Raw genomic sequence first — 206,935 nt, 5'->3', positions numbered from 1 at the left:
GAGCGCGGGCTGCGGTGAGACCGGCCTGGGTCCGCTCGCGGATCAGGTTGCGCTCGAACTCCGCCAATGCCCCGAACAGGTGGAAGGTAAGCTTGCCCGACGTGGTGGTCGTGTCGATCGCCTCGTGCAGGCTCAGCAGAGGGAAGCGTCGCCCACCCCATCGACGGGGAGAGAAACGACCAATGCGATCGGGCCGGCGCAGCCCTGGCCGATCTCCGCAAGACCGGAAAGACTACAATCCGCGCGGCGGATTGGCCGAACGGCGCGCCAGCGCTACTCCGCCATGCTGATCGTCACCTGGCAGGGACGAGACCCGTCAGGGGCTCGGTCGGAGCGCAGCGGAGATAGAGCGGCGGTCCCGCAGGGAGGCGCCACCCCTGACCTTGCACTTTTCCGCTTCATCGACTAACATGCAGTCAATGACTTATGGAGTTGCATATGGCAGTCATGACGATCCGAAACATCGACGATGCGATCAAAAATCGTCTGCGCCTGCGCGCTGCGATGCACGGTCGGTCGATGGAAGACGAGGCCCGCGACATCCTGCGTTCAGCGCTCTCGACCGAAATCCCCCGGCCTCGCAATTTGGGACAGGCCATCCATGAGAGGTTCGGCGCGCTGGGCGGTGTCGATCTGCCTGAGCTGTACCGCGAGCCGATCCGGGCGGTGGACTTCGGCGAATGATTGTTCTCGACACGAACGTCATTTCCGAGCTGATGCGGCGCGAGCCTGACCCGAGGGTCATGGCGTGGATTGCCGAGCAGCCGATGGCGGGCGTATTCACGACGACGCTGACGCAGGCGGAAATCTTCTACGGACTGGCGCTGCTTCCCGAGGGACGCCGCCGCGATGACCTGCTGGCCGCCGCACGCCCCATGTTCGATGTCGATCTTGCCGGCCGCGTGCTGCCGTTCGATACCGACGCGGCCAGCGCCTATCCAGAGATTGCCGCCGGGCGGAAACAGGGCGGCAAGCCGATCAGCCAGATCGACGCGCAGATTGCCGCCATCGTGCGCTCGCGCGGCGCGCGACTGGCGACTCGCAATGTGCGCGACTTCGCCGAGTGCGGGATAACGGTCGTCGATCCGTGGGGCGAAGCATGACGCCCGCCGCCGCACGACCCTATCTGCGCTACGCCGCGATGAAGCCTTTGTGCGAAGTGCGGACACGCGGCAGCGTGTCGAGATGGCTCTTCCTCGCAAAGTCCGTCGCCGCACGCCCCGTCGCTGGGCCGAGTGCCCGGACGACCTGCACGACTATACCAATCCCGTCGCGCCGCGCCGGGCGTCGCGCCGGTCGCGCGACGATGACGGGCCGCTCGTCGTCACTGACGACTGGCCGGAGCAAGTTCCGATCGGCGACGCCGAGTTGCGCGCGATCGAAGGCCACATGCGGCAAGAGCTGGACAAGCTGTTCGGACCGCTGCCGTGAAGTGAGGAGTGAAGCGTTATGACCAGCGCCGCCCTGCGACGAGACGAGGATGAGGCGCCGGTCGTGGCGACCGCCCGCGCGGCGCTCTACCTGCGCGTCTCGACCGGCCGGCAGGCCGAGAGCGATCTTTCGATTCCCGACCAGCGCCGCCAGATCGAAGGGTATTGTCTGTCACGCGGCTGGGAAGTCGCGGCCCAGTTCGTCGAGCCGGGCAACACCGCGACCGACGATCGCCGGCCTGCCTTTCAGGCCATGATCGACGCGGCGATGACAAAGCCGCCGACGTTCACCGTCATTGTCGTCCACAGCTTCTCGCGGTTCTTCCGCGACCAGTTCCAGTTCGAGTTCTACGTCCGCAAGCTGGCGAAGAACGGGGTGAAGCTCGTCTCGATCACGCAAGACTTGGGCGACGATCCGATGAGCGTGATGATGCGCCAGATCATGACGCTGTTCGACGAGTATCAGTCGAAAGAGAACGGCAAGCACACGCTTCGCGCGATGAAGGAGAATGCGCGGCAAGGCTTCTGGAACGGCGCTCGTGCGCCGATCGGCTATCGCGTGGTCGCGGCGGGCGAGCGCGGCGCAAAGATCAAGAAGAAGCTGGAGATCGACCCGAACCAGGCGGAGACGGTGCGGCGCATCTACCGCATGGCGCTGAATGGCGTCGATAACAGAGGACCGATGGGCCTCAAGTCGATCGCCACTTGGCTGAACGAGAACAACATCCGCACCCGCGACGGCGGGCGCTGGGGCTTGGGCGCGGTGCATCAGGTGTTGACCCGCACGACCTATATCGGCCAGCACCGTTTCAACACGCGCGATCACAAGACCAGGACGCCGAAGCCGGAGAGCGAGCACGCCATCATGGAAGTGCCCGCCATCGTCTCGGAAACGGAGTTCGAGGCGGTCCAGCGGTCGCTCAAGGCGCGGAGTCCGAAGATGATGCCGCCAATGGCGGTGGGCGGCCCGACGCTGCTCACCGGCATCTGCTTTTGCGCCTGCTGCGGCGGCGCGATGACGCTGCGCACGGGCACCAGCAGCGTCGGGCGGGAATATCGCTATTACACTTGCTCGACGAAGGCGCGACAGGGCGCGACCGGCTGTCCCGGCATCACCGTGCGGATGGATCGGCTTAATGAGGCCGTGGTCGATCATCTCGAAGCGCGGCTACTCGACCCGGCGCGGCTCGAAGGTCTGATGAATCAGATCCTCGAACGCCGCGACGAGTGGGTGAATCAGCGCCGCGAGCATGTCGCCGATCTTGAGCGACGCGCGACCGAGGCGGAAGCCAAGCTCAAGCGGCTTTACGACGCGATCGAGAATGGCGTCATCGACGTAAGCGATCCGTCGCTCAAGGATCGCATCGCCGAGCTGACCGCGACGCGCGACCAGGCCAAGGGAGATTCTGAGCGCGCACTTGCCCATATCGTGAAGATCGGCCCGGCGATCACGCCGGAGAGCCTGCGCGCCTTTGCAGCCGCCCTGAAAAAGAAGCTGCGGAACGGCGACGGCACTTTCGCCCGCGATCAGGTGCGGGCGGTCGCCCAGCGGGTCGAGGTGGTCAGCCGGAAAGAGGTCCGTATTCGCGGCCTGCGCAGCGAGCTGCTCCGAACGCTAACCGCCGCCTCTGGCGTAGAGGCGGCGGTGCTAGGCGTTCGTGCCTTTGAACCGAAATGGCGCACCCGACAGGATTCGAACCTGTGACCTTCGCCTTCGGAGGGCAGCGCTCTATCCAGCTGAGCTACGGGTGCCGGTAGAGCGGCGCGTCTAGCAGGGCTCTGCGGCGCCAGCAATGGCCTATCGACCGCGCGGCGGCAATGTGCGAAGGCGCCCCGCACGGAAGGACGGGACGCGATGCAGGCATCCGAACGGCGCTGGCCGATGGCCGCCGACCTTTATGGCGAAATGCAGCTCGAGGCCGCGCCGCCGGCGCAGCGGCGCGTGCGCGACTATCTGCCGGGCGCGCTCGTCACCGCGATCGCGGCGCTCGCCGCGGCGTGGCTCGCCGACCATTATGCCGCGCCGATCGTGCTGATGGGCCTGCTCATCGGCCTTGCCCTGTCCTTTCTGTCGCAGGACCGGCGCACCCACGCAGGGCTCGACCTGATGTCGCAGACCGCGCTGCGGATCGGCATCGTCCTCGTCGGCGCGCGGATCACCGCGGCGCAGCTCGCCGAGCTGGGGCCGCTGCCCTTTGCTCTCCTCATCGGTATCATGCTCGCGGTGATCGTCGCGACGACGCTGAGCGCGCGGCTGTTCGGGCAGGATCGCGATGCCGCGCTGCTCGCGGGCGGCGCAACCGCAATCTGCGGCGCATCGGCGGCGCTCGCGCTCTACTCGCTGATCGGCGACAGGCGCGTCGACCAGGCGCGCTTCACGCTGACCCTCGTCGGCATCACCGTCGCGAGCGCGCTCGCGATGACGCTCTATCCAGTGCTCGCCGCGCAATTCGGGCTCAGCGACACGCAGGCGGGCTTCCTGATCGGCGCGTCGATCCACGACGTCGCGCAGGCGATCGGCGGCGGCTTTTCCTTTTCGCGAGAAGCCGGCGAGGTCGCGACGATCGTCAAGCTGACGCGCGTCGCGCTGCTCGCCCCGATGCTGATGCTCGTCGCGCTATGGCTTGGACGCCGCGGCGAAACCGCGCCCGGGCGCCGGATTCCGCTGCGCCTGCCGTGGTTCATCACCGGCTTTCTCGCGCTCGCGGCGCTCAATTCGCTGATCGCCTTCCCCAAACCGGTGCAGGACGGTGCGACGACCACGGCGCAGGCGCTGCTGCTGCTCGCGATCGTCGCCACCGCGATGAAGGCGCGGCTCGCGTTGCTGCTCGACCAGGGCTGGCGCAGCTTCGCGCCGATCATCGTCGCGACCTTGACGAGCTTCCTCTTCGCGCTCGCCGCCGCGCTCAGCCTGTGACGGCGTAGCGGTGTGGCGGCGTGGCGTCACGCCAAGCCCTTGATCGTTCAGCCTTTGGGCAGCGCCCAGCTGACGGTCAGCTGCGTCGCGCGGCGCGGGATGTCGAGCTTCGCTTCGCTGAAATTCGCCTTTTCGCCCGGCGGCAGCGTGCGCACCGGCGGCTTGATCGTCCAGCTGTAGACGATCGTCCCCTGCGCATCGCGCAGCTCGGCGAGGATCGGCGGGACGCGCTGTTCGCGGTCGGTCGGATTGATGATCACCCCCGACGCGGCGAAATAGATGGTGCCGTCGGCAAGCTCGCGATGATCCTGGTTCGGCGGCAGTTCGATCACCAGATCGGGTTCGCCGCTGGCGCCGCCGAGCCCCTGCGCCCAGTCGGGCAGGCCATAGACATAGAGCGCCGCAGTCGCCGCGATCATCAGCAGCGCCGCGATTCCCGCGACGAGCGTCCAGCGTTTCGCGGGGTTGCGGCGCGCGCGGCGAAAGGGCAGCGGCGCATCCTCGGCGAGCACGGGCGCCGGGCGCGGCGCGGGCGCTTCGGCGGCGGCGAAGGCCTCGGGCGGAGGCGGCGGGGGCGGCGCATCCTCGACCGGCGCGGCCGCGGAAGATGTTCCGGGCCGAGGCTCGGCGGCGGCGGGCGGCGGCGAGGACGGCGGCGCCGGCGGCGTTTCGGATGCGGCGGGCTGCGGCGGCATCGCCAGCGAGGCGGCGGGTTCCTGAAACCAGCTGTGACGGCAATTGGCGCAGCGCACGGTGCGCCCGTTCGGTCCGATCGCGGTATCGGGAACGACGTAGCGCGTGTGGCAGGACGGGCAGGCTAGGATCATGGCCCCCCTCTAAACACGCTGATTCGCGGCGTTGCAAGCGCCGCGTCGCGCGCGGGCCTTTACCTCGGCAGCGGGCCGTGCGACAGCCGGCGCATGAGGGCGGCGGACTATCGCATTTCCGGGGCAGGCGGCGCGCTTTTCGGCGCGTATCTGGCGTCATGACGGGCGCCGCGACGCAGCGCGCGGGCGGCGCGATGGTCGAATTCGACAATGTCGGGCTGCGCTATGGTCCCGATGGCGAAATCCTGTCGGACATCAGCTTCAACCTGCAACCGGGCAGCTTCTATTTCCTCACCGGCGCTTCGGGCGCGGGCAAGACCTCGCTGCTCAGGATGCTCTATCTCGCGCAGCGGCCGAGCCGCGGCATCGTGCGGCTGTTCGGCGAGGATCTGGGGTCGATGCCGCGTCACCGCCTGCCCGGCTTTCGGCGCCGCATCGGCGTCGTCTTTCAGGATTTCCGGCTGATCCCGCACCTGTCGGCGCGCGACAATATCGCGCTGCCGCTGCGCATCGCCGGGGTGAGCGAAGAGGATCTGGCGGGGCCGGTGGGGGAGATGCTGAGCTGGATCGGGCTCGACGCGCGCGCCGAGGCGCGCCCCGCGACGCTGTCGGGCGGCGAGCAGCAGCGCGTCGCGATCGCGCGCGCGGTGATCGCACGGCCGCAATTGCTCGTCGCCGACGAACCCACCGGCAACGTCGATCCCGAGATGGCGATGCGGCTCCTGGGGCTGTTCGAAGCGCTCAACCGGCTCGGCACCACGGTCGTCGTCGCTACGCACGACGTCCATCTGATCAGCCGCATCGACAATGCGCAGATGATGCGGCTCGAAAAGGGACGCCTTTCCGACCCCACCGGCGCGCTGCGCTATCCGCCGAACCGGTCGTGAGGGGCGCCGCATGATCATCCCGCGCGTTCCCGTCCAGCATCGCCGCCTGCTTCCCGAACCGCGCCTGTCGGGGCCGACGCCGTGGGTGATCGCGATCCTGATGATGCTGACTTTGCTCGCCGCCGGCGCCGGGGTCGGGCTCGCGCGCGCGGCCGAAGCGATCGGCGAGGCGATCGCCGGGCGGGTGACGGTGCAGATCGTCACCCCCGGCCCCGCGGCGCGCGCCGAACAGGCGGCCGAGCTTGAGCGCAGCGCAGCGCGCGAACCCTATGTCCGCGCCGCGCGCCAGGTCGGGCAGGACGAGTTGCTCGCGACGCTCGGCCAGTGGCTCGGCAGCGCGGGCGGCGACGATCCGGTGCTCCGCTCGCTGCCGCTTCCCGCGCTCGTCGACATCGACCTTGCCGCCGGCGACCGCGCGCGCCAGCTCGCGCAGCTCAAAGCGCTGGTCGACGAGATCGCGCCGGGCGCGCGCGTCATCCCGCACGCCGAATGGCTGGGGCCGGTCGCCCGGCTGATCCGTTCGCTCGCGTGGATCGCGGGCGGGCTGGTGCTGATGATGATCCTCGCGAGCGGCGCGGTCGTCGTGATGACCGCGCGCGCCGCGCTCGGCACCCATTATGCGACGATCGAGATGCTTCACCTGATCGGCGCGACCGACCGCCAGATCGCGCGATTGTTCCAGCGGCGCATCGCGATCGACACCGCCTATGGCATCGCGCTCGGCACCGCGGTCGCGGCGGCTCTTCTGCTGCTCGTCGGCTGGCAATGGTCGCGCGTCACCGCGGGGCTCGCCGCGACCGCTTCGCTCGGCACCGGCGGCTGGGCGCTCTTGCTGGCGCTGCCGCTATTGGCTATCGCGCTCGCTGCTTTGACGGCGCGCCAGACGCTGCTCGCCGCGCTCAAGAAGATATTATGATCAAGCGCCTGATCTCCCTCCTCTTCCTCGCCTGGGTGCTGGGCTTCGCCTGGTTCGCGCTGCTGCCGCCGATGCCCGCGCCACCGCAGAAAACCGACGCGATCGTCGTGCTCACCGGCGGCCCGGGGCGCATCGACCGCGCGCTCGAACTGCTCGAGGATGGGCAGGCAAAGCGCGTGCTGATCAGCGGCGTCGCGCGCGAGGTGAAGCCCAAGGAGCTCGCCGCCGAATATAAGCGCCCGCTCGCGCTGTTCGACTGCTGCGTCGCGCTGGGGTTCGATGCCGAGGATACGCGCTCGAACGCGACCGAGGTCGCAAGCTGGGTTGCGCGGCGGGGCTACAGGACGGTGCGGCTGGTGACGACCGACTGGCATATGCGCCGCGCGCACTATGAAATCGGCCGCGCGGTCGGCAAGGATGTGACGATCGTCCCCGACGCCGTGCGCAGCGAGCCGAGCTTCAGCACCCTGTTCCGCGAATATCACAAATATCTGGCGGGGCTGGTGGGCGGCCTGCTCGGGCTGTAATATCACGATGCGCTACGCGATCGCCCTTTTCCGCTCGATCCTCTTCTGGATGCTGTTCGGGCTGATGAGCGCCCTCTGCTCGATCGGCGCGGTGGTCGCGTTGCCCGTGTCGCACCGCGCGACGCAGTGGTTCGTGCATATGTGGGCGCGTTTCCACCGCTTCATCACCCGTTTCGTGCTCGGCCAGCGCGTCATCGTCGAAGGCGCGATGCCCGACAGCCCGCTGCTCTATGTCTTCAAGCACGAAGGCGCGTTCGAGACGATCGACCAGCCCCTGCTCTTCAAATGGCCCGCGGTGTTCGCGAAGGAGGAGCTGTTCTCGATCCCCGTGTGGGGCCAGGCGGCGCATCTCTATGGCCTGATCCCCGTCGACCGCGACGGCGGCGGCAAGGCGATGCGCGCGATGCTGAATGCCGCGAGGGCCGCGCTCGAAAAGGGCCGCCCGCTCGTCCTCTTCGCCGAAGGGACGCGCGTCCCGCACGGGCTCGCGCCGCCGCTGCGATCGGGCTTCGCGGGCGTCTATCGGCTGCTCGGCGTGCCGGTGATCCCCGTCGCGGTGAACAGCGGCCTCGTCTATCCGCCGCGCCGCTGGGTCAAATGGCCCGGCACGATCACCTATCGCGTCGGCGAAACGATTCCCGCCGGCCTGCCGCGCGCGGAAGCCGAGCACCGCGTCTGGCGCGCGATCAACGCGCTCAACCCGCCCGAGGCGCTCGAGCGATCCGAATAGATCGCCGCCCCAGCGGAAGCCGGGGCCGCAGGATGTGCAGCGCCCGGACCAGATGCGCTGGCTCGGGACGAAGCGGCGCAATGGGTTCGCACAAAGCCACGAAGCCACAAAGGGGTGCGGGCTTGCGCGAAGGTCTCTTGCCGCCGCAGGCGACGAACAAGGAGGAGCGCTGCGCGATAGTGAGCGACGTGCGCCGCTTCCTGCACCTCTTTGTGGCTTTGTGCCTTCGTGCGAATCATTGAAACGGCAAAAGGCTCAGCCAGCGCCCCAGCCGCCCGTCGCCACCAAGCCCCAAACGAGACCTAATGCTTCCGCCCGAAATCGGGCGCCGCATCGTCCTGTCCCTGCTCGATGATCGAGCGGCGGATCGCGCGGGTGCGGGTGAACCAGTCCTCCAGCTTGTCGCCGTCGCCGCGGCGGATCGCCTGCTGAAGCACGGTCAGATCCTCGTTGAAGCGCTGGAGGGTCGCGAGCACCGCATCGCGGTTGGCGAGGAACACGTCGCGCCACATCACCGGATCGCTCGCCGCGATGCGCGTGAAGTCGCGGAAACCGCCCGCCGAATATTTGATCACTTCGCTCTCGGTCACTTCCTCGAGCTCGCTCGCGGTGCCGACGATCGTATAGGCGATGAGGTGCGGCAGGTGGCTCGTCACCGCGAGCACCATGTCGTGATGCGCGGCGTCCATCGTCTCTACCCTGGCGCCGAGCGCGCTCCAGAAGGCTTCGAGCGCGGCGACCGCGCCGGCGGGCGCGTCGGCGGGCGGGGTGACGATGCACCAGCGCCCGTCGAACAGGCTCGCAAAGCCCGCCGCGGGGCCGCTGTTTTCGGTGCCCGCGACCGGGTGCGCCGGAATCACCAGATGCCCGGGCAAGGCCTCGCGCAGCGCGGCGCCGACCCCGGCCTTCGACGAGCCGACGTCGGATATGATCGCATCCGCCCTCAGCCCCGGCGCCACCGCGCGCGCCGCGTCGGCCATGCCGCCGACGGGCACCGCGAAGATCACCAGGTCGGCGCCGGCCACCGCCTCGGCGGGATCGGCGGCGATCCGGTCGCACAGTCCGAGCGCCTGTGCTTCGCCGCGCACCGCGGCGCTGACGTCATGGCCCGTCACCGCGACGCCGGGCAGCTTCGCCTTCACCGCGCGCGCGATCGACGATCCGATCAGCCCGAGCCCGACGATCGCGAGCCGCTCGATGGTGCGCGCCATGCGCGGTCAGCCCTGCAAAGCGGCGCGAATCGCCGCCGCGAGCCCGCGCGTTTCGTCTTCGGTGCCGATGGTCATGCGCAGCGCGTGCGGCAGGCCCTGCCCCGGCAGCCAGCGGACGATATAGCCCGCGTCCATCAACCGCTGATTCATCATCTCGGCGGTCACATCGCCCTCGAACAGCACGAGCAGGAAGTTGGTCGCCGAGGGGACGACGCGTACGCCATGATTGCCGAGCGCTTCGAGCTCGGCCGCCAGCCACGCGCGCCACTTCGCATTATGCGCGCGGCTCCGGCGCACGAAATCATCATCGCCGACCGCCGCGACCGCCGCCGCCTGCCCCGCGCGCGTGACGTTGAACGGCAGGCGGATGCGGTGCAGCGCCGAAATCACGTCCGAACTGGCATAGCCCCAGCCGATGCGCTCGGCGGCGAGGCCGTGGATCTTCGAAAAGGTGCGAGTGACGAAGACGTTGGGCGCACTCTTCGCCAGCTCGAGCCCGCCGTCCTCCTCCTCGTCCGACAGATATTCGGCATAGGCCTGGTCGATCACGAACAGCACGTCCTTGGGCAGCCCGGCATGGAGCCGCGCGACTTCTTCGCGCGTCGCGAGCGTGCCCGTCGGATTGTTCGGATTGGCGAGATAGACGACACGCGTCCGGTCGGTCACCGCAGCGAGCAGCGCATCGACGTCGGTCGCATAATCGCTGTCGTCGGCCTCGACCGGCACCGCGCCGACGCGCCGCGCCGCGATCTCATAGACCGCAAAGCCATAGCGGACATAGAGAATCTCGTCGCCGGCCCCGGCATAGGTTCCCGCCGCGAGATGGAGCAGCTCGTCCGAGCCATTGCCGCAGATGATCCGCGCCGGGTCGAGCCCGAACTTGGCGGCGATCGCCTCGCGCAAAATCACCGACCCCGGGTCGGGATAGCGCGACAGCGCATCGGCGGCCGCGAGCGTTTCGCGAAACGCCGCGCGCGCCTTGTCACCGGTGCCGAGCGGATTTTCATTCGCCGACAGCTTGATCAGCGGCCGTCCGTCGGCGCCCGCCGACTTGCCCGGGACATAGGGTGCAATGCCGCTGATCCACGGCTTGGGTTGAAGGGTCTGGGTCGCGTCGGTCATGCCGCGGCGTTTAACGGCTGCGGCCGCCGAGTCCAGTTTGTTGATGGGATTCGCGCAGAGACGCAGAGCGCGCAGAGGGAAGAAAAAGATTCACGCGGAGACGCGGAGACGCGGAGGATATTATCCGGGGCCGAATGGCCTCCTTTTTCCGGCTGCGCCGCGATCCTGGGCGAAGCCGTGGATCGACGGCCGCTTCGCGGCTGGCATCATTTCTCCGCGTCTCCGCGTCTCCGCGTGAATCAAATTCTCTGCGCGCTCTGCGTCTCTGCGCGAGTATATCCAAGCCCCGGGTCTTCCGCGCGCATCGTTGACACGCCCGGCGCGCCCGCTTAGCCCCGCCTTCCCATGGCAAGCCGGCTCCACGCGATTCAGCATCACAGCGTCACGATCGACGCGCCGCTGGCGCTCGACAGCGGGCAGGCGCTGCCGTCGGTGACGATCGCCTTTCAAAGCTATGGCACGCTTGCCGCCGACAAATCCAATGCGGTGCTGATCTGCCACGCGCTCACCGGCGACCAATATGTCGCGAGCGATCATCCCGCAACGGGCAAGCCCGGCTGGTGGGCGCGGATGGTCGGGCCGGGGAAGCCCGTCGACACCGACCTTTATTTCGTGATCTGCGCCAATGTCCTCGGCAGCTGTATGGGGTCGAGCGGCCCCGCGACTCCCGACGCCGCGACCGGCGCGCCGCTCGGCATGCAATTCCCCGTCATCACGATCGGCGACATGGTGCGCGCGCAGGCGATGCTGCTCGACCATCTCGGCATCGCGCGGCTTCATGCCGTCATCGGCGGGTCGATGGGCGGGATGCAGGCGCTCGCCTGGGCTTCGGCCTGGCCCGAACGGCTCGCCTCGGCGATCGTCATCGCCAGCGCGGCGCGCCATTCGGCGCAGAATATCGCGTTCCACGAGGTCGGGCGGCAGGCGATCATGGCCGATCCCGACTGGCAGGACGGGCAATATTACGGCAGCGACCGCGCGCCGACGAAGGGGCTCGCGGTCGCGCGCATGGCGGCGCACATCACCTATCTTTCCGAAGCGGGGCTGACCGAGAAATTCGGCCGCCGCCTGCAGGGGCGCGAGGCCAAGACCTTCGGCTTCGACGCCGATTTCCAGGTCGAATCCTATCTGCGCTATCAGGGGCTCGCCTTCACCGACCGCTTCGACGCCAACGCCTATCTCTACATCACGCGCGCGATGGACTATTTCGACCTCGCCGAGCCGCACGACGGCCGCCTCGCGGGCGCCTTCGCGGGCGCCAAGGACGTGCGCTTCACCCTCGTCAGCTTCGACACCGACTGGCTCTATCCGACCGCCGAATCGCGCCGCATCGTCCAGGCGCTGCAAAGCGTCGGCGCGGCGGCGAGCTTCGTCGAGCTGTCGGCGCCCTTCGGCCACGACAGCTTCCTGCTCGACGTCCCTGCGCTCGACCGGCTCGTCGCCGGCGCGCTCAAGAACGGCGGCTGACGATGGCGCTGCGCCCCGACCTTGCGATCATCGCCGCCGCGGTTCCGGCGCGCGCGCGCGCGCTCGACATCGGCTGCGGCGACGGCGAGCTGATCGCGGCGCTCAGGGACAAGGGCGTCGACGCGCGCGGGCTGGAAATCGACCCGTCGAACGTCACCGCGGCGATCGCGCGCGGCCAGTCGGTGGTGCAGGGCGATGCGAACCGCGACCTTATCGACTATCCCGCGGACGGTTTCGACTATGCGATCCTCTCGCAGACGCTTCAGACCACCGAGCGCCCCGACCGCGTCGTCGGCGAACTGCTGCGCATCGCGCCGCGCGCCTTCGTCAGCTTCCCCAATTTCGCGCACTGGCGCGTCCGCCTCGCGCTGCTGTGGAACGGCCGGATGCCGGTGACGCGCCTGCTGCCCGTCGCCTGGTACGAGACGCCGAACATCCACCATGTCACCGTCAGCGACTTCCGCCAGCTGATCGCCGACAAGGGAATCCGCGTCGAACGCGCCTGGTATCTGTCGGGCGACAAGCCGACGAGCGACGCCGCCGCGAGCTGGCGCGCCGAACATGCGATCTTTCTGATCTCGCGGGGCTGACCGCTCGGCTCGCGGCGGTTTGAGACCGATTTCGGACGTCAGGTCACCACCAGATTCGCGCAGAGGCGCAGAGAGCGCAGAGGGCAAACGTGAAAATCTCTGCGTCTCTGCGCGAAATGTTTGGGAGGCGGCATCCGACTGGTTTCGGACTTTCTTAAGCCCCTCCTCTTCAGAGGAGGGGTTTGGGGTGGTGCGCTGGCTGGACGTTCGGTCGAGGCGACCACCCCGCTGCGACTAACGCGCAAGGCGCGTAAGTCTCGCTGCCCCTCCTCTGAAGAGGAGGGGTTGGGCGAATGTCTCGAATCCACCCCCAAGCTGGCATTCAATCTTCCAATGGACGCCGTCCCACGACAACGGAATGATCGCCCTCAATCCCTCCTCTTCAGCCCGTTCGCCAGCAGATCATTGGCGATCGCGGCCACAGCCTCGATGTCGGCGTCGGCGTCCCACAGGCCATAGCGCATCCCCAGAAAGACATTCATCCCGCCGATCGCCCAGGCGTGGATCTCGCCGACGTCGGACCGGATTTCGCCGCGCACCGCGCCGGCCTCCAGTCGCTGGCGGATGCGTTCGACCGTGGTTTCATAGTGGCGGCGATAGCTGGCGTAATCGACGAATTCGGCCTCGTCGATGATGCGGTAAATCTCCTTATGCTCGCGCACGAAGCCGAGGAAGGAAGCGAGGCCGATGCGTTCGGCCTCGATCTCGTCGGGCGCGGCCTGAACGATCGGGGTCACATGGTCGCGCAGCTGCTCGCTCATATAGCGGACGAGCGCCTGGAAGATTTCCTCTTTCGAATCGAAATAGGTATAGAAGCTGCCGAGCGCGGTCCCCGCGCGCCGCGTGATGCCGCTGATCGACGCGTCGTGAAAGCCGCGCTCGCCGAATTCGACCGCCGCGGCGTCGAGCAGCTTGCGCAAGGTGCGCCGCCCGCGCTCGGTGCGCGGCGTCTTGTCGCCCTTCGCCGTTTCGTCCCGCCCGGCCATGCCTTGCGCCTGATCCATCGCTGCCATCCGTCCCCTGCCCCCTCGATCCCGGTGCATCGTGGCTTTTGCGCACCAGTGGCAAGCAAAAAATGCCCGGGCCGGTTTATAAGTTGAAACTTGGTTCACCTTTCATTATTGAGTGCATCACGGCTTGGCAAGCGCCCGGCCCAAGAAAATGACGAAACGGGCGGCGAGGGGCCGTCCGCGCACAAGGGAGAGTTCACATGCGTCCGTTCGCCCGCCGCTTCCGCACCATCGTCTGCGCATCGAGCGCGCTGTCGCTGCTCGCCTTCGCGCCCGCCGCCCTTGCGCAGGAAGAAAGCGGCGCAAGCGCCGAGGACGGCGACAATGCGATCATCGTCACCGCGCGCCGCCGCGACGAGCGGCTGATCGACGTGCCGGTCGCGATCACCGCCTATTCGGGCGACGCGCTGGACAAGGCGGGCGCGATGGACATCACCGACATCGGCCAGACCACCCCGAACACGACGCTCGAAGTGTCGCGCGGCTCGAACTCGACGCTCACCGCCTTCATCCGCGGCGTCGGCCAGCAGGACCCCGTGTCGGGCTTCGAACAGGGCGTCGGCATCTATCTCGACGATGTCTATCTCAACCGCCCGCAGGCCGCGGTGCTCGACATCTACGACGTCGAGCGGATCGAGGTGCTGCGCGGGCCGCAGGGCACGCTCTATGGCCGCAACACGATCGGCGGCGCGGTCAAATATGTCACCAAACCGCTGCCCGAGGACCCGTCGCTCACGCTCAAGGGCACCTATGGCACCTACGACCAGGCCGACCTCGTCGTAAGCGCGAGCGCGCCGATCGGCAACCTGCTGCGCATCGGCGCCGCGGGCGCGCGCCTGTCGCGCGGCGGTTTTGGCGACAATGCCACCACCGGCCTTGAAAATTACAACAAGGATGTCTGGGCGGCGCGCGGCACCGTCGAGCTCGGCGGCTATGGCGAGCCGGTGCTGATCCGCATCTCAGGCGACTATACCAAGGACAAGAGCGATCCGCGCGGCGGCCATCGCCTGATCCCGTCGCTCGCGACCGATCAGCCGGTGCTCGACGACGTCTATGACAGCCGCGGCGGGCTCAACGATCCCCGCCAGGAAATCGAAGCGTACGGCCTCGCGATGAACGTCTCGGCCGAACTCGGCGACGCGCTGACGCTGCGTTCGATCAGCGCGTGGCGCAAGGATAATTCGGCGACCCCGATCGACTTCGACGCGCTGCCCGCCGCCGACCTCGACGTCCCCGGCTATTATTTCAACGAACAGGTCAGCCAGGAATTCCAGCTTCTCTACGAAGGCGACCGGCTGAAGGGCCTGCTCGGCTTCTATTATCTGAACGCGAGCGCCGACACCTTGTTCGACGTCCGCCTGTTCAACACCTTCGCCGGCTTCACCGCCTTTACCGAGGCCGATGTCGATACCGAAACCTATGCGATCTTCGGCGACTTCACCTATGATTTCACCGACCGGCTCAGCCTGTCGGTCGGCGGCCGCTATACGTGGGACAAGCGCACCGCGTCGATCCTGCGCCAGAATTATCTCGGCGGCGGATCGCCGGTCTTCGGCGGCGCGGGGGTTCCCTTCGGCACCCCGAGCACCGATTTCGAGGGCAGCCGCAACTTCAACAAATTCACCCCGCGCGTCTCGCTGCAATTCCAGCCGACGCCCGACCATAATCTCTACGCAAGCTATTCGCAGGGCTTCAAGGGCGGCGGCTTCGACCCGCGCGGCGTCGGGGTCAACGCGCCGGCCGCCGATCCCGGCAACCCGACCGACGCCGAGGTCGCCGACTTCCTCAGCTTCCGCCCCGAACAGGTCGAAAGCTACGAGCTCGGCTATAAGGGCAGCCTGCTCGACCGGCGGCTCGACGTCGCGATCGCGGCCTTTTATGCCGATTACACCGACGTCCAGATCCCGGGATCGGTCGCGTGCAACGTCGGCGGCATCCAGACCTTCTGCGGCGTCGTGTCGAACGCGGGCAAGGCGACCTTCAAGGGCGTCGAGTTCGAAGGCCGCGCGCGCCTCGGCGACGATCTCGCGGCGGCCGGCGACCGGCTGACACTCTCGACCGCGCTCGGCTTCATCGACGCCGATTATAAGGAATATGTCACCAATATCGGCGGGGTCCCCACCGACGTCGCCGACTATCGCGAGGTGCAGAATACGCCGAAATGGACCGCGAGCGGCACACTCGACTATTCGGTCCCGGCCGGCGACGGCGACCTCGGCTTCCGCACGACGCTGTCCTATCGCAGCAAGACCTATCAGTTCGAAATCCCCAACCCCTATATCGACCAGAAGGGATTTGCGCTGCTCGACGCGAGCCTCGTCTATACCGCGCCCGGCGACCGCTGGAGCCTCGGCATCTTCGGCAGGAATCTGACCAACAAGAAATACAAGACGTCGGGCTACACCTTCGTCGTGACCGATCCGACGACGGGCGCGATCATCCCCGGCGCGAACGGCCTGCCGCAATCGGCGCTCGGCACCGAAGGCACGCTGACCGCCTTTTACGGCAACCCGCGCCAGGTCTTCGTCAGCGGCACCGTGAAGTTCTGACGTCGCGCCATCGACAAGGGGGAAAGGGGCGCCCGCCGCGGCGCCCCTTTTTTTGGGCGAGGTCTGCGCGGAGAGGACAGCTTTGGGGGTGGGGAGCGGACATCTTGTGGTGCGAGAAGGCACGCGCAGAGGGCGTTGGTTGAAACCGGCGGACCGGGATTTTTGTTTCGCGCGAAGACGCGAAGGGGCCGGTTCGCAGCCGCTAGGCCGCCTTTCCCTTCATCGCCGCGTCCGCCGCAACGCGAAAGGGAAAAGCCGCTTCGCGGCAAGCGCGACATCTTCGCGTCTTCGCGTGGGACAAATCTTGCCGTCACCCGCGGCACAGCGCGTTGCTCGCTTGCCGCGCGGCCTTCGCATCCCTACGCCGCTCTCTTCCTTCAGCCCGGCGGCTGCTATTGATCACCGGCGGCGACCGCCTTCGCGCCCCGCTCCCAGAATTTCCAACTGCTCCGCCCGCTGAGCACGCCCGAGCGGAAGAGACGGACCGACAGGGTGACGACGAGCGCGACCCAGATCGCCTGCCAGCCGAGCGCGAGCAGGTGGACCGCCTTCGCATCGTCGGTCGCGGCGCGCGCCGCCATCGCCATCGGCGACGAGAAGGGAATGATCTGCGCGATCGTCGCGACGCTGCTGCCCGGCGCGTTGGCGGCGCCCGAGCAGAGGCTGAACATCGCGACCTGAAGGATGGTGATCGGCAGGCTGAGCATCTGGATTTCGCGCACCGTCCCCGCCTGCGCGCCGACGCCGAGGAAGATCGCGCCGAGGAGCAGGAAGGACATGATGAAATAGGCGAGCATGATCAGGATGAAGAAGGGCCAGCCGGTCGCGGGCGTGACGCCGAACGCGGCCGAAGTCGCCTGCGCGTTCGCCGACGCGGCGCCGGCGTTCGCGAGCGCGCCGGGGTCGAGCTGCGTCATCGCGATCAGCCCGCCGCCGACCGCCATCGCGGTCCAGAAGGCGATGAAGAGGATTGCGACGCCGAGCAGCCCGAGCAGCTTGCCGAGGAAGACGCTTTCGAGCGGCACCGCAGCGGCAAGGATCTCGATCACCTTGTTGCCCTTTTCCTCGGCGAGCATCCCGACCGACTGACCGGCGAGGAGCAGGGTCAGAAGGAAGATGACGAAGACCGCACCAAGGCCCAGCCCCTGCTGTGCGGCGATGCTCGTGCCGCCTTTCTTTAGATTTTCAAAGCGCGGCGCCGCAGGGGCGACGGCACCCGCGGCACGGTCGCGCAGCACGTCGGTCGCGAGCAGCGCCAGATAGGCGCCCGACCGGCTGCCCTCCTCGCGCTCGACGATGCGCGGGGCGGCGAGCGGACCGCTCATCACCGCATAGGTGTCGGCCCCCTTTTCCTGCGCGACCGCGACCGGATCGACGTCGCGCGCGGCGACGCGCAGTTCGAGCGCCGGCGGCTTGTCGCCGGGCAGCGCATCGCGCAGCCGCGCGTCGGCGGCGCGCAGCGGCTCGACATCGGCCGGACCCGCAATCGCGACGATGCGCCCCGCGCCGCGCGCGCTGTCGGCGAGCTGCGAGGCGCCGAAGCCGCCGAGCGCGCCCATGCCGATCATGAACAGCGGCGCAAGCAGGAAGAGGAGAAAGGTCGGGGTCGCGACGATCGCCAGAAAGTCGCGCCGCGCAACCACGAAGATGTTGCGGAGGAAAGGCGTCACGCGGCGGACTCCTCGATGGCGTCGGCTTGCGCATCGGCCTCGAAGCCGGCGTCGACCTGACGGACGATATGGACGAAGGCGTCGTGGAGGCCGGGGCGGCTGATCGACAGGCCCGCGACCCCGTGCCCGCTCGCGGTGATGCGCGCGAGCAGCGGCTCGACCGCGTCGCCCTCAATCGCGAAATGCCAGTCGGCGCCGCGCCGCTCGGCACCCGGCGGCAGCATCGCCGCGACGTCGCCCGCCGCGTCGCGCGGGGTGTAGCGCACCTGCATCGGCAGCAGCGCGCGCGCCTCGTCGACCGTGCCCTCGAAGCGCCGCGCCGAGCGCGCGATGATCGCGATGCGGTCGCACAATCGCTCGGCGTGCGCCATCACATGCGTCGAAAAGAGGATCGTCGCGCCGCGCTCGCGCTCGCGCCGCACGAGCATTTCGAGCCGTTCCTGATTGACCGGATCGAGCCCCGAGAAAGGCTCGTCGAGGACGATCAGGTCGGGGGCGTGGACGATCGAGCCGATCAGCTGGACCATCTGCGCCATGCCCTTCGACATCTTGCGGATCTTTTCGTCGATCACGCGCTCGAGCCCCAGCTCGGCCATGAAATCGCCCGCGCGGCGGCGCCCCTCGGCCCAGTCGAGCCCGCGCAGCGCGCCCATGAAGGCGATCGCCTCGCGCGCCTTCATGCCGGGATAGAGGCCGCGTTCCTCGGGCAGATAGCCGATGCGATGGCGCACGCTTTGCGGCTTGAACCCGCCCAGCAGCCGGCTCGTGCCCGCATCGGGGTCGATGATGCCGAGCGTCATGCGCAGGCTGGTCGTCTTGCCCGCGCCATTGGGGCCGAGCACGCCGTAAATGCTGCCCGCCGGCACCAAAAGGCTGACGTGATCGACCGCCTTGAACGCCTCGAAATATTTGGTGAGGTCGCGCGCCTCGACGCAATATTCGGTCAAAATCCGGTCCTCGATTTGGGGTCTGTCAGCTGACCCGTTCGTCCTGAGGAGCGATTGAGCTTGTCGAAATCGCATCTCGAAGGACCATGCGCGGCGCTGGCGTCCTTCGAGACGGGTCTTCGACTTCGCTCAGCCCCTCCTCAGGACGAACGGAGGATGTGTTACCGCCAGGCTATGGCACGGCCGGGCGGCTGTCGTATAGGGGGCAATGGTTGCCAAGGCCTTGCCCCCTCTCGAAGACCGCCTCGAAGCGGTCGCGCGCGCACATGGCTTCGCCGCCTTCGGCATCGCGCGCGCCGACGCGGCGCCCGAGACCGCGGCGCGCCTCGACGCCTGGCTCGCCGAGGGGTGCCACGGCGAGATGATCTGGATGGAAAGCCGCGCGGAGCAGCGCGGCTCGCCCAAGGGCCTGTGGCCCGAAGTCCGGTCGGTGATCGCGCTCGGCATGAGCTATGCCCCCGCCGAAGACCCGCTGGCGCTCGCCGATCATCGGACACGCGGGCGCATTTCGGTCTATGCGCAGGGCGCCGATTATCATGATGTCGTCAAAAAGGCGCTGAAAGCGGTTGCGCGCTGGCTCGTCGCCGAAGCGCCGGGCGCCGAGGTCAAGGTGTTCGTCGATACCGCGCCGGTGATGGAAAAGCCGCTCGCCGCCGCCGCGGGGCTCGGCTGGCAGGGCAAGCACACCAATATGGTCAGCCGCGACCATGGCAGCTGGCTGTTCCTCGGCGCGATCTATACGACGCTCGACCTCGTGCCAAGCGCGCCGGGGCGCGATCACTGCGGCAGTTGCCGGGCGTGTCAGGATGCGTGTCCGACGCAGGCCTTTCCCGCGCCGTACCGGCTCGATGCCCGGCGCTGCATCTCCTATCTCACGATCGAACATGCGGGGCCGATCCCCGAAGAGTTCAGGCACGCGATCGGCAATCGCATCTATGGCTGCGACGATTGCCTCGCGGTGTGCCCGTGGAACAAATTCGCCGATACCGCCGCGCGGCACCGCGCCTTCCTGCCGCGCGGCGAGCTTGCGGCGCCCGCGCTCGCCGACCTGCTCGCGCTCGACGATGCCGGGTTCCGGCAGGTTTTTGCAGGCTCGCCGATCAAGCGCATCGGGCGCGACCGCATGGTGCGCAACGCGGCGATCGCCGCGGGGAACAGCGGCGATCCACGCTTTCGCACGCGGCTCGCCGAGCTGACCCGCGACGCCTCGCCGGCGGTCGCCGACGCGGCGGCATGGGCGCTCGCCGAGCTGGCGGAATGACGTCGCGCACCTGCGACTTTGCTCCCTCGGCCTCGGGCGGATTCCGGCTCGAATGTAGGATATTCCTGTTTCACGCGAAGACGCGAAGATATTGCGCTGGCCGCGAAGCGGCTTCCCCTTGCAGCGTCGCGTCGGAACGCGGGTTGGGAAAGGGAATGGGGCCTATCGGCCCGAACAGCTTCTTCGCGCCTTCGCGCCTTCGCGTGAAACAAATCTTTTCACCGAAGCGGGAGAGAGAAGGGCGTTACCGCCGCAAAGCTGCGATGCAGCTGTCGATATTGGCGTCGCGGCCGTCGGGGGTGCGCGCGTCGACGTGGGTGGCGAGCGGCTTCGCGCCCTGCCGCGGCGCGTAATAATAGACGTCGAGCACGCAGGGCCCGCCCGCGAACTGCAGCTTGCGCCCCGCCCCTTCGGTGACGTCGAGGCGCGGGCGGCCGAAGGCGCCGATCGCGGCGTCGGCGTCGTGGCCGATCAGCGCGTTGTTCTGGGTGACGCGCGGCGCCGTGATCGGCGGCACGCCCGCGCTCGCGGCGGGCGGCGTCGCGCGCGGAATCGCCGCGCCCGCGCAGCCCGCGAGCAGCAGCGCGAGGCCGGCGGCGCCGGCGGCACGGCTTTGTCGGATCATGGTCTTTCGCTCCCCATATGCAGCATATGGACGGCCATAGCCGCGCCAAGGATGGGGGCCAAGATATTGGCGACGGGCACCAGGAAGCTTGCGGCGGACAGCAGGCCGAGCGACCAGCGCGCGCCGCGGGCGAAGCGCAGCCGGTCGGGGTGGCGCGCGCGCACCATCGCTTCGAGGTCGCGGCCGAGCAGTAGCGCGTTGACCGCGAGCGCGAGCAACACGGTGCCGACCCCGGTGACGAGCAGCAGCAGGTAGAAGGGCAGCGCGGCAAGGTTGCCGAGGACAAGGCGGCCGAGCGAGGCGAGCGCAAGCGCGACGTTCTGACGCCAGCCGACATCGACCGCGCGCGCCGCGGCGGCGGGATAGTGGCGCGCCTCGACGTCGGCGACGATCGCATCGGCGAACAGCCCGACGACCGCGACGCCGACGCCGCGGAACAGCAGCCAGCTTCCCGCGACCAGCAGCAGTAGGACCGCCGCACCGGCAAGGTCGAGCCCGGTGCCGCCGAGCCACCCCATTTGCGCGATTCCCCAGCGCGTGCCGAAAAAGAGCGCCGCGCCGGCGGCGACGAAGATCAGCAAGGTCAGTGCAAGGCTCTGCGCGAGGACGCGCAGCACGCGCGGGCTGGAGAGGTCGCCAAGGGCGAGCAGCAGGGCGTGGAGCGCGCGGGCCATCGCGCGGGTGTGACGCGCGGGGGCGATGCGCGTCAAGTGCGGGACGGTCGGGGCCGGGCTCCATCTCCCCTCCCGCTTGCGGGAGGGGTTGGGGGTGGGCAAGCGACGCCGCTATGGCCCACCCCGCTGCGAGTAGCGAGCAAGCCCGCAACTCTCGCTGCCCCTCCCGCCCGCGGGAGGGGACGTCAAGCGCCGGCTTGCCTTGGCGTGCTTCGCCCCGTAAGGCGCGGCGCAGCTTTTCCCCAACAGCACAGGATAGTCCATGGCCTCCACCGCCCGTTTCGACGTCGTTGCGATCGGCAACGCGATCGTCGATGTTCTCGCCCGCGCCGACGATGCGCTGATCGAGGCCGAGGGCCTGGTCAAGGGGTCGATGCGGCTGATCGACGCCGAGGAGGCGGCGCGCCTCTATGCCGCAATGGGTCCCGCGGTCGAGATGTCGGGCGGGTCGGCGGCGAACACGCTGGCGGGCATGGCGGCGCTCGGCGAGCGCTGCGCCTTCATCGGGCAGGTCGCCGACGACCAGCTCGGCCAGGTCTTTACCCACGATCTGCGCGCGCTCGGCGTCGCCTACGACACGCCGCCGCTGGCGGGCGGGGCGCCGACCGCGCGCTGCCTGATCCTCGTCACCCCCGACGGACAGCGGACGATGAACACCTTTCTGGGGGCGAGCCATTTGCTCGAGCAGGCGATGATCGACGAGGAACTGATCGCGGCGTCGGAGATCCTCTATCTCGAAGGCTATTTGTGGGACCCCGAACTATCGCGCGCGGCGATGCGGCGCGCGATCGACGTGGCGCGGGGCGCGGGGCGCAAGGTCGCCTTCACCCTGTCCGACGCCTTCATCATCGACCGTCATGGCGAGGATTTCCGCGCGCTGATCGCGGCGGGACTGTTCGACATCCTCTTCGCCAACGAGGTCGAGATCAAGGCGCTCGCGGGTGAAGAGGATTTCGAGGCCGCGGTCGCGAAGATCGCGCCGCAGGTGCCGCTGCTCGTCGTGACGCGCAGCGAAAAGGGCGCGATCGCGATCACCGGCGGCGCGCGCACCGAGGTCGGCGCCGAGCCGATCGACGCGGTGGTCGACACCACCGGCGCGGGCGACCTCTTCGCCGCGGGCTTCCTGTCGGGCCACGCCGAAGGGCGCCCGATCGCCGACTGCCTGACCATGGGCGCCGTCTGCGCGCGCGAAATCATCGCGCAGGTCGGCCCGCGCGCGCAGACCGACCTCAAGGCCAAGGTCGCGGCGCGACTGGGGTAGTGGAACGGGCGTGAGGCCGGGTGTTGCCATTATCGCGCACAAAGCCACGAAGCCACAAAGGGGGCGCCGCGCCGTCCGCCAATTTGCCTCCACTTCGGGCTCAACGCCTCGAAGCATCGTTCTTCCTTTGCAACGTCGAAAGAAAGACGGCCCTTCGACAAGCTCAGGCCGAACGGGGTGCGGCCATTCTTTGTGGCTTCGTGGCTTTGTGCGAGACATTTTCCGCGGTTGGAGGAGCGCGCTTGACGAGCGCCCCTACGCTGCGACCGCGCTCTCGGGATGCTTTTTGAACAGCGCGCGGTCGGCGGGGCCGAAGCCGCGCGTCCAGATCAGCCACGCATAGATGCCGAGGATGACGGGGACGCCGAACAGCAGCTCGGCCCATTCGGGCATCTGCGTCGCGCCCCAGCCGAGGATCGCCGCACCCGCGGTCGCCCAGACGAGCGCCCAGCGCAGGCTGTTCACCGGCGCGTGCAGGATGCGGGCGAGCAGCCACGCCTTCGCGACCGACGCAAAGCCGAGCGCAAGCATCAGCGCGCCCGCAACCGCCCCCGCATAATAGATCGGCGGCAGCCCCATCGCCTGCGCGGTGAGGATCAGCGCGACGCTAAGCACCGCCTGCAGCCCCAGCGTCGCGAGGCTGAGCAGCAGATTGCGGTGGCGCGCGACATAGACGAGCGCCGCCTCGCTGACCACCGCGGTCGCGGCGACGACTTCGGCGGCGAGCAGGAAGGCGAGCGCGCCGGTGCCGCTGACGAATTCGGGCCCGACGAGCCCCATCACCGCCTCGCCCGGGATGCCGAGCGCGAGCGCGACCCCCGCCTGCGCGGCGATGATCCAGAAGCCGACCTGGCTGACCTGCGCGGCGACCGCCGAAAAGCGCTTTTCGGCGAGGTTGCGCGTGATGACGGGGCCGAGGATCGGCTCGAAGCTGGTCTTCAGCTTCTGCGGCAGCGACGCGACCTGCTGCGCCATATAATAAATGCCATAGATCGTCGGCGAGGTGAACTGGCCCAGGATGAACAGGTCGAGCCGCCGCGTCCCCCACTCGATCGCATCGGCGGCGGCGAGCGGCGCGTTGCGGCGCGCGAGGCCGATCAGATGCGCCATATGCGGGCGCCACACGCCCGGCCCGCCATAGTGGCGGATCATCGGCCACAGCGCGGTCAGGAAGGCGGCGACCATCGCAGCGGCATAGGCGAGCATCAGCCCGTCGCGCGGCGACACATACCAGAAACCCGCCGCCGCGATGCTGATCGTCCACGGCTCGACCACCGCGCGCGCGCGCACAGTCGCGCCGATGTCGAAGCGATAGGCACAGGCCGCGAGCGCGATTTCGGTCCCCGCGATCGCAAAGACGAGCAGCGCCATCCAGCGATCGACCGCCGACAGGTCGCCGGCGGGGTACATGAGCTGCGGCAGCAGGAACAGCACCGCCGATCCGATCGCCGAGGCGAGAAAGGCGACGAACATGCCGTCCCAAACGACGATTCGCGGGTCGGCGCCGGGCGCGCTCAATTGCTCGGCAAGCCCGCGCTTCAGCCCGAGCGTCGCAATCTGCGCGACCAGCTCGATGACGAGCACCGCAAAGGCGAAGCGCCCGACCGCCTCCGGCCCGTACCAGCGGCCGGCGATATAGAGGAAGGGCAGCCGCGCGACGAGGCGCAGCACGAAGCCGAAGAAATTGGTGCGGCCGCCCTTCGCCAGCGCGGCCGTGTCGGCTTCGGGCAAGGGGTCGGGCGAAGGTGGCGCGGCTGCGCTGTCGGTCTGGCTCAAGCCTGGCGCCCCCTCTGCTGCTCCCCTGCGCGCAGTCTAGCGCGGGGGCGTGGGGCAGGCAATCTTGTGTCGCGGGTCATCGCCCCTCGCGTCGCAGCGGGCGGCTGAGCAGCGCCTGAACGGCGTCGGCGACACCGGTCTCGCCGGCGACCAGCCGCGCGACCGCGTCGGTGATCGGCATGTCGATTCCCCCGGCGCGCGCCGCCGCGGCCACCACCGGGGCGCTGAACGCCCCTTCCGCGACGGTACGGCGGTCGGCCATCAGCGCAGCGGCGGTTTCGCCGCGCCCGAGCCCCTGGCCGAGCGCGAAATTGCGCGAATTGGACGAAGTGCAGGTGAGCACCAGGTCGCCGAGGCCCGCGAGCCCCGCGAGCGTCTCCGCCTCGGCGCCGCGCGACAGGCCGAAGCGCGTCATTTCGGCGAAACCGCGGCTGATCAGCGCCGCGCGTGCATTAAGGCCGAGCCCGGCGCCGTCGACGATCCCGCACGCGATCGCGAGGATATTCTTGACCGCACCGCCGATCTCGGCGCCGATCATGTCGGTCGAGACATAGGGGCGGAAATGCGGGCGCGCGAGCGCCTGCGCCAGCGCGTCGGCGAGGCCCACGTCGGCGGCGGCGAGGGTGATCGCGGTCGGCAGGCCCGCGGCGACCTCGTTCGCGAAGGTCGGACCCGAGAGCACCGCGAGCGGGCGGTCGGGGAAAATCGCGCGCGCGATGTCGATCGGGAAGGCGAAGCTCTCCGCTTCCATCCCCTTGCTGCAAAAGATCAGCGGCGCGTCGCCGGCGGGCAGCCCGGCGAGCACCGCGCGCAGATAGGGGACGGGAACGACGACGAGCAGCGCGTCGAGCCCGGCGAGGTCGGCGAGGTCGCCGGTCGCTACCAGCGAGGGCGAGAGCGCCGCTCCGGGCAGGAAGATCGGGTTGCGATGCTCGGCGTTGATCGCCGCGACGACATCGGCCTCGCGCGCCCAGAGCCGCACCGGCGCGCCCTCGGCGGCGAGCAGCTGCGCGAGCGCGGTGCCCCAAGCGCCGCCGCCAACGACCCCGAAATTGCTGTATGACGTCATGCCTTCACTCGTCATGCTTTTACTCCGGCGCCGCGCACCGCCTCGGCGGCGGGATCGAGCGGCCAGCGGGGCCGCGCGGCGGTGTCGAGCGGGTCGGTGAGCCCCGCCGCGAAGCGCTCGGCGCCCGCCCAGGCGATCATCGCGCCATTGTCGGTGCATAGCCACAGCGGCGGCGCGACGAAGCGTTTGTCATAGTCATGCGCGAGACCCGTCAGCGCGGCGCGGATCGCGCCGTTCGCCGCGACGCCGCCCGCGACGACGAAGGCGGTCGCCCCCGGACAGGCGGCGAGCGCGATGCGGCTGCGATCGACGAGGCAGTCGACGACCGCCTGCTGGAACGAGGCAGCGAGATCGGCGACGCTGTGCGCGCCCGACGCGGCGGCGCGCGCGACCGCGCTCTTGAGGCCCGCGAACGAGAAATGCGGCTCGGCACTGCCGACGAGCGGGCGCGGCAGCGGCACCGCGCGCGGGTCGCCGTCCGTCGCCGCGCGCTCGACCGCGGGGCCGCCCGGATAGCCGAGCCCGAGCAGCTTCGCGGTCTTGTCGAACGCTTCGCCCGCGGCATCGTCGATCGTCGTCGCGAGGCGGCGATAGGCGCCGACGCCCTCGACAAGCAGCAGCTGGCAATGCCCGCCCGAGACGAGCAGCAGCAGATAGGGGAAAGCGAGGTCGGGATCGGTGAGGCGCGGGCTCAGCGCATGGCCTTCGAGATGGTTGACCGCGACCAGCGGCTTGCCCGCGGCGTGCGCGAGCGCCTTGCCGGTGACCAGCCCGACCATCACCCCGCCGATCAGCCCCGGCCCGGCGGTCGCGGCGATCGCGTCGACGTCGGCGAGCGCGACGCCCGCGTCGGCGAGCACGCCCTCGACGAGCGGCGCGAGCCGGTCGACATGCGCGCGCGCCGCGATCTCGGGCACGACGCCGCCATAGGGCCGGTGCTCGGCCTCCTGCCCCGCGACGCGATGGGCCAGAATCTGCCGGTCGCCGGTGACGAGCGCCGCCGCGGTTTCGTCGCAGCTCGATTCGAGGCCAAGGATCAGGGTCATGGTGCCGCCCGTGCCTTACCCGCGCGAAGGGCACGGGGGCAAGCGGCGGGTGATTGCGATGATTTGCTCTCAAGAGCGCAAAGCGGGTCAAGATACTGGGGTTCACGCGGAGACGCGGAGAAAAAAGATGATTGCCGCGAAGCGGCCTTCCAGGTCCGGCGCCGCGGCATCGTGCGGCGTCGATTGTTTCAGGGCCTTTCGGCCCGAACCAACCTCTCCGCGTCTCCGCGTCTCCGCGTGAATCCATGCAACCCCAAATCGCTGCACCCTCTGCGGCCTCTGCCCGAATCCCCCGTCTTTCCTTTCGCGCGCCGAGGCCCTAGCAGCGACGGATGACCGATCGTCCCACGCCCGACCATCCGCTGCGCCTCGGCACGCGCGCGTCGCCGCTCGCGATGGCGCAGGCGACGCAGGCGGTCGCCGCGCTGGTCACGGCGCACGGGCTCGATCCCGCCGCGCTCGAAATCGTGCCGGTCACCGCGACCGGCGACCGGATTCAGGACCGCGCGCTCGCCGAAGTCGGGGGCAAGGCGCTGTGGACGCGCGAGCTCGATGCGATGCTCGATGCCGGCGTGATCGACGCGGCGGTACACAGCCTCAAGGATGTCGAGACGATCCGCGACGCGCGCTTCGCGCTCGCCGCGATGCTGCCGCGCGCCGACGCGCGCGATCGGCTGGTGGTGCGCGAGGGGGTCGCGGCGCGGACGATCGCCGAGCTGCCGCCGGGCGCACGATTGGGCACGAGCAGCCCGCGCCGCGCGGCGCAGGTCCGTGCGCTGCGCCCCGACCTTGAAACCCCGCTCCTGCGCGGCAATGTGGCGACACGGCTCGCGAAGCTCGCGGCGGGCGATTATGAGGCGACCCTGCTCGCCGCGGCGGGGCTCGAGCGGCTCGGGATGCATGATGTCGGCATCGTTCAGCCGGTCGAGGCGCTGCTGCCCGCGGCCTCGCAGGGTGCGATCGGCCTCGAATGCCGCGCCGGCGACGCGCGGGTGGCCGCGCTGCTTGCGCCGGTCGACGATGCGCCCACGCGGCGCGCGGTCGCGGCCGAGCGCGCCTTCCTCGCCGCGCTCGGCGGCGATTGCAGCTCGCCGGTCGCGGCGCACGCGCGCTTTCTCGCCGATGGGACGCTGCGGCTCGACGGGGCGATCTATTCGGAGGACGGCGGCGATCATGTCGCGGGCGACGCGCCGATCGCCCGCGACGGCGACGCCGCCGCGCTCGCGCAGCGCCTGCTCGCCGCGGCGCCCGGCACGGTGCGGCGCCTGTTCGCGGCATGAGCGCCCGACTGCCGCTGATCGTCACGCGCGCCGACCCGGGCGGCGCGGCGACCGCGGCGCGCGCCGCGGCGATGGGGCTCGACGTCCGGCACCTGCCGCTGTTCGCCGCGCATGCGCTGCCGTGGACAGTGCCCGATCCGGGCGATTTCGATGCGCTGCTGCTGACGAGCGCGCGCGCGGTTGAGCTTGCGGGACCGGGCCTCGCGCGGCTCGCCGGGCTGCCGGTTCATGCGGTCGGGGCGGCCACCGCAGCAGCGGCGGCAGAGGCTGCTGGACTGACGATCGAAGCGGTCGGGGACCGCGATGTGCAAAGCCTTCTTGACGCAATGACGTCACAAGGAATCGCGCGAATTCTGTGGCTTTGCGGGCAGGACCGCAGCGCCTTCGACGCGCGCGGCGCGGCGCTGGTGCCGCTCGCCTGCTATGCGGTCGATGCGGTGCCGCCGCCGCCGGGCTGGGCGGAAGCGATCGCGACGCCGGCGGTGCTGCTCGCGCATTCGGTGCGCGGCGCGCGGCGCCTCGCCGAACTGATCCCTGCGGGCCGCGGGCGGCTCGCCCTCGCCGCGATCAGCGCCGGCGTCGCCGCCGCAGCGGGCGAGGGCTGGGCGGCGGTCGCGGTCGCCGAGCGCCCCGACGACGCGGCACTGTTGGCAGAGGCCCATGCTTTGTGCCACAAAGGCCGCCAAATGGGGTCGTTCGAAAGATAGAAATGGCAATCGAAAGCGACAAAAATATCCGCGTGGACGAAGGTTCGGGCGGAAAGTCCTTTTCTTCCCGCAGCTTGATCGTCGGCGCCTTGATCGTCCTGATCGTCGGCGCGGTCGCGGGGGGCTGGGCGATGACGCGCCTGCTTTCGCCCGCCGGTCCCGCGCCGGCAGCGAAAGTCGTCCAAGCCCCAGCGCCGAGCCCGGTCGCCGATACCGCCGCCGCCGTGGCAGCGGCGACCACCGAGGCCGCACCGGTCGCTCCGGCCGCCGTCGACAGCGCGAGCGCGCTCGCGGCGCGCGTCGCCGATCTCGAAACGCGGCTGTCGCGGATCACGCTCGAAGCGGCGTCGGCGTCGGGCAATGCGACGCGCGCCGAGGGGCTGCTGATCGCCTTCGCCGCGCGCCGCGCGCTCGATCGCGGGCTGTCGCTCGGCTATCTCGAGGCGCAGCTGCGCCTGCGCTTCGGCGACGACCAGCCCAATGCGGTCAAGACGATCATCGACACGTCGCGCGATCCCGTGACGCTCGAACAGCTGCGCAGCGAGCTCGACACGCTCGCCCCCGATCTCGTCGGGCGCAGCGAGAATGGCGACGGCAGCCTGTGGACCGCCTTCCGCCGCGAAATGGGCGAGCTGTTCGTCGTGCGCCCGGCGGGCACGCTGTCGCCGCGCGCGTCCGAACGGCTCGAACGCGCGCGCCGCTATCTTGCGGGCGGGCAGGTCGACAAGGCGATCGACGAGGTGCAGGCGATGCCCGGCGCCGAGGTCGCGAACGACTGGCTGATGGACGCGCGCCGCTATCACGAAGCGCGGCGTGCGCTTGACCTGATCGAGACCGCGGCGATATTGGAGCCGCGCGACAGCCCGCCTGCCGCGCTGGCCCGCAGCCCCGCCCCATAGCCGCCCCGTCCGATCGGGGACGGCCTTTTAGGAAAGCCGATCCCATGGCCCTCGCCGATCCGCAGCGCATCGAGGCGCTCGACCCCTTCGACCCGCTCGCGCTCGACGCCCAGCTCTCCGAAGAGGAGCGGATGGTGCGCGACACCGCGCACGCCTATGCGCAGGCCGAACTGCTGCCGCGCGTTACCTCGGCGTTCCTGGACGAGCGCTTCGACCGCGAGATCATGTCCGAAATGGGCGCGCTCGGGCTGCTCGGCGCGACGATCGACCCCGAATATGGCGGCGCAGGGCTCAATTACGTCAGCTACGGGCTGATCGCGCGCGAGGTCGAGCGTGTCGATTCGGGCTATCGCTCGGCCTGTTCGGTGCAGTCGAGCCTCGTGATGCACCCGATAGGCGCCTATGGCAGCGACGAGCAGAAGAAGCGCTTCCTTCCCGGCCTCGCGTCGGGCGAGCTCGTCGGCTGCTTCGGCCTCACCGAACCCGACGCGGGCAGCGACCCCGCCGGAATGCGGACGCGCGCCGAAAAGATCGCGGGCGGCTATCGCCTCAAGGGCGCCAAGATGTGGATCACCAACTCGCCGATCGCCGACGTCTTCGTCGTCTGGGCGAAGTCGGAGGCGCACGACGGCGCGATCCGCGGCTTCATCCTCGAAAAGGGCATGAAGGGCCTGTCGGCGCCGAAGATCGAGGGCAAGGTCTCGTTGCGCGCCTCGGTGACCGGCGAAATCGTGATGGACGGGGTCGAGGTCGGCGAGGATGCGCTGCTGCCGAACGTGTCGGGCCTCAAAGGCCCCTTCGGCTGCCTCAACCGCGCGCGCTACGGCATCGGCTGGGGCGCGATGGGCGCCGCCGAATTCTGCTATGAGGCGGCACGCAATTACACGCTCGAAAGGAAGCAGTTCGGGCGGCCGCTCGCCGCGAACCAGATCGTGCAATTGAAGCTCGCGAACATGCTCACCGAAATCGCGCTCGGCACCGAAGCCGCGCTGCGCACCGGGCGGCTGATCGACGAGGGCCGCCTCGCGCCCGACCGCATCAGCCTCTTGAAGCGCAACAATTGCGGCAAGGCGCTCGACATCGCTCGGGTCGCGCGCGACATGCACGGCGGCAACGGCATTTCGGCCGAATATCATGTGATCCGCCACGCGGTGAACCTCGAGACGGTGAACACCTATGAAGGCACGCACGACGTCCATGCGCTGATCCTCGGCCGCGCGATCACCGGCATCAGCGCCTTTTCCTGAGATGAAGCCGCTCGCAGGCCTGCGCGTCGTCGAACTGGCGCGCGTGCTCGCGGGGCCGTGGTGCGGGCAATTGCTCGCCGACCTCGGCGCCGAGGTGGTCAAGGTCGAGCGCCCGGGGGTCGGCGACGACACGCGGCAATGGGGACCGCCCTTCGTCACCGGACCCGCCGGCGAAGATCTGGGCGCGGCCTATTATCACAGCTGCAACCGCGGCAAGCGCAGCGTCGCGATCGACATATCGAGCCCCGACGGACAGGCCGAATTGCGCGGCCTGCTCGCCGGTGCCGATGTGGTGATCGAAAATTACAAGGTCGGCGGGCTCGCCAAATATGGCCTGTCGCCCGAGCGGCTGCGCGAGGATTTCCCGCGGCTGATCATCTGCTCGGTCACCGGCTTCGGACAGACCGGTCCCTATGCGCACCGCGCCGGCTATGATTTCATCATCCAGGCGATGAGCGGCTTCATGTCGCTGACCGGCGAACCCGACGGGCCCCCGCAAAAGGCGGGAATCGCTTATGCCGACATCTTCACCGGCCTGTATGCGACCGTCGCGATCCTCGCGGCGTCAAGGCGTCGTGACGTCACCGGCGCGGGCGCGCATATCGACATGGCGCTGCTCGACAGCCAGGTCGCGGTGCTCGCGAACCAGGCGGCGAACTATCTCGCCGGCGGCGGGGTGCCGAAACGGATGGGCAACGGCCACGCCAATGTCGTTCCCTATCAGGCCTTTGCGACCGCCGACGGCGAGCTGGTGGTCGCGGTCGGCAACGACGGCCAGTTCCGGAAACTCTGCCATATCCTCGGCGAGCCCGGCTGGGCCGACGACGCGCGCTTCGCGACCAACGCCGCGCGGCTCGCGAACCGCAAGGCGCTGATCCCGCTGCTCGCGGCAAAGATCGCGGGCTGGGACGCGCAGCCGCTGTCGCGCGCGCTCGAGGCCGAGGGGGTGCCCGCGGGACCGATCAACGACATGGCCGCGGTGTTCGCCGACCCGCAGGTGATCGCGCGCGGCCTGCGCTTCCGCCCCGACGGCGCGTCGATCGACGGGATCGCAAGCCCGATCGTCATCGACGGCGAGCGCATGGTCGCGCGCGCCGGCGCCCCGCCGCTGGGCAAGGCGCGCGGCGGATAGCCCGCCCCCGCAACCGATCGGGGCTTATGGACAGGACGCCCCCCCTGTATAAGCCGGACCGCAAAGCTATGCGGCCTACGTATGCGCGTTGCAATCGCACCGGGCAGCGGTCACTTTCATCGTCGATATCCAAGGGGAATAGCGTGAGCGTCAAAGTCGGAACATTGGTGCTGTTCGGGGCCACGGGCGATCTGGCGCACCGGATGCTCTTTCCCTCGCTCTACAATCTTCACATGGACGGGCTGCTCGCCGATACGCTGACGATCGTCGGCTCGGGACGTTCGCAGATGGACTGCGCGGCGTTTCAGGCGCAGGTGCGCGCGGCGCTCACCGAACATCTGCCCGGGGACCGGGTCGAAGCCCCCGTCGTCGAGACCTTCCTTCAGCGGATCGACTATTGCGCGGTCGATGCCGGCAAGGGCACCGGCTACGACGATCTCGCCGCGCTGCTCGGGCCGCGCATGGACCAGCCGGTCGGCGTCTACCTCTCGACCCCGCCGTCGATGTTCGGTCCGATCGCGCAGGGGCTCGCCGCCGCGGGGATCGCCTGCGCCGAATGCCGGATCGCGATGGAAAAGCCGATCGGCCACGACCTCGCCTCGTCGCGCGAGGTCAACGAACAGGTCGGCAGCGCCTTTGCCGAGGACCATATTTTCCGCATCGACCATTATCTGGGCAAGGAAACGGTGCAGAATCTGCTCGCGCTGCGCTTTGCCAACATGCTCTTCGAGCCGCTGTGGAACGCGCGCGCGATCGACCATGTCCAGATCACCGTCGCCGAGACCGTCGGGCTCGAAGGCCGCGTCTCCTATTATGACGGCGTCGGCGCGCTCAAGGATATGGTGCAGAACCATATGCTCCAGCTGCTCGCGATCATCGCGATGGAGCCGCCGGCGAATGTCGGCTCGACCGCGGTGCGCGACGAAAAGGTGAAGCTGCTCCGCAGCTTGCGCAAGATGACCGCCGAGGATGTCAAGGCGCACAGCGTCAAGGGCCAATATACCGCAGGCGCGGTGAACGGCGAGGCGGTCGCGGGCTATGCCGACGAGCTTGGCAGACCCTCGAACACCGAAACCTTCGTCGCGCTGAAAGCGTTCATCGACAATTGGCGGTGGAAGGGCGTGCCCTTTTACCTGCGCACCGGCAAGCGTATGCCGCGCCGCCAGTCCGAAGTGCTGATCCAGTTCAAGCCGGTGCCGCACAATATCTTCGCGCGCGTCGGCGCTCCGAAGCTCGATGCCAATGTCATGATCATCAATCTGCAGCCCGAAGAGAATATCCGCGTCAAGGTGATGGCAAAGCAGCCCGGGCTCGACCGCGAGGGCGTCAAGCTGCGCGAGGTCAATCTCGACGTGTCGCTGTCGCACAGCTTCGCGGGCGAGCGGCGGCGGATCGCCTACGAACGCCTGCTGCTCGACTTCATCGAGGGCGAGCAGACCTTGTTCGTGCGCCGCGACGAGGTCGAGGCGCAGTGGCAGTGGATCGATTCGATCCGCGACGCCTGGGCCACGGTCGACATGGTGCCGCAGAGCTACACCGCCGGCAGTTGGGGCCCGTCGAGCGCCATCGCGCTGATCGAACGCGACGGAGCGAGCTGGCATGATTGATCCAGCGCGCCCGGCCGACGACTGGCTGCTGATCGACATCGACGGCGAGGACGTCCATTTCGGCACTTTCGCGCGCGGCGGCGGGTCGGGCATCGACCGTTATCGCGCCTATCGCTCGGGCGACCATATGACGGCGACCGATTGCATCATGCACTATGCGCGCGAGGTGTCGCTGCCGCTGCAGGGACGGCGCACCGCGGTCGTCGTGTCGGGCGCGGTGGGCACCGACAGCATTCGCGTTGCGCGCTCGCGCTGGATCGTGTCCAAGTCCGGGCTTGAGCTGCTGTTCGGCGCGCGCCCGGTCTTTCTGAACGACAGCGTTGCAAAGGCGTGGGCCAATGTCGCGCTGCGGACGCCGGTGCGCATCGTCGGCGGCGAGCGCCAGCCCGACTTTGCCGCGCCCGGCAAGACCGTCGTGCTCAACTATGCGACCGGGCTCGGCGGCGCGGTGATTCACGTCCCCGAAAGCGGCGCGGCCTTCGTCACCGAAACCGAATGCGGCCACATCGGCTTCGCGCCCGAAACCGACCTCGAACGCGACCTGTGCGGCCAGCTTGCGCGCCTCAATCCGCGCGTCACCTATGAACGGGTGCTGACGCTCGATCGCGACGATCCGGTGTGGAACAGATTGTCGCGCCCCGTCGCTCCCGCCGAACGCGACCTGCTGCGCGCCGCCGTGCTCGGCGCCTTCGCGGGCGATCTGGTGCTCGCCTATACCGCGTGGGGCGGGGTGTTTCTCGACGGCGAGCGCTGCGGCTTCCTCACCGACGCAGCGGCCGCCGCCGCCTTCAACGAGCGGTTCGCCGACAAGGGACATTTCCGCGCGAATGTCCGCGCCGCGCCACGCTGGCTCGCCCCTGCGAGCGATCATAATCTGAACGGGGTCGCGCACATGCTCGCGACCTCGCATTGACGGAAATCCCCCATGACCACCCTCCACCCCGCCATCGCGCGCGTCACCGACCGCATCATCGAGCGCAGCCGCAAGCGCCGCGCCGCCTATCTCGAGCTGATCGACGGCCAGCGCGCCGCGGGGACCAACCGCGGGATGCTGTCGTGCGGCAATCTCGCGCACGGCTTCGCCGCGTCGGGCGAGGACAAGCCGGCGATCCGCAGCGGGACGGAGATGAACATCGGCATCGTCACCGCCTATAACGACATGCTGTCGGCGCATCAGCCCTATGGCCGCTACCCCGAGCAGATCAAGATTTTCGCGCGCGAGGCCGGCGCGACCGCGCAGGTCGCGGGCGGCGTTCCCGCGATGTGCGACGGGGTGACGCAGGGACAGGCGGGGATGGACCTGTCACTGTTCAGCCGTGACACTATCGCGCAGGGCACCGCGATCGCGCTCAGCCACGCGATGTTCGAGGGCGCGCTGCTCCTCGGCATCTGCGACAAGATCGTCCCCGGACTGCTGATCGGCGCGCTGCGCTTCGGCCATCTGCCGACGATCCTGGTCCCCGCGGGGCCGATGCCCTCGGGGCTCGCGAACAAGGAAAAGCAGCGCGTGCGCCAGCTCTATGCCGAGGGCAAGGCGACGCGCGACGACCTGCTCGAAGCCGAATCCAGGGCCTATCATGGCGCGGGCACCTGCACCTTTTACGGCACCGCCAATTCGAACCAGATGATGATGGAGCTGATGGGGCTGCACATCCCCGGCGCCGCCTTCGTCAATCCGGGCACCAAGCTGCGCCAGGCGCTGACCCGCGCCGCGACGCACCGGCTGACGCAGATCGGCTGGGACGGCGACGATTATCGCCCGCTCGGCCGCTGCGTCGACGAAAAGGCGATCGTCAACGCCGCAGTCGGCCTGCTCGCGACCGGCGGCTCGACCAATCACGCGATCCATCTGCCCGCGATCGCGCGCGCGGCGGGGATCGTCATCGACTGGCAGGATTTCGACGAATTGAGCCGCGCGGTGCCGCTGCTCGCGCGCGTCTATCCGAACGGCGCCGGCGACGTGAATCATTTCCACGCCGCGGGCGGGATCGGCTTCGTCGTGCGCGAACTGCTCGACGCCGGGCTGATCCACGGCGACCTGCTGACCGTCGGCGGCGACATGGCCGACTATAGCGGCGAGCCGCTGCTCGTCGACGACGAGCTCCACTGGGAATCGCCGCCCGCCGAGACGCGTGACGATGCGATGCTGCGCCCGGTCGCGGCCCCCTTCTCGCCCGATGGCGGGATGCGGCTCCTGTCGGGCAATCTCGGCCGCGCGATCATCAAGACGAGCGCGGTCGAAGAGGATCGCTGGACGGTCGAGGCGCCCGCACGCATATTCGACGACCAGAATCAGGTGATCGCGGCGTTCAAGGCGGGCCAGCTCGATCGCGACTGCGTCGTCGTCGTCCGTTTCCAGGGGCCGCGCGCGAACGGCATGCCCGAGCTGCACAAGCTGACCCCGTCGCTCGGCGTGCTGCAGGACAAGGGCTACCGCGTCGCCTTGCTCACCGACGGGCGCATGTCGGGTGCGAGCGGCAAGGTGCCCGCGGTGATCCATTTGTCGCCCGAGGCGCTGCCCGGCATCGACGGGGTCGGCGGCCCGCTCGCTTACTTGCGCGACGGCGACATGGTGCGCGTCTGCGCGCGCCGCGGCGAGGTCGTCGCGCTGGTCGACGAGGGCGAATGGGCCGCGCGCGCGCCCGCCGCGCCGCCGCCGCCCGCGCTCGGCGTCGGCCGCGAACTGTTCGCGCTGTTCCGCCACCACGCCGACGAAGCCGAAAAGGGCGGCTCGGCGATGCTCGCGGCGATGGAGACGATTCTCTGACCGTCGCCCCCGCGGCGAATCGAAAAATGGAGTTTGAAAATGTCCGACAGCGCTATCGAACAGATCATGGCGCTTGCGCCGGTGATCCCGGTGATCGTGATCGACCGGGCCGAAGACGCGGTGCCGATGGCCGAGGCGCTCGTCGCGGGCGGGCTTCCGGTGCTCGAAGTCACGCTGCGCACCCCCGCCGCGCTCGATGCGATCAAGGCGATGAAATCGGTCGCGGGCGCGGTCGTCGGCGCGGGCACCGTGCTCAACGCGAAGATGCTCGATGACGCGCTCGACGCCGGCGCCGAATTCATCGTCTCGCCCGGCCTCACCGACAGCCTCGGCGAAGCGGCGGTCGCGGCGGGCATTCCCTTCCTGCCCGGCGTCGCCAACGCCGCGAACATCATGGCCGGGCTCGACCTCGGGCTCGGCAGCTTCAAATTCTTCCCTGCGGCGACGAGCGGCGGCATCCCCGCGCTCAAGGCGCTCGCGGGGCCCTTCGGCGGCGTCACCTTCTGCCCCACCGGCGGGATCAGCGCCGCGACCGCGCCCGAATGGCTCGCGCTCGATCCGGTGCTCTGCGTCGGCGGCAGCTGGGTGGTGCCGTCGGGTCCGCTCGACACCGCGCGGTTCGAGGCGCTCGCGCGCGAGGCGGCGGCGCTCGCGCGTCCTTGATTCGCGCCGTCGCCCCTGCCATCCTTTCGCCCGGGCGCGCCGATCGCGCCGCGGGCGGGAGGATATGGGGTGAGCGCGGACAATGAACCGATCGTCCTGCCGCCCTGGAAGGGCGGCGACGGGTCGAACCTCAACCTTACGCGCTGGCTGCCGCAGGGCGACCCGAAAGCGGTGGTGCTGCTCGCGCACGGCTATGCCGAACACGCCGGGCGCTACGCTCATGTCGCCGCGCGGCTGACCGCAGCGGGCCATGCCGTCTATGCCGTCGACCATTGGGGGCACGGCAGGTCGAGCGGGACGATGGGCTATGTCCCGTCCTTTTCCTTTTATCTGGACGGCATGAAGGGGCTGATCGAGCGCGTCCGCACCGCCTGGCCGGGCAAGCCGCGCCTGCTCCTGGGGCACAGCATGGGCGGGCTGATCGCGGCGCTGCTGCTGATCGAGCGCCAGCGCGACTTCGCTGCCGCCGCGCTCTCCGGCCCCGCGATCCTGCCGCCCCAGCCGCCGTCCAAGCCGATGATCCGGATCAGCCGCTTCCTGTCGCGCTATTTTCCCCGCGCCGGGGTGATGAAGCTCGATCCCGCCGGGGTCAGCCGCGATCCCGCGGTTGTCGCCGCCTATCTCGCCGATCCCCTCGTCCATCGCGGCAAGATGAGCGCGCGGCTCGCCGCCGAGATGTTCGACGCGATGGCCCGCGCGCGCGAGGGCGCCGGGGCGATCGCGCTGCCGCTCCTCATTCAGCACGGCGGCGAGGACCGGCTGACCGCGCCCGCCGGATCGCGCTTCCTGTTCGACCATGTCGCGTCGACCGACAAAAGGCTCGAAATCTATCCGGGGCTGTTCCACGAAATCTACAATGAGCCCGAACGCGATGCGGTGCTGGGCGATCTGATCGCATGGTTCGACGCGCATGTGGCAGGATAGATCAAACCCCTCCCCTTCAGGAGTGCGCCATGAAATACCTCCTCATCCTTATCTTCGCGCCGTTGATCGCGCTCGCGCTGCTCTATTTCCTCTTCCCCGGCCGGCTCGTCGCGCTGATGCGCTCGCTCGTGCGGCGGCGCGGGCGGCTGGTGCGCAAGAGCATCGCCGTCGACGGGCGCGTCTGGCCCTATCTGGAGGGCGGCGACCCGTCGAAACCGGCGCTGGTGATGGTTCACGGCTTCGGCGCCGACAAGGATCACTGGAGCTTTTATGCGCGCTGGATGACGCGCGACTATCGGCTGATCGCGCCCGACCTGCCGGGGTTCGGCGAGAATGATCGCGACCCGGCCCTGCCCTTCGACATCGCCAGCCAGACCGCGCGGCTCAAGGCCTTCCTCGACGCGCTCGGGATCGAGCGGCCGCATCTCGGCGGCAACAGCATGGGCGGCTGGATCGCGCTGCGCTTCGCGATCGACCATCCCGATCGCCTCGCCACGCTGACCCTGCTCAACAATGCCGGGGTGCTGGGCGAGAAGGAAAGCGAACTGCAGCGGCTCGCCGCGGCGCGCGACTACAACCCGCTCGTCCTCGCCAATATCGAGGATGCCGACCGGCTCGTCGAATTCGTCGCGCACAAGCCGATGCGCGTGCCCGCGCGCCTCAAACCCGCGGTCTATGCCGACGCGCTGCGCTACCGCGACCTGCTCGACAGGATTTTCTGGGTGATCGCCGACGAGATGGAGGCGAAACCGCTCAACGACGAACTGGCAAAGGTCCGCGTGCCGACGCTGATCGTCTGGGGCCGCCACGACAGGCTGATCGATGTCAGCTGCGTCGCGGTGCTCGAAGCGGGGATCGCGGACAGCCGCGCGCATGTCTTCGACCATGTCGCGCATGTCCCGATGATCGAGGACCCGAAAGCGACCGCCGAGGTCCAGCGCGCCTTCCTTGCCGCGCACGAATCGCCCGCCGCCCGGGCAAATCCGCCGCCAACCGTGCGCTAAGCCCGACGAACCGCGAAATTTTTCGCGCGCAGCTTCGTTGTTCCTTCGACCGCGACGTCACCCAGAATGTCGCCCCGGCCTGTGACGGCCGGCTGATTCTTCCCGGAGCGCTTCCGGGTCGCAAGGGAAGGGCGGAGGCCGCAGGGCGTCCGCCCTTTCTTGTGCCCCGCATCGCGGGCGCCTTTCCCCGCCCGCCCCCGTTGACGCACGACGAATCGCCCCTTGCGAAAGCCGGACCGAGTCGCGTCGGCCGCCGCCGACCATGCGGGTTCATCCCCGCGCCAGCTTCGCGCGCCTAATCTGTCCGCCGGGACATACAAGGAAAGGAACATCATGTTCTGGATCAAGAAACTGACGCTCTCCGCGCTGATCGGTGCGAGCGCCATCGCCGCTCTCCCCGCCGAAGCCGATGCGCGCGACCGTCACCATCGCCACGGCCATTACAGCCATCGCGACTATGACCGCTATCGCGACCACCGCCGCGATTACCGCCGCGACTATTATCGCGACCGCCGCGATTATCGCCCGCGCTATCATTGCCGGCGCGGCAGCGGGACGACCGGGCTGATCGTCGGCGGCGCCGCGGGCGCACTGCTCGGCCGCGAGGTCGATCAATATGGCGACCGCGCGCCCGGCACGATCATCGGCGCCGCCGCCGGCGCGCTTCTCGGCCGCGAAATCGACCGCGGCGGCCGCTGCTGAGACCACTCCCCCTTCCCTTCTTCGTAGGGGAAGGGGGTTTTCGGCGGCGACGGGCCGCTTTGCGCCACCCGCGCGCGATGCTATTCGCACATGCCATGGAAAGGCTCGCCACCTGCCACTGCGGCCAGCTTCGCCTCGCGTGCCTCGGCGAGCCCGCCAAAGTGTCGCTCTGTCATTGCTTCGACTGCCAGCGCCGCACCGGATCGCTGTTCAGCGTCGCCGCCTTCTTTGCGCGATCGCAGACACGGCTGATCGCGGGCACCGCCCAAAGCTACACCCGCCCCTCGGCGAGCGGCTTCGCCGTATCCTTTCATTTCTGCCCCGAATGCGGCTCATCACTGTGGTGGGAGCCCGAGCGGATGCCGCATCTGGTCGGCGTCGCCGCCGGCGCCTTCGCCGACCCCGGCTTTCCGATGCCCGAACAGGCGGTCTGGGCCGACGACGCGCACCCGTGGCTCGCGCTTCCCGCCGAAATCGCCGCGCACGCCAGGAATCCCGTAAAAGCCGCGCCGTCCGATTGACGGTCAGGGGCCGCTCGCCATCGCGGCGAGGCTTTGCGTCAGCGGTTCGAGCACCAGCGTGCCGAGCCGCACGCGCGGTGCCGCCGTCCCCGGCACCGCGGCGACGGCAAAACAGGGGTCGAGCCGCAGCGCCGCCGCCGACGCCTTCGCCGGCCGCACGATATAGCGGCCATAGGGCACTTTCTCGAACAGGAAATAGCCGTCGAACTCGCTCAAGGTCGCCGCGCGCACCCGCCCCTCGGCATCGACGAGCTCGAGGCTCAGCCCCTCGACCGGATTGCCGCCGCCGCGCCGCACCACGCCTTCGATCTCGCCCGCCGCGCGCATCGGCAGCACGATGCGCGTCGCGACGCCCGGGCGCGGGGTGACGACGACGCCGGGCAGCGCGGGCTGGACATAGGGATCGGGCAGGCTGCCCGCGTCGATTCCGATCAAGACCGGGCGCCACGGTTCGAGCCCGTCGACCACCGCCTCGCCGCGCGCGTCGGTCGCCGCATCGAGCGCCATCTGCCCCGCGGTCAGCGGCACCCCCGCGACCGGCGCCTCGCCCGCCTGGCGCACGCCGTCGCCATTGTCGTCCATGAACACATCGGCGAGCAGCTGCCCCCGCCCGCCGAGCTTCTCGCTCGACACGCGCCAGCCGCCGCCGCGCGGGTCGGGGCCGAAGCTGAAGGCGAGCGACAGCGACGCGCCGAGCGATCCGTCGCTCGCTACCTCGCCAAAGCCCGAAAGCTGCAAGCGATTGAAACGGCGCGTATAGCCGACCCCGGCGCGCGCGCGCGCCAGCCCCTCGTCATAGCCCAGCTCGGCGCGCCACTCAGCCTCGCCCGCCCCCGCCCATTCGGCGATCAGCGCAGCGCGCGAATCGCTGCTTTCACCCGCCAGCGCAAAGCGCGCCTCGCCGCGCAGGCGGACGCGCCCGATCCGGGCATTGGCGAGCAGCGTCGCGGTCAGCGTGTCGGGCGGATCGGGGCCGAAGGGCGTGTGGCTCTCTGTCCAGTCGAGCTGGCCGGTGAAGCTCATCGCGCGCGCGCTGACCGATGCGCGTCCGGTCGCGGTCAGGCTCGAAATCCCCGAGGCGCGCGTCGTGTGCGACAGGTCGAAATGGAGCGGCAGCACCCCGCGCCCGAGCGCGAGCGACTGGTCGACCGACAGGCTGTAGAGGCCCGTCACCCCGCCGACGAAGCGGTCCGATACGAAGCCGCCCCATCCGCGCATTGCATCGGCGCGGACATAGGTGTCGCCCACCGCGGCGAGCCAGCTCAGCCGCGCCGCGCGCCCGCCATCGTCGGCATAGGCGCCCGCAGCCTCGATCAGCGACGGCCCGATCGCGCGGCGCAGCGCGAGTTCGGCATAGCTGCGGCGGACATTCTCGATCAGCAGGCTGTGCGCATAGCCCGCGACCGAGGTGCGCGTGTCGAGCCCGCGCTCGATCCCCGCCGTGCCGCGCCAGCCGCGGCGCCAGACCGACGGACGATCGCCAAAGCCGATCAGATCGGTGTCCTCCTGCGCAAAGCCCGCCCAATACCAGGTTTCGCGCGGCGGAATCGAATCGGTTCCGACCTGCAACTGTTTGATCTCGCGTCGAATCTGCCCCTGCGAGCCGTAAAGCACGATCTCGAAGCGGTTCGTCCCATATTGCAGCGGGACGTCGAGAAATTCATAGCGCCCGTCGCCGTTCGGCGTCGCGAAGGCGAGCAATTGCCCGTTGCGATAGAGCTCGGCGTCCCATCCGGCGGGCAGGTCGCCGCGAAAGCTCGTCTTGTCGAACGCGTCGGGACGCTCGACCGGGCGGTTGGTCAGCACCGCCCCGCGCCCGGGAACCGACTGCGCGACGAGCCCCGTCGCGAGCAGATTGACGTCGCCCGCCGCATAATGGGTCGCTCGGAGCGCTCCGAGCAATTGCCCCGCCGGGTCGGTGCGATAGAGCCGCAGGCGCAGGCTGTCGGGAACCCCCTCCTCGTCCGACGCGAGCCGCGCGTCGAAGCTGTGCTTCAGCGCTTCGCCGGCGGCGAAAATCTCGTAGCGCGCCTGAACGTAGGATCCGCCGCGCCGGTCGTCGACCGCCGCCGCCGACGCGACGACATCGACCGACGGCGTCGCCCACAGGCGATAAGGGCGCGTCGCTTGCGGCAGGCTGGCGAGGTCGAAGTCGGCGGCAGGGCGGAGCCCCGCAGCGCGCGCTCGGCGCTCGGCAGCGAGCTGGAACGGCAGCTTTTCGCTGGTGTCGAGGCGCAGCACCGCATTGGGCAGGTCGGCGGCGACCGGGATGCCGAGCCACTCGGTCAGCCGCTCCAGATCGACGCACCATCCCGCCGCAGTATCGCGGATGTCGCTCGGCCCGATGCGGTGGGTTTCAGTGCCCGCGCGCACCGTCGCCGCGTCGCGGTCGATCGTCAGCGTCCGCCGCTCGTCGAGCACCCAGCCACTTGCGCGGCGCAACTTCCTGTCGATCCGCACCGCAAGGTCGAGCGCGAGTATCATGTCGCCGAGGTCGACGCAGACCCCCTGCGGCGTCTGAAACCCGCGCACCCCGCCACCGAGCCGATATTGCCCCGATCGCAGGTCGAACAGCCAGCTGTCGTCGGCGGTCGGCGTCCAGCCGTCGCCGACGACCGCCGCCGGCGCGCTATCGGCCGCTTCGGCGCTGGCGGAACCGAGTCCCGCCAGCGCCAGCGCGGCGACGATCAAGCGCCCCCACCGCATCGCGGCCGCGCAAATCTGTTCCCGGCCCAGAGCCGCCTATTCGACCACCCGATCAGCTTCGTCGATCGTGCCGCCGCCGAGTTCGCGATCCTCGCTGTAGCGGATATGCACCGGCCCCTTGAGCGCGGCGGCAACCTCGGCGGGCACGCGCAGCGACACGCGCCGCGCGGTCACTTCGGGATAGACCGCGATGCCGCGCGCGACGAGCAGCGGCTCGGGCGTGCCCGGCCGCGTCACCTCGATATCGCCATAGACCGATCGCGCGCCGCTGCGCGTCAGGTCGAATTCGAACGCCGGCCCGTCGGCGGTCTCCGCCACCCGCGCGGCGCCGATTTCGGCAGTCGCGGCGAGGTCGCCGACGCGGACGATCACCGGGATGGTGATGCCATAGATCGGGGTCAGCGCGATCGACACGCCGCTGCCGCCGATCGGCTTCGGCTCGGCCGCCGGCGCGGCGTCGGGCACCGCGCGGAACAGCATGTGCGCGCGATACTCGCCCGGCGGCGTCCCCTCGGGCACGCGCACCCCGACGCGGATCACCTGCGGCTGGTTGGGCGGCAGGGTGACGCGGCGCGGGCTGAAGGCGATCATGCCGAGCGCCGCCCTTTCGGCCGCATCGGCGTCGGCCTCGGCGATCTCGTCGAGCCCGCCCGCGGCGGTCATCCGCTTGATCTCCAGGCTGATGCGATAGGTCGCGGGCTCGGCGCCGATATTGTTGAGCACCACCTCGGTGCCGCGCGAACCGTCGAGGACGAGCCGCGTCGGCGCGACCAGCAGGTCGCCCGCGGCGCTCGCCGGAACCGAAGTGAATCCAAACAAGGCAATGGAAAGCAGGCCCGCGGCCCTCAAGACACGAAACATCGTCACGATCCCCACAATCGTCGCCGCGCGGACGCCCCCGCCCGCTCGGCTATTTACCGGAGCTGGTCCGCTCCGCTGGTCCGGCTACCGGACTGCACGAGGATGGTTGATATTTCGCTAACCATGCAAAGACCCCACGAAAAAGGGCCGCCGGCACCCGCCGGCGGCCCTTATCGACCGGCAGACCGTGCGGCCCGCCGTCCCCCCGCCCGAACCTTACTGGTAATTGGCGGTGACGTTGAACGTCCCCGAATAGTCGCCCGCGGTCTGGTTGGCGCCGACGCTCAGCGTGCCGCCGACCTGAAAGCTGCCGCCCGTCGCGCCCAGCGTGACGCTCGCCGCCGAATAGCTCAACGTCGAGGTCATCGTGCCGCCGAGCGAGCCGGTCAGCGTGACGTTGGCATCGCCGCTCACATCGACCAACGCGCCGTCGGTGCCCGCGATGTTGAAATTGGCTGCGGTCGCGGTGCCGGTGCAGGTCAGCCCCGACCCGCAGGTCCGCGCGCCCGCGGTCGATACCTGCACGGTCGACGCCGTCGCGCCGCTGATCACGGTCGCATATTGCAGGTCGCTGGTGTTGGTGAGCGTGATCTGACGCAGGATCTTGGCCTTGGCCGTCCCGGTCGCCGTCGCCGCCTGCGCGGCCGAAGCGTTGAGGGCGAGGGCAGCAATCGCGGCGCCCAGTAGGGCGCGCTTCATTCCAATGGTGCGCATATGATTTGGTCCCTTGATCAATCGAAAGTCGAATGGAAATCCCACCCCATTCGAAGGACCGTCTAGCGCATCACCCGTTCAATCTTTGCCAGCGACCATGGTTAACGGCACGTTAGGGTTCATGCTGATGCGCCAGAACTTTTATTGTTTCCCAATACCTTATGGAAATTTCGCGAAAACGCTGCCGCCGTACGACGATGTCATCGCCCCGCCATGACACAGATGTGCGCCATAGCCGCGCCGATTCGCGGGGCTCAGATTCCCTCGCCCGACAGGCGCTGGCAGATCATGTCGAGCTGGTCGAGCGAGGCGAATCTGAGCGTCAGCGCGCCCTTGCCGCCGCCGCCATATTGGATCGCGACGCCGATCCCCAGCAGTTCGGACAGATGCCGCTCGACCGCCATGATGTCTGGATCGCGCCCGACGCCGTCCATGCTCTTATATTCGAGCGGCGGCCCCCGCCCCCCGCCCTTTTCGGCGCGCACCAGCGCCTCGACCGCGCGCACCGACAGCCCGTCCCTGACCACCTTGCGCGCGATCGCCTCGGCGCCCTCGGCCCCGATCAGCGCGCGCGCATGGCCCATCGCAAGGCTGCCGTCACTGACCAGATCCTGCACCCCGCGCGGCAGGTCGAGCAGGCGCATCAGATTCGCGACATGGCTGCGCGACTTGCCGACGAGCCGCGCGAGCGCATCCTGGCTGTGCCCGAAATCCTCGATCAGCTTGCGATAGGCGTTCGCTTCTTCGATCGCGTTGAGGTCCTGGCGCTGGATATTCTCGACGAGCGCGATCTCATAGGTCGCGGCATCGTCGAGGTCGCGCACCAGCGCGGGGATCTGGTGCAGCCCCGCGCGCTGCGCCGCGCGCCAGCGCCGCTCGCCCGCGACGAGCTGATAGCCCTCGCCGCCCGGGGCGCGGCGGACGATGATCGGCTGGAGCAGCCCGCGCGCCGCGATTGATTCGGCGAGCTCGGCGATCGCCTCCTCGTCGAAACGCCGCCGCGGCTGCCCCGGCAGCGGGCGGATCGCGCCGACCGCTATATGCTGCACCGAATCGCCGGTCGCGCGCGGATCCGCCGCGCGGGCGCCGCCCTGACTCGCGAGCACCGGCGATTCGACCGCGGCATCTCCGAACAGCGCATTCAATCCGCGCCCGAGCCCCGATGGCCGCTTGCGCGCCGGGGACTGGACAGTTTCTTCTTTCTTTTCAGACATTAAGCAGCCTTGCGTATATTGGGCAGGCGATCAATCAGCTCGCGCGCGAGCGCGATATAGGCCGCCGATCCGGGACAGCGATGGTCATAGATCAGCGCGGGGAGCCCGTGGCTCGGCGCCTCGGACAGCCGGACATTGCGCGGGATCACCGTCTCGAACACCACCGGCCCCAGGCATTCGCGCACATCGTCCGACACCTGATCGGTCAGCCGGTTGCGCCGGTCGAACATCGTCAGCGCCACGCCGAGGATGAACAGCTGCGGGTTGAAGCGCCCGCGCACGCGCTCGACCGTGGTGAGCAGCTGGCTCAGCCCTTCGAGGGCGAAAAATTCGCACTGCAGCGGCACGATCAGCGATTCGGCGGCGATCAGCGCGTTCAAGGTCAACATGCCGAGCGACGGCGGGCAGTCGATCAGGCAGATGTCCCACTGCCCCGCTTCGGCGCTCGCCAGCGCCTTTTGCAGCCGGTGCAGCCGGTCCTCATAATCGACCAGCTCGATCTCGGCGCCCGACAGGTCGACCGTCGCGGGAACGATGTCGAGCCGCGGCACCGCGGTATGGATCGCGCATTCGGCGAGCGTCGCATCGGCGCGCAGCAGGTCGTAGCTCGAAAATTCGCGCTGCGCCTGACTGATGCCGAGCCCGGTCGAGGCGTTGCCCTGCGGATCGAGGTCGATAATCAGCGTGCGCCAGCCGGTCGCCGCGAGCGCCGTGGCCAGGTTGATCGCGGTCGTCGTCTTGCCGACCCCGCCCTTCTGGTTCGCCACGGCGATACGGATCATGCTTTTCCTCGCTTTTTCGGCGCGATACGCCCTTGCCCGACCAGGATGCGGCTCTCGGCATCGGTTCGACTATGTTCCACGTGGAACAGACTCTGCCATGCTCGCGGGAGCAATGCCAGTTCCTTAACCGCATTTCGCCCCTTTGGCAGCAGCCAGCGCGTCGATTCGGTGGAAAAACGCGCGGATAAGTCGATCAGCCGGTCGAGCGGCGCAAAGGCGCGCGCGCTGATGGTGCCGGCCGGCCGCGTTTCGACCGCCTCGAGCCGCGCCTCGGCGACCGCGACATGGCGCAATTTCAGCTCGACCGCGACGTCGCGCAAAAAGTCGCACCGGCGCCTCCGCGACTCGACGAGCAGCACCGGCCGCTCCGACAGGATCGCCACCACCAGCCCCGGCAGTCCCGGTCCGCTCCCCAGATCGACCCAAAGCCCCGCGCCGTCGCGGTCGAGGTCCAGCAATTGCGCGCTGTCGGCGATATGCCGCACCCACAGGTTCGGCACCGTCGACGCCGCGATCAGATTCTGCCGTGCATTCTCGGCAACGAGCATCGCCGCAAAGCGCTCGAGCCGTGCCCATTGCTCAGCCGTCGGCGAAAGGACGTCGGCGATCCAATCCCGCGCCTCCGCCTCGCTCGCCAAAACCGCATGATCGGAACTCACCAGCCATCTACCCAAATTTGTCATTCCCGCGGAGTCGCAGACGGCGCGCCGCGCCTCCGCGGGAATCCAGCCTCCTCTTCGCGCCTTTGCGTGAGGTTTTAGGAGCCTTAAGCAAAGGCACAAAGGCGCGAACTACCCGCTGACGCCCCGCTACCGGAGATGCAAGCGACAATCACACAAGGATATGAAGATAGTGGCGCGCGCGCCCATCCCACCGCCGCCCATTTCCGTCACTCCGGACCTTGATCCGGGGTCCATCGGGCGCCGGGCGCCGTTTGAACTCCAAGCAAACATTCCTCTCCCCTCCCGCCTGCGGAAGGGGGTGGGGCGGACAGCGGCGGTGGTCGACGGCGTACCGTAGCGCAACGGGGTCGCGACGCGGCGAAGGAGCCGCCGACATTCACATGTCCCTAACCTCTCTGCGACTAATGAAGTGGTCATGCTTCTGCGGTACGATGATATTATTGATCGCGTATCAGACCGTGCCCTCTGGTGGTTGGATGGCGTTCCGCGATACTGCGCATTTGATCCAGAGCTGGTGATATCTTCCGAAGTTGCTTTGGTGCATACGGAATGCCGGGAATGTCGGACGCGCTACGATGTGGCAGTTTGCCCCCGAGCGCCCTTATTCGCGAACGTGAGGGACCAGGTAGCATTCGAGAACCAAGTGAACGTTGGAGACCCGCCGGTTGCGTGTCATTTACTCGGCGCGCGGTGCGCTGGGGGCGCCACCATGACATCGCTTCAGGTGCGCATACTGGAATATTGGGTTCAAGATCGAGGCACTATTCCGCACATCTGGCGGCGCGAACCAAGTATGGAACGTCCGCTGGCCCATGCCAACTGGGCATCTGGCGGTGACGAAGACCAAGGAGTTTGGGGTCAGATTCTGGACTCGGATCGGATCGAGGAATGGACGCGAGCGCGTCAATCCGGCGACATTGCAGCAATGTGCGGCGTCCTCCAAGCATTCGACTGCGAACGCCCCGCCAAGGTGGCGCATATACTGGACGTCGAGCGTCGCTATCGATTGTTCAAAGACGAAATTTCGGCTCTCAGCATCGAGCGCTTCGGCGGAAATTGAGGGCCCGCCCTCACGTCGAGACGACGACCATAGTGAGACCCGCCGCGGCCTTGGCCCAAATCAGACCAATCAAGCCGCGCGTCGCCGGCTATGCACCATGATCGCGGTCAGCGCCGCCGGGGTCACGCCGTCGATGCGCGCCGCCTGTCCCAGCGTTTCGGGGCGCGCTTTCGACAGCCGCTCGACCATCTCGCGCGACAGGCCGCCGATCGCGGCATAGTCGAGCGCGGGGTCGAGCGCGATCGCCTCGTTCGCCGCGAGCGCGCGCAGTTCGGCGTCCTGGCGCGCGATATAGGGGGCGTAATGCGCGTCCTCGGCGAGTTCGGCGAGGATCGCGGGGTCGATCGCGGCAAGCTCTGGCGCCAGCGCCCCGAGCGTCGCCATCGTCACCCCGGCGTAGCGGAGCAGGTCGACGCGCCGCCGCAGGGTCCCGTCGCCGGGCAGCGCCAGCCCGACCGCCGCATAATCGCTGCTCGCGACCGGCGCGTCGAGCAGCGCCGCGGCGCGCGCGCGTGTCGCCATGCGCGCCTCGAACCGCGCAGCGGTCGCCGGGCGGACGAGCCCGATGTCGATCCCGTGCGGAGTAAGCCGCGTCGCGGCATTGTCGGCGCGCAGCCGCAGCCGATATTCGGCGCGCGCGGTGAGCATCCGGTACGGCTCGGTCACCCCCTGCAGCACCAGATCGTCGACCATCACCCCGATGTAGGAGAGCGAACGGTCGAGGATCAGCGGATCGCGCCCCTGCACCGCCAGCGCGGCGTTCGCCCCCGCGACCAGCCCCTGCGCCGCCGCTTCTTCATAGCCGGTGGTCCCGTTGATCTGCCCCGCGCACCACAGTCCGCCGATGGCGCGCACCTGCAACGTCCGGTCGAGCGCGCGCGGGTCGATATGGTCATATTCGACCGCATAGCCCGGCACGACCATCTCGACCGCCTCGAGCCCCTCCATCGTTCGCAGCATCGCCAGCTGGACGTCGGCGGGAAGCGAGGTCGAAATGCCGTTCGGATAGACCAGGGTGCTGTCGAGCCCCTCGGGCTCCAGAAACACCTGATGCCCGTCGCGGTCGGCGAAGCGGTGGATCTTGTCCTCGATCGACGGGCAATAGCGCGGTCCCGCCGCGCCGATCGCGCCGGTGAACAAGGGCGAGCGGTCGAGATTCGCCGCGATGATCGCGTGCGACTTGGCATTGGTGCGCGTGATCGCGCAGAAAATCTGCGGCACCGTCCGGCCGCTGTTCCACGTGGAACAGGTCCAGCTCGCACCCTCGGCGCTGTCCGACGGCTGCTCGACGAGCCGCGCCCAGTCGATCGTCCGCCCATCGAGCCGCGGCGGCGTGCCCGTCTTGAGCCGCGCCATCGGCAGCTTCGCCGCGCGCAGCTGTTCGGCGAGCCGGTGCGCGCCCGCCTCGCCGATGCGCCCGCCCGCCATCCGTTCCTCGCCGCGGAACAGCCGCCCGCCGAGGAAGGTGCCCGTCGCGAGCACCACCGCGCGCGCCGCGAGGCGCGTGCCGTCGCCGAGTTCGAGCCCCTCGACGCGCGCGCCGTCGTCCGACAGGATCAGCGCGGCGGCTTCGCCCGCCACGACTTCGATCCCCGTCTCCGCCGCGAGCAGCGACTGGATCGCCTCGCGATAAAGCTTGCGGTCGGCCTGAATGCGCGGCCCCTGCACCGCCGCGCCCTTCGACGCGTTGAGCATCCGGTAATGGATTGCGGCGGCGTCGGCGGCGCGCGCCATCCATCCGTCGAGCGCGTCGACCTCGCGCATCAGATGCCCTTTGCCGAGTCCGCCGATCGCCGGGTTGCACGACATGGTGCCGATCAGCGCCGGGTCGAAACTGACCAGCGCAACGCGCGCACCAAGCCGCGCCGCGGCCGCCGCGGCCTCGGTCCCGGCATGTCCCCCGCCGACGACGAGGACATCATATGCTGCGCGATCCTGCATGATGGCGGCGCCCTTAGCTCAAAGATGTGTGCGAATCCACCGCGCTGCGACGGGCGCGGCGTTTCACGTGGAACATCATTTCCCGATGCAAAAGCGGCCGAACAGCGCGTCGAGCATCTCCTCGACCCCGGCGCGGCCGGTGATGCGGTCGAGCGCGCTCGCCGCGAGCCGCAGCCGCTCGGCGAGCAGGATCAGGTCGGCCGCTTCGTGCGAGCCCGGCTCGACGTCGAGCCAGGCCTTCGCTTCGGCGAGTGCGTCGCGCTGGCGCCGGCGCAGCGCCGCCTCGCCCTCGCGCGGGAGCAGCGTGCGCGCCGCGGCGACGATCGCGCGGTGCAGCGCATCCATCCCCTCGCCGCTCGCCGCCGACAGGATCAGATCGCACCGCGCCGCCTCCGCCTCGGCCTGCGCATCGCCGCGCCAGCGGTCGGCCTGCGCGGCGATGCGCAGGCAGCGCGGGTGCGCGGGCGCCGCGTCGGGTGGGCCGAGCCACAGCAGGATGTCGGCCGCGGCGACCGCCGCCTTCGCGCGGTCGATCCCGATCGCCTCGATCGCATCGGCACTGTCCCCGCGCATCCCGGCGGTGTCCGAAAAGCGCATCGCGATTCCGTCGAGCGCGAGCGGCGTTTCGATCACGTCGCGCGTCGTCCCCGCAACCGGCGACACGATCGCCAGCTCTCTCTTAGCTAATGCATTGATAAGTGTAGATTTTCCTGCATTAGGTGGACCCGCGATCACCACCGAAAGCCCCTCGGCGATCACCTCCGCCGCCGGGCGCTCCAGCCATTCGCCCAGCTCCCCCGCCAGCGCCTGCATCGCACTTGCTACGCGATATGCGCAATCATCGGAAAGTTCGACATCCTCCTCATCGGAGAAGTTGAGCTCGGCCTCGACCTGCGCCATCAATCCGAGCAGCCGCTCCTGCCACGCCGCGACCGCGCACGACACATGCCCGCTCGCCATCCCGAGCGCCTGCACCCGCTGGCTCTCGGTCTCCGCCGCCAGCAGGTCGGCAAGCCCCTCGGCTTCGGCCAGGTCGATCCGCCCATTCAGAAACGCGCGCCGCGTGAACTCCCCCGCCTCGGCGCGGCGCAGACCCGGCATCGCCGCGAGCGCCGCCTCGACCGCCGCGACCACCGCGCGACCGCCGTGCAGATGCAGCTCGGCCAGATCCTCGCCGGTCGCGGTCGCGGGGCCGGGAAACCACAGGATCAGCGCGCGATCGAGCGGCGCACCGCCGGCATCCTTCAGCTCGCGGAGCGACGCGCGGCGCGCTTCGGGCACGCATCCGGCAAGCGCGGCGAGCGCCGCCCCCGCCCCTTCCCCGCTGATGCGTACGACCGCGATCGCCGCCGGCGGCATCCCGCTCGACAGCGCGAAAATCGTGTCGCTACTCCGGTCGTCGGTCAGCTCTTGCGCCCCCGCGCCGGCTTGTCGTCCGCATCGGCGCCCCTGGGCGGCGTGCCCATCATCCCGCCGCCGAACTGGCCGAGCAGCGACTGGATCAGGCTCAGCCCGCTCTCGCCCATCGGAACCCAGCTTTTGACCATCGCCTGCACCATGTCGGGGGTGATGCCCTTCGCCATCAACTCCTTGACGCGGGCCAGATAAATATCGTGCAGCGGTTCAAGATCGGGGAGTCCGACCAGCCGGCGCGCCTCTTCGGGGGTGCAATCGATCTCGATATTGAATTTCATCGCCCAATCTCCTGCCCCGGCGCGGGCCTTGACGCTTGAGCCGCTTGCCCCGCACCGCTAGCTTCGCGCTTTGACCGACAATTATCAAGAGCGAGGAGAGCCGCGATGTCCGCGAACGAAGCCCCGACCAACATCACCATCCCAGCGCTCGACGGCGAAGGCGACATCCCGGCCTATGTCGCGCGCCCCGACGCCGACAGCGCGCGCGCGATCATCGTCATCCCCGAAATCTTCGGCGTCAACGCGGGCATCCGCAAGAAATGCGACGACTGGGCCGCGCTCGGCTATCTCGCCATCGCGCCCGACATCTTCTGGCGCTTCGCTCCCGGCATCGAACTCGATCCCGATGTCGAGGCCGAGATGAACGAGGCGCTCGGCTATTTCGGCCAGTTCGATCCCGACAAGGGAGTCAAGGATATCGAAGCGGCGATCCGCTGGCTGCGCGCCGCGGGCGCCGACCGGATCGGCTGCGTCGGCTTCTGCCTCGGGGGGCGGCTCGCCTATATGGCCGCAGCGCGCACCGACATCGACGCCTCGGTCGGCTATTATGGCGTGATGATCGACACGATGCTCAACGAAAGCCACGCGAACTCGAACCCGCTGATGCTCCACGTCCCGACCGCCGACCATTTCGTCAGCGCCGAAGCCCAGGCAAAGATGCACGAAGCGCTGGGTCCGCATCCGAAGGTCACGCTCCACGACTATCAAGGGCTCGACCATGGCTTCGCGGCGACGAGCGGCGACCGCCGCGACGAAGCCGGGGCGCAGCTCGCCGACGGGCGCACGCGCGACTTTTTCGCAAAGCATCTCGCATGAGCGCCGGCTCCGCGGCCGACCGCGGTCTCGCCGCCTGGCACGCCTATATGGCGGGCGGCGGCGATCCGCAGGCCTTGCGCGACCTGCTCGCCGCGGATGCGGTTTTCCATTCGCCGGTGGTCCACACGCCGCAGGAGGGCCGCGACAGGGTCTTCGCCTATCTCCACGCCGCGAGCCACGTCCTCGGCGGCGAGAATTTCCGCTATCTGCGCGAGATCGTCGACGGCGATCAGGCCTGCCTCGAATTCGCGACCGAGCTCGAGGGCATCCAGATCAACGGTGTCGATATCATTTGCTGGAATGAAGACGGAAAGATCGTCGACTTCAAGGTGATGGTCCGGCCCCTGAAAGCGATCAACAAAGTCTGGGAGAAGATGGCGGCGATGCTCGCGGCGCAGGCGAGCTGATCCCGCGCGATGCGCCGCTGGCTCGTCTTTCCGGTGCTCGGCCTGCTCGCCGCGTTGGCCGCCTGGTGGGCGCCGGCGCGCTGGACGCTGCTGCTGTGGACCCCGCTCCTGCTGCTCGCGATCTACGACGCAGTGCAGCGGCGGCACACGCTGTGGCGCAATTATCCGCTGGTCGCGCGCATCCGCTGGCTGTTCGAGGCGCTGCGCCCCTTTCTCTATGCCTATATCGTCGAAAGCCCGCTCGACGGCCGCCCCTATGCCCGGAACGAGCGCGGGCTCGTCTATGCGCGTGCCAAGGGGCAGCTCGACGCGCATCCCTTCGGCACCGAACTCGACGTCTATTCGGACGAATATGAATGGATGAGCCACAGCATCGCGCCGGTCGAGGAACAGGATCGGACGCAGCGCGTGCGCGTCGGCACCGCGCAATGTTCGCGGCCCTATGACGCGGCGCTGCTCAACATTTCGGCGATGAGCTTCGGTTCGCTCGGCGCGCGGGCGATCGAGGCGCTCAACCTCGGCGCCAAGGCGGGCGGCTTCTATCACGACACCGGCGAAGGCGGATTCAGCCCCTATCACCGCGCGCACGGCGGCGACATCGTCTGGGAGCTCGGCAGCGGCTATTTCGGCTGCCGCGACGACGCCGGGCGTTTCGATCCCGAACGCTTTCGCGACACGGCGCAGGCGGATCAAGTGAAGATGGTCGAGATCAAGCTGAGCCAGGGCGCGAAACCGGGGCACGGCGGCGTGCTGCCGGGCGCCAAGGTCAGCGCCGAAATCGCCGCGACGCGCGGAATTCCGGAGGGCCAGGATTGCATCTCGCCCGCGGCGCACTCGGCCTTTTCGACTCCCATCGAAATGCTCCAATGGGCGGCGAAGCTGCGCGAGCTGTCGGGCGGCAAACCGGTCGGGATCAAGCTGTGCGTCGGCCAGCCGCACGAGGTCTATGCCGTCATGAAGGCGATGCTCGAAACGGGCATCCGCCTCGACTATATCGTCGTCGACGGCGCCGAAGGCGGCACGGGGGCGGCGCCGGTCGAATTTTCGAACCGCGTCGGTATGCCGCTGCGCGAAGGGCTGATCTTCGTGCGCAACGCGCTCGTCGGCTGCGGGTTCAAGGAAGAGATTCGCCTCGCCGCCTCGGGGAAGGTGCATTCGGGCGCGGGGCTCGCGGTCAATTGCGCGCTCGGCGCCGACTGGTCGAACGCGGCGCGCGCGTTCATGTTCAGCCTCGGCTGCGTCCAGTCGCTGCGCTGCCACACCGGCGCCTGCCCGACCGGCGTCGCGACGCAGGACCCCACCCGCCAACGCGGGCTCGTCGTCGAGGACAAGGCCGAGCGCGTCCGCCGCTTCCAGGCGGCAACCGTCTCGGCGCTGTGGGACATCGCCGGCGCGATGGGGCTGAAAACCCCGTGGGAGCTGCGCCCCCACCATCTGCACGAACGGCAGAATTCGGCGCGCTCGGACTCGATCGACCGCATCTACAGCTTCTTTCCGCGCGGCGTGCTGCTCGACGATCCCGATTCGGTCTCGAGCGCGCGCTATTGGGCGATGGCGCGCGCCGACAGCTTCCGCGCCGCGGTCGAAGGCACGCCGGGTTAGATCAGACTGAGTTCGACCAGCTCGCGATAGAGGTGCGGCGGCAGCTCGGCGAGGCCGCTTTGATCGTCGATACGCTTGGGCGCATCGGCGTCGTCCAGATAGCGCCAGCCCTGATGCGCGCGCTTCGGCTGCGGGTGGATGCGCTCGAGCGCCGCGCGGCACACGATGTCGACCCGCCCGTCGGCGCGATCGTCGAAGCGCAAGATTTCGACGCGCGCGACCAGCGTGTGCCGCACGATGAAATGGAGCTTGCCGCCGATCAGCTCATCGGCGCGTTTGGGGCGGAACCGCGTCGGAAAACGCACCTCGCCCCGCTCGGCGCGCGACGCGATGCGCGACGCGAGCGCCGGATAATCGGGGCAGCCAACGGCGGCGCGGGTCATATGAAGCTGGGGCATGGCTGTCAGATGGGGCGCGCGCCGCGAAAAGGAAGGCCGCCCGACGCCGGACGGCTTCATCGCTCAACCGAGCAGCGTCCCCAGCCCGACGCTCGGATCGACCCAGCCTTCGTGGATCATCTTCACCGCGACGTACAGGATCACGGCGAGCCCGATATAGGCGATCCAACGATAGCGCTCGATATATTTGGCGATGATGTTCGCCGCGACGCCCATCAGCGCGACCGCGAAGATCAGGCCGACGATCAATATGCCCGGATGCTCGCGCGCCGCGCCGGCCACCGCGAGCACATTGTCGAGGCTCATGCTGACGTCGGCGACCGCGACCGCCCAGGCGGCGCCGGCGAAACTTTTCGCCGGGCGCAGACCCGAATGCTCGTCGCCGGCGATTTCCGCCGAACCCGCCGATTCGCCGGCGTGGCGCAGCTCGCGCCACATCCGCCACGCGACCCAGATCAGCAGCAGCCCGCCGACGAAGATCAGCCCGACGATCTGCATCAGCTGGGTGACGACGAGCGCGAAGGCGATACGCAGCACGAGCGCCGCGAGCACGCCGATCAGGATCACCTTCTTGCGCTGGTCGGCGGGGAGCCCCGCGGCGAGCGCGCCGACGACGATCGCATTGTCGCCCGCGAGCACGATGTCGATCATCAGCACCTGCAGGAAGGCGGCGAGCGCCGCGGGTTCGGTGATGTTCGAGAAATCGGCGACAATATGCGACCAGATCTGGCCGATTCCGGCAGGCCCCTGCGCCGCCGCGGCAACCTGCGTCAACATATCCAACATCAAAGCTCGTCTCCAAAATAGCTGACTTCGGGCACCGGATCATAAAATGGGTGCAGCAGTGCCCGCCACTGGCGATAACGGTCCGATTGCCGAAATCCGATGCGATGGTCTTCGACCGACCGCCATCTTGCCAACAAAAGATAGGGCGCTCCGGTTCCGATCGGGCGGCGGATTTCGATCCCGAGGAATCCCGGCGACGCCGCGATCAGCGGCCGCGCTTCGGCGAAGGCGGCCTCGAAATCGGCTTCGCTTCCCGGCCGGACCGGCAGCAAGGCATGCTCGATCACGGCCATCGACGCGGCCTATTGGTTCATCGACTCGAAGAAATCCTCGTTGGTCTTCGAATCCTTGATCTTGTCGAGCAGGAATTCCATCGCGTCGATCGTGCCCATCTGCATGAGGATGCGGCGCAGCACCCACATTTTCGACAGCTTGTCCTTCTCGACGAGCAATTCTTCCTTGCGCGTCCCCGATTTTCCGACGTCGAGCGCGGGGAAGATGCGCTTGTCGGCGACCTTGCGGTCGAGCACGATTTCCGAGTTGCCCGTGCCCTTGAATTCCTCGAAGATCACCTCGTCCATGCGGCTGCCGGTATCGATCAGCGCGGTCGCGATGATCGACAGCGACCCGCCCTCCTCGATGTTGCGCGCGGCGCCGAAGAAACGCTTCGGCCGCTGCAGCGCATTGGCGTCGACGCCGCCGGTCAGCACCTTGCCCGACGACGGCACGACGGTGTTGTAGGCGCGGCCGAGACGCGTGATCGAGTCGAGCAGGATCACGACATCCTTCTTGTGCTCGACGAGGCGCTTCGCCTTTTCGATCACCATTTCGGCGACCTGGACGTGGCGCGTCGCGGGCTCATCGAAGGTCGAAGAGACGACCTCGCCGTTGACGCTGCGCTGCATGTCGGTGACCTCCTCGGGGCGCTCGTCGATCAACAGGACGATCAGATAGACCTCGGGATGATTGTCGGTGATCGCCTTGGCGATGTTCTGGAGCAGCACGGTCTTGCCGGTGCGCGGCGGCGCGACGATCAGCGCGCGCTGGCCCTTGCCCTGCGGGCTGACGAGGTCGATCACCCGCGCCGACTTGTCCTTCACCGTCGGGTCGAGCGCGTCGAGCGAGAGCTTCTGGTTCGGATAGAGCGGGGTAAGATTGTCGAAATTGACGCGGTGGCGGACGACTTCGGGATCGTCGAAATTGACCGCCGTAAGCTTGGTCAGCGCGAAATAGCGCTCGCCGTCCTTCGGCGCGCGAATCTCGCCCTCGACGGTGTCGCCGGTGCGCAGGCCATATTTGCGGACCTGGTTGGGCGAGACATAGATATCGTCGGGACCGGCAAGATAATTGGCCTCGGGGCTGCGCAGGAAGCCGAAGCTGTCGGGCAGCACCTCGATCGTCCCCGATCCGATGATTTCCTCGCCCTCTTCGGCGAGTTCCTTGAGGATCGAGAACATCAGATCCTGCTTGCGCAGCGTCGAAGCGCCTTCGACCCCCAGTTCCTCGGCCATTTCGACGAGTTGCGAGGGCGATTTGGTCTTGAGTTCTTTCAGATGCATGAATGGAGTCCGGATTACAGAAAATATTGGGAAAATTCGTTCGATTCAGGGCACCGGCCGGTGCCTGTCCGGCCGGGGGACGGCCGCTTCGACATCTTCGGCGCAAGGGAGTGCGCCGCCCGCGCGATGCGGGGTTGATCGGCCCCTATAACCGGCGCACAGCCAAGTCAATCGGGGCTGCGACGGAGCGGGCTCGCGCTCAGGGCCGGACGACGACGAGGATCACGATGATCGCGGCGGCGATCCCCGGTATCTCGTTGAGCAGCCGCAGCTGCTTTTCGCTGAGGCGCCGCTCGCCCTTCGCGAGCTTCTTCGCATAACCGACCACCCAGCCGTGATAAGCCGAGAGCAGCAACACGAAGAAGATCTTGGCGTGGAGCCAGCCTTCGCGCCAATAATCGCCGTTGAAGGCGAGCATCAGCCCGAGCACCCAGACGAGGATGATCGACGGATTGAGGATGATCCGGCGCAGCCGATCCTCACGCTCGATCCACTTCTTGTCTTCTTCCGACCCGACCGGGCATTGGTGATGATAGACGAAGAAGCGCGGCATCATGAACAGGCCGGCGATGAAGAAAATGACGAAAATGATATGCGCCGCTTTTACCCACAGCATCGTCGCCCCCAAAAAGCCGGTCCAGTCCATTTCGTCTGCCTGTCTGCTGCCTATCCGCCGCGGACGCGCCGGACCAGATGTTCGACATGGGCTACGGCCGTATCGGGCACGATGCCATGGCCGAGGTTGAAGATATGGGGCCGCGACGCGAAAGCTGCAAGGATGCGATCGGTCGCGGCATCGAGCGCCTCGCCGCCGGCGACGAGCGCGAGCGGGTCGAGATTGCCCTGCACCGGCAGATTTTCGGGGAGCGCCGCGTCGGCCCAGGCGGGATCGACCGTCTCGTCGAGCCCGATGGCATCGACGCCGGTTTCGCGCGCATAGGCGGCGAGTTTGCCCCCCGCCCCCTTCGGAAAGCCGATGACCGGCGTGCCGGGATGCAGCGCCTTCAGCCGCCGCACGATTTCGGCATTGGGTGCGATCACCCAGCGCTCGAACTGCGCGGGGCTCAGGCTGCCGGCCCAGCTGTCGAACAGCTGCACCGCCTCGACGCCATTTTCGATCTGGCACGACAGATAGGTTATCGTGACATCGGTAATCGCGTCGACGATCGCCGCAAAGGCCACGGGATCGCCGAATGCCATGCGCCGCGCCGCCGCCTGATCCTTCGACCCCTGTCCCGCGACCATATAGGTCGCGACGGTCCACGGGCTGCCGGCGAAACCGAGGAAGGTCGTTGCCTCGGGCAGCGCGGCAGCAACGCGCGCGACGGTCGCATAGACCGGTTCGAGCCGCTCGGGCGCCGCCTCGAGCGCCGCCAGGCTGCTATCGACGAGCGGCGGGGCAAGGCGCGGCCCCTCTCCCGCCTCGAACCACAGTTCCTGCCCCAATGCGTGCGGCACGACGAGGATGTCCGAAAAAAGAATCGCGCCGTCGAAACCGAAGCGCCGGATCGGCTGTAAGGTCACTTCGGCGGCTGCTTCGGGATCGTAGCACAGCTCGAGGAACCCGCCTCTGGTCTCACGAAGCGCGCGATATTCGGGCAGATAGCGCCCCGCCTGCCGCATCAGCCACAGTGCGGGCCGTTCCTGCCGCACCCCGCGCAACGTAGCCAGCAGCTGTTTCGGTGACCCGGTCACGCGGCCCTTCTTTCTTCCATCATTATATATTAGAATGATTGTGGTGGTTTGTTGGCGGTCGAATAAGCGGGCTTTAGGGCGCGGCACCGATTTTGCCAACAGCTTGACTCCTTTGCGGCCGATCCACCGCGGGGAGTCGCATTTCTTCTTCGCCTTCTTCACAGCCTGTGGATAAGTTTCGCGCGCTGTGGACAATCTATGGGGTGGAATCGACAGCGCCGGGGATGAAACCATCCTCCCCCTTTGCTCCCCGGCTTGTGCCGGATTTTATCCACAGGTGCCGATTTCGCTTCGTCGCTTGCCTTTTTCGGATCGGCGACGCCATGGTGCGGCGATGAGCCGCCTGCACCTGCACCTTATATCCGATTCCACGGGCGAAACGCTCGAAAATATCGCCAAGGCGGCGATCGCCCAGTTCGACGATGTCGAGGTGGTGCGCCACTTCTGGCCGATGGTGCGTTCGGAATCGCATCTCGATCGGATCATGGCCGAAGTGCAGGCGAGCCCGGGCATGATCCTCTTCACCCTCGTCAGCGGCGATCTGCGCGTCAGTCTCGAACGGCGCGCGGGCGCCTTGAACCTGCCCACCGTCGCGGCGCTCGATGCGGTCACCGATGCGCTGTCGCGGATGCTCGGGCAGGAGGCGAAGGCGCGCCCGGGGCGCCAGCATGCGCTCGACGCCGCCTATTTCGCGCGCGTCGATGCGATCCAGTTCACCGTTGCACACGACGACGGCATCGGCTGGGACAATTGGGAGCAGGCCGACATCGTCCTTGCGGGCGTGTCGCGCACCTCGAAAACGCCGACGAGCATCTATCTCGCCAATCGCGGTTACAAGACCGCGAATATCCCGATCGTCCCCGAATCGCCGCCCCCCGACGCGCTCTACAATCTGAAACATCCGCTCGTCGTCGGGCTGACCACGAGCATCGACCGGCTCGTGCAAGTTCGCCGCAACCGGCTGCTGTCGCTCAATCAGGCGCCCGAGACCGCCTATGTCGACGAGGACCGGGTGAAGAGCGAACTTGCCTTCGCGCGCCGCATCTTCGCCGACAATAGCTGGCCGGTGATCGACGTGACGCGCCGCTCGATCGAGGAAACCGCCGCGGCGGTGATCAAGCTCGTCGAAGATCGCGACGCGGCATGACCCGGCTCGTCCTCGCTTCGCAGAGCAGCGGGCGCGCGGCGATGCTGCGTGCCGCCGGCCTCGATTTCGAAAGCACCGCGGCGCATGTGGACGAGGAGGCGCTGACCGCTGCGCTGCGCGCCGAGGGACAGACGGCGCGTAACATCGCCGACGCGCTCGCGGAGGCCAAGGCGGTGAAGATTTCGTCGCGGCTTCCCGGCGTCACCGTGCTCGGCGCCGATTCGACGCTCGCGCTCGATGACGGAACGATGCTCGCCAAGCCCGAAAGCCCGGACGAAGCCGCCGACCATCTGCGCCGCATGGCCGGCACGCGCCACCGGCTGTTCAGCGCCGTGGTCGCCGCACAGGATGGCAAGCCCGTCTGGCGCGCGATCGGCGAGGCGAAGCTGTGGATGCGCCCCTTGTCGGACGGCTTCGTCGCCGACTATGTCGCGCGCCACTGGGACAGCATCCGCTGGACCGTCGGCTGTTACGAGATAGAGGGGGCGGGCGTGCAACTGTTCGATCGGGTCGAAGGCGATCCCTGGACCATCGTCGGCATGCCGATGCTGCCGCTCCTCGCGTGGCTGCGCGCCACGGGGCTGGCGCGGTCATGAGCGGGATTCCCTATGCGGAGGTGATCGGCGATCCGATCGCCCAGTCGAAATCGCCGCTGATTCACGATTTCTGGCTCGAAGCGCTCGGTCTGACGGGCCGCTACGAGCGTCATCACGTCAGACCCGGCGATCTGGCGGCCTATATCGACGCGCGCCGCGGCGATTCCGACTGGCGCGGCTGCAATGTCACCATGCCGCACAAGGCCGCGGTGATGGATCTTGTCGAAGATCCGGGCGACGTGCGCGGCACGATCGGCGCGATGAACACGGTAGTGCGCCAGCCCGACGGGAGGCTGATCGGCACCAACACCGACGCGGCGGGCTTTTTTGCGCCGCTCGCCGAACTCGATCTCGAGGGTGCGCCCGTCGTCGTGGTCGGCGCAGGGGGCGCGGCGCGGGCGGTGCTATTCGCGCTCGCGCGGGCGAAGGTCGGGTCGGTCACGATCCTCAACCGCTCGCCGTTGAAGGCGATGGGCCTGCTCGCTGCCTTCGGGCTCAAGGGCGAGGCGTTGGCGCTCGACGCGCCGCTGCCGCCCGCCGCGCTGCTCGTCAATGCGAGCAGCCTCGGCATGAGCAGCCAGCCGCCGCTCGATCTCGACCTCGCGCCGCTACCCGGCGATGCGATCGTCTATGACCTCGTTTATTCGCCGCTTCAGACCGGCCTCCTCGCCGCCGCCGAGGCGCGCGGGCTGGAGACCGTCGACGGGCTCGACATGCTGATCGGCCAGGCGGCGCTCGCCTTCGAGCTGTTCTTCGGCGCGCCGCCGCCCGAAGGCCGCGACGACGAGCTTCGCGCGCTGCTCACCGCATGACGCATTACAAGCGCCCTGCCTCGCGGCTTCGCCGCCCCTTCATCCTCGGCCTGACGGGGTCGATCGGCATGGGCAAGTCGGCCGCGGCGCAGATGTTCGAGCGCGAGGGCGTTCCGGTGTTCGACGCCGACGCCGAGGTCCACCGGCTGCAGGGCCCCGGGGGGGCGCTCGTGGGTCCGATCGAGCGGCGCTTTCCCGGTACGACGGGACCCAGGGGCGTCGATCGCCAGAAACTCGGCGCGCGCGTGCTCGGCGACAAATATGAACTCGCGGCGCTCGAGCGGATCGTTCATCCGGCGGTCGCCCGCGCGCAGAAGCGCTTTCTGGCGCGGCACCGCGCGCGGGCGCTCGTCGTGCTCGACATTCCGCTCCTGTTCGAAAAAGGCGGCTGGCACCGCGTCGGGGCGATCGCCGTCGTCTCCGCGCCGCTGTGGATCCAGCGCAAGCGGGTGCTGCGCCGGCCGGGGATGACGCACGCCAGGCTCAAGACGATCCGCGCGCTTCAGCTGCCCGATCGGGTGAAGCGCGCGCGCGCCGATTTCGTCATCGAAACCGGCCGCCCGAAAAGCGAGACGCATCGCCAGATTCGTGCCATCGCCTCTTGTTTCCGCGCCCGATAAGGTCCAGATTAATCCCTCGATGCGAGAGATAATTTTCGATACCGAAACCACGGGCCTTGATCCCCGCGCCGGGGACCGCCTCGTTGAAATCGGATGCATCGAGCTGGTCGATCGCCGTGAGACCGGCCGCAATTTCCACGCCTATTTCAACCCCGAGCGCGACATGCCGATGGAGGCCGAGGCGGTCCACGGGCTGTCGATCCAGTTCCTTTCCGACAAGCCGCTGTTCGCCAGCCGCGTCGACGAACTGCTAGAATTTCTGGGCGATGCGCCGATGGTCGCGCACAACGCCGCTTTCGACTTCGGCTTCGTCAACGCCGAACTCGTGCGCGCCGGGCGGCCCGCGCTCGACATGAGCCGCATGTGCTGCACCGTCCAGATGGCGCGCAAGCTGCATCCGGGCGCCAAACACAGCCTCGACGCGCTCTGCACCCGATATGGCATCGACCGCAGCCACCGGGTCAAGCACGGCGCGCTGCTCGACGCCGAATTGCTTGCGCATCTCTATATCGAGATGACGGGCGGGCGGCAGATCGGGCTCGGCCTCGGCGCCGAAGCGGCGCCCGCGTCGAGGCCCGTCGCCGCGTCGACGGCCGGCGTCGTTTCGTCCCGTCCCTATCGCGAACCGCGCCCGCACGCCGCAACCGCGGCCGAGCTTGCGCGTCATACCGAATTCGTGGCCACGCTGAACCAGCCTTTGTGGCACGATAGTCCGTGACGGTCGGCAGCCGCCGCCGTCGCTGAGGCCTTGAAGGAGAAGACAAATGGAAATCCGCGTCTCTGGGCACCAGATCGAAACCGGCGAAGCGCTGCAGGCGCATGTGTCGGACCGGATGAACGCGATTGCCGACAAATATTTCTCTCGCGCGATCGGGGCGCACGCCACCTTCGGCAAAGGGCCGCACGACAGTTTTCAGTGCGATATCGTCGCGCATGTGATGCAGGGACTCGTGCTCAAGGGGCACGGCCAGGCGCAGGACGCCCATGTCGCCTTCGAAGGCGCCGCCGAGCGCATCGAAAAGCAGCTCCGGCGCTATATGCGACGATTGAAGGATCGCAGCAGCCCCGGACAACCGTCGCCGACGATCGACGAAATCCAGGACAATGCGAGCTATATCGTCTTTGACGGCGGAAATGAGGACGACGATGCGGGCGACGCGCCGGCGGTGATCGCCGAAACGCGCGTCGATATTCCGACCAGCAGCGTGTCCGACGCGGTGATGATGCTCGACCTGCGCGACACCAATGCGCTGCTCTTCGTGAACAGCAAGACGGGCTCGCACAATATGGTCTATCGCCGCCGCGACGGAACGATCGGCTGGGTCGAGCCGCAATAGGGGCTGGATTTTTTTCGCCATCCGGCCTAAGGGCCGCGCCCAACGATGCCCGAACCGGCGGTGGCGAAACCTGCCACATTGATTCCAGACCGTTCGCCCAGAGCCCGCACCGGGAGGCGGGCGCCGCTGCTTTGACAGAATTTGACCTGATCGATGAACCTATCTTCCCTCCTCTATCCCGCGACGGTGCGCGCGCATGTGCCGATCGATTCGAAAAAGGCGCTTTTCCCGTTCATCGGGGACCTCGCGGCGCGCTCGCTTGGTCTCGACTCGGGCGAGGTTGCCGAGGCACTGCTCGAACGCGAGCGGCTCGGTTCGACGGGTTTCGGGCGCGGCATCGCGCTGCCGCATGCAAAGCTGCCCGATCTCGGCGGCGTGCGCGGCCTTTTCCTTCAGCTCGCGCGGCCGATCGAGTTTCAGGCGGTCGACGGCCTTCCGGTCGACCTCCTTTTCGTGCTCCTGTCGCCGCTCGACGCGGGGGCCGACCATCTGAAGGCGCTCGCCGGCGTGTCGCGGATGCTCCGCAACGAGAGCGTCGCCGACCGGCTGCGCGGCGCGAAGAACGACGAAGCGCTCTATGCGTTGCTCGTCGACAGCGAAGCGCGTGACGCGGCCTGACGCCGCGCACCGCCGCTCCTTGCCATGGCGCGGCTGACCAGCCGCTTTCTCGTCGATCTGTTGATTCGCCGCACCGAGGCGGCGGGCGGCTTTGCGACCGTCATCGCGGCGGGCGATGACCAGGCGGGCACGATCCTTGTCCAATGCCGCGATCGTGCCAGCATGGGACAGCTGCTCGAACGACGTTTCGCCCCCGGCGGGCGCTACGTCTGGGAGGCCGTCGATCCCGAAAATGACAGCGATTCGGAGGCGCGCGCAGCCTATGTCGAGCGGCGGCGCCGGACCGATCCCGACCTCTGGATCATAGAGGTGGACATCGCGAACGCGCCACAACTCGTCGCCGAGTGGGCATTATTGGCTTGACATTGGTGCGGCGCACAATAAGTGGCCCCGCAGTTTGCAACGCGCAGGTCGTTCCGCGGCGTCCCTTCGATGACGGGATTTTCCGACAAACGGAACGGACACGCAGTCGGATGATGACCGCAGGCGGCACAGGGCCATAACCCCCCCGCCTGTCTTTGAGGTTCCGGTTCATCAGCCGCCCTTTCGACGGACATTATGAGTCGCATATTGAACGCTGCCAGTGCGGCTGCCGTGGCCTTGACCGTGGCTCCCATGCTGTTTCTGGCCGAACCCGGCTTCGCCACCGGACTTGGCGCCGACGCCAATATTCCCGCGATCACCCTGCCGAGCGCCGAGGCGCCGGTGGTGACGGAAACCGCGGACCCGTCGACCGATGTCGCTCCGGTCGATCCCGATACCCCTCTTGCCGGCCAACCCGAAGCGCCGGTCGCGCCCGCCGAGCCGGCGTTCGTTCCGGCCGCGACGCTCGCCGCGCTCGTCGATGCGACCCCCCGCCCCGCCGAGGTCGATCCCGAACTGCGCTGCCTTGCTGGTGCGGTCTATTTCGAATCGCGCGGCGAATCGCTCGCCGGCCAGCTTGCGGTCGCGCACGTCATCATCAACCGCGCCCAATCGGGCCGCTTCCCCGACAGCTATTGCGGCGTGGTGCATCAGCGCCGCCAGTTCAGCTTCCTGCGCGGCGGCAAGATGCCGCGCATCCGCGAATCGAGCGCGCAATGGACGCGCGCTCTCGCGATCGCACAGATCGCCCGCGACGGCAGCTGGAAGAACAAGGCGCCGGGCGCGCTTTTCTTCCATGCACGCTATGTGCGCCCGGCGTGGCGCAAGACGCGCGTCGCGCAGATCGACAATCATATCTTCTATCGCTGATCCGCAACAACGGCTTTCGGGCCGTTCATTGCCAAGCCAGCTTCGAGGGCGCATCATGTCCGCATGATGCGTCATCTTCCTGCCGTTCTGCTCGGCACCGCCGCGCTTGCGCTTGCCGCCTGCGCCACCCCCGTCCCGCCGGTCGAGGTCACGCGCTTCCACAGCGAAGCGGTCGCGGGCTGGGCGCCCGGCACGCGCTACGTCATCGACGAGGTTCCGCTCGCCGATACGACGGGCATGACCAGCGGCATCCAGCCCTCGCTCGAATGGGACAGCTATCGCACCGCGGTCGAACGCCAGCTCCGGCTTCAGGGCCTCGTCCCGGCGGAGGGCGCGGCGACGAGCACCGCGCCGCTCAAGGTGCGCATAGGGTTCGAACGCGCCGATCGCGGCGTGGCGGCGAAGCGTTCGCCGGTGTCGGTCGGCGTTGGCGGCTCGACCGGCAGCTATGGGTCGGGGCTCGGCGTGGGTGTCGGGATCAATCTCGGCGGCGGACCGCGCGAGATGGACAATCTGCGCCTCAGCGTTCGCATCGACGATGCCGCGACCGGCCAAGCGCTGTGGGAAGGCCGCGCGCTCGCCGCGATTCCGGCAAAGGCACCCGCGGCGCAACCCTCGCTCGCGGCGGCGAAATTGTCCGAAGCCTTATTCAAGGACTTTCCCGGCGAATCGGGACGCACTATCACCGTCCCATGACCATCAGCATCAACGCCGCCTTCGACAGCGGCAACATCGTCGTGGAGTCGCTCGAAGGCACCTCTGCCCGTCTTTCGATCCGCAAGGACCGCGAATCGGACTTCTATCAATGGTTTCATTTCCGCGTCGCCTGCGCTGTGGGCGACGCGCTCGAGCTTGCGATCGAGGGGCTGGCGAATTCGGCCTATCCCGACGGCTGGCCCGGCTATGCCGCCTGCGCGAGCTATGACCGCGAAGATTGGTTCCGGCTCGACACCAGCTATGAAGCCGGCACGCTGGCGATCCGTCACACCGCCGAAGCGCCGATCCTGTGGATCGCCTATTTTGCGCCCTATTCGATGGAGCGGCACCACGACCTGATCGCGTCGGTCGCCGGGTGCGAGGGCGTGACCTATCGCTGTCTCGGCACCAGCCTCGAAGGCCAGCCGATCGACTGCCTCGAAATGGGCACCGGCGACACGCAGGTCTGGCTCTATGCGCGCCAGCATCCGGGTGAGAGCATGGCCGAATGGTGGATGGAAGGGGCGCTCGAAAAGCTCACCGACCCCGCCGATCCGCATGCACGCGCGCTGCGGGCGAAGTGCCGCTTCCACATCGTCCCCAACATGAATCCCGACGGCTCGCGCCGCGGCCATCTGCGCACCAACTATGCGGGCGTGAACCTCAACCGCGAATGGCACGAACCGACCCCCGATCGGAGCCCCGAAGTGCTCTGCGTGCGTAATGCCATGGACGAAAGCGGCGTCGACTGGGCGATGGACGTCCACGGCGACGAAGCGATTCCGGCGGTCTTCCTTGCCGGCTTCGAGGGCATTCCGTCGCTCAAGGACGAGCAGATGGCAGCGTTCCTCGCCTTCCAGAATGCGCTCGCCGCGAACACGCCCGATTTCCAGACCGAGCTCGGCTATGAATCCTCGCCGCCCGGCAAGGCGAACCTCTCGATGTCGACGACGCAGCTCGCCGAGCGCTTCGGTGCGGTGTCGATGACGATCGAAATGCCGTTCAAGGATAATCGCGACCTGCCCGACCCGGCACAGGGCTGGTCGCCCGAACGCTGCAAGCTGCTCGCCCATGCGTGCCTCGCGACGCTGGATCAGATGCTGTGAGTCCGAAGGCGGATGGGGCCTGGCGGATCGTCGAGGACGATCTGTCGGGCACGCCGATCCGCGCGCTGCTCGAAGCGCATTTTGCTGGGATGCTGGCGAATTCGCCGGCAGAGAGCTGTCATTTCCTCGATTTCGAGGGGCTCAAGGGGCCGGGCGTCACCTTCTGGTCGATCCATCGCGGCGATGATCTCGCGGGCTGCGGGGCGCTCAAGATGCTCGATGCGCGGCACGGCGAGATCAAGTCGATGCGCACCGCCGATGCCTTTCTGCGCCAGGGCGTCGCGGCGCGGATGCTCGATCACATCATGGCCGAGGCCAGGACGCGCGGCGCCGGGAGGCTCAGCCTCGAAACCGGATCGGGCGCGGCGTTCGAACCCGCACACGCGCTCTATCGCCGCTATGGGTTCGAGGAATGCGACCCGTTCGGCGACTATAAGCCCGATCCGTTCAGCCGCTTCATGACGCGGACGCTGTGAAGGAGAATTCTCGCACGAAGACACAAAGCCACGAAGATTCGCCCAAAATCCGCCAAAATCCGTTTGGGCTGAGCTTGTCGAAGCACCGTCCTTCTTTTGCGGCGTCAAAGAAAACAACGGCCTTCGACAAGCCAGATGCGATCGGTGACAGGGATTCTTCGTGGCTTCGTGGCTTTGTGTCTTCGTGCGAAAAAATGGCGTGCGCCGCCCGAATAAGAAGCGGGGTCCGGAAGGGACCCGGACCCCGTTCGTTCAAGCGCGGCGGCTCAGGCCGCTTTCTTGCTGTCGTCGACCAACGACGGCTTGCCGCCGCCGATCGCGATCTTGTGCGGTTTCATCGCGTCGGGCACTTCGCGCACCAGGTCGATGGTGAGCAGCCCGTCGGCAAGGTCGGCCTTGTCGACGCGGACGAAGTCGGCGAGCTGGAAGCGGCGCTCGAAGGCGCGCGTCGCGATACCGCTATAGAGCAGCTTGCGCTCCTCGCCTTCCTTCGCGGGCGCCTTGCGGCCGCTGACCGTCAGCATATTCTGCTGGGCGGTAATGTCGATCTCGTCATTCTTGAATCCTGCCACCGCAACGGTGATGCGGAAATGGTCGTCGGCGATCTTTTCGATGTCGAAGGGCGGGTAATTTTCCGCCGCGCCGCTGTTTTCGAGGAAATCGAACAAACGGTCGAATCCGACCGTCGAGCGGCGATAGGGGGTCCAGTCGAAACTGTTACGCATGATGCATTCCTTCCTTGTTCCAAAGCGAAGTCATGGGGCGGCGGCATGTGCCACAGCCTCGCCCGGTCCCGTTTCGGCAACCGGGTAAAACCAAAAATGGTAACGTCTGAAACCGTTTCAAGAGGGGCGGTGGTCCTCCCCGTCCGCGCGCGCTATGGGGCGGCGAATCGCGCGTACGGGCGCCCCTTTCAGGAAGGAAGACAATGCCGCAGCTCATCCTCATCCGTCACGGCCAGTCGCAGTGGAATCTCGAAAACCGCTTCACCGGCTGGTGGGACGTCGACGTCACCGAAAAGGGCGCGGCCGAGGCGTGGGCGGCGGGCGAATTGATGAAGGAAAAGGGGATCGCGCCGACGACCTGCTTCACCTCGGTCCAGACGCGCGCGATCAAGACGCTGAACCTCGCGCTCGAGGCGATGGGGCGGCTGTGGCTCCCGGTGACCAAGGACTGGCGGCTCAACGAGCGTCATTATGGCGGGCTCACCGGCCTCGACAAGGCCGAGACGGCGGCGAAACATGGCGACGAACAGGTCAGGATCTGGCGCCGCAGCTTCGACACCCCGCCGCCGCCGCTCGAGGCGGGCTCGCCTTATGATCTGTCGGGCGACCCGCGCTACGCCGGCATCGACATCCCGGTGACCGAGAGCCTGAAAGACACGATCGCGCGCGTGCTGCCCTATTATGAGAGCGCGATTGCGCCCGAACTCAGGGCCGGAAAGACCGTGCTGATCTCGGCGCATGGCAACAGCCTGCGCGCGCTGGTCAAGCATCTGTCGGGAATTTCGGACGCCGACATCACCGGCCTCGAAATCCCGACCGGCCAGCCGATCGTCTATGACCTCGCCGACGATCTCAGCGCGCGCGAACGCTATTATCTCAGCGAGCGGTGAGCGGACTTTCGCGATCCTTCACCTTGCGTTCTCGCATATTTTCGACATGATGTCAGAAAATTGCCGGGGGCGGTGACTTGCATAGAACAGGGTGGATATGGCTGGCGCTGGCGCCGATGATGGCGCCCGCACCGGCAAGGGCCGAGAATGACCAGGTCCAGCGGGGGCCGACGCCGGAATGGGTGATTCCGTCCGACCTGATGTCGGTGCCCGACGACGCGACAGGTCTGATTTTTGTCCGCCGACAGGATATCGTCGCGCATTTGGACGATCGCGGGCAGGCGCAATATCTTGGCTACCGGATGCGGCTCCTCCATCCCAACGCCCTGCAGCTCGGCAATATCTCGATCGCCTGGAACCCGGTGTCGGGACCGCCAGTCGTCCACATGATCAACGTGCATCGCGATGGCGCTACGATCGACGTCCTCAAAAACGCGTCTTTCGAGATATTGCGCCGCGAGGACCAGCTCGAGGCGGCGATGCTGGACGGCGTTCTGACGGCCGTATTGCGCGTGCCTGACCTGCGTGTCGGCGACGAACTCGAGGTCGGACTGACGACACGGTCGGACGACCCCACGATGGCGAACAATGATTCGGGCTTGCTCTTCCTTCTGTCCAGCCCGCAAGCGGGCCGGTTCCGCCTCGGGCTGAGCTGGGATGAAGGGTATAAGCCGCATGTTCGGATGACCCCCGACATGGCGGCCGTCGCACGGAATGGCGGTCGCAGCGTCGATTTCCTGTTCGACAATCCGGCGACGCTGACGCCGCCAAAGGATGCGCCGGCCCGCTATCAGTGGCAGCGGATCGTCGAATATAGCGATTTCGATGACTGGGCGGCGGTATCAAGGCATTTCGCGCCGCTCTATGCCAAGGCTGCGCGCATTCCCGAGGGGTCCCTGCTCAAGCTTGAAGCGCAGCGAATCGCCGCGGCCCATGCGAACCCGCTCGACCGGGGGGCCGCTGCGCTCAAGCTGGTCCAGCAGGACGTCCGCTATATCTATGTCGGTCTGGGGGACGGAAATCTGACCCCTGCTACGGCCGAAGAAACCTGGCAGCGCCGCTATGGCGATTGCAAGGCCAAGACCGCCTTGCTGATGGGATTGCTCGCCGAATTGGGAATCGAGGCGGAGGCCGTCGTCGTCAATAATCAGAGGAACGACGATGCGTTCGACGAGCGGCTCCCGAATCCGGGATTGTTCGATCATGTCCTCGTCCGTGCGCGGATCGACGGGAAGCAATATTGGATGGACGGCACGCTGCCGCCCGTCGCGATCCCTGCGCTCGATCCGGTAATCGACTATCGGTGGGTCCTGCCGCTCAGCGCGCGCGGCAGCAATCTGGAAAAGCGCGAATGGCGACCGGCCGAAAGGCCCGACGAAATCAACCTGTATGAGATTGATGCGCGCGCCGGTTTCGACCAGCCGGCGCGGGTGACCAGCACGACCATCACGCGCGGCATTGCCGGGCTTCAGCAACAGGCGCTCCTGTCGGGGTTGAGCGCCGATCAGTTGCTTACCGGGCTACGCCAGCAATTCGTGGGCAGCACCTGGCAGACGGTTGACGATGCGAAGTTGAGCTACGACGAAAAGTCCGGAGCGAGCATCCTGACCATCGTCGGCAAGTGGGAGGTCGACTGGGAGGACGATGGCGATGGAGCGCGGTCGCTCGCGCTGCCTGGCGGCGGATTCAATCCGCCCGAAAAGCGGGTTCGGCCCGCCGACCAGAATCAGGATCTGCCTTTTTTCAACGAGCCCCGCTTCAACTGCTACGTGACGACGGTCCGCCCGCCCTCGACGACGACGGCGGCGAACTGGACATACAAATCCGGCTTCGACACTCACATCTTCGGCCAGAACTATTATCGCGCTTTCGATATTCGCGACGGGTCGATACGGATGGTTCGCGGCTTTCGCGTCGAGAATATGGAGATAGATGCAGCCAGCGCGCGCCGGGACAATGGACGGATTGCGTCCTTTGACAACAGCAAGGGCTGGATATTCTATGCGCCGGAGGGCGGAGCCGCACCGAGTTCGGCGCGCAAGCTGGTGCCTGCCACCTATGATTTCGACTGGACCGCCGACAATGTCCCGTGCCTGTCGGCGGCCGCCCTCAATCGCGCAGCAGCTCGTTGATCCCGGTCTTGGCGCGCGTCTGTGCGTCGACGCGCTTGACGATCACCGCGCAATAGAGCGACGGCCCCGGCGTCCCGTCGGGCAGCGGCTTGCCCGGCAGCGATCCCGGCACGACCACCGCATAGGCGGGCACCTCGCCGATAAAGACCTCGCCCGTGGCGCGGTCGACGATCCTGGTCGAGGCGCCCAGATAGACGCCCATCGACAGCACCGCGCCCTCGCGCACGATCACGCCCTCGGCGACCTCGGCGCGCGCGCCGATGAAGGCGCCGTCCTCGATCACGACGGGGCCGGCTTGCAGCGGTTCGAGCACGCCGCCGATCCCCGCGCCGCCCGACAGGTGGACGTTCGCGCCGATCTGCGCGCAGCTGCCCACGGTCGCCCAGGCGTCGACCATCGACCCTTCGCCGACATGAGCGCCGATATTGACGAAGCTCGGCATCAGCACCGCGCCCTTGCTGATATAGGCGCCGCGGCGAACGATCGACCCGGGAACCGCGCGAAAGCCCGCCGCGCGGAAATGGTTCGCGCCCCAGCCCGCGAATTTCGACGGCACCTTGTCCCACCAGGTCGCGCCGCCCGGCCCGCCCTCGATGATCTCCATGTCATTGAGGCGGAACGACAGCAGCACGGCCTTCTTGAGCCATTGATTGACCTGCCACGCTCCATCGGCATCGCGGGCCGCGACACGAAAGCTGCCGTCGTCGAGCCCGGCGATGGCCGTCTCTACCGCTTCGCGCACCGCACCCTGCGTCGCCAGCCCCAGCGTGTCGCGGGCCTCCCATGCGGCTTCGATGGTGGCTTGCAGGTCGGTGCTCATGAAATTCCCCAGGGTTGCGGCAAAGAGTCGAGCCAGTCGCCGATGTCGTTCACATGGAAATCGACATGGTCCGGCAGGTGGCCGCGATGGCCGCTTTCGCTGCCATTGTCCAGCCACACGGTCGTCATTCCCAGCGCTTTCGCCGGGGTCAGGTTGCGCGCCATATCCTCGACGAACAGGCTGCGCTCCGGATCGATCCCCAGATGGCCGACCATGCTGTCATAGGCCGCGGCCTCGGGCTTGGGGGTATAGGCGGTGATGCGAATGTCACAGATTCCGTCGAACAGGTCGGCGATCCCGCGCGCTTCGAGGACGCGGGCGGCATAGTCGGCGTCGGCGTTGGTGAAGATCAGCCGCCGCCCGGGCAGGCGTTCGAGCCCGGCGCGCAGCCGCGCGTCGGGGGTCAGCCGGTCGAGCGCGATATTGTGGACATAGCGCAGGAAATCCTCGGGATCGACGCCGTGGTGACGCATCAGTCCCGCCATCGTCGTGCCATGATCGTGGAAATAGTGCTTCTGCACCCGCCGCGCCTCTTCGGCATCGCAGCCGAGCAGCCGCATGATGAACGCGCCCATGCGTTCGTCGATCAGGTCGAACAGCCGCGCCGACGGGTGATAGAGCGTGTTGTCCAGATCGAAGATCCAGCTGTCGATATGGTCGATGCGCGGGGCCATGCCGCGGCGCTTAGGGATTCGGGCGCTCGGGGGCAAGCGCCGCGCGCAGCCGCATCCACTGCGCCAGCTTCGCGTCAAAGCCGACCGTATTCGCGGCGCTGCTCGACGGCAGGTCGATGAGCGTTACCCGCCCGGGATTGCCGATCTGCCGCCGCCCGATCGCCGCCGCCTTGCCGCCGTTGAACGCGACCATCCGAAGCGCGGGGAGGCTCGCGACCAGTTCGGCAAGGTCATGCGCCTCGGCCTCGCGGATGTCACCGTCGCTGCTCGTGCGCCGCTTGGCGCTGCGGATCACGTCCCACAGGCCGACGCGCGCTGCGGCGAGCGCGGCGAGCCGCGCCTGATAGTCGAGGGCCGCGAGCGGCTGGCCGGTCACCGCGCCGAGCAGCCGCCAGAACTGGTTCGTCGGATGCGCATAATAGCGGCGTTCGGCGAGCGAGCGGGCGCCCGGCAGGCTGCCGAGAATCAGCAGCCGCGCGTCGGCGGCGACGTGCGGCGCGAAGCTGGCGTGGCGGACGGCGGGCATCGGGCCTTCGCTATCCGCCGGATTTCCGGGCCGCAACCCGCTTATCGCTTGACCGGCGAGGGAATCGGAGCTAGGGGCGCCCCCGTTCGAAAGCGGCGGACTTCTGCCGGTTCGGATCACAACAGCGCTTGAACATTGCTGGCGCGGATGGAGCCTCCGGAAGATCAGGACGATCTGCCGGGGTCTTTTGCTGTTACAAGGTCGGCCGTTTTCGCCCTTTCGGGGCGGTCGGGGCCGGAGCTTCATCCTCACGCGGTAGAGTAACCGTTCGCTCCGATGGGCGGACATTTGAAGGTGAAGCATTCATGCCCACGATCAACCAGCTGGTCCGCAAGGGCCGGACGCCGCAAAAGGCGAAGTCCAAGGTCCCGGCGATGGAAGCGAACCCGCAGAAGCGCGGCGTTTGCACCCGTGTCTATACGACGACCCCGAAAAAGCCGAACTCGGCGCTCCGCAAGGTGGCCAAGGTCCGTCTGACCAACGCCCGCGAAGTCATTTCCTACATCCCCGGCGAAGGCCACAACCTGCAGGAACACAGCGTCGTGCTGATCCGCGGCGGCCGCGTGCGCGACCTTCCCGGCGTGCGCTACCACGTCCTGCGCGGCGTGCTCGACACCCAGGGTGTGAAGGACCGCAAGCAGAGCCGTTCGAAGTACGGCGCGAAGCGTCCGAAATAAGGACCGCTTTTTCGGCTATTTGATCATCCCGCGAGGCGCATCGCCCGGGATGCTGTTGTAAAGGAATATCCCATGGCTCGTCGTCGTCGTCCCGAACGCCGCGAAATCCTGCCCGATCCCCGTTTCGGGGATGTCGTGCTGTCCAAATTCATGAACAGCGTCATGCTCGACGGCAAGAAGTCCGTCGCCGAAAGCATCGTCTATGGCGCATTGGAAGCGGTCGAAGCCCGCGCGAAGAAGGAACCGCTCGGCGTGTTCCACGAAGCGCTCGCCAACATCCGCCCGAGCATCGAAGTGCGCAGCCGCCGCGTCGGCGGCGCGACCTATCAGGTCCCCGTCGAGGTCCGCCCCGACCGCGCGCAGGCGCTCGCGATCCGCTGGCTGATCACCGCGGCGCGCAACCGCAGCGAAACGACGATGGCCGCGCGCCTGTCGGGCGAGCTGCTCGATGCGTCGAACAACCGCGGCAACGCCGTGAAGAAGCGCGAAGACACGCACCGCATGGCGGAAGCGAACCGCGCCTTCTCGCACTACCGCTGGTAATTGCACGGACGCTCCGGCGTCTCGCAATCGCAACAAATCTTCCTATATCGGGGGCGGCCCTTCCGGCCTCCCCCAAAACCCAAGGAAAAGATCATGGCACGCAGCCATCCGCTCGAACGCTATCGCAATTTCGGTATCATGGCGCACATCGACGCCGGCAAGACCACGACGACCGAGCGCATCCTCTATTACACTGGCAAGTCCTACAAGATCGGCGAAGTCCATGACGGCGCCGCGACGATGGACTGGATGGAGCAGGAGCAGGAACGCGGGATCACCATCACCTCTGCGGCGACCACCTGCCTGTGGAAGGCCGACGAGGGCAAGGGACCCGAGCATCGCCTGAACATCATCGACACCCCCGGACACGTCGACTTCACCATCGAGGTCGAGCGCAGCTTGCGCGTCCTCGACGGCGCGGTCGCGGCGTTCGACGGCGTGGCGGGCGTCGAGCCGCAGTCGGAAACCGTGTGGCGCCAGGCCGAGAAATATCGCGTTCCGCGCATGTGCTTCATCAACAAGCTCGACCGCACCGGCGCCGATTTCTATTATTGCGTCCAGACGATCATCGACCGCCTCGGCGCGGTGCCGGCGGTGCTCTATCTGCCGATCGGCGCCGAAGGCGACTTCAAGGGCCTCGTCGACCTGGCCAATGAGCGCGCGATCATCTGGAAGGACGAGAGCCTCGGCGCCGAATTCTTCTATGAAGAGATTCCCGCCGACCTCAAGGACAAGGCCGCCGAATATCGCGAAAAGCTCGTCGAGCTCGCCGTCGAGCAGGACGATGCCGCGATGGAAGCCTATCTCGAAGGCGAACTGCCCGATGTCGCGACGCTGAAGGCGCTGATCCGCAAGGGCACGCTCGCGCAGGCGTTCGTGCCCGTGCTGTGCGGCTCGGCGTTCAAGAACAAGGGCGTCCAGCCCCTGCTCGACGCGGTGGTCGACTATCTGCCGTCGCCGCTCGACATCCCCGACGTCCAGGGCATCAACCCCGACACCGAGGAAGCCGATTCGCGTCCGACCTCCGACTCGGCGCCGCTGTCGATGCTCGCGTTCAAGATCATGAACGACCCGTTCGTCGGCTCGCTCACCTTCGCGCGCATCTATTCGGGCACGCTCTCGAAGGGCACCTACCTCAATTCGGTGAAGGACAAGAAGGAAAAGATCGGCCGTATGCTCCTCATGCACGCCAACTCGCGTGAGGACATCGAAGAGGCTTATGCGGGCGACATCGTCGCGCTCGCCGGCCTCAAGGAAACCACGACGGGCGACACGATCTGCGCCTCGAACGCGCCGATCATCCTCGAGCGCATGGAATTCCCCGAGCCGGTGATCGAGCTGTCGGTCGAACCCAAGACCAAGGCCGACCAGGAAAAGATGGGCGTCGCGCTCAACCGCCTCGCCGCCGAGGACCCGAGCTTCCGCGTGTCGACCGACCATGAATCGGGTCAAACGATCATCAAGGGCATGGGCGAGCTTCACCTCGACATCCTCGTCGATCGCATGAAGCGCGAGTTCAAGGTCGAAGCGAATGTCGGTGCGCCGCAGGTGGCGTATCGCGAGAGCCTCGCGAAGCCGGTCGAGGTCGACTATACGCACAAGAAGCAGTCGGGCGGCTCGGGCCAGTTCGGCCGCGTCAAGGTGCAGGTCACCCCGGGCGAGCGCGGCAGCGGCATCACCTTCCTTGACGAGATCAAGGGCGGCAACATCCCGCGCGAATATATTCCGGCGGTCGAAAAGGGCTTCCGCGAATCGGCCGAGAACGGTCACATGATCGGCTTCCCGATCATCGACTTCGAGATCAAGCTGGTCGACGGCGCCTATCACGACGTCGACTCGTCGGCGCTGGCGTTCGAAATCGCCGGCCGTGCGGCGATGCGCGAAGTCGCGGCGAAGGCGGGCATCAAGCTGCTCGAGCCGGTGATGAAGGTCGAAGTCGTCACCCCCGAGGAGTTCATGGGCGACGTGATCGGCGACCTCAACAGCCGCCGCGGCCAGATCCAGGGCACCGACAGCCGCGGCAATGCGCAGGTGGTCGACGCGATCGTGCCGCTTGCGAATATGTTCGGCTACGTCAACCAGTTGCGCTCGTTCACCCAGGGCCGCGCGCAATATTCGATGCAGTTCTCGCACTATGAAGAAGTGCCGAGCAACGTCGCCGACGAAGTGAAGGCGAAGATGGCCTGACGGGACACGCCGCGCGGACTTGCGCCGCGCGGCAAGACCTACTAAGGGCGGCGCCTGATTCAGCAGGCTCGTCCGGGACTGATCAACTCAACACGCGAACAAGAAGGTTCAAAACATCATGGCTAAGGCTAAATTTGAGCGGACGAAGCCGCACTGCAACATCGGCACCATCGGTCACGTCGACCATGGCAAGACCTCGCTGACCGCAGCGATCTCGAAGGTTCTCGCGGAAACCGGCGGCGGCGCCGCGGTCGACTTCGCGAACATCGACAAGGCGCCCGAAGAGCGCGAGCGCGGCATCACCATCTCGACCGCCCACATCGAATATGAAACCGACGCGCGCCACTATGCGCACGTCGACTGCCCGGGTCACGCCGACTATGTGAAGAACATGATCACCGGCGCCGCGCAGATGGACGGCGCGATCCTCGTCGTGTCGGCCGCCGACGGCCCGATGCCGCAGACCAAGGAACACATCCTGCTCGCGAAGCAGGTCGGCGTTCCGACCATGGTCGTCTTCCTGAACAAGGTCGACCAGGTCGACGATCCCGAGCTGCTCGAGCTCGTCGAACTCGAAATCCGTGAAGAGCTTTCGAAGCGCGACTTCGACGGCGACAATATTCCGATCATCGCGGGTTCGGCACTCGCCGCCCTCGAAGGCCGCGACGACAACATCGGCAAGGAAGCCATCCTGAAGCTGATGGAAGCCGTCGACAGCTGGATTCCGCAGCCCGAGCGTCCGCTCGACAAGCCCTTCCTGATGCCGATCGAGGACGTGTTCTCGATCTCGGGTCGCGGCACCGTCGTCACCGGCCGCGTCGAGACCGGCGTGGTCAAGGTTGGTGAGGAAGTCGAAATCGTCGGCATCAAGGACACCAAGAAGACCACCGTCACCGGCGTCGAAATGTTCCGCAAGCTGCTCGATCAGGGCGAAGCCGGCGACAACATCGGTGCGCTGATCCGCGGCGTCGGCCGCGAAGAGGTGGAGCGTGGCCAGGTCCTCGCGAAGCCGGGCTCGATCACCCCGCACACCGAGTTCACCTCGGAAGTCTATGTCCTGTCGAAGGACGAGGGCGGCCGCCACACGCCCTTCTTTGCGAACTATCGTCCGCAATTCTACTTCCGCACCACCGACGTCACCGGCGAGGTCATCCTCCCCGAGGGCACCGAGATGGTGATGCCGGGCGACAACGTCCAGCTGTCGGTCAAGCTGATCGCCCCGATCGCCATGGACCAGGGCCTGCGCTTCGCGATCCGCGAAGGCGGCCGCACGGTCGGCGCAGGGGTTGTGGCTTCGATCACAAAGTAATATAGGGCCGCGAGCCGCGCGATTCGGACCGATTCGCGCGGCTCGTAGCTTTAGGAATTTCAATGGCCTTGCCGGCCTCCCTGCGGGGGCCGGCATGGGTCATTTCGGCTCTTTCGCATCGTCAGACGGGATTCGACTGGAACAGTCATGGAAACGCAGAATATTCGCATTCGCCTGAAGGCCTTTGATCACCGCGTGCTCGATCAGGCCACCACCGACATCGCCGACACGGCGCGTCGCACCGGAGCGCTTATTCGCGGCCCCATCCCGCTGCCGACGCGTATCGAGAAGTTCACCGTGAACCGCGGCCCGCACATCGACAAGAAGTCGCGCGAGCAGTTCGAGGTGCGCACCCACAAAAGGCTGCTCGACATTGTGCAGCCCACCCCGCAGACGGTCGACGCGCTGATGAAGCTCGACCTCGCCGCGGGCGTGAACGTCGAGATCAAGTTGGCCTAAACGCCAGCGCCGCCCCGGACCGTCGGTTCGGGGTCTCTATCGGCAGGCCGGTTCGCCGCCTGCGCAGACGATAGGGTGGATACCGCCGGTCGCTTCCATCGGAAGCATCAACGACCGGGCTGCGTCCCCCGTCTCGCCGCTTCTCCCTCGGGATGGCGGCACCTCAGCCCGGACGGGGCGATGTATCGAGATTTCGGGCTGGGAGGGTTCCGTAGAGGCTTGCCTCGCCGGGTCCCGCAAGCCGTGCGGAATGGTCCGCCCGGCCTCTGTTGAGGAGTTAAGATCATGCGCACTGGCGTGATCGCGAAGAAAATGGGGATGACCCGCCTGTTTCAGGACGACGGACGCCATGTGCCCGTCACCGTCCTGAGCCTCGAAGGCTGCCAGGTCGTCTCCGTGCGCGATAAGGAACGCGACGGCTATGTGGCGGTCGCACTGGGTGCCGGCTCGGCGAAGGCGAAGAATGTCGCCAAGCCGCAGCGTGGCGCCTATGGCAAGGCCGAGGTGGAGCCGAAGGCGAAGGTCGCGGAATTCCGCGTCGCCGACGATGCCGCCCTCGACGTCGGTGCCGAGCTGTCAGCCGACCATTTCGTCGCTGGCCAGATGGTCGACATCCAGGGCGTCACCCAGGGCAAGGGTTTCGCCGGTGCGATGAAGCGTTGGGGTTTCGGCGGTATGCGCGCCAGCCACGGCGTCTCGATCAGCCACCGTGCGCATGGTTCGACGGGTAACCGGCAGGATCCGGGCCGCGTCTTCAAGAACAAGAAGATGGCCGGCCACATGGGCGCGCGCAACCGCACCCAGCAGAATCTCGAAATCGTCCGCACCGACGTCGAGCGCGGCCTCCTCTTCGTCAAGGGCTCGGTCCCCGGCTCGAAGGGCGGCTGGCTGATGGTCCGCGATGCGGTCAAGCTGCCGCGCCACCCCGATGCCCCCTATCCGGCGGGCCTGAAGAGCGCGGCGAACAGCAACCAGCAAGCCCCGGCTGACGCGCCGGTCGAAACGCCGGCCGAAGACGCCGTCGTCGACACCGCGGCCACCGACGGCGCACAGGAGTCCTGATCATGAAGGTCAAGGTTCAGACCATCGACGGCAAGGCCGGCGCCGACATCGACCTCAACGACGAGGTCTTCGGCGTCGATCCGCGCGCCGACATCCTGCACCGCGTCGTCGCCTGGCAGCTCGAAAAGCGCCGCGCTCCCGCGCGTGCCGCGCGCGAGCGCAGCGACGTTGCCCGCACCGGCAAGAAATTCGGTCGCCAGAAGGGCGGCGGCACCGCGCGTCACGGCGACCGCAAGGCCCCGATCTTCATCGGCGGCGGCAAGGCGCACGGCCCGCGGGCGCGCACCTTCGGCCACTCGCTGAACAAGAAGATCCGCGCCCTCGGCCTCAAGATGGCTTTGAGCGACAAGGCGAAGGGCGGCAAGCTCGTCGTTCTCGACACGCTCGAACTCAAGGACGCAAAGACGAAGGCGCTCGCCGGCAAGCTCGGCAAGCTCGACCTCGGGGGCCGCGCGCTCTTCATCGACGGCGACGCCGTTCACGACAGCTTCGTCAAGGCGTCGGCGAACATCGTCGGTGTCGACGCGCTGCCCGCGATCGGTGCCAACGTCTATGACATCATGCGCGCCGACACGCTGGTCCTGACCCGCGCGGCGGTCGAAAAGCTGGAGGCACGCTGCAATGGCTAAGGCAAAAACCATCGAAGCGCGTCACTATGACGTGATCCTGTCGCCGGTGATCACCGAAAAGTCGACGCTGCTCAGCGAAAATGACGCGGTCGTTTTCCGCGTCGCGAACGACGCGACGAAGCCCGCGATCAAGGCGGCGGTCGAAGCGCTGTTCGACGTCAAGGTCGTCAGCGTCAACACGCTCGTCACCAAGGGCAAGACCAAGCGCTGGAAGGGCAAGCCCTACACGCGCAGCGACGTGAAGAAGGCGATCGTCCGCCTGGCCGAAGGCCAGTCGATCGACGTCACCACGGGCGTCTGAGCGCGCACGGGAAGGCAAAGAAAATGGCACTCAAATCCTATAATCCGACCAGCCCCGCGCAGCGCGGCCTGATCCTGATCGACCGGTCGAACCTGTGGAAGGGCAAGCCCGTCAAGGCGCTGACCGAAGGCAAGACCAAGACCGGCGGCCGCAACAACAAGGGCCATGTCACGTCGCGCGGTATCGGCGGCGGTCACAAGCAGCGCTATCGCGTCGTCGATTTCAAGCGCCGCAAGTGGGGCATGCCCGCGACCGTCGAGCGGCTCGAATATGACCCGAACCGCACCGCCTTCATCGCGCTGATCAAATATGAGGACGGCACCCTCGCCTATATCCTCGCGCCGCAGCGCCTGGGCGTCGGCGACACGGTGATCGCCGACAAGAAGACCGACGTGAAGCCGGGCAATGCGATGGAACTCGCGCAGATGCCGGTCGGCACGATCGTCCACAATATCGAGATGAAGCCGGGCAAGGGCGGCCAGATCGCCCGCTCGGCCGGCACCTATGCACAGGTCGTCGGCCGCGACCGCGGCCTCGTCATCGTGCGTCTCGGCTCGGGCGAGCAGCGCTATATCCGCGGCGAGTGCATGGGCACGGTCGGTGCGGTGTCGAACCCCGACAACACCAACCAGACGCTGGCGAAGGCCGGCCGTCGCCGCTGGATGGGCAAGCGCCCGCTGACCCGCGGCGTCGCCAAGAACCCGGTCGACCACCCGCACGGCGGTGGTGAAGGCCGCACCTCGGGCGGCCGCCATCCGGTGACCCCGTGGGGCAAGCCGACCAAGGGCGCCCGCACGCGCAACAACAAGCAGACCGACAAGATGATCATCCGGTCGCGTCACGCGAAGAAGAAGAGGTAAGTCATGGCTCGCTCGGTCTGGAAGGGTCCGTTCGTGGACCTTCATCTTCTCAAGAAAGCCGAAGCGGCTCAGGACGGCGGCAGCTCTGCCCCGATCAAGACCTGGTCGCGTCGCTCCACCATCCTGCCGCAGTTCGTCGGCCTGACCTTCAACGTCTACAACGGCCGCAAGTTCGTGCCGGTGTCGGTGAACGAGGACATGGTCGGCATGAAGCTGGGTGAATTTGCGCCGACGCGCTTCTTCCCCGGCCACGCGGCCGACAAGAAGGGCAAACGCTAATGGGCAAGGAAAAGTCCCCCCGCCGCGTTGCGGACAATGAGGCGCTTTCGGTCGGCACGCAGATCCGCGGCTCGGCGCAGAAGCTGAACCTCGTCGCCGCGCTGATCCGCGGCCGCAAGGTCGAAGACGCGATGAACATCCTCGCTTTCTCGAAGCGGGCGATGGCGGTCGACGTGCGCAAGGTTCTGGCCAGCGCCGTCGCCAACGCGGAAAACAACCACAACCTCGACGTCGACGCGCTCGTCGTCAAGGAAGCGAGCGTCGGCAAGGCGTTCACGATGAAGCGCTGGCACGCACGCGGCCGCGGCAAATCGACCCGCATCGAAAAGCCGTTCAGCCGCATCCGCATCGTCGTGCGCGAACAGGAAGAAGAGGCGTAAGATGGGCCAGAAGAGCAATCCGATCGGCCTGCGCCTGCAGGTTAACCGCACCTGGGACAGCCGCTGGTTCGCCGAAGGGCAGGACTATGGCCGTATGCTGGTCGAGGATCTGAAGATCCGCAAGTTCATCTTCAAGGCGCTGCCGCAGGCCGCGATCTCGAAGGTGGTGATCGAGCGTCCCGCGAAGCTGTGCCGCGTGTCGATCTATGCCGCCCGCCCGGGCGTCATCATCGGCAAGAAGGGCGCCGACATCGAAAAGCTGCGCAAGACGCTCGGCGAGATGACGGGCAGCGACGTGTCGCTGAACATCGTCGAGATCCGCAAGCCCGAAGTCGACGCCAAGCTCGTCGCGCAGGGCATTGCCGACCAGCTCGAGCGCCGCGTGGCGTTCCGCCGCGCGATGAAGCGCGCGGTGCAGTCGGCGATGCGCCTCGGCGCCGAGGGCATCCGGATCAACTGCGCCGGCCGTCTCGGCGGCGCGGAAATCGCGCGCACCGAATGGTATCGCGAAGGCCGCGTGCCGCTGCACACGCTGCGCGCCAATGTCGACTATGCCGAGGCCGAAGCCCACACCGCCTATGGCGTGTGCGGGATCAAGGTCTGGATCTTCAAGGGCGAGATCCTCGGCCATGACCCGATGGCGACCGACCGGCTGATGCTCGACGCACAGACGTCGGGCGTGCGCCCGGCGCGCGATGACCGCCGCTAAGGAACGCTGACATGCTGCAACCGAAGAAAACCAAGTTCCGCAAGGCCTTCAAGGGCCGCATCCACGGCAATGCCAAGGGCGGCACCAGCCTGAACTTCGGCTCCTACGGGCTGAAGGCGATGGAACCCGAGCGCATCACCGCGCGCCAGATCGAAGCGGCCCGCCGCGCGATCAGCCGTGCGATCAAGCGCCAGGGCCGTTTGTGGATCCGCGTGTTCCCCGACGTCCCCGTGTCGTCGAAGCCCGCCGAAGTCCGTATGGGCAAGGGCAAGGGTTCGCCGGAATTCTGGGCCGCGCGCGTCAAGCCCGGCCGTATCCTGTTCGAACTCGACGGCGTCCCCGGCCCGGTGGCCGCGCTGGCGTTCGAACGCGCGGCGATGAAGCTGCCGATCAAGACGAAGGTCGTCGCCCGCCTCGGCGACACCTCGCACCTGGAGGGTTGAGGGCCATGGCCAAGACCGAAGATGTGACCAAGAAGACCGACGACCAGCTGGCCGAACAGCTGGGCGAGCTGAAGCGCGAGGCGTTCAACCTGCGCTTTCAGGCCGCCACCGGCCAGCTCGAAAAGGCGTCGCGGGTCAAGGACGTGCGGCGCTCGATCGCCCGCATCAAGACCGAGCAGACCGCGCGCGTTCGCGCGGCTGCCGCGAAGTAAGGAGACTGTCATGCCGAAGCGCATTCTGACCGGCACGGTGGTGTCCGACAAGGGCGACAAGACCGTCGTGGTGAAAGTCGAACGGAAGGTGAAGCACCCGCTCTACGGGAAGATCATCCGCCGCTCGAAGAAATATCACGCCCACGATGAGGACAACGCCATCAAGGCCGGCGAAACCGTCCGCATCGAGGAAACGAAGCCCTATTCGAAGCTGAAGACGTGGAAGGTTCTCGACAAGGTCGAAACCTCGACCAAGCCGAAGGCCGCCGCGGCTCCGGGCGAAGTCGAAGCGTAAGAGATTCACGGAACCGCCGGGACGGCCCGGTAGGCCAAGGAAGAAGGAAATGCATCGATGATCCAGATGCAGTCACAATTGGAAGTCGCCGACAACAGCGGCGCGAAGCGCGTCCAGTGCATCAAGGTGCTGGGCGGGTCGAAGCGTCGCACCGCCGGCGTCGGCGACGTCATCGTCGTGTCGATCAAGGAAGCGCAGCCGCGCGGCAAGGTGAAGAAGGGCGACGTGCATCGCGCCGTCATCGTCCGCACCGCCAAGGACGTGCGCCGCGCCGACGGCTCGGTGATCCGTTTCGACAGCAACGCCGCCGTGCTCGTCAACAAGAATGAAGAGCCGATCGGCACCCGTATCTTCGGCCCCGTCGTCCGCGAACTGCGCGGCCGCGGTTATATGAAGATCATCAGCCTGGCGCCGGAGGTGCTTTGACCATGGGTATGGCCAAGATCAAGAAGGGTGACACCGTCGTCGTCCTGTCCGGCAAGGACAAGGGCAAGACCGGCGAAGTGACGCAGAGCCTGCCGAAGGACGGCAAGGTCGTCGTCGCGGGCGTCAACATCATCACCCGCCACAAGAAGCCGAGCCAGCAGGACCCGCAGGGCGGCCTCGAGCGCAAGGAAGCGCCGCTTCACGTCAGCAAGGTCGCGGTTGCCGACCCCAAGACGGGCAAGCCGACGCGCGTCCGCTTCGAAACCAGGGACGGCAAGAAGGTCCGTGTGGCCGTGAAGTCCGGGGAGACCATCAATGGCTGACAAATACACCCCGCGCATGAAGTCGCTCTATGACGACAAGATCGTCAAGGCGATGACCGAGAAATTCGGTTACAAAAATGCGATGGAAGTCCCGAAGATCGAGAAGATCACGCTCAACATGGGCGTGGGCGACGCGGTTCAGGACAAGAAGAAGGTCGAGACCGCCGCTTCGGAAATGGAGCTGATCGCGGGGCAGAAGCCCGTGATCACCAAGGCGAAGAAGTCGATTGCGGGCTTCAAGCTGCGCGAAGGCATGCCGATCGGCTGCAAGGTCACGCTGCGCCGCGAACGCATGTACGAGTTCCTCGATCGCCTGATCACGATCGCGATGCCGCGCATCCGCGACTTCCGCGGCGTGTCGGCGAAGAGCTTCGACGGCCGCGGCAACTATGCGCTCGGTCTCAAGGAACAGATCATCTTCCCCGAGATCAACTATGACCGCATCGACACGGTGCGCGGCATGGACGTGATCGTCACCACCACCGCTCGCACGGATGAAGAGGCCCGCGAACTGCTCCGGCTGTTCGGCTTCCCCTTCCCGATCGAAGCGCAGGAAAAGGAAGCCGCCTGATTCCCGCTGGGAAACAGGCCGTGCTCTCTCAAGAAGGAAAGAGAACTTAAGTCATGGCGAAACTGAGTTCGGTGAACAAGAACGAGCGTCGCAAGAAGCTGGTGAAGAAATATGCCGGCCGCTACGCGAAGCTGAAGGCCATTGCGGCCGACACCTCGCTCGACGATGGCGAGCGCCTGATCGCGCGCCTGAAGATGGCGGAAATCCCGCGCAACGGCAACCCGACCCGCATCCGCAACCGGTGCGAGCTGACGGGCCGTCCGCGCGCCTATTATCGCAAGTTCCGGCTTTGCCGTGTGCAGCTCCGCGATCTGGCCAACAAGGGCCTGATCCCCGGTGTTGTGAAGTCGAGCTGGTAAGGAAGACGCAAGATGGCAATGACCGATCCTTTGGGTGATATGCTCACCCGCATCCGCAACGGCCAGCAGGCGAAGAAGGACAGCGTCCTGACGCCGGCTTCGACCTTGCGCGTCCGCGTTCTCGATGTGCTCCAGCGCGAAGGCTATATCCGCGGCTACAGCGAAGAAATGCTGGGCGCCAAGGGCCAGCACAAGGGCATCCGCATCGAGCTCAAATATTTCGAGGGCCAGCCGGCGATCCGCCACGTGGCCCGCGTCTCGAAGCCTGGCCGCCGCGTCTATTCGGGCTCGAAAGAGCTGCCGATCGTGCGCAACGGGCTGGGCATCACCATCGTGTCGACGCCGCGCGGCGTGCTCTCGGACGCCGAGGCGCGCGAGCACAATGTCGGCGGCGAAGTGCTGGCGGAGGTGTTCTGATGTCGCGCATCGGTAAAAAGGCAGTCGCGATCCCCGGCGGTGTCACCGCCGCGATCGACGGCGGCGAGCTGTCGGTGAAGGGTCCGAAGGGCACGCTGGCGATGCCGCTGTCCGACCTCATCAAATATGAAGTCGGCGAGGGTGCCATTTCGGTCCAGCCCGCGAACGACAGCCGCGAAGCGCGCGCCTTCTGGGGCATGCAGCGCACGCTGGTGCAGAATCTCGTCACGGGCGTGACCGAGGGCTTCACCAAGGTGCTCGAGATCAGCGGCGTCGGCTATCGCGCCAATTCGCAGGGCAAGACGCTGAAGCTGCAGCTCGGCTACAGCCACGATGTCGATTTCGCGGTGCCCGAGGGCATCGAGATCAAGACGCCGGACAATACGACGATCGAGATCAGCGGCATCGACAAGCAGAAGGTCGGCCAGGTCGCGGCGGAAATCCGCCGTTGGCGCAAGCCCGAACCCTATAAGGGCAAGGGCATCAAATATCGCGGCGAGTACATCTTCCGCAAAGAAGGCAAGAAGAAGTAAGCCATGGCACATCTTACCCCTTTCGAAAAACGCCGCCAGCGCGTGCGTACCGCGCTCCGCAAGCGTGCCGCCGGCCGTCCGCGCCTTTCGGTGCATCGCTCGGGCCGTCACATCTATGCGCAGCTCATTGATGACGCCGCCGGCACGACGCTGGCCGCGGCTTCGACGCTCGACAAGGATGTCCGCGGCAAGGTTTCCGGCGCGACCGCCGCGGCGGCCGCCGACGTCGGCAAGCGCCTTGCCGAAGCCGCGAAGAAGGCGGGCGTGACGCAGGTCGTGTTCGACCGTGGCGGCTTCCTGTTCCACGGGCGCATCAAGGCGCTGGCCGACGCGGCCCGTGAAGGCGGATTGGAGTTTTAATGATGGCAGACGAAGTTCAGAACGCCGAAGGCGCGCCCGAGGCGACGACCGAAAACACCGGTGCCCCGGCGCGCCGTGGCCGTGGCGGCCGCGACGGCGGACGCGGCGGCCGTGACGGTGGCCGCGGCCGCCGCGACGATCGTCGCCCGCGCGACGAGGATGGCGGCGAAGAGCTGATCGAGAAGCTCGTCCACATCAACCGCGTCTCGAAGACGGTGAAGGGCGGCAAGCGCTTCGGTTTCGCGGCGCTCGTCGTCGTCGGCGACGGCAAGGGCCGCGCAGGCTTCGGCCACGGCAAGGCCCGCGAGGTTCCCGAAGCGATTTCGAAGGCGACCGCCGCGGCGAAGAAGGCGATGATCCGCGTTCCGCTGCGCGACGGCCGCACGCTGCATCACGACGGTCGCGGCCACTTCGGCGCGGGCAAGGTGACGCTGCGTTCGGCGCCTGCCGGGACCGGCATCATCGCCGGCGGTCCGATGCGCGCCGTGTTCGAATCGCTGGGCGTTGCCGATGTGGTGACCAAGTCGGTCGGCACGTCGAACCCCTATAACATGATCCGCGCGACCTTCGAGGCGCTCGGCGAGCAGACCAGCCCGAAGGCGGTTGCGCAGCGTCGCGGCAAGAAGGTGTCGGACCTCATCAAGCGCGGCGGTGCGTCCGATCGCGCGGCCGAGGCCGAAGCCGCGGCGGTGACGGAGTAAGACCATGGCCGACAAGACAATCAAGATTCGCCAGATCGGCTCGCCGATCCGCCGGCCGAAGGACCAGCGTGCCATCCTGACCGGGCTCGGGCTCGGCAAGATGCACCGCGAGGTCGAGCTGGTCGACACCCCCGAAGTGCGCGGCATGCTCCGCAAGGTGCCGCACATGGTGGAAATCGTCGAGGGCTGAGCCGCGATGAAGCTCTATCGCCTGTTGACCGGTCCCGACGACAGCGCCTTTTGCGCCCGCGTCGAGGGGCTGCTCAACCGGGGATGGCAGCTTCATGGCAGCCCCTCGATCACCAATGTCGATGGCCGCGGCTATGTCGCCCAGGCCATCGTGATGGAAAAGGCGGGACCCTATACGGGGTTCCAGCCTTCGAGCGAAATCGAACCGGACTGACAAGCGTCGGTCCATAGCGCGAACACAGCGAAAGCGAGTGCAACATGACGATCAAACTGAACGACCTTCGTGACAATAACGGTGCCCGCAAGGGCCGGATGCGCGTCGGACGCGGCATCGGCTCGGGCAAGGGCAAGACCGCCGGCCGCGGCCAGAAGGGCCAGAAGGCGCGCAGCGGCGTCGCGATCAACGGCTTCGAGGGCGGCCAGATGCCGCTCCACATGCGCATCCCGAAGCGCGGCTTCAACAATATCTTCGCCAAGGATTTCGCGATCGTGAACCTCGGTCAGGTGCAGAAGCTGGTCGATGCGAAGAAGCTCGATCCGAAGAAGACCGTCGATCACGGCGCGCTGAAGGCCGCGGGCGTCGCGCGCGGCGGCAAGGACGGTGTCCGTCTGCTCGCCAAGGGCGAACTGACCGCCAAGCTGAATTTCGCCGTCGCCGGCGCGTCGAAGGGCGCGATCGAGGCGGTCGAAAAGGCCGGCGGCAAGGTCGAACTGCCTGCCGCTCCGGCTGAGGAAGCCAAGGGCGAGTGAACCGACTCACCCCTCCCCTTCAGGGGAGGGGCAACGAGACTTGCGAGCTCGCTCGCTAGTCGCAGTGGGGTGGTGCCCTCGGGCTTGGCATAAGGCCGCGCACACCGCCCCCAACCCCTCCTCCGAAGAGGACGGGCTTAAATGAGGGCCTTTCCCCTTGCGCTTCGTGCCCTCCGAACGCACATAGGCGCCCGGGTCGCGGGGGGCGCGGTCCGCACTCGAGGAAAGATACCATGGCCTCTCGCGCCGATCAGCTTGCTTCCAACCTCAATTTTTCGAAGTTCGGCCAGGCGACCGAACTCAAGAAGCGTATCTGGTTCACGATCGGCGCGCTGATCGTCTTCCGCTTCCTGTCCTTCGTGCCGCTGCCCGGCGTCGATCCCGTCGCGCTGTCGAACCTTTATTCGCAGGCGGCGTCGGGCGGTGTCCTCGACATCTTCAACACCTTTTCGGGCGGCAGCCTCGAGCGGATGAGCATCATCGCGCTCGGCGTCATGCCCTATATTACCGCTTCGATCGTCGTTCAGCTCGCCGCTGCGCTGTCCCCCAGCCTCGCCGCGCTCAAGAAGGAGGGCGAAAGCGGGCGCAAGAAGCTCAACCAATATACGCGCTACGGCACCGTCGCGCTGACCGCGATCCAGGGTTATTTCATCGCCGTGGGGCTCGAAACGCTCGGGGCGAGCCAGGGGATCGCCGCGGTCGTCGACCCCGGCATGATGTTCCGCATCGGTGCGGTCATCTCGATCGTCGGCGGCACGCTCTTCCTGATGTGGCTCGGCGAGCAGATCACCAGCCGCGGCATCGGCAACGGCGTTTCGCTGATCATCATGGCGGGCATCCTCGCGCAGCTGCCGCGCAGCTTTGCGCAGATGTTCACGCAGGTGCGCGAAGGCTCGATGGGCGGCGGCACCGTCGTCGCGGTGATCGGCGGCGCGATCGTCATCATCGCGTTCATCAGCTTCATGGAGCGTGCGCAGCGCCGCGTGCTCGTCCAATATCCGAAGCGCGCGACCCAGCGGGGGGTGATGCAGGCCGACCGCAGCCATTTGCCGCTCAAGGTCAACACCGCGGGCGTGATTCCGCCGATCTTCGCTTCGTCGCTGCTCCTGATGCCGCTCACCGTCACGCAGATGCTCGGCAACCGCGTATCGGGCGAATCGGCGTGGGGCGATTTCCTGATCACGCTCAACCAATATCTCGCGCACGGCCAGCCGCTCTATATGGCGCTCTATGCCGGCGGCATCATCTTCTTCTGCTTCTTCTACGTCGCGGTCGTCTTCAACCCTGAGGAAACCGCCGACAATCTGAAGCGGCAGAATGGCTTCATCCCCGGCATCCGCCCGGGCAAGAACACCGCCGCCTATCTCGATTTCGTGCTGACGCGCATCACCGTGATCGGCGCGATCTATCTGGCGCTGATCTGCCTCGTGCCCGAATATTTCATCGCCGGATCGGGACTGCCCTTCCAGCTCGGCGGCACCAGCCTGCTGATCATCGTCAACGTCACGATCGACACGATCACCCAGATCCAGAGCCACATGCTCGCGCATCAATATGGCGACCTGATCAAGAAGGCCAAATTGAAGGGCGGCGTTGCACGGCGCTGATCACTCGGTTACGGCCGAAGCGAAGGTGCAACGGGAGACAGGGGCTTTCATGACGCTGAACATCATCCTGCTTGGCCCGCCGGGCGCGGGCAAGGGGACGCAGGCCGCGCGGCTCGAGGAAGAGCATGGCATGGTCCAGCTGTCGACCGGCGACATGCTGCGCGCCGCGGTCAAGGCGGGCACGCCGACGGGATTGCAGGCGAAAGCGGTGATGGACGCGGGCGAACTGGTGTCGGACTCGATCGTCTCGGGCCTGATCGGCGAGCGGCTCGACGCGCTCGGCCCCGACGTCTCGGTGATCTTCGACGGCTATCCGCGGACCGCTGCGCAGGCCGAGGCGCTCGACGCGCTCCTCGCCGAGCGCGGGCGCAAGCTCGACCATGTGATCGAGCTGGTGGTCGAGGAGGATGCGCTCGTCGATCGCATCACCGGCCGCTTTTCCTGCGCGAAATGCGGCGCGGGCTATCACGACCGTTACAAGCTGCCGAAGGTCGAAGGCACCTGCGACGTGTGCGGCAGCCACGAGTTCAAGCGCCGCCCCGACGACAATGAGGAAACGGTGCGCACGCGGATGGCCGAATATCGCGGCAAAACCGCGCCGATCCTGCCGATCTACGAGGAACGCGGCATCGTGACCCACGTTGACGGCATGGCGCCGATCGACGAGGTCAACGACGCGATCGAAACGATCCTCGCGACCGCGACCGCCTGAAGGCGCTCTGGTCAGTCCCCCGCTTCCCGGCTAAACAGCACGGGAAGGGGGACGGGCGATGAATTTCGGAATTCGAATGGCGAGCGTGCTGCTGTCGGCGGCACTGTTCTATGCGCCCGCGGCGGGTGCCAAGGTCATCGACCAGAGCGACATCGGCTTCACCGTGTCGCACACCGCCAAGGTCGCGGCGACGCCCGGCGATGTCTGGAAAATGCTGCGCACCCCCGACAAATGGTGGTCGGCCGACCATAGCTGGTCGGGCGACACCGCCAATTTCTGGCTCGATGCCCAGGCGGGTGGCTGCTTCTGCGAAAAGCTGCCCGGGAAGGACGGCGCGATGGGGAGCGTTCAGCACGCGCGTATCCTCTTTGCTCAGCCCGGGCAGATGATGCGCCTGTCGGGCGCGTTCGGGCCGCTGCAGGGCGAGGCTGCGACCGGCACATTGACGATCCAGATTCAGCCGACCGCCGCGGGCTCGGCGATCCGCTTCGATTATGTCGTCGGCGGCTATATGCGTTTCAAGACCGCCGAGATCGCGCCCGCGGTCGACAGGGTGATCGGCGAGCAGCTCGCCGGGCTCGCCAAGGCGCTCGGCGGCGCGCTGCCGGTGACGGGCGGCAAGGCCGATGTGCCGGACGAAAAGGCGGTGCCCGCGGCCGACGCGCCCGCGAAGGACGAACCCGGCAGCCTCGACGACGCCATGGCCGACCTGCTCAAGGGCGATGCCGCGACCGGCGGCGCGGGCGGAGATTAATCCTTCGGCTTGCCCTGCAGCTTTGCGAGCGCGGCGAACGGGCCGGTCTGCTCTTCGCTGAGCACGCCCTTCTCGGCAAGGATGCGGTCGGCGTCGGGGTGACGCGGAAAGGGATCGAGCGCGAGCGACAGCGTCTGCACCGCGGCCTCGCCCAGATCGACGCGGTCGCCGTCGAGCGGCAATATGTCGCAATCCGCGCTGTCGATCTCGATTTCCTCATCCGCCGCCGCGTCAGGCGCGGCGTCGCGCAGGAAGCGCAGGTCGAACGCCTCGCGGATCGCCCCCGGCACGGGCAGGTCGGTCGCGGCGCACGCCTGCACGACGTCGGCGTCGATCGCTCCTTTCGCCGCGATGCCGCCTGCGACCGCGCCGATCTCGGCTTCGACGGCAAAACGATCGAGCGCGACGAGACCGAGCCGCTTCGCGATCCGTGCGCGCGCGTCCGCATCGGCTACGAGCATAACGCGGCGGCCCCGCGCCGCATCGGCGAGCGTCACGAGATACGGGAACTCGCCGTCGCTCATCCATCTTGTCCGGGAAGCCGGTCGGCGGCGATCAGCGTTTCGACCGGCATCCGCGCGAGCGCGCGGCGCAAGCGCGCAATTTCGGTCGTCACATGGTCGAGCGCGGTGTCGGAGGGCGGGCTTCCGCGCCACAGGTTGCGGACCAGCGCCTGCCGTAGCTCGTCCGATCCGTCGGCGGCGCGATAGGCGCCGAGCCGGCCGCCGAGCGCGCCGACCATCCGGCCGATCTGCTTGCCCACCACCATGTCGCCAAAGCCGATCTGGCGGATCTGCCCGTCCATGTCGGCGACGAACAATTCGGTCAGCTGGACCCCCGCCGCGGCCTGTCCGGGATCGTCGTCGATGCGGTGGAGGACGAGCGACAGGACCAGGCAGACCATGTCGAAGCGCCCGTCGAGCGTGTCGGGCACGCCGCCTTCCCGATACCAGTGCGGTGCGCGGGCGGCGGCGACAACCGCCTGCCACAGCGGACGCCGCACCTCGCGCGGATCGGGGGCGGGGCGAAAGAGTTTGCGAAACGAAATCATGCCCGTTCGCTTAGGCGTATTCGGTGCGGCGGAAAAGGGGCGTGCGAGTCAGCTTCCAGCAAGCATCGGCGCGCCACAAGCGGCTTGTGCGCCGCGTCCGCTTGCGGTTAAGAGGCGCCAGACAAAGCGCAGCCAGCGCCGCCCGCCGCCGGGCGCACTGCGCGACGGAGACCATGATGCCGAATGCCAAGCCCGCCTTTGCCGCCCCTCGCCTGCGCCTTGTCGCGGCCGGCCTGATCGTCGCGCTGGCGGCGAGTGGCTGCACCCAGCTGCGCGGGCGCCAGGGCTATGTCGTCGACCCGACGCTGACGCAGGCGATCACGCCGGGCGTCGACAACCGCGAATCGGTCGAAAAGACGCTCGGTCATCCGACCTTCGTCAGCCAGTTCAGCGACAAGGAATATTATTATCTGTCGCGCGAAACGCGCCAGCTCGCCTTCGCCAAGCCGCGCCCGGTTTCGCAGCGCGTCATGCGCATCCGCTTTGACGCGCAGGGCAATGTCGTCGCGGTCGACAATACCGGGCTCGACCTCGTCAGCCGGATTAGCCCCGAAGGCGACAAGACGCCGACCCTGGGCCGCGACCGCAGCTTCTTCGACGATATCTTCGGCAATATCGGCGCGGTCGGCGCGCCTGGCATGAGCGGCGCGGGCGGCAACACCGGGCCTTAGTTTGGCGTCGCCCCCGCCTTCCCGGGCACAGCTTTGTTATAACTCGTTGGAAATAGCCATTTGAACCTTAGAGCGTCGCGTTATTAATCTGAATCGCGGGGATTCCCTTTGGTGCGGATTTATGATTCACCGTTGTTGGAGGTGGATCATGGGCAAGAGCAGTTCGGTTGATCTTCGGGATCGGATCGTTGGCGAGATAGAGCGAGGAAGTTCGCGCCGTGCAGCGGCGCGTCGCTTTGGGGTGAGCGCGGCGACGGCGGTTCGCCTGGCGCAGCGCAAGGCGCAGACGGGTTCGGTGGCACCTGCGTGTCAGGGCCGTCCGAGGGGGAGCGGTATGCTTGATCGCCATGCCGATGTTCTGATCGGTTGGGTCGAGGCGAATGGAGACATCACGATGCCCGAGTTGGCGGCGCGTCTTCTTGCGGAACGGGGGGTGAAAGCGCACCCGGCATCGCTATCGCGGTTGCTGCTCCGGCACGGTTTTACCGTCAAAAAAAACGCTGCTGGCGAGCGAAACCGATCGCGCTGACGTCGCCCGCGCGCGGCGGGTATGGAGCGGATATCGCCAGCCCTGGATGAAGAAACGGCCCGAAAGGCTGGTGTTCATCGACGAAACCGGGACGACGACGAAGATGACCCGGCTGCGCGGCCGGTCGCGCCGGGGGCAACGGCTGCGGATGACCGCGCCCTTCGGTCATTGGGGAACGCAAACCTTCATCGCCGCGCTGCGTCATGATGGGCTCACCGCGCCTTGGGTGATCGACGCCCCGATGAACCGGCGTCTCTTCGAGACCTATGTCGAAACCCAGCTCGCGCCGACGCTGAGGCCCGGCGACATGGTCATTCTTGACAATCTATCGAGCCACAAGAGCGAGAAGGCCAAGGCCATCCTCAAGGAACGCGGCGCATGGTTCCTCTTCCTGCCGCCCTACAGCCCCGACCTCAATCCCATCGAAATGGCCTTCGCCAAGCTCAAGGCCCATCTGCGAAAAGCCCAGGCTCGAACCATCGAGGCCCTCTGGCAAGCCGTCGGCTCGATCTGCGCACTCTACTCACCAGAAGAATGCCGGAATTACCTCAAGGAAGCTGGATATGTTGCAGATTAAACGCACGACGCTCTAATCGGGAAGATTGCTGGTCGGAATTGATGTCGCATGCAGCCTGATCGAATTGATGACCTCCGTTACCTTGGAATTCGGTGCTCGCGGCGTGCCGATGCGGCGCTGCTTACCCCCATTCAATTGCCTCGATCGGCAACGCCGTCATTCAATGGGCTGGCAACCGCTACGGTCTGCTTAGGTGTTTAGTCCCAGCGTGTGATGGTGTGGCTCCATATTGAAGATATCCGGCTTGGATTTCCAGAGTTCTTCGATGGCCTCATAGGGTGTCTTGAAGCGCAGTGCCTTCAACTGCTTGGCAAAGTTGTAAGCGACCAACCAGTCGCGGACATGGCGGCGCAGCTCGTTGATCGACGTGTAATGGAAAGATTTGACGGTGGCCTCCTTGATGGTGCGCACCATCCTTTCGGCCTGACCGTTGGTCCATGGGTGATAGGGTTTGGTGAGGCGATGCTCGATGCCGTTCTGCTCGCAGACACGGCCGAAGATATGGCCGATCCATCCCAGTGTGCCGCCCTGGTCACGCTGCACGAACTGCACGCCGTTGTCGGTCAGGATGGTGTGGATCCTGTAGGGAACCGTCTTGATCAGCACGCGCAGGAAGGCTGCCGCGGCGAGCTTGGTCGCCCGTCGATAGATGCGGGCGAACACCAGCTTCGAGGTGCGGTCCACCGCGACATAGAGGAATCCTTTGCCGCCTTCGTAGCGCAGTTCGGCGATATCGATGTGGAAATAGCCGATCTCGTACTTCTTGAACTTCTTCGGCTTCTCGCGATCCGCCTTCGGCAATCGGCTGATCCCGTGCCGCTGCAGGCAGCGGTGAAGCGACGAGCGCGTCAGGTTCGGGATCACGTCCTTCAACGCGATGAAGACGTCATCGAGCGGCAGCCGGGCCTGCACCCTGAGCGCCACGATCGCGGCTTCTTCCATCGGCGACAGCACGGTGCTGCGCCGTTCCTTCGGCCCCATCGGCATATCCTCGACCGACTGTCGGCGACGCCACTTGATCACCGTCTTCTCGTTGATCCCGCACCGCTTCGCGAGCTGCGCGACCGGAGCTTGCGATCGCTGTAGCTCCGCTCGAACGGCGTGCGTGGTCTTGGCGCTCCCATGTAAAAGCTGCCCCATAATCCCTCCCGCTGTGACGATAACAAGCTTACACCATCACATGCTGGGACTAAACACCTAGTCCAATGGCGGGAACGGAATCCTGTCGACCGCGCGATGAAGCCCATTTCAGCAAGCTGTTAGTGCTTCCCCCTCATCCATATGAAATGTAGGCCTGCGGGATAGACCCGGATGGACCGGCATGTGTCGCGTCCAAAGATCGTCAAACAGAGGACGCAGGGAAAGGTTCGAATGAAACGTTCTTCAAGAAATTATGTCGAGGGAGAGTCGCCGCGCGAGAGAATAGTCGATGCTGCTCGCAGATTGTTCGGTTCGAAGGGCTTTTATGCGACGACAACGGCGGAATTGGCGGAAGAAGCATCGGTCAGCGTCGGCCAGATATATCGACTCTTTACCGACAAGGACGACGTCATCCTCGCAATAGTAGAAGAAAATGTGCGCGTTCGCCTAGCCGAGATGCACTCGATTTTCGACGCTGTGGAACGGCGCGAGCTTGCGATGTTCGAGGCGATCAAGGCAATCGCTGCCAGTTCGTTGCACAATGAGGATAGCAGCCTGTTCTATGAGATTTTGGCGGAGGCTTGCCGAAATCCGACAGTCGCGGAGCGGTTCGAGACGCAGACCGCCTTTTACCGCGATGGCATACGCCGCCTCGCTGCGCTTGCGCGGCCCGATGTGCCCGCGGCCGAGCTCGACTCCTATGGAGATGTCATGATGGCCTGCTTCATCGGCCTCGGCCATCGCACGGCGATGTCGCCACCCGTCGATGCCGAGGCGACAAGCCACAGCACTGCTTGCCTGATGATGCGCGCGCTCGGTCTAGCGGGACTGGAAAGCGGTCGCGTGCAAGCCCAGCCGTGACGACTCCGAAATGCGCGCAAGGCCGTAAGCGGGGAAGGACCCATCGTGACATCGGTGACGGTGAAGCTTTTAGACCGCAGCCCTGACTTGCGGCGAGTATAAGCGATGATGCCGCTGGATTCAGCTGAGCAGCGGCTATCATCGGGTGATTGAGCTGTGTCCGCTGGGATCTGCCCTTTAAAGACCGGAAGCGCGAGGCGTATGATCGCAGCACAGACGCTGACCAGAATTGAATTTACTGCTTGACCAGAGAAACGGGGTTGCCTATTGGAAATTGGAATGAGCGCTCATTCCATAATGTGCTCCGGAGAGATAATGGGAACCAGCGCATTCATTCCCCTGTGGAAGCCGGCACGGTCGCTCGCGATCATGGGGTTCTCCGCAGCATTGTTTTTTCCGTTCGGTTTGACGGGCCCGTTTGCGCTATTTCTCCCTACCCTAGGCGCCGGGTCCCGCCACCTGCCAGCCGGTATTCCCTGAACCGGCTACCATTGTCCACTGGTCGAAGCCCTTCGGGTCGCGTCGCGCCGGCTGGCAGGACCAATGAAAGCATCGTCCGTCGAGGCGAACGCCGCGAAAGGCTGGTATGATGACCTTGGAAACACCAACGAGTGGCGGTCGGCGACCCATCCTTCGTCTCCGGGGCTGGCAGGACGAGCCGAACGGGGAAAACGAGCGGACCTCGGAGGACACAAGCGCGGAGCACCCTCGGCTGCGCCTGAAGAAGAGCGGATCAATCAACCGCAACTGAGCTGTATGTTCGGAAGAATAAAAGGAAGCACATGGACAACCTATCGTCGTCAGTCGTGCGGACACTTGGCGGATTGGCGCTCGCGTCTGCTGTTCTCCTGTCAGCCTGCGATAGCGGCACGACAAACGCGAGCAACACAACCAACGTCGCGAAACCGATCGCTCCCGCAAAGCTGCCACCGGCAATCGAGAAAAGTATGACCTATCGCTGCCAGGACAACGGCATAGTCTCGGTGGATTTCCTGAATGACGGTCTAACGGCCACGCTCCGAACAGATGGCAATCTTGCCCAACTCAAGGCGACTGAAACAGGCGGACCGTTCCAAGGCGGCGGAGTGACCATGACAGTAGACGCAAGCGGGATCACCCTGACCGGGCCTGGAAAGAAAATCAGACAGTGCAAATGACGAGACGCGCATGTAGAGGATGCGCGGGAGAGACGATGGTCGTGCCTATGGACTGCCCGCGATGACTGGTCCGGTTGCATAGTTAGTTGGAGATCGCCTCCGATGCCAGCCTTGGCGGGAGGCGGAGCGCAGCGGAGCCGAGCGGCCAGGCTGGCATTTTGATCGTTTCGGGTGCTGGTGGTCGATAGACCGATCTGACGGCAAGCCTGTTCCATTTTTTCAGCTTCCCCCGTCTGCCCGGCGGAAGACGTTTCCCATCCACCACCAAGAGCGAGAAAAAGGCGGACACGGTCTGCGGCGATCGTGGCATTGGAGACGGCCAGAGCGGCTTCGGCACTGGCAAGGCTTCGCTCGGCATCCAGCAGTTCAAGACTGGACGTCAACCCACCCCGCGTCATCCGCGACTGAAGAGCCGCAGCCTTGCGGCTTTCATCCAGCCCGACCTTAAGCTTCGCATTCTCTTCAAGATCGCGGGCATAAGTGCCAAGCGCGGTCTCTGCTTCGCGGAGCGCTGACAGCACGCTGCCGTCGAAGCGCGCGAGCGCGGCCCGCGCTGTCGCGTCCCATTGTGCTATGCGCGCGCGCGCGACGCTGCGATTGGGAAAACTCCAGGAGATCAGCGGACCGACACTGAACCGGAATGCCGAGCTGTCGACGAGCCCTTCAACGCTTCGCGACGTCGTGCCAAGCGAGCCTCCAAGGCTGACGCTGGGATAGAGGTCGGCGGTTGCGATCCCGACCCGGGCGGTTGCAGCGGCGAGTGCGCGCTCCGCTTCGCGGATATCGGGCCTGCGACGGATGAGGGCGGCGCCGTCGCCGATGGGCAGCGATTGCCGGACTGTAGGGATGACAGCGCATTCATCGAGCTGTGCCGGATAATCTCCAGGCGCCCGGCCGAGCAGGACGGCGAGGCTGTAAAGGGCAGCATTGCGGCTGCTTTCAAGCGGGGGCACGGCGGCTTCCAGTTGTGCAAGGATGGCCCGCGACCGGGTTGCGTCGAGCGGTGTGTAGAGGCCTGCACGCATCCCGCGCTCGGTAAGCGCCAGGCTCCGCCGTTGAAGATCGACCGAGCGGGTCGCGACCGCAATTCGCGCGCCGGCAGCGCACGCATCGCTGTACGCGCCGACGACATTTGCGGCCACGGTGATCCGCGCCAGATCATAAGCCGCCGACTGTGCGTCGGCGTCAGCCTGGGCGGCCTCGATGGTCCGCCTGATGCGGCCGACTACGTCGAGCTCGTAAGAGATGCCGATTCCGGCATCGAGCGTGGCATGCATGCCGGCCGGTGAGCCAATGCCGAGATTGGAGGTTTCCCCCACGGAAGCAACGCCGTCCAGCGAGGTCTTCACATCGGCTCGTGCCCGCGCTTCGTTCACCACGGCGCGCATCCGCTCAAGGTTGGCGGCGACGACCCGAAGATCGGTATTGACCTTGAGCGCCTCCTCGACCAGTTCATCAAGCTGCGGATCGGCATAGAGTTGCCACCAGTGCGCCGGCAGGGGGGCGGGCGAATAGGCTGGGGAGCGCCCTTCCTTGAAGCCGGTGGGCGTCTCTCCGACGTGAGCGGGAAGGGCGGGTGCTCTGTATTCAGGTCCGACCGCTGTACAGCCGGCGATGAGGCTGGCCGATACAAGCACGGCCAGCGCGTGAAACCGGATCGCTCTCACGACCGGCTGCCCCCTCCGATCAACAGGGCATCCTCCGCGCCCTCGACCGTCACGGTGACCGTGCGCCCGGCGATAAGATCGATCCCTGTCGGAACCTTGTCGATCGCAATGCGAACGGGGACACGCTGGGCGAGGCGGACCCAGCTGAAGGTGGGGTTGACATTGGCGAGAAGGCTCCCCGCAGCGGTGGTCCGCTCGCGGTCGTCGATACCGGCGGAGCGGCCCTCGACATGCCCCGAGAGGGGCTGGTCCTCGCCCATCACGCGAATCGTGACAGGTGCGCCCGGATGGATGTGGGAGAGCTTGGTCTCCTCGAAATAGCCCGCGACATAATAGCTGTCGGAGTCGACCAGCGCCATCACCGGCTGGCCGGCGGTTGCATAAGCGCCAGGGCGCAGCGAGAAATTGGTGACGATGCCGTTGACGGGCGCGCGGACGGCAGATCGTTCAAGATTGATACGCGCGAGGTCGCGGTCGGCGAGCGCCTGCGTATAACGCGCGCGCGCTTCCTCGGCCTGCGAACGTCGTTCGTCGCGCTGCTGGTCTGACACGATATCTCCGAGCTGCCGATAGCGTCTGTTCTCCCGCTCGGCCGCATCGAGTGTCGCACGCGTCACCGCGACGGCCGCCTCCGTCTGGGCCAGGGCATTGCGAAGACGCACACGATCGATGGTGAAGAGCAACTCGCCTTTGCGGACCACCTGATTGTCCCTGACATGCACCTCCTCAACCCGGCCGGACACATCGGCGGCCAGCGGCACTACGTCGGCGCGTATCTTTCCGTCCCGGGTCTGCGGCGCATAGGTATAGTAGGTGTAGAGATGCCAGAGCACGAGCGCGGCAAGGGCGGCGGCGAGAATGGTCAGTACCGGCTTGAGAAGGCGGAGTAGCGTGGCGCGGTTTAATGCTATCATCGATTTTCAACCATGGGTGAGCCCACGCAGCGCGAGGAAGGCCGCGCCGGTGAGGATGAGGAAGAGGGCGGTATCGAAGAGCGGACGCTGCCATATGGCCCGATAGAAACCGACGGTCTCAAGGAGGCGAGACAGCAGGATCCGGAGTATAAAAGCGACGGCCATGCAGAACAGCAACGGCGAGAAGAACACGCCGGCGAGGTTGATCTCACCGATCACGACGCGGGGATCCATGCCGGCGCGCGCTCGAACAGCGCAATGCGCAGTCCGGCAAGCGAACGGATCGCCTGGGTCACCGGACTGCTTTTCTGGCTGTCTCGTCGGGGCCACAGCTGGTTGAGCGCCTCGTCGACCAGGGCAAGCAGGCGGGGTGATGGCTGCGCTGCATCGAACTCCCTGCGAAACTGCTCGAGTACTCCCACGGTTGCGTCCCGCACCGCGGGATCAAGCATGGTCCCGATGATCCGTAGGTCGGCAATATTGACGCCGACGCGCAAGCGCGCGAGCAGCGCAGCGCTGCGCTCCACCTGGCCGCTTGCGGCAAGCCGCATGGTCATCCCGGCAATGCGATCGAGAGCCCGCTGCATATAAAGGTCGCGAGCGCGCCGGGTCGCCGAATGGCTGAGGCGGGCAATCTCCTGTGCTTCCCTCCGCAGGAAACGATGCACCTGATGCGAGACGCCCCATTGGCGGAACAAGCCCGCGCCCAGGAAGGCGACATACATGCCGATCAGGCTCGCGAAGCCGACCTCGAGGAAGAAGGCAAAATCGTACGGCATATAGTGACCTTGCAGGTTGATGTTGCTGAGGCCGAAGGCAAGGACGAGAACGCCCATCGGGTTTGCCGCCGCCCACATGCCGATCGGAAGCATGAACAGGCCCATGACGATCAGGAATGTCGGAAAATCGTTGGTCAGGGGAAGCAGTCCATAGGCGAGAATGGCGGCAAGGAAGAGTGAAAGGACCGCAAAGCGGCCGAACGCGGCTATGGCCTTGCCCGGTTCATCGCCCCCTCCGAAGAAGGCCACCGCGACGGTTCCCATCAGCACCGCATTAGGTCCCTGGTGCCATCCGGTGGCCAGCCACAGGCCGGAGAGCAGAATATAGGCTACGAAAATGCCGGCGGCTGAGCGCGCTGCATGATCGACATCGGACGCCAGCGGGAATGCTGCCGTCCGCCGAACCTGACCCGCGAGCTCCTGATCGAGCTCGGCCCCGCCCTCAAACGCCCTGTCGATTCGGCAGATCTCGCTCCAGAGCGTCAAGAGATCCATGAGCATGTCGGCGAGGGCATCATGGACCAGTTGCTGCCAGGGTCGTTCACGCCCGGCCTCTAGCGGAAGGCTGCGCACGCCATCGGCCAGGCGCGCAGAAGGCATTGCTCCGGTTCGGAAAGTATCGCGCGCCTCGGCAAGATATGGTGCAAGCGCGGCGCGGTCCGCCTGCGTCAGTCCCGCTATGCGAGCGGCGATCGCGGAAAGGAGCGGCACCATGCTCAGCAAACGCTGTTGGATGGCGAGGACGTGGCGCAGTTCGCCGCGGTCGACGGTCGGATCGTAGCGCAACCAGACCACCATCTGTGACAGGGCGGTGACGTCCGAGAGGATCTTCAGACGGTCATGTGCTTCCTGTGCGCCCGTTTCGCGGCCATCGACCACATCATTCGCCCAGCGTTCCATGTCGGGCAGCCAGCGACGCAGGTTTGAGCGCATCAAGCCGCCAAGTGATCGAGGCGCTACGACACTGTCGACTAATGTGGTCGCGAGCACGCCGAGACTGATCTCGGTGACGCGTGCGACAACCGTGTCGAACATCGTCTCGGGATGGTCCACGCCGGCAACGGCGACCAGCATCAGCGTCACCGCGAAGAGCTGGAACCCATAAGCCCGCGGGGTCCGATCGAGGAATGATACGCCAAAGGCGATCGTCGCAACGATGCCTGACGAGATGATCAGCAGGAGCGGTACGCTGGCGAAAAGCGCCACCATGCCGAGTGTCACGATGCCGGCGCCCAGGGTGCCGGCGAAGCGATAGACCGCCTTGGAGCGGATCGCGCCTGTGGCGGGGTTCATCAGCACGCAGCAGGTGACAAGCGCCCAATAGGGCTGCGGGAGCCCGATCCGGACCGCTACCGCGAAGGCCAGCATCGCCGCGATGAACAGCTTGACCGAGAACAGTATCTGATCGGACGTGACTTTCACCGGTTGACGCGCTCCGCCTGCAGGAACGCGCCGATCCGTCCCTCGAACAGTCGCAGGACGCGCGTGGCGGTCTCGATGTCCTCGACCGGTAGATCGCCGAGCAGCGCCTCGCGCAAATCTGCGACAGCCGCTTCCATCTTTCCAGCAAGACACTGTCCCTTGGGAAGAATGTGAACGGTATTAACGCGCCGATCCTCGGCCGACGCACGTCGCTCAAGCAGGCCAGCCGCTTCCGCCTGGTCCAGAATCCGCACCATTGCGCCGGGATTAACGCCCACTTCCTCGGCGAGGACATTTTGCCTGATCCCCGCGTCGCCGCCGCGCGAAGCCAGGATGACAGCAGTGGTGAGCGAACTGGGCAGCCCGAGCTCCGCAAGGACCATCATGACCGCCTGCACCCAGGAGCGCCTGATCGGCTGCAGAGTGTTGGTGAGCGCGAACAGCGCGGCCGCAGCGGGGCTACCAGAGGTTACTGACATGGCGCGAGCATTAGCACTCTCGGCGATTTATTCAATCGGCAATAGTTGCTTTAGCAAACGTATGTGGCCTGCCCATTAACTCAGGCCGCCGGGTACGACCGTCGCGATCCGCCGACGCGCCTCCGCGGTCATGGCGCCCTGCGCCAACACAACCTCCGCATCACGCAATGGTAGCCGGATGTGCACGCACCGCTTCAGAAGGAGGGTACCAGGAACGGCTGCATATCACTTCACATCGTCGAGTATTGCGTGCCGACGGCTGTCAATGGGCACCGAAGTTTCCGCAGAAGTGGGCGGTTAAAATTCCCTATGTTGGTGGTTGCGGGGTTTTGGTGATCAGCCGTGAGCTGGATCTTGATTTCCTTTCATTGACGGGCGGCCGCGCCGCTTTGGCGTTGGCGGATTGAACGCGGTGCCGCTGCGCAGGTTTTCGGGCACGAGCGCGGCATGTTCACGCATGCGGTAGCTGGAGCCCTCGATCTGGATGACGACGGCGTGATGGAGGAGCCTGTCGAGCAGCGCGGTCGCGACGACGGGATCGCCGAAGACCTCGCCCCATTCGGCGAAGCCGCGATTGGATGTCAGGATCATGGCGCCCTTTTCGTATCGGGCGTTGACGAGCTGGAAGAACAGGTTGGCGCCGCCCGGCGTGACCGGCAGATATCCGATTTCGTCAACAACGAGCAGCGATGCCCTGGTGAGGAAGCGGATCTTCTCCCGGAGCGTGCCTTCGCGCTCAGCCTTGGCGAGCTGCGCGATCAGATCGGCGAGCGGGATGAAGTAGACCGCTTTGCCGGCACGGACAGCCTCGACCGCCAGTGCTGTGGCAATGTGGCTTTTTCCGGTCCCGGGCGGTCCGAGCAGGTGGACGACCTCGGCGCGTTCGATGAAGTCGAGCCCCGCCAGTGCCAGGATGCGATTCCTGTCGAGCGAGGGCTGGAACGAGAAGTCGTAGCCGGCCAACGTCTTGACCACAGGCAGCCGCGCCATGCGCAGGGCCGCCTTGATCCGGCGGTTCTCGCGCAGTGACAGCTCTTCGCCCAGCAACTCGTCGAGCGCCTCGATGCCGTCGATCTGGCCCTGCTCGATGCGCCGCAAGGTCGCATCAAGGATTTCGAGCGCTCTGGGCATCTTGAGGCTCACGAGACTCCGGCGGATCGAGTCCACGCGCGCAGAAGGAGCCGCGCCGTTCATGGCCGCCCCTCCATTGCCAGGCTCGCGCCGATTGCCTCGTAAATCGCCAGCGAGCGCAGCGGCACATGATCGCCGATCCGACCGATCATCATCGTCGGCCGATCGGGCGTGCGCGCTTGCGGCCGCCCGGTGCGATGGCGCCGGTCGATGCGATATTGTCGGCGCCCTTCAAGTACGGGATGCTCGGCAACCACGATACTGCGGTCGATGATGCGGATCAGGTCCGGCAGCTGCTCGATCTCGACGACCCGACGTGTCCGGCCGGGCACGCTGTAGTAGTTTCCACCAACCGCCACGAGCCCGTCATGGCTGACCCGCCTCTCAAGCTTCAACACCGCATTGAAGCGGTGCTCAGGCAGGCGCTGCAGTTCGTCCTGTTCTTCGGCAAAGGCTTCAGCGACCACGCGCTGGGTCGTGCCATGGACCCGTGCATTGGCGACCGTGTCGAGCCAGACGATGAGCTGGGCATTGAGGTCCTCCATGGTGCGGAAGGATCGCCCCAGGAAGAAGTCCTCACGGATGTAACGGAACGGCCGCTCGACTTTCCCTTTGGTCTTGGCGCGATAGGGCCGGCACGCCCTCGGCTGGAAGCGGTAATGCTTCGCCAGCGCCAGCAGCGAGCTGTTGTAAACGATATGACCCTGGTCATCTTCGCCGGTCACTGCCGTCTTCATTCGATCATAGAGGATCTCGATCGGCGCGCCGTCCATCGCCTCGAACGCCTGCATATGGCAGCGCAGCAGCGTCTGCAGATCCTGGTGCAACACATAGCGGGCGAACAGAAAGCGCGAGTAGCCCAGCACCATGCTGAACAGCCAGACGATGCGCGCCACGCCAGGCTCGTCGGTAAACTCAACAACGAAGCGCGCGAAGTCGACCTGGCCTTGGACGCCCGCCCTGGTCTCGAAGCGGACCTCGTAAGGTCTGACATCATGTTCGGGCCGGATCGCCGCCAGATAGCGCTTCACCGCCGTGTAGGCGCCCATGTAGCCCATTTCCCGGATCTCGCGGGTCAGGCGCGACGCCGTCAGGTCGGGGAACGCTTTTACGCGCTCGCGCAGGAACTCCATGTACGGGGCGATCTTACAGGGCCGCCCTATTCTCCGTGGGCCGTAGTCCGGCGCTTCCACACCGCGCTCGATATACTTGCGAACAGTCTTGGGATCGCGGCCTGTGCGGCGGGCAATCGCAGTTACCGACAGCCCCTGCCGGTGCAGCTCCAATATCATCATGGCTTCTCCAAGTCGGATCATCGGCGTCGCCTCCTGTCGGGAGACCTTCTCGCGCCAATTTTGGCGTTCCCCAATGCGCCGGGGTTAACCCCGGCGCATTGGGGAACCAGCTCCAACAATCAGGGAATTTTCAATGCCCACTTTCGCGGAGAATTACACGCCCACTGACAGACGGCTGACTGAAATGAGAGATGAGGCGATGGGCTGTCTTGACTGCCTTTCCTGGAAGGTTTACTCGTTCGATGTTGGAGTGAGGGCTCATTCCAACGAGAAATGAGGGAGGGTCGTGAAGTGGAAGGAGCCTTCGGCCAATTTCCGAATGCGTCGCGTGCTCAGGATGAATCTGCTCGCCGATTGTTCTTGCAGCCATTGTCCTTGGCAGGCGAAGGTTCCTGTGAGGCCTACCTCCTGTCTGCTAGCCCGTCAGTCGATGGCCCCGCAGACGGGCTAGCCGACCGCGGGATTTCACCCTCCCTGTTGGAACGTCGCGCGATTTGGATCGGCATGCAAGATGCGGCTGCCGGTTATGGACCTCTGCCCTCTGGATCAACCTGGATCAGGCGACTTTATCGGCGTTTTTGCCGATGGACCGCGCAAGCAAACCTTCAACCTCTCTCAAATCCCCGTCTTGAAGCCTTTCGGTGTCTTGGTCTGCAGTTCGGCCAGGACGCCGCTGATCTGATAGAGGACAACCGTAAACTGGAGGATCGTAACCCTTGTTGCCTATCTGGAGAGATATCGCCGTTTTCCTCGCCGCCACGCCCGAGGGCGAACACATAGGTCGCCGTGCGGTTGCGATCGCGCAACGTCATAATGCGCATCTGGTGGGCGTCTATGGCGTGTCCCACGAAAACGCGCATCCCACCGAAACCTATGCAAGGGGCACTGCGGCGATTCGAGACGTGCTGACGCGGCAACGGCTTGCCGACGAACAGAAAATTATTGCCGCCGCCCGCCATTTTGGAGAGCTGGCCCGCGAATATGGCATCGGCTCCGAATTCCGGATCGTGTGGCGCGATGACCTGCGCGACGAAAGCATGTTGCGGGCGCTGCACTGCGATCTCATCGTCGCGGCGCATCCCAAACCGGCAGACCTCCCGTCAGGCTGGTCGGCCGAGCGACTGTTGCTGGCCACCGGAATTCCCGTGCTGATGATCCCTGCGGGATGGGGCGGTGAGACGATCGGCGAAAATGTGCTGATCGCATGGAATCGCAGCCGAGAAGCGCGGCGGGCGGTGAACGACGCAATTCCGTTCATCAATTCCGCGTCCAACGTGACGATACTCACCATCGACAGCGGCCGGAACCCCGAACGTTTTGGAACAGAGCCTGGTGCCAATCTCCTTGAACATTTGTCCAGACACGGCGCACGTGTCGAGATCGCCAACATCACGTCCGAGGGCGCACCGGTGGCGGATGTGATCCTCGACCAGGCGGCGGAACGCGACGCAAACCTGCTCGTGATCGGGGCTTACAGCCACCCGCGCACCACCGAGATACTCTTCGGCGGTGTCACTCGATCGCTGCTGTCGAGCGCGCGGGTTCCGCTACTGATTTCCCGCTGACCAGGGCGTATCCAGCCTAAAGACGTTGGCAGAAGATTGGACGCCAAAGATGTTCGATATATCGGAGATAACCGCAAAATGAGCGTCGTAACCAGTGCTGCCGCTTTCCTTCTGATCGGAACGCAGCCCGAAGAAATAGGCGTTGTTCACCAGAATGAGCCATTGGTCCGGACAGATCAAGCTCAGGCAGCTTCTGCCGAACCATGTCCGATGATTGTGGATTCACAGGGCGAAGTGCAGACCCCTGTCATGATCGGCGAAGAGCCGGTGGAAACGGGACAATCGATCGATGTGCCGGCGAATCCTGAAAATACGGCTGAAGCAGCGCCGGACGAGATTATCGTAACCGCGCGGGGCGAAGCGCCGCCGGGCGACCCACTCCAGAATGTTAATATTGAGGCCTTCCAGGTGGCTCAGTCGGTCGACAAGGCGCTCGTTGGGCCGATCGCCAAGGGATATGAGGGGGGCGTTCCGAAGCCGATCCGTGATGGTCTTGGCAACGCCTTGCGCAATCTCAGCGAGCCGATCAATTTTGTGAACTTCCTGCTCCAGTTCAAGATAGGAAAGGCTTTGGAAACGGTCGGCCGCTTCGCGATCAACTCGACGATCGGCGTCGCGGGTGTATTCGACGTCGCCAAAAAGGCGCCCGTCAATCTGCCCTATCGATCCAACGGCTTCGCAAACACGCTTGGCTTCTATGGGGTGGAGCCCGGGCTCTATTTCTTCCTTCCGCTGGTGGGGCCCACGACATTGCGCGATATGGTCGGCGACGGCATCGACCTGCTCGTCTTGCCCGTTTCCGTTGGCAAGCCTTTCAACCAGACCGCCTATGCTGTCCCGACCACCGTCATCAACAGGCTGAACGATCGTGTCGCGCGGGACGCGGAAATCGAGCGTTTGCAAGAGGAAAGCGCTGATCCCTATGTGGAGACGCGCAGCTTGTATCTTGAGATGCGGCAGCGGGAAATTGACGTGTTGCGCGGCAAGGGTCGCGATCGGGCAGGCCAGCCCGAAATCGTCATTCCCGACACGCTTGTCGCACCTCAGGCTTCCGATCCATCAGCCGACACAGCGTCAGATTGTGCAAAAACCTTGAGCAGAGGCACGACCCTTCCGATCGAAGACTGAGCAAATTCGCGGCCAGCGACAATGCTCGGATGCTGCGGTCTTCGAGACGGAGAATTGTCGATCAGCGTCAGAGTGATGCCACGCTTCACGAAAGCATAGGCGTTGATTGTTATGCCTATACTGGCGCGTGTCGGGGTCCCGGGCGGCGCCTATCGGGACCCCGGTCAAAACCACCTTTTTACGATAATTCAAAATGATAGATCGTGAAAGAGGAGGGGCGCGCGCCAACGCTGATCCACACTTGAAAAGCTGCGACTGCGATCGCGAGCGAATTGGCAACCAAAAATCGGCTTCCGATATCGTCCAGCCCTTGCCAAATTGTGTGATGGTTTCTATGATGGTTTCAGCGGTATCTCGTTGTTGATTGCATCGGATTTCCGCCGCTTTGATGCCCAGTTCAGTTCTCTTCTGGGCACCAGTCAACCACTTTATCGTGTTGTTTTTGCATGATAAAGTGGTGAGGCGAGAAAGCCAGCCCCACATATGTTCCCACGTTTTGTGTGGGGTTTGATGGTATGGTTCGGATCTTGCTGGGACGCCGTTGCAGACTCATTGATGATGCCGTGTCGATGATCGGTCGCGCATTCATTTTCGGGCACCCGGTTGCGATTCAAGTCCCCCCCGCAGCTTTTGGTCGCCCGAGTTGCAGCTGGACCGCGATTTCTGAAATGCTATGACCTTTGACCCGCTTCCTCAGCGATGGCAAGGTCTGTCTCTCAAACAACGCCGCCGAGCGTTCACTGCGCTGCGTGCCTCTCGGGCGCAAGTCATGGCTGTTTTGCGGCTCGGATCGCGGTGGCCAGCGGGCGGCGGTCGCCTATTCGCTGATCCTGACCTGTCGACTCAACAACGTCGATCCGCAGGCATGGCTCGCCTACGTCCTCGCCCGCATCGCCGACCATCCCGTCAGCCGCCTCGACGAACTGCTCCCGTGGAATTGGAAGGCCGCCCAAGTCGCGCTCGCCGCCTGATCCAAACTGCGCCGCGGTACTCGGCGTATGCTTACGGCCAACCCGGGCGCAGCACGCGCCGATCGTTCAGCTCGGCAAGCAGTTCGGCGATCGCGGCATTGAACTCGGCCAGGCTGTAGAAGGTCCGGCGTCGCAGACGCCCGAACAACCAGCGCTCGACGATCGGGACCTTCGCGGCCGAACTGGCGAGTTTCGGATTAAAAACAAATAAGCAATTGACATACCTTCTTTTCAGCAAGCCTCGGGCGCGTAGCGCATGGCTTGAACGATCAAGTCCGTGGTCGTGCGTATGTGCGTAGTGGCAAGCTCGACGAGCCGGTCGGCATCCCGCTCGATCGCCGCGTCAACCAGTGCCTGATGCTCGGCGGCACCATCCCGCTTCGAGCTGACATACACGGCGAGACGTTGATATCTGGCTGACTGTTCGAACAGATCCAGATGAAGCGCGATCAGGCGCTCGCTGCCGCAGGCGTTTATCAATGCGGTGTGGAAGGCGGAGTGGAGATCGGCCCACGGCTGGTGCAGAACGCGATCAGTTCCAGGCACGAATTGCTCGGTTCCGCGCAGGCGATGCGCGGCGGCAATCACGTTCGCTTCCCACTCCAGCCCGCCTCGTTGGACCGAACGCCGCAGCGCAATTCCTTCAAGTTCGCAGCGGAGGTCAGTCAGGTCTGTCAAGTCTTCGATCTTGAGAGGAGTAACGACGAACCCCTTCTGGTCTCTCGAAATGACGAGCCGTTCGGCAACAAGCCGCGAAAGCGCCTCCCGTACCGCGCCTGGGCTGATTCCAAGTTCTTCAGCAAGGCCCCGGATCTTGAGTCGTTCGTCTGCGCTAATCTCGCCCGCCAGAATGCCGCTCCTGATCTGCGCATAGGCATATGAGCTCTGGCTCATCGAGAAGTTGGCCGCTGAGAACTGCTCCATCGATCGCCTCGGAAGCGCGCCATTCGACTGCGCAGTTGAAGGCGCCGCAACTCTCGTTCGCATTCACTACGCCTCCATATAGAACAAAATCAGACCAGCGCAGGTTCGGCGCTGCGCACCCCTTCAAGGTGATCGGCCCCCACCGAGTGGTCCAGTTTGATTGTTAGCACATTGTCCTCTCCGGTGCCATGGCCGGCCGCACGGAAACAGGAGGGCGGCCGTGGCGGCGTCGCAGTCTCTGGGGCGGCCGGCCGGTAGCCCAGCGAGCTGTGCGGCTTGACGGTGTTGTTGTAGTGCTGCCGCCAGGCCTCGATCAGGATTTCGCCTCGGCCAGTGTATAGAAGATCTCCCCATTCAAGAGCTCATGCTGCTGCCGCGCCGTCTCGCTGTCGAGCTTCATCTACTCATCTAGCTAGCGGGGCAAAGCTTCTCTTCCTCTGCCTTGATCTGGAGGGCAACATATTTTGCATAGATTCGGCTGTGGACGAACGAACCGCCAGCGAACCACAGGCCAGGCTGTGCGGTAGGCGTCCACATGTTTCGTAGTTCCCCGGTTTCGGGGTCAATACCCCAGACTTGGCCCACCCTTTCAGCAATGTCATCGCCAAACCAGCGGGGGAGGGCATCATCATAGCCCTTGTACCCGGTTGCGAGCACGACGAGGTCGACCCGAATCCTGCGCCCGCCCAACAGAACGGGTCCGCCCGTCTCGAAGGACTCGATCTGGTCGAACTGGACGATTGAAATCTCGCCGTCGGCGATGAGGTCCGAGCAGCCGACATTCATGTAATAGCCGCCTCCCCGGGTGAAGTATTTCATCGGCCAGCCGCCACTCTCGGGATCGCGCTCGACCTTGAACCCAGCCTGTTCGAGACGGTCGAGCAAATCGGAATCATTAGCTCGCACGAGCTTTGTCAAACGGCGGTGCTCGGCCTTGACGATCTCGATCGGAGCCGAGCAGGCAATGAGGTCCTTGAGTGCAAGGGATGGCCCATCGAGTTCGTACAGCGCGTCGAGATATACATGCGCGCTTGGTTCGATCTTGATTACTTCGGTCGTCCCCCGCTGCACCATGGTGACTTGCGCGCCATGCGCGTGCAGTTCCTGGGCAATGTCGTGTGCGCTCGTCCCGGTCCCCATCACCAGCACTCGCTTTCCTGCCCAGGCCGCTCCCCCGCTGAACTGGCTGGAGTGAATCACTGGCCCCTTGAAGTTCGCAATGCCCGGGATATCCGGGATGTAGGGCGCGCCGATCTGGCTGGTGGCGAGTATGATGTGGGCCGGTCGCACAACGCGTTCTGCGGATATACCGGTCTTGAGATGAGCCTCCCATGATAGAGAGGGGCGGTCATAGGTCGCCGACACAAACTCCGTCTCTGGCCAGAAGTTAATCTCCATGGCGTCGGCGTAAAATTCCATCCAGTTGGCGATCTTGTCCTTCGGAATGTATTTGGGCCAGGTGGGCGGATAGCTGAGAAAAGGAAAATGCACGCTGGCCGTCGGGCTGTGGAGCTTGAGGCTGTTGTAGCGCTTCCGCCAGCTGTCGCCGATGCGCGCGTGGCGATCGACTACAAGGTTGTCCACGTTGAGTGCGTTGAGCCAGGCGGCTACCGTCAGTCCGCCGTGTCCGGCCCCAACAATCAGCACTCTGGGCTCGCGGTCAGCGAATGCCGCGCTCGACTTTCGCTGCTCGGTCCAGTTCGGCCGCTTCCAGTCGCGCTCAAAGGCAGTGCCGTCGCGCTTTCGGCGCTCGGTCTCGATATCATGTCCTTTGAGCTCGTCGATCGCCGTCATCAAAGTCCAGGCGCGAGGCGCCTCGGGGCCTTCGGCAATATCCAGCCTGACCTGGCCGACCCCGGTACTGACGGCGGTATCGAAGCGGAGCCAGGCATCGATCGTTCGCCGCCCGGCAAATTCGCCAGGCATCGGGGGAGCAAGTTGCGTATCGAGGCGGACCGCCCTCGTGCCGGACCGCCTGGCGGCTGCGGATAGCTCGCGCGCAATGCGCGGCGCGCCGCTTATGGTTCGGATTCCGCGCTCGAGGCCAGCCACATTTCGCCAATAGCCCTCCGGCAGGAAAACGTTCGCGAGCTGCGCTTCCTCGCCTGAAGCAAGCGCCCGGTTGAACCGCTCGACCCATCCGGCAGCTATGTCGGAGCTGTCCGCGGCGTTGTCGGCCCTCGAATCCGGCATGATCTCCTCAAACGCTTCCAACGGCTTTCCCCTCTCTCAACATGCGCAGCACCCGCTGGCCAATTTCCGTATCCACACCCTTGGGCCAGCTGCGCTTCAGCGGATCCGACACTCGAAGCGCGAGCCGACCGATGCCCTCAATCTCGGCTTCGACCATCTCCCCGTCCTGAAGCGGTCCAAGTCCCTGATGGTTGGTGCCGGTGAAGATGAGGTCGCCGGGATTGAGCGTGGTCACCGACGACACGTAGGAGATGCTCTCCCAGACGTTGTGCCCCATGTCCGACGTACTGAAATCCTGGCGAAGCTCGCCGTCGACCCACAGACGAACGCCGAGCCGGTGCGGATCGGGAATTTCGTCGGCGGTCGCGATCACCGGGCCGATTGGAGAGAAGGTGTCGTGCGACTTGTTGAAAAGGCTTTGCGGAAGCACATCGCGGCGGCCTGAGACATCTATTCCGACCATATAGCCGAAGACATGAGACCGGGCGTCTTGCGCCTTGATGTCCTTCCCCGTCTTGCCGATGACGGCGACCAGCTCTGTTTCATGGTGAAAGACTTTCGCCGCCACCGGCGGCAACCGAATGGTGCCTCCTGGCCCGGTGATCGATTGCGGCGATTTCACGAAGGCCCAGATTGGAAGGGGCGGACCATCGGTCCCTTCGAGATAGTTCGACCCCATGGCCACCACCTTGCCCGGCCGCATCACTGGGGAATCCAGCGCGGCTTCGGACAGGGGCAGTGAAGGCAGCGAGGCCCTGGCCCGGTCGAATTCGGATCTGAACCGGTCAAAGCCGACAATGATATCGACCATGCGATCGCAATGGTCGGTCCGTTCCATCGCGTCTGCGAGGTGGCTTGCATCCAGGAGTCGATCACCCTCCACGACCCCGAATCCACCGCTGCTCAATCGTGCAATTTTCATGTGCTCCCCAGTCCTCAATGATCACAGGCGAAAGATGTGCCGCTAGACGTTGACCATGATGGCCTCGCCCTGTCCGAAGCCGCCGCAGATTGCTGCAATGCCCCTGCCACCACCGCGCCGGCGCAGTTCCGCAATGGCGGTCATGACCAGCCGCGCACCGCTGGCGCCCATCGGATGGCCGATCGCGACCGCGCCGCCATTGGGGTTGGTCTTGCGGCGAAGGCGCTCGGCCGACGTCGTGTCAAATTCCGCAAGCACCAGCGTGCTGACGAGCGGTGTCGCCGCGAAGGCCTCGTTGATCTCAAGAACGTCTACGTCCGCAATGCTCAGGCGCTGCTCTTCGAGCATCTTGAGGATTGAAAGCGCCGGTGTTCGCGTGCCGGAGGTCGGCCCTTCCGCGACCGAGGTCGTCCCGACCAGTTCGGCTATGGGTTCGAGATTGTTGTTGCGCCCGGCCTCCTCATTGCCGAGCAACACGAAGGCCGCTCCATCGTTCAGGCCCGGCGCGTTGCCGGCCGTTATCGTTGAGCTGCCCCGTACAACGGGCAGTCCCGCGAGTGACTCGGCGCTGGTGTCACTGCGGGGGCTTTCGTCGGTGGTAACCGCATCCCCGGACGGGCCGCCTGTCGCCGGGCGGGCTGGGACGGCAAACCGCTCGTACGCAAAGAAGCCTTCCCGCTCCGCCTTGAAGTAACGTTCGTGACTTTGCAGGGCCCAGGCGTCCTGAGTCTCGCGATCTACTCCGGCTTTGAGCGCCTCTTCGCTCGTGTAACCCGCGATAGAGCCCTCGCCGAACGGGACATCGAGCAGCAGCGGATCCTTCAGCTCAAGGCTCCCCATCCTGTGAAACGAGCGCTCGAACAGGCGTGGAGTGCGGCTGAGCACTTCGACGCCGCCCGCGATGAAGAGTCCCGCTGCGCCCGCGGCGACCTCCGTCGCTGCCAGGGCGATTGCCGACATTCCTGAACAGCAGGCGCGGTCGACTCCCAGCGACGGCGTCGAGAAAGGAACGCGGGAGCGCAGCACGGTCTGCCTCGCAGCCGTGAGTGTTCCACCGCCCGGCATCGCAGTACCGACAACCACTCGGGTGACCGCATCAGGCGAGACGCCTGTCCGTTCCAGCAGAGTGTCTAGGGTCAACGCGCCGAGCTCGGCGGGGCTGTATCCCCCCAGGCGTCCAAGGAACCTGCCGAAAGGCGTTCGACCAACGGCGTAAATGAAAACGCCAGAGCGAATCATTGTGCAGCTTCCCGCTCCGCGAGCGCCTTCAGAGCCGATACATCGATCTTCCCGTTGGCTGTTCGTGGCAGGTCCTGCGCGAAGATCCACCGCTTGGGCGTTCGGATTCCGAGATCGCAGCGGGCCTTCCGGCGAAAGCTTTCTCGTCGTTCTTCGTCGTCAGCGGCCAGGACTACGACCGCTGCGAGTTCCTCACCCCACTCTGCGCTGGGCAAGCCGAAGACCGCGCACTGTCGAACGTCGGGAAGCTGGCAAAGGAACGACTGGACCTCGGCGGGGTACATGTTCATTCCGCCACAGATGATCATGTCCTTTCTTCGGCCGGCGAGCGAGAGATAGCCATCTGCGGTCCAGCGGGCGAGGTCACCTGTCCACAGCCATCCTTCACGAAGGACCTCCGCGGTCGCCTGCGGGTCGCGCCAGTAGCCGAGCATGATGTGGGGTGAGCGAACCGTGATCTCGCCGATTTCGTCCCCCTCGACCGGATTGCCGTCCTTGCGCCGAACCATGAGTTCGACGAAGGGATACGGCCTGCCGACCACACCATGCCGAAGCTCCACAAGCTTGCCGTTGCTGAACACAGCGTGCTCGTCGGGTGGCAAGGTTGCGCAAGTCATCATCGCCTCGGTCAACCCATAGTTCTGCGCGATGATCGGGCCGAAGCTTTCGACCGCCGCCCGCAACGTTGCGTAAGGCATGCTTTCGGCACCGTAGACGATGAGCCGAAGCGACTGCCGGGCAGCGGCGCAAAAAGCGTCAGATGCAATCAGTCGGGTCATGAGCGTCGGGACGCATTGCAGAACCGTGACTGAATGGTCTCGGATCTCGCGCGCCAGCGAATCGGGATCAGTGTTTTCCGGCAGGAAGATGGTCGAACCGGACAGCAGCAGGGGGACGACATAGGTGCCGGCAGCATGACTGAGTGGTCCGGTCAAAGCGACGACGTCACTTCGCCTGAAGTCCCTCACGGTCATCAGGTTGCGCCACACAGTCTCCCAGTTGAGGTGGCTCTGCATCACGCCTTTCGGCGCTCCAAGTGTGCCCGATGTGTAGTGAATCGAAGCAAGCGCGCCTTCATCCGCGTCAGGCCGTGCGCCCGGATCAGCATGGGCAATCGAGTTGAGGTCGAGCTGTTCGACCGGCACAGTCCGCACGCGTGTTTCGGACAACCTTGCCAGTGCTTCCTGGACCGGACCGGCCGAAGCCGAGTCGTGAAGAACCAGTTCCGCCTCGCTCGCCTTGACAACGTTAGCAAGCTCGAGAGGCGACATCCTCCAGTTCACGGGAACGCCGACCAGACCGGCGTCACGCAAGGATAGCGGGAGCAGGGCTGCGTCAATGCCGTTGTGCATGAAAACGACGATCCGCGCGCCGGGCTGCGCAAGCTGCGACAGCCGTTCCGAGAGCGCCAACATTCTGGCGAACATGCCGCCATAGGAAAGCTTGGCCCCAGGAGTGGAAATCGCATCTTTGTTGGCGAATGCGCGCGTAGCCTGCGCAAGCAGCCTCGTGATACGTGGAACGTTGCGATTCACTGACGGCAACGGTGAGGACACTTGCCCACTCCTCATGAGCTTTTAGCACACAACGTACCTGAGGCACTGCCAAGTCGATGGACAGGATATTACAATGGTCTGCATCTGCCGTCCACCGAAAAAATATTTTAAGCCACATGATATCTCTCTATTGCCTTTATATATCCCGTGGGGCATACTTGTCATGCGTCGGACTTCGGAAGGAGGGGGGGGTGATCAAGGCATGAATGTGACTGCTGCGGAAGCATCAATCGTGAAGTGCGCGACCAGTGGGCGAGCTTTCTGCGCGACGGCGAAGAAGCCGATCGGTCAAGAACGCGGCCGCGTGTTGCCAGATATGCGTGGGGAAGAAGGTGCCCGCTGGGACATCGACGGAGTACTCGAATGAGCGGGCGGGTCGAAGCCGAAGGTCCGACTCGGATTGCCCAGCCGAGACACGTTTATGCGACCGGTCTTCAGTTCGGCGAAGGCCCACGCTGGCACGATGACGCCCTCTTCGTTTCGGACATGTTTGGCAAAAGGGTGGTGCGCATCGGAGCCGACGCGACGGTTGAAACCATCATCGAAGTTCCTGGTGCGCCGTCCGGCCTCGGCTGGCTGCCTGACGGTCGGATGATCGTCGTTTCGATGACAGATTCGATGCTTCTCTCGGTCGCCGGCGGAAAGATGGATGCTTACGCGGATCTTTCGTCGATTTGCCGCGGTACGCCCAATGACATGGTGATCGATCGACATGGCCGCGCCTATGTGGGCAATGCCGGGTGCAATCTCTTCAAGGGCGTCGATCCCAAACCGACGAACCTCGTTCTGGTTGAGGATGGGAAGGCCAGCGAGGTTGCCGACGGTCTGATCTTTCCGAACGGCATGGCCATAAACGAAAACGGCGACACGCTGATCGTTGCCGAAACCTTCGCGCATCGTCTGACCGCATTTTCAATCCGGCCGGACGGTTCACTTGGGGACCGCCGCGAATTTGCTCGACTTGATGGCCGCACGCCAGACGGAATCTGCCTTGACCGCGAAGGCGCAGTGTGGGTGGCCTCAGCAGAAACTGGCGAAGTCTTGCGCGCGCGCGAGGGCGGCGAAATCGCCGTGGTGGTCGACGTCGATGGCCGCTTCGCGGCCGCATGTGTGACCGGGGGGGCTGACCGGCGCACGTTGTTCCTGGTCCTGTCGGAAACGACGCCGGAGAGATTCATGAGAGGCGAGTCATCCTGTTCGATAGAGACGATCGAAATCTCCGTAGCAGGCGCCGGGATTCCATAACTCATGAAAAGTGGGGCTGTGAAATGATTGTGGGACTCGATCGTGCGGTCAGACGAGCACCGTTGAGGGGAGAGACATGATGAAGGCATCCTTTGCCGTTTTGACGGCAGGGGTTTCCGTGCTTGCTGTCTGGAGTTCGGCGGCGATGGCGGAAACCGCGATGGTCCAGACTGGCGCAGAGCCGGCGGTTCAGCCGGTCAATCCGCCCGAAACCGAGCAGCCAAACGCACCGTCACCCGCCGCGACGTCGGCCGATGAGGTAGCGCAGGAAACCAAAGATAAAGATTTGGCTGTAGGCGACATTGTCGTGACTGCGAGGCGGAGGACGGAGCGGCTTCAGGACGTCCCCATCTCCGTCTCGGCGGTCAGCGGAAAATCACTGGACGTTTATAACATCCAAAGCGTCGAAACAGTTGCTTCCCGAGTATCCAACGTCCGCATCTCCCCGGGGCCTCTATCGGATCTGATTAACATTCGAGGAGTTGGCTCATCGCTCAATCTTGGATTCGAGCAATCAGTCGGGGTATTCGTCGATGGCGTGTATCGGCCGCGGTCGCGAGCGATCCGTGCTGCGTTGTTCGACGTCGAGCAGGTCGAAATCCTCAAAGGTCCGCAGACAACGTTCTTCGGAAACAACACCATAGCCGGCGCGATCAACATCACGACGAGAAAGCCATCGCAGTCGCTGGAGACCAACGCGACAGCGTTCTACGCTCCCAATTTCGGAGAATATAGCGTCGAAGCCGGGATCTCAGTCCCCTTGACGCCGCGCCTGGCGGTTCGTGTTGCCGGCCGAGCGAACGGCATGGATGGCTACATCAAGAACGAGTATCTCGATGACACGTCGCCGCGGACGCGGGAGAAAATCGGTCGTGTCGCGTTGGCATGGGAACCGGCGGAAAGCGTTTCCGTCGATGCGCGTGTCGACGTCGGCCGCATGCGCAACGATGGCGTCTGGTCGACTCAACTCGTCAGCTGTCCGCCACCGCCCGAGTTTCTGCCCCGGGCTGTTGTTTGCCAGCGCTACCTTGCCGCCGCCGGAGGCGATGCCGACGACGAGCTCGACGGCGTTTCGTCAACCGCGGGCTCGTTCTTCAACTACGATTATCTGGAGGCGGCGCAGACCACAACGATCGGCATCGGTCAGCACTCCTTGACCCTGACCACCGGATATTTCGAGCACGAGTATGAATTGTTGAATGATGTGCTGCCCTTTCCACCCGACCAGGGCGGTAGCGTGTTCAACACCACGCAATCCCTCCCCGACCTGATCTTAGAGGACTTCCACCTGTTCAGTCAGGAGCTGAGGTTCCAATCACCCACCGGTGGCACTCTCGAGTATATGGCTGGCCTGTACTATTACAACAGCAGCCTGGACGCGAGCACTTACCAGGGAGAGTTCTTCCTGCCCTTCGGCGCTTTCGCCCCCGGCTTTTTCACTCCAGCGGACAAGATCGCCTTCATGATCCGCAACCAGGAAAAGAATGACACCTATTCTGCCTTTGCGTCCGCAACGCTACGCCTTTTGCCGCACTCGCGACTGAATCTTGGCGGCCGCTATTCAATCGTGAAAAAGAAGGCTTCCCGAGAGACTGTTCTTGGAACCGTCGCTGACTCTCTGCCAAACCCCGACGACTTCACTCCTGGCCCGCCTGGCGGACAAGCGATCTTGTTTCCGATCGTGGGCGTGGAGCCAGGACAGTTCGACGACACTTCGCGAACCGACAAAAAATTCATGCCTGCTGTCAGCGTCGAGTACGACGTCCGCCCAAACGTGATGGCCTATGTGTCCTATGCCAAAGGATTCAAGGCCGGTGGCTTCGCCGGATACGCCGGCAAGTCGATCTTCGATCCCGAAACCGTGGATGCATTCGAAGCGGGTGTGAAATCGACAATCCTTGGCGGCAGGGGTGTCGTGAACGTCGCGGCATTTTACAGCGACTATAACGATTTGCAGGAGACAACGACGATTTTCACGGAGCTTGGAACGACCAGGCAGATCGTCGGGAACGTCGCGAAGTCGACGAGCAAGGGCGTCGAGCTGACTGCAAGGTTCACGATTGCCGACGGAATCTCGCTGGCCACGGATGTTGCGTACCTCGACGCGCGCTATAAGGATTACGAAAATGCGCCGTGCACGGCTCTGCAGTCGCTTTTCGCGAATCCCTGCACTCAGGACCTCTCAGGGAAACGCCGGGCCTTTGCTCCGGAGTGGAGCGGGAACGTAGCGTTATCCGTGGACCGGCCGCTCAATGCTGCTCTCGACTTCCGTTTCGACACCAATGTCTATTTCACGTCGTGGTACTATCAGCAGCCGATTGCCGACAAGAACCTCAGTCAGCCCGGCTATGCGAAGATCGACGCCCGGTTCGCCATTGGCCCGAGCAACCGCCGCTGGGAATTGGCGGTCGTCGGCAAGAACTTGACCGACAAGCGGACGGCGAACTGGCGCCAGAATATCGCGAGCCCGGGCAGCTTCCAGGTCCTTGAAGATCCCGGCCGCTCCGTGGGACTTCAGCTGTCGTGGCGGCAATAGAGGTGAGCGTTCGGCGGGCTCTTCTTCGTCTGCTGGTCGCTGCCGCTGCCCTTCTCGGCGGCGCGCCCAGCACGGCGGACAGGCCGCGGCAGACGACTCGCCCGCCCAACATCCTGCTGATCGTTGCCGACGATCTCGGCTTCTCCGACCTGGGCTCGTTCGGCGGTGAAATCCGCACCCCCCATCTGGACGCAATCGCTCGCCGCGGCGTTCGGCTGACAGGGTTCTACACATCGTCGACCTGTTCGCCGACACGGGCCATGCTTCTGACAGGAGTGGACAATCACAAGGTCGGCCTAGGCAGCATGGCGGAGTTGCTCACGCCGGAGCAACGCGGCGCCTTGGGTTACGAGGGATACCTCAATGAGCGCGCGGCGACACTCGCTGAACGGCTCAAGATGGCTGGCTTCGACACGATGATGACCGGCAAGTGGCATCTTGGAAGAAGGCGCGGCCAGTTTCCCAGTGACCGCGGCTTCGACCGTTCCTTTGCCCTGCTGCAGGGAGACCATAATCACTTTGGATATGACCAAGGGCCTGCTTACCGGATGGTGGGTGCAGGAAGGGATTACGTTTTGAATGGCCAACCTGCCTACTTCCCGCTGGGCGTTTACGGTGACGATTATTTTACGACGAAGCTGATCGAATTCCTTAAGCAGAGGCAGGCCCAGCGACCGTTTTTTGCCTATCTCGCCTTCACAGGTCCTCACTGGCCGCTTCAGGCTCCCGCCGAAGATATCGCCCGCTATCGCCATCACTATGACGCCGGCCCTGTCGTCGTCCAGAAGGCCAGGCTGGAACGGATGAAGCGGCTCGGCATCGTTAAGGACGACGTGGTACCTTATCCCGTGGATGCCGCGGCGTGGAACCGCATGGGTCCGCTTGAGAAATCGATCCAATTGCGAAAGATGGAAGTCTATGCCGCGATGGTGGATCGCCTCGATCAGAATGTCGGAAGGATCATTGATTATCTGAAAAGGTCGGGCCAGCTCGACAACACGATCATTATCTTTCTGTCTGACAACGGTGCGGAAGGATACCCGATCGAGCATCCATTCGATCTGCCGCAACCAGGTAAAGTCGCCGGCACGTCGATAGACAACAGCCTGGAGAGCGTCGGCACGGCGCGATCCTATACAGGAACGGGGCATCTTTGGGCGCAGGTCAGCTCGACACCATTCCGCGGAGTGAAACTGGATATGACGGAGGGCGGAATCCACACTCCGGCGATCATCGCCGGCCCGGGCGTCCGGAGCGCAAAGCTGAACGGAACGGTGACTCATGTCACCGACGTCGTTTCTACCGTGCTCGACTTAGTGCATGCTTCAGTGGAACGTGTCGTAAAGGGAAAGCCAGTCATCGCCCCCGAAGGACGATCCTGGATCGACCTGCTGGCGGGCCGTGTGTCGGAAGTCCGTTCCGAACGAGATATGGTGGGATGGGAACTGCTGTATCGGCGCGCCGTCCGCGTTGGTCGGTGGAAGGCCGTGTTCCAACCCAGCCTTATTCCGCTGTTCAAGGAACATACTCCGCTCGACCAAGTCCATTGGCAGCTATTCGACCTGAAGCATGATCCGGGCGAAATTCACGACCTTGCGGCAGAGCAGCCTCAGCGTCTTAACGCCATGCGGCGTGAGTGGGAACGCTATGCAGCACGGAACTCGGTAGTCTTACCTGGGCGCGCGTTTGCCAAAACCAGCGGAGACACACGTTGAAACTGCCATTCGCCAAGGCGTTCGCGTCTGGTTCGGCGATTGTCGTGACGGCACTTCTCGCGTCGCTGAGCAGCGGACCGGCTACCCCGCCGGTGAGTACTTGTGCCGGCAAACCCGGGCAAGTGCACGTGCCTGCGGCTGGCCCCAACGGCAGTGGGGGTTCGGCACCAGCTGGTCGTGCATTCCTTATCGATCGGACGGAGGTCACCGTTGCCCAGTTCGAGGCGTTCGTCAAAGCGACTGGTTACCGTACCCATGCCGAGCGCGTCGGCTGGTCGGCCGTCTTCCATCGCCGCTCCGATGCTGCCCGATTGACAGGAAACTGGTGGGTCGCGGTACTAGGAGCAGATTGGCGCCACCCTTTGGGCCCCGGTCAGCCAGAAGCAAGCCGATGCGAACCGGTTACCCAAGTTACTTACGACGACGCACTTGCATTCGCCAAATGGGCGGGAAGGGATCTGCCGACCGACGTCGAGTGGGAACGCGCAGCGACAGGCGGCGATTCCGCTTCCACGTCCTCGTTGAAATGGGCCTATGCTGTGGACGGAACTCCGCTGGCCAATACCTGGCAAGGACTTTTCCCGGATTTTAACACCGCCGAGGACGGATTTGCCGGCGTTGCGCCGGTCGGGTCCTTTCCGCCGAACCGCTACGGACTCTACGATATGATTGGAAACGTCTGGGAGCTGACACGCAGCGTCGCTGATGGAACCCCGGTCCTGAAGGGCGGGTCATATCTTTGTTCATTCAATGCCTGTGCAAATTTTCGGCCTTCGGCGGCGGTGCCGCAAGAAACCGAAATCGCCACTTCGCACGTTGGGTTCAGAACTGTGCGGCGTGAAAGGCTGCCCCACGGTCAATCACAACCATCAGGAGACTGAGATGACTAATGTGCAACAACCACTTCTTTCCCACCTAGGAGTTTATGTCTGGGATCTTCCGCTCATGGTTGAATTCTACCAGAATGTTTTTGGTATGATCGTCACAGACAGGGGGATTGGACGGTCGATTGGTGCCGAGCTCGTATTTCTCAGCAGTTCCCCGGAACATCATCATCAACTCGTACTTGCGACTGGCCGGCCCCGCGACACGACGTTCAGCACGATCATGCAGATCTCATTCCTGGTCCCTTCCATACAGATTCTACGCGACGTCCGTGACAGAGCAAAGAGCAATGGGGCAAAAAGCCTCTTGTGCTTGAACCACGGAACCTCGCTCTCCGTGTATGCCGACGACCCTGAAGGGAACAGGCTCGAAATCTACTACGAGACTCCCTTTTACATTCCGCAGCCTTACGGAGACCCTCTGGATCTCGACCAAAGCGACGAATCCATTCTGCAAAGGACAGAGGAGCTGTGCAGGAGCAATGCCGGCTTCATGCTTCGAGATGATTGGAAGCATCGATTCATCCGGCAGAACCTGGCGACTACAAATTTGACGTGATGGGATGGACGGCCCCTGCACCAGCGTAGCTTAGCTGTGCGATGATGGCCGTAGAGCCATCCCCCGGATCGTCGCCACCGGCGTTTGGGCGCGCACCGAAGAGGAAGCCCAGACATGGCTCCACCAATGGAATCAGCCGGACACCTTGATTTACCCTGTTCCGGCGCCGTGTTTAGCGTGAACGGGCAGACGGCAGCATGGATTTGTGGCCCTGCGGCCCTTTCGGCCCCAGCTGCCGGAAGGGTGAGCGGCTGCCGGGCCTGTCCGATCACGTCATTGCCGGCCTTGCTTCCCATGACGTGAACAGCGCGCCGGAAATAAACAAAACGGAATCAGACAAAAGGCACCCCCTGTATGTTCCGATCCATAGCCGCTGAGGCCCTATCGGCAAAGTGTGCAAACGGAACCGCGCGCGTCCAGTTCTGCCTTCGCATCACGGTAGGGGGCTTATCTGAATGGCGCAGCGCGTAGCCTTTTTTGTCCTTTTGGCCGTCGCTTGGCATTTCTCGATAACCTCCCGGTTATCGCGCAGTATCTCGGCGGCTTGATTGAGTGCGGCCCAAGCCTGCGGGCTGTCCGCCTGCATAAGCCGAGCACCTGCTTCCCATAAGGTCGGTTCGCCGATGATATGTGCCGCCATGCTTTCCGGCATGTGCCAGCTTTGCGGCAACACGCGCAACACAGTGCCGGGAAGGAACGACCATAGCAGGCACCCGGCAAGGACTCCGCCGCCGATGCTCCACCATAGATGCTCGCGTTGCTGCCCCCGCGTTCGAGCGTTACCAACGATCCGATGTAATGCCTGCACGGCTTCCGCCTGACTCTGCTGGACTTGCTGGACGCTGGCCCGGTCGGTCTCACGCGCCTTGTGCGCCGCTGCCGCGATGCGCGCGCCCATATCTTCCGGGGTCATGTCGAGTGCGGGCGCATCCTCGATAGCCTTCATCCGCTTGTGGATCGCTGCGAGGTAGGCGTTCGTCTTTTCCAGCGTCGGGTTATAGTCGGGAATCTCGATGTTCAGCCGCTCGGTCGCCATATGCTCGACGGCGCGGGCCATGAGCGCTATGCGCCCATCGAGTCCCGCCACCCGGTCGTCGAGCCGCGCGAACGCTTCCGCCGCCGTTTCCTCTCGGGGTTCCGGCTCCGGCGCATTCGACGGCAATCGTTGTTCGTCCATCTCTATTCTCCTGGCTAATGACCGATACCCATGCCGCGCCCGAGGTCGCGGACCTGATCGAAGGAAATGGAGTTCGCGAGGTCGCGCGATAGGCTGCGCCCCATGTCGCGGCTGATCTCGAGGCCGAGTTCGCGGCTGCGCCCGCCGAGCACCGATTCAAGCTGGGCATCGCGTTCGAGGCTCTTCGCCATGCCCGCCATGCTCTGCGCGACACGCTTCGCGCCGCGTAGATCGCCGTCACGCACCAGCTCTTCGCGCTGGCGCTGCAATTGCTGCCAGCCCTCGACGAAGCGGTCGGCGCGTTGGAATGGGTCGATGCGGATTTCCGCCTCAAGCTGCATTGCCCGGAGCGCGGATTGTCCGCGCCCTTCGGCTGCCTCGCGGACAAGCTCGGGCTGGCGCTCGAAGGCGGCGCCAAGATCGGTGGAGGCGTGGGGCCGGATCGCGTCCAGCGACTCCTTGGCCCGGTCGAGCGCTATGCGCTGATGAGGCATCGCCTCAAGTCCCTGCGCATGGGTTTGCTGTACGGCGTCGAGCGCCCGCGCATAGCGCGCCACCGCGCTGCGCAGCCCGCCAGCGGAAGCGGGCTGCGGGCTGCGCGCGAGCCGGTCGCTCCGTTCCGGTTGGTGCGGCCGGGGCGCTGGCCGAAAGCTCGCGAACATGTCGCGCTTGCGCTGCGTTTCGGCCTTGGGCCGGAAATTGTCGAAGATCCCGCGCGTCGTCTCGGGGATGGCCTTGACGATCTCGGCAACCCGCTCGCGGAAGCTGATGCCGCGCCGCTCGGCGAAGTCTCGCGCCGGATCACGGCGCTCGTAATCGCTCGCCATATCCTTGGCGCGCTCGCGGGACAGGGTCTGGACAAGGCGCCCGTCGTCCTTGAAGTCATCGCGGCCATAGTGCAGCGCCATGCCCTCGCGATGGCGCGACATGCCGACATAAGCGCTGTGGCAATCCATGCCGGGGGTGGCGAGAACATGGGCGCGGTCCACGGTCATGCCCTGCGCCTTGTGGATCGTGGCGGCATAGCCATGATCGAAGTCGCGATAATCTTTGGTGTCGAATGCGATGCTGCGCCCGTCATCGGTGCGCACCGCCATGCTGCTTTCGCTCATACGCTCGATCGTGCCGAGCGTGCCGTTCTTCACCTCCAGGCTACGCTCGTTGCGCAGGAACATGATGCGGTCGCCGACGGCAAAATCCCGATCGCCGCGTTCGACCTTCACGCGCACATCGTCGCCAAGATCGCCCGATGCGCGCATCGCCTCGCGTGCGGCGTCGTTAAGCTCGCGCACCTCGGCATTGGTGTGGGTCAGAATGATCCGGCTGGCATCGGGGCTCGCCCGCCGGTCGCGATCCCAGCGATTGATCAGCTCGGCTCGCGCCGTCTCGCGTGTGTCAGCAGCATGAACCATGCTGCGCCCGGCATAGGCGTCGATCGCCTCACCTGTGCGGCCGGTGGCAAGGTGCCGGGTCGCATCCTGCTGCCAGCCTTCGTGCTGGCGGCGCACCTCGGTAATCTCGATGCCGCCGTGCCATTCGTGGATCGAGCGGAACGCCGCGCCCGCCTCGATCGCCTGCAATTGCTGCGGATCGCCGACCAGCACGACCTTCGCGCCGGCGTCGGCGGCATGGGACAAAACGCGTTCCATCTGCCGCGTGCCGACCATGCCCGCCTCGTCGATGACGAGCACGTCGCGAGCGGTGAGCAAATCGCGGCCTTGCGCCCAGCCATGTTCCAAGCTCGCGATGGTGCGCGACGCGATGCCCGAGCCATTCTCCAGGCCTTCGGCGGCAATGCCCGACAGCGCCGCACCGCGCACACGGAACCCGGCATCCTCCCACGCTTCGCGCGCGACCCCGAGCATCGCGCTCTTGCCGGTTCCGGCATAGCCGATAACGACGCTGAGACCCTGCTTGTCGGTCACATGGTCGAACGCCGCGCGCTGCTCGCCCGACAGCACAAGCCCGCCCGCCTCCGCGCGCGCCAGCGCGCCCTCCCGGTCGGCATCCGACGTGCGGTGCCGATCGCGTTCCGCCATCAGCTCGCTGGCGCGCTGCAACCGTTGCTCGGTCTCGATCATCTCGCGGCTGGTGAACCGATCTTCGCCGCGTCCGTCCTGGCCAAGCGCGATCAGGTCGGGTGAGCCGCGCACTGCGCTCATTGCCGCATTGAACTGCTCCTGTCCGTCCGAATGGCGATGCACGAACATCGCCATATCGCGCTGCGTGAATGTGGCCTGCTGGTGCGTGATGGCGTCCAGAGCGATGCCCGGATTGGCGATAATCCGCTCGCCGTTCTCGCGCGCAATCTCGCGGTGGATTTCTGCGCGGTCAGCAAGCTGTCCCTCGCGCTCCATGCGCTGCGCGGGGCCGCCGATCTTGTCTTGCGGTTCAAGCGCGATGCCCTGTGCTTCCAGCGACCGGTGATCGATGCGGGCATCGATGTCGAGTTCGGCCAGCCGTGCGTTGACATGGCTCTCCCAGCGTTCGCGCCACAGGCCGACAGTCGCGTGCTCGTTCCACTCGCGCACCTTCGCCCCGAACCCGTCTTCGCCCACCTCGCGCATCGTGAGCATGATATGGGCATGGGGTTTCGCCATGCCGTCGGCGCCGATGTCCCAATGGACATTGAGGTCGGCGATCATGCCGCGATCGACGAACTCGGATTGTACGAAGTCGCGGGCGAGATCGATGCCCTGTTCCCTCGTCATCTCGCGCGGAATGGCGAACTCGACCTCGCGGGCGAGCTGCGCATCCTTGCGCACCTCGATCGCCTCGACTTCGTTCCAAAGCGTTTCGCGGTCGGAGAAGCGGTCCGGCACACCTTCGGGCAGGAGGATTTCGCTATGCTCGACACCCGAGCGGGCACGGAAGTCATGATCGCGGTCGAGGCGCTCGTCGTGCAGGCGCTCGCCCGCGCGATAGGCGGCTGCGCCGACCGCGCTGCGGCCTGAAGTGCGCCCGATGACTTGCACGCTGAAATGGAAGATCGCCATAGCGATCGTTCAGTTACACTGCGAAGCGCACGTCGGCACGACGTATAAGCGCGCCCTTCTCGAATAAATTCTCGGGCGGGACTAGGCGGTGTCAGACTGTCCCGGCGACACTACTGCGCTGGCGCCGCGCTTCTTCTATCATGACAGAATCGTCACTCAATGGAGACTTTGCGATGCGAAAACCCCGCGATATCGATTCGGAACTGAAGGCACTCGAAGCAAAAGCAAAGGCCCTCAAGGAACGCCGCGTTCGCCAGCTTGGCGAACTCGTCATTGCAACGGGCGCCGACGCGCTCGATGCCGATATGTTCGCCGGCGCATTGCTCGGCGCCGTCGCGGCCAAGGATACAAGCGTGAAGGAGGGCTGGCGCAAGGCGGGCGCGCGCTTCTTTCAACGCTCGGCCCGCAAGCCTGCGCCGCGAGCTGGTCGCGATAACGAAGGCGCTGCGCCGGGCGATAACAATGCGCCATCGGCTTGAGGCGGCGAAGGCGCGAAGCGACATGCGCGACTGGCAGGTCAAGCGCCGCGAGCGGACGCGCAGGCTCATCGAACTCGGTGGACTCATCGTCAAAGCCGGGCTGGTCGAGCTGACCGACGATGACCGCGCGATGCTTTATGGCGCTTTCCTGTGGATGGCGAACAAGATCAGGAGCGATGGTGGCGCCGATGCTTCTGCGCTCTGGCGGCGGCGCGGCAAGCGGGCATTCGCTGCAGAGGCGTTGCCCGACGACCACCCCAATGCCATAGGCGCGCCATGACGCGGGAACTGACCGACACCATTCTCCGGGTGGTTGAGCGCGCGCCGCAATGGGTGCGGCGCGATCTCGACGCCAAAGACCCGGTCGCGCGCATTCGCGCCGAAGAATCGCTCGCAGCGATGATCGCCGATGCGCTTGATCAAAAGGCAGACGCCAAGGCCTGACGGCTATTTCGCGTGGCGCGTGACGGTCTTCTTGCGCCCGCCGCCGCGGCCTTTGGTGCCGAGCCCGATCTCTTTCGCGAGCGCGCGGCGCTTCTCGGCGTAGGCGGGCGCGACCATCGGATAGTCTTTCGGCAGATTCCATTTGGCGCGATAGTCGTCGGGCGTCATGTTGTAATGCGTCAGCAGGTAACGCCGCAGCATCTTGAGCTTCTTGCCGTCTTCGAGGCAGACGATGTAATCGGGCTTCACCGATGCGCGGATCGACACTGCCGGTTCCTGTTTAACTTCGAGCTCGTCGGCCTTGCCCAGTCCGGCGAGTGCATCGTGCACCGACTGGATGATCAGCGGCAGATCGGAAACTGCGACATTATTGTTGCTGACATGCGCCGCGACGATGTCTGCGGTCAGCGATACGAGCGCTTCGGCATCTTCCATTTTCATACTCCCTCGACCCGGCGGAATGAACCGCACTGTTGTTGGCTATCGACATGCACGCATCAGGGTTCTGCTTCAAGTATGGCGCGCGGCGACCTTTCGGCATCGCGCCAACGCGCGCTCGATGCGCTTTTCAACCGCCTTGCAGCTTATTCCGAGTTCGTCGGCAATGTCCCGGTAGGTCATGCCGCGTAGGCGGTGCATCAGGAAGATGCGCCGTGTCTTTCGCGACAGGGGGCGAAGCGCCCGCCAATAGGCGCGCCGCAGTTCCTTTCCCTCGAACCGCCGCTCCTGTTCGGGCGGCGTGGCAGCCTCTCGCTCCTCGTCCAGCGGATAGAGGATTCCGCGCCGCTTTTGCTGACGTATCCGGTTCAGCCATATGTTGCGCGCGACCGTCGCCAGATAGGCCCGGGGACATTCTAGCGTCGCGAACCTGCCGCTACCATAAAAGCGCATGAACGCTTCCTGCGTCAGATCGGCCGCCTCGTCGCGCCCGACCTTTCGCCGGAAAAAGCCATTCACCCGCGCATGTTCGGCCCGATAGAAGGCGTCGAAGGCGACCGCCGAAGCCGGCGCGGTCACGACCGCACCGCCTTCCGCTCGCGGTCATTCAGCGGTGCATCGCGCGAGGCGCGATAGAGGGTGATGCCCGCTTCAATGCGGTCGAGGATGAAGGTGTCGCGCTCGGCCTTGGCGACGCGGATGTCGGCCTTCGAATAGAGTTCGAGGCTGACAGCGCAGCGGTTGCCGAGTTCGCTGTCGATGACCTCGCGGGCGCGGGTCCAGCATTCGGCTTCCTTGAACAGCGGATGATTGACGACGATCCAGAATTCGTAATCGGAAAAGTTGATCGTCTCGTCGTCTTCATACCAAGTCTTCCGCGCATAGGGGCCGATCAGGACGATGCGGCGGATTTCGCCCGGCTGGGGCGCTTGCACGCGGGTGGGATCGAAGCAGGCGCGCAGGATGCGTGTGATCCGTTCGACCTCCTGCTGCTTGCGGCGGATCAGATGGCCGACGCGCGCCATCACGACTTCGCGCGCGTAAACGTCGTTCGCTTTGGGGGTATGCATGTTGAGCTCGCACAGCGGCGGTCCGCGCGTCATCGCGCGAATGTGCAAGCGGTGTCCGCTGCGTGCCGATCGAGCGGCGTACAGCAACTGCCCGACCCTCGGCCGGACCTGCATGATGCTGGCAGGATAATCCTCGGAGATGGCCGCCAGTCATTCCATCCCGTGCGCGGGATTATGCCAGAAGCGCGGAGTCCCGGCAAGCCGGGCGGACGACCGCGTTTATTCGCGCGCCGCCCTTTCGAGTTCGGCGATCCTGTCGGTGCAGACCTGATGGACGACGCGGCCGAGTTCTTCGACGCGCTCGCCGAGCCAGGTCAGTTCCTCTTCGCTGATCCGGTAGTGCTTGGAATAGCGGGCCTTGGTGTAGGCCTCCTTCAACTTCTGGAACATTGCACGTTCGCGGCGATTAGCTTCGGGCCAGATGCCATAGAGACGACGATCCAGCCCCTCGGCGAGCGAACGCAGGAATGCGATGTTGTGGTTGTACGGCGTGTAATAGGTCAGCGTCAGCAGTAGGCAGGCATAAAGACGCTCGGTGGTCTGGTGCATATCGAAGGCAGCGTCCTTCAAATACCCCTTGTCGATTCCAAACCGTGCAAATTCATACCGCTTCATCGCAGACGGGAATCCGTCCTCAAAATATTCTCTCGCGGTCGCCAAAGCTTGCTCCGAAGTCTTCGGTTTCGGCGTCGCCAATTCGCGGTCATCGGCCTCGTAAAGCGCGATGCCGTCCTTCGCGACCTCCATGAAGAAGACCCGGCCGTGCGCAAGCCCGTCGTTTACCTCGTGCAGCGAATGGACAATGAAGTTCACCGGCGTCCGCAGCGTCTTTTCGATTGTATAGGCGCGGATCAGCCGCTCTTCGGTTTTGGACCAATATGCGGCGCGGTCGGTCAGCTCTTTCTGGCTGACAATGACCAGTATATCATAATCGGATTTATACTGGTTGGCGGATGCCGGGGCATCGACCCAATCATCCCTCGCATAGCTGCCGAACAGGATGATCTTGAGGATGCGCGCGCCCTTGCGGCGTCCGGTCGCATTCTCGGTCGCGGCACCGAACTCGTCGAAGATGATTTCGACGATGCGCTCAAGCTCGCGCTGCTTGGCGGCGGGAAGATGATCGACGTCGGTTCGCATGGGCGCAGGAATCTTCGGGCAATGCCCGTCACTTGGCAAGAGCAGATTGCCCGGCGCTTTGCGCCGGGCAAAATGTGGAGGAACAGGTGACTCGAGGCGCTTCAGGTCGATTACAATACAATTTGAATTTGGGCGTTTTTGGACCTAGGCATAGAACAAAGGAAGGACGGCTTGCCGTCCAGTGGAGGGATTTGACGATGCTGCCAGAGCCAGGCAAAACAGCGCACGCGGCGCCGCTCCTCTTTCGACATGCAACCCCCCGCACGTCGTCGGCGGATCTTCCCGGTCACTACGATCCAGCCCGGCAGCTCTGGGTGATCGAGACCGAGGCCGGGCTCGTGCCGGTGATAGAAATGGCGGCGTCGACCGTTGTCGAGACCAACACCTCGACCCGCGTGCGCCAGGAAGGCGACGATCAAGATTACTCGAACATGACCGAACTGGCCGCGATCGCGCTCGCCGAGACGACGATCACATTGGTGCGGATGGAAGCCGACGATCAGGATGCGTCGACCGACCTTCGTAGCTTCGATGCTTTGCTCGACACCAGCACGTTGACCAAGGTCCGTCAGGAAAGTGCGGACGACGATCTGACCAGCGACGAGACACTGGGAATGCCGCGTCGCCCTCTCGACATGCTCGCCGAACTCGCAACCAAGACGGACGTGCAGCAGGAAAGCGATGATCAGATGAGCGCGGGCACGCTGGAACTCGAGACCCGGTCGTTCAACAATCAGGAGGGGATTGATGACGATTTTCCCGCCTTGCTGCTCGAACTCCAGACCAAAACCTCAGCCGATGTCGAGGGAGACGATGACGACTTTTCGATGATCCATTGATCGGATCGTCCTAGCCGTGATTCTGCTCGTCACCAACAAGCGCGACCTCACGACCGACTTCATCGTCGTCGAACTGCGGCGCCGGGGTCGCGCCTTTCATCGCCTCAACACCGAAAGCCTACCACAAGCGAAGGTCCGGTTCGATCCGCGCGCCGGGCATGGCTGGGAGATTGAGACGCCCGACCTCACCCTCCGCCTCGACGACGTCGGTGCGGCGTATTACCGTCAGCCCGGTGCACCCGAGCCAGTCGTGGCCAAGGATGAGGCCACAACCAAATACCTGACCGACGAATGGTCGGCGGTGACCAAGGCGCTGTGGAATGCGCTGGAAGGCCGGTGGCTGAGTTCGCCATTCGCGATCCTGCGCGCCGAGGATAAGCCACGTCAATTGACCCTCGCGTCGCAGCTGGGGCTGGGTGTCCCCGAGACGCTGATCTCGAACGACTTCGCGGCGGCCAGCTCGTTCGTCGCGGACGGCAACGTGATTGGCAAACCACTCCGCCATTCGCTTGTCGAACGTGGAGAGGCCGGCGAGGTGCTGTTCACCGCGCGGCTCGATCCACTCAACCCGATGGATCAGACGGCGGTGTCGCTCGCGCCGGTCATCTATCAGCGCGAGGTGCGCAAGGCCTTTGACATCCGAGCGACCGTGATCGGCGACCGCGTCTTTGCCGCGGCGATTCATTCGCAGGACCATGGTGAGACCGAGGTGGATTGGCGGTCGGGTACACGGCTCGACCTACGCCATGAGACGATCGAGCTGCCGGCCGCCATCGTCGACAAATGCCTGGCACTCACCAAACAACTCGACCTGCGCTACGGCGCGATTGACCTAATCGCCGACCAAGACGGGCAGTACTGGTTCCTTGAGATCAACCCCAATGGCCAGTGGGCCTGGATCCAGCGCCGCACCGGCTTGCCGCTCGCCGCCGCCATCGTCGATGAACTCGAAGCGATCATCCAATGATGACAGGGATCGCGGCGCGCGCCGCGCAAGCGAGGCAAGAGCTCGTCAAATGGCTTTTCGCGACCGGCCAGTTCTTCTGGCCGTGGCTCGAAGATCTGACACCCGCGCAAAAGAAGAAACTTGAGGACGATCTCACGCGCGACGAGGCGCGGATCGATGCGCTCGATTTCGGCAAGGATCCCGAGGCAGCTTTGGAAGAAGCGCGTCGCCTTGCCGACAGTGAGACGGAGCGCCGCCGCGGCACTGACCAAAAGGCCGCGACCTACCTGCCGCTGGTGGCCGCTTTGATCCCGCTCGTACTGACTTTGGTCAGCGCGTTGTGGGAGAAGAAGGCCGGCAGCGCACCGATTTGGCTCAACATGGTGTTACTCGGGCTGGCAGTCGCCTATACGGCAAGCGCGGGCCACTGGGCCTTCCGAGAGCTGAAGGTATCTGTGTCGCACGAACCGGGCCTATCCGATTTCGAGAAGGCTTGGGCGGTTCCGCACCCGAGACAAACGCTCGCGCGGCGGTTGCTGCTCCATACTCGCCGCAACAGCAAAGGGGTCAATTGGAAGGTCACCTGCATCAAGATGGCGCATGAATATTTGCTGCGCGCCTTCCTAACCTTCTCTTTGTTGCTGCTCGTAAATATCGGCTGGTATCTCGCCGGCCTGCTGATGAAGATTTGGTGGCCCGCCCACGACCAGATGCTGACGACTCCCACGCAAGCGATCGCCGCTGTTGCCGAGATCGACAATCTCGCTGCACAGCTCAAAACCAGCCCGGCCTGGATGGTGCTCGACAAGAACTGTCGGCGCCCAAAGGCCGCCCGCGCTCCGCTGATAGTCGCGTCCACAACCGTGGCGATGACGTCAAAAATTCCCGCAGTTTTGCAACCAGTCACCAATGACGCTGGCGTGGTCCAGGACATTCGCCTCGCGTGCGGAGGTACCGCGGTTGGTCGGATGCGGGTGTGGTACATTTCGAACCGGCTCACAAAGCTGCCGCGGTCTCCCGGGCTGCCGGATCCGTTGGCAGTCTCGGCGTCCGAAACCATAGTCTTCCTCAAAAAGTACTGGCCCCCAACCGACACCAAGGACGATCCGGCGAAATTTCCGCCAATACTATTCCAACAAGCTAATCTCCGCCGTGATTCTGATGGCCGACCGATCGTTCTAGTGATCACCAGAATAAGGCCGGGAGCCATCACACTCCCATAGCGAAGCCTCAACACCATTGACGCCGCTTATCAGGCGCGAGCTGAAGCACGGTCCGGCGTGAACGGGTTTGCGGCGTGATGTCAGTAATTTCCGCCGAACATTGTGCGCTGAATTCCGTCGAATGCGCTCAGACGCGCCGAAACTGTAGTTTCCGGGAGGCGCGGTTCGGCCAATCCTTGGCGCATGACCTCATGAAATGATCTTTTCGCAACCTAGGCGATCGCCGAAAGCGAAATGGTGCCGGCAATCGCTCCGCCCACTCGATTCGGCGCGCTCGCGCGGCCACAAAGGCAAGCGTCGGCTGCCCTGCGCGACACCAAATCCGTGGCTGGGACGGCATGGGAAAAAAATTGTGGCCCCGCCGTCAAACGACAGCGGACGCCAGGAAACGACAAGAGACGACACGCCACCCTGCGCAGCCTGAGACACCACGAAGAGACAGTTGTTCCCCGCGGCGGGATCACCAATTCTAGGCCCAAGGGAGCCCAGCCAACCCCAGCCGAAGGAGTAAACCCATGCCTGTGACCGAACGGATCATCCGCCTCCAGACCGTTCTCGCCCGTACCGGGCTCTCACGCTCGACGCTCTATCGCAAGATTGCCGACGGCACCTTTCCGGAGCAGGTGAAGATCAGCGTTCACGGCGCGGGATGGCACGAATCCGCGGTCAATCGTTGGATCGCAAATCCGCCTGCCTACCGCGCCGACAATGACAACCGGGACCCGGAAAATGAACCGGTATGAAAGGCGATGCGGCGCCTGGCTCGCGGTCGCTCGAAGCCGCGAACGACAATCCGTCCGTCCTCGAATCCACCGCCGTCGATGCGGCGCTAACGCGCATCGCCGAAGCCATCGGACGCCATATCGCACGGGAGCATATCGGTATCTGCAAAGCGGCGAATGACAATGAACCGATCTCGAAGAATCCGTCGGCCCCCAAGCGTTGAGGTTAGGGTAATTCCGCGCGAGACTGTCTAGTCCGGCCGGGCGGACTTCCAGTCCGCCCTTTGCAGAAGGACAATGCCATGATCCGCGCCGCGCTCTATGCCCGCTATTCGTCCGACCAACAGAATGCTGCATCGATCGCCGATCAGCTCCGTCTCTGCCGCGAGCGCGCGGAGCGTGAAGGCTGGGTGATCGCGGGGAGCTACGAAGACGCCGCCATATCGGGGGCGAGCGTGATCCTGCGACCGGGCATCCAATCGTTGCTTGCGGATGCCCAGGCGGGAAAGTTCGACATGGTGATCGCGGAAGCTCTCGACCGCGTATCGCGCGATCAGGCCGATGTCGCGACATTATACAAACATCTCCAGTTCGCGCGCGTGCCACTCGTTACCCTGGCCGAAGGCGAAATCTCCGAGCTGCATGTCGGGCTCAAGGGCACGATGAACGCGCTGTTCCTGAAAGACCTCGCCAAAAAGACCCATCGCGGGCTGCGCGGGCGGGTCGAGAAGGGTTTTTCCGCCGGGCCGAATGCCTATGGCTATCGCATCGTCCGGCGCCTCAACGGCGAGGGCGAGCTCGTGCGCGGCGAACGCGAGGTCGATCCGGCCGAAGCGCTTGTCGTCGAGCGCATCTTCCGCGAGTTCGCGAGTGGCAAAAGCCCGCGCGCCATCGCGCGCGATCTCAACGCCGATGGTATCCCCGGCCCGAAAGGCATCGCATGGCGCGATACCAGCATCCGGGGCGATGCGCGGCGCGGCACCGGCATCATCAACAACGAGCTGTACGTCGGCGTCCGCGTCTGGAACCACAAACATTATGTCAAAGACCCCGCGACGGGAAAGAGCGTCACGCGCCTGAATCCCGAATCCGAATGGATCAGGAAAGAGGTTCCCGAGCTGCGCATCGTCAGCGACGAGCTGTGGGCGGCGGTCAAGCGCCAACAGGAGGACATCGCCAGATGCTACGCGGCGGTCAAACAAGCGGCACAGGCGCGCACGCTGCATGCCAAGCGGCGCCCGGCCTATCTGCTCTCGGGACTGCTCGAATGCGGCGTCTGTGGTGGTCCTTATGCTGTCGTCGTCCAGGACCGCTACGGCTGCACCGGACATCACCGCAAGCGCACCTGCACCAATGGGCGGACAATCAAGCGCAAACTGCTCGAACGCCGTGCGCTCGCGGGCATGGTTGACCGGCTGGTGTCGCCCGACAAGATCGAGGCGGCGGTTGCCGCCTATGCCGCCCATATTAACCGCGAAAACCGCGAGCGACGTATCCAGGCGGATGCCGATGAGCGTGCGCTCGCCAAGATCGACCGTGCGGTTGCTGGCATCATGGCGGCGATCGAGGACGGGCTTTATCAGCCGTCGATGAAGGCGCGCATGGCCGAGCTTGAGCGCGAACGCAAGGAAATCACCGCGCGGCTCGCCGAAGTGCCGCCCGCCGTTCCCGACGTTCATCCCGGCATCGCCGAAATCTACAAGCGCAAGGTCGCAGCGCTCACCGATGTGCTCAGCGACCCCGACGCGCGGCTCGACGCCTCATCCGACATCCGGTCGCTCGTCGGCAAGATCGTCCTCCATCCCGGCGATAAGCGCGGCGAGATCGGCGCCACGCTCCACGGCTCGCTCATGGGCATCCTTGACTTCGCAAACGACAATCCGCAACCGGGCCAAAGCCGAGTTATAACATCGGTGCCCCCGGGTTCGCGGGGGCGGCGGTTCAATCTACGCAGGACAAACCTTATCCCGTAATCCCGCCCGCCGCGAGCACCGCAAGCGTGACGAGGTCCGACGCCGGCGACGACATGGTCGCGACCTGCACCGGCTTTTCCATGCCGACGAGCACCGGCCCGATCACCGCGCCGCTGCCGAGTTCGCGCAGCAGCTTGGCCGACAGATTCGCCGATTGCAGCCCGGGCATGACAAGGACGTTCGCCGGCCCCGACAGGCGGCAGAAGGGATAATTTCTCATCAGCCGTTCGTTGAGTGCGACGTCGGGCGCCATTTCGCCTTCATATTCGAATTCGGGCTGGCGATCGTCGAGGATGTGGACCGCCTCGCGGATATTGTCGAGCCACGACCCCGGTGGATTGCCGAAGGTCGAATAGGAGAGGAAGGCGACGCGCGGTTCGTGCCCCATGCGGCGCGCGACCAGCGCGGTGCGCTCGGCGATGTCGGCGAGCATTTCGGCGGTCGGCCGCTCGTTCACCGTCGTGTCGGCGATGAAGATCGTGTGCCGCTGCCCGACCCAGATATGCATGCCGAACGGCGTCTTGCCCTCGGCATGGTCGATCACGCGGCGCACCTCGCGCATCGTCTGCGCATAGGTGCGCGTGACCCCGGTGATCATCGCGTCGCCGAGCCCGAGCTTGAGCAGCAGCGAGCCGAAGATGTTGCGGTCGCGATTGACCATGCGCTCGCAGTCGCGGCGCAGATAGCCGCGGCGCTGGAGCCTTTTGTAGAGCATGTCGACCATCTCGGGCACATGCGGCGAATTGACGCTGTTATGCACCTCATAGCTTTCGGGGTCGGCGACCCCCAGGTCGCGCAGCTTGTCGTGCAGCCCCTCGCGCCCGACGAGCACGGGAATGCCGTAACCGCCCTCGCGGAACTGGATCGCCGCGCGCATCACCACTTCCTCCTCGCCCTCGGCAAAGACGACGCGCTTCGGATTCTTGCGCGCCGCTTCATAGGCGAGCGTCAGCACCGAGGTCGTCGGGTTGAGCCGCGCGCGCAGGCTCGTGCGATAGGCGTCGAGGTCGGCGATCGGTTTTTGCGCGACCCCCGATTCGCTTGCCGCCTGGGCGACCGCGGCGGGGACGATTTCCATCAGCCGCGGGTCGAAGGGCGAGGGGATGATATAGTCGGGGCCAAAGCTCGACGCGCGGCCCCCGTAAGCGGCGGCGACTTCTTCGGGCACCTGCTGGCGCGCGAGTTCGGCGATCGCATTGGCGGCGGCGATCTTCATCGCCTCGTTGATCGCGGTCGCGCGCACGTCGAGCGCACCCCTGAAGATGAAGGGGAAGCAGAGGACATTGTTCACCTGGTTCGGATAGTCCGAGCGGCCGGTGGCGATGATCGCATCGGGCCGCGCGGCGCGCGCGTCGGGCGGCGAGATTTCGGGATCGGGGTTCGCCATCGCAAAGATGATCGGCGCGGGCGCCATATGCTTGACCATCTCGGGCTTGAGTGCCCCCGCGGCCGACAGGCCCAGGAAGACGTCGGCGCCGACCAGCGCTTCGGTCAGGTCGCGCGCCTCGGTCGGCACCGCATGTGCCGACTTCCACTGGTCCATGCCCTCGGTGCGGCCCTGATAGATGGTGCCCTTGCGATCGCACATGATGACATGGTCGTGCGGCACGCCCATCGCCTTGATCAGCTCGGTGCAGGCGATCGCCGCGGCGCCCGCGCCATTGACCACGACCTTGATGTCTTCGAGCTTGCGCCCGGTCAGGTGGCAGGCGTTGATCAGCCCGGCGGCGGTGATGATCGCGGTGCCATGCTGGTCGTCATGGAACACCGGGATGTTCATCTTTTCCTTCAGCGCCGCCTCGATGATGAAGCAGTTGGGCGCGGCAATATCCTCCAGGTTGATGCCGCCGAAGCTCGGTTCGAGCAGCTCGACCGCGTCGATGAAGGCTTGCGGGTCCTCGGTCTTCACCTCGAGGTCGATCGAATCGACATCGGCGAAGCGCTTGAACAGCACCGCCTTGCCCTCCATCACCGGCTTCGAGGCGAGTGCGCCGAGATTGCCGAGCCCCAGGATCGCGGTGCCATTCGAGATCACGGCGACGAGATTGCCCTTGGCGGTATAGTCATAGGCGGCGGCGGGGTCGTCGGCGATCGCCTTCACCGGCACCGCGACGCCGGGTGAATAGGCGAGGCTGAGGTCGCGCTGCGTCGCCATCGGCTTCGAGGCGACGATCTCGATTTTCCCGGGACGGCCATAGCTGTGATAGAGAAGCGCTTCGCGATCCGAAAACTGCACCTTGCTGCCGCTGTCCATTCCTTATCCTCTCGATTGATTCACAAGATGCGCGCCCGAGCCTTTCCCCTAGCGCCGCCTCGTCAAAATGAAACCGCGAATGTTGGTCCCGATCTACCCGGCGAGACCGCCGTGCCGAATGTTTCGCGCAGAGGCCGCAGAGTGCGCAAAGAATTTGTTCACGCGGAGACGCGGAGGCGCGGAGGAAGTCGTTCCGGGCCGAACGGCCCTTTTCCTGCCACGGTCAAGCCTCACGCGAGGCGGGAGGAAAAGCCGCTTCGCGGCAAATGCTATCTCTCCGCGTCTCCGCGTGCACCCCATTTCCTTCTCTGCGATCTCTGCGCCTCTGCGCGCATTCTCTTACATGGCAGCTAAACCGTGATTGCTGACGTCGTCACCCCGGACTTGATCCGGGGTCCATTGGCGCGGCGCTGTTAGAATGGATTCCGGATCAAGTCCGGAATGACGAAGAAGAGGAAATGGCGCCGAACTGCCTCCCGGAAGCCGTCTTCGAACGCCATCTGACGACCACCGACGATGGTTGCCGACGCAGGGCTGCTGTGCGATGTAAATTTCATGGGGGAAATTCTTCGACGGATCGCCGGGGTGGCATTGTTATCGGCTTGCTTCTGCGCCGTTACCGCATGTGCGGAAGGATGGAAGGCGAGTGAGGCGGAGAGCCGTAATTGGCTTCCCGGCGCATATCCGCATCTCCAGCGCGTAATCGTGCTCTTGCGACTGTGCCAGCCAACCCGTTCAAATGGATATCAGACCATTTGGGTTGATGGCTCGAATGATGACGTGAAGCCTCGCTGCTTGTTGGGGAACGATGGTCAGATTGCGGAGATTCGCAATGAGTTACGGGAGGCGCGCCTTTTAGGTGTGAATTATTTGCCGAGCGGTGACTCTCGTGTCCCGGTGAGTTGGGCGGAGTTTATCCTGTTCAGGGAGGGCATTGCGGCGTCCGGCTCGATGACGTCCGTGAGATATGAGGCCACGCCTCAGCCCTGTGAAGCGACATCCGATGGGGACGAAAGCTTCCGTGTCCTGTATCGGCCGATCACGTCTGCACCTTGTCGATGGTTTTGGGTGCGTTCAGAAGGCTGACGTCGCTCCCCACCCCGACGCCTCCAATAACTTCCGCCGCCACCTTGCCATGCCGCCCCCAATCACTAAGCAGGGGGCGATGCCCGCCACCGCTCGAAAACCCGCGAACAGCAACGCCGCGCCCGCCGCCGCGACGCCGATGATGGCGCAATATTGGGCGCTCAAGGAAAAGGCGGGCGATTGCCTGCTCTTCTATCGCATGGGCGATTTTTTCGAGCTGTTCTTCGACGATGCCAAGGCGGCGGCTTCGACGCTCGACATCGCGCTGACCTCGCGCGGCGAGCATGGCGGGGCGCCGGTGCCGATGTGCGGCGTGCCCGTCCATTCGGCCGAATCCTATCTCGCGCGGCTGATCAAGGCGGGGCACCGCGTTGCGATCGCCGAGCAGGTCGAAACCCCGGCGGAGGCCAAGGCGCGCGGCGGGTCGAAGGCGCTCGTCGCGCGCGACATCGTGCGCTTCGTCACCGCGGGCACGCTCACCGAAGAGGCGCTGCTCGAAGGGCGCAGCGCGAACCGCCTCGCCGCGATCGCCGAAGTCGGAAGCGAGGGCAGCGTCGCGATCGCCGCCGCCGACATTTCGACCGGCCGGTTCGAGGTCGTCGCGGTCGCCCCGGCGCAGGTCGAGGCCGAGCTCGCGCGGCTCGCGCCGTCCGAGCTGCTGGTGAGCGACGCGGCGGCCGATCTCCCCGCATGGGGTGCGCGCCAGCTCGTGCGGCGCCCGGCGGCGGATTTTGCCAGCGAAGCCGGGCGAAAGCGGCTCGAGGCGCTGTTCGGGGTGCAGACGCTCGACGGTTTCGGCCAGTTCGGTCGCGGCGAATGCGCGGCGATGGGGGCGCTTGCCGCCTATCTCGACCATGTCGCGACCGGGCAGCCGATCTTCCTCCAGCCGCCGGTGCGCCTGTCGGCGTCGGACCGCATGGCGATCGACGCGGCGACGCGCGAAAGCCTCGAACTCGTCCGCACGATGGCCGGGACGCGCGAGGGCAGCCTGCTCGGCACCATCGACCGCACCGTCACCGCGGCGGGCGCGCGGCTGCTCGCCGACGATCTGGCGAGCCCGCTCACCGACCGCGCCGCGATCCTCGACCGGCTCGATCTCGTCGATGCGCTCGCGCGCGATGCGCTGTGGCGCGACGAATTGCGCGCCGACCTTCGCGCGCTGCCCGACGCCGGGCGCGCGCTCGGCCGGCTCGTCGCGGGGCGCGGCGGCCCGCGCGACCTCGCGCAGCTGCGCGACGCGCTCGGCGGGGCGCGGCTTTTGCGCGAGCGGCTCGCGCGGCGCGGCGACCTGCCGCCCTTGCTCGCGCGGCTGCTGCCCGGGCTCGACGGGCATGGCGCGCTCGTCGACGAGCTGACGCGCGCGCTGATCGAAACGCCGCCGGTCGATGCCGCGCAGGGCGGCTATATCGCCGAGGGTTATGATGCCGCGCTCGATGCGCTGCGCGAAACCGCGCGCGACGGGCGCAAGGCGATCGCCGCGCTCGAGGCGCAATATCGCGAGCGCACCGGAATCGCCTCCTTGAAGATCCGCCACAATGGCGTGCTCGGCTATCATGTCGAGGTGCCCGCTCGCCATGCCGACGCGCTGATGGCACCCGAATCGGGTTTCACCCATCGCCAGACGCTCGCGGGCGTCGTGCGCTTCAACTCGGCCGATCTCCACGAGGCGGCGAGCCGGGTGACGCAGGCGGGCGTCCACGCGCTCGCCGCCGAGGCGGCGCATCTCGAAGCGCTGACCGAACAGGCTACCCGGCGCCGCGAGGCGATCGCCGCGAGCTGCGATGTGCTGGCGCGGATCGACGTCGCCGCGGCGCTCGCCGACCATGCGATGAGCCACAATTGGTGCCGTCCCGATCTCGCCGACGAACCGTGCCTCGACGTGACGGGCGGCCGGCACCCGGTGGTCGAGGCGGCGCTGGCGAAATCGGGCGAGCGCTTCGTCCCCAACGACGTGTCGCTGTCGGAGGCCGACCGGCTGTGGCTCGTCACCGGCCCCAATATGGGCGGCAAATCGACCTTTCTGCGGCAGAATGCACTGATCGTCGTGCTCGCGCAGGCGGGCGCCTTCGTGCCCGCGAGCGCGGCGAGGCTCGGGCTCGTCGACCGGCTGTTCAGCCGCGTCGGGGCGAGCGACAATCTTGCGCGCGGGCGCTCGACCTTCATGGTCGAAATGGTCGAGACCGCCGCGATTCTCGCGCAGGCGACGCCGGCGAGCTTCGTGATACTCGACGAGGTCGGGCGCGGCACCTCGACCTACGACGGGCTCGCGCTCGCCTGGTCGGTGGTCGAGGCGGTGCATGAGGTCAACCGCTGCCGCTGCCTGTTCGCGACCCATTATCACGAACTCACCCGCCTCGCCGAGACATTGGAGGCGCTGTCGCTCCACCATGTCCGCGCGCGCGAGTGGCAGGGCGATCTGGTGCTGCTCCACGAGGTTGCCGAAGGCCCGGCCGACCGCAGCTATGGCCTTGCGGTCGCGCGGCTCGCGGGGGTGCCCGCCGGCGTCGTCAAGCGCGCCGAGGCGGTGCTCGCGAAGCTCGAAGCGGGGCGTCAGGCGACCGGCGGGCTCGCGGCGGGGCTCGACGACCTGCCGCTCTTCGCCGCGACGCTCGCCGAAGCGCCGGCGGAAAAGACCGATGCGCTGCGCGCGGCGCTGGCGGATATCGACCCCGACGCGCTCGCGCCGCGCGAGGCGCTCGATGCGCTGTATCGGCTGAAGCAGATACTGGCGGAGGGGGGATAGAGATCGTGGAGATTCGGCCCGGATCATGGAACAAGCCGTGTGCTCCCGCGAAGGCGGGAGCCCATCTCCTGCCCGTGCAAAATGGCGCCCACCGGAGATGGGTCCCCGCCTTCGCGGGGACACACGGCTTTCTCATGAGAGGGGCAACGACCCCGTCATCTGAGCCCGGGCGTGCGGGCAGTCAGGGGGCATATCGCGGATGAGCGAGCTGTTCGCCCATCTCGAAGGCCGCCGTGCGATCATCGACCGGCGTGCGATTGCCGAGCGGCTCGAGGCGATTGCCGCCGAGACGCGCGACGCCGGCAAGCGCCGCCGCGCGCTCGTCGACGAACTCAGGGCCGCGCTCGAAGCGGGGCGCGCCGAGGTTGCGCGCCGGCTGATCGTGCAGCCCTCGTCGGGGCGGCTCGCGGCGCAGGCGACCGCCTTCCTGATCGACCAGATCGTCCGCCTTTCCTATGATTTCACCGTCGATCATCTCTATCCCGCGAACAATCGCTCGGCGGGCGAGCGCATCACGGTGATTGCGGTCGGCGGCTATGGCCGCGCCGAAATGGCGCCGTTCAGCGACGTCGATATCGGCTTCCTCACTCCGTTCAAGCAGACGAGCTGGACCGAACAGGTGATCGAGGCGCAGCTCTATACTTTGTGGGACCTCGGGCTGAAGGTCGGCCATTCGTCGCGCTCCCTGGACGAGATGGTGCGCGCGGCCAAGGACGATCTTACTATCACCACCGCGCTGCTCGAAGGCCGCTTCGTCTGGGGCGACCGCGACCTCTATGACCAGGCGGCGGCGCGCTTCGATGCCGAGGTCGTTGCGGGCAATGCGCGCCATTTCGTCGCCGAAAAGCTCGCCGAGCGCGACGAGCGGCACAAAAGGATGGGCGATTCGCGCTATGTCGTCGAACCCAATGTGAAGGAAGGGAAGGGCGGTCTGCGCGACCTCCACACGCTGTTCTGGATCGGCAAGTTCATCCACCGCGTGCGCACCGTTCCCGAGCTCGTCGATGCGGGGCTGCTCACCGCGAAGGAGCTCAGGCAATTTTCGCGCGCCGAAAATTTCCTGCTCGCGGTGCGCTGCCACCTCCATATCCTCGCGGGACGTGCCGAGGACCGGCTGACCTTCGATTTCCAGCGCGAGATCGCGGCGCGGATGCAGTTCGCCGACCGGCCGGGGAAGAGCCCGGTCGAGCGTTTCATGCAGCTCTATTTTCTCCACGCCAAGAGCGTCGGCGACCTGACCGGCACCTTCCTCGCGCATCTCGACGAACAGATGGCGGCGCGCGGGCGGCGCTTCCTGCCCACGATCCGGCGCCGGCCGGGGAAGCTCAATGGCTTCGTTCTCGACCGCGGCCGCCTCGCCCTGCCGTCGGACGATTTCTTCGAGGCTGACCCGGTGCGGTTGCTCGAAATCTTTGCGCTCGCCGACAAATATGGGCTCGAAATCCATCCGCAGGCGATGCGCCAGGCGCGCCACGATGCGAAGCTGATCGACGGAAAAATACGGCGAATCGCGCGCGCGAACGAATTGTTCCTCGACGTGCTCACCAGCCCGCGCGATCCCGAAACGGTGCTGCGCTGGATGAACGAAGCCGGGGTTTTCGGCCGCTTCGTGCCCGATTTCGGCCGTGTCGTCGCGCAGATGCAGTTCGACATGTATCACCATTATACAGTCGACGAACACACGATCCGCGCCATCGGCCTCCTCTCCGACATCGAGCAGAACCGGCTCAAGGAGGATCACCCGCTGTCGACCGCGATCATGGACCAGATCCAGTCGCGGCGCGTCATCTATGTCGCGGTGCTGCTCCACGACATCGCCAAGGGGCGCGGCGGCGATCATAGCGTGCTCGGCGCCGAACTCGCGCTGCGCGTCTGCCCGCGGCTGGGGCTGAGCGAGGCCGAGACCGAGACGGTGTCGTGGCTCGTGCGCTATCACCTCCTCATGTCGGCGACCGCGTTCAAGCGCGATCTCGCCGATTTCAAGACGATCCTCGACTTCGCGCAGGTCGTGCAGAGCCCCGAGCGCCTGCGGCTGCTGCTCGTGCTCACCGTCGTCGACATCCGCGCGGTCGGTCCCGGCGTATGGAACAGCTGGAAGCGCCAACTGCTCACCGAACTCTACGATGCTGCCGAAGAAGTCCTCCGCCTCGGTCACAAGCAGCGCGGGCGCGAGGTGCGGATCGCGAGCAAGAAAGAGGAAGCGCAGGCGCTGCTCCGGATGGAGGGCAAGGATTTCGAAAAGCTCGCGAAGCGCCTCCCCGAAAGCTACTGGATCGCCGAGCCGGTCGAGGTGATCGCGGCGAACATGCTGCACATCCAGCAGGCCGGAAACGCGCCGCTGCACATCGCCGCGGTGCCCGACGACGATCGCGGCGCGACCTTGGTGATGGTGCTCGCCGCCGATCACCCCGGGCTTTTCTATCGAATCGCGGGCGGCATCCACCTTGCCGGCGGCAACATCATCGACGCGCGTATCCACACCACGCGCGACGGCCTCGCGCTCGACAATTTCCTGGTTCAGGACCCGCTGGGCCGCCCCTTCGCCGAGGCCGGGCAGATCGTGCGGCTGACCCGCGCGATCGAGGATGCCCTCGCCAACCGGCAGAAATTGCTGCCGAAGCTCGAAGCGCGCGCGCTGCCGCGCACCCGCGCCGAGGCGTTTCGGGTGGCGCCGAACGTGTTCGTCGACAACAAGGCTTCGAACCGGTTCACGGTGATCGAGGTCAATGCCCAGGATCGCCCGGCGCTGTTGAACCAGCTCGCCTATGCGCTCTTCCAGTCGAAAGTGACGGTGCATTCGGCGCATGTCGCGACCTATGGCGAGCGCGCGGTCGATACTTTCTATGTCACCGACCTGATCGGCGACAAGATCGACGGCGGCGCGCGGGTGAAAAGCCTTGAAAAACGACTGCTCGAGGCAGCGGGCAGCAGCAGCGAGGACGCGGTTGCGGCGTGAATCGCCGAACTGTTGCACCATTCGTCGCTGAAAGGCCACTCTTTGTCGCGCCCCTGTCTCGGCAAAGAAACATGCTGCCGGCGCCGAGGGTTTGAATCGCGTTCGCCCGTCCGGGCGGATTTGACAAGGGAGTGAACCCATGCGTTTCCAGCCCTTCATGCTCGTCGGCGCCGCCGCGCTGCTGCTTTCGGCTTGTTCGAACAATGAGGAGGTCGCCGCCGCGCCGCCGCCCCCGCCGCCTGGCGCCATTCCGGGGAGTGTGGCCGCCGATCGCGACGGCGACGGGATCATCGACGGCTATTACACCGCCGACGGCATCTATCACCCGAACGTGCAGCCCGCGCCGCCGCCGCCGCCGCCGGCCCCGACGCAGGTCGGAGAGAAGGGCTGACCGCGCGCGCGAGGGGAATGGGGCGCCGCCGCCTTTCCCTCGCGTTGCTGGTCTTCGCCGCCGTGACGGCCTTCGGCGCGCCGGCGGCCGTCGCCGCGGACCGTTCCGCGGCGCAGGGCGCGGCGATTCCCATCGACGACCGCGTCGCGCTGATGCTGCGCGAAGAGGCGGGCGGCGATCTGAAGGATTTCTACGCCGGGCGCGGCTATCGCCCGATCTGGGTGCATAGGGGCAAGATCGGCGCCGAGGCGGCGACACTGCTCGGCTGGCTTGAGTCGGCGCGGCTCGACGGGCTCAAATCCTCCTCCTACGACGTCGATGAACTGCGCGAACGCCTCGCTGCGGCGAAAGGCGGCGACGTCGCGGCGCTCGCGCGCGCCGAACTCGCGCTTTCGAAGCGCTTCGCCCATTATGTCCGCGACCAGCGGCGGCCGCGCGACGTCGGCATGATCTGGGCCGACAAGGATCTGAAGCCGCGGCGGCCGAGCGTCGAATCGGTGCTGCGCGCCGCGACCTTCCCGGAAGATTTCGGCTCCTATCTGAGCGCGATGGGCTGGATGAGCGAACATTATGTGCGGCTGCGCCGGCTGATGGAACATGCGCAGAAGCGCGGCGCGTCCGAGGCGGCGCTCGAGCGGATCGCGCTCAACCTGGATCGTGCGCGCGTGCTGCCGGGGCCGTGGACGCACCATATCGTCGTCGATGCGGCGGCGGGGCTGCTCTATTATTATGGCGGCGGCAAGCGCGAGGGGATGATGCGCGTCGTCGTCGGGGCGCCCGAAACGCAGACGCCGATGCTCGCGGGCAATATCCAGTGGGCGATCCTCAACCCCTATTGGAACGTCCCCGACTATCTCGCCGGACGCAGCATCGCACCCAAGGTGCTCGCGGGACGCAGCCTTGCGTCGCTGCATATGGAGGCGCTGTCCGACTGGGGCCCGAGCCCGCGCAAGCTCGATGCGTCGGAAATCGACTGGCACGCGGTCGCTGCGGGACAGCAGCTGTTGCGGCTGCGCGAACTGCCGGGCCCCCGTAATTCGATGGGCAAGGTCAAATTCCTCTTCCCGAACGATGAAGGCATCTATCTCCACGACACCCCCGATCGTGCGCTGCTCCGAAAGAAGGACCGCCATTTCAGCAACGGCTGCATCCGGCTGGAAAAGGCGTCCGAACTGGGGAAGTGGCTGTTCCAGAAGCCGCTGCGCGCGAAGGACGGAACGCCCGAACAGGCGGTGCCGCTGCCCGTCGAAGTGCCGGTGTATCTCACCTATTTCACCGCGATCGCGGTCGAGAAGGGGGTGGCGTTCCGCGACGTCTACGGGCGCGACGGCTAGGTCGTAAACTCATAAATGGCGCCATCGAGGCGCCCAAATGGCGAACAGGTCGGGGGGAAAGACGCGCCGGGAAGGCTGGTTGCCTTTCCAAGCGGCTTTCGCCCCGAGATGGAAGCCATTTGGGCGTCCCGAAGGGATTTGACCAAAATGGCCCATTGCTTCGTCGAGAAGTCTTGAAATATCGACATATTCCTGTGCCTTCTCTCCTCGCACTGGGCCATTTTGCCTCAAACCTCGATGGCGCCATTTATGAGTTTACGACCTAGGGTCCGGACCCATTAATTCCACGTTCGAGGTTTGAAGCGATTTTGTTCAGGGCAAGGAGGAAAGGCGTGAGCGCCGGGCGCGAAGCGCCGCCGCCGCCTTCTTCTCGTAGGAGGTGTATGCCGGACATCTTTCGAGCCGGATTCTACTATTCTGGATATTCGGGCTCGATACCATTGCCCACCCGCTCTTCGCTCCGTTAGGCTCCGGGCGAAAGGGGGCACTGGATTCCATGTCCTTGCAAAGGAATAACGGAACCGATCTCGAACTCGGCTTCGACCCGGCGCGGCCCGACTGGCTGCCGTCCTTCCTGGTCATCGGCGCCGTCAAGTCCGCGACGACCTGGGTGCTCGAACAATTGCAGGCCAATCCGGCGATCTACATGCCCGATCCCGAGCCGCATTATTTCAGCAGCGAATATCATCGCGGCGAAGATTATTATCGTGGCTTCTTTGCGAGCGAAGGGGCGGCAGGCCGTCTGCGCGGGGAGAAGTCGGCCGATTATCTGGCACATCCGAAAGCCCCCCCGCGCGTTGCGGCGATGCTGCACGGCGCACGGCTGGTGGTTCAGTTCCGCAACCCGATCGAGCGCGCCTATTCGGACTATAAGATGCTCTATCGGCGCGGCACGATTCGCGGCGCCCCCGAGGAGTATCTGACCTCGCTCGACGACAATCCGCATCCGCGCTTTTTGAACGACGGGCTCTATGCCGCGCATCTGCGCCGCTGGCTCGACCATTTTCCCGAAGAGCAGATCCACAGCTTTCTGTTCGACGACGTCAGGCGGCGGCCGCAGCGGGTGATCGAGGCCATTTCGGCGCATATCGGCGTCGCGCCGGTATTCGACGCCGGCGAGCCGGCGAAGCGCGCCAACGACAGTTCGGAACGTTTCCTGCCCTTGCCGGTGCGCCGGGCCCTGTCGCCGCTGAAGACCGTCGTGGCGCCGCTGAGGGGCACGCGCTGGTTTGAGGCGACGCGCGGGGTTTTCGCGAGCGAGATCGCCTATCCGCCGCTGTCGCAGCCGCTGTGGCTGCGGTTGCGCGATTTCTATGCCGACGATGTCGGCGCGCTCGGAAAAATGCTGAACCGCGACCTGTCGTCGTGGCTGGAGGATCGCGACGAAGCGCGCGCCCTCGCCGACGGCCCGCCGCCGGGCTATGGGCTGACGAGCCTCGACAGCTCGCATCTTTGACGAGGGGACATTGCGCCTTCAGCGCGCGGCTTCGCAGATCGTTTCCATCGCGACGAAGGTCGAGGTGCTCGCGACGTGCGGCAGCGTCGAGATCTTCTCGCCCAGCACGATGCGATAACGACGGATGTCGGCGGTGCGGACCTTCAAGAGATAGTCGAAGCTGCTCGCGATCATGTGGCACTCCTCGACTTCGGGCAGGCGGCGCACCGCGGCGTTGAATTCGCGCAGCGCCTCTTCGCGCGTGTCCGACAGCTTGACCTCGGTGAAGGCGACGTGATCGAGCCCGACCTTCGCCGGGTCGACGATGGCGCGGAAGCCGACGATCAGTCCGCTCTCCTGCATCCGCTTGACGCGCTGCTGGCACGGCGTTTTCGACAGGCCGACCTGCTGCGCGAGCTCGGTAAAGGTGATGCGGCCATTTTGCCCGAGAATCGCGAGGATTCGGCGATCGAATTCGTCAAGATCGACTAGCGATGGTTTTGTTTTCATATGATTCGACTAAAACCAATCAGAAAATAGGTCGATATGGACAGTATATCGCCGATTTGAAGGCAGAATGCAATCTGTCGATCGGCTATGATCGGGCCATGACCGAACCCGCCGATCGCGCCGCCATCCGCGCCCTCGCCCGCCGCAGCGAAGCCGACATCGTCGCCGACCTGCGCACCGCTCTTGCCCGTTCGCCCGCGACCGCGGAGGCGGTCACCGCGCGCGGGCTGACCTTGATCCGCAAGGCCAAGGCCGAGGGCGAGCGTGAGACACTCGTCGCGCAGCTGATGAACCGCTATCGCCTCTCGACCGAGGAAGGCGTCGTGCTGATGTGCCTCGCCGAAGCGCTGCTGCGCGTCCCCGACAATGCGACGGCCAACGCGCTGATCCGCGACAAGATCGCGGGACGCCACTGGGCCGAGGGCGACGACGAGGACAGCCCGCTGGTCGTCGCGCTGTCGGCGCGCGGCCTGTCGCTGGGATCGGCGACCCTGATGCTCGACGCGATGGGCAGCCAGGCGAAACCGCTCGCCATCCTCAGGACGATGATCCGCCGCTCGGGCGAGCCGGTGATCCGCCAGGCGGCGCTCGCGGCGATGAAGCTGCTCGGGCAGCAGTTCGTGATGGGCGAAAGCATCGACGCCGCGGTCAGGCGCGCCGACAAGGACAAGAGCGAGCTCGCGAGTTTCGACATGCTCGGCGAGGCGGCGCGCACCGCCGCGGATGCGCGGCGATATTACGACAGCTATGCCGCGGCGATCGCGCGCATCGGGCGCGACGCGAAGCCGGGCGATCCGTTCGCGAATCACGGCATCTCGATCAAGCTGTCGGCGCTCCACCCGCGCTATGAATATCTGCAGGGGCAGCGCGTTCGCGACGAGCTGATCCCGCGCGTGATCGAGCTGGCGGTGGCGGCGCGGCGCGTGAATATCCCACTGATGATCGACGCCGAGGAAAGCGACCGGCTCGAGCCGCATCTCGACGTCTATGGCGCGTTGATCGACGCCGGCATCGCCGACGGCTGGACCGGGCTCGGCATCGTCGTCCAGGCCTATCAGAAGCGCGCAAGCGAGGTGATCCGCTGGGTCGCGGCGCGCGCGCGGCGTCGTGGCGTCATGCTGTCGATGCGGCTGGTCAAGGGTGCCTATTGGGATACCGAGATCAAGCGCGCGCAGACGCTGGGCCTCGGCGATTTTCCGGTGTTCACGGCAAAGCTGCACACCGACCTCAACTATCTCGCCTGCGCGCAGATATTGCGCGAGTGCCAGGATTGTATCTTTCCTGCCTTTGCGAGCCACAATGCGATGACGCTCGCCTTCGTCACCGAGCTGTTCGCGGGCGCCGATTACGAGCTGCAGCGGCTGCACGGCATGGGCGAAGGCGCGCACGACGCGATCGTCGCGCTGAGCCCGCCGCCGCGGCCGGTGCGCGTCTATGCGCCCGTCGGCACCCACCGCGACCTGCTCGCCTATCTGGTGCGGCGCCTGCTCGAAAATGGCGCGAACTCCAGCTTCGTGCATCAATTTTCGGACCCCGACGTCAGCGCCGAGGAGCTGGCGGTCGATCCGCGCAGCGTCGCGAGCGCGCCGTCGAAGCTGCCGACCGGCCTTCAGCTTTACGATCCCGTGCGGCGCAATTCGCGCGGCTATGATCTCGGCGAGCCGGGCGTGCCCGAGGCGCTGATCGCGGCGATCGCCGAAGCGCGCGACGCGGGCGCCGTCGCGGCGCCGATCGTCGGCGGCCGCGAACGGCGGGGCAAGGGCGAACCGGTGCATAACCCCGCAACCGGCGTGGTGATCGGGCGGGTGGTCGAGGCCGACGCCGCGGCGGTCGAGGAGGCCGTTGCTGCCGCCCGCAAGGCACAGGGCGACTGGAGCCTCGCCGGCGGCGCCTTTCGCGCCGAGCGGCTCGAACGCGCCGCCGACCTGATCGAGGAACGCGACGCGCTGTTTCTGGGGCTCGCGATGGACGAGGCGGGCAAGACGCTGGTCGACGCGGTCGCCGAGGTGCGCGAGGCGGTCGATTTCCTGCGCTATTATGCCGCGCAGGCGCGCGCCGATTTCAGCTGGCCGGTCACCCTCCCCGGCCCGACCGGCGAGCGCAACGAGCTGATCCTCGAGGGCAAGGGCATCTTCGCCTGCATCAGCCCGTGGAACTTCCCGCTCGCGATCTTTCTGGGGCAGGTTTCGGCGGCGCTCGCGGCGGGGAATGCGGTGCTCGCCAAACCCGCCGAGCAGACCCCGCTGATCGCCCACGCCGCAGTCGAAACCCTGCTCGAAGCCGGGGTGCCGGGCGATATTCTCCACTATCTGCCCGGACGCGGCGAGACGGTCGGTGCGGCGCTGACCGGGCACGACGATGTGATCGGCGTCGCCTTCACCGGATCGACCGAGGTCGCGCGTGCGATCAACCGCTCCCTCGCGATGCGCGAGGGGCCGATCGCGACCCTGATCGCAGAAACCGGCGGCGCCAATGCGATGATCGTCGATTCGACCGCGCTCCCCGAACAGGTCGCGCGCGACGCGGTGGCGAGCGCCTTTCAGTCGGCGGGCCAGCGCTGCTCGGCGTTGCGGCTGCTCTGCGTGCAGGACGATGTCGCGGACGCGATGATCGCGATGGTCGCGGGCGCGATGGCCGAGCTCAATGTCGGCGATCCCGCGATCCTCGCGACCGATGTCGGCCCGATCATCGACGAGGAGGCGCAATCCAACATTGCAGCCTATGTCGAAGAAGCGCGCGCCGCGGGCCGCCTGATCGCCGAGGCGGCGCGCACCAAGCTGCCCGCGGGCGGCACCTTCGTGGCGCCGGCGATGATCCGGCTCGACCATGTCACCGACCTGAAACGCGAGATTTTCGGCCCCGTGCTGCACGTAGCGACGTGGAAGGGCGGCGAACTCGATGCGCTGATCGACGCGATCAACGCTTCGGGCTATGGGCTGACACTCGGCGTCCACACGCGCATCGACAGCGTCGCGGCGCATGTCGCGGCGCGCGCCCAGGTCGGCAACGTCTATGTCAACCGCAACCAGATCGGCGCGATCGTCGGCTCGCAGCCCTTCGGCGGGCGCGGCCTGTCGGGCACCGGGCCAAAGGCCGGCGGCCCCAATTATCTGCGCCGCTTCGCCGAGGAAAAGTCGATCAGCACCGACATCACCGCGGCGGGCGGCAATGCAGCGCTGATGGCGGGGTAGATGCGCCTTGTATCGAGTGTGTCCCCGCGAAGGCGGGGACCCATCTCCGGTCCGCCCCAACTAGAGCCTGCCCTGTTTTGGTGGAATCGAGCCCCTCCCCTGAAGGGGAGGGGCTTAAAATGGTTCAGTCTGAACAGGACAGATTCTAGCGCCCGCAGGAGATGGGCTCCCGCCTTCGCGGGAGCACACGGCAGGTTTGACTGTTCGCGCTAAGCCCCCGGCACCCCGAGCATCCGTGCCTGCGCCTTCAACCGGTCCGCCGCGCCGGGGTTCGCCGCGGCGGCGTCCTTCAGCGCCTGCGCCGCCTTTGCCGTCTCGCCCAGCGTCATGCGGCTGCGCATCAGCATGATCCAGCGGTCGACGTCGCTGGGGTTCGCCTTCAGCTTCGCCTCGAGCCCGTCGACCATGCCGGCGATCATCGCGTCCTGTTGCCCCTTGGGGAGCTGCGACGCGGCCTCCATCTCGGCGCGCGTGGGGCCGGGAATGGCGCGCGCGGCGACGGGCATTTCGTTCGGCGTCAGCGCGCGTGTCTGCGTTTTTGCGAGGCGATCGGCGACGTCGATCTTGTGGATCGCCCCGACCTGTTCGATCGTGCGGCGCAGGTCGGCCTCCCACGGCGCGCCCTGCGGCGTGTCGGCGAGCAGTGCGAACCAATCGTCGATCGCGCCCCTGTGATCGCCGCCGACATCCTTTTTGACCGCCAGGAAATAGCGCGCGCGCGGGTCCTTTGCATCGAGCGCGATCGCCTTTTCGAACGCGGCGAGCGCGGCGGGGGGCATCGGGTCGCGCGCGCTCGCCATCACCCGCGCCTCGCCGAGCGCCGACCATAGCTCGGCCGACTCGGGTGCGAGCGCCGACGCCTTTTCGTAAGCCGCGGCCGCCCCGGCGAAATCGCCGAGATCGAAGCGCGCGGCGCCGAGCGCGCTCCACGCCTCGGCACTCTTTGGCGACGCCTGCGTCCGCGCCTCGATCGCGGCGAGCGGGTCGCCGGAGGCGGCCGCGGGCGCATCAGGGGCGGGCGCCGAATCGCGCCACATCGCATAGCCGACCGCGGCGGCGAGCAGCAGGAAGGCGGCGACCAACATCGCGCGATTGGTGCCCGACATGCCCTTGCTCTCGCTCATTTTTGTCGCTCTCCCCCGTCAATAAAGCCGCGCCGACGCCTTGCCTTTGCGAGCCGATGGTGTAGCCTCGATCCATCGAGGTCGGTCAACGAAAAATCGTCAAAACAAAAGGGAGTCGCACCGGTTTTTCCCGATCGTTTGCATGGGGAGGGGTGCCATGGCAGTTTCGGATCACGTCGATTTCCCGACGTTCATGGAAGGGGTGAAAAAACGCAACCCCGGCCAGGACGAGTTCGTCCAGGCGGTGCAGGAAGTCGCCGAGGATATTTTCGACTTCATCGCCGACAAGGAGGAGTATCACGCGCAGCAGATCCTGCGGCGCATGGCCGAACCCGATCGCGTCGTGTCGTTCCGCGTGTGCTGGGAGGACGATAACGGCCATATCCGCGTCCAGCGCGGCTGGCGGGTTCAGAACAACAATGCGATCGGCCCCTATAAGGGCGGCATCCGCTTCCACCCGAGCGTCACCGAAAGCGTGCTCAAATTCCTGGCGTTCGAGCAGACGTTCAAAAATGCGCTGACGGGGCTGCCGATGGGCGGCGGCAAGGGCGGGTCGAACTTCAATCCCAAGGGCAAGAGCGTGCGCGAGATCATGCGCTTTTGCCAGAGCTTCATGACCGAGCTTTACCGCCACATCGGCGCCGACGTCGACGTCCCCGCGGGCGACATCGGGGTCGGCGGGCGCGAGATCGGTTTCATGTTCGGTCAGTATAAGCGGATCACGAACCAGTTCACCGGGGTGCTCACCGGCAAGGGCATCGAATGGGGCGGGTCGCTGATCCGGCCCGAGGCGACCGGCTATGGCGCGGTCTATTTCCTCGCCAACATGCTCGCGGTGAAGGACCAGGATCTCGTCGGCAAGCGTGCGGTGATTTCGGGATCGGGCAATGTCGCGACGCACGCGGCCGAAAAGATCGTGCAACTGGGCGGCAAGGTGCTCACCCTGTCCGATTCGGGGGGCTTCATCCACGACCCCGATGGTATCACCCAGGAAAAGATCGACTGGGTGAAGGCGCACAAGACGCACCGCCGCGGGCGCATCGAGGATTATGCGGGCGAGTTCAAAGGCGCGACCTTCACCCCCGGCAAGACGCCGTGGGGCGTGCCGTGCGACGTCGCGCTGCCCTGCGCGACGCAGAACGAACTGCTCGGCAAGGATGCGAAGACCTTGGTCAAGAACGGCTGCATCGCGGTGAGCGAAGGTGCGAATATGCCGACCGATCTCGACGGTGTTCACGTCTTCAAACATGCGAAGATCCTCTATGCGCCGGGCAAGGCGGCGAACGCCGGCGGGGTCGCGGTGTCGGGACTCGAGATGAGCCAGAACAGCGAGCGGCGCAGCTGGTCCGAGTCCGAATTGCAACAGATGCTCAAAGACATCATGGCGGGCATCCACGAGCGCTGCCTGACCTATGGCGAGCAGGGCGGCGGCTATGTCGATTATGTGAAGGGTGCCAATATCGCGGGATTCAAGAAGGTTGCCGATGCGATGCTGGCTTTCGGGGTGGTTTAGGCGCTAGGGTTGCCGGACAGGGCAAGGGGGCTCGGGGCATGACGAGGCACGCAGCGGCACAGCGCGGCGACAGATGGTGGGCGGCGCTCGCCGTTTTCGCGGGCGTCCTCGCGGTGCTCGTCCTCGCCGCGACGCTCGCCGCCCCGCCGGCGCGCTCGCAAAGCGAAAGCGGCGGCCGCTTCCTCGGCGTCGCGTCGTGCGCCGGATCGACCTGTCACGGCCGGATGGAGGCCGACGGCACCGTCGTGCGTCAGGACGAGCTCAAATTATGGCAGGAACCCTCGACCCCCGGCGGCGCGCACAGCCGCGCCTGGGCGGTGCTGTCGAACAGCCGCAGCCGCTTCATCGCGGCGAATCTCGGCATCGGCGACCCCAGCCGCGCGGGCGCCTGCCTCGGCTGCCACAGCGACGCCGCGGTGAGCCGCGGCACCGCGCCGCTCGCCGACGGGGTGACGTGCGAATCGTGCCACGGCCCCGCGGGCGGCTGGATCGCGAGCCATTATGCCGGCGTCGGCACCACCGCCGACCCCGGCGCCGAAATGCGCGAAAAGCATCTCGCGAACCTGCGCGCGGGGTTGCGCAAGCTCGAGGACCCGGTGGTGCGCGCGGGCGTCTGTGTCGATTGCCATTTCGGCGCGGCGGGCGAGGGCCAGTTCGTCACCCACCGCATCATGGCGGCGGGGCATCCGCGCATCTCGTTCGAGCTCGACCTTTTTTCGGCACTGCAGGCGCATCATAGCGAAGACGCCGACTATGGCTGGCGCAAATTCGGCGCCCCCGCCGCGCGCACCGACCATGTCCAGATGTGGGCGGTGGGGCAGGCAACCGCGCTCGAACGCAGCCTTGCGCTTTTCCGGTCGAAGCGCGGGACCGAGGGGATGTTCCCCGAATTCGTGTTTCTAGACTGCCACAGCTGCCACCGCCGCATCTACGATCAGGCGAAGCCGGTGAAGACGAGCATGGCCAACCCCGGCCGCCCGGGCGTCCCCGAAGGCATGCCGCCCTATAATGACGAGAATCTGATCATGCTGTCGGCGGCGGCGCGGCTCGCCTCGCCCGCGCTCGCCGAGCAGCTTGCGGCGCGCTCGGCCGCCTTTCATCGCGCCATCGCGACCGACCGGGCGAGCGCGGTCACGGCGGCGGCGCGGCTGGGTGAGACCGTCTCGGCATTGAAGGCTGCCTTCGCGTCGCGCGGTTTTTCGGGCACCGACACCTTCGCGCTCGTTGACGCGATCGCGGCGAAGTCGGTGGGTGCGCGCTTCACCGACTATGCCGGATCGTCGCAGGCGGTGATGGGGATCGACACGCTGCTCGGTGCGATGGTGGCGTCGGGGCGGATCACGGTCGGCGCCGCGGCGGGCATCCGCGCCGACATCGACCGCGCCTATGCCGCGGTGAAGGATCCGAACGCCTATCGCCCCGCCGATTTCCAGGCCGCGCTCGGCCGCGCGGTGCGCGCGATTCAGGCGCTGCGGTGATGGCGCGCTCTCCAATTCCACCCGTATCCCCGAGCGAAGACGAGGGGCTCGTTCGAGCGGAGCGAGAACCCGCACCGCGCCTCGACTTCGCTCGGCAATGCCCCTCGTCTTCGCTCGGGGATACGGGGTCGAGTGGGCGCACCGCGCTGTTTCGTTCGACGGCCTTCACCGCACTCGGCGCGCTGCTGCTCGCCTCGTGCGGCGGCGGGGACGGCGGCGGCACGCCGACGCCGAGCCCCGCTCCGGCTCCCGCGCCGACCCCCACGCCCAGCGGCGTCTATACCCCGCCCGCCGCCGCGGCACTGAGCATCGCCGAGGTGCAGCAGATCCTCGCCAATGCGATCGCCGAAGCGCAGGCGCGCGGCCTGCCGTCTGTGATCGCGGTGACCGACCGCGTCGGCAATGTCCTCGCCGTCTATCGCATGACCGGCGCGCGCGCGACCGCGGCGACTTCGGCGGCGCCGAACGGCGACAATATCGACGCGCAGAACGTCAGCTTCCCCGCCGAAGCCGGCGCGATCGCCAAGGCGGTGACCGGCGCCTACCTCTCGAGCGGCGGCAACGCCTTTTCGACGCGCACCGCGAGCCAGATCGTGCAGGAGCATTTCCCGCCCGCGCCGACCACCGCGGGGCTCGAAAGCGGGCCGCTGTTCGGGGTGCAGTTCAGCCAGCTGCCGTGCAGCGACCTTGCGGCGCGCTTCGGCGGCGCCGGCAGTGCGGCGCTGATCGGACCGAAACGTTCGCCGCTCGGCCTCGCCGCCGATCCGGGCGGACTGCCGCTTTACAAGAATGGCGTGCTCGTCGGCGGCATCGGCGTGATGGGCGACGGCGATTACGGCAGCGATCCGGACATCCTCGACACCGACAGCGACGCCGAGGAATTTATCGCGCTTTCCGGCACGCGCGGCTTCGAGGCGCCCGTGAGCATCACCGCCGACAAGATCACCGTCGACGGGACGAGCCTGCGCTTTTCCGACGCGACCTATTCGGGGCTGATGACCGGCGGCGGCGCGAGCTTCGCGAGCCTCGGCGCCAGCGCGGGGGCGCTCGTCGCGGTCACAGGCTATGCCAACGCCGCCGTCATCGCGGGCACCGCCTATGGCAGCGAAGCGTCGGGCATCCGCCCCGCGACGCTGAGCGAATTTGCGAACCCCGACGCCTTTGTGCTGAGCGACGGCAGCGGCGCGAACCGCTTCCCGATCCGCGCGGGCACCGACGGCGCGAGCAATGGCGCGCCGCTGACCGCCGCCGAGGTGCGCGCGCTGCTCGAGGAAGCGTTCGCGGTGATGAGCCGCGCGCGCGCGCAGATCCGCCGCCCGCTCGACAGCCGCGCGCAGGTGTCGATCAGCGTCGTCGACACCAACGGCGCGGTGCTCGGCATTGTCCGCTCGCCCGATGCGCCGATCTTCGGCACCGACGTGTCCTTGCAAAAGGCACGCACCGCGACCTTCTTTTCTGGGGTGCAGGCGGGCGCCGAGCTGTCGGCGAACGCGAGTGCCGACGTGCGCCAGTTCGTCCCAGCGGTGCGCAGCTTCCTCGGCGACCCGTCGGCGCTGACCGGCAGCTTCGCCTTTGCCGACCGGTCGGGCGGCAACCTCTCGCGGCCCTATTTTCCCGACGGCGAGGTCGGGCGGCCGCACGGCCCGCTGTCGCGGCCGATCGCGCAGTTCAACCCTTTTTCGACCGGGCTGCAATCGGCGCTGATCATCGGCAATCTGGGCGCGCATCTTGCCTATGTGTCGGGCGCGAGCGCGACCGATACACCGCAGCGCTGCACGACGCTGCCCGATGTCGCGGCTGGGCAGAACCGGCTGCAGAACGGTATCCAGATCTTTCCGGGCTCGGTTCCCATCTATCGCGGCGACCGGCTCGTCGGCGGGATCGGCGTGTCGGGCGACGGCATCGACCAGGACGATATGATCAGCTTTCTGGGACTGCACAACGCCGGCGCGCGGGTCGGCGGGATCGGCAACGCGCCGCCCGCGATCCGCGCCGACCGGATCGTCGTGCGGCTGGCCGACGGCGCGACGGTGCGGCTGCGCTATATCAATTGCCCCTTTGCGCCCTTCCTCGACACGGCGCAGCAGAATGTCTGCGACGGGCTTTAGCGGATGATGGCTGGGGGCAGCCTTTGGCCGGTCATCGCGAGCCTCGCGGCGCAAGGAGTGCCCGCGAGCGCCCCGCCTTCGGATCCGCCCGCCGCCGAACAGCCTGTCGGAGAACCGCCGCTCGACGAGCTTACCCCGCCCCCGCCGCCGGCCCGTTGGCAGGAGATGGTCGGCGAGGATCTCGCTACCCAGATCCTCGAAGGGCGCCGCCGTCCGGGCTATAATCCCGAACTTCCCGAGCCGCTGAGCCAGGACAATCAGGGGGCGCTGCGCCCGCCGCCGCCGGAGGCCTTTCCGGGGATCGAGGACCAGCTTCCCCTCCCCGACCGCTGGCGGCTGATCGAGACGCTCGGCGTGGTCAAGGAACGCTGGTTCGACCCCTATCACCAGAACACGCTGAAGGGCGACCGGCCGATCGACCGGGCGAAGGTGCCGTGGCTGCCGATCGAGGGCGACGACTGGTTCTTCGTCTTGAACGCGATTTCGGACAGCGTGTTCGAACCGCGCACCTTTCCGATTCCGGTCGGCGTGCAGACGACCGAGCGTCCCGGCAGCCTCGACGTGTTCGGCAGGAACCGCAGCTTCGTCGCGGCGCAGACCTTCATCGGCGGGGTCGCGCTGATCAAGGGCAACACCGCGTTCAAACCGCCCGATGTCGAATATCGCCTGACGCTCGCCTATAATCTGAACTATGTCGACGTGCCCGAACGCCGCGTCCTCGACGTGCGCCCGTCGAAGAAAAGCCATCGGTACGACAGCTTTCTGGGGGTGCAGGAAGCCTTTATCGACAAGCATCTCGGCAACGACAGCGACCGATACGACTTCCATTCGATCCGCGTCGGCATCCAGCCGTTCCAGAGCGACTTCCGCGGCTTCCTGTTCAACGACAGCCAGCTCGGCATTCGCCTGTTCGGCAATCGCGACAACAATCGCTTCCAATATAATCTCGCGGCCTTCTGGCGGCTCGAGAAGGACACGAACAGCGGCCTCAACGACGTCACCCAAAGCCCGCGCGACGATTATATCCTGACCGCCAACGTCTATCGCCAGGACTTCCCCTTCGTCGGGCTGACCAGCCAGCTCTCGGCAACATGGAACATCAACCGCGAAAAGGGCGACATTCAGATCGACCATAACGGCTTCCCCGTGCGCCCGGCGCTGCTCGGGAATTTGCGCGGGCGCGACTATGACGCGGTCTATCTCGGCTACAGCGCCGACGGGCGGATCGGGCGGATCAACGTCACCGCGAGTTTTTACGCCGCGCTCGGCGAGGACCGCAGCAGCATCTTCACCGGCGAGCCCGCGAAGATCCGCGCCGGGTTCGCCGCCGCCGAGCTCAGCTATGACCACGACTGGATGCGCTTTCGCCTGTCGGGGCTCTACGCGACCGGCGACGGTGATCCCTATAATGATACCGAAGGCGGCTTCGACGCGATCTTCGAGAACCCCATCTTCGCCGGCGCCGACACGAGCTACTGGATTCGCCAGACGATTCCCTTTGCCGGCGGCGGGCGCGTGATTTCGATCAATGGCCGTAACGGCATCCTCAACTCGCTGCGCTCGTCGAAGGAAGAGGGGCAGTCGAACTTCAACAATCCGGGCACGATCCTGCTCGGCGCCGGCGCCGATTTCGACCTGTCGCCCGAAGTGCGGGTGAGCGGCAACGCCAACCATCTGTGGTTCGAAAATACGGCGACGCTGCAAGTCCTGCGCAGCGAGGGGGCGATCCCCAGCGATATCGGCTGGGACCTGTCGCTCGCGGGCATCTGGCGGCCGAAGGCGACGCAGAATATCGTCGGGCGGTTGAGCGCGGCGCTGCTCGTGCCGGGCAAGGGGTTCAAGGACCTGTTCGAAAACAAGAGCCGCGACACCGTCTATGTCTCGATCCTCGCCAATGCGATCCTGAGTTTCTAGCCATGACCCGCAAGCTCCTCGCCCTCTTCGTCTTCATGGCGGTGTCGCTGGCCTTCGGCGCGCAGATGGGCCGCGCCTCCGAAGAGGAAAAGCCCATAAAGGTCGACTATCGCTTCACCCCGCCCGCACCGCGCGAGCAGAGCGAGGCCGAGATGATGGCGAAGTCGGAGGGCTGTTACAGCTGCCACGTCCGCACCGACCGCCCGACGATGCACGCGACCCCGGCGGTGCGTTTGGGCTGCACCGATTGCCATGGCGGCGATGCGGCTGAGGTCGGCGATCCGAAGCTCGGCTATGACGACCCGCGCAACCTGGCGGTGATGAAGCGCGCGCATCCGCAGCCGACGCTGCCCGGCGCGTGGCACGACAGCTCGGCGAACCCGGAGCGCAGCTACACCCTGCTCAACAAGGAGGCGCCCGAATATATCCGCTTCGTCAACCCGAGCGACTATCGCGTCGCGCGCGAGGCGTGCGGCGCGTGCCACCTCGAGACCATCGAGGCGGCCGAGCGCTCGCTGATGTCGACCGCGGCGATGTTCTGGGCGGGCGCCGCCTATAACAACGGCATCGTCCCGTTCAAGACGTCGATCTTCGGCGAGGCCTATACGCGCACCGGCGAAGCGGCGTGCGTCCTGTCGCCCTCGTCACGGCTCACCGCCGAAGAATATAGGGAGGCGTGCAGGCCCGCCTTTCCGTCGGACAAGATATTGACCGACAGCGAGACGAAGCGCGGCGCGCTCGCGCGGCTCTATCCGCTGCCGCGCTGGAACGTCGTGCCGCCGAGCGACGTGTTCCGCGTGTTCGAGCGCGGCGGGCGCAATATCAATTCGCAATTCCCCGAAATCGGCCTGCCGAACCCGACGGGGAGCATCCAGCGGCTCGAGGAACCCGGCCGCCCCGACCTCAAGCAATCGAACCGCGGTCCGGGCACCGGGCTGCGCATCGCGATCGCGATCCTCAACATCCACAAGACGCGCCTCAACGACCCCTATATGTGGTTCATGGGCACCAACGACCAGCCCGGCGACTATCGCCAGTCGGGCTGCGCGGGGTGCCACGTCGTCTATGCCAACGACCGCGAGCCGCGGCACAGCCTACTTTACGCCGCCTATGGCCGCGACGGCCAGAGCGCGACGGTCGACCCGGCGATCGCGGGCAAGCGCGCGCACGGCGGCGGCGAGGGGCATGGCGCACTGATCGACCCCGACCACGCCGACGACCCGGCGCGCGGCGAATCGGGGCATCCGATCACCCACGCCTTCACCCGCGCGATCCCGACCGCGCAGTGCATGACCTGCCACATGCACCAGCCGAACATCTTCCTGAACTCCTACCTCGGCTACACGATGTGGGACTATGAATCGGACGCGCCGCAGATGTGGCCCGGCCCCGACAACAGCGCGCCGCGCCCGCCGGGGATGAGCGACGAGGAGTATGACCGGACCTACAAGCAGCAGCGCTATCCGAGCGCCGCCGAGGTCCACGAAGTGCTCGAACGCAATCCCGAGGGGGCGGGCCCGCGCGGGCTGTGGTCCGACGTCGAATTCCTGCGCGACGTCTATGACGTCAACGACAGCAACAGGGACACCCAGTTCGCCGACTATCACGGCCACGGCTGGAACTTCCGCGGCATCTTCAAGCGCGACCGCAGCGGCAATCTGCTCGACAAGGGCGGCAATATGGCGACCTATGGCACCGACACCGCGCATATCGTCGACCCCGAGGACCCCGAGAAATGGCGCAAGCGCTGCGCGAGCTACAGCGACGCGAAACAGCGCGACCTGTGCCTCGCGAGCGCCGATCCCGCAAAGCCGGGGGTCGAGGGCAAGTTCGTGCCGCCCGGCCTCAACCCCGGCAAGGCGGTCCATATGATGGACATCCACGCCGAAAAGGGGATGCAGTGCGCCGACTGCCATTTCGCGCAGGACGCGCACGGCAACGGCTATATCCAGGGCGAGGTCGCGAATGCGGTCGAGATTTCGTGCAGGGATTGCCACGGCACCGCCGATGCCTGGCCGAACCTTTTGACCTCGAACGTCGCGGCACGGCCGCAGGGCACCAACCTCGCGCTGCTGCGCAACCCCGATGGGCGGCGGCGCTTCGAATTCCAATATGGCGACGATGGCGAGATCGCCGGGCTGATCCAGCGCTCGATCGTCGATCCGAAGCTCGAATGGCAGGTCAGCCTGGTCAGGCAATCGGTGACGCCGGGGCCGCATTTCAATGCCAAGGCGGCGCGCGCCAAGCTGATGTCGCGCTCGGGCGCCGACGACGGGAGCTTCGGCTGGGGGCCGGGCGTAGCGAAATCCGACCGCGCGCACGGCGATGATCGCATGGCCTGCTTCACCTGCCATTTGTCGTGGACGACGAGCTGCGGCGGCTGTCACTTGCCGATCGAGGCGAACTGGAAGACCAGCATGCACCATTTCGAGGGCGAGGAGACGCGCAACTTCGCGACCTATAACCCGCAAGTGGCGCGCGACGAGATGTTCCAGCTCGGCCGGCACCAGCTGACCAAGCCCGGCGAGCCCGACGCGGACGGCAATGCGCGCGGCATCATCGCGCCGGTCCGCTCCTCCTCGGCGCTGATTCTGTCATCGACCAACATCAACCGCGAGCGCATCTATGTGCAGCAGCCGCCGATCTCCGCCGCGGGCTTTTCGAGCCAGGCCTTTGCGCCGCATTTCCCGCATACGGTGCGCTTGCAGGAAACCAAGCAATGCACCGACTGTCACCTGTCGGCCGCCGACGACAATAATGCGATCATGTCGCAGCTGCTGTTGATGGGCACCAATTTCGTCAATTTCGTCGGGCTGAACCTCTGGTCGGGGCTCGAGGAGGGTTTTCAGGCGACGCGCGTCACCGAATGGGACGAGCCGCAGGCGGTGATCGGCAGCTATCTGCAGAAATATGCCTATCCCGACTATTGGCGCCTCCACGTCGAACAGAATCACCGCGAACTCAAAAACTGGGTGCGCGGCAAGGCCTTCGACAAGAAGGGGTCGGGCGAAAGCCATTCGCTCGAGGAATTCGCCAATATCGTCCAGGACACGAGCGGCCGGGTGAACTGCCTCCAGCAGCGCGGCGAATATATGTTCGTCGCCGAAGGCAAGGGCGGTTTCCGCGTCTATGACATCGCCTCGATCGGCAACAAGGGCTTTTCCGAACGCATCGTCCGCGCCCCCTTCTCGCCGCTCGGCCACGATACGCATGTGCGGACGGCCGATGCGACCTGCATGGCGATCGGCACCACCCAGCCGATCAGCGTCGCGCGCAACGACTATATCCGTCGGAATTTCCCCGAAAATCACGAACAGGCGCTCGCGCCCATCTATCGCTATGCGGTGATTACCGACAGCGTCGAGGGGCTGATCCTCGTCGATATCGACACGATGGCCGACGGCAAGTTTCGCAATAACAAGCTGTCGCGCGCGCTGACCTGGAATCCCGATAACCGGCTCGCCGGGGCGCGGCACATAACCCTCGCGGGCAATTATGCCTATATAACCGCCGCCAGCGGCCTGATCGTCGTCGACCTGTCGGTCCCCCTCGAACCGAAGATCACGGCCGAGCTGCCGCTGACCGACGCCCGCGCGAGCGCGGTGCAGTTCCGCTACCTCTGGGTCACCGACGCCGAGGGGGTGAAGCTGTTCGACATCACCCATATGGACCGGCCGGTGCCGGTGCCCGCGGGCACGGTGCGGATCGCCGACGCGCGCAAGCTCTATCTCGCGCGCACCTATATGTATGTCGCGGCCAAGGCCGACGGGCTGGTGATCGTCGACATCACCCGGCCCGCGGCGCCGGCGGCGTGGCCGCCGCTGACCTTTGGCGGCGCGATGACCGACGCCGAGGATGTGATCGTCGGGACGACCAACGCCTCGCTCTTCGCCTATGTCGCTGACGGGAGGAACGGCATCAAGGTGCTCCAGCTCACCAGCCCCGACAATCCGGGCCTCTATGGCTTCTCGCCCCGGCCGGCGCCCGAGCTGATCGCGTGGGCGAAGACCCCCGCGCCGGCGCTGTCGCTATCGAAAGGCCTCGACCGCGACCGCGCGGTCGACGAAACCGGCGGACAGGTGGCGATCTTCGGCCGCATCGGATCGCGCCCCTTCACGCGCAGCGAGATGGAGAGACTGTTCCTGAACAGCAAGGGGCTGGTCTACAAGGTCAGCGACGCCGTGGACGATAAGAGCTGGCGGCCGCCGCTTCTCTACGAAAATTGATGGCGAATGTCCGGGTCCGACCGGTTGCTGCCCTATTTATCATCGTCACCCCGGACTTGATCCGGGGCCCATGACTTCGGCGCTGCTGTGGATCCCGGATCAAGTCCGGGATGACGAAAGAGAGCAGGCGAACGTCAGTTCCCCGCCCCAAAGCGGCCGTTGCAATCCCACCTAAAGCCGCTCGGCCTGAACCACCGTGTCCGACGCGCGGAGCGCCGACAGGATGCGCATCAGATGGTGGACGTCGCGCACCTCGACGACGATGTCATAGGTGTGGAACTCGCCCTCGCGGTTCGACAGGCGCAAATTGGTGATGTTCGCCGAATTGGCGGCGAGGATGCCCGACATTTCGGCGAGCGTACCGGGTTCGTTGCGGATCACGACGCACAGCCGCGCATTGCCGCCCTCGCTGTCCTCCTGCCAGCGCAGGTCGATCCAGTCGGCGTCGATGCCGTCGGCGAGGCTGGGGCAGTCGATGACATGCACCTCGATCCCCTCGCCCTCGCGCGCGAGGCCGACGATGCGGTCGCCGGGAACGGGGTGGCAGCAGTCGGCGAGCTTGTAGGCGACGCCGGGGGGCAGCCCCTCGATCGACACCGCCGCGCCCTGCCTGAGCTTGCCCGGCTTCGACTTCTTCTCGGCGGTGATGCCGGGGACGAGCGCCTCCATCACCGCATCGTCGGAAAGCTGGCGCTTGCCGATCGCGACATAGAGCGCGGTATCGTCGTCGAGCTTGAGCCGCTCGATCGCCGCGGCGCGCGCCTTGTCGCCGATCCGCCCCGGCAGGCGCGCGACGATCTCGTCATACATCTTGCGCCCGAGCGCCGCGAGCTCGACCTTTTCCTTCGAGCGCACATGGCGGCGGATCGCGGCGCGCGCCTTGCCCGTCACCGCGAAGCCGAGCCATGCCGGTTGCGGCGTCTGCTTGTCCGACGACAATATTTCGACCGTGTCGCCGTTCGCGAGCTGAGTGCGCAGCGGCACGAGCCGCCCGTTGACCTTTGCCCCCACCGTGCGATCGCCGAGGCCGGTATGGACGGCATAGGCGAAGTCGATCGGCGTCGCGCCCTTGGGCAGCTGGTGCAGCACCCCCTTCGGCGTGAAGGCGAAGATGCGGTCCTGATACATCGCGATGCGCGTATTTTCGAGCAGCTCGTCGGGGTCGTGCGTCTGTTCGAGGATTTCGATCAGGTCGCGGATCCACCCCGCCTGCCCGTCGGGGGTGCTGCCGCCCTGCTTGTACGCCCAGTGCGCGGCGAAGCCGAATTCGGACTGTTCGTGCATTGCGCGGCTGCGGATCTGGATTTCGATCCGCATATTCTGGTTGTGCATGATCGTCGTGTGCAGCGACTTGTAACCGTTGCGCTTGGGCGTCGAGATATAGTCCTTGAAGCGCCCGGGCACCATTTTCCACTTGCGGTGGAGCACCCCCAGCGCCGCATAGCAGTCGGCCTCGGTCGGGGTGATCACCCGAAAGGCGATGATGTCGGTCACCTGCTCGAAGCTGACGTGGCGCTCCTGCATCTTGCGCCAGATCGAATAGGGATGTTTTTCGCGCCCCGACACCTCGGCGTCGATTCCCGCCTCGGCGAGCAGCTCCTTGAACTCGCGGCTGATCGCGGCGACCTTGTCCTTGCCCCCCGCGGTCAGCTTGGCGAGGCGGCCGGTGATCGTCGCATAGGCCTCCGGTTCGAGCTCGCGAAAGGCGAGCAGCTGCATCTCGCGCATATATTCATACATGCCGATCCGCTCGGCGAGCGGGGCATAGATGTCCATCGTCTCCTTGGCGATGCGGCGGCGCTTGTCGGGATTCTGGATGAAATGCAGCGTGCGCATATTGTGCAGCCGGTCGGCGAGCTTGACCAGCAGCACGCGGATGTCGTCCGACATGGCGAGCAGGAATTTGCGCAGATTTTCCGCCGCGCGCTCATTCTCGGTCTGCGCCTCGATCTTCGAAAGCTTGGTGACGCCATCGACGAGCCGGCCGACGTCGCTGCCGAACAATCGCTCGATCTCCTCGGGCGTGGTCAGCGTGTCCTCGAGCGTATCGTGGAGCAGCGCGGTGACGATCGTTTCGCTGTCGAGGTGAAGATCGGTCAAAATCCCCGCGACTTCGACCGGATGACTGAAATAGGGGTCGCCCGAGGCGCGCTTCTGGCTGCCGTGCTTCTGGACCGTGAAGACATAGGCGCGATTGAGCAATCCCTCGTCAACGTCGGGGTCATAGGCGCGCACGCGCTCGACAAGTTCATATTGCCTCAGCATCGCTCCTAATGTCGGTTCCGGTGCAATAATTGCAACGCGAAAGTTATGTGCGCCGGCGCAGGGGAGGTTAGCAACTTTGGTAAAGCCTGTTGGAAGCATTCCCCGCGCCCTCTACGACCGGGAGCGATGGGGACCGATGCTCTCGATTCGACGGCTTTGCCTGCAGTGCCGGGGCGTGGGGGAGCGCGTCCGCATCTGATGATCTTCGCCTATTGGTTTCCGCCGGCCAACGCGATCGGCTCGTCGCGTCCGGCCGCGATGGCGCGCTATTTCGCCGCGCGCGGCTGGAAGGTGAGCGTCGTCGCGGGGGCGAGCGAGGCGGTGCCGCCGACCTTTGCCGCAGACCTGACGGGCTTCGAGGTCGATTATGTGCGCGACGGCTGGCTCACCCGGCTGTCGAGCTTTCGCGCCGATCGCGGCGCGCTCGCCCAGCGGCTGAGCACCGCGGTGCGCCTCTTGTCCTGGCCCGACCATGTCTGGCCCGTCGCGCGCGCGATGCGGCGCCGCGCGCTGGCGACGATCGGCAAGGAGGGGGCGCCCGATGTCGTGCTCTCGACCGCGCTGCCCTTTTCGGTGCATGGCGCCGCGCGCGCGGTGGCGCGGAAATGCGGGGCGCTGTTCGTCGCCGACAATCGCGACATATGGGCGCATAATCCCTACAAATGGTCGGCGCGCCTCTACAAGCCCCTCGAACCCCGGCACGAGCGGGCGATGCTTGGTGCCGCCGATCTGGTGGTCGCGGTGAGCGGCGGGATGACCGCGCAATATGCCGCAAATTACCCCGAGCTCGCCGACCGGCTGCTTACGGTGATGAACGGGGTCGATCCGGGCGAGGCCGCGCCGCCCCATCGCCGCGATCCCGGCCGGCTGCGGCTCGTCTATACCGGCATCCTCTATGGCGATCGCCGCGACATGACGCCGCTGCTGCGCGCCGCCGACAGCCTCGGGCTCCCCGTCGCGATCGACTTCTACGGCTCCGAGCCCGACGTCGTTCGCCAGATCGCGCGCGATTTCCCGCGCCTCGCGATTGCCGACCGCGGGCGCGTCGCGCGCGGCGAAGCGCTCGCCGCGCAGGCGCAGGCCGATGCCGCGATCCTCGTTGTCGGCACCGACGCGTGGGAGGACACGCTGCTGCCCGGCAAGCTGTTCGAATATGCGGGGTCGGGGCGTCCGATCATCGCGCTGGCGAACCCCGGTTCGGATTCGGGGCGGCTGGTCGCGCGCCACGAACTGGGCATCGCGACGACCGACGAGGCCGAGATCGCGGCCTTTCTAAGCCGTCTCGCGGATCGCGGCATCGCGACGCGTCGCGAAATACCCGCGGCGCTGACCCGCGACAGCCAGCTTCGCCTGCTCGAAACGCGGCTTGCCGCGATGCGCGCGGCGCTATGACCAATATGCCAAAAAATTTGGCTTTGCCCCGCATAATGGGTTAGTGCTTGGGGATGGACAAGCTACGCGAACCGCTCAACGACCTGAATGGAAGCTGCGCGCTGCCGCTCGCGCTCGAAGCGATGGGCGAGCGCTGGTCGTTCATGATCCTGCGCGCCGCCTTCAACGGCGTCCATCATTTCGAAGAGTTCCAGCAGGAGCTGAGCATCGCGCGCAACATCCTGTCGAACCGGCTGTCGCGGCTCGTCGATCATGGCATCATGGCGCGCGAGGTGATGGCCGAGGATCGCCGCAAGGTGCGCTATCAGCTCACGCAGAAGGGCATCGAACTGCTTCCCGCGATGATCGCGCTCAGGCAATGGGGCGAGAAGTGGGGCGCAGGCGTCCCCTCGACCCCCGTGCTCGTCGATGCGCGCGACGAGCAGCCGATCGGACCCGTGACGATCACGGCGCACGACGGCCGCGCGCTCGGCTATGGCGAGCTGATGTGGAAGCATCGCTCCGAATTGCAGCCGCTCGGGCAGGCGCGCCAGCGCAGCGACACGCACGCGGCGCCGGTCGCGGCCGAATGATGCCGCGCCGGGACCGGCGCGTCGCGCCGGGACAGCGAATATAGCAAGCCAGACCCCCTCGATGCCGCTTTTCGGTCTTTCCTCGCCGGGGCCTTTCTTCGGCAACAAGGTCCGCGCCTTCTGGAACCTCCAGATCGCCGGATGGATCGCGTGGCTCGGGCTGCGCGGCGTGTCGGGGCTCGCCGGCGGGCAGAGCTTCGACTTCCTGTTGCCCGTGCTCGTCTCGGCGATCACCGGCTTTTCGCTCAGCCTGCTGCTTTCGGTCTGCTATCGCGCGCTGATCAACCGCCGCCCGATCCTGATGTGGGGTGCGAGCTTCGGCCTGCTCGCGACCGCAACCGCGATCTGGGCCTTCATCGACGCCTGGTTCCTGCAGATATTGAAGCCCGACAGCGAATCGGGCTTCACCGGGCTGCTCCTCGCGCTCGTCTATGTCGACGCGACCTCACTCGGCGCTTGGTCGGCGCTCTATTATGCGATCAACTATTTCCTCCAGCTCGAGGAACAGAATGACCGCATGTTGCGGCTCGAGGCGCAGGCGGCGTCGGCGCAGCTCGCGATGCTGCGCTACCAGCTCAACCCGCACTTCCTGTTCAACACGCTGAACAGCATTTCGACGCTGGTGCTGCTCAAGCAGTCCGAGCCTGCGAACGCGATGCTCTCGCGCCTGTCGGCCTTCCTGCGCTACACGCTCGCCAACGAGCCGACCGCGCGCGTCACGCTGGCGCAGGAGATCGAGACGCTGAAGCTCTATCTCGACATCGAGAAAATGCGTTTCGAGGACCGGCTGCGCCCGCATTTCGCGATCGACCCCGCCGTATCGCGCGCGCGCCTGCCCTCGCTTCTGCTCCAGCCGCTGATCGAAAATGCGATCAAATACGCCGTCACCCCGCAGGAAGAAGGCGCCGACATCACCATTTCGGCACAGCTGGCCGGTGAAAAGGTTCGGATTGTCGTGACCGACACCGGCACGGGATTGCCAGCGGGCAGCCCCGACCCCACGACGGGGCATGCAACGGAATCGACCGGCGTGGGTTTAGCAAACATCCGAGACCGGCTGGCCCAGGCTTTTGGCGATCAGCAGCGTTTCGAGGCGCAGGCGGGTGCGAACGGCGGCTTCACGGTCACGATCGAGTTTCCGTTTCAACCCGATGGACAAGCAAGGATTGGAACCGGACAAACATGACGATCAGAACCATCCTGGTGGATGATGAGAAATTGGCGACCCAGGGCCTGCAATTGCGGCTCGAAGCGCATCCCGATGTCGAAGTGGTCGACACCGCCCAGAACGGCCGCGAGGCCATCCGCAAGATCAAGACGCACAAGCCCGACCTCGTCTTCCTCGACATCCAGATGCCCGGATTCGACGGATTTTCGGTGATTCAGGGGTTGATGGAGGTCGAGCCGCCGCTCGTCGTCTTCGTCACCGCTTACTCCGACCATGCCATCCGCGCCTTCGAAGCGCAGGCGGTCGATTATCTGGTCAAGCCGGTCGAGCCCGAACGGCTCGCCGACGCGCTCGACCGGGTGCGCCAGCGCCTCACCGAAAAGCGCGGCGCGGCCGAGGTCGAGCGGCTCAAAAATGTGCTTGCCGAAGTCGCGCCCGAAGCGGTCGAGGAATATGACAGCGAACATGCCGCCGAGGCGCCGGCGGCCGAGCGCTATGAAAAGATGATCAATATCAAGGATCGCGGCCAGATCTTCCGCGTCGACGTCGACAGCATCGAACGCATCGACGCCGCGGGCGACTATATGTGCATCTATACCGCCGACAACAGCCTGATCCTGCGCGAGACGATGAAGGATCTGGAAAAGCGGCTCGACCCGCGGAATTTCCAGCGCGTCCACCGCTCGACGATCGTCAATCTGTCGCAGGTCAAGCAGGTCAAGCCGCACACCAACGGCGAATGCTTCCTCGTCCTCGGATCGGGCGCGCAGGTGAAGGTCAGCCGCAGCTACCGCGACGTGGTGGCAAGGTTCGTGCATTGAATTGACTCGCACAAAGGCACGAAGCCACAAAGATTCCCCAAACGGTGGGGTATGGTCTTTGTGGCTTCGTGCCTTTGTGCGAGTCGAAATAGCGACCTCGCGGTCAGAGCTGATGCCCCGTCCGGTCGCGCTTCGTCGCGAGATAGCGTTCGTTGTGCGGATTGGCCGGCAGCGCGAGCGGTAAGCGCTCGACCACTTCGACGCCCTCCTTTTCCAGCCGCGCGACCTTTTCGGGGTTGTTGGTCATCAACCGGATGCGCGGGACGTGGAGCAGCTCGAGCATCCGTGCGGCGATCGCGAAATCGCGCGCCTCGACCGGAAAACCGAGGCGCAAATTGGCATCGACCGTGTCATAGCCCTGATCCTGCAGCGCATAGGCGCGCAGCTTGTTGACGAGGCCGATCCCGCGCCCCTCTTGCCTCAAATAGAGCAGCACCCCCCACGGCGCGCCGGCCATCGCGTGAAGCGCGGCATGGAGCTGCGGCCCGCAATCGCATTTGAGGCTGCCGAGCACGTCGCCGGTCAGGCATTCGCTGTGCAGCCGCACGACGGGCGGGTTCGCGTCGCGCTTGCCGATCAGCAGCGCGACATGGTCCGACGCCTCCTCGGGCGAGCGGAAGGCGACGATCTCGGCGCTTTCGCTCGCTTCGACGGGCAGCCGGGCGCGCGCCGCGATCTCGAGCCGCGCCGGGTCGAGCAGCGCCGCAACATCGCCCGCCGAACACTCGGTCTCGGCCTCGCCCGACGCGTCGCGCACGAAAAAGGCCGGGAGCAGCCCCGCGTGGCGCGCCATCGTCATCGCCGCCGCGGCCGCCGCCTCGCCGCCGGTCGCGACGGTGCGGAATGGGCCCTTGAGCGGATTGGCGAGATCGAGCGCGGGGTCGGCGATCGCAAGCGCCGCCGCGACGCTCTCCGCCGCGCCCGCGATTCGCACCGGCCCCGGCGTGGCTGCGGGGCGCTGGTTGGTGAGCTTGAGCGTCACCGCGCGCTCGCCCGAGAGCAATATGTCGCCGCTCGCGAAACCGGCGAGCGCCGCGTCGCGCGCGCTTTCGACCGCGATCAGGTCGAGCGCGCCGTCGGCGCCGGTAATGCGCAGCGCCCAGCCGCGCCGCAGCGCGTCGATCGCGCGCGCGGCACGCCGCGCCGCGGGATCGCTCGGCGTCTCGCTCAAAAGGTGAACTCCGTCACCAGCGGGATATGATCCGACGGGCGTTCCCAGCCGCGCGCGGGCTGGACGACGCGATGCGCGTGCGCGCGCTCGTGAAGGTCGGGGGTCACCCACATATGGTCGAGCCGGCGGCCTCGGTTCGACGCGAGCCAGTCCTTCGCACGGTAACTCCACCAGGTATAGAGCGGTTCGGGTGCGGCGACGAAATGGCGGCCGAGGTCGACCCAGTCCGACGCCGCCTGCAATTTCGCGAGCGTTTCGACCTCGATGGGCGTGTGGCTGACGACGTCGAGCAGCGCCTTGTGATTCCACACGTCGCTTTCGAGCGGCGCGACGTTGAAATCGCCCGTCAGCACCGTCGGCGCGCCGTTCAGCGCGCTCGACCATTCGGTCATGCGGCCGAGGAAGTCGAGCTTCTGGCCGAATTTGGGGTTGAGATCGCGGTCGGGAATGTCGCCGCCCGCCGGGATATAGACATTGTCGAGCCGCACCCCCGACGGCAGCGTCACCCCGATGTGCCGCGCCTCGCCATTCGCCTGCCAGTCATATTTGCGCACCTCGGCGAGCGGCAGCCGGCTGACGATCGCGACGCCATGGTGCATCCGCTGGCCGTTGGTGACGATGTGGGTATAGCCCAGCTCCTCGAACATCTTTTTCGGGAAAAGCCCGCATTCGACCTTGGTTTCCTGCAGGCACAGGATGTCGGGCGCCTCTTCGCGCAGGAACTTCTCGACGATGCCGATGCGGGCGCGGACGCTGTTGATGTTCCACGAAGCGATGCTGGTGCGTGTCATGGCAATGGCTCTATCGGCGGCCGCCGGCCTTCGCAATGGCGCTGCCGTGGGAGAATGGCGGGAAGCGGACGATACCGGCCGTCGCCCCAGCGAAAGCTGGGGCCGCTATCGGCCTGTTCTTCCAGCGCTGCGACAAGAGGACGACGGCCCCAGCTTTCGCTGGGGCGACGGTTCATGGTCGGTCGGATCGCCCGAATCATAAACCCCCGTCCCAGGGGCGGTGGAACGGGGGCTCAAGGTCAGCGTTCGTCACGCTCTTGAAAGAAGGTGCCTGGCAGCCCGGTGGGGCAACAGGGGGAAACCCAAATCCGGGGGCCGTGTCGGCGCCTTCGAGGGTTGGAATAGGCGATATTCCCTGTCGCCAAGCTGAACAAAAACGTGCCATCGCGGGGCGAAATGTCGTTCGTCCGCGCTGCAATGCCGTTCGTCGAAGAACGGCCCGCCATCCCACTTGGGAAGGCGGGCCGCAACGGCGCGATGATGGCGCGAAAAACTCAGCGGCGCGTCTTGGGCCGCGGGTCGGTCCAGCGGAAGGTCGAATCGGCGACCGGCACGTTGAATTTCTGGCTCGAAAGGTCGATCCGCGTCCGGTTGTTCTGCGAATCGAGCGCAACCCAGCCGCGCAGCCGCAGCCCGGCGGGCGCCGACGCGTCGCGGACGAAGACCATCGTGATCGTGCCATATTCGGGGCGCTTCGGGTCCTTGACCTCGACGCTCAGCACATCGTCGCTGCCGGTGGGGATCAGCTTTGCGTAGCGCGAAATGTCGCGCTCGGGGTCGAGCAGCACGCCGAGCGGCGAATTCTTTACCGGCCAGCTCTGCACCTGCTTCACCTCATAGTCGATCAGCGTCAGCCGGCTGCCGTCGCCGACGATGAGGAGCGGCACGCCCTTTTGATATTGGAAGCGGATCTTGCCGGGGCGCTTGAGCGTCAGCGTGCCCGACAGGCGCTGGCCGTTGCGGTCGGTCTGCACAAAGTCGGCGACCATCGAGCTGGTCGAGCGCAGATGCGCCTGCACTGCGGCGAGCGTGTTCGAGGTCTGCGCGGTTGCGGGCGCGGCGAGCGCGGCGCCCGCCGCGGCGAGCGGCGCGAGCGCCCACGCCGCGGCGCGGGTTAGGGTCTTGTTGAAACTCATCTGGCTCTCATTCTTCTTTCGTCGGTTCATTCATCGCAAGCGAGCGTTGAACGCGTCCTGAACTGGCGTTTCATCTCTCCGTCATCCCGGCGCAGGCCGGGATCTCACCCCCGCTTCATGGTGCAACGGCGGGATCCCGGCCTGCGCCGGGATGACGAGGAAAGAGGCGTTGCGCCTTGTCGTCCGGCCCCAAAGGCCCCGTCACCGCGGCTGGCCATATTGGTCGGTCAGCACGTCGCGGCGGCCGACATGATTGGGCGGGCTCACCAGCCCTTCGTCCTCCATCCGCTCGATCAGGCGCGCGGCGCTGTTGTAGCCGATCCGCAATTGCCTTTGCAGCCAGCTCGTCGAGGCTTTCTGGCTTTCGGCGACGATCTGGCACGCCTTCGCATACATGCGGTCCTCGGCGCTGTCGCCGCCCGCGGGCGCGCCTTCCATCGCGAAGCCGCCGTCCTCGGGCTCTTCGGTGACGCTCTCGACATAGTCGGGCTGGCCCTGGGTGCGCCAGTGATCGGCGACCTTGCGCACCTCGTCGTCGGACACGAAGGGGCCGTGGATGCGCGTGATCTGCTTGCCGCCCGGGACATAGAGCATGTCGCCCTTGCCGAGCAGCTGTTCGGCGCCGCCTTCGCCGAGGATCGTGCGGCTGTCGATCTTCGAGGTGACGTGAAAGCTGATGCGCGTCGGCAAATTCGCCTTGATGACGCCGGTGATGACGTCGACCGAGGGGCGCTGCGTCGCAAGGATCAGGTGGATGCCCGCCGCACGCGCCTTTTGCGCGAGGCGCTGGATCAGGAATTCGACCTCCTTGCCCGCGGTCATCATCAGGTCGGCGAGCTCGTCGACGACGACGACGATCTGCGGCAGCGGCTGATAGTCGAGCGTCTCCTCCTCATAGACCGGCTGGCCGGTCTCGGGATCATAGCCGGTCTGGACGCGGCGGCCGAGCGACTTGCCCTTGGCGAGCGCGCCGCGCACCTTGTCGTTGTAGCCCGCGAGGTTGCGGACCGACAGCGACGACATCATCCGGTAGCGGTCCTCCATCTGTTCGACCGCCCATTTCAGCGACCGCACCGCCTTCTTCGGCTCGGTGACCACGGGCGCGAGCAGGTGCGGGATGCCGTCATAGACGCTGAGTTCGAGCATCTTGGGGTCGATCATGATCATCTTCACCTGGTCGGGGCCGAGGCGATAGAGGAGCGAGAGGATCATCGCATTGAGACCCACCGACTTGCCCGAGCCGGTGGTGCCCGCGATCAGCAGGTGCGGCATCGGCGCAAGGTCGGCGATGACCGGATCGCCGCTGATATTCTTGCCGAGGATGATCGGCAGCGCGCCGGTCTGGTCCTGGAACAGCTGGCTGCCGATCATTTCGTGCAGCACCACGGGCTCGCGCTGCGCGTTGGGCAGTTCGATGCCGATCACGGTGCGCCCCGGAATCGGCGCGATGCGCGCCGAGAGCGCCGACATGTTGCGCGCGATGTCGTCGGCGAGGTTCGAGACGCGGCTCGCCTTCGTCCCCGGGGCGGGTTCGAGCTCGTACATGGTGACGACGGGGCCGGGGCGCACCGCGGTGACGACGCCCTTGACCTGAAAATCCTCGAGCACCGATTCGAGCAGGCGCGCATTGCGTTCGAGCCCCGCCTTGTCGATCTGTCCCGCGGGCGTTTCGACCGGCGGGTTCAAGAGGTCGATCGAGGGCAGCTGATAATGGGTGAACAGCTCGCTTTGCGGCTTGGGGCGGGGCTTCGACGGCGCGCTCCGCTGTACCGGATCGGCGATTTCGGGTGGCGCGCGGTCGCTGGGTTCGGCGAGGGCGCGTGGCCGGACGACGCGGTCCATCAGGTTCGGCGCCTTTGCACCATCGCTTGCCACCCGCGCGGGTTCGGCAACACGGCCGCCCTCGACCGCTGGCAGCTTGAAGCGCGATGCCCAGCCTTTTTCGAGCCGCAGCGCGCGATAGGCGAGCCAAAGGCCGATTCCGACGAGCAGCAGGATGGCTGCGATGCGGATCAAGGCCGCGGCGGGATCGCCCGCGCGCTCAATAAGCGGATCCAATACGCGCAGCCCGAGGGCCTGGGCAAAGACGCCTCCAAACCCAGCGGTAAAGGGCGTTTTTTCGTCCTGCGCCCATAGCTGCATCCCGGTTGCGACAAGTAAGATGCCGGCAAAGCAATAGGCTAGCTGACGCTTCCAATAGGGTTGCGGATTCGCGGTCCATAGCCGCCATGACATGATAGCGAGTAGAGGTAGCACCAGCGCGATGGGTAAACCCGCTATCAGAAAGCCGAGTTCAACGAGCGACGCTCCGGGTCGGCCCATTAAGTTGGCTGTCGATCCGCTAGCGTCGTTCAGAGATGGGTCTGTGCTATGATAGGTGATTAGTGCTAGAGCCAGAAACAGCGTGAACAGGCCGAGCGCCGCCGCCGCGGCGATCACCAGCGATCGCGCGATGCTCTGGCGGAAAACGGTGCGCCAATCGGCCTTTGCGGTCGCGGTCTTGCGACTTGCCATGCGAAAACCCGGTCCTTCACTGATTATGCGCCCCGATATGCGCACGCGCCGGACTCGCCGTCAAGCGGACCCCGTCCTTCCATGAGCAGAGCGGATACCGGGACGCGACCGATAGGCGAGATTCTGCGTCTTATAACGAAGATGGGGAACGGCGGTTCACCACCGCTGATGTCGCCGTGGCATCGCTGCGCTCACGGCGCGGCTACGCGAAGCCCTTTCCACGCGCCGCGCGGCAGACTAGAGCGGCATCATGAGCGAAACGCTGCGCAGCGATGTCCTGATTTCGGGTGGCGGCCTCGTCGGCCAGACGCTTGCGCTCGCGCTCGCGCATCATGGGTTGTCGAGCCTGATCGTCGATCCCGCCGATCCGACCCGGACGATCGCCCCGGGCTTCGACGGCCGCGCGTCGGCGATCGCGAGCGCGGTGTGGCAGATGTTCGGGGTCATCGGGCTGGCCGAGCGCCTTGAACCGCAAGGCTGTCCGATCCGCGCGATCAAGGTCAGCGACGGCGGCCAGTCTGGCGAACTCGATTTCGCCGCCGCCGACGATGCGCCCGCGCTCGGCACGATGGTCGAGAACCGGCAGCTTCGCCTTGCGCTCGCCGCCGCGGTGGCGGACGCGCCGCTCGTGCGCCTGTGTATGCCGGCGAAGGTCACCCGGCGCGACATCGACGCGCATGGGGTTACGCTGACCCTCGCCGGCGGGACGGTGCTCGCGGCGCCGCTGCTGATCGTCGCCGAGGGGCGCGGCTCGCCGACGCGCGAAGCGATGGGGTTCGCGATCGCCAACTGGTCCTATCATCATCATGCGATGATCGGCGCGGTCGCGCACGAGCGGCCGCACGGCCATGTCGCGCACGAAATCTTCTTCCCGTCGGGGCCGTTCGCGCTGCTCCCGCTCGTCGACGACGAGGCGGGGCGTCATCGCTCGGCCTTCGTGTGGACGGTGTCCGAAAAGGACGGCCCGGGCTTTGCCAAGCTCGGGATGCGCGGCTTCACCGCCGAGCTCGAAAAGCGCGCCGGCGGGGTGCTCGGCGCGATGCAGCTGGTCGCGCCGCGCATGACCTATCCGCTCGGCTTTCATCACAGCGCGCAGATCGTCGGCGACCGGGTCGCGCTCGTCGGCGATGCCGCGCACGGCATTCATCCCATCGCCGGACAGGGCCTCAACCTCGGCCTGCGCGACGTCGCGGCGCTCACCGAAGTGCTGGTCGAGGGTGCCCGGCTCGGGCTCGATCTCGGCGACGCCGCGCTCCTCGTGCGCTACCAGCGCTGGCGCGGGCTCGACAATCTGATGGTCAGTCTGGCGACCGACGGCCTCACCCGCCTGTTCGGCATTCCCGGCCGCACCGCGTCGGCGGTGCGCCGCGCGGGGCTCGGCGCGGTGCAGCGGATGCCGGCGCTCAAGCGCTTCTTCATGGACGAGGCACGCGGCGAAGCGGGAGACCTGCCGCGCTTGCTCGCGGGCGCGGAAATCTAGGTATTCCTACTTAGCCCGGATTGCGGGTCTCGCTAAGCCCCGCATCCTATCGCTTCGATGCGGCCCCGACGCCGCGCCAAGACGGGACGGGACCATGTCCGCACGGAGTGACGCCCTCGAAGAGGCGGTGACCGAATTGCTTGCAGCGCGCACCGCGCAAGAGGCGAAACCCGGTGCAAGGGCCAGCGCACGCGCCGACCGCGCCTTTGCCCGCCTCGCTGAGCTCGCCGCACCCACCATCCGCTATTTCGCGCGCCGCTACGGCCTGTCGGACCATCTCGACGATGCCGGGCAGGCCGGCGCGATCGCGCTCCACCGCGCCACCGAACGCTATGACGCGTCGCGCGCGCGCTTCACGACCTTCATGAACTGGCAGATCCGCGCCGAATTGCAGGCGCTCGCTCAAAAGCTCCACGGCGGCGCGCCGGTGTCGCTCGATGCCCTATGCGACGCAGGGGCCGACGAGTGGCTTGCCGATCCCGAGGCGCTGGCCGCAACCGAGGCGCGGGCGTCGGATCGCCTCGCCGCGCGCTGCGCCGATCGGCTGATCGCCGAATGGGCGGCGCGGCGCGGCGCGACCATTCGCTCGACAGACAGGGAGGGCCGCCGCAGCAGGCTTGCCACCGAGGGCGCGCTCGTCCGCCACCAGCTCCTCGACGTCGAGGCGGTCACGGCGCGGTTGTGCGAGGCCGACCGCCATATCGTCCGCCGCGCGCTCGCCGACATCGCGCGGCACGCGGGGACGACGGCGCATTAGGCCAGATTCCTTCGGGAGCGAGAGCGGTCGTACAAAATGTGCCTTCTTTGTGACTTCGTGCCTTTGTGTGAAATATTTTTTCTCGCACAAAGACACGAAGGCACAAAGAAAGGCGCGTTTCCAGGGCGGCGTGGCGCATGGCCTTCCACTCCTGCGGAAAAGACCACTGATCTGGCCGGCGGTCCTATTGCAACGTTGCGCGGCCGTCGTCGCTGTCGAAGCGGCCGAAGAATTGCATCATCTGCACGACCAGCTCGGCGCGCGCGTCGATCGAGCGCGTTTCGAGCAGCGCCTGCTTCGCCGCGGCGTCGAAGGGCGCGACCTGCGCGATGCCGTTGATCAGCGTTTCGTCGTCGAGCTGGCCGACCGACTCCCAATCGACGACATAGCCCTGCCGCGCCGCGAAGCGCTTCGCTTCGCGCTCGACGCTCGCGCGCTCGATGCTCGACAGCACCGCATCCGCGTCGGTCTCGGGCTCGATTTCGGCCTCGACCTGGCGGAAAGGGGTGGTGACGTCGAGTTCGCGCCGCACGCGAAAGCGCGCAACCCCTTCGAGCACGAGGTTGAAGCGCCCTTCGTCGAGCGCTTCGACATCGACGATCCGCCCGACGCAGCCGACGTCGTAGAGCGCGGGGGGTTCGCGATCCTCTTCGCCGGCGATCTGGCGCGGCTGGATCATCCCGATCTGCCGGTCGCGCGCGAGCACCTCCTGCACCATCGCCGTATAGCGCGGCTCGAAAATATGGAGCGGCAGGTGCAGCCCCGGGAACAGCACCGCGCCGGGAAGCGGAAAGATCGCGATCCGCTGAATGGTCAAAGGCGCATCGGTTCCCACGGGCCGCAATGCCTCACCCGAACAGGATCAACGACAGGCGGCGGCGCTGCGCCGCAACCCACGGGTCCTCGAGCCCGACCGCCTCGAACAGTTCGAGCAGCTTGGCGCGCGCCGCGCCCTCGTTCCAGTCGCGGTCGGCCTCGACGATGCGGAGCAGATTGTCGGCCGCGGCGTCGCGCCGGCCCGCGCCGATCTGTGCGACCGCAAGGTCGAAGCGCGCCCGCGGGTCGTTCGCGTCGGCCGCGACCGCGGCTTCGAGCGCGGCGAGTTCGCCTTCGCCCGGCGCATCGGCGGCGAGCGCGAGCGCGCTCTTCGCCTGCGCGATTGCCGGGTCGTTCGCGATTTCGGCGGGCACCGCGTCGAGCGCCGCCTGCGCGGCATCGGCCTCGCCCGCAGCGAGCAATGCGCGCACCAGCCCGCCATGCGCCGCGGCATTGTCGGGCGCCATGTCGAGAATCTGCGTGAAAATGCCCGCGGCGCGCGCGCCGTCGCCCTCGGCGAGCACCGCTTCGCCCATCTCGATCAGCGGCGCGATCTCGACTGCAAGATCCTTCGCCTCGCTCTCGACCGGCAGCTGCGCGAGCAGCTGGTCGAGGATCGCCTTCAACTGGCTTTCGCTGCGCGCGTTGGTCAGGTTCGCGACCGGCTGGCCCTGAAAGATCGCATAGACGGTCGGGATCGACTGGACCTGAAACTGGCTGGCTATGAAGCCGTTCGCGTCGACGTCGACCTTCGCGAGCACGACGCCCTTGTCGGCATAGTCGGCCGCGATCTTTTCGAGCACGGGCGCGAGCTGCTTGCACGGCCCGCACCATTCGGCCCAGAAATCGAGGATCACGAGTTTCGTCATCGACGGTTCGACAACGTCGCGGCGGAAGGCCTCGACGGCTTCCTTTTCCTGCGGGTTCAGCCCCAATGTGGCCACGTCCTGTGCTCCTGTTTCCTGTGTTCGCGTCCGGCACCGGCGCGCCGCCCTTCGCCGGGGAGGCGTCCGGGAGCCGCCTTCCGCCTCGGCGAAAAAGACTCGGTCCAGCCGCTTATGTGGGATTTGCCACGCCGATGCCAACCCCGCGAGGACAATCGCGCAGAAAAGCGATATTGGGGGCTTGCCGACTCCAAAAGCCGGTGCTAATCGCCCGCCTCACCCGCTGGCACCCACGGTCGCCAGCCGCCAGAGCGGGCGTAGCTCAGGGGTAGAGCACAACCTTGCCAAGGTTGGGGTCGAGGGTTCGAATCCCTTCGCCCGCTCCAGTTTTCTCAATAAAATCAACGATTTACGTCCTTCCAAACGGTCGATATTTTGCTTACACGACTTCAATCTACGCCCGTGTAAGCACTATGTAAGCAGCCCGGGGCGAGCTAATGGCGATTCTGGCGTGCGTTAGCGTAGAACCATCGCGTTGAGCTGAGCGTTGGTTGCCTCTTGGATGCTCCTGTCGTTCCCGCGAACAAAGCGGCCACTGTACCGCTCTAAACGGTTCCCTGAAATCTGCCCTTCGTTCATCAGCCTGCGGCGGGATAGCTATCGACCGGCGTTGCAACTTTGCTGCCGTTCCAACGCACTGCGTCGAATGGCCAGTTGGGTCAGACGCCGACATCCAGCCGTTGCCCGACCGGTATCTTCGAATGACAGAAAGTGGTGGTTGCAAACAGGTGGCTATTGGGTCGTCTGTCCAAGTGACTGGGCATTACTGCCTTGATCGATCTGCGGCGTAGGTAAGTAAGGCCGCCAGCACGTTGTGAGGTCGTCTTCTGGTCAGGAAGCGGCGGCCCCGAGCGGATTCGTTGCAGGCGAATCAGCCGGCGTGATCTTTGCCGGGCCGGATTGATCACGCTGGCGGACTTCGATCGAGGCGGCGGCGAGATACAACGTCATGACCGCACACAGTAGCACGCCCATCAACAGCATGGTCATGCGTTGAGCAATTCCGGCGAGATAGTCGGCGTCCCAGATCGCCTTCGGGTTGTTGACCTCGTTATGACCGTAGCCGCTCATGAACTTCTCAACGGAAAGGCCGGAACGGGCCTCGAAGGCGGTGCGTGCCTCAGTTCGCATGCGGCTCACAGACCCGATGACGACCGTGCGCGACTGCAGCTTGCCGAACCAGCTCTTCTTCTGGCGACCGTCGACGCCGACTTCGGGTATCTTGCAGGTGCGCTTTCGCCTCAATCCGTCGAACAGGATGACGAAAAGCATGGTTGCGGCCCCGAAGCCGACCGCTACCCATTGGAAAAATTGTGCATTTTCCTTGCTGATCGTCAGGAATGTCGCCGCGATCAGGCCGATCGCGATCGCGCGGACTGCCAGCGTCACGATGAAGGGAGGCGTGTCCTCAATCAGGTACGTCCAGTTGCTGACCTTGCCGACCATCTTTAGCAGCAGGAAGCTGAACACCGCGAGCAGGCACCCTGCGATCGCGATGGTCTCGGCAAATGGCCCATATTTTCCAAGGTCCATGGGATCGCCTTCAATAATGGAGGTGGACGGCCGGCTGACCGGGCAGCGTCACGACCGATGCCGTGTCCCAATGAACTTGCGATCCATACGCGCCTCCCTTGACCCCGAACACGTAGGTGCCCGACTGCAACGTGCCCGTCGCGGGTGATGTCGGATGGCCGAAATAATTGGGCGCAATATAATATGCGCCGGACCAATAAACGTTCAGATGGTCGGTGTCGGTCGTCACCTCGAAGGCGCATCCCGGCAACGTCATGCGCGCCCCGCCGCGGTATTGCGCCATACTGAGGCTTGCGCGCATTCCCGCATCAGCCCGATTTTCCCGCCATTGACGGACGCTCGCGATCCGGTTGGCAAGAAAATTCACGGCATTGCGCAGGAATGTGGAGCGCGCCTCAGGTACCGAAAGGAAGGTAGTCTCGTCCTCCAACCTGCGCACGCGATAGGCAAGATCGTCATAGATGAAGTCGCGCGGGAACATTCGGGACAGGCGACGAAACGGTAGGGGCGAGGCGATCGCGCTGAGTGAAACCGGGACCGGCCCTACCTCGGCAAGCTGCAGGCAGGGGACCAACTCGCCGATTTTTTCAAGGACCAGGAGATCCTCGTTGAATTCGCGGGCATGTGCCTCGACATCGACAATCGAGACGCCCTCCGCCACCCGCCATTCCCTGAAGCCGCCATCGAGCAGGCCTTCGACAATCCCGCTGGCTTCTTGAGCGTCTTCCTCGCTGAACTCCGCCATACCCCGCCCCCATATTCAACAGTCTCTGTAGCAGATCGATAGCGTTGCGAAAATGATCTGCACCGGTCCGCTCCGACGACCTTTCTGGTACGATAGTGTTCGCTGTTTCCGCTTGCTGCGGAATTTGCGCCGCACCAAATTGGTCTGCGCGAAAATACTTCACACGATGATCGAGTCATTTCAATGAAGCGGGAATAGCGGGTTTCGGCAAAGGCAGCCGCTTTGGTGCAGTTCGTCACATGGTCGGAAGCCGCCGGCTCCGGAAAGCACAGACGCCATGTCCACGACCGCCTGAATAACCGTCATTCCCGGCTTCGGATTAGCTCGCTAAAGGCTGCCCTGCATTCAGGCATTCGCCGATGACGGCAGCGGGCTTATTGCTGACACCTCGGCAGAAATAACCATCAGCATCGAGAACCCATGTTCGATCCAGCACCAACTCGGCCTGGCCAAAGGCGGCAGGGAGTCTCGTCCCTTGCGTAACCCATCTCGAAGACGTCACAAGCTCCGGATTCGCTCCGGCGCGAAACCGATTCGACTCGGCGTGTTTTGCGGGATGCTGCAGGACATATTACACCGACATTGATAGGGTGCCGAATCGCCATGAGGCGATTCACACTAGGGGGTGAGTTGGTTTAGCCTATGGCTCGCAGCGATTTGATTGTGTCTCTTGTACGCGCTGGCGCCGTCGGCGATCGAGAGATGCTGCGGACTACCGCCGAAGCGCTAATGGCTGACGAGCGCGCAAAAAAGCACCACATCGTCGCCGATCGACTACAGCGTGCTTTGTCCGCTGTGCCAATTACCCCGCCAGCACTAAGCACTTCGCAGCCGCATACCGCGCCCAACCACGGGCGCGATACGATCCTCGAACTCGAACCTCGGATCCAGTTGGACGACCTGATGCTCCCACTCCCGGCGCGTGAGAGTGGGCGCCAGCTGGTTGAGGAACATTCTCGCGCCGACGTCCTGCGCGCGCATGGTTATGAGCCCCGCCACCGCATTTTGCTTTCCGGGCCACCCGGCAACGGAAAGACCTCCTTTGCCGAAGGGGTCGCCGAAGCACTGGCTTTGCCCTTCTTCGTCGTCCGATACGATGCGTTGATCGGTAGCTATCTCGGCGAGACCAATGCCCGACTGCGTCGGCTCTTCGACTATGTTCGCACCCAGCCAGTCGTTCTATTTTTCGACGAGTTCGACGCGATCGGCAAGGAGCGGGGCGACACACACGAGACCGGCGAAATCAAGCGTGTCGTATCGTTTCTCCTGCAGCAGCTCGATCAACTTCCGAGCTACGTCCTCGTGATTGCGGCAACCAACCATAGCGAGCTTCTCGACAGTGCCGTTTGGCGCCGATTCCAAATGCGGCTGTCCTTTCCGTCACCAGATCGAAAGATGATCGCCACCTTTTTGGATAAGATTCTTGAGCATTGGCCAGAACGACCGCGATTGCAGACATCGCGAATTGCAGGCAAACTCGGTAAGGTAAGCTATGCCGAGGCGCTCGACTTCTGTCAGAATGTTCGGCGCCGGCAAATCTTAGGTCTGGGAGAGTTCGGGATTGATGACGCCTTGCGACTGGAATTGGGCCTATGGTCGTCGCGCGTAACGCCTGAATCGCTAAATGCCGACCGACCCGACCAAACCGCTACTGAGGCTGATTCCTCAAGCTGACCGGCCCCGCACCATCGGGGTGCCAAGAGCAATGCCCCGTCCCGAGCCGTTCGATAACGCTCGTCAGCGCGGCGCCATCGGGCCCAAGTTTACTCGCCTCGCGCAAGTTTTGGAGCGAGGAGGCAATGCCCTTGAGCTTCGTGCCGATCCAACGGCGCTCGCGCCCGAACGGCTCCTCGTATTTGAAGTGCGCGGTGCCATCAATGCGTTCGCCAACGCAATCCAGCGGGTGCCTGGTCTCGAACTCGTCGACGAGGAAGAGCTTTCCGCCGATGAGGAAGACAAGGAGCCTGTTGCCTATTTGCTGATGCCGGACGTCGAAGCGTTGCGGCAGCTCGAATCGCTTTGGCGCCGGTGGCAACGTGGGCAACTGGTCTTCGGTGAGACGCCTTGGCGCGATGTCTTCCAGACTCTTCGCGACCTTCGTCCATGGGGACCGCAGGATCGCGTTCAGCCCATCGATGCGTCACAGCTTGCCGAGGAGATCGAAGGTCGAGACGAAGCGGAGCTTGTCCGCTTGGAGATCGAACTCATCTTCCGCGTCAATGCCGCGGCTGGAGCCCGTAGCGAGGATGAGGTGCGGGCAGCAATCGTTGCGCGCGGGGGTCGCATGGTCTCGCGCGCTCGCATTGACGATATCGCCTACCATGCGTTGCTGGTCGACCTACCGGTATGGGAGGTTCGACAAATCATCGATCAGAGCATCGAGGGTATCGCCGGGTTGGAACCGGTGATGCATATTCGCCCGCAGAGCGTGGCGACCGGCATCGAGACAGCGGACGCCGAACCGGCTGCGGTGGCCGCCGCTGGCGATGCGCCGCTGGGAGAGCCTATTTTGGCACTGCTGGACGGCGTTCCCGTCGCTGCTCACCCCTTGCTTGCTCGACACCTGGCGCTCGACGATGCTTTCGACCTCGAGCCTGGGGCGCTCGTCGCCAACCGTACGCATGGTACAGCGATGGCATCGCTTATCGTTCATGGTGACCGCAATCGTCGCGAAGCCCCTCTCCCGAGGCGAGTACATGTTGTGCCGGTGCTGGGCGATCGCGACGCGTTTCCCGAGGACCGTCTGGTTGTCGACTTGATCTATCTTGCGCTCATGCGGATGAAAACCGGAGACGCACCGACTGCCCCCAATGTCATTCTGGTTAACCTCTCGCTCGGCAATCGCCGACGCCCGTTTCATGGTCAGCTTTCGGCTTGGGCGAGATTGCTTGACCGGCTCGCCTATCGGTTCGGCGTCCTCTTTCTAGTCAGCGCCGGCAACTCGACTGACCCGTTCGCCGTACCCGATTTCATCAGCCGCGCTGCGCTCGAAGACGCTAACCCTCGCGATCGTGCAGTCGCCGTCATCAGCGCCTTGGGTGCGATCGTCGCGGATCGTCGTCTGTTCGCCCCGGCTGAGACCGTGAACGGCATCACCGTAGGAGCATGCAATGAAGATGCGATCGAACCGGCAGCCCGGACCGCCGCTCGCGTCAATGTCGATCCGTTCCCGGACCACCGACTTGCAAACCCGTCGAGCACTTTAGGACCGGGCTTCGCTCGCTCGGTCAAACCCGACATCCTCATGCCCGGAAGCCGGGAACATGTAATGGTTGTACGCAATCACGACCATATCGATGTTCAACCGGTTGGGCCATCGCGCGCCGCCGGTCTCAAGGTCGCTGGACCGCCGACCGCGGGCCGGGAAAACTCGGAAACCTTCACCTGCGGAACGAGTGCGGCGACTGCGCTTGCGACCCGCACATGTCATCGGATCCACGACGCGCTCGAGGCGACCTATGGCGATGTGTTTACCGGCCTAACGCATCATCAACGCGCAGTCCTGCTCAAAGCCTTGCTTGTGCACCCGGCCCACTGGCCGGGAGAGTCCGCAGCGCTCATTCGCGAGGTCCTCGGCCCTGCGGATGGACGTCAGCATGTGCGACAAAAGGATAATATCCGGCGCTTTCTGGGCTTTGGTTGGGTAGACGCGGATGAGGCAGTCGCTTGCGCCGAGGACCGTGCAACGTTCTGGGCAGCTGGCACGCTCATGCCCGAGCGAGTGGTCAACGTCTCGGTTCCGATTCCTCAAGCCATTGCGGGGCAGGCTCGGCTTCACTCGCTTTCAGCAACCTTGGCGTGGTTCACGCCGGTTTCACCGGGGCGTAAGCGTTATCGAACATGCCGGTTGAAGATCTTGGAACCGGCCGGTCTCGGGGACCTAGCGGTCCGCGCCCATGGAGATCAGCCCGATAGCAACCAGACAAATCGCGGCACGCTCTTCACGCGCTGTTGGCGTGGCGACCGTGCACCTGTCGTAGGCCCCGATCACAGCATCGTAATAACAATCCAGCGCGATCCCGATCAAGGTGGAGTCGTTGACGATCCCATTCCGTTTGGCCTCGCGATCAGCATAGCCATGCCCGGCGCCATCGGAGTCTATGAACAGGTGCGTCAGCGCCTTCAGCCCCAAGTACGAGCCGGCCTATAACGCGTTTCCTAAGCGCTGACGGTTTACGTGTTGGTTGAGGTCGATGTTGCGGTGATTCTGGGCGCCGATAAACCTGATGCAGCCAATCTTTATCTGGCGATGAGGCGCGGCTCCCGGTTACTGGCGATCTGCTCGCATCCTCGATCCTGGACTAGTGATTACAGTTGACGGGATGCGGAGCGCAGCCACTCGCGATTAGCAGATCATCAGCGGACACTGTTGTAACGGTGGGTTCCTTCGACCCAGGCTGGCGGGGGTTTTTCGGCGATGACATAATCCCGGACGGCCTGCCCTATCTCGCATGTCAGTCGGCCGATGCCGGCGGTGGTCCAGATTTGATCGATGAGGCCATGCTCGGAATGAACCCAGTCGATAATCGTGAGGCGCCTGTCTTCCGCGACTTCCTTGCGCTGGAAGGATGGAGATATGCGCGCGGCGTTGGCGGTCGCGATGGTCAGAATCGATCCTTTGACGGGGTTCTTCGCGTCAAGTTTGTTGGCCGCAATTAGAGCGGTGCCCATGACTGGCAGGAGCGTCATGACTCCGCTGCCGAGCGCCACGCAATCGTCGGAACCGTCGCGCACGCCGGCTTCCCGGATCACTTTGGGCCAAAGGCCAGAGATGTCGGCGAACTCGCCCTCTGCGATGGCGGCACGTGCGAGGCAACCAGTTCGGGAAACGTGGCGCATAAGCGAGACGGCGATCGCGGCACATCGATCGAGCCCAGGTTCATGAAAATCTGCGACGATGATGAAGCCGTCGCCGAACTGGTGAGCGAAGAAGCGGTCCCCATCGCCACGATAGACTTGGTTCCCGATGCGATAGATGCCTTCCATAAGCGCGGTCAGGCCGAGAACTGCCTTGTTTTCACGGCCCCAAAGCGTGCTGAAACCTTCAATATCGATCCAGATTGACCAGCGTTTGCCTTCCTCGATTGAATGAGATGGGGCGTCCGCAGCTGTCGCGTCTGTCATCTGCGGTCTCCTGCCGAACTCCCTGACGGTATTACACTCCGAGAAGTGTTCATGAATTTCCGTGTCCACACGGGCGAGGAAACGATGGACATGAAAGCAGACACGCTCCCGCGTCTTGCTTTCGAGACTGACCGCCCTACGTTGGCCGTCGATTGAGGTTCAGACCTAACAGCGGCGATTACTAGACGCCATCAATCGACTAGGAATCTTGCATTCTCGCTAAACAAAATATCGAAACGAGGTTTCGTCAGGATCCATCTCTCCGTATTCGTTAAGAATTCCGCCGACGCGTCGGGCGAATGACAGTGTTACCGGCCATTTCCCGCGGATATCTGCCGTGTTCCAGTTCATTCGCGTCAGATTGAATATGTCGGTCGCCGCTGCCAGTGGATCCTCGGGACCGATTGAACGCACCTCAAATGGTTGAGGAATGTGGGGGCCGGGGTAAGTTTCGATCTCTGGAATATAGCCAGATGTGTAGACGAAGGTTCGCGCCCCGTTCACCGTGCAGATCGTGCCCACTTTGGGTGGGTACATTCCGAAGCGCACGAGACGGAATGCACTTGGCACCATCGTCACGAGGCTGACGATAGGAATGTCTCCAAGAGCGGCGCGGAAGCCTCTGATCTCCGCTTGGTCGAACTGACTAGTCTTGTGGATCACCAATCGCAGCGGAGAGCGACCTGTACGCGCCCCGTATTCCGCGATGATACGCATGCCGAGATCATAAGCCTGATCCTCGGAAAGATGTACGTTCAACCGCTGATCTGCCTCGGCTGGCACGCCCGTACCCCGGATTGCGAAACCCTCGCCTTCGCTAGAGAAGGCCTGGGCCAAACTTGATTGCACGATGTGGCGCTGCTTCGTGCGATAGTGGTGGAAGCTTATCCCGACGAAGCAGGTCTCCGGTCCTGGTGGACTCAATCGCCAAGGGACACCACCTGCCTTATAATAAAGGCCAACCGAGAAGTTCCAGGCGCGGGTGGCGGGATCCTCGCTCTTGGGACCATCCTCAAGCAGCCGCGGTGTGACGATCTGGATCGGCAGCCGCGCGGCCAAGGCTCTGGCCTTGAGTGCATGTCGCAGATCGCGTTTGAGAAAATCGTCCTCGCTTTCCTCGACTTCATCAAGAAGATCGAAGAAATCGGTCTGCCGACTGGCACGTGCTTTCCGGATCGCCTTCGCCCGCTCTCGCTCAGCTTCCGTATTTTGGCGCTCTACCGTTCTGCACTTATCGAGAACACTCTGCGGTAGACAGACCAACACAACATCGGGACGGTTTACGTCTCGCCCAGCGAGGCGCTGGAGAGCCACATCGTAGAGATCTATGATATTCTGAAAGCGTACGAATGCATCGGTAACTGACAGCGCTAGCTCGATCGGATCGCTGTTTGCCTCGGTCAGCGCAATGGAAAGGTGTGCCGAATAGATAAGCTTCTTGCGGTAGACCTCCGAAAAGCCAGGAAACGGCCGTCGCAATGATGTAGCTGGGCCGAATGACGGAATTCCAGCATCGCAACGGGTCAGCCATTTCTGCGCGCTATCGACCATGTCCGCAGGACCAATAACACCGACATGGATCGCATCCTTCCGAGCAGCCCCAAATCGAAGATCGAAAGGTCCTGCGCTGTCGAGCCCTGATTTAGGGTCGGATGTCGATGCTGCCCCACCGAATTGCAGAGGAGGCGGGCGCAGTTCGAACAGTGACAGGTCAGTCATCGTCGATCACCCGCTCGGAAAAGCTCGGCAATTCGGACCCCCGCAAATCGTCCAACTCGACCATGTCGGCCAACTCCGAGAGCTCCCTGTCAAGTTCGTCGAGTTCATCCAAGTCGCCTTGGGCAATCGCAAGTTCTTCGAAGACGTTGGAGTTCAAGGAGCCGCCGGGAAGCTGGTTACTCATGACGATATTAGGGGCGAACCGGGATAACCCATCACTCACATCTGGCTGGAGCGAGAATAGCCCCTCCATCTGTTCCGCCAACATGGCTTGCCAGAAAGTAAGGTCGTTGTGGACATTTGAATTGAAGTCTTTCGCCGCCCTCCGCGTCGAGAGGCTGTTTATTAGCTCATTGCCGATCAGCCGGCCGAATCCGTTCCGCGTGAAAGCGTAGCCCGGCGAAAGAATGACGCACCACTCAGCCCCATAAGGCGCGACGGAGATCGAAAGTGCTTTGTGCTCGTAATAGGAGACCTCGCCTGAATCCCGCTTGGTTCGCACCTTGACCACCGTTCTCGTGGCCCGCTTGTAGCGCGCCTTATAGGTGATCCGACGTTCCTGCTCGTCCTCAAAACGCGGGAAATGTGCGCGCTTCCGCTTGAAGTCGATCTGCATCCCAAGCGCCCGGCAATGTCCGAGTACGGCGTCGACGAGGAGCTTGATTAGGATATTTTCCCCGTTGGGAAGATCGATGAGTTCTTCAGGCGTGACAGTCTCGACGTCCCCCGGATCGAACGGTGTCACCAACGCGTCGGTGATCCCTTCCAGATCGTAAAGCGTGTAAAAGCGGCCATCCTGCACGTGTCCGGGCGGCACCGGGAGATCGCCAGCGGAGCGAAACAGCCCCCCCGTATAGGTCGCGGTCGTCCCAGCATGCCAGATTCGATTGGGCATCGTACGGATGGGTAGAAGGTTTGTAGTGAAGCGTGTGACCTGCGATTCATCCGCGATGGCGGTATTAGTGATGTCATCCACGGCTTCCGGCCGTGCCCGGATCTCGACGGTGAACGCCTTGTTCCCATCCTCAGGTCCGAAATCCACGTCGCCATTATTGTTGATGGTCTCCTTCCACATGTCCGACAGACCGGAACCCGTATGGTCCATCTGGCCGCCACCATAGAAGAGATCGGAGATGACCGGATTCCGGTAGCCTTTGATGCTGCGCCGGCCGGCCTTGATGAGCGCCTGAAGTTCTTGGTCGTAAATTTGCGCTGCGACAGTATCGACAAGACCACCTGGGCTCCGGGTAACGATCCGCTCGGGAGTCACCACAATCTCCACCGGATCGGTGCAAGCATAGTCCCGATGCACCAGAGCGTTCACGATCATCTCCTTGAGCGCCAATGGGCTGTAGGAGCGAACCTGCCGCGACACCTCCTGTTTTAAGCGAAACTGCCGATTGACGCGCGATAGCAGTTCAGTGAGTTGGTCGAGTTGCGACCACAGATTGCCGCTGATCTCCACTTCGACGAGAGAGCCTTCCTCGTCAGCTTCGTGCAGTAGATCGATGTCCTCGCCCAGGCATTGACGCAGCCAGGTCGCGGGCCCGACCGCGCGGAATCGTACGAATGCACCGGGTACCAGTGGGGTCGGATCATTGGAGAACAATAACCAACCCGCCACCGTCGGAACGGTCGCATCGTCTTTGGCGACGAGCAAGTTAAAGGTGGTTGCGATCCGGAGCGTCCAGTCTTCCTCATAGGAGTCCGGTGCCCAGTTGTTGAGAACAGCGGCATACTCACGGAGGCGAGTGAACAGCAGGACGCGATCGATGCCATCGAGAAGCCCGCCGCTAATCGGAGTCATGTCGAGCGGCAGCTCAGGCGTTCTATAGCCGTGGCTGCGGCGGGTCGGTTGCGCCCCCTCGGCCACCAATCGATTGTATAATTCGATCTCGAAAAGATCGTCGAAACCCGAAATTGGCACCTTGGTGAAATTACCGCCGACGGCCGACGCAAGCTCCGAGACCATTGGTGGCATCGTCGCATCGACCTCTCGGTCTAGCACGCACCAGTAAATCCCGTGATAGAACTTGTTAGTATAATCGATATTGTCGAGGAAGAGGCCACGCATAACCGAAGGTTCGGCACCACGATAGCCCACAACGATAATTGGGTGGTCGCGAAGCAGCGGGCGCACTCGCTCGACGATCTCACTGTCCATGTCTTGGACATCGATAGCCAGATTTTTGTCAGTTAGATGCTCAACCGAGCCGTGCAGATAAACGAGTTGCGGATTTTGCGGTGCGGAAGAGAAGCGAACCATATCTGAAGGTGTCTTGATCGCCACCAGATGGTGAGGCCGTGTTACCAGCACTCGAGCCTTCTGAATACATTCGTCAAAGTTGGTCGTGAGGACAGTCGATATCCAGCCTTGATGCAAGATGTTAGCAAGGCCACGGTAGCCGCGATTGGGATGCACGGGCGGATGGATCATGTCCTCGAAGAAGACGCGCCGGTCGTTCGCAACGTTCAGCAGGTTTTTGACCGCGTCGGGATATAGCTCCGCCAGGAGGACGTCTGCTGAAAACCAGGGCTGCCCGGTCAGCCAAGGCCAATAGTCCGCGCGTCGGACGCTTGGATCATTAGGCAGCCGATCATTGTCCAGGCACCACCGCCATTTGGCAATCCTCTCCACAGCTTCGCCTGCAGCCGGGATTCCCGACGAGATGGACGCGCCCGCTCCCAGCAAAAGAATAGGCTCAGGCTGTCCTAGCAGCAGCGATCGCAGCCGGCCCGGCACAGCACGTTGAATCTCTGTCGAGATGAATTCGGAAGCCTGACTACTGCTTGCCAAGCGAACTCCCCAGGCAATGGATAACGAACAAATAACGAACAGCACTCTGCGCGATTTGCTTCGCGAAAGAAACCCCCGGGGCAGTTTATCCAGATTCTCGAAGACGCGTCGCCTTGGATATGGCTCCGCGCGGCATCTGCAGCGCACCGCCGGTGACCTCGCGAGAATGATGGGCTTCAGGCTTCAGTCTCGGCATTCCGATCTACGAGAATGAGGGCGCGTCAACGTCATGGCTTCCGGCCGCCGGGAATGTCCGCTTACCCCAATTCCATTCTCATAACCTGACCAACCGGATCGTCCAACTTAGCTGCCTCGACCTTAGGCGCATGTCCGATTCTCTCTGGCAGAAGCTCACCGCAACTTAGCTTCTCTTATCGAGCCGGCGTCCTGGCGTAGGGTCATCTCTTGTTGCCGCTACGTGCCTTGATGTCATACTGTCCGATACTCCGAAAACTACTCCCTGAGTACCAGGACAAGTGGCGGCGGCTTTCTACAAGTGCCTCAAAATCCTTTGAAGTGCGCAGGGGCAATGACAGGCCGCGATCGACTTATTGCATAAACCACCCATGGCTGACGACGATCGATTGCCCGGTCAGCGCATTTGTGGGGAACCCGGCGAGAAACACCGCCGTGCGGGCGACATCGTCGACCGTCGTGAATTCCCCGTCGACGGTCTCCTTCAACATCACCTTCTTGATGACGTCTTCTTCGCTGATCCCGAGTTCCTGCGCCTGCTCGGGTATCTGCTTTTCGACCAGGGGCGTGCGAACGAAGCCGGGGCAGATCACATTGGCGCGCACACCATGGGCCGCGCCTTCCTTGGCGACGACCTTGGCGAGGCCGATCAGCCCATGCTTGGCGGTAACATAGGGCGCCTTGAGCACCGAGGCTTCCTTCGAGTGGACCGAGCCCATGTAGATCACGCTGCCGCCGCCTTGCGCGTACATGTGTTTGAGGCATGCCCGGGTCGTCAGGAACGCCCCGTCGAGGTGGATCGCCAGCAGGCGCTTCCAGTCCGCGAACTTGAACTCGTCGAGCGGCGCCACGATCTGGATGCCGGCGTTGGACACGAGGATGTCGATGCGGCCGAAACGCTCGACGACTTTGGCGATCCCCGCCTCGACTTGATCCTCGTTGGCAACATCCATTTCGACCGCCATTGCGGCCTCACCGCTCGAATCGAGCGCTTCGGCTGCCGCCTGTGCTTTGGCAAGCTGCAGGTCGGCGATCGCCACCTTCGCGCCGTTGCGAACGAATTCGAGGGCGATATCGTTGCCGATCCCGCTTGCCGCACCGGTAATGACGGCGACCTTGTCTGATAGCATCATGATGTTGCCTTCCTGCTGGGTTTTTTGCGTGGGGGAGTTCGAGCGACCGCAGCTTGCGCATCCGCCTGCGCCAGTCCCTGCAGGATGGCATCGGCCCCCGAATGGGACTTGCCCGTCGACGATGTGCCTGCGGCCGCTTCCGCATCCTTTATCTGTTCGAGCGCCGCGCTGGCCTTGGGCGTCGCCGTGACGCCCGCCTTGCTCGTCTGCGCGAGCGTCCGCTTCACCAGGGCATAACCTTCGTCTTGAAGGTAGCGGATCGATTCATCGGAAAAATCATAGTCCCTCGAGGACGCCTCGCCGGGTCTGCGCGGACGCTGGAACCGGGTGATTTCATTGGCAAAGCCATCGCCCATCAACTGGATGTAGCGCGGATGGCGCATGATCTTGGCGCGATCGACCGGACTTATTCCCGACACGATGACATTGATCATGCTGCGATAGGCATCCATCATCTCGCGCGTGCGCAGGTCGCTGCGAACGCGTTCCGAGTAGAGCACCTCATCGCGGCGTGCGAGCACTTCGATCATGTTGCCGGGAAGCGGCGCCTCCCCCTCGAACAGGTCGACGATGTAGACCTGCTTTCCATCCGGGCCGCAGCGATCGAGCACCAGGTCAAGCGGCGAATTGCTGACGATGCCGCCGTCCCAATAGGGTGTGCCGTTGACCATCGTCCAGGAGAAGCCGGGAGGCAGGCTGCCGCTCGCCAGAATGTGATCGGGGGTAAGATCATCGACATAGCTGTCGAAGACTTCCATCTGCGCTGTCGTCACGTTGACCGCGCCCACCAGCAGCCGCACGGGACTGTTTTTCAGGCTCGGGAAATCGACATAGTCGGCGATCAGCTTGCGCATCGGCGAGGTGTCATAATAGCCCGTCCAGGGCGTCAGGAGATCGAACGGCGGCATCCAGCGCGGCTTGAAGAATTTGGGCACGCCGAAGGTAAGGATCTGACCGGCAACGGCTGCGCGGCGCATCTCTTCAAATGGTAGTGGCGGCGCTACCACCGTTAGATCATTCCAGAAGGCGTGGAGCGCTTTGGAAGCATGGCGCGGATTGCCTGCCACGATTGCGCCGTTCAACGCGCCGATCGACACTCCCGCGACGATATCGGGATAGACGTTCTCTTCTTCGAGCGCTCGGATGACACCGCATTCAAAGGCACCGAGCGCGCCGCCGCCCTGAAGGATCAAGACGTTCTGCATCGGAATCTTGTCGAGTAGATAGGCGGGGTCGCCAAGCCGCTCTTTATAGTGCTCGATGTTCACGCGATACCGGATCAGTCCTTCCGCGACCCGGATTTCGCCTGGTGGCCGCCCCATCGAGAAAATCGCGCGCGGAACTTCGTCGCGGAGATAGAATAGCGTGTACGACCCGTCTTCCAGCTTGCCGCGACTGACCCATTCCGATGCACCTTCCGGAATTCCCAGCATGTCGAAGCCGAGTTCGCCCATCTCGCAAAAGAAATAGGACACCTCGTCGTATCGGCGGCGTTGCCCGAGCATGTTGCGGGCGGCGAGGCGGCCCTGCCGAACGGCGTTATCCCAATGCTCGATATGACGTCGGCACCTGAACACGGGATCGTAAAAGCGCGTGACGTCGCCCGCCGCGAAGACATCCGGCACATTCGACCGCAGCCTGTCGTCGACCGCAACGAAGCCGTCATCGAGCACTATCCCGCTGTCATCAAGAAAGTGCGTGGCTGGCTCGACACCGATGCTGACCAGCACGATGTCGCACGCCAGCTCTATGCCCGCGACCGTGCGCACGCCGGTCACATGATCGTCGCCGAGCACTTCGCTCACCGTGTCGCCGAGCAGGACGGTGGCGCCCTTGCTTTCGGCGTGGCGCTGGAAAAAGGCGGAGATCGGTTCGGACTCGACATGCGGCAGCACACGCTCACCGACATCGAGCATTGTCACCTCAAGCCCGAGTTCAAGGAGCGAGAGCGCGATTTCCATGCCAAGGAAACTGGTCCCCAGGATGACGGCTTTGCGGCCGGGCTTTGCCATTTCACGCACGGCATCGCATTCGGACTTGCGGCGCAGATAGCAGACGCCCGCCTTATCGGCGCCCGGCACCCCAAGGCGGCGCGGGGAGGCTCCGGTGGCGATAAGCAGCTTGCCATATTCGATTTCGCTGCCGTCGCTCGTCCGAACTGTCTTCGCGGAAGGATCGACTCCCACGACATCCATGCCGAGGATGAGCTTGATGTTGTGCTGGCGGTAGTAGTCGACTGGGTGGACGAGAATATCGACATCGCTCGACGTGCCGACGAGATATTGCTTGGAAAGCCGCGGCCGGTGATAGGGTGGAAATTCCTCCGCCGAGAGAATGCCGATCGTGCCGACCGCGCCCTCGCGCCGCAAGGTTTCCGCAGCAGTGGCGCTCGCCAGTCCGCCGCCGAGCAGCAGGAAGTCGAAAGCCTCACGCGCCATGAGACTGCGCTCCGCCGGGGACATCACTACGCATTGGCCATTGGCGCGCGCATCTGCTGCGTGGACGGCCGTTCCATGGGTTCCCGCTCATGCCTGCTGCTGATCATCCAGATAATCGTAAACGACCTCGCCCAGGCCAAGCGTGAGATCGGCGATGAAGTGCGTTGCCGAGATCACTTCGCGCACCGGCAGCCGCGCGACGTCGGCAAGCGCGTGCGGATATAGGTCGAGCGCGGCAGGACCGCTCCATGCGCCCTTGAGGTCGATGTCCTCGAGGTAATAGCGTACCAGCTCGCAGATGCGCGGCGTGCAATCGACGTGAGGCACGATCTTGAGCATGAAATTGGGCTGGCGCATGGCCGCAAGCACCGGCTCGTGGTCCAGGATGACATGCTTGTAGCCCATCGAACCGAGCGCGCAGAGCGCGCTACCATAGTGGAGCTTGCCGACGATCACGTCCGATTCGTGCGCGATCGAAGGCCTGGCCAGTTTTTTGGGAAAGCCCCAGATCTCGCGGCCGCCGGCGATTGGCGCGTCGTCATCCAGATACATGGAATGGACAAAGCCGCCCGCGACGCCGTTGAAGCGCACGGGAATGACCTGGCCGGTTTCGGTGTAATCGCCAAAGCCCGTCGAATCGGGCATCCTGATGAATTCGTAATTCACGACTGGTTCGACGATTTCGAGGGGTTCGGGGACTACTTCGCGCAGCGCATCGAGATCGGTGCGGTATTTGATCACGATATATTCGCGATTGTAGAAGCGGTATGGCGGTCGCGGATAGGCAGGGTTGCAGACCGGCATCGCGAATGCGCGTTCCTTAACCTCATCGATGTTCATTAGGCGATGCTCCTGTGACTCGTCCCTGCGACAATCCCATTATGGCGCGCACGCGAGACAATAGGTCGATACCGCGCGGCAAGTCAACCGAACCGTTCGGTTGACTTGCCGCGCTGCTCTGCTTAGTAGGCCAGAATCACCTCCAATTAGGAGTGCATTCGCTCATGGCTGCAGATGATCGCGATCGCCCGGACGAGCGCGGCGAGCAAGTGACCGCCGAGGTCAAGCGTGGGCGGGAGCGGCTATCGCTTTCCTATAGCGCGCGAAAGCACAAGGCTGCGCGGCCCACGTCGTCCGCGATCCCAGACCGGAAGAAATGATCGCTCGACTTGCTAGGTGAAATGCGATGGCTGTGAGCCGCGCCTTTTGGCGTAGTGTTCGTCTCGGCCCTCGAGACCTGTCCTGGATGGCCCCAGGCTCGATCCTGTGAGCCATAAGACCCTTTTCGTCCGTGGCGGTCAGTGGACTCGTCCGTGACTGCGAGTGATCAGATTAGCGGGGAATTCGCGATGCTCGCGCGCTCGATTGAGTAAGGTCAGCGCTGATTTTCTCCAGCGTGTACGATACGTAGCGTTTTTGCGCCTACCGTACTAGCGCCACCCCTATCCGCAGACGCGTGGTGCTCTTGTTGTAATCCAGCAGGTTTTCGCCGTAGCCAACGAAGCTCTGTGCGAAGAGATAGAAATCGGGGCCGCCCCCCAGGAGCCGGTTCATCGGGTAAGACAAATCGGCGCCCAGCGACCCTTTGCCGCTCCAGAAATTGAATCGTGACGATGTGGTGAGCCGAAGCCCATTGTCTCTGCCGATCTGAACAACCAATCCTGTATTGCCGCGATACCGGCGTATATCAGGATTGTCGGAGCGGTCTCCGACATAAAGCCACAAGCGGGGCGCAACGATTAGTCTCGCATCCCCGCCCAATGAGAATGCGCCCATCGGAGAGACGTAAATTCCGTTCACGCTGCGCGAGTCCGGTCCAGCCTTGCCATTCGACTCGTGGCGAATGCCAACCTGGCCACTGACCGTCGCCTTTTGCGAGGCTGTCATTGCTGGCGAGAGATAGAAAAGCTCAGGCTGGTAGTCGATATTGCGGAACGGTGAGGATTCCGCCTCCAGATCCCAGAACATGCGTTGGGTGTAAGCGAAGTAGAGGCCATCGGCCAAGGACGATGCGCCCTCCTGGCGCGCATGGCTCCCAAAGAGCTGATATTTGAAGCTAAGCTGGATGCGTGCATCGGTATTCGTACCCGGACCGTAAACAGCGTAGATGGGCTCATATGCTGAGAGATTGCTGAGGAACGCATTACCTATCCTGCGGTCTGTCGGTGGCGGCGTCGGCGGTATGGGCGTTGGCGCAACGGAAGTCGCTGTCGCCATGTCTTCGGCAATGCCTTTAATGTTAGCCCTATGGGATGGGTTGCGGGTGTTGGTGACGATGGCAACGTATTGATTGCTCCAGGCGGGAACCGAAAGAATCGCGGTGTCGGCGATTTGTGGCAGATCTACGCAGTATCGGGCTGAAGCGAAGCCGCGCGCAGCAATCGAAATCGAAGCCGGCGTCTGCGCGGCGCGGTCGAGCCAGACTCTGCGATTGTCATCGCGCATCACCAATTGAGCGGAAATGCGTTGGGGCAAATCGACGTTCTGCGTCTGATCGCCTGCATTGAGTATTCTGATCTCCACAATCGCGGTTCCGTCAACCAACCGGTCTCCGACACGCACGACGACGACCTCGAGAGGATTCTGGGCGTTTGCTGGAGCCGAGATGAGTGCCAGCGCGGCGAAACCAGCATAATACATTTTCTTTGCGTCCACGTCCGGCATCCCCAGTTTTTGCGATTGGTCAGTGGCAAACCAAACGGCCAACGACGACGCCTAAGATAACCGAACGGTTCGGTCAAACCCGCAGGATGGTTTAAGGCAAAATGGAAATTCAGCCTCTGTCCTCTCGGACCAAGAGTTCCGAAAAAGGGAATGCCCGTAAAGTGGGTTGCAGCAGACATTGTAGCTCAACCGAACGGTTCGGTTGACTCGCCTTCCTGGAGAGCTTATGGCGCCTTCTGTCAGAACAAAGGCGAACGCAATCATGGAACAAGATGCAGTGAAAAGAACCGAAGCGGGCTTTGAGCGAGAGGCTGACGCGAACTTTGAGAGGATGCACAAATTTGTCGACATGGCGATGCAAACGGGTCGCTCGTCACTGAATGCTGCCGGCGAAAAAAGTATTCAAGCCAGCAAGCTCGCCGTCGAAACGACCACCAAAACCCTCGCGTTTTCCCAGGCAGCCGCCGCCGAAACTGCAGAACACCTGATGCGAATGACGAAAACGCACGACCTCAAGGAAGCGACGCAGCTTCAGTCGGAATTCATTCGAGCGCGGCTCAACGCGTTCCAAGACTACCTCAAAGACATCAGTTCTGCGGCCGAAGCCATGCTTGGTGGCGCCGAACCGAAATAATCGGAATGTGTGGATGCATGCACCCTTCGAGTCGCAAACACTGGAGCGTGCCAGCTTAGACGCCGTCAGAGATACAAGCATGATAAAAGCGGCGCGGAGAGGATGCCAAAATGGAGCTGCGAGCTGGTCAGGCTCCGTGCCTGGCCGAACACCCCCCTGATCTTATCATATATGCAGTGCGCTGGTGGTGCTCCGCGCGGTGCGAGAAGTTGGCTGTCCTTCCGCGACTAGTCCAAGTTTTGGCACCCTATTGCGGCGAAATGCTTGCGCCTGTTTTCGATGCATTGTTTTCCAGCTTTGAAGCCTGTCTTGGAAGGTCGATCCTTGAGGGGCGAAGACATTACTTGTCTTCTGACGAGCATGAATTGCTCGGGTTGATTGACAGTCCCAACTTGGCGATCGAGCGCTTTTCGAACTCGGGGACGGTCGAAATATTTTACACAGCCCTAGTTTCAGCGCGCGCCATGTGTGAGTTGGATCCTGCACACTGCCGTTCGTTTCGACTCGCCAACGGGAGCTTTGAGGCTCATAATCGAGTCATGTCTACGGCACATGACAGCGGCAATGTGCAAGCTTAGTCGATGGTCAGAAGCCCGACAAAAGCGGCGATGGAAACCAGCACGAGGAAACCGTTCACGGAAATGAAGAGCCATGCGGGCAGGCGCCGCATCGCCGGACGAGGCCGAATGTCTGGCAACAGCTCTCTCCATACCGCGGTGACGAAGCAAAATCCGCCGAATAGAACGATCAGGCAACCGGTCGAGACGATCAACCAGTCTGCGACTACACCATCGAGCAGGGCGCGTGCGCCGATCCCGGACGCAAGTGCGGCAAGGCCTGTACGCATCCAAGCCGCGTAAGTCCGCTCGGCCGCGAGCACTGTTCTATCAGCGGCCAGTTCTGTACGGTGATCGGCGCTATCAACCTGTTCAACCGCGCTCGCTTTCATCACTCGCGCGCTATGCTCAAGTTTTGTGTGCGTCGTCTCAGCGCGGTGTTGGGCGGAATCAGTCATGCCGTCACAACGAAAAATCAGGCTTCGTGTTTCCCGATGGAAGGTTACCGAGCACAGTTGTTTTCGCACGTTCCAATAGGGCAGAGTCCCGATTCATAAGCCGCTTTGCCGCTGATAGGATCGCAGAAATATATCGACGGCCAGTGCGGCGTCCGCATCAATCTCATTCAAACTCACCGAGGAAGTTAGCGCGAAAGCGGCGCGACGGTAGCATCGCGAGTGGCAAAGCGCGGCGAGCACTTCTGCCGCCTCGAGGGGATCGGCCTCCCGGAGGAGGCCTTTGGTCATGCCCGCCTTCAGCGCTTCGGCCAAAGCACTGTGGAGGCGTGCGGGCGCCTTCGAGTAAAAGAAGCAGCCGACGTCGGGGAAGCGCACGGCCTCTGCTGTCACCACGCGGCGTAACGCCAAGGCGTCGGGCGAAACGATGAGTTGGATCAGCCTCCGGCAGAACCTGAGCAAGCTAGGTTGGAGATCGTCTGCTAGGTCAAGATCCACGATGAGTTCGCGTCGGAATTTCGCGGCTTCATGCTCGATCACAGCCTTGAAGAGAGCTTCCTTGGAAGGAAAATAACGCCACAGCGTCCCTTTCGAGCCGCCCAGGTTTTCAGCGATTAGCGACATCGACGTCGCCGAATAACCCGAGGCCAGAAATTGCTTTCGGGCGATGTCGATTATGGCCTGGCGCCTTTTTATGTGACGCAAGTCTCTGCGATTTCGCGCGTGTCCCGCTACCGCGATTTCATCGTGTCCTTTTGATAGTACCATGGTTTACGAACTATGGACTGCGAGCCAGCGCTTCGCCAGTGCGAACAGTTCTTGTCTCGGCCAACGCAGAAATCGGTCTCGGTCGAATGTCGGCCTCGCGAGACCGAGCGGTACAACGGATGCCCACAGTGCATTGCTATGCGGCTCGCTTTAGGCGCGGCTTCACCGTTTCGTTGAGTGTGAGCGACGGGCGGACTCGCTTCGAGCAGTGGATTGCGATTGCGCGCTCGTCACATCGATCTCCGGCTGAACCGACATGCCGACACGCAAGCTGGAGGCTAAAGGCTGGTCGGGAGTTAAACGGATTCTCACAGGCAGACGCTGCACGATCTTGGTAAAATTACCCGTGGCGTTGTGCGGCGGGACCGGTGAATAACTCACCCCACTCGCCGGTCCCAAGCTTTCGACCGTGCCGTTCAATACTTCTCCAGGAAAGGCATCGACCCTGATTTTCACCGTCTGCCCGACGCGCACACGCGCCAACTGCGTTTCCCGAAAGTTGGCAGCGATGTAGACGTCCTGCAGCGGAATGATTGCCAGAAGAGGTTTTCCTGCATTGACGAATGCTCCCACGCGGATCGCTTTCTGACCGACCGTCCCACCGATAGGCGCAACGATCTTTGTGTAAGAAAGCTGCAGTTCAGCAGTCGACTTTGCGGCTTGTGCCTGAGCCAGTCCTGCTCGGGCACGTTGGAGATCTGCTTCAAGAAGGCTCACTTGCTGCCGCGCGGCCAACAGCCCGGCCTGGCTCCTATCCCGGCTTGCCTCCTTGATGCTTAGCTCCGCTTCAGCTTGCTGTTTTGCTTGCTGCGTACCGGAACCATCTGCCGCCAAGTTACGATAACGCTCGGCGTTGGCCCTAGCTAGAGTGAGCGCCGCATTGTCAGCCGCCAACGCCGCCTGTGCTTGGCGAATAACGCTTTGCTGCAACCCCAAGCTCGATTCCAGTTTATCAATATCCGCCTGCGCAGCGGCCACTCTTGCTCTGGCAGCCTCCAGGGCAACAACAAAATCACGATCATCAATCATCGCCAGCAAATCACCCGCTTCGACCCGCTGATTGTCGTCAACCAATACCTCGGCTACGACTCCCGATATTTGCGGTGCGACGACCGTAAAGTCTGCCTGAACATAGGCATCGTTCGTGGATTGAGTTGATGAACTGGATTCCGGACGATTGAGTAACAGGAACACGCCGATAGCTGCTACAACCAGCAGAAAAGCGACGGCGATTTTGATTGGCTTTCGCGCCATTTTTGTCTCACCCTTGCGAAGACGAAGATTGATCCGCAGTCCCCTTAAGGTCGGGTGCGGGAATGTAATTTGTTAAAAAGACAACGGGTGCTAGCAGGAACGCCAGAATGCCCAGCGCGCGGTACGTATCGGCGGTTGCGAGTACCAATGCTTGGGAACCTATGATTCCCATAAGTGACGAGGGATCAGGTTGCTGGGGTAGCGAATTGCCCACAAGAGCGGCGTGATCTAACAGCATTTCCGAATGGAAACGGCCTCGCACCGTTACGAACTGCTGGATAAGAGCACTGCCGATCAAGGTGCCGAACACACGCAGTGCGTTCACCATGCCGGATACTGAGGGTCCTTCCGAGGGATGTACCACGCTTGTCAGCAAGAACAGAATCGAAACGACGACCATGGGCTGTCCAACAGCCTGCAACGTCTGCGGGAGGACAAACTGTTTCCAATTCCAGTCCGAAGTTAGATAGGAACCGCTGAAACAAGCCAGCGCGATCGTTAACAACCCCAAAGCAAAGACCACACGTGCGTCCACCCACTTCTGATACAAAAGCAGGGCAACGACGGAGCCCAAGACCAATTGCGGTAGAGCAACGATAAGGCCTACGGGTGCACTCTGGAGCGGGCGATAATCTTGGATCGAGCCCAGATAGAGCGCCGGAAGCAACGCGCCGGACAGCAATACGACCAAGATACACGTAAAAAGCGGAAACCCGACACCGAGATTACGGCGACCAAGTAAATGCAATCTAACGAAAGGTGTGGGGTGAAACCACTCCATCAATAGATAGATCACCAGAAACCCTATACCAAAGACGAGCAACTGAGTGATTAAGGATGAATTGAACCAGTCGAGGCGCACACCTTGGGTGAGTACAATGGCGATGAGAATAAGCCCCGGAATACCGAATACCATTCCCCACCAGTTTCCGTCCTGAAACCGCCCCAGTTGGATGGGTTCGCGCGGCAGCCCCTGGGCGATAAGGAGCCCTGCCAAAGTCGCGGCCGGGATAAATTGCCAATATATCCAGCGCCAATCTGACAGCGCATCCGACCATTGCCCCGCAAGCCAAATCGAGAGGTTTGGCGCAAACGTGGCGGTTAGCGCATAAAGCGCCAAACCGTGGAGACGAATAGACGGCGGCAAAAATTTTAGCGCCGCCATCATCAAGACGGGAATCAGCCCGCCTGCAGCGACACCTTGAAAGAACCTGAGGGCCACCAGAAGATTCAAGTTATGAACAAAGGGCAGCATTGCCGCCAATAAAGCTGCAGTCCCTAACAGCCATAGTTGGAACCGCCGTACAGAAAGCGTGATCGCAAACCATGCTGCGAATGGCATGACGACAAGTTCACCCGCAGCATAAGCGGTATCGATCCAAGAGCCGTCATCAAGACTTATACCAAGCACGCCGCGTACATCAGCCAGAGCGAGCGCGCCCACTCGATTGTTGAGTCCTGAAATCATCGCAGCCAGAAGAATTCCGACGAGCGCCCCAACCGCGCGCGGAGAAGGTTTCGCCGCAGAGGGTGCAGGCGGCGCTGCGGAAGCGGGGCTGGCCGCAATGCTGCTCATGGCCTTTCCCCCGCAATCTCTTCTTGCGCCGAAAGATGTGTGTCATCAGCACTCGTAGATAAGAGTGCCAATTCTCCAGGGGCCCAGCCTCCGCCCAATGACTTGTAAAGATTGACAAGTGCGAGAGCGACGTTGGTTGAACTCGAATTGAGGCGTGTCTGGCTGGTGAGAACGTTGCGTTGTGCGATCAGCACCGTCAAATAGTCCGCCGAACCTTCCTCGTAACCTCGTTCAGCCGCGCGCAGAGCTTGGCGGCTCTGATCATATGCGATGAGCAGGTCAGCGTGCTGACGTTGCTGCGAAACCCATGCATCCAAGGCGTTGTCGACTTCATGCCAAGCGCTAAGCACAGTCTGTCTGTAAGAGATGGCCGCCGTCTTCTGACGCGCCTCGGTCAATGCTAGGCGCTGAGTCAGTCGTCCCCCCTGAAATATTGGTAGATAAACAGTAGGGCCGACGGAAAATGCGCGAGAGTCCCAGTCAATCAAATCGGACGCTTCGAAGGACTCCGTCCCCAACGCTCCGGTCAGGCTTATGCGAGGATAGAAGTCCGCTTTCGCCACACCGATCGCGGCCGTCGCCGCATGCAATTGCGCTTCCGCACGCTGAATATCAGGCCTCCGACGCGCAAGTTCCGAAGGCAGCCCGACAGGAACGGCTTCGGGAAGCGACGGCAGAGGCAAGGCTTCTTGAAGCGCCGTATCGAGCGTACGAGGCGCTTCACCCAACAACAACGCCAATGTGTTCATCAATGCATTGCGACGTTGAAGCAGTTCAGGAAGCATTGCGTCTATGATCGCGACCTGGCTCCGAGCGGTTGCGACGTCAAAGCGAGTAGCCACTCCGTTGCGCTGTCGACTTTCCGTGAGGGCCTGTACTCTGGTGGCTATCTCTTGATTGCTCTCCGCAATACCGATCTGCGCCTGTGTCTGACGGAGCAATAGATATGCGCGTGCGATTTCGGCGGTCAGTGATACACGGACCGCTTCTCGCTCAAACGTCGCGGCTTCCAAAGATGCCGCTGCGCTTTCATTGGCCCGCCGCGCTCTTCCCCATAGATCGAGCTCCCAACTCGCATTGAAACCAAGCTGCCAATAATTACTCGAATCTGTCGGAGCCCCCAATGCTGCGAGTCTTCCATTCTCACTTAATGCCTGCCGAGAATAAGTGCCGCCCGCACCGATAGCCGGCCATAGTTGAGAGCTGACGATTCCTAACTGGGCCTGGGCTTCTTGAATCCGCATCGAAGCCATCTGCAGAGTAAGGCTGGAAGTCTGCGCCTGGGCTTCCAGTTCCGCGAGTACCGGATCGTCGAAAAGCAGCCACCAATTCGATGGAACGTCGGCCTCTTTGATCTGAGTCCCGTCGGGATAGCTGACCCTGGGAATCAACGTTGCCTGTTCGAGCCCACTGGTCGGTCGAACAAAATCTGGGCCTACGGTGCAACCAGAGAGCAAGGCCGCAAATAGCAGCAAGCCAGAAGCGCATAGTTGCCGGTGATTGTACGAATTCGTGATCCGCCCGTTCATTTCTCTACCGCTACCCTCAACGCAATTCACACATGCTTGTGGCTGACTTGTTGACCCGGATGATCGCAACGTCCCCACCGCGCAAGCGGAAAGGGTACGGGGCGTTACCGCTTGTCTTGACAAATAAGGTAACGTACCGTACCTGTCAAGGGGCGTCCTAACAAACTGAAGATACGAGGAATGGTCGACGGAGAAATGATGGCGGCTGGGTTGATGGAGGGCAAACGCGGCTTAGTGATGGGAGTAGCCAACGAGAGTTCAATCGCGTGGGCCGCTGCCCAAGCGTTGCATGCTCATGGTGCCGAAATGGCCTTCACCTACCAGAGCAATGTTTTCCAGAGTCGTGTTGCACCGTTGGCAGAACGCGTCGCAGCCCCGCTTGTGCTGCCGGCTAACGTACAAGACGCAAGCAGCTTGGATGCACTATTTGAGGCTATAGAGAAGAAATGGGGGCACCTCGATTTTCTGCTACATGCAATCGCCCATTCTGACCGAACTGAATTGCAGGGCCGCTATCTCAACACCAGCCGAAACAACTTTCTGAATACCATGGAAATTTCCTGCTTTTCGTTCACTGATTTGGCGAAGCGGGCGCGTCCCCTGATGAGGCCTGGAGCATCCTTGCTCACCTTGACATATCTTGGTTCAGAGCGAGTAATTCCAAATTACAATGTCATGGGTGTGGCCAAAGCCGCCCTTGAAGCAAGCATGCGCTATCTCGCCTTCGACCTCGGTTCTGAGGGAATTCGCGTAAACGCTCTTTCTCCAGGTCCAATGAGGACATTGGCTGCCTCTGGCATCCGCAACGTTCGAAAAGTTCATACGGAAGCTGCGAGTAACGCACCGCTCCGCCGCAATGCCACATTAGACGAAGTCGGCAGCGCGGCTCTCTTCGTGCTATCTGATCTCAGCGCCGGCATAACCGGTGAGGTCATCTATGTGGATGGCGGCTATCACATCATGGGAATGGCCGCCGAAGAAAATCTATGACGAGACGCCGGAACGTGCCGGACACTTATTTCACTCCACAGGCTAGGCAAGGTTCGTTGGACTAGATTGGTATGGCACCTTACCTTACCGAATTCCTTGGGTAGACAGACTGCATAACAATGAAGAGACCATCATCAGAGGAACGTCGGGCCACCATCTTAAGGGCTGCCGCAGAAGCCTTCTTTGAGCATGGTTATGAAGCGACGAGTATCGATACCATTATTGAGCGCATAGGTGGATCAAAGCGCAGCATCTACAATGAATTTGGGAACAAGGAAGGGCTGTTCACTGCGCTAGTATCGGAGAGCGCAGACGAGGCGCTTACCGCATTGGCGGTTGAAGAAATGGTTGGTCGGAATATCGAGGATACACTTCTGGAATTTGGCCGGCGTCTGTTATCTATCTATATGTCCAAAAATTTGGTCGGCGTATATCGTGCGATTGTTACCGCAGCTTCTCGCTTTCCCGACCTGGCAAGTGCCTTTTACCAAAAAGGCCCTGAACGCTCGGCAACTCGCCTTGCAGAAGTCTTGGAAGAAGCTCGCTCTCGAGGCGAGATCGATATCGATGATTGCCAAATAGCGGCCAACCATTTTGTAGGCATGCTGCGGAGCAACCTCCACCTTCAGGTGGTGCTTGGCCTGCGTGAACCGCCCTGCAAGAAAGAGGCGGAAACCATCGTCCAGTCGGCGGTTGACATACTGCTTGATGGTGTCCGTCTAAGAGTCTGATTCAAAATTATCCTTCATAATTTCATAGCCTTGCGATGCGGCGAGTGAAGAGTTGTATCGAGGCGACGAAGAGCCATGCGGTTGCCGATGCGATGGTCTGTTCGAAGT

General features: G+C 65.0%; 191 protein-coding genes, 2 tRNA genes and 3 pseudogenes. 117 read left to right on the top strand and 79 right to left on the bottom strand.

Annotated features, from left to right (window positions below; genetic code table 11):
• Nucleotides 1-217 (bottom strand): annotated as a pseudogene (locus CHB69_RS20795) (recombinase family protein); the annotation flags it as partial.
• A gap of 221 nt (nucleotides 218-438) precedes the next feature.
• On the opposite strand from CHB69_RS20795, the gene CHB69_RS11370 reads away from it, so the two are divergent.
• From CHB69_RS11370 to CHB69_RS11355, 4 genes are all read left to right on the top strand, one after another.
• On the top strand, nucleotides 439-684 hold the full coding sequence (locus CHB69_RS11370) for a FitA-like ribbon-helix-helix domain-containing protein (RefSeq protein WP_170935525.1): 246 nt from the start codon (nucleotides 439-441) through the stop codon (nucleotides 682-684).
• Nucleotides 681-1,103: a type II toxin-antitoxin system VapC family toxin gene (locus CHB69_RS11365; RefSeq protein ID WP_058817955.1), complete on the top strand. Its 423-nt coding sequence runs from the start codon at nucleotides 681-683 to the stop codon at nucleotides 1,101-1,103. The genes CHB69_RS11370 and CHB69_RS11365 overlap by 4 nt, the downstream gene beginning before the upstream one ends.
• Before the next feature lie 82 nt (nucleotides 1,104-1,185).
• On the top strand, nucleotides 1,186-1,431 hold the full coding sequence (locus CHB69_RS11360; RefSeq protein ID WP_058817956.1) for a hypothetical protein: 246 nt from the start codon (nucleotides 1,186-1,188) through the stop codon (nucleotides 1,429-1,431).
• Nucleotides 1,432-1,449: 18 nt separating this feature from the next.
• Nucleotides 1,450-3,135, top strand: coding sequence for a recombinase family protein (locus tag CHB69_RS11355; protein WP_089216115.1), 1,686 nt, complete (start codon nucleotides 1,450-1,452; stop codon nucleotides 3,133-3,135).
• Here the strand turns inward: CHB69_RS11355 and CHB69_RS11350 are convergent.
• A tRNA-Arg gene (locus CHB69_RS11350) sits at nucleotides 3,106-3,182 on the bottom strand. The genes CHB69_RS11355 and CHB69_RS11350 overlap by 30 nt on opposite strands.
• Before the next feature lie 103 nt (nucleotides 3,183-3,285).
• Between CHB69_RS11350 and CHB69_RS11345 the strand changes: the two genes are divergently transcribed.
• On the top strand, nucleotides 3,286-4,347 hold the full coding sequence (locus tag CHB69_RS11345; RefSeq protein ID WP_089216114.1) for a YeiH family protein: 1,062 nt from the start codon (nucleotides 3,286-3,288) through the stop codon (nucleotides 4,345-4,347).
• A gap of 47 nt (nucleotides 4,348-4,394) precedes the next feature.
• On the opposite strand, the gene CHB69_RS11340 is transcribed toward CHB69_RS11345, so the two are convergent.
• Nucleotides 4,395-5,174, bottom strand: a complete 780-nt coding sequence (locus CHB69_RS11340; RefSeq protein WP_089216113.1) for a zinc-ribbon domain-containing protein — start codon at nucleotides 5,172-5,174, stop codon at nucleotides 4,395-4,397.
• Nucleotides 5,175-5,332: 158 nt separating this feature from the next.
• On the opposite strand from CHB69_RS11340, the gene ftsE reads away from it, so the two are divergent.
• Genes ftsE through CHB69_RS11320 form a run of 4 tightly spaced genes read left to right on the top strand, consistent with a single transcriptional unit; the run spans nucleotide 5,333 to nucleotide 8,234 of the window.
• Complete coding sequence (ftsE, locus tag CHB69_RS11335) at nucleotides 5,333-6,061, top strand: cell division ATP-binding protein FtsE (protein ID WP_089216112.1); 729 nt, start codon at nucleotides 5,333-5,335, stop codon at nucleotides 6,059-6,061.
• Between the two features lie 10 nt (nucleotides 6,062-6,071).
• Nucleotides 6,072-6,977: a cell division protein FtsX gene (locus CHB69_RS11330; RefSeq protein WP_089216111.1), complete on the top strand. Its 906-nt coding sequence runs from the start codon at nucleotides 6,072-6,074 to the stop codon at nucleotides 6,975-6,977.
• The gene (locus tag CHB69_RS11325; RefSeq protein ID WP_089216110.1) at nucleotides 6,974-7,504 is read left to right on the top strand and encodes a YdcF family protein; all 531 of its coding nucleotides are present in this window, start codon (nucleotides 6,974-6,976) and stop codon (nucleotides 7,502-7,504) included. Before CHB69_RS11330 ends, CHB69_RS11325 begins: the two co-directional genes overlap by 4 nt.
• Before the next feature lie 7 nt (nucleotides 7,505-7,511).
• Nucleotides 7,512-8,234: a lysophospholipid acyltransferase family protein gene (locus tag CHB69_RS11320; RefSeq protein ID WP_089216109.1), complete on the top strand. Its 723-nt coding sequence runs from the start codon at nucleotides 7,512-7,514 to the stop codon at nucleotides 8,232-8,234.
• A gap of 302 nt (nucleotides 8,235-8,536) precedes the next feature.
• On the opposite strand, the gene CHB69_RS11315 is transcribed toward CHB69_RS11320, so the two are convergent.
• Entirely contained in the window at nucleotides 8,537-9,445 is a 909-nt protein-coding gene (locus CHB69_RS11315; protein WP_089216108.1) for a prephenate/arogenate dehydrogenase family protein, read from the bottom strand.
• Nucleotides 9,446-9,451: 6 nt separating this feature from the next.
• On the bottom strand, nucleotides 9,452-10,567 hold the full coding sequence (hisC, locus tag CHB69_RS11310) for a histidinol-phosphate transaminase (RefSeq protein ID WP_089216107.1): 1,116 nt from the start codon (nucleotides 10,565-10,567) through the stop codon (nucleotides 9,452-9,454).
• A 345-nt stretch (nucleotides 10,568-10,912) separates the two neighbouring features.
• Here hisC and metX point away from each other — a divergent pair, with 345 nt between their 5' ends.
• Both metX and metW read left to right on the top strand, forming a co-directional pair.
• A complete protein-coding gene (gene metX / locus CHB69_RS11305) occupies nucleotides 10,913-12,034 on the top strand; it encodes a homoserine O-acetyltransferase MetX (protein ID WP_089216106.1) in 1,122 nt (373 codons plus the stop codon).
• A 2-nt stretch (nucleotides 12,035-12,036) separates the two neighbouring features.
• Nucleotides 12,037-12,624 (top strand): methionine biosynthesis protein MetW, encoded by a 588-nt coding sequence (metW, locus tag CHB69_RS11300; RefSeq protein ID WP_089216105.1) that lies wholly within the window; start codon nucleotides 12,037-12,039, stop codon nucleotides 12,622-12,624.
• Between the two features lie 368 nt (nucleotides 12,625-12,992).
• Here metW and CHB69_RS11295 read toward each other — a convergent pair whose 3' ends face one another.
• Entirely contained in the window at nucleotides 12,993-13,628 is a 636-nt protein-coding gene (locus CHB69_RS11295; RefSeq protein WP_089216104.1) for a TetR/AcrR family transcriptional regulator, read from the bottom strand.
• A gap of 206 nt (nucleotides 13,629-13,834) precedes the next feature.
• On the opposite strand from CHB69_RS11295, the gene CHB69_RS11290 reads away from it, so the two are divergent.
• Nucleotides 13,835-16,183, top strand: coding sequence for a TonB-dependent receptor (locus tag CHB69_RS11290; protein WP_089216103.1), 2,349 nt, complete (start codon nucleotides 13,835-13,837; stop codon nucleotides 16,181-16,183).
• Nucleotides 16,184-16,575: 392 nt separating this feature from the next.
• On the opposite strand, the gene CHB69_RS11285 is transcribed toward CHB69_RS11290, so the two are convergent.
• The gene (locus tag CHB69_RS11285) at nucleotides 16,576-17,853 is read right to left on the bottom strand and encodes an ABC transporter permease (RefSeq protein WP_089216102.1); all 1,278 of its coding nucleotides are present in this window, start codon (nucleotides 17,851-17,853) and stop codon (nucleotides 16,576-16,578) included.
• On the bottom strand, nucleotides 17,850-18,800 hold the full coding sequence (locus tag CHB69_RS11280) for an ABC transporter ATP-binding protein (RefSeq protein WP_245836725.1): 951 nt from the start codon (nucleotides 18,798-18,800) through the stop codon (nucleotides 17,850-17,852). Before CHB69_RS11280 ends, CHB69_RS11285 begins: the two co-directional genes overlap by 4 nt.
• A gap of 208 nt (nucleotides 18,801-19,008) precedes the next feature.
• Here CHB69_RS11280 and queG point away from each other — a divergent pair, with 208 nt between their 5' ends.
• Nucleotides 19,009-20,061 carry a tRNA epoxyqueuosine(34) reductase QueG gene (gene queG, locus CHB69_RS11275; RefSeq protein WP_089216100.1) on the top strand — a complete coding sequence of 351 codons (1,053 nt, stop codon included), beginning with the start codon at nucleotides 19,009-19,011 and terminating at the stop codon, nucleotides 20,059-20,061.
• Between the two features lie 244 nt (nucleotides 20,062-20,305).
• Here the strand turns inward: queG and CHB69_RS11270 are convergent, their stop codons facing one another.
• Together CHB69_RS11270 and CHB69_RS11265 are read right to left on the bottom strand one after the other, a co-directional pair.
• Complete coding sequence (locus tag CHB69_RS11270) at nucleotides 20,306-20,686, bottom strand: hypothetical protein (RefSeq protein ID WP_089216099.1); 381 nt, start codon at nucleotides 20,684-20,686, stop codon at nucleotides 20,306-20,308.
• The gene (locus CHB69_RS11265) at nucleotides 20,683-21,360 is read right to left on the bottom strand and encodes an EI24 domain-containing protein (protein WP_089216098.1); all 678 of its coding nucleotides are present in this window, start codon (nucleotides 21,358-21,360) and stop codon (nucleotides 20,683-20,685) included. The genes CHB69_RS11270 and CHB69_RS11265 overlap by 4 nt, the downstream gene beginning before the upstream one ends.
• 262 nt (nucleotides 21,361-21,622) lie before the next feature.
• On the opposite strand from CHB69_RS11265, the gene CHB69_RS11260 reads away from it, so the two are divergent.
• Entirely contained in the window at nucleotides 21,623-22,621 is a 999-nt protein-coding gene (locus tag CHB69_RS11260; RefSeq protein WP_089216097.1) for an adenosine kinase, read from the top strand.
• Nucleotides 22,622-22,876: 255 nt separating this feature from the next.
• On the opposite strand, the gene CHB69_RS11255 is transcribed toward CHB69_RS11260, so the two are convergent.
• The 3 genes from CHB69_RS11255 to tsaD form a co-directional block, all read right to left on the bottom strand.
• The gene (locus CHB69_RS11255) at nucleotides 22,877-24,397 is read right to left on the bottom strand and encodes a lipopolysaccharide biosynthesis protein (RefSeq protein WP_141133967.1); all 1,521 of its coding nucleotides are present in this window, start codon (nucleotides 24,395-24,397) and stop codon (nucleotides 22,877-22,879) included.
• Between the two features lie 76 nt (nucleotides 24,398-24,473).
• On the bottom strand, nucleotides 24,474-25,481 hold the full coding sequence (locus tag CHB69_RS11250) for an NAD(P)H-dependent glycerol-3-phosphate dehydrogenase (protein ID WP_245836723.1): 1,008 nt from the start codon (nucleotides 25,479-25,481) through the stop codon (nucleotides 24,474-24,476).
• Nucleotides 25,478-26,512 (bottom strand): tRNA (adenosine(37)-N6)-threonylcarbamoyltransferase complex transferase subunit TsaD, encoded by a 1,035-nt coding sequence (gene tsaD, locus CHB69_RS11245; RefSeq protein ID WP_089216094.1) that lies wholly within the window; start codon nucleotides 26,510-26,512, stop codon nucleotides 25,478-25,480. Before tsaD ends, CHB69_RS11250 begins: the two co-directional genes overlap by 4 nt.
• Nucleotides 26,513-26,844: 332 nt before the next feature.
• Here tsaD and hemC point away from each other — a divergent pair, with 332 nt between their 5' ends.
• From hemC to CHB69_RS11180, 13 genes are all read left to right on the top strand, one after another.
• On the top strand, nucleotides 26,845-27,792 hold the full coding sequence (gene hemC / locus CHB69_RS11240; RefSeq protein ID WP_089216093.1) for a hydroxymethylbilane synthase: 948 nt from the start codon (nucleotides 26,845-26,847) through the stop codon (nucleotides 27,790-27,792).
• Nucleotides 27,789-28,499: a uroporphyrinogen-III synthase gene (locus tag CHB69_RS11235; protein WP_089216092.1), complete on the top strand. Its 711-nt coding sequence runs from the start codon at nucleotides 27,789-27,791 to the stop codon at nucleotides 28,497-28,499. The genes hemC and CHB69_RS11235 overlap by 4 nt, the downstream gene beginning before the upstream one ends.
• A gap of 2 nt (nucleotides 28,500-28,501) precedes the next feature.
• Complete coding sequence (locus CHB69_RS11230; RefSeq protein ID WP_089216091.1) at nucleotides 28,502-29,398, top strand: mitofilin family membrane protein; 897 nt, start codon at nucleotides 28,502-28,504, stop codon at nucleotides 29,396-29,398.
• A 44-nt stretch (nucleotides 29,399-29,442) separates the two neighbouring features.
• The gene (locus tag CHB69_RS11225) at nucleotides 29,443-30,645 is read left to right on the top strand and encodes an acyl-CoA dehydrogenase (protein WP_089216090.1); all 1,203 of its coding nucleotides are present in this window, start codon (nucleotides 29,443-29,445) and stop codon (nucleotides 30,643-30,645) included.
• 1 nt (nucleotide 30,646) lies between these two features.
• Entirely contained in the window at nucleotides 30,647-31,777 is a 1,131-nt protein-coding gene (locus CHB69_RS11220; RefSeq protein ID WP_089216089.1) for a CaiB/BaiF CoA transferase family protein, read from the top strand.
• Between the two features lie 143 nt (nucleotides 31,778-31,920).
• Nucleotides 31,921-33,384: a glucose-6-phosphate dehydrogenase gene (zwf, locus tag CHB69_RS11215; RefSeq protein ID WP_281252660.1), complete on the top strand. Its 1,464-nt coding sequence runs from the start codon at nucleotides 31,921-31,923 to the stop codon at nucleotides 33,382-33,384.
• Complete coding sequence (locus CHB69_RS11210) at nucleotides 33,377-34,297, top strand: glucokinase (RefSeq protein ID WP_089216087.1); 921 nt, start codon at nucleotides 33,377-33,379, stop codon at nucleotides 34,295-34,297. Before zwf ends, CHB69_RS11210 begins: the two co-directional genes overlap by 8 nt.
• 12 nt (nucleotides 34,298-34,309) lie before the next feature.
• Nucleotides 34,310-36,151, top strand: coding sequence for a phosphogluconate dehydratase (gene edd, locus CHB69_RS11205; protein WP_089216086.1), 1,842 nt, complete (start codon nucleotides 34,310-34,312; stop codon nucleotides 36,149-36,151).
• 39 nt (nucleotides 36,152-36,190) lie between these two features.
• Nucleotides 36,191-36,814 (top strand): bifunctional 4-hydroxy-2-oxoglutarate aldolase/2-dehydro-3-deoxy-phosphogluconate aldolase, encoded by a 624-nt coding sequence (gene eda / locus CHB69_RS11200; RefSeq protein WP_089216085.1) that lies wholly within the window; start codon nucleotides 36,191-36,193, stop codon nucleotides 36,812-36,814.
• Between the two features lie 69 nt (nucleotides 36,815-36,883).
• Entirely contained in the window at nucleotides 36,884-37,738 is an 855-nt protein-coding gene (locus CHB69_RS11195; RefSeq protein WP_089216084.1) for an alpha/beta hydrolase, read from the top strand.
• Nucleotides 37,739-37,767: 29 nt separating this feature from the next.
• Entirely contained in the window at nucleotides 37,768-38,742 is a 975-nt protein-coding gene (locus tag CHB69_RS11190; RefSeq protein WP_089216083.1) for an alpha/beta fold hydrolase, read from the top strand.
• 333 nt (nucleotides 38,743-39,075) lie between these two features.
• Complete coding sequence (locus tag CHB69_RS11185) at nucleotides 39,076-39,444, top strand: glycine zipper 2TM domain-containing protein (protein ID WP_089216082.1); 369 nt, start codon at nucleotides 39,076-39,078, stop codon at nucleotides 39,442-39,444.
• Between the two features lie 95 nt (nucleotides 39,445-39,539).
• The gene (locus CHB69_RS11180; RefSeq protein ID WP_089216081.1) at nucleotides 39,540-39,965 is read left to right on the top strand and encodes a GFA family protein; all 426 of its coding nucleotides are present in this window, start codon (nucleotides 39,540-39,542) and stop codon (nucleotides 39,963-39,965) included.
• Nucleotides 39,966-39,968: 3 nt separating this feature from the next.
• Here the strand turns inward: CHB69_RS11180 and CHB69_RS11175 are convergent, their stop codons facing one another.
• The 6 genes from CHB69_RS11175 to rsmG all read right to left on the bottom strand — a co-directional run bounded on the left by CHB69_RS11175 (nucleotide 39,969) and on the right by rsmG (nucleotide 46,901).
• On the bottom strand, nucleotides 39,969-42,671 hold the full coding sequence (locus CHB69_RS11175) for a carboxypeptidase-like regulatory domain-containing protein (RefSeq protein WP_245836722.1): 2,703 nt from the start codon (nucleotides 42,669-42,671) through the stop codon (nucleotides 39,969-39,971).
• A gap of 36 nt (nucleotides 42,672-42,707) precedes the next feature.
• Nucleotides 42,708-43,490 (bottom strand): fimbrial biogenesis chaperone, encoded by a 783-nt coding sequence (locus CHB69_RS11170; protein ID WP_245836721.1) that lies wholly within the window; start codon nucleotides 43,488-43,490, stop codon nucleotides 42,708-42,710.
• 258 nt (nucleotides 43,491-43,748) lie between these two features.
• The gene (locus tag CHB69_RS11165) at nucleotides 43,749-44,231 is read right to left on the bottom strand and encodes a DUF4402 domain-containing protein (protein WP_245836719.1); all 483 of its coding nucleotides are present in this window, start codon (nucleotides 44,229-44,231) and stop codon (nucleotides 43,749-43,751) included.
• Nucleotides 44,232-44,500: 269 nt separating this feature from the next.
• On the bottom strand, nucleotides 44,501-45,460 hold the full coding sequence (locus CHB69_RS11160; RefSeq protein WP_089216079.1) for a ParB/RepB/Spo0J family partition protein: 960 nt from the start codon (nucleotides 45,458-45,460) through the stop codon (nucleotides 44,501-44,503).
• A complete protein-coding gene (locus CHB69_RS11155; protein WP_089216078.1) occupies nucleotides 45,460-46,242 on the bottom strand; it encodes a ParA family protein in 783 nt (260 codons plus the stop codon). Before CHB69_RS11155 ends, CHB69_RS11160 begins: the two co-directional genes overlap by 1 nt.
• Complete coding sequence (gene rsmG, locus CHB69_RS11150; RefSeq protein WP_425442415.1) at nucleotides 46,239-46,901, bottom strand: 16S rRNA (guanine(527)-N(7))-methyltransferase RsmG; 663 nt, start codon at nucleotides 46,899-46,901, stop codon at nucleotides 46,239-46,241. The genes CHB69_RS11155 and rsmG overlap by 4 nt, the downstream gene beginning before the upstream one ends.
• A gap of 733 nt (nucleotides 46,902-47,634) precedes the next feature.
• Here rsmG and CHB69_RS19720 point away from each other — a divergent pair.
• The gene (locus tag CHB69_RS19720) at nucleotides 47,635-47,985 is read left to right on the top strand and encodes a hypothetical protein (protein ID WP_141133966.1); all 351 of its coding nucleotides are present in this window, start codon (nucleotides 47,635-47,637) and stop codon (nucleotides 47,983-47,985) included.
• A 69-nt stretch (nucleotides 47,986-48,054) separates the two neighbouring features.
• Here the strand turns inward: CHB69_RS19720 and mnmG are convergent, their stop codons facing one another.
• From mnmG to CHB69_RS11135, 3 genes are all read right to left on the bottom strand, one after another.
• The gene (mnmG, locus tag CHB69_RS11145; RefSeq protein ID WP_089216076.1) at nucleotides 48,055-49,926 is read right to left on the bottom strand and encodes a tRNA uridine-5-carboxymethylaminomethyl(34) synthesis enzyme MnmG; all 1,872 of its coding nucleotides are present in this window, start codon (nucleotides 49,924-49,926) and stop codon (nucleotides 48,055-48,057) included.
• A 75-nt stretch (nucleotides 49,927-50,001) separates the two neighbouring features.
• Nucleotides 50,002-51,306 carry a tRNA uridine-5-carboxymethylaminomethyl(34) synthesis GTPase MnmE gene (gene mnmE, locus CHB69_RS11140; protein WP_281252661.1) on the bottom strand — a complete coding sequence of 435 codons (1,305 nt, stop codon included), beginning with the start codon at nucleotides 51,304-51,306 and terminating at the stop codon, nucleotides 50,002-50,004.
• A gap of 23 nt (nucleotides 51,307-51,329) precedes the next feature.
• The gene (locus CHB69_RS11135; protein ID WP_089216074.1) at nucleotides 51,330-51,620 is read right to left on the bottom strand and encodes a DUF6489 family protein; all 291 of its coding nucleotides are present in this window, start codon (nucleotides 51,618-51,620) and stop codon (nucleotides 51,330-51,332) included.
• Between the two features lie 105 nt (nucleotides 51,621-51,725).
• Here CHB69_RS11135 and CHB69_RS11130 point away from each other — a divergent pair, with 105 nt between their 5' ends.
• Genes CHB69_RS11130 through CHB69_RS11120 form a run of 3 tightly spaced genes read left to right on the top strand, consistent with a single transcriptional unit; the run spans nucleotide 51,726 to nucleotide 54,445 of the window.
• A complete protein-coding gene (locus CHB69_RS11130; protein WP_089216073.1) occupies nucleotides 51,726-52,436 on the top strand; it encodes a dienelactone hydrolase family protein in 711 nt (236 codons plus the stop codon).
• Nucleotides 52,433-52,843 carry a nuclear transport factor 2 family protein gene (locus CHB69_RS11125; RefSeq protein WP_089216072.1) on the top strand — a complete coding sequence of 137 codons (411 nt, stop codon included), beginning with the start codon at nucleotides 52,433-52,435 and terminating at the stop codon, nucleotides 52,841-52,843. Before CHB69_RS11130 ends, CHB69_RS11125 begins: the two co-directional genes overlap by 4 nt.
• A gap of 9 nt (nucleotides 52,844-52,852) precedes the next feature.
• A complete protein-coding gene (locus CHB69_RS11120) occupies nucleotides 52,853-54,445 on the top strand; it encodes an FMN-binding glutamate synthase family protein (RefSeq protein WP_089216071.1) in 1,593 nt (530 codons plus the stop codon).
• On the opposite strand, the gene CHB69_RS11115 is transcribed toward CHB69_RS11120, so the two are convergent.
• From CHB69_RS11115 to hemE, 6 genes are all read right to left on the bottom strand, one after another.
• Nucleotides 54,442-54,843 carry a DUF1489 family protein gene (locus CHB69_RS11115; RefSeq protein ID WP_089216070.1) on the bottom strand — a complete coding sequence of 134 codons (402 nt, stop codon included), beginning with the start codon at nucleotides 54,841-54,843 and terminating at the stop codon, nucleotides 54,442-54,444. The genes CHB69_RS11120 and CHB69_RS11115 overlap by 4 nt on opposite strands.
• A 63-nt stretch (nucleotides 54,844-54,906) precedes the next feature.
• Nucleotides 54,907-55,629, bottom strand: a complete 723-nt coding sequence (locus tag CHB69_RS11110; RefSeq protein ID WP_089216069.1) for a TerC family protein — start codon at nucleotides 55,627-55,629, stop codon at nucleotides 54,907-54,909.
• Nucleotides 55,629-55,922: an antibiotic biosynthesis monooxygenase family protein gene (locus CHB69_RS11105; RefSeq protein WP_089216068.1), complete on the bottom strand. Its 294-nt coding sequence runs from the start codon at nucleotides 55,920-55,922 to the stop codon at nucleotides 55,629-55,631. Before CHB69_RS11105 ends, CHB69_RS11110 begins: the two co-directional genes overlap by 1 nt.
• 9 nt (nucleotides 55,923-55,931) lie before the next feature.
• On the bottom strand, nucleotides 55,932-57,188 hold the full coding sequence (gene rho, locus CHB69_RS11100; RefSeq protein WP_089216067.1) for a transcription termination factor Rho: 1,257 nt from the start codon (nucleotides 57,186-57,188) through the stop codon (nucleotides 55,932-55,934).
• A 199-nt stretch (nucleotides 57,189-57,387) separates the two neighbouring features.
• Nucleotides 57,388-57,834: a CopD family protein gene (locus CHB69_RS11095; protein WP_089216066.1), complete on the bottom strand. Its 447-nt coding sequence runs from the start codon at nucleotides 57,832-57,834 to the stop codon at nucleotides 57,388-57,390.
• 20 nt (nucleotides 57,835-57,854) lie between these two features.
• Entirely contained in the window at nucleotides 57,855-58,883 is a 1,029-nt protein-coding gene (gene hemE / locus CHB69_RS11090) for a uroporphyrinogen decarboxylase (RefSeq protein WP_089216065.1), read from the bottom strand.
• A gap of 334 nt (nucleotides 58,884-59,217) precedes the next feature.
• Between hemE and CHB69_RS11085 the strand changes: the two genes are divergently transcribed.
• From CHB69_RS11085 to CHB69_RS11030, 12 genes are all read left to right on the top strand, one after another.
• Entirely contained in the window at nucleotides 59,218-60,030 is an 813-nt protein-coding gene (locus CHB69_RS11085) for a pyruvate, water dikinase regulatory protein (RefSeq protein WP_089216064.1), read from the top strand.
• The gene (locus CHB69_RS11080) at nucleotides 60,027-60,626 is read left to right on the top strand and encodes a Maf family protein (RefSeq protein WP_089216063.1); all 600 of its coding nucleotides are present in this window, start codon (nucleotides 60,027-60,029) and stop codon (nucleotides 60,624-60,626) included. The genes CHB69_RS11085 and CHB69_RS11080 overlap by 4 nt, the downstream gene beginning before the upstream one ends.
• Entirely contained in the window at nucleotides 60,623-61,438 is an 816-nt protein-coding gene (locus CHB69_RS11075) for a shikimate dehydrogenase family protein (protein ID WP_170935523.1), read from the top strand. Before CHB69_RS11080 ends, CHB69_RS11075 begins: the two co-directional genes overlap by 4 nt.
• Entirely contained in the window at nucleotides 61,435-62,058 is a 624-nt protein-coding gene (gene coaE, locus CHB69_RS11070; protein ID WP_089216062.1) for a dephospho-CoA kinase, read from the top strand. Before CHB69_RS11075 ends, coaE begins: the two co-directional genes overlap by 4 nt.
• 19 nt (nucleotides 62,059-62,077) lie before the next feature.
• Complete coding sequence (gene dnaQ / locus CHB69_RS11065) at nucleotides 62,078-62,776, top strand: DNA polymerase III subunit epsilon (protein WP_089216061.1); 699 nt, start codon at nucleotides 62,078-62,080, stop codon at nucleotides 62,774-62,776.
• Between the two features lie 46 nt (nucleotides 62,777-62,822).
• Nucleotides 62,823-63,395, top strand: coding sequence for a ribosome hibernation-promoting factor, HPF/YfiA family (hpf, locus tag CHB69_RS11060; RefSeq protein WP_089216060.1), 573 nt, complete (start codon nucleotides 62,823-62,825; stop codon nucleotides 63,393-63,395).
• A gap of 153 nt (nucleotides 63,396-63,548) precedes the next feature.
• On the top strand, nucleotides 63,549-64,013 hold the full coding sequence (locus tag CHB69_RS11055; protein WP_089216059.1) for a PTS sugar transporter subunit IIA: 465 nt from the start codon (nucleotides 63,549-63,551) through the stop codon (nucleotides 64,011-64,013).
• Between the two features lie 24 nt (nucleotides 64,014-64,037).
• Entirely contained in the window at nucleotides 64,038-64,376 is a 339-nt protein-coding gene (locus tag CHB69_RS11050) for a DUF1491 family protein (protein ID WP_089216058.1), read from the top strand.
• A gap of 195 nt (nucleotides 64,377-64,571) precedes the next feature.
• Entirely contained in the window at nucleotides 64,572-65,246 is a 675-nt protein-coding gene (locus CHB69_RS11045; RefSeq protein ID WP_089216057.1) for a cell wall hydrolase, read from the top strand.
• Between the two features lie 63 nt (nucleotides 65,247-65,309).
• A complete protein-coding gene (locus CHB69_RS11040; RefSeq protein WP_089216056.1) occupies nucleotides 65,310-65,942 on the top strand; it encodes a DUF4136 domain-containing protein in 633 nt (210 codons plus the stop codon).
• Entirely contained in the window at nucleotides 65,939-67,048 is a 1,110-nt protein-coding gene (locus CHB69_RS11035; RefSeq protein WP_089216055.1) for a M14 family metallopeptidase, read from the top strand. The genes CHB69_RS11040 and CHB69_RS11035 overlap by 4 nt, the downstream gene beginning before the upstream one ends.
• Complete coding sequence (locus tag CHB69_RS11030) at nucleotides 67,045-67,524, top strand: GNAT family N-acetyltransferase (RefSeq protein WP_212541919.1); 480 nt, start codon at nucleotides 67,045-67,047, stop codon at nucleotides 67,522-67,524. Before CHB69_RS11035 ends, CHB69_RS11030 begins: the two co-directional genes overlap by 4 nt.
• 266 nt (nucleotides 67,525-67,790) lie before the next feature.
• Here the strand turns inward: CHB69_RS11030 and CHB69_RS11025 are convergent, their stop codons facing one another.
• The gene (locus CHB69_RS11025; protein WP_089216054.1) at nucleotides 67,791-68,249 is read right to left on the bottom strand and encodes an Hsp20 family protein; all 459 of its coding nucleotides are present in this window, start codon (nucleotides 68,247-68,249) and stop codon (nucleotides 67,791-67,793) included.
• 203 nt (nucleotides 68,250-68,452) lie between these two features.
• On the opposite strand from CHB69_RS11025, the gene gpmA reads away from it, so the two are divergent.
• Both gpmA and CHB69_RS11015 read left to right on the top strand, forming a co-directional pair.
• Nucleotides 68,453-69,139 carry a 2,3-diphosphoglycerate-dependent phosphoglycerate mutase gene (gpmA, locus tag CHB69_RS11020; protein ID WP_089216053.1) on the top strand — a complete coding sequence of 229 codons (687 nt, stop codon included), beginning with the start codon at nucleotides 68,453-68,455 and terminating at the stop codon, nucleotides 69,137-69,139.
• Between the two features lie 116 nt (nucleotides 69,140-69,255).
• The gene (locus CHB69_RS11015; protein WP_245836716.1) at nucleotides 69,256-71,271 is read left to right on the top strand and encodes a DUF3857 domain-containing transglutaminase family protein; all 2,016 of its coding nucleotides are present in this window, start codon (nucleotides 69,256-69,258) and stop codon (nucleotides 71,269-71,271) included.
• Here CHB69_RS11015 and dapD read toward each other — a convergent pair.
• Genes dapD through CHB69_RS11000 form a run of 3 tightly spaced genes read right to left on the bottom strand, consistent with a single transcriptional unit; the run spans nucleotide 71,249 to nucleotide 73,291 of the window.
• A complete protein-coding gene (gene dapD / locus CHB69_RS11010; RefSeq protein WP_089216052.1) occupies nucleotides 71,249-72,091 on the bottom strand; it encodes a 2,3,4,5-tetrahydropyridine-2,6-dicarboxylate N-succinyltransferase in 843 nt (280 codons plus the stop codon). The genes CHB69_RS11015 and dapD overlap by 23 nt on opposite strands.
• Nucleotides 72,088-72,765: a pyrimidine 5'-nucleotidase gene (locus CHB69_RS11005; protein WP_089216051.1), complete on the bottom strand. Its 678-nt coding sequence runs from the start codon at nucleotides 72,763-72,765 to the stop codon at nucleotides 72,088-72,090. The genes dapD and CHB69_RS11005 overlap by 4 nt, the downstream gene beginning before the upstream one ends.
• A gap of 10 nt (nucleotides 72,766-72,775) precedes the next feature.
• Nucleotides 72,776-73,291 carry a DNA-deoxyinosine glycosylase gene (locus CHB69_RS11000; RefSeq protein ID WP_089216132.1) on the bottom strand — a complete coding sequence of 172 codons (516 nt, stop codon included), beginning with the start codon at nucleotides 73,289-73,291 and terminating at the stop codon, nucleotides 72,776-72,778.
• Nucleotides 73,292-73,596: 305 nt separating this feature from the next.
• On the opposite strand from CHB69_RS11000, the gene rpsL reads away from it, so the two are divergent.
• From rpsL to CHB69_RS10855, 29 genes are all read left to right on the top strand, one after another.
• Nucleotides 73,597-73,968 (top strand): 30S ribosomal protein S12, encoded by a 372-nt coding sequence (gene rpsL / locus CHB69_RS10995; protein WP_089216050.1) that lies wholly within the window; start codon nucleotides 73,597-73,599, stop codon nucleotides 73,966-73,968.
• Nucleotides 73,969-74,040: 72 nt separating this feature from the next.
• Complete coding sequence (rpsG, locus tag CHB69_RS10990) at nucleotides 74,041-74,511, top strand: 30S ribosomal protein S7 (RefSeq protein ID WP_089216049.1); 471 nt, start codon at nucleotides 74,041-74,043, stop codon at nucleotides 74,509-74,511.
• A 93-nt stretch (nucleotides 74,512-74,604) separates the two neighbouring features.
• Entirely contained in the window at nucleotides 74,605-76,698 is a 2,094-nt protein-coding gene (fusA, locus tag CHB69_RS10985; protein ID WP_089216048.1) for an elongation factor G, read from the top strand.
• 118 nt (nucleotides 76,699-76,816) lie between these two features.
• Nucleotides 76,817-78,007, top strand: coding sequence for an elongation factor Tu (gene tuf, locus CHB69_RS10980; RefSeq protein ID WP_089216047.1), 1,191 nt, complete (start codon nucleotides 76,817-76,819; stop codon nucleotides 78,005-78,007).
• Nucleotides 78,008-78,154: 147 nt separating this feature from the next.
• Complete coding sequence (rpsJ, locus tag CHB69_RS10975; RefSeq protein ID WP_011543089.1) at nucleotides 78,155-78,466, top strand: 30S ribosomal protein S10; 312 nt, start codon at nucleotides 78,155-78,157, stop codon at nucleotides 78,464-78,466.
• A gap of 285 nt (nucleotides 78,467-78,751) precedes the next feature.
• Nucleotides 78,752-79,528 carry a 50S ribosomal protein L3 gene (rplC, locus tag CHB69_RS10970; RefSeq protein ID WP_089216046.1) on the top strand — a complete coding sequence of 259 codons (777 nt, stop codon included), beginning with the start codon at nucleotides 78,752-78,754 and terminating at the stop codon, nucleotides 79,526-79,528.
• Between the two features lie 2 nt (nucleotides 79,529-79,530).
• On the top strand, nucleotides 79,531-80,157 hold the full coding sequence (rplD, locus tag CHB69_RS10965; RefSeq protein WP_089216045.1) for a 50S ribosomal protein L4: 627 nt from the start codon (nucleotides 79,531-79,533) through the stop codon (nucleotides 80,155-80,157).
• Entirely contained in the window at nucleotides 80,150-80,458 is a 309-nt protein-coding gene (locus CHB69_RS10960) for a 50S ribosomal protein L23 (RefSeq protein ID WP_089216044.1), read from the top strand. Before rplD ends, CHB69_RS10960 begins: the two co-directional genes overlap by 8 nt.
• A gap of 23 nt (nucleotides 80,459-80,481) precedes the next feature.
• Complete coding sequence (gene rplB, locus CHB69_RS10955; RefSeq protein ID WP_089216043.1) at nucleotides 80,482-81,318, top strand: 50S ribosomal protein L2; 837 nt, start codon at nucleotides 80,482-80,484, stop codon at nucleotides 81,316-81,318.
• Between the two features lie 3 nt (nucleotides 81,319-81,321).
• Complete coding sequence (gene rpsS / locus CHB69_RS10950) at nucleotides 81,322-81,597, top strand: 30S ribosomal protein S19 (RefSeq protein ID WP_003042215.1); 276 nt, start codon at nucleotides 81,322-81,324, stop codon at nucleotides 81,595-81,597.
• Nucleotides 81,597-81,977, top strand: a complete 381-nt coding sequence (gene rplV, locus CHB69_RS10945; RefSeq protein WP_089216042.1) for a 50S ribosomal protein L22 — start codon at nucleotides 81,597-81,599, stop codon at nucleotides 81,975-81,977. The genes rpsS and rplV overlap by 1 nt, the downstream gene beginning before the upstream one ends.
• A 1-nt stretch (nucleotide 81,978) precedes the next feature.
• On the top strand, nucleotides 81,979-82,686 hold the full coding sequence (rpsC, locus tag CHB69_RS10940) for a 30S ribosomal protein S3 (RefSeq protein ID WP_089216041.1): 708 nt from the start codon (nucleotides 81,979-81,981) through the stop codon (nucleotides 82,684-82,686).
• An 11-nt stretch (nucleotides 82,687-82,697) separates the two neighbouring features.
• The gene (gene rplP / locus CHB69_RS10935; protein WP_089216040.1) at nucleotides 82,698-83,129 is read left to right on the top strand and encodes a 50S ribosomal protein L16; all 432 of its coding nucleotides are present in this window, start codon (nucleotides 82,698-82,700) and stop codon (nucleotides 83,127-83,129) included.
• A gap of 5 nt (nucleotides 83,130-83,134) precedes the next feature.
• On the top strand, nucleotides 83,135-83,341 hold the full coding sequence (gene rpmC / locus CHB69_RS10930) for a 50S ribosomal protein L29 (RefSeq protein ID WP_089216039.1): 207 nt from the start codon (nucleotides 83,135-83,137) through the stop codon (nucleotides 83,339-83,341).
• Nucleotides 83,342-83,351: 10 nt separating this feature from the next.
• Nucleotides 83,352-83,636, top strand: a complete 285-nt coding sequence (gene rpsQ, locus CHB69_RS10925; RefSeq protein WP_089216038.1) for a 30S ribosomal protein S17 — start codon at nucleotides 83,352-83,354, stop codon at nucleotides 83,634-83,636.
• A gap of 57 nt (nucleotides 83,637-83,693) precedes the next feature.
• The gene (rplN, locus tag CHB69_RS10920; protein ID WP_011543078.1) at nucleotides 83,694-84,062 is read left to right on the top strand and encodes a 50S ribosomal protein L14; all 369 of its coding nucleotides are present in this window, start codon (nucleotides 83,694-83,696) and stop codon (nucleotides 84,060-84,062) included.
• A 2-nt stretch (nucleotides 84,063-84,064) separates the two neighbouring features.
• Nucleotides 84,065-84,385 (top strand): 50S ribosomal protein L24, encoded by a 321-nt coding sequence (rplX, locus tag CHB69_RS10915; protein WP_089216037.1) that lies wholly within the window; start codon nucleotides 84,065-84,067, stop codon nucleotides 84,383-84,385.
• Nucleotides 84,378-84,956, top strand: coding sequence for a 50S ribosomal protein L5 (gene rplE, locus CHB69_RS10910; RefSeq protein ID WP_089216036.1), 579 nt, complete (start codon nucleotides 84,378-84,380; stop codon nucleotides 84,954-84,956). Before rplX ends, rplE begins: the two co-directional genes overlap by 8 nt.
• A 53-nt stretch (nucleotides 84,957-85,009) precedes the next feature.
• Nucleotides 85,010-85,315, top strand: a complete 306-nt coding sequence (gene rpsN, locus CHB69_RS10905; protein ID WP_058454356.1) for a 30S ribosomal protein S14 — start codon at nucleotides 85,010-85,012, stop codon at nucleotides 85,313-85,315.
• 12 nt (nucleotides 85,316-85,327) lie between these two features.
• Entirely contained in the window at nucleotides 85,328-85,732 is a 405-nt protein-coding gene (gene rpsH, locus CHB69_RS10900; protein ID WP_089216035.1) for a 30S ribosomal protein S8, read from the top strand.
• The gene (rplF, locus tag CHB69_RS10895; RefSeq protein ID WP_089216034.1) at nucleotides 85,732-86,265 is read left to right on the top strand and encodes a 50S ribosomal protein L6; all 534 of its coding nucleotides are present in this window, start codon (nucleotides 85,732-85,734) and stop codon (nucleotides 86,263-86,265) included. The genes rpsH and rplF overlap by 1 nt, the downstream gene beginning before the upstream one ends.
• A gap of 3 nt (nucleotides 86,266-86,268) precedes the next feature.
• Nucleotides 86,269-86,625 carry a 50S ribosomal protein L18 gene (gene rplR / locus CHB69_RS10890; RefSeq protein ID WP_089216033.1) on the top strand — a complete coding sequence of 119 codons (357 nt, stop codon included), beginning with the start codon at nucleotides 86,269-86,271 and terminating at the stop codon, nucleotides 86,623-86,625.
• A 2-nt stretch (nucleotides 86,626-86,627) separates the two neighbouring features.
• The gene (rpsE, locus tag CHB69_RS10885) at nucleotides 86,628-87,326 is read left to right on the top strand and encodes a 30S ribosomal protein S5 (protein ID WP_089216032.1); all 699 of its coding nucleotides are present in this window, start codon (nucleotides 86,628-86,630) and stop codon (nucleotides 87,324-87,326) included.
• Between the two features lie 4 nt (nucleotides 87,327-87,330).
• Nucleotides 87,331-87,516, top strand: a complete 186-nt coding sequence (rpmD, locus tag CHB69_RS10880; protein ID WP_089216031.1) for a 50S ribosomal protein L30 — start codon at nucleotides 87,331-87,333, stop codon at nucleotides 87,514-87,516.
• A gap of 6 nt (nucleotides 87,517-87,522) precedes the next feature.
• Nucleotides 87,523-87,729: a DUF1737 domain-containing protein gene (locus CHB69_RS10875; RefSeq protein WP_089216030.1), complete on the top strand. Its 207-nt coding sequence runs from the start codon at nucleotides 87,523-87,525 to the stop codon at nucleotides 87,727-87,729.
• A gap of 44 nt (nucleotides 87,730-87,773) precedes the next feature.
• Entirely contained in the window at nucleotides 87,774-88,265 is a 492-nt protein-coding gene (rplO, locus tag CHB69_RS10870; RefSeq protein WP_089216029.1) for a 50S ribosomal protein L15, read from the top strand.
• A gap of 233 nt (nucleotides 88,266-88,498) precedes the next feature.
• A complete protein-coding gene (secY, locus tag CHB69_RS10865; protein WP_089216028.1) occupies nucleotides 88,499-89,872 on the top strand; it encodes a preprotein translocase subunit SecY in 1,374 nt (457 codons plus the stop codon).
• 49 nt (nucleotides 89,873-89,921) lie between these two features.
• A complete protein-coding gene (locus CHB69_RS10860; RefSeq protein ID WP_170935522.1) occupies nucleotides 89,922-90,584 on the top strand; it encodes an adenylate kinase in 663 nt (220 codons plus the stop codon).
• Between the two features lie 58 nt (nucleotides 90,585-90,642).
• Nucleotides 90,643-91,338, top strand: coding sequence for an SRPBCC family protein (locus CHB69_RS10855; RefSeq protein WP_089216027.1), 696 nt, complete (start codon nucleotides 90,643-90,645; stop codon nucleotides 91,336-91,338).
• Here the strand turns inward: CHB69_RS10855 and CHB69_RS10850 are convergent.
• The gene (locus tag CHB69_RS10850; protein ID WP_089216026.1) at nucleotides 91,335-91,862 is read right to left on the bottom strand and encodes a YceD family protein; all 528 of its coding nucleotides are present in this window, start codon (nucleotides 91,860-91,862) and stop codon (nucleotides 91,335-91,337) included. The genes CHB69_RS10855 and CHB69_RS10850 overlap by 4 nt on opposite strands.
• Nucleotides 91,859-92,389, bottom strand: coding sequence for a ubiquinol-cytochrome C chaperone family protein (locus CHB69_RS10845; RefSeq protein ID WP_089216025.1), 531 nt, complete (start codon nucleotides 92,387-92,389; stop codon nucleotides 91,859-91,861). The genes CHB69_RS10850 and CHB69_RS10845 overlap by 4 nt, the downstream gene beginning before the upstream one ends.
• A 176-nt stretch (nucleotides 92,390-92,565) precedes the next feature.
• Between CHB69_RS10845 and CHB69_RS10840 the strand changes: the two genes are divergently transcribed.
• Nucleotides 92,566-93,060 carry an outer membrane protein assembly factor BamE gene (locus tag CHB69_RS10840; RefSeq protein ID WP_089216130.1) on the top strand — a complete coding sequence of 165 codons (495 nt, stop codon included), beginning with the start codon at nucleotides 92,566-92,568 and terminating at the stop codon, nucleotides 93,058-93,060.
• A 148-nt stretch (nucleotides 93,061-93,208) separates the two neighbouring features.
• Nucleotides 93,209-94,166, top strand: a protein-coding gene (locus CHB69_RS10835; protein WP_394357128.1) for an IS630 family transposase whose coding sequence is annotated in 2 segments (ribosomal slippage) — nucleotides 93,209-93,550 and nucleotides 93,552-94,166 — 957 coding nt in all. Because the reading frame shifts where the segments join, the coding sequence is not laid out codon by codon here.
• Between the two features lie 189 nt (nucleotides 94,167-94,355).
• Here CHB69_RS10835 and CHB69_RS10830 read toward each other — a convergent pair.
• On the bottom strand, nucleotides 94,356-95,306 hold the full coding sequence (locus CHB69_RS10830; RefSeq protein WP_089216024.1) for an IS481 family transposase: 951 nt from the start codon (nucleotides 95,304-95,306) through the stop codon (nucleotides 94,356-94,358).
• A 231-nt stretch (nucleotides 95,307-95,537) separates the two neighbouring features.
• Here CHB69_RS10830 and CHB69_RS10825 point away from each other — a divergent pair, with 231 nt between their 5' ends.
• Nucleotides 95,538-96,167 (top strand): TetR/AcrR family transcriptional regulator, encoded by a 630-nt coding sequence (locus CHB69_RS10825; protein WP_081997339.1) that lies wholly within the window; start codon nucleotides 95,538-95,540, stop codon nucleotides 96,165-96,167.
• Nucleotides 96,168-97,119: 952 nt separating this feature from the next.
• Here the strand turns inward: CHB69_RS10825 and CHB69_RS10820 are convergent.
• From CHB69_RS10820 to istA, 7 genes are all read right to left on the bottom strand, one after another.
• Nucleotides 97,120-98,991 (bottom strand): efflux transporter outer membrane subunit, encoded by a 1,872-nt coding sequence (locus CHB69_RS10820; RefSeq protein WP_089216022.1) that lies wholly within the window; start codon nucleotides 98,989-98,991, stop codon nucleotides 97,120-97,122.
• Complete coding sequence (locus CHB69_RS10815) at nucleotides 98,988-99,905, bottom strand: efflux RND transporter periplasmic adaptor subunit (protein ID WP_089216021.1); 918 nt, start codon at nucleotides 99,903-99,905, stop codon at nucleotides 98,988-98,990. The genes CHB69_RS10820 and CHB69_RS10815 overlap by 4 nt, the downstream gene beginning before the upstream one ends.
• 6 nt (nucleotides 99,906-99,911) lie before the next feature.
• On the bottom strand, nucleotides 99,912-100,139 hold the full coding sequence (locus CHB69_RS10810; protein ID WP_245836712.1) for a DUF1656 domain-containing protein: 228 nt from the start codon (nucleotides 100,137-100,139) through the stop codon (nucleotides 99,912-99,914).
• On the bottom strand, nucleotides 100,121-102,106 hold the full coding sequence (locus tag CHB69_RS10805) for an FUSC family protein (RefSeq protein ID WP_089216020.1): 1,986 nt from the start codon (nucleotides 102,104-102,106) through the stop codon (nucleotides 100,121-100,123). Before CHB69_RS10805 ends, CHB69_RS10810 begins: the two co-directional genes overlap by 19 nt.
• A complete protein-coding gene (locus tag CHB69_RS10800; protein ID WP_170935521.1) occupies nucleotides 102,103-102,585 on the bottom strand; it encodes a MarR family winged helix-turn-helix transcriptional regulator in 483 nt (160 codons plus the stop codon). Before CHB69_RS10800 ends, CHB69_RS10805 begins: the two co-directional genes overlap by 4 nt.
• Before the next feature lie 336 nt (nucleotides 102,586-102,921).
• The gene (gene istB, locus CHB69_RS10795; protein ID WP_089216019.1) at nucleotides 102,922-103,779 is read right to left on the bottom strand and encodes an IS21-like element helper ATPase IstB; all 858 of its coding nucleotides are present in this window, start codon (nucleotides 103,777-103,779) and stop codon (nucleotides 102,922-102,924) included.
• A complete protein-coding gene (istA, locus tag CHB69_RS10790) occupies nucleotides 103,776-105,032 on the bottom strand; it encodes an IS21 family transposase (protein WP_089216018.1) in 1,257 nt (418 codons plus the stop codon). Before istA ends, istB begins: the two co-directional genes overlap by 4 nt.
• A gap of 695 nt (nucleotides 105,033-105,727) precedes the next feature.
• On the opposite strand from istA, the gene CHB69_RS10785 reads away from it, so the two are divergent.
• The 3 genes and pseudogenes from CHB69_RS10785 to CHB69_RS10775 all read left to right on the top strand — a co-directional run.
• On the top strand, nucleotides 105,728-106,576 hold the full coding sequence (locus CHB69_RS10785; RefSeq protein WP_141133965.1) for a universal stress protein: 849 nt from the start codon (nucleotides 105,728-105,730) through the stop codon (nucleotides 106,574-106,576).
• Between the two features lie 78 nt (nucleotides 106,577-106,654).
• Nucleotides 106,655-107,704 carry an MlaA family lipoprotein gene (locus CHB69_RS10780; RefSeq protein WP_089216017.1) on the top strand — a complete coding sequence of 350 codons (1,050 nt, stop codon included), beginning with the start codon at nucleotides 106,655-106,657 and terminating at the stop codon, nucleotides 107,702-107,704.
• Between the two features lie 683 nt (nucleotides 107,705-108,387).
• Nucleotides 108,388-108,675 (top strand): annotated as a pseudogene (locus CHB69_RS10775) (transposase domain-containing protein); the annotation flags it as partial.
• A 31-nt stretch (nucleotides 108,676-108,706) separates the two neighbouring features.
• On the opposite strand, the gene CHB69_RS20115 reads toward CHB69_RS10775, so the two are convergent.
• The 7 genes and pseudogenes from CHB69_RS20115 to CHB69_RS10745 form a co-directional block, all read right to left on the bottom strand.
• Nucleotides 108,707-108,913, bottom strand: a complete 207-nt coding sequence (locus CHB69_RS20115) for a hypothetical protein (RefSeq protein ID WP_170935513.1) — start codon at nucleotides 108,911-108,913, stop codon at nucleotides 108,707-108,709.
• Nucleotides 108,907-109,599, bottom strand: a complete 693-nt coding sequence (locus tag CHB69_RS10770; protein WP_170935520.1) for a GntR family transcriptional regulator — start codon at nucleotides 109,597-109,599, stop codon at nucleotides 108,907-108,909. Before CHB69_RS10770 ends, CHB69_RS20115 begins: the two co-directional genes overlap by 7 nt.
• A gap of 163 nt (nucleotides 109,600-109,762) precedes the next feature.
• A pseudogene (locus tag CHB69_RS10765) lies at nucleotides 109,763-109,966 on the bottom strand (integrase core domain-containing protein); the annotation flags it as partial.
• Nucleotides 109,967-110,007: 41 nt separating this feature from the next.
• The gene (locus CHB69_RS10760; RefSeq protein ID WP_212541918.1) at nucleotides 110,008-111,813 is read right to left on the bottom strand and encodes a flavin-containing monooxygenase; all 1,806 of its coding nucleotides are present in this window, start codon (nucleotides 111,811-111,813) and stop codon (nucleotides 110,008-110,010) included.
• The gene (locus CHB69_RS10755) at nucleotides 111,800-112,714 is read right to left on the bottom strand and encodes a fumarylacetoacetate hydrolase family protein (protein WP_089216015.1); all 915 of its coding nucleotides are present in this window, start codon (nucleotides 112,712-112,714) and stop codon (nucleotides 111,800-111,802) included. Before CHB69_RS10755 ends, CHB69_RS10760 begins: the two co-directional genes overlap by 14 nt.
• A gap of 42 nt (nucleotides 112,715-112,756) precedes the next feature.
• Nucleotides 112,757-113,953: a thiolase family protein gene (locus CHB69_RS10750; protein WP_089216014.1), complete on the bottom strand. Its 1,197-nt coding sequence runs from the start codon at nucleotides 113,951-113,953 to the stop codon at nucleotides 112,757-112,759.
• Nucleotides 113,950-115,524 (bottom strand): class I adenylate-forming enzyme family protein, encoded by a 1,575-nt coding sequence (locus CHB69_RS10745; protein WP_089216013.1) that lies wholly within the window; start codon nucleotides 115,522-115,524, stop codon nucleotides 113,950-113,952. The genes CHB69_RS10750 and CHB69_RS10745 overlap by 4 nt, the downstream gene beginning before the upstream one ends.
• A gap of 348 nt (nucleotides 115,525-115,872) precedes the next feature.
• Here CHB69_RS10745 and CHB69_RS10740 point away from each other — a divergent pair, with 348 nt between their 5' ends.
• The 5 genes from CHB69_RS10740 (at nucleotide 115,873) to CHB69_RS10720 (ending at nucleotide 122,448) form a co-directional block, all read left to right on the top strand.
• Nucleotides 115,873-116,754, top strand: a complete 882-nt coding sequence (locus CHB69_RS10740) for an SMP-30/gluconolactonase/LRE family protein (RefSeq protein ID WP_089216012.1) — start codon at nucleotides 115,873-115,875, stop codon at nucleotides 116,752-116,754.
• Between the two features lie 76 nt (nucleotides 116,755-116,830).
• A complete protein-coding gene (locus CHB69_RS10735) occupies nucleotides 116,831-119,290 on the top strand; it encodes a TonB-dependent receptor (RefSeq protein WP_089216011.1) in 2,460 nt (819 codons plus the stop codon).
• Entirely contained in the window at nucleotides 119,278-121,005 is a 1,728-nt protein-coding gene (locus tag CHB69_RS10730; RefSeq protein ID WP_245836711.1) for an arylsulfatase, read from the top strand. Before CHB69_RS10735 ends, CHB69_RS10730 begins: the two co-directional genes overlap by 13 nt.
• On the top strand, nucleotides 121,002-121,886 hold the full coding sequence (locus CHB69_RS10725) for an SUMF1/EgtB/PvdO family nonheme iron enzyme (RefSeq protein ID WP_212541917.1): 885 nt from the start codon (nucleotides 121,002-121,004) through the stop codon (nucleotides 121,884-121,886). Before CHB69_RS10730 ends, CHB69_RS10725 begins: the two co-directional genes overlap by 4 nt.
• Before the next feature lies 1 nt (nucleotide 121,887).
• A complete protein-coding gene (locus CHB69_RS10720; protein ID WP_089216010.1) occupies nucleotides 121,888-122,448 on the top strand; it encodes a VOC family protein in 561 nt (186 codons plus the stop codon).
• A 433-nt stretch (nucleotides 122,449-122,881) separates the two neighbouring features.
• Here CHB69_RS10720 and CHB69_RS10715 read toward each other — a convergent pair whose 3' ends face one another.
• Together CHB69_RS10715 and traA are read right to left on the bottom strand one after the other, a co-directional pair.
• Nucleotides 122,882-123,625 (bottom strand): DUF6118 family protein, encoded by a 744-nt coding sequence (locus CHB69_RS10715; RefSeq protein WP_089216009.1) that lies wholly within the window; start codon nucleotides 123,623-123,625, stop codon nucleotides 122,882-122,884.
• 14 nt (nucleotides 123,626-123,639) lie between these two features.
• A complete protein-coding gene (traA, locus tag CHB69_RS10710) occupies nucleotides 123,640-126,621 on the bottom strand; it encodes a Ti-type conjugative transfer relaxase TraA (RefSeq protein ID WP_089216008.1) in 2,982 nt (993 codons plus the stop codon).
• Nucleotides 126,622-126,794: 173 nt separating this feature from the next.
• Here traA and CHB69_RS10705 point away from each other — a divergent pair, with 173 nt between their 5' ends.
• The 3 genes from CHB69_RS10705 to CHB69_RS20110 are packed head-to-tail and all read left to right on the top strand — an operon-like array spanning nucleotide 126,795 to nucleotide 127,544.
• The gene (locus CHB69_RS10705) at nucleotides 126,795-127,100 is read left to right on the top strand and encodes a conjugal transfer protein TraD (RefSeq protein ID WP_089216007.1); all 306 of its coding nucleotides are present in this window, start codon (nucleotides 126,795-126,797) and stop codon (nucleotides 127,098-127,100) included.
• Between the two features lie 22 nt (nucleotides 127,101-127,122).
• Entirely contained in the window at nucleotides 127,123-127,380 is a 258-nt protein-coding gene (locus CHB69_RS10700; protein ID WP_089216124.1) for a conjugal transfer protein TraD, read from the top strand.
• Nucleotides 127,377-127,544, top strand: coding sequence for a DUF6771 family protein (locus CHB69_RS20110; RefSeq protein WP_170935517.1), 168 nt, complete (start codon nucleotides 127,377-127,379; stop codon nucleotides 127,542-127,544). Before CHB69_RS10700 ends, CHB69_RS20110 begins: the two co-directional genes overlap by 4 nt.
• 3 nt (nucleotides 127,545-127,547) lie before the next feature.
• Here CHB69_RS20110 and CHB69_RS10695 read toward each other — a convergent pair whose 3' ends face one another.
• The 4 genes from CHB69_RS10695 to CHB69_RS10680 all read right to left on the bottom strand — a co-directional run bounded on the left by CHB69_RS10695 (nucleotide 127,548) and on the right by CHB69_RS10680 (nucleotide 130,192).
• Nucleotides 127,548-127,979 carry a Ros/MucR family transcriptional regulator gene (locus tag CHB69_RS10695; protein WP_089216006.1) on the bottom strand — a complete coding sequence of 144 codons (432 nt, stop codon included), beginning with the start codon at nucleotides 127,977-127,979 and terminating at the stop codon, nucleotides 127,548-127,550.
• A gap of 75 nt (nucleotides 127,980-128,054) precedes the next feature.
• Nucleotides 128,055-128,561 (bottom strand): RNA polymerase sigma factor, encoded by a 507-nt coding sequence (locus CHB69_RS10690; RefSeq protein ID WP_089216005.1) that lies wholly within the window; start codon nucleotides 128,559-128,561, stop codon nucleotides 128,055-128,057.
• Complete coding sequence (locus CHB69_RS10685) at nucleotides 128,558-129,085, bottom strand: hypothetical protein (RefSeq protein ID WP_245836710.1); 528 nt, start codon at nucleotides 129,083-129,085, stop codon at nucleotides 128,558-128,560. The genes CHB69_RS10690 and CHB69_RS10685 overlap by 4 nt, the downstream gene beginning before the upstream one ends.
• 186 nt (nucleotides 129,086-129,271) lie before the next feature.
• Nucleotides 129,272-130,192 carry a HEPN domain-containing protein gene (locus tag CHB69_RS10680; protein WP_089216004.1) on the bottom strand — a complete coding sequence of 307 codons (921 nt, stop codon included), beginning with the start codon at nucleotides 130,190-130,192 and terminating at the stop codon, nucleotides 129,272-129,274.
• A 191-nt stretch (nucleotides 130,193-130,383) separates the two neighbouring features.
• On the opposite strand from CHB69_RS10680, the gene CHB69_RS10675 reads away from it, so the two are divergent.
• The 6 genes from CHB69_RS10675 to CHB69_RS10650 all read left to right on the top strand — a co-directional run bounded on the left by CHB69_RS10675 (nucleotide 130,384) and on the right by CHB69_RS10650 (nucleotide 135,895).
• Complete coding sequence (locus CHB69_RS10675) at nucleotides 130,384-131,031, top strand: hypothetical protein (RefSeq protein ID WP_141133964.1); 648 nt, start codon at nucleotides 130,384-130,386, stop codon at nucleotides 131,029-131,031.
• Between the two features lie 16 nt (nucleotides 131,032-131,047).
• On the top strand, nucleotides 131,048-131,998 hold the full coding sequence (locus CHB69_RS10670; RefSeq protein ID WP_089216002.1) for an MvdC/MvdD family ATP grasp protein: 951 nt from the start codon (nucleotides 131,048-131,050) through the stop codon (nucleotides 131,996-131,998).
• The gene (locus tag CHB69_RS10665) at nucleotides 131,995-133,200 is read left to right on the top strand and encodes a hypothetical protein (RefSeq protein ID WP_089216001.1); all 1,206 of its coding nucleotides are present in this window, start codon (nucleotides 131,995-131,997) and stop codon (nucleotides 133,198-133,200) included. Before CHB69_RS10670 ends, CHB69_RS10665 begins: the two co-directional genes overlap by 4 nt.
• Before the next feature lie 515 nt (nucleotides 133,201-133,715).
• Entirely contained in the window at nucleotides 133,716-133,943 is a 228-nt protein-coding gene (locus tag CHB69_RS10660; RefSeq protein WP_089216000.1) for a helix-turn-helix transcriptional regulator, read from the top strand.
• A complete protein-coding gene (locus tag CHB69_RS10655) occupies nucleotides 133,940-134,146 on the top strand; it encodes a hypothetical protein (protein WP_089215999.1) in 207 nt (68 codons plus the stop codon). The genes CHB69_RS10660 and CHB69_RS10655 overlap by 4 nt, the downstream gene beginning before the upstream one ends.
• Before the next feature lie 78 nt (nucleotides 134,147-134,224).
• Complete coding sequence (locus CHB69_RS10650; RefSeq protein ID WP_089215998.1) at nucleotides 134,225-135,895, top strand: recombinase family protein; 1,671 nt, start codon at nucleotides 134,225-134,227, stop codon at nucleotides 135,893-135,895.
• Here CHB69_RS10650 and CHB69_RS10645 read toward each other — a convergent pair.
• Nucleotides 135,885-138,149: an NADP-dependent malic enzyme gene (locus tag CHB69_RS10645; RefSeq protein ID WP_089215997.1), complete on the bottom strand. Its 2,265-nt coding sequence runs from the start codon at nucleotides 138,147-138,149 to the stop codon at nucleotides 135,885-135,887. The genes CHB69_RS10650 and CHB69_RS10645 overlap by 11 nt on opposite strands.
• A 1,165-nt stretch (nucleotides 138,150-139,314) precedes the next feature.
• On the opposite strand from CHB69_RS10645, the gene mutS reads away from it, so the two are divergent.
• The 5 genes from mutS (at nucleotide 139,315) to CHB69_RS10620 (ending at nucleotide 148,115) form a co-directional block, all read left to right on the top strand.
• Nucleotides 139,315-141,978, top strand: coding sequence for a DNA mismatch repair protein MutS (gene mutS, locus CHB69_RS10640; RefSeq protein WP_089215996.1), 2,664 nt, complete (start codon nucleotides 139,315-139,317; stop codon nucleotides 141,976-141,978).
• Nucleotides 141,979-142,177: 199 nt separating this feature from the next.
• Nucleotides 142,178-144,934 (top strand): [protein-PII] uridylyltransferase, encoded by a 2,757-nt coding sequence (locus tag CHB69_RS10635; RefSeq protein ID WP_089215995.1) that lies wholly within the window; start codon nucleotides 142,178-142,180, stop codon nucleotides 144,932-144,934.
• 139 nt (nucleotides 144,935-145,073) lie between these two features.
• Nucleotides 145,074-145,325: a hypothetical protein gene (locus CHB69_RS10630; RefSeq protein ID WP_089215994.1), complete on the top strand. Its 252-nt coding sequence runs from the start codon at nucleotides 145,074-145,076 to the stop codon at nucleotides 145,323-145,325.
• Between the two features lie 62 nt (nucleotides 145,326-145,387).
• The gene (locus CHB69_RS10625) at nucleotides 145,388-146,659 is read left to right on the top strand and encodes a L,D-transpeptidase scaffold domain-containing protein (protein ID WP_245836709.1); all 1,272 of its coding nucleotides are present in this window, start codon (nucleotides 145,388-145,390) and stop codon (nucleotides 146,657-146,659) included.
• A gap of 496 nt (nucleotides 146,660-147,155) precedes the next feature.
• Nucleotides 147,156-148,115: a sulfotransferase domain-containing protein gene (locus CHB69_RS10620; protein ID WP_089215992.1), complete on the top strand. Its 960-nt coding sequence runs from the start codon at nucleotides 147,156-147,158 to the stop codon at nucleotides 148,113-148,115.
• 18 nt (nucleotides 148,116-148,133) lie between these two features.
• Here the strand turns inward: CHB69_RS10620 and CHB69_RS10615 are convergent, their stop codons facing one another.
• Nucleotides 148,134-148,604 (bottom strand): Lrp/AsnC family transcriptional regulator, encoded by a 471-nt coding sequence (locus CHB69_RS10615; protein WP_089215991.1) that lies wholly within the window; start codon nucleotides 148,602-148,604, stop codon nucleotides 148,134-148,136.
• 98 nt (nucleotides 148,605-148,702) lie between these two features.
• On the opposite strand from CHB69_RS10615, the gene putA reads away from it, so the two are divergent.
• The gene (gene putA, locus CHB69_RS10610; RefSeq protein WP_089216122.1) at nucleotides 148,703-151,795 is read left to right on the top strand and encodes a bifunctional proline dehydrogenase/L-glutamate gamma-semialdehyde dehydrogenase PutA; all 3,093 of its coding nucleotides are present in this window, start codon (nucleotides 148,703-148,705) and stop codon (nucleotides 151,793-151,795) included.
• A 209-nt stretch (nucleotides 151,796-152,004) separates the two neighbouring features.
• On the opposite strand, the gene CHB69_RS10605 is transcribed toward putA, so the two are convergent.
• The gene (locus CHB69_RS10605; protein ID WP_170935516.1) at nucleotides 152,005-152,919 is read right to left on the bottom strand and encodes a tetratricopeptide repeat protein; all 915 of its coding nucleotides are present in this window, start codon (nucleotides 152,917-152,919) and stop codon (nucleotides 152,005-152,007) included.
• A 157-nt stretch (nucleotides 152,920-153,076) separates the two neighbouring features.
• Here CHB69_RS10605 and gdhA point away from each other — a divergent pair, with 157 nt between their 5' ends.
• From gdhA to CHB69_RS10580, 5 genes are read left to right on the top strand one after another with little or no spacing between them, the layout of a single operon-like run.
• A complete protein-coding gene (gene gdhA, locus CHB69_RS10600) occupies nucleotides 153,077-154,432 on the top strand; it encodes an NADP-specific glutamate dehydrogenase (RefSeq protein WP_089215990.1) in 1,356 nt (451 codons plus the stop codon).
• A gap of 38 nt (nucleotides 154,433-154,470) precedes the next feature.
• Nucleotides 154,471-155,910, top strand: coding sequence for a multiheme c-type cytochrome (locus tag CHB69_RS10595; protein WP_089215989.1), 1,440 nt, complete (start codon nucleotides 154,471-154,473; stop codon nucleotides 155,908-155,910).
• A complete protein-coding gene (locus tag CHB69_RS10590) occupies nucleotides 155,910-158,018 on the top strand; it encodes a heme-binding protein (protein ID WP_089215988.1) in 2,109 nt (702 codons plus the stop codon). The genes CHB69_RS10595 and CHB69_RS10590 overlap by 1 nt, the downstream gene beginning before the upstream one ends.
• Before the next feature lie 3 nt (nucleotides 158,019-158,021).
• On the top strand, nucleotides 158,022-159,932 hold the full coding sequence (locus CHB69_RS10585; RefSeq protein WP_089215987.1) for a hypothetical protein: 1,911 nt from the start codon (nucleotides 158,022-158,024) through the stop codon (nucleotides 159,930-159,932).
• A gap of 2 nt (nucleotides 159,933-159,934) precedes the next feature.
• Complete coding sequence (locus tag CHB69_RS10580) at nucleotides 159,935-164,158, top strand: hypothetical protein (RefSeq protein WP_089215986.1); 4,224 nt, start codon at nucleotides 159,935-159,937, stop codon at nucleotides 164,156-164,158.
• A 171-nt stretch (nucleotides 164,159-164,329) separates the two neighbouring features.
• On the opposite strand, the gene CHB69_RS10575 is transcribed toward CHB69_RS10580, so the two are convergent.
• The gene (locus CHB69_RS10575; protein WP_089215985.1) at nucleotides 164,330-166,423 is read right to left on the bottom strand and encodes a RelA/SpoT family protein; all 2,094 of its coding nucleotides are present in this window, start codon (nucleotides 166,421-166,423) and stop codon (nucleotides 164,330-164,332) included.
• A 198-nt stretch (nucleotides 166,424-166,621) separates the two neighbouring features.
• On the opposite strand from CHB69_RS10575, the gene CHB69_RS10570 reads away from it, so the two are divergent.
• The 4 genes from CHB69_RS10570 (at nucleotide 166,622) to CHB69_RS10555 (ending at nucleotide 170,376) form a co-directional block, all read left to right on the top strand.
• Complete coding sequence (locus tag CHB69_RS10570) at nucleotides 166,622-167,815, top strand: glycosyltransferase (protein WP_170935515.1); 1,194 nt, start codon at nucleotides 166,622-166,624, stop codon at nucleotides 167,813-167,815.
• A gap of 53 nt (nucleotides 167,816-167,868) precedes the next feature.
• The gene (locus tag CHB69_RS10565) at nucleotides 167,869-168,387 is read left to right on the top strand and encodes a winged helix-turn-helix transcriptional regulator (RefSeq protein WP_089215983.1); all 519 of its coding nucleotides are present in this window, start codon (nucleotides 167,869-167,871) and stop codon (nucleotides 168,385-168,387) included.
• Nucleotides 168,388-168,448: 61 nt separating this feature from the next.
• Nucleotides 168,449-169,573 carry a sensor histidine kinase gene (locus CHB69_RS10560; protein WP_089215982.1) on the top strand — a complete coding sequence of 375 codons (1,125 nt, stop codon included), beginning with the start codon at nucleotides 168,449-168,451 and terminating at the stop codon, nucleotides 169,571-169,573.
• A complete protein-coding gene (locus tag CHB69_RS10555) occupies nucleotides 169,570-170,376 on the top strand; it encodes a LytR/AlgR family response regulator transcription factor (protein WP_089215981.1) in 807 nt (268 codons plus the stop codon). The genes CHB69_RS10560 and CHB69_RS10555 overlap by 4 nt, the downstream gene beginning before the upstream one ends.
• 103 nt (nucleotides 170,377-170,479) lie before the next feature.
• Here CHB69_RS10555 and ribA read toward each other — a convergent pair whose 3' ends face one another.
• The 4 genes from ribA to CHB69_RS10535 all read right to left on the bottom strand — a co-directional run bounded on the left by ribA (nucleotide 170,480) and on the right by CHB69_RS10535 (nucleotide 175,988).
• Nucleotides 170,480-171,547 carry a GTP cyclohydrolase II gene (gene ribA / locus CHB69_RS10550; protein ID WP_089215980.1) on the bottom strand — a complete coding sequence of 356 codons (1,068 nt, stop codon included), beginning with the start codon at nucleotides 171,545-171,547 and terminating at the stop codon, nucleotides 170,480-170,482.
• Nucleotides 171,544-172,338, bottom strand: a complete 795-nt coding sequence (locus tag CHB69_RS10545) for an exodeoxyribonuclease III (protein ID WP_089215979.1) — start codon at nucleotides 172,336-172,338, stop codon at nucleotides 171,544-171,546. Before CHB69_RS10545 ends, ribA begins: the two co-directional genes overlap by 4 nt.
• A 494-nt stretch (nucleotides 172,339-172,832) precedes the next feature.
• Complete coding sequence (locus CHB69_RS10540; protein WP_089216120.1) at nucleotides 172,833-173,474, bottom strand: LolA family protein; 642 nt, start codon at nucleotides 173,472-173,474, stop codon at nucleotides 172,833-172,835.
• A gap of 201 nt (nucleotides 173,475-173,675) precedes the next feature.
• Complete coding sequence (locus CHB69_RS10535) at nucleotides 173,676-175,988, bottom strand: FtsK/SpoIIIE family DNA translocase (protein WP_089215978.1); 2,313 nt, start codon at nucleotides 175,986-175,988, stop codon at nucleotides 173,676-173,678.
• Nucleotides 175,989-176,238: 250 nt separating this feature from the next.
• Between CHB69_RS10535 and CHB69_RS10530 the strand changes: the two genes are divergently transcribed.
• Both CHB69_RS10530 and CHB69_RS10525 read left to right on the top strand, forming a co-directional pair.
• Nucleotides 176,239-177,468: an FAD-dependent monooxygenase gene (locus CHB69_RS10530; protein ID WP_089215977.1), complete on the top strand. Its 1,230-nt coding sequence runs from the start codon at nucleotides 176,239-176,241 to the stop codon at nucleotides 177,466-177,468.
• A 94-nt stretch (nucleotides 177,469-177,562) separates the two neighbouring features.
• Nucleotides 177,563-178,225 (top strand): sigma factor, encoded by a 663-nt coding sequence (locus CHB69_RS10525; protein WP_089215976.1) that lies wholly within the window; start codon nucleotides 177,563-177,565, stop codon nucleotides 178,223-178,225.
• 184 nt (nucleotides 178,226-178,409) lie between these two features.
• Here CHB69_RS10525 and CHB69_RS10520 read toward each other — a convergent pair whose 3' ends face one another.
• Together CHB69_RS10520 and CHB69_RS10515 are read right to left on the bottom strand one after the other, a co-directional pair.
• A complete protein-coding gene (locus CHB69_RS10520; protein WP_089215975.1) occupies nucleotides 178,410-179,060 on the bottom strand; it encodes an LON peptidase substrate-binding domain-containing protein in 651 nt (216 codons plus the stop codon).
• A 13-nt stretch (nucleotides 179,061-179,073) separates the two neighbouring features.
• Nucleotides 179,074-179,985 (bottom strand): tetratricopeptide repeat protein, encoded by a 912-nt coding sequence (locus tag CHB69_RS10515; RefSeq protein ID WP_089215974.1) that lies wholly within the window; start codon nucleotides 179,983-179,985, stop codon nucleotides 179,074-179,076.
• A 251-nt stretch (nucleotides 179,986-180,236) separates the two neighbouring features.
• On the opposite strand from CHB69_RS10515, the gene CHB69_RS10510 reads away from it, so the two are divergent.
• A tRNA-Gly gene (locus CHB69_RS10510) sits at nucleotides 180,237-180,311 on the top strand.
• Nucleotides 180,312-180,816: 505 nt separating this feature from the next.
• Here the strand turns inward: CHB69_RS10510 and CHB69_RS10505 are convergent.
• Both CHB69_RS10505 and CHB69_RS10500 read right to left on the bottom strand, forming a co-directional pair.
• Nucleotides 180,817-181,518: a hypothetical protein gene (locus CHB69_RS10505; protein WP_089215973.1), complete on the bottom strand. Its 702-nt coding sequence runs from the start codon at nucleotides 181,516-181,518 to the stop codon at nucleotides 180,817-180,819.
• A gap of 10 nt (nucleotides 181,519-181,528) precedes the next feature.
• Nucleotides 181,529-182,263 carry a hypothetical protein gene (locus tag CHB69_RS10500; protein WP_089215972.1) on the bottom strand — a complete coding sequence of 245 codons (735 nt, stop codon included), beginning with the start codon at nucleotides 182,261-182,263 and terminating at the stop codon, nucleotides 181,529-181,531.
• Between the two features lie 642 nt (nucleotides 182,264-182,905).
• Here CHB69_RS10500 and CHB69_RS10495 point away from each other — a divergent pair.
• Together CHB69_RS10495 and CHB69_RS10490 are read left to right on the top strand one after the other, a co-directional pair.
• On the top strand, nucleotides 182,906-183,937 hold the full coding sequence (locus tag CHB69_RS10495) for an AAA family ATPase (protein WP_089215971.1): 1,032 nt from the start codon (nucleotides 182,906-182,908) through the stop codon (nucleotides 183,935-183,937).
• A 31-nt stretch (nucleotides 183,938-183,968) separates the two neighbouring features.
• The gene (locus CHB69_RS10490) at nucleotides 183,969-186,413 is read left to right on the top strand and encodes a S8 family peptidase (protein ID WP_089215970.1); all 2,445 of its coding nucleotides are present in this window, start codon (nucleotides 183,969-183,971) and stop codon (nucleotides 186,411-186,413) included.
• A 206-nt stretch (nucleotides 186,414-186,619) separates the two neighbouring features.
• Here the strand turns inward: CHB69_RS10490 and CHB69_RS10485 are convergent, their stop codons facing one another.
• The 7 genes from CHB69_RS10485 to CHB69_RS10455 form a co-directional block, all read right to left on the bottom strand.
• Entirely contained in the window at nucleotides 186,620-187,387 is a 768-nt protein-coding gene (locus CHB69_RS10485; protein WP_141133963.1) for a hypothetical protein, read from the bottom strand.
• A gap of 219 nt (nucleotides 187,388-187,606) precedes the next feature.
• Nucleotides 187,607-189,106, bottom strand: coding sequence for an argonaute/piwi family protein (locus CHB69_RS10480; protein WP_089215968.1), 1,500 nt, complete (start codon nucleotides 189,104-189,106; stop codon nucleotides 187,607-187,609).
• Nucleotides 189,099-191,903 carry an SIR2 family protein gene (locus tag CHB69_RS10475; RefSeq protein ID WP_245836708.1) on the bottom strand — a complete coding sequence of 935 codons (2,805 nt, stop codon included), beginning with the start codon at nucleotides 191,901-191,903 and terminating at the stop codon, nucleotides 189,099-189,101. The genes CHB69_RS10480 and CHB69_RS10475 overlap by 8 nt, the downstream gene beginning before the upstream one ends.
• 548 nt (nucleotides 191,904-192,451) lie before the next feature.
• On the bottom strand, nucleotides 192,452-193,231 hold the full coding sequence (locus CHB69_RS10470) for a 3-hydroxybutyrate dehydrogenase (protein WP_089215967.1): 780 nt from the start codon (nucleotides 193,229-193,231) through the stop codon (nucleotides 192,452-192,454).
• The gene (locus CHB69_RS10465) at nucleotides 193,228-195,669 is read right to left on the bottom strand and encodes an FAD-dependent oxidoreductase (protein WP_089215966.1); all 2,442 of its coding nucleotides are present in this window, start codon (nucleotides 195,667-195,669) and stop codon (nucleotides 193,228-193,230) included. Before CHB69_RS10465 ends, CHB69_RS10470 begins: the two co-directional genes overlap by 4 nt.
• Nucleotides 195,670-195,756: 87 nt before the next feature.
• Nucleotides 195,757-196,509, bottom strand: coding sequence for an acetoacetate decarboxylase (locus CHB69_RS10460; protein WP_089215965.1), 753 nt, complete (start codon nucleotides 196,507-196,509; stop codon nucleotides 195,757-195,759).
• A 582-nt stretch (nucleotides 196,510-197,091) separates the two neighbouring features.
• On the bottom strand, nucleotides 197,092-198,375 hold the full coding sequence (locus tag CHB69_RS10455; protein ID WP_342746771.1) for a phospholipase A: 1,284 nt from the start codon (nucleotides 198,373-198,375) through the stop codon (nucleotides 197,092-197,094).
• Between the two features lie 220 nt (nucleotides 198,376-198,595).
• Here CHB69_RS10455 and CHB69_RS10450 point away from each other — a divergent pair, with 220 nt between their 5' ends.
• Nucleotides 198,596-198,967, top strand: coding sequence for a phasin family protein (locus tag CHB69_RS10450; RefSeq protein ID WP_021316569.1), 372 nt, complete (start codon nucleotides 198,596-198,598; stop codon nucleotides 198,965-198,967).
• Nucleotides 198,968-199,541: 574 nt separating this feature from the next.
• Here CHB69_RS10450 and CHB69_RS10445 read toward each other — a convergent pair.
• The 5 genes from CHB69_RS10445 to CHB69_RS10425 form a co-directional block, all read right to left on the bottom strand.
• Entirely contained in the window at nucleotides 199,542-199,982 is a 441-nt protein-coding gene (locus CHB69_RS10445) for a YidH family protein (RefSeq protein ID WP_212541916.1), read from the bottom strand.
• Nucleotides 199,983-200,075: 93 nt separating this feature from the next.
• Complete coding sequence (locus CHB69_RS10440) at nucleotides 200,076-200,684, bottom strand: TetR/AcrR family transcriptional regulator (protein ID WP_170935514.1); 609 nt, start codon at nucleotides 200,682-200,684, stop codon at nucleotides 200,076-200,078.
• Nucleotides 200,685-200,909: 225 nt separating this feature from the next.
• Nucleotides 200,910-202,001: an HlyD family secretion protein gene (locus tag CHB69_RS10435; RefSeq protein WP_089215963.1), complete on the bottom strand. Its 1,092-nt coding sequence runs from the start codon at nucleotides 201,999-202,001 to the stop codon at nucleotides 200,910-200,912.
• A gap of 7 nt (nucleotides 202,002-202,008) precedes the next feature.
• Complete coding sequence (locus tag CHB69_RS10430; RefSeq protein WP_089215962.1) at nucleotides 202,009-203,577, bottom strand: MFS transporter; 1,569 nt, start codon at nucleotides 203,575-203,577, stop codon at nucleotides 202,009-202,011.
• A complete protein-coding gene (locus CHB69_RS10425; RefSeq protein WP_089215961.1) occupies nucleotides 203,574-205,106 on the bottom strand; it encodes an efflux transporter outer membrane subunit in 1,533 nt (510 codons plus the stop codon). The genes CHB69_RS10430 and CHB69_RS10425 overlap by 4 nt, the downstream gene beginning before the upstream one ends.
• Before the next feature lie 180 nt (nucleotides 205,107-205,286).
• Here CHB69_RS10425 and CHB69_RS10420 point away from each other — a divergent pair, with 180 nt between their 5' ends.
• Complete coding sequence (locus CHB69_RS10420) at nucleotides 205,287-206,096, top strand: enoyl-ACP reductase FabI (protein ID WP_245836704.1); 810 nt, start codon at nucleotides 205,287-205,289, stop codon at nucleotides 206,094-206,096.
• Between the two features lie 119 nt (nucleotides 206,097-206,215).
• Nucleotides 206,216-206,827 carry a TetR/AcrR family transcriptional regulator gene (locus CHB69_RS10415; protein WP_089215960.1) on the top strand — a complete coding sequence of 204 codons (612 nt, stop codon included), beginning with the start codon at nucleotides 206,216-206,218 and terminating at the stop codon, nucleotides 206,825-206,827.
• Nucleotides 206,828-206,935: the final 108 nt, after the last annotated feature.

It is taken from the genome of Sphingopyxis indica (assembly GCF_900188185.1).
In the GTDB taxonomy this organism is placed as follows: Bacteria; Pseudomonadota; Alphaproteobacteria; order Sphingomonadales; family Sphingomonadaceae; genus Sphingopyxis; species Sphingopyxis indica.
This window is presented reverse-complemented; position numbering and strand designations above follow the sequence as displayed.

Coding starts and splice junctions, on each gene's coding strand:
- CHB69_RS10430 (WP_089215962.1), bottom strand. CDS start 203,577: ATGAGCAGCATTGCGGCCAGCCCCGCTTCCGCAGCGCCGCCTGCACCC.
- CHB69_RS11130 (WP_089216073.1), top strand. CDS start 51,726: ATGTCCGCGAACGAAGCCCCGACCAACATCACCATCCCAGCGCTCGAC.
- rpsL (WP_089216050.1), top strand. CDS start 73,597: ATGCCCACGATCAACCAGCTGGTCCGCAAGGGCCGGACGCCGCAAAAG.
- CHB69_RS11180 (WP_089216081.1), top strand. CDS start 39,540: ATGGAAAGGCTCGCCACCTGCCACTGCGGCCAGCTTCGCCTCGCGTGC.
- CHB69_RS10755 (WP_089216015.1), bottom strand. CDS start 112,714: ATGAAAATTGCACGATTGAGCAGCGGTGGATTCGGGGTCGTGGAGGGT.
- CHB69_RS10665 (WP_089216001.1), top strand. CDS start 131,995: ATGATGACAGGGATCGCGGCGCGCGCCGCGCAAGCGAGGCAAGAGCTC.
- CHB69_RS10415 (WP_089215960.1), top strand. CDS start 206,216: ATGAAGAGACCATCATCAGAGGAACGTCGGGCCACCATCTTAAGGGCT.
- CHB69_RS11125 (WP_089216072.1), top strand. CDS start 52,433: ATGAGCGCCGGCTCCGCGGCCGACCGCGGTCTCGCCGCCTGGCACGCC.
- CHB69_RS11220 (WP_089216089.1), top strand. CDS start 30,647: ATGAAGCCGCTCGCAGGCCTGCGCGTCGTCGAACTGGCGCGCGTGCTC.
- CHB69_RS10490 (WP_089215970.1), top strand. CDS start 183,969: ATGCCCCGTCCCGAGCCGTTCGATAACGCTCGTCAGCGCGGCGCCATC.
- CHB69_RS11290 (WP_089216103.1), top strand. CDS start 13,835: ATGCGTCCGTTCGCCCGCCGCTTCCGCACCATCGTCTGCGCATCGAGC.
- CHB69_RS11025 (WP_089216054.1), bottom strand. CDS start 68,249: ATGCGTAACAGTTTCGACTGGACCCCCTATCGCCGCTCGACGGTCGGA.
- CHB69_RS10700 (WP_089216124.1), top strand. CDS start 127,123: ATGCGCGACTGGCAGGTCAAGCGCCGCGAGCGGACGCGCAGGCTCATC.
- CHB69_RS10420 (WP_245836704.1), top strand. CDS start 205,287: ATGGTCGACGGAGAAATGATGGCGGCTGGGTTGATGGAGGGCAAACGC.
- secY (WP_089216028.1), top strand. CDS start 88,499: ATGGCCTCTCGCGCCGATCAGCTTGCTTCCAACCTCAATTTTTCGAAG.
- CHB69_RS11355 (WP_089216115.1), top strand. CDS start 1,450: ATGACCAGCGCCGCCCTGCGACGAGACGAGGATGAGGCGCCGGTCGTG.
- CHB69_RS19720 (WP_141133966.1), top strand. CDS start 47,635: ATGACATCGCTTCAGGTGCGCATACTGGAATATTGGGTTCAAGATCGA.
- CHB69_RS10780 (WP_089216017.1), top strand. CDS start 106,655: ATGAGCGTCGTAACCAGTGCTGCCGCTTTCCTTCTGATCGGAACGCAG.
- CHB69_RS11265 (WP_089216098.1), bottom strand. CDS start 21,360: ATGGCCCGCGCGCTCCACGCCCTGCTGCTCGCCCTTGGCGACCTCTCC.
- CHB69_RS10695 (WP_089216006.1), bottom strand. CDS start 127,979: ATGGAAGATGCCGAAGCGCTCGTATCGCTGACCGCAGACATCGTCGCG.
- CHB69_RS10585 (WP_089215987.1), top strand. CDS start 158,022: ATGATGGCTGGGGGCAGCCTTTGGCCGGTCATCGCGAGCCTCGCGGCG.
- CHB69_RS11085 (WP_089216064.1), top strand. CDS start 59,218: ATGAGCCGCCTGCACCTGCACCTTATATCCGATTCCACGGGCGAAACG.
- tsaD (WP_089216094.1), bottom strand. CDS start 26,512: ATGACCCTGATCCTTGGCCTCGAATCGAGCTGCGACGAAACCGCGGCG.
- CHB69_RS10500 (WP_089215972.1), bottom strand. CDS start 182,263: ATGGCGGAGTTCAGCGAGGAAGACGCTCAAGAAGCCAGCGGGATTGTC.
- CHB69_RS11015 (WP_245836716.1), top strand. CDS start 69,256: ATGATGGCGCCCGCACCGGCAAGGGCCGAGAATGACCAGGTCCAGCGG.
- CHB69_RS10495 (WP_089215971.1), top strand. CDS start 182,906: ATGGCTCGCAGCGATTTGATTGTGTCTCTTGTACGCGCTGGCGCCGTC.
- CHB69_RS11000 (WP_089216132.1), bottom strand. CDS start 73,291: ATGCCCGCCGTCCGCCACGCCAGCTTCGCGCCGCACGTCGCCGCCGAC.
- rho (WP_089216067.1), bottom strand. CDS start 57,188: ATGCATCTGAAAGAACTCAAGACCAAATCGCCCTCGCAACTCGTCGAA.
- CHB69_RS10555 (WP_089215981.1), top strand. CDS start 169,570: ATGACGATCAGAACCATCCTGGTGGATGATGAGAAATTGGCGACCCAG.
- CHB69_RS10605 (WP_170935516.1), bottom strand. CDS start 152,919: ATGAGCGAGAGCAAGGGCATGTCGGGCACCAATCGCGCGATGTTGGTC.
- CHB69_RS10810 (WP_245836712.1), bottom strand. CDS start 100,139: ATGGATCCCCGCGTCGTGATCGGTGAGATCAACCTCGCCGGCGTGTTC.
- istB (WP_089216019.1), bottom strand. CDS start 103,779: ATGAACGGCGCGGCTCCTTCTGCGCGCGTGGACTCGATCCGCCGGAGT.
- CHB69_RS10770 (WP_170935520.1), bottom strand. CDS start 109,599: ATGGAGCAGTTCTCAGCGGCCAACTTCTCGATGAGCCAGAGCTCATAT.
- CHB69_RS10860 (WP_170935522.1), top strand. CDS start 89,922: ATGACGCTGAACATCATCCTGCTTGGCCCGCCGGGCGCGGGCAAGGGG.
- CHB69_RS10745 (WP_089216013.1), bottom strand. CDS start 115,524: ATGAGGAGTGGGCAAGTGTCCTCACCGTTGCCGTCAGTGAATCGCAAC.
- queG (WP_089216100.1), top strand. CDS start 19,009: ATGGTTGCCAAGGCCTTGCCCCCTCTCGAAGACCGCCTCGAAGCGGTC.
- fusA (WP_089216048.1), top strand. CDS start 74,605: ATGGCACGCAGCCATCCGCTCGAACGCTATCGCAATTTCGGTATCATG.
- CHB69_RS10575 (WP_089215985.1), bottom strand. CDS start 166,423: ATGCTGAGGCAATATGAACTTGTCGAGCGCGTGCGCGCCTATGACCCC.
- CHB69_RS10620 (WP_089215992.1), top strand. CDS start 147,156: ATGTCCTTGCAAAGGAATAACGGAACCGATCTCGAACTCGGCTTCGAC.
- CHB69_RS10660 (WP_089216000.1), top strand. CDS start 133,716: ATGCCTGTGACCGAACGGATCATCCGCCTCCAGACCGTTCTCGCCCGT.
- CHB69_RS10705 (WP_089216007.1), top strand. CDS start 126,795: ATGCGAAAACCCCGCGATATCGATTCGGAACTGAAGGCACTCGAAGCA.
- rpsQ (WP_089216038.1), top strand. CDS start 83,352: ATGCCGAAGCGCATTCTGACCGGCACGGTGGTGTCCGACAAGGGCGAC.
- CHB69_RS10470 (WP_089215967.1), bottom strand. CDS start 193,231: ATGATGCTATCAGACAAGGTCGCCGTCATTACCGGTGCGGCAAGCGGG.
- rpsH (WP_089216035.1), top strand. CDS start 85,328: ATGGCAATGACCGATCCTTTGGGTGATATGCTCACCCGCATCCGCAAC.
- CHB69_RS11035 (WP_089216055.1), top strand. CDS start 65,939: ATGACCATCAGCATCAACGCCGCCTTCGACAGCGGCAACATCGTCGTG.
- CHB69_RS11190 (WP_089216083.1), top strand. CDS start 37,768: ATGAAATACCTCCTCATCCTTATCTTCGCGCCGTTGATCGCGCTCGCG.
- CHB69_RS10525 (WP_089215976.1), top strand. CDS start 177,563: ATGTCCGCACGGAGTGACGCCCTCGAAGAGGCGGTGACCGAATTGCTT.
- CHB69_RS10635 (WP_089215995.1), top strand. CDS start 142,178: ATGAGCGAGCTGTTCGCCCATCTCGAAGGCCGCCGTGCGATCATCGAC.
- CHB69_RS10460 (WP_089215965.1), bottom strand. CDS start 196,509: ATGAACATCGATGAGGTTAAGGAACGCGCATTCGCGATGCCGGTCTGC.
- CHB69_RS11105 (WP_089216068.1), bottom strand. CDS start 55,922: ATGGCCGTGATCGAGCATGCCTTGCTGCCGGTCCGGCCGGGAAGCGAA.
- CHB69_RS11360 (WP_058817956.1), top strand. CDS start 1,186: ATGGCTCTTCCTCGCAAAGTCCGTCGCCGCACGCCCCGTCGCTGGGCC.
- CHB69_RS11315 (WP_089216108.1), bottom strand. CDS start 9,445: ATGGCGCGCACCATCGAGCGGCTCGCGATCGTCGGGCTCGGGCTGATC.
- CHB69_RS10845 (WP_089216025.1), bottom strand. CDS start 92,389: ATGATTTCGTTTCGCAAACTCTTTCGCCCCGCCCCCGATCCGCGCGAG.
- CHB69_RS11095 (WP_089216066.1), bottom strand. CDS start 57,834: ATGGACTGGACCGGCTTTTTGGGGGCGACGATGCTGTGGGTAAAAGCG.
- CHB69_RS10530 (WP_089215977.1), top strand. CDS start 176,239: ATGAGCGAAACGCTGCGCAGCGATGTCCTGATTTCGGGTGGCGGCCTC.
- rplE (WP_089216036.1), top strand. CDS start 84,378: ATGGCTGACAAATACACCCCGCGCATGAAGTCGCTCTATGACGACAAG.
- CHB69_RS20110 (WP_170935517.1), top strand. CDS start 127,377: ATGACGCGGGAACTGACCGACACCATTCTCCGGGTGGTTGAGCGCGCG.
- CHB69_RS10840 (WP_089216130.1), top strand. CDS start 92,566: ATGCCGAATGCCAAGCCCGCCTTTGCCGCCCCTCGCCTGCGCCTTGTC.
- CHB69_RS11160 (WP_089216079.1), bottom strand. CDS start 45,460: ATGTCTGAAAAGAAAGAAGAAACTGTCCAGTCCCCGGCGCGCAAGCGG.
- rplB (WP_089216043.1), top strand. CDS start 80,482: ATGGCACTCAAATCCTATAATCCGACCAGCCCCGCGCAGCGCGGCCTG.
- metX (WP_089216106.1), top strand. CDS start 10,913: ATGGCAAGCCGGCTCCACGCGATTCAGCATCACAGCGTCACGATCGAC.
- rpsG (WP_089216049.1), top strand. CDS start 74,041: ATGGCTCGTCGTCGTCGTCCCGAACGCCGCGAAATCCTGCCCGATCCC.
- rpsN (WP_058454356.1), top strand. CDS start 85,010: ATGGCGAAACTGAGTTCGGTGAACAAGAACGAGCGTCGCAAGAAGCTG.
- CHB69_RS10570 (WP_170935515.1), top strand. CDS start 166,622: ATGATCTTCGCCTATTGGTTTCCGCCGGCCAACGCGATCGGCTCGTCG.
- CHB69_RS11045 (WP_089216057.1), top strand. CDS start 64,572: ATGAGTCGCATATTGAACGCTGCCAGTGCGGCTGCCGTGGCCTTGACC.
- CHB69_RS11120 (WP_089216071.1), top strand. CDS start 52,853: ATGCGCCGCTGGCTCGTCTTTCCGGTGCTCGGCCTGCTCGCCGCGTTG.
- rpsJ (WP_011543089.1), top strand. CDS start 78,155: ATGGAAACGCAGAATATTCGCATTCGCCTGAAGGCCTTTGATCACCGC.
- rplN (WP_011543078.1), top strand. CDS start 83,694: ATGATCCAGATGCAGTCACAATTGGAAGTCGCCGACAACAGCGGCGCG.
- rplR (WP_089216033.1), top strand. CDS start 86,269: ATGGCACATCTTACCCCTTTCGAAAAACGCCGCCAGCGCGTGCGTACC.
- rplD (WP_089216045.1), top strand. CDS start 79,531: ATGAAGGTCAAGGTTCAGACCATCGACGGCAAGGCCGGCGCCGACATC.
- putA (WP_089216122.1), top strand. CDS start 148,703: ATGACCGAACCCGCCGATCGCGCCGCCATCCGCGCCCTCGCCCGCCGC.
- CHB69_RS11210 (WP_089216087.1), top strand. CDS start 33,377: ATGATTGATCCAGCGCGCCCGGCCGACGACTGGCTGCTGATCGACATC.
- CHB69_RS10680 (WP_089216004.1), bottom strand. CDS start 130,192: ATGCGAACCGACGTCGATCATCTTCCCGCCGCCAAGCAGCGCGAGCTT.
- CHB69_RS10825 (WP_081997339.1), top strand. CDS start 95,538: ATGAAACGTTCTTCAAGAAATTATGTCGAGGGAGAGTCGCCGCGCGAG.
- CHB69_RS11340 (WP_089216113.1), bottom strand. CDS start 5,174: ATGATCCTAGCCTGCCCGTCCTGCCACACGCGCTACGTCGTTCCCGAT.
- rpmC (WP_089216039.1), top strand. CDS start 83,135: ATGGCCAAGACCGAAGATGTGACCAAGAAGACCGACGACCAGCTGGCC.
- CHB69_RS11110 (WP_089216069.1), bottom strand. CDS start 55,629: ATGTTGGATATGTTGACGCAGGTTGCCGCGGCGGCGCAGGGGCCTGCC.
- CHB69_RS10580 (WP_089215986.1), top strand. CDS start 159,935: ATGACCCGCAAGCTCCTCGCCCTCTTCGTCTTCATGGCGGTGTCGCTG.
- CHB69_RS10595 (WP_089215989.1), top strand. CDS start 154,471: ATGACGAGGCACGCAGCGGCACAGCGCGGCGACAGATGGTGGGCGGCG.
- CHB69_RS10615 (WP_089215991.1), bottom strand. CDS start 148,604: ATGAAAACAAAACCATCGCTAGTCGATCTTGACGAATTCGATCGCCGA.
- CHB69_RS10875 (WP_089216030.1), top strand. CDS start 87,523: ATGAAGCTCTATCGCCTGTTGACCGGTCCCGACGACAGCGCCTTTTGC.
- CHB69_RS11320 (WP_089216109.1), top strand. CDS start 7,512: ATGCGCTACGCGATCGCCCTTTTCCGCTCGATCCTCTTCTGGATGCTG.
- rplC (WP_089216046.1), top strand. CDS start 78,752: ATGCGCACTGGCGTGATCGCGAAGAAAATGGGGATGACCCGCCTGTTT.
- CHB69_RS11370 (WP_170935525.1), top strand. CDS start 439: ATGGCAGTCATGACGATCCGAAACATCGACGATGCGATCAAAAATCGT.
- CHB69_RS11185 (WP_089216082.1), top strand. CDS start 39,076: ATGTTCTGGATCAAGAAACTGACGCTCTCCGCGCTGATCGGTGCGAGC.
- CHB69_RS10650 (WP_089215998.1), top strand. CDS start 134,225: ATGATCCGCGCCGCGCTCTATGCCCGCTATTCGTCCGACCAACAGAAT.
- hisC (WP_089216107.1), bottom strand. CDS start 10,567: ATGACCGACGCGACCCAGACCCTTCAACCCAAGCCGTGGATCAGCGGC.
- CHB69_RS11365 (WP_058817955.1), top strand. CDS start 681: ATGATTGTTCTCGACACGAACGTCATTTCCGAGCTGATGCGGCGCGAG.
- CHB69_RS10800 (WP_170935521.1), bottom strand. CDS start 102,585: ATGTCAGTAACCTCTGGTAGCCCCGCTGCGGCCGCGCTGTTCGCGCTC.
- CHB69_RS10505 (WP_089215973.1), bottom strand. CDS start 181,518: ATGGACCTTGGAAAATATGGGCCATTTGCCGAGACCATCGCGATCGCA.
- CHB69_RS10485 (WP_141133963.1), bottom strand. CDS start 187,387: ATGACAGACGCGACAGCTGCGGACGCCCCATCTCATTCAATCGAGGAA.
- CHB69_RS10445 (WP_212541916.1), bottom strand. CDS start 199,982: ATGACTGATTCCGCCCAACACCGCGCTGAGACGACGCACACAAAACTT.
- CHB69_RS10425 (WP_089215961.1), bottom strand. CDS start 205,106: ATGAACGGGCGGATCACGAATTCGTACAATCACCGGCAACTATGCGCT.
- coaE (WP_089216062.1), top strand. CDS start 61,435: ATGACGCATTACAAGCGCCCTGCCTCGCGGCTTCGCCGCCCCTTCATC.
- CHB69_RS10715 (WP_089216009.1), bottom strand. CDS start 123,625: ATGGACGAACAACGATTGCCGTCGAATGCGCCGGAGCCGGAACCCCGA.
- CHB69_RS10850 (WP_089216026.1), bottom strand. CDS start 91,862: ATGAGCGACGGCGAGTTCCCGTATCTCGTGACGCTCGCCGATGCGGCG.
- CHB69_RS11345 (WP_089216114.1), top strand. CDS start 3,286: ATGCAGGCATCCGAACGGCGCTGGCCGATGGCCGCCGACCTTTATGGC.
- mutS (WP_089215996.1), top strand. CDS start 139,315: ATGCCCGCCACCGCTCGAAAACCCGCGAACAGCAACGCCGCGCCCGCC.
- rpsS (WP_003042215.1), top strand. CDS start 81,322: ATGGCTCGCTCGGTCTGGAAGGGTCCGTTCGTGGACCTTCATCTTCTC.
- CHB69_RS11135 (WP_089216074.1), bottom strand. CDS start 51,620: ATGAAATTCAATATCGAGATCGATTGCACCCCCGAAGAGGCGCGCCGG.
- CHB69_RS11325 (WP_089216110.1), top strand. CDS start 6,974: ATGATCAAGCGCCTGATCTCCCTCCTCTTCCTCGCCTGGGTGCTGGGC.
- rpmD (WP_089216031.1), top strand. CDS start 87,331: ATGGCCGACAAGACAATCAAGATTCGCCAGATCGGCTCGCCGATCCGC.
- gpmA (WP_089216053.1), top strand. CDS start 68,453: ATGCCGCAGCTCATCCTCATCCGTCACGGCCAGTCGCAGTGGAATCTC.
- rplP (WP_089216040.1), top strand. CDS start 82,698: ATGCTGCAACCGAAGAAAACCAAGTTCCGCAAGGCCTTCAAGGGCCGC.
- CHB69_RS10720 (WP_089216010.1), top strand. CDS start 121,888: ATGACTAATGTGCAACAACCACTTCTTTCCCACCTAGGAGTTTATGTC.
- dnaQ (WP_089216061.1), top strand. CDS start 62,078: ATGCGAGAGATAATTTTCGATACCGAAACCACGGGCCTTGATCCCCGC.
- CHB69_RS10830 (WP_089216024.1), bottom strand. CDS start 95,306: ATGGGGCAGCTTTTACATGGGAGCGCCAAGACCACGCACGCCGTTCGA.
- rpsC (WP_089216041.1), top strand. CDS start 81,979: ATGGGCCAGAAGAGCAATCCGATCGGCCTGCGCCTGCAGGTTAACCGC.
- CHB69_RS10545 (WP_089215979.1), bottom strand. CDS start 172,338: ATGACACGCACCAGCATCGCTTCGTGGAACATCAACAGCGTCCGCGCC.
- CHB69_RS11260 (WP_089216097.1), top strand. CDS start 21,623: ATGGCCTCCACCGCCCGTTTCGACGTCGTTGCGATCGGCAACGCGATC.
- CHB69_RS11295 (WP_089216104.1), bottom strand. CDS start 13,628: ATGGATCAGGCGCAAGGCATGGCCGGGCGGGACGAAACGGCGAAGGGC.
- eda (WP_089216085.1), top strand. CDS start 36,191: ATGTCCGACAGCGCTATCGAACAGATCATGGCGCTTGCGCCGGTGATC.
- CHB69_RS11050 (WP_089216058.1), top strand. CDS start 64,038: ATGGCGCGGCTGACCAGCCGCTTTCTCGTCGATCTGTTGATTCGCCGC.
- CHB69_RS10735 (WP_089216011.1), top strand. CDS start 116,831: ATGATGAAGGCATCCTTTGCCGTTTTGACGGCAGGGGTTTCCGTGCTT.
- CHB69_RS11075 (WP_170935523.1), top strand. CDS start 60,623: ATGAGCGGGATTCCCTATGCGGAGGTGATCGGCGATCCGATCGCCCAG.
- rpsE (WP_089216032.1), top strand. CDS start 86,628: ATGGCAGACGAAGTTCAGAACGCCGAAGGCGCGCCCGAGGCGACGACC.
- CHB69_RS10750 (WP_089216014.1), bottom strand. CDS start 113,953: ATGATTCGCTCTGGCGTTTTCATTTACGCCGTTGGTCGAACGCCTTTC.
- CHB69_RS10540 (WP_089216120.1), bottom strand. CDS start 173,474: ATGAGTTTCAACAAGACCCTAACCCGCGCCGCGGCGTGGGCGCTCGCG.
- traA (WP_089216008.1), bottom strand. CDS start 126,621: ATGGCGATCTTCCATTTCAGCGTGCAAGTCATCGGGCGCACTTCAGGC.
- CHB69_RS10465 (WP_089215966.1), bottom strand. CDS start 195,669: ATGGCGCGTGAGGCTTTCGACTTCCTGCTGCTCGGCGGCGGACTGGCG.
- CHB69_RS10645 (WP_089215997.1), bottom strand. CDS start 138,149: ATGGACAGCGGCAGCAAGGTGCAGTTTTCGGATCGCGAAGCGCTTCTC.
- CHB69_RS11115 (WP_089216070.1), bottom strand. CDS start 54,843: ATGCCCCAGCTTCATATGACCCGCGCCGCCGTTGGCTGCCCCGATTAT.
- rplV (WP_089216042.1), top strand. CDS start 81,597: ATGGGCAAGGAAAAGTCCCCCCGCCGCGTTGCGGACAATGAGGCGCTT.
- CHB69_RS11175 (WP_245836722.1), bottom strand. CDS start 42,671: ATGCGGTGGGGGCGCTTGATCGTCGCCGCGCTGGCGCTGGCGGGACTC.
- CHB69_RS11005 (WP_089216051.1), bottom strand. CDS start 72,765: ATGGCCCCGCGCATCGACCATATCGACAGCTGGATCTTCGATCTGGAC.
- CHB69_RS11330 (WP_089216111.1), top strand. CDS start 6,072: ATGATCATCCCGCGCGTTCCCGTCCAGCATCGCCGCCTGCTTCCCGAA.
- CHB69_RS10685 (WP_245836710.1), bottom strand. CDS start 129,085: ATGACGCGCGGACCGCCGCTGTGCGAGCTCAACATGCATACCCCCAAA.
- CHB69_RS10435 (WP_089215963.1), bottom strand. CDS start 202,001: ATGGCGCGAAAGCCAATCAAAATCGCCGTCGCTTTTCTGCTGGTTGTA.
- tuf (WP_089216047.1), top strand. CDS start 76,817: ATGGCTAAGGCTAAATTTGAGCGGACGAAGCCGCACTGCAACATCGGC.
- hemC (WP_089216093.1), top strand. CDS start 26,845: ATGACCGATCGTCCCACGCCCGACCATCCGCTGCGCCTCGGCACGCGC.
- metW (WP_089216105.1), top strand. CDS start 12,037: ATGGCGCTGCGCCCCGACCTTGCGATCATCGCCGCCGCGGTTCCGGCG.
- CHB69_RS11230 (WP_089216091.1), top strand. CDS start 28,502: ATGGCAATCGAAAGCGACAAAAATATCCGCGTGGACGAAGGTTCGGGC.
- ftsE (WP_089216112.1), top strand. CDS start 5,333: ATGACGGGCGCCGCGACGCAGCGCGCGGGCGGCGCGATGGTCGAATTC.
- edd (WP_089216086.1), top strand. CDS start 34,310: ATGACCACCCTCCACCCCGCCATCGCGCGCGTCACCGACCGCATCATC.
- CHB69_RS11165 (WP_245836719.1), bottom strand. CDS start 44,231: ATGAAGCGCGCCCTACTGGGCGCCGCGATTGCTGCCCTCGCCCTCAAC.
- hpf (WP_089216060.1), top strand. CDS start 62,823: ATGGAAATCCGCGTCTCTGGGCACCAGATCGAAACCGGCGAAGCGCTG.
- istA (WP_089216018.1), bottom strand. CDS start 105,032: ATGATCCGACTTGGAGAAGCCATGATGATATTGGAGCTGCACCGGCAG.
- CHB69_RS10535 (WP_089215978.1), bottom strand. CDS start 175,988: ATGGCAAGTCGCAAGACCGCGACCGCAAAGGCCGATTGGCGCACCGTT.
- CHB69_RS11055 (WP_089216059.1), top strand. CDS start 63,549: ATGAACCTATCTTCCCTCCTCTATCCCGCGACGGTGCGCGCGCATGTG.
- CHB69_RS10655 (WP_089215999.1), top strand. CDS start 133,940: ATGAAAGGCGATGCGGCGCCTGGCTCGCGGTCGCTCGAAGCCGCGAAC.
- CHB69_RS11155 (WP_089216078.1), bottom strand. CDS start 46,242: ATGATCCGTATCGCCGTGGCGAACCAGAAGGGCGGGGTCGGCAAGACG.
- CHB69_RS11040 (WP_089216056.1), top strand. CDS start 65,310: ATGATGCGTCATCTTCCTGCCGTTCTGCTCGGCACCGCCGCGCTTGCG.
- rplF (WP_089216034.1), top strand. CDS start 85,732: ATGTCGCGCATCGGTAAAAAGGCAGTCGCGATCCCCGGCGGTGTCACC.
- dapD (WP_089216052.1), bottom strand. CDS start 72,091: ATGAGCACCGACCTGCAAGCCACCATCGAAGCCGCATGGGAGGCCCGC.
- gdhA (WP_089215990.1), top strand. CDS start 153,077: ATGGCAGTTTCGGATCACGTCGATTTCCCGACGTTCATGGAAGGGGTG.
- CHB69_RS10590 (WP_089215988.1), top strand. CDS start 155,910: ATGGCGCGCTCTCCAATTCCACCCGTATCCCCGAGCGAAGACGAGGGG.
- CHB69_RS11270 (WP_089216099.1), bottom strand. CDS start 20,686: ATGATCCGACAAAGCCGTGCCGCCGGCGCCGCCGGCCTCGCGCTGCTG.
- rplX (WP_089216037.1), top strand. CDS start 84,065: ATGGGTATGGCCAAGATCAAGAAGGGTGACACCGTCGTCGTCCTGTCC.
- CHB69_RS10565 (WP_089215983.1), top strand. CDS start 167,869: ATGGACAAGCTACGCGAACCGCTCAACGACCTGAATGGAAGCTGCGCG.
- CHB69_RS10815 (WP_089216021.1), bottom strand. CDS start 99,905: ATGATAGCATTAAACCGCGCCACGCTACTCCGCCTTCTCAAGCCGGTA.
- CHB69_RS10480 (WP_089215968.1), bottom strand. CDS start 189,106: ATGACTGACCTGTCACTGTTCGAACTGCGCCCGCCTCCTCTGCAATTC.
- CHB69_RS11225 (WP_089216090.1), top strand. CDS start 29,443: ATGGCCCTCGCCGATCCGCAGCGCATCGAGGCGCTCGACCCCTTCGAC.
- CHB69_RS10960 (WP_089216044.1), top strand. CDS start 80,150: ATGGCTAAGGCAAAAACCATCGAAGCGCGTCACTATGACGTGATCCTG.
- CHB69_RS11080 (WP_089216063.1), top strand. CDS start 60,027: ATGACCCGGCTCGTCCTCGCTTCGCAGAGCAGCGGGCGCGCGGCGATG.
- CHB69_RS10560 (WP_089215982.1), top strand. CDS start 168,449: ATGCCGCTTTTCGGTCTTTCCTCGCCGGGGCCTTTCTTCGGCAACAAG.
- CHB69_RS10740 (WP_089216012.1), top strand. CDS start 115,873: ATGAGCGGGCGGGTCGAAGCCGAAGGTCCGACTCGGATTGCCCAGCCG.
- CHB69_RS10630 (WP_089215994.1), top strand. CDS start 145,074: ATGCGTTTCCAGCCCTTCATGCTCGTCGGCGCCGCCGCGCTGCTGCTT.
- CHB69_RS10450 (WP_021316569.1), top strand. CDS start 198,596: ATGGAACAAGATGCAGTGAAAAGAACCGAAGCGGGCTTTGAGCGAGAG.
- CHB69_RS11250 (WP_245836723.1), bottom strand. CDS start 25,481: ATGACGAGTGAAGGCATGACGTCATACAGCAATTTCGGGGTCGTTGGC.
- rplO (WP_089216029.1), top strand. CDS start 87,774: ATGACGATCAAACTGAACGACCTTCGTGACAATAACGGTGCCCGCAAG.
- mnmG (WP_089216076.1), bottom strand. CDS start 49,926: ATGCAGGATCGCGCAGCATATGATGTCCTCGTCGTCGGCGGGGGACAT.
- CHB69_RS11235 (WP_089216092.1), top strand. CDS start 27,789: ATGAGCGCCCGACTGCCGCTGATCGTCACGCGCGCCGACCCGGGCGGC.
- CHB69_RS10855 (WP_089216027.1), top strand. CDS start 90,643: ATGAATTTCGGAATTCGAATGGCGAGCGTGCTGCTGTCGGCGGCACTG.